A 230,686-nucleotide genomic window follows, 5' to 3' on the forward strand; every position below is an offset into this window, starting at 1 on the left:
TCTCGTTTTAAAGGATATTTTCAACGTATTAAATGACACAGAAAAGAGTGTTATTCATTATATATTTGGAGAAAATTTAAATCAAAAAGATACAGGGGAACGGTTAGGTATTTCACAAATGCACGTTTCTCGTATTAAAAGACAAGCGATAAGTAAATTGAAGCAAGCAGCATTTTTAGATACATAAAAATTTAAAATCATTATGTTTAAAACATGAGAAAAGGGGTAGTTATTAAATATAGGAGGAGATATAAAAATGTCACACGATGTGAAAGAACTAATCGAAGGATTGAATGAAGATTTAGCAGGAGAATACTCAGCAATTATTATGTATAACCATAATGCAGCTACAGTTTCTGGTATATATAGACCAGTGTTAAAACCTTTCTTTGAATCTGAAATTAGTGATGAACAAGGACATGCCCTATATTTAGCGGAGAAAATTAAGACGTTAGGTGGTACACCTACTACAATCCCTTTACCAGTGAAACAAGTAGAAGATGTTAGAGAAATGTTAGAGTCGGCTAGACAATCAGAATATGAGACAATTAAGCGTTATGAAACGAGAAAAGAACAGGCAGCGAAATTAAATATGACAGAGTTAGTTGTAAAGTTAGAAGATATGATTGCAGATGAAACAAATCATATGGAAGAATTAGATCGTCTTTTAAATGACAAAGCAATGGTGTTAAATTAATAGTGGAAATTTATAGAATGAAAGAACAAACTCTCATTTCTGGGGGTTTGTTCTTTTGCTGTATAAAAATTATGTTAGAGTAGGAAATTTTCATTTTGTAACTGAGTATGCAATACTAGAAAAATAGAAAATGATAATAGATTTACATTTTAAATAAGAAAAGGGGAAATAACTTGTGTCCATTTTAATTGTCGATGATAATCCGGTTAACATCTTTGTAATTGAAAAAATTTTAAAACAAGCCGGATATCAGGATCTTGTATCGCTGAATTCTGCACAAGAGCTTTTCGAATATATTCAATTTGGAGAAGATTCTTCCAGGTATAATGAAATTGATTTAATCTTATTAGATATTATGATGCCTGAAATTGATGGACTTGAAGTTTGTAGGCGATTACAAAAAGAGGAGCAGTTTAAAGATATTCCTATTATTTTTGTTACAGCTTTAGAGGATGCCAATAAATTGGCCGAAGCTCTTGATATGGGGGCAATGGATTATATTACGAAACCTATAAATAAAGTTGAACTATTAGCACGTATGCGTGTAGCGTTACGCTTGAAATCGGAATTAAATTGGCATAAAGAACAAGAAGAAAATCTTCGGAATGAACTAGATTTAGCTACGCAAGTACAAAGAAACTTATTAAGTACCCCATTAAGAGAAGATTATATAAAAATTGAAGCAAGTTACTTACCTTCATTTAAATTAGCTGGAGATATGTATTATTGGTATAAAATCGATGAAAACCGCTACGGTATTATATTATTAGACGTGATGGGACATGGTATATCTGCTTCATTAGTTTGTATGTTTATTTCGTCTGTATTACGTGAAACGATTAAATCTTTAATCGATCCAGAACTTGTCATTAAAGACTTAAATAAATATATGACTCTTTTACATAATGAGAATGACGATATTCCATATTATTTTACAGCGATATATTTAGTAGTAGATACAGAAAAGAGAACGATTGAATATGTAAATGCAGGGCATCCTTCTGGATACGTTTTAGTTGATGAAACAAATATGGTTGAACTAAATCGCGGGAGTTGTGCGGTAGGATTTTTTGATGAAATAAAAGTTAAAAAGACAGTTATACCTTTTGAGAAGAACGCTCAAATCGTATTGTTTACAGATGGTGTTCTTGAAGCAATTGCAAATGATGAATTTGAGGCTGAAGAGAAATTACGTACTTTTACAGAAAGAAAATGGGGAGATTTAGAAGGCGAGATAGAAGGGTTTTACAAGGAAGAACAAAAGAAAGCGCAATCAGATGATATGTGTCTAATTATGATACAAACGAATGCGAAATAAAAAGCGTATGAAATCCAAACAGAGGATTTCATACGCTTTTTATTGTATTTTTTGATAAATTTGTTCGCTAGGATTAAATTGGGTATAATGCGGCATTATATTTGAAAAACGAAGAGTTTCTTTATTTCCTAAACATAGAAAACCATTGTGACCTAAGCTTTCATAAAATAGTTGCTGCACTTGATTTTGAAGTTTACTTGTAAAGTAAATTAAAACGTTACGACAAAGTATAATATGAAACTCGTTAAAAGATTGATCGGTTACTAAATTATGCTGTGCAAAAATAATGTTTTGTAAAAGTGATGGATTAAAATAAGCAAAACGATTATCTGTTGAATAATAGTTAGAAAATGCTTGTGTACCGCCAGCTTGTAAATAATTTTTCGTATAAGTTTGCATTTTATTTAACGGGAGGATAGCTTGTTTTGCTTTTTCTAACACATTTGTATTCATATCTGTTGCGTAAATAACCGACTTTTCACTTAATCCTTCTTCGTGAAGTAAGATGGACATTGATAATACTTCTTCACCAGTTGCGCATCCAGCATGCCAAATTCTAATTTCAGGTTGCTTTTTTAATTCAGGAATAACATGCTCTCTAAGCGCTTTAAAAAAGGCAGGGTTACGGAACATCTCAGTTACATTAATCGAGAAATCATTTAATAACTGTTCTAAAACCCCTTCCTCGTGAATTACTTTTTCAATTAATTTTGAAATGGTAGGGATATTAGAGAGCTGCATTCTATTACAAATTCTTCTATAAATAGATGTGCGAGCATATTGGCGAAAATCAAATCCTGATAGTTTAAATACCGCTTCCAATAGTAATTCAATTTCTAAGTTCGTGCGCTCATCCGTATCTACTGATGGATCAAAATTATAATACTTATTTTCCACTCCAACTAAACCTCACTTATTTTATTAACCATACACTCATTACCGAATAGAGTTGATGTAGATTTAATGGTTTACTTATATAATCTGAAGCGCCAGCAGATAAACATTTTTCCTTATCATTTGGCATTGCTTTAGCAGTTAATGCGATAATAGGTATTTCATTTAACCCTAAGTTCATTCGGATATTTTCCATCGTTTCATAACCGTCCATATTAGGCATCATAATATCCATTAAAATAAGGTCAATATTTGTATTACTTTTTAGTATTTCTAAACACTCTAAGCCGTTTTGGGCAGTAATAATGTTGGCATTTTGTTTTTTTAATGCGTTTTGTAACGCAAATATATTTCGATGATCATCATCGACAATTAAAATGGTTTTCTCTTGGAAGACGTTATTTGTTTCGGGAGTAACGATAGTTTCTTCAACAACTTCAGCAGGAATAACATCTTCTATCGTTGCTGCGACTTCTAAATTGGATAACTGTATATCATGTAATCCATTTGGCAGGTTAGGAATATATACAGTGAAAGTACTACCTTCTCCTACATTACTCTCTAACGTAATCCAACCACCTAACAATCTAGCAAACTCTTTACAAATAGATAAACCTAATCCTGTACCACCATACTTCCGAATCGTTGCGCCATCTGCCTGTTGAAAGGCTTCGAAAATAAGTTGATGCTGTTCTTTAGCGATACCAATACCAGTATCTTTTACTGAAATTGTAATCCAATCTTTACTTATAGACTGCATATCATGACTTAAATTACTTGTTTCTATCGAATCGAAATGTAAAGAAACGGATCCTTTTTCTGTAAATTTAAATGCATTGGATAATAAGTTTTTAATAATTTGCTCAATCCGTTTTGCATCTGTATAAAACAGATCAGGAATCGTATCACTGTCTTCAATAGTAAATTCGACATTTTTTTGTGCAGCTATATGTAAAAAGTTTTGATGCATATTGGCTGCCATGTCACTTATGTTCGTTGCTTCAAAAATGATGTCTAGTTTGCCTGCTTCTACTTTAGATAAATCGAGTATGTCATTAATTAAAGTAAGTAAGTCTTTCCCTGATGAATGAATGACAGTTGCTAATTCAATCTCATCGTCGGATAAATTGTTATCATGATTTTCTCTTAACATTTCAGATAATAGTAAAATACTATTTAACGGTGTGCGTAATTCATGTGACATATTTGCTAGGAACTCAGATTTGTATTTTGAGCTGCGTAACAACTCGCTTGCTTTTTCTTCTAATTCTGATTTAGTAATTTGTAAGTCAGCTGTCTTCTGCTCAGCCTCTTCAGTTCTAGACTCTAATTGTTCATTCGTTGTTCGTAATTCTTCTGCTTGCATTTGTAGTTCTTCCGCTTGCGTTTGCAATTCTTCTGATTGAACTTGTAACTCTTCTGTCATTGCTTGTGATTCATGTAAAAGAGTTTGAATTCGCATACGTCCCATAATGCTATGGATTGTTAAACCTAGATTATCAACGGTTTGTTGAATTAAATCTTGATGTAAATCTGAAATCTCAGTTACACTTACTAACTCCATTACTGCGATTACTTCATCCTCAAATAAGATAGGGATGATTAATAGATTTTTAGGACGTATTTCTAATACTCCGCTAGTGACATAACGAAACTCTTCGGGTATATCCCTGAGAATAAAACTTTTCTTTTCTAAGGCAGACTGTCCAATGAAACCTTCACCCATTTGAATGGATTGTTTCCCAATATCAGCACCTTGATCGGCGAAAGAAGCTTTTTTCACATAGTAGACAGTTTCTTCATATTCTTCACGTACATAAAATGCACCGCAAGAAGTTTGCGTTTTTTGTATAATTCCACTAAGAATTTTTTTACCTAACATCTCAATAGAAGATACACCTTGATACATTAAAATTAATTCTGCAAGCTCCGTTTGTAACCACTCTCTTTTCGATATTTCGTCTAGTAGGTGATTCGTTGTATGAGCAAGATCTTTTATTTCATCACGTGTGTTTACATGAATTCTTTCCGTGATTTTTTCTTTAGAAGAAATGGATTTAATAGCTTGAATTACATTTTTAATCGTTTTTGTAATGGAATTCGAAATATAGAGTGAAATGATAATAGAAATACAAGAAAGTAAGAACAATAAACTGTATAACCAAATCTCTAATTTATTATTTTCAGTATCTAATTGTGCTGCTCTTTTTTTCGTTAATTGCTCCTCAGTGCTACGGAAGTTAGTTACCTGTGACTGTAATGACTGAATTTGAGTCGTGTCGATTGTTTGTACATTATTACTATTATGATTTGCAATTAACGGGTGAATCTCTTTATTTATCCAACTAATAATATTTTCGTTAATCTGTTTTAATTTTTCTTGCTGAGATGGGTTATCCTCTAATAATGAGAAAAGATCTTGATAATGCTTTTCGTAATCCTTTTCCGCAGAATTAAGAGATTGTACGTAATTTGGATTATTAGAAATGATAAACCCTTTCGCTTTATTTTCAATTGTTAGTAAATCTTTCTCCACTTGATTTGTTAAATTGAGAACTTTAAAATCGTGATCAATAATAAAATTACGAGATTTTTGTAAATTAGAAATCTCATTGTTCAACATAATGAAAGAAACAAGTAAGAACAAAATGATAACTAAATAACCAGCCATAATTTTGTAGCGAATACTAAATTTTGCTTTCGAGTTCATTAAAAATTCCTACCTTCAAGGTTATTAAAACTTTTCTATTTTAAAGAATGAAAAACGTAATATATATTATATCAGTTTTCATAAGGCTAAACTAGAAATCCCCCTATTGTATTAGGGGGTTCTTTTTTAATAGAGGAAATCATTTTGAAATATAAAACTATATATGAAAAGTAACAATCGAGGGAATAGGGGATAACAAAACTTTTAAGAAGGGAAGAGTGTTCTTAAAGCTCTTTTTGCATCTATTCCTTCAAAAATAAATAATACAAGATCTCTCTTTTTTACAGTAAGGAAAAAGGATACTAGAGTGCTTAAGTTTTTAATAGAAGTAAGTGTTCCGTGTTTACTTATAAATACATTCGTTTGAAATGTTGTCATTAAAGCATAAAAATGATGAATTTGAGTTATTGTAGGTGTTTCATTATAAGAAATAGTAGTAGAGTGAATGGCGTTCATCGTAATATTCCTTTCCATATAGTAAGCATAACAATATAAACATACCCGTTTTAAAAAATGTTAAACATATAAATAAGAAAAAATATAATTATAGTTTTTTACGTTTAGAAAAGGTTAGGAAGGGTATACATATACTACAAAGAGATTGACTGAAGATGAATTGTAGGATGTCTATGTTTAGTAGATTAGTCTATCAAAATATACTTTTACTTTAAATAAAAAGGAGCCTGGTATACATGAATGAAATGATGATTAATATTACATTTGATTTAATTTACTTGTTAAGTAGTTCACTTGTAGTGCTTTTACTATTCGCTTTTTTCATAAATGGTTATGTTAATAAGAAAATTAGTGTATACAGAAATGAAGAAAAATAAAAATACATTATATAAAACTTTAGGAGGTTAATAGTTATGAATGTAGATAGAAAAATAGTAGGTGTTTTTAGAACAATTGATGATGCGGCACTCGTTATTAATGAATTAAATGATAAAGGATATTCAGCAGATAACATTTCAGCTATTGCGAAAGATCAAAAGGAAATTGAACATCTAGAAGAAAAATCGGGTGAAAAAGTGAATAGCGAAACTGCACATAAAGCAGATATCTTTTCAGCGACAGGGCTTGTAGCTGGAGGAGTAGCAGGCGGGCTCGGTGGTTTATTAACAGGTCTTGGTATACTTGCCGTTTCTGGAATGGGTCCAATTGTAGCAGCAGGACCAATCGCAGCAGCTATTGGAGGAGCTGGTATTGGCGGAGGAGCTGGAAGTTTAATAGGAGCATTTATCGGCTTAGGAATCCCTGAAGACCATGCTAAAAAGTATGAAGAATATATTTACGATGGAAATATATTAATTTTAGTAGATGCAAAATTAGATGATAAGTTAGAAATCTATAAAATATTTGATAAGCATAATGCCTATAACTCTGATTTCTTTAAATAAAATGTAAACAAAGTGAATATCGTTTTTGATCTTACAACTTTGGCGCGGCCGAGGAGTCGTATGACTATAAGAGAGGAAGGGCTTATAGTAAAAGATCAAGTCCTATTATGATATTGAGAAGGGAAGAGGTGTCTATTCGTGATTGTAAAAATATTAAAGGATAGTAGTAATAGTTTCCTTTGCACAGTTCAAAGTAAAAATGGAGATCGGTATGTGAAAAAATGGTTTAGTAAACATGAAAATAATAAAGAATTAGGGCGACCAACTTTTAAAGAAGTAGAAAAGGATTGGAAAGAAAATAGAGACTCGTTTATGTATCCCAATATTAAAGCGCTTTATTAAAATGAAACATAAAGCGCGTTTTATTATTACAAAATTGTCACACTCCTGTAAGGTAATTCAATAGATTAGTTACTTTTTCCATGTCATAATAAAGACATAAGAAAGCTAATCAAAAATTATAATTTATAGGAGAGTGTCAGTCATGATTGTAACAACAACGTCTGGAATTCAAGGTAAAGAAATTATTGAGTATATCGATATTGTAAATGGTGAAGCTATTATGGGTGCAAATATTGTCCGCGATTTATTCGCTTCTGTTCGTGATGTTGTCGGTGGTCGTGCTGGTTCTTATGAAAGTAAGCTAAAAGAAGCTCGTGATATTGCGATGGACGAAATGAAAGAACTTGCAAAACAAAAAGGTGCGAACGCTATCGTTGGTGTTGACGTAGATTACGAAGTTGTTCGTGATGGAATGTTAATGGTTGCTGTAAGTGGTACAGCTGTACGTATATAAGTAAATAAAAAACAGGCTTACCCCTTGAAGTTTATGCTTTGAGGGGTTTTTTTGTTTTTAAGTTGTAGAAGTAAACTCCAGTTGCAAGGGTAAAATGAAAAAGAGACAGTGATGCTACATATATGTAGCGTGAGTGCAAACTTTATAATAAATAATAAAGTTGTTATTTGAGATAATGGAAGAATTAGTGGTATAAATAACTTTATAGATAATAATCAAAATAGAGAAGACAGAATGTTCATGGATGGAATGGTTAAGGGGATTTTCCAATCTGTAATAAAAAACGGAGGTACTGAGAACGGTTTACAGATGTCTACTACATAAAATTTATAATGGATTGGGGGCAATTTTTATGTTTTGGTTAGGATGTTTTTTAGGATACATTGTAGGTTCTGTTATTACATGTGCGCTACTTTACTTTGGATATAGATCCAATGAAAATAAAAAAGCGGATATGCAAAAAGGGGAGGAGAGAAAAATCAATCAAAGAGGTGTATAGTAGGCGAAAGGTAAGGTGATAACATTGATGCAAAAATAAAGGACAGTTACATATTTTATATGATTACTATGTACTGTCCCGCTTATTCCTTTTGGATTAGGAAAAATTGTTTCCTGTCTTGCTATAAATTTCATAGGCGAAAAAACCAAATAAATAGCCTATTCCGGATCCTAAACTAATTGAAAGTAGTGAGAAATCTGGGGAAAACATGCCGAAAATCAAACCAATTATACAGCCGACAAGCATTCCTATAGGTATGAAAATGTCTAATAAAATTTGAGCCTCATTTGATTTTTTCTTACCCAATTTGCCGTGCTTATATTTATGTTCCAATCTTTTTATTACAAATACTACAATTCCGCCGACTAGTATAATAGGCCAAATTGCCGAAATGAACCACATGTTAGAAGCTCCTTTCACCTTTCAATATAATTGTACCAAAAAATTACAATTATAGACTGCTAAACGTACTATCTAGTCTATTTAAAAGGTAAATGCAAAAGACTTCTTCTTTTGCATTTAATAACTCGTCAAAAACACTTTCCGATACGATAAACTTAACTAAATCTATACAATTCAATCAAATTTACACAAGTTAGTGCTTCATCGTGTTCTCGCAACCCCGAAGGGACGAGGGGTATAACACTCCACACGAGGCAGTATCGTTACCTCCTATTATCAAGCATTTATTTTACCCATCTTGATAAATTTATCGACGCATTTACATCCCTATCGTGATAGCTATTGCATGAAGCACAACACCACTCACGTATTTTTAAGCTCCACTGTCCTTCTGGTTGAACTGAATGGTCGTATTTTACTCCGCAACATGAGCAAATCTTGCTTGAAGCGAACCATTTATCAGCTTTTACATACGCAATGCCGTACTTCTCGCACTTGTATGACAAACATTGAAAGAAGAAGTGTAATTTTTGAAATGAAAATGCTTTCGATAGTTTTTTGTTTTTTAACAGGTTTGAAATAGATAAGTCTTCCACAACAATCCTCATTGGTTTGGTTTTCACCAATTTAGCTGTTGCTTGATGGATATGGTTATTTCGGATATTCATAATTTTCCTAGATAACCGCAGGTGCTCAGCTTTCGCTTTTTCATATCCAGCAGATTGAATTTTCACACCTTTTTTAAATCTCCTAGACATATCTCTTTGCGCTGACTTTTTCCTTTTCAAAAGTTTTTTAACCTTGGCGTCTTTGTTTATATTTCGTTCTTTCGTACCATTAGAAGCTACAAACAGCTCTTTTAAACCAACATCCACACCGATTGACTCATTGGTTAGTTCTTGTGATTCAAAGTCTTCTTGGAACCCCACACTAATCCACCAGTGACGACCATCAAAGGTAACTCTTGGATTGGATGGTTTTTTATTTCTTGGTAGTTGTTGGCTTGTTTTCACTTCTCTAATAGACTGAATATGAACGACTTTTTTTCCTATACTCAGTCTTTCATAATTGGCATAAAATCCTTGGATCAAATCTTTTTTTGATTTATAAGAAGTGTGAGAACCATTTTTGTACTTTTTGAACGTATTTTTTCTCGCCGTATCAAAATCTTTTGAAGCCTGTTTAGGAACTTGTGCATTAATGTCTTTTAACCACTCATATCTCTTTCGCTTCTTGATCTTTGTAAATCGTTTCTGTAAAGCTAACTGTGAAACAGATTTTCCAACTAGCTTATAGTATCTATCACTCATTCTTTTACAATAGTTATAAGCGAATCTTGCAGCACCGGCATGTTTTTTAAGCACTTGTTCTTGTTCAGGCGTTGGAATCAGTCTAACTTTCTTCGCCAATATCATCAGAATGTAACTCCTTTAATGAAAGATTTGTTCTTCTGAATCGTAGCGTGTTCCACCAGCATTCTCCTGAGACTACTCGGATGCAAACCTGTTAATTCTGATACTTGACTAACTCGTAAAAATTTCATTATTATTCTTACCTCATTGAATCCACCATAGCACATACGTTCGATATATTCAATGAGGTTTGATAGATTTAATTAAATTTATCTCGTTCAACTAAGGGCGCAATTCCTTAGCCAGTTCTCTTATGAACTTCTCATGTTTTCACATGAGCGCAGACTATATGTTTATCTAATTAAAGATAGAGGATTTTTCCACCACCATAGGCTTGTGATGTACTCTCGTCAGTTATACGAGATAGTCGTTGAACGTTCATCTTATCACTTTTGACTTAGATGATTCGAGGCGGAAGACCCATTGTTCTAGTGTTTAGGATTTAACCTTGCACCATCTGATTGATTTTTTCTGCTTTCGCGACATTCACGCTCACTATTTCTAGCCACGTTGTAGTTCAATCAGCTTTAGGGATTGCCCGCAGTTAACCCTCACTACTAGCCAATCACTTGACTAGCAGGGCTTACTGATATATTTAATTAACTTTCGTTATAATTGGTTAAATAAATCGTAACAGTTAGTTACCCTTTCGTTTTCTCAGCGGACTGCACAACATCAACTGCCGCTTTCACATCCGCTAAGTCATATGTAGAATGGACTTTCATAAAACGTAATTGCTCATTTTCTACTAAGCGAATTAAGTGACGAAACGTTTCTTGCCATTTATATGGTGATACCTCTTTATTCCAATGTCGTAAATGAAATATGTTTGCGTGCACTTTTGCTTTTGTGACAATCTCGGCCCAGTTCACTTGTATTCCTGATAGAAGACCGATCGTTAAAAAATGCCCGTTTGGACGTAAGGAAAAAGCTAATTCATTTCCATCCGGTCCTCCGATAGAATCAATCGCAGCATCCGCACCGAGCCCGTTTGTTAATGTCATAACAGTTTCATAAAGCGGGGCAGTGGAAGTATCAATTACATATGCAGCACCAAGGTGCAGTAATTCTTCTGTATGCTTATTATTTCTTGTAACGGCAATTAATCGGAAATTTAAAATTTGGGATAACTGCGCAAAAAGATGCCCAATAGCGGACCCACAAGCATTCACTAATAAAACGTCATTACTCTGTAAGTTTAACGTTTCTGTACAAGTAACCCACGCCGTAAGGGGATTAATATACATTTGTGCAGCTGTGAAATCATCAATGGAATCAGGAATAGGGACTACAAAATCAGCCGATGTCTTCACATATTCTTGCCAAGTACCTTCCCCGCGTAAAGGTAACACTCGTTTACCGATAAGCTCTCGAGAAACAAAAGCGCCAACATTTTCTACAATACCAACACCTTCATAGCCAGGTATGTTAGGTAAAGGAATTCTATGAGCGTACGCTCCTGTGATGGGAATTAAGTCAGATGGATTAATCGGTCTAACTAGCATACGGACGAAAACTTCATTATCTTTCAGTGGTTCTATATTTTTATATTCAATTTGTAATACGTCTTTTGGATTGCCAAACTTATGAAATTGAATGCATGTTCCAAGCAAAGTAATTTGCCCCCTTAGTTTGATTGGATTTATTATAGCATTTTTAGTTTGGGTGGTTACTTTGTTAGTGATAAATAGGGTTTTTAATTTACGTATTTATCAGAATCTTATAAAATGTGTATATAACTATAAAATGGGGGGATTTCTTCATGTGTACTAGTTTGACGTTACAAACTAAAAATTTCCAACATCTTTTTGCGAGAACAATGGATTTCACATTAGATATGAATCAGGAAGTAATAATCATTCCTCGGCGTTATCAGTGGAACAATATAACTGGTGAAACTATCCGAGCGAAAAAGGCTGTTGTCGGAATGGGAATTAATCATGAAGGAAGGGTCATTATGGCGGACGGAGTAAATGAAGCTGGTATGACGTGTGCCACTCTCTATTTCCCGGGATTCGCTACTTATAGTAACAGTATAGATAACCATAAAACGAATTTAGCGCCATTTGATTTTGTAGCTTGGAGCCTCACGCAATTTAATTCTGTTGAAGAGTTAAAAAAATCTGTTGATAACATTTCCCTTATAGATATACCATCACCAGTTTTAGGAATTACCCCACCGCTACATTGGATTTTAGCAGATAAATGGGGAGATTGTATTGTACTTGAGCCGACAACTGATGGACTAAAAATGTATGACAATCCATTAGGAGTGATGACTAATAGTCCGGAGTTTAATTGGCATTTACAAAATTTAAGACAATATATTGGACTTAAATCGCAGCCATTTGCGCCAACGGAGTGGGGAGATGTACCATTAAGTGCTTTTGGCCAAGGTTCAGGAACGATGGGACTTCCTGGAGATTTTACCCCGCCATCAAGATTTGTGCGGGCAGCATATGGAAAACAAAACATTCAAGGTATAGAGAACGAAGAAGAGGGGATATCTGCTATTTTTCATATCTTATCAAATTGTGAGGTCCCTAAAGGGGCAGTAATAACAGAAGACGGAACATTAGATAATACCATCTATACGAGTGCAATGTGTATGGAGTCTGGAACATATTATTACCATACTTACGATTGTAGACAAATTATAGCTATTCATTTATTCAATGAAAATTTAGATACAGCTGAGATTAAAACTTATCCGTTTCAGCGGAAACAAAAAATATTTTATGAAAACTAAAGAGCCCCTGAAAAAGCGAGATTGATAAAAACACCTCCATTTAATTTGCATACTTAGTATGCAAATTAAGGAGGTGCTTTTTATCATTTATCAATATTCAGGTTTACTTCTTGCTATTCTATTAAGCCGAAGCCTTCTTCATTCTCTCAAGTAAACTAGACAACACATGCGTACGATACGATTCTAGTTTTTTACCTTCATAAGTACGGATACCTAATTTTTTAAGTTCTTTTACATACCAACCTTTGCTTCCGAAATACATGTAATCGCTCCCCTTCAACTTTGTTTTATTTATTCTGATTGCATATGGAGGTACAGGTAATATAATGAAGGAAATGAATTTCGCGCGAAAATGGTTAACTTTGTTGCAAAAGACATATATACTAAAGATAGTATACAACGAGGTGGACAAGACGTGATTATAGAGAAGCACGAAATTCAAATTGACCAAATTACTAGCGGTAAAGTGAATATCTTTACTTTCTATCGAAATAGAAAGCAAATTGATGATCATTTTTTACGATTGCAAGAACCATCGCTTACAGCAAACTACTTCTTCCATTTTCATTTTGATGCAGAGAGCTTGCATCTAATGCAGAAAGAGTTTCCGAGCGTATATCCGTACGACGGTAGTGAAACGATTCACGACTGGACGGAAAAGATGAAAGCAGAATTGCAACATCAGATCCAAACAGGAAAATGGAATAAGCGCGTACGTATCGGTAATCGCATTCTAGATGTGGTGTTTACGTGGTGTGACGAAGATATAGTAGAGTGAAAAAGAAGCGGATGACGCTTCTTTTTTTAGCGCTGGAATAAAACGAGCTTACCTGCAGTAGATGTACAGCGATGTGTTTTTTCATACAATCCTTTTTCTTGTAAGATAGATTCACCTTTTGCTTTCGCTTCTTTTTCAGTTGCCGCCTCGAATGATTCGTCTAATGCTTTTGAACCATCTTTTTCAAAGACTGTTAGAACGTATACTCCCATGAAAATTCCCTCCAATATTTAAAATCAGAATCTTATAATTATTTTGACATAAAACGCTACAATATGCAAAGAAATATATGACATTGCGTGGTAAAATAGAATGAAACTTTAATCATCGAGAATATTTTTATTCTCGATGATTATTAGTTTTCAGCGATTTTAATTTTGATAAGATGAAACTTTTGAAAGATAGAAAGGATCGTTATTTGTGAAACAAGTAAAGTTTATACATGCGGCTGATTTGCATTTGGATAGTCCGTTTAAAGGGATGGAGATGAATGTTACGCAGCCTGTGTGGGAGAGAATGAAGCAAAGTACGTTTGAATCATTTGAGCGTATTGTTGATAAAGCGATTCAAGAGCGCGTTGATTTCGTATTACTAGCTGGGGATTTGTATGATGCGGAGACGAGAAGTTTGAGGGCGCAAGTGTTTGTGCGTGAGCAAATGAAGAGACTGTCGCAGTACGATGTCCCTGTTTTTATTATTCACGGTAACCACGATCATTTAGGGGGAAGCTGGGCAGCAATTGAGTTTCCAGAAAATGTTCATGTATTTACGGAGCCTTATGTAGAAGAGAAATCATTTTATAAAAATGGTGAATTGTTAGCTTCTATTTACGGGTTTAGTTATTTGCAGCAAGCGGTAACGGATAATATGACAGCGCAGTATACGAAAATGAGTGATGCGCCTTTTCATATTGGTATGCTTCACGGTAGTGTGGAAGGAGATGCAGAGCATAATCGCTATGCACCGTTTCAAATTCGTGAGTTGAAAGAAAAACAGTTTGACTATTGGGCCCTTGGCCATATACATAAACGTGAAATTTTATCAGAAGAACCATACATTATTTATCCAGGGAACATACAAGGTCGTCATCGTAAGGAAACAGGCGAGAAGGGTGCGTACCTTATTGAACTTACGAAACAAGGAACACAGTGTTCATTTTTCCATACGGCAGATGTTGTATGGGATGAAATCGAAGTTTGTATTGATGGACTTGAAACTGTTGATGAACTTATGACAAGCATATCTACTGCGATGAATGAATGCCGAAGAGAAGAGGAAGGTACGCTATTAACTGTCGTATTTACAGGACAAGGCCCACTTTCACCTTATTTGCGCGACGAAAAGCGTGTGGAAGAGATTTTTCACATTTTAGCATCTGGAGAAGAGCGAAAAGATTTCGTATATGCGATGAAGTGGAAAAATGAGACGGTTTCTTTTGTGGAAATCGAACGTTTGAAAGCGGAAAATCATTTCGTCGGTAGTGTGCTAAAGGAGTTAGAAGCTTTCACTAATATGGACGGAGTATTGCGCACTATTTGGACATCTCCTGTAGCGCGTAATAGTATTGAATCTTTTACAGAAGAAGAGAAGAAAGAGATTCAAAAGGAAGCAGAAAATATTATTTTAGAACAATTATTCCAGCAAGAGAGGGATAAAAAATGAGAATTGAAAAACTCCATATTTATGGGTACGGAAAATTAGAAAATGTGGAAATGGATCTTTCCTTGCTGACAGTGTTATACGGTGAAAATGAAGCGGGGAAATCGACAATTCGCTCATTTATGAAAAGTATTTTATTCGGTTTTCCGACGAGAGGACAGCGCCGTTATGAGCCGAAAGAAGGCGGGAAATATGGCGGTGCGATCACTGTGCAAACAGAGCAGTACGGTCGTTTGAAAATTGAGCGATTGCCAAAGACGGCAGCTGGCGAGGTGATCGTTTATTTTGAAGACGGGAAAACGGGCGGAGAAGAAATTTTAAACGATATATTAAGCGGGATGAATGAAAGTTTATTTGAATCTGTCTTTTCATTTGATATGCATGGCCTTCAAAACATTCATCAGCTCGGCGAAGCGGATATTGGCAATTATTTATTTTCGGCAAGTGCAGTCGGAAGTGATGCGCTATTGCAGTTAGATAAAAAGCTAGAAAAAGAAATGGACCAGCGCTTCAAGCCGAGTGGTCGTAAACCAGAAATTAACGTGTCACTGCAAGAGATGAAGAAACTTGAAGAGAAGATGAAAGAGTGGCAAGGGAAAATTGGCACGTATGAAAAACAGGTCGAGCAGTTAAAAGAAAGTGAAGAGAAACTTGCTTCTGTTCGCGTGGAAAAAGAGAATGCAGAAAAGCGGAAGCAAGATTATGAAATATTAGCAGCGCTTGAGCCTCTCGTTATTGAAAAGCGTGCGCACGAGAAAGTGTTAGAGAACGAGAGCGGGCAGTTTCCTGTAAACGGAATGGCGCGTTATGAAGCAATTAAGGCGAAGATGGAGCCGCTTCAATTACAAGTTGATTCGCTCCACAAGAAAATTGAGACAGTGCAATCGGAAATTGCCTCGATTCAAATAGATGAAGAGTTTTTACAAAAAGAAAGTTATGTAGAAGAACTTCGTATGCAGCATATGTCTTACGAAAATGCACGCCAAGAAATGCGTGATTTGACAGGAAGTATTACGAATATAAAAGAAGAACTGGCAGAACTAGAGCAACAAATTGGTGCTACTTTTGAAAAGGAAACAGTTCTGTCGTTTGATATGAGTTTGGCAACGAAAGAGTTAATTACGCAAACAGTGCAAAAGGCGCGTGAATTAGAAACGCAAAAAGCACAGCTTGATGATCGTTTTAAAGTAGCGCAGGAGCAATTAGAAGAACAAGAAGAGAATATAAGACAGATTAAGCAACAAATGTTAGCGGATGAAGAGCGAAATGCGTTAGCTGAGAAAGAGAAGTCGTTCCAAGATGCGGCGTTTATCGGTATGGGCGCAGAGAGAATGAAGCGCAAGTACGAGGAAAAAGCAGGAGCGGCTATGCAAAAGAAAAAGCAGTGGCAAAGAGTTTGTCTTCTGTTACTCCTTATTAATACAGGCATTTTATTCACGAGCTTATTTATAGACAATCGCCCGCTTTTATTTATTAGTGTCATCGTATTTGTAGGGATTGTTCTCGCCCTTGTTTTATATAAAGATCCATCAAGCGGATTACAAGAAGAGCTTCTTACTCTTCAGCAAAGTGCCGGCGGGAGACAAAGTGAAGAAGCGATGTCTGTACGCTATGAGTTAGAAAAAGATGAAGAGATTCGGAAGTTATTTGAGCGCGAGTCTTATAAGTTACAGCAATTGGAACGAGCGTATGATAAAGTTGTTTCATCGTATGAGGAATGGGAGAGAGAAACGTTCCAGGCGGGAGAACAAGTCGATGCATATAAAACGCGCTATATGTTTCCTGAATTTTATACGTATGCACACATATTGCCGGCGTTTGAGCGTATTGAAAAAATGCAGCAATTATATCGGGAGTTAGAGAAGCAAGGTACGCGAAAATCTTCATTATATGAAATGATTTCGCAATTTGAACATAAACTAGAAACTGTTATCGGTAGTGCGGAGTATAGTAAGCTACACGAGGCACAAAGCCGTATGCAAAATGAGAAAGAGAAGCGCCAAACTTGTAAGCAGTTAAAAGAAAAACTGGCGGAATGGCAAGAAGAATATGAGTTTATGCAAGAACAATTAAAGCAATTACTAATAGAACGAGATGGTTTATGGCATATTGCAGAGTCTACAGATGAAGAGATGTTTTTAGAAGCAGGTAAACTGGCGGAAAAACGTGAGGATGCAGAGAAACAAGTGGGGCGTTTATTACCGCAAATTGATCTGTTGGAACAGCGTTTAACGAGTTTATCATTAGCTGAACATTATGAAGCTGACGGGTATGAAGGAAAATTAAAGCAAGAAATTACAACTGTTCAAAACTGTCTTACGAAAGAGAAAGAACTGACAGAGCGTATTGCGAAACATCGTATGGAAATTGCGAATTTAGAAGAAGGTAGTACGTACGGCGATTTAATGCATGAATGGGAAATGAAAAAAGCGCAAGTGCGTGAACAAGTGAAGAAGTGGGCTGCTTATGCGGCCGCAAAGACAGTGTTAACGAAAACGAAGCACTATTATCATGAAGTTCATCTTCCTCGTATTTTACAAAAATCAGAAGAGTATTTCGTCTATTTAACAGGCGGACGCTATAGTAAAATCTTTTCACCGTCAGAGGCAGAACCGTTTATCGTTGAACGTAACGATGGTATGCGTTTTTACAGTCATGAACTAAGCCAAGCGACAGCGGAGCAGTTATATTTATCGCTGAGATTTGCACTCGCGAAAACATTCGAACATGATTATCCATTTATTATTGATGATAGTTTCGTGCATTTTGATGCGGTAAGGACGAATCGTACGATTGAACTTATAAAGGAAATTGCAAAGGATAGACAAGTCATATTCTTTACATGTCATGCGCATTTACTTGCGTATTTTACAGAAAAACAGATTATAAAATTAACACATATGCGTAAAGAAAATGAGTTGTAGTGTGCTATACTAAAAGTAACTGATTTGGTGGAGGAATTCGAATGAAAAAGAAAATTGCAGAGTATGAAGTTGGTGAACAAGTCGATATTTTCTTGTTAATTAAAACAGCGACAAAAGGTATCGCAAGCAATGGAAAGCCATTTTTAACAGTAATCTTACAAGATCCAAGTGGAGACATTGAAGCGAAATTGTGGGACGTATCACCAGAAGTTGAGAAACAATATGTAGCGGAAACAATCGTGAAAGTAGCTGGTGATATTTTAAACTACAAAGGACGTATTCAATTACGTGTGAAACAAATTCGTGTTGCGAATGAAAATGAAGTAACAGATATCTCAGACTTCGTAGAAAAAGCACCAGTGAAAAAAGAAGATATGGTTGAGAAAATTACGCAATACATATTTGAAATGAGAAACCCGAACATTCAGCGTCTAACAAGACATTTATTAAATAAGCATCAAAACGAATTTTTAGACTATCCAGCAGCGACAAAGAACCATCACGAGTTCGTATCTGGACTAGCTTATCACGTCGTATCAATGCTTGATTTAGCGAAAGCTATCTCAAATCTATACCCATCGTTAGATAAAGACTTACTATATGCAGGCGTTATTTTACATGACCTTGGTAAAGTAATCGAACTATCTGGCCCAATTTCTACAACGTATACGTTAGAAGGAAATTTACTAGGCCACATTTCTATTATGGTGAACGAAATTGGTAAAGCAGCAGACGAATTGCAAATCGATGCAGAAGAAGTATTAATTCTTCAACACATCGTCCTTTCTCACCACGGAAAAGCAGAATGGGGTAGTCCAAAACCACCATTAGTAAAAGAAGCAGAAATTCTGCATTACATCGATAACTTAGATGCAAAAATGAACATGATGGACCGCGCATTAGGACGCACAAAACCAGGCGAATACACAGAGCGTGTCTTCGCACTTGATAATCGTTCGTTCTATAAGCCGACGTTCCATAATTAATAATGTGAATAAAGTGGCCTCATTAAGTGTTAATACACTTAGTGAGGCTATTTTTATAGGAAGTAAATAATACTTTATAAAAAAATATCTTGAACTCGAGATAAAATACTTGCTTTTTAATCACTTGAGTTGTAAAGTGATAGTAACGAAAGTAATTGAGCCATATGAAAAACATACACTCAGTTGTTTTCGATTAAAAAACAAAGTAACTTATACAGTAAAAACTAAGATGAATTTACAAAAACATAATGAGAATAAATTGAACAGCTAAAAAGCATATTATTTTTTTATCATCACTTGACTAGTAAAACGAAGCGGAGGAATTAAAAATGTATAAAATTAAAGGGCATCATCACATTTCAATGGTTACGAAAAATGCAAATGAAAATAATCACTTTTATAAAAATGTGCTTGGATTACGTCGTGTGAAAATGACAGTGAACCAAGATGATCCGTCAATGTACCATTTATTTTACGGAGATAAAACAGGAAGTCCGGGTACAGAGTTATCATTTTTTGAAATTCCTTTAGTAGGAAGAACATATCGCGGTACAAATGCGATTACTCGAATTGGATTACTCGTTCCTTCAGAGGAAAGCTTACATTACTGGAAAGAACGATTTGAGAAATTTGATGTGAAACATAGTGAGATGACAACATATGCAAATCGTCCTGCTTTACAATTTGAGGATGCTGAAGGTCTTCGCTTAGTACTACTCGTTTCAAACGGAGAAAAAGTAGAGCACTGGGAAACTTGGGAGAAATCAGAAGTTCCTGCAAAGCATCAAATTCAAGGAATGGGTTCAGTGGAAATGACAGTGCGTAGACTTGATAAACTGGCGAGTACACTTACAGAGATGTTTGGTTATACAGAGGTTAGCCGAAGCGAAGAGGAAGTAATTTTTCAGTCCATTAAAGGAGAGGCTTTTGGAGAAATCGTTGTGAAATATTTAGATGGTCCTACTGAAAAACCGGGCCGCGGTAGCATCCACCATTTAGCAATTCGTGTGAAAAACGATGCAGAGCTTGCCTATTGGGAAGAACAAGTGAAACAAAGAGGCTTCCATTCTTCAGGAATCATTGACCGTTTCTACTTTAAAAGCTTATATTTCCGTGAATCAAACGGAATCCTTTTTGAAATTGCGACAGATGGACCAGGGTTTACAGTTGATGGAGATGTAGAACATTTAGGAGAAAAACTTGATTTACCACCGTTCTTAGAAAATCAGCGTGCAGAGATTGAAGCAAATTTAGCACCTATTGAAGAGAAAATATAAAATTTAAAACCATTGGAGGAATATAAAATGAACCAATTAAAAGGAATTCACCACGTTACAGCGATTACAAGTAGTGCAGAAAAAAACTATGAGTTTTTCACTCATGTTTTAGGAATGCGTTTAGTTAAAAAAACAGTAAACCAAGATGACATTCAAACGTATCATTTATTCTTTGCAGATGATAAAGGTAGTGCAGGAACAGATATGACATTCTTTGACTTCCCAGGTATTCCAAAAGGAGTACACGGTACAAATGAAATTTCAAAAACTTCATTCCGTGTACCAACTGATGCAGCATTAGAGTATTGGGTGAAACGCTTTGACCGTCTTGAAGTAGAACATACAGGAATTAAAGAGCAATTTGGTAAGAAAACTCTTTCTTTCGTTGACTTTGATGACCAACACTATCAATTAATCTCAGATGAACTTGATAAAGGGATCGAATCAGGTACACCATGGCAAAACGGACCAGTTCCATTAGAATATGCAATTACTGGTTTAGGCCCTGTATTCATCCGTATTGCAAACTTTAGTTTCTTCAAAGAAGTGCTAGAAAAAGTTTTATTATTTAAAGAGGTTGCGCAAGAAGGAGAATTCTATTTATTTGAAGTGAATAAAGGTGGAAACGGTGCTTCTGTCATTGTAGAACATAATACAGTTCTTCCTGAAGCACAACAAGGTTTTGGTACAGTGCACCATGCGGCATTTCGCGTAGAAGATCGCGCTGTATTAGAAGAATGGATTGAGAGAATCAGTAGCGTTGGACTTCCTTCATCTGGCTATGTAAACCGTCACTTCTTCGAATCATTATACGCAAGAGTTGCACCACAAATCTTATTTGAATTTGCAACAGATGGCCCAGGATTTATGGGAGATGAGCCATACGAAACACTTGGCGAAAAATTATCTTTACCTCCATTCCTAGAGCCAAAACGTGAAGAAATTGAAAAATTAGTCCGTCCAATTGATACAGTGAGAAGTACGAAGGAATTTATTAAAGAGTAAAAATAGAGATAGTAAGTAGGAGAGCAAGTAGTTTTAGCGGAGTGCTGGAACTGCTTGCTTTTTTATTTATCCTAGTAAGTTTTCTGACAATTGTTTCTCAAGTTATCAAAAAGGAAAAGTTTGGTATAATTAATTAAAACATTAAATTTTCTGATAATTACTTTTCAATACATAGAAAAGGAGTGGTAATATACAATTTTGATAATTGTATAAAAATCCTAATTTTGGAGAAAAGGGGATGCGAGTTTATGGGAGCAGATGTAGTAACGCGGGAGCAAATGAGACACTTATTGGATGATTGGTATCATTCAATGTTAAAACAAGATGTGGTTAAAGCGAAAGTACTAAATGAGGAAATAGAGTCCAAGGTTATTTATATTAAAGAAGATCAGTATGCGGCATTTTATCACGCATTATTAAAATTCCGTTATCATGTGCTAATTGATAGTTTGAGTATTACAGAGAATAGTTTTGATGAAATTAATACCTTTATAATTCCTGATGACGCACTTTTAACACATTATTATCACTTATTTAAAGGTATTCATGCAATGTATATATCAAATTACATTGAGTCACAAAATCACTTTGAAGAGGCTGGGAAATTACTTAAATATATAACATCTTCGTTGGAACATGCTGAATTCAATTATAGATTTGCATATTTGTCTTATCAAACGTATAAACCATTGATGGCGATTGATCAAATACGTTTAGCAAAAGATGAATATGAAAAACATCCTGGCTATGAAGTTTGTATTGCTTTGTGTGAGAATATTTTTGCAATGGCTTGTATTGATTTAAAGCAATATGAACAAGCCGAAGAGAAGTTGAATTTGGCATTAGATGTATTTCAAAAGATAGATAATGAAAGATTTATTACAATGGTTCGTCATAATTTAGCATGGTTATATGCAAGTCAAAACCTTTCGAGTTTAGCAATTCGACATTTAGTAGAAGTAATAAAAAGTAATCCCAAACATTTCAAAGCAATGTTTGTATTAGCACGTGAATATTACAAAATTGGAAAAATCGATACTGCCGCTGAATTAATTGAAAAAGGATTAGATATATGTAATAAGATACAAAATAAAGAATTTCAGCACCGTTTTGTAATTTTAAAGGAAATGAATCAAAAGACGTCTAGTGTATTATTAGAATCCACTATTTTAAATGGGATTTTATATTTTGAGAAAGAAGGTTTGTTGGATTGTATTCAAGAATATACTGAGATTTTAGCTATGCAATTTTATAAAGAAGAAAACCATGTAAAGGCAAGTAAATATTTTTATATAAATAATCAAGCACAGAAAAAACATTTAGAAAAAGGGGCGTTGAAATAATGAAAAAAGTAGGCGTAATAGCAAAAGGATTAATTTTTGTAGGGATTCTTTCATTGGGACTTAATTTTTCTTCTACTACACAGCAAGCAGTTAATATTGGTGACGGAGGAGCACCAGCAAGACCAGACTACGTTAACATTGGCGACACAGGCGGAGCACCAGCAGATAATAGAGGCGACGGCGGAGTAAGCCAACTATAATAACAAAGAAAGGGACTTCAACATGAAGTCCCTTTTTCTATTTTCAGGCCATGTAGAGAAAAGAATTGACTTACTTTAAATATGTAACTATAATAGTTACAGAATAACCATTAGTAATAGAAATGAGTTATATTTTTTTAGTATAATTGTAACTGTTTTAGTTACAATTAAAAAGAGAACATAAAACAACCAAAAAATGTAAAAACTTTAAATAGCAACTCAAGAAAGGAGACGGGAACTTTGAAACGGTTTAAGTTTTATTTGATTAGCGGTATTGTGCTTGTTTTGCTTATCGTATGTAACTTCGTTGATAAGCCGATTGCGAAGGTTGAAGAAGTGAAAGATACTGTTATGATGAAGCTGAATACGAAAGAGAGTATGGCGCAAATTGATGGGCAGACGATTTATTTTAAGCAAATTGGTGAGGGGAAACCTCCGTTACTCATGTTGCATGGGTTTGGTGGTTCTTCTGATGGGTTTAGTGATATTTATCCGGAACTAGTGCGAGATCATACGATTATTGCGGTTGATATTTTAGGGTTTGGGCGTTCTTCTAAGCCGGTTGATTTTCAGTATTCGTTTCCTGCGCAAGTGAATTTATATTATAAGTTAATGAAGAAGCTTGGATACGATCAGTTTGCGGTGCTCGGCCATTCAATGGGCGGAGAGATGTCCCTTAATTTAGCGTATTTATATCCGGATGCAGTGACGCATCTCATCTTGGCGGATGCTACAGGGATAGAGTCTTTCCAGCAAAAAGAAAGTTATGAAGTACCACCGCTATCGACGGACTTACAAACTGTAACCGAGATTACGAAGTATAATAAAAATGAAGTGAAAAATAGTCGTGATGATAAAGAGCATTATGATCAGCTTACGAAAATGAGAGAGCGCCGCATCGCGATGGAAGCCGATAAGATTAAGGTGCCGACTTTAATTATATGGGGACGACACGATAAGAGCGTTTCTTGGAAAAATGGTGAACTGTATCATGGGCTATTTGCAAATAGTACGTTTCATATTATTGAAAAAGGATACCACGCACCGTTTCGTCAAGAACCAATTGAGTTTATGGAATATGTACAAGCATTTTTCGCGAAGCATCCACAATAAAAATTTTAAGCATAAATCCACTTCTTTCCTCATAAAGTGAAACTAATAAGGCTTGTCTAAGGAAAGGAATGAAGTGATTTGGAAACTTTACCATGGTGGGTGTATCTTGTGATTGTCGGGATTGTACTAAGTGGCTACATGGTTTTATATACTTCGAAAAAAGAGCAAGATATGGATAATGAGTTTATTGAAAAAGAAGGCGAAGTATATATGAAGCGTTTAGAAGAAGAGCGTGAGAAACGTAATCAGGAAAGTGATAAAGATTCGGTATTGCTTTAATAGAAATTTTGAAAGGTTACCACCTAGTAGGATTTTACATCTCGGTGGTAGCTTTTTTTCTTCTGCGGGAGCAGTATATGTTCATCAAGCTAAGGTTATATTAGTTTAATTTTACATGTATAAGAGAGTCATCATAAACTTTTATTGATGGTATTTATATATTTTTTTACTCATAAGAATGGAACTAGTGGGGATTTTACTGGGGGGGATTAACAATGCATAGGGATGAAACTTCATTACATCCGGATACAGGTGTTACATCTGTAATGTTTGTTGAGCGTTCATTAAATGAAATTCGTTTTTGGTCTAGAATCATGAAGGAGCATTCTTTTTTTCTTCGTTTAGGATTTAGGTGAGAGGATACTCAACTAATCGAAGAGGCGAATCAATTTTATCGATTGTTTGAACATATTGAACAAATAGCGCATTCCTATACAAATGAAACAGATCCTGAGCAAATAAAAAGATTTAATGCAGAAGTACAACAAGCCGCAACTAATATTTGGGGATTTAAACGAAAAATTTTAGGATTAATTCTCACATGTAAATTGCCAGGACAAAATAACTTTCCACTTTTAGTTGACCATACAAGTAGGGAAGCTGATTATTTTAGAAAACGTTTAATACAATTAAATGAAGGTAAATTAGATGCGCTTCCTGATGCTATTATTAAAGAAAATGTTTTCTTTTTACGGATTATGGCAGACCATGCTAAATTTATTGGCCATCTTCTTGATCCATCGGAAAGAAAGCTTGTAGATACAGCACGGAATTTTAGCAATGATTTTGATGAATTGATGTATCAAGCAATTGACTTAGAATCTATGAAACCACAATCCCAAACAGCCCCTCTTTTAGATCAATTTTTAGATCAAAATCGTGTGTCGGTTGCATCTCTTCGGGATTTTAAGAAAACAGCACGTGATTTAATTGAGCAATGTAAAATAAAGAGTATCATTCATCCGTTATTAGCAGACCATGTTTTCCGTGAAGCTGATAGATTTCTTGAAATCATTGATATGTATGATGTTCATCTTACAAATATTCAATCACAACCTAGATATTAGAAGATAAGGAAAGATAGTATTTTACTTTCGATTGAGAAGTTAACAATTTATTGTTAGCTTCTTTTCTTTGTGATTAAAATTTTCTTTTAAGGACTACATAAATCCCTTTGACCAAATATGTAATTCTTTGTAAAATGATATATATGGAAATATTATGAATATACAGGAAATCTATGGATAGTAGATTTTAATAAATTATTCGGGGGAAATTTATTAGTTAAGTATATTAACTTGTTTGCACTACATTTTACAAATAAAGGGGTATTAGTAATCATGAAAGCAAAGAAATTAGTAAGTTTAGCGTTACCAGTTATGTTATTGAGTGGTTGTATTACAATTGAAACTGATGGTAAGAAAGCTGAGCCAAAGAAAGAAGAAACGCAAAAGGTAGAGAAAGAGAATAAGACTTCTGAAAAAGAGAGTAAGTCAACTGATAGCAAGAAAGAGGATAGCTTATCTGTAGCGAAAGGTGAAGGTACAAACAGTAGTTCATCAAGTAGTCAACCAAGTTCTTCTTCAAATAATTCAACTTCTTCTAGTTTTTCAACTGGTAAGGTAACTGGTTCAGATGTTGAAAGGTACAAGGCAGATATCATAAATAGTGCTACTCAAATTGAAGATACAATGAAATTAATTGAAGGAATAGCAGATTCAGACGTAAAATCATACAAACAAAAGAAAAGTGAAGTACAACTGAGTTTAGGTGGAGCAAAGGCAACTGCAACGAAACTGAAGAATCTACAAGCGCCTCCTGAGTTACAGGGAGAACAGGCGAAGATAAAGCAGTCGATGGAACTGTATGCGGATTGTTTTCAACTTCTCTTTGATGCATTAGATCAAGAAGACGAAAGTAAAATGCATCAATCAGTAAGTAAAGCACAAGAAGGTTCGAAACTGTTTGAAGAGGCAGCGAAGAGTATCGGTAGTAAAACCAACTAAGAATAAATTATTTTAAGAGGTACTTGTGGGTGCAGTTGGTGCAAGTGAAGAGTTAGGAATTAGTTATGGGAACACATTACAAATTTATCAAATGGACGATAATGTTCGTATTCGATATATAAAACAATAAATAATTGGTGAAAAAATCTGTAATAAATTTTACAGGGTTTTTTGTTAGTTCTAGTTTATTTTTTTGTCTTCCTAAGCGCTAAGCATACTAGTATAAGTTGAGAAATGAACAAAACGATAATGATAGGCAGATGATGTAACTCCATAGTAACTGTAACCATCCAAAGCCCAATTCATACACTATGATGGAGGCTTTTTACTTACTAATTGGATGAAAAAGGAGTGTAATCATGAAGAAACGTACTGTTAATGAAGCGGGAGGGAATGTGCCACAACCAATCCGCAGCGACGGAGCAGGTACGATTGATTCTGGACCTCGTAATGTTATGCGGGATATTCAAAATCCGAATATGCTTGTTCCGCCTATAACGGATGCAGGATTAGTTCCTAACTTGAAGTTTTCATTCTCGGACACTTCTATGATTTTGAAACAAGGCGGGTGGTCTCGGGAGATTACTGTTCGAGAACTACCGGTTTCGACGACGATTGCGGGAGTAAATATGAGTTTAACGGCCGGTGGAGTACGAGAACTACATTGGCATAAAGAAGCGGAATGGGCGTATATGCTTTTAGGACGGGCACGCATAACGGCTGTTGATCAAAATGGACGGAATTTTATTGCTGATGTTGGACCAGGTGATCTTTGGTATTTTCCGCCTGGTATTCCGCATTCCATTCAAGGATTGGAACATTGTGAATTTCTACTCGTTTTCGATGATGGGCATTTTTCTGATTTATCTACTTTAGCTATTTCTGATTGGTTTGCGCATACGCCAAAAGAAGTGTTGTCGGCTAATTTCGGAGTACCTGAGAGTGCTTTTCGTTCTATCCCTTCAGATCAAGTTTATATTTATCAAGGAGAGGTGCCAGGTTCGCTTGAAAGTCAGGAAATTCAATCACCGAAAGGAGAAGTTCCTTTAACATTTAAACATGAATTGTTAAAACAAAAGCCGATTAAGACGCCTGGTGGTAGCGTTCGAATTGTAGATTCTACAAATTTCCCTATTTCCAAAACAATCGCAGCAGCGCTCGTTGAGGTTGAGCCTGGCGGAATGAGAGAACTTCATTGGCACCCGAATAATGATGAATGGCAATATTATTTGACAGGGGAAGCGAGAATGACTGTGTTTCTTGGAAATGGTACCGCTCGTACATTTGATTATAGAGCTGGCGATGTCGGATATGTACCGTTTGCGACGGGGCATTATATTCAAAATACAGGTACCGAAACATTATGGTTTTTAGAGATGTTCAGAAGTAATCGTTTTGAAGATGTATCGTTAAATCAATGGATGGCACTGACCCCTAGAGAAATAGTGGAGAGTAATATACATGTTGGCCCGCAAGTAATGGATTCCCTGCGTAAGGAGAAGAGGCCTGTTGTGAAATATCCGGGGTTTTCATATAGTCCGAAAAATGATGAGTAAAAATGAAAATTTGCGTTATTCTTTCTGGAGACTGATAAGAAGGGATGGCGTATTTTTTATGCCTAATCTAGTCTTTATCCCGCTATTTGCCGGGCAGTAAGACCCCACCTCAAAATTCAGCGGAAGCAAAGAAGTTAGGTGGGGGCGGGCGGTCCGTAAAAGCCCGATTGGTGAGGGTTGATTAAAGTTTCACTTTATTAGTATCCGTCCCTTGTATTATTGTTCGGGAAATTATTATTGGAGCATAGTATAGGGAAGATACATATAAAAGAGCGCCATTATAAGCTGTAACGTATAAGTTGCGCAGGAAATGCAACGATAACTAGCTTTACTCTTCATCATTTATTTGAACATAATGGGCGTAGAGAGGTGATAAACACAGTATGATTTTTAGTGAGCGTTTAAAAGAAGAAAGGGAAAAAAGAAATTGGTCGCAAAATGATTTGGCTGAAAAACTTCATGTGAGCAGGCAATCTGTTTCTAAATGGGAGACGGGAAAGAACTATCCGAGCATTGAAATTATTATTCATTTAAGTGATCTGTTCGGTATTACAATTGATGAACTGCTAAGGAGTGATGAAGAATTGACGCAGAAAGTAATTGAAGATAGTAAGCAATTGGCGTATCCAAAATGGAAGGTGTTTTTTGATAGTCTATTTATGATAGGGGTATTTTTGTTTATTGCAAAAATCGTTGTATGGATGCTAAATAAGTTTGCAGGAGCAAGTATTACAATTGTAGCAGATGCGCCATATGTAATGAATCTTTTACCCCTTGCATTCATGATTATAGGTGGTATGGGATCGGATAAGTTGAAGAAAATATATAGATAGAGGAAAGATTTGAAAGAAATCCCCTACACTAGCTGTTCTTTTCACTTAAATTGTGTACTATAAAGGATAGGATGACATAAAGAAGGGGATATAGAGAATGGAATTTCATGAACAGAAGATTTTGCCGGCAGTGAGGCAAATTAAAGATTTGGAAAAGCTATTACATAGTTCGTATGAATATATTGTTATTTTAGATATTCATGTCGGCCAATTGAAGAGTGTTATATCGCTTGCGAAGCAATATTGTAAAAAGGTGTTTTTACATGTGGATTTAATTCATGGTTTGCAGAGTGATGGGCATGCGACGGAATATTTATGTCAGGAGTTTAGACCGTACGGGTTACTTTCAACAAAGGCGAGCGTTATTATGAAGGCGAAGCAAAAAGGTGTTGTGGCAATACAACGCATCTTTTTAATCGATTCGAGTGCGATGGAGAAGAGCTGCAATCTTTTAGATAAGACGAAACCGGATTATATTGAGGTACTTCCTGGAGCATTAACGGACGTTATCGCTGAAGTGAAAGAGCGTACTGGTGTACCGATTTTAGCAGGTGGTTTTATTCGTACTGTAGAAGATGTGGAAAGAGCTTTAAACGCTGGTGCGACAGCAATTACGACATCAAAACGCGAACTATGGAAACATTACCAAAAAAAGTGACGAAAATGTGAATTTTTTCGTTGACACCGCTTTCATTTACGGTTAACATTATAGACAAGTTAATAAACGTGACGGAGAAAAGTAGAGATCCACATTTCATTGTTTCTATATAAATTTATATAGAAGCGTGCAAGCTGTGGGTCTTTTTCTTTTGACAAAAACGAATGGCCATTCATTTTACCTCTATCACATTTGGAAGCGTTTAAATTGATTGTGGAGGGATACTATGTCAGCATTTTTAGGAGAGTTAATAGGGACTGCGTTGTTAATCGTACTTGGTGGCGGCGTTTGTGCTGGTGTAAGTTTAAAGAAGTCGTTTGCGAAAGATTCTGGTTGGATTGTAATTACAATGGGCTGGGGCTTAGCGGTAGCGGTTGCAGCATATGCGGTTGGATCAATTAGTGGGGCACATTTGAATCCAGCTTTAACAATAGGATTAGCATTTAAGGGAGCGTTCCCATGGAGTGACGTACCTGGTTATATCGCAGCACAAATGATTGGGGCAATTATCGGGGCAGTTATCGTATATTTACATTACTTACCACACTGGAAAGAAACAGAAGATCCAGGAACAAAGTTAGGTGTATTTGCAACAGGTCCAGCAATTCCGAACACATTTGCAAACCTTTTAAGTGAAATGATTGGAACATTCGTTTTAGTATTTGGTATATTAGCAATTGGTGCAAATAAATTTGCAGATGGATTAAATCCATTTATCGTAGGTTTCTTAATTGTAAGTATTGGTTTATCATTAGGTGGGACAACAGGATACGCAATTAACCCAGCACGTGATTTAGGTCCGCGTATCGCACACTTCTTCCTTCCGATTGCAGGAAAAGGCGGTTCAAACTGGAAGTATGCATGGATTCCAGTAGTTGGTCCAATTTTAGGTGGATCACTTGCAGGTTTATTCCATCAAGTTGTATTTGAAGGAAAGCAAAATTCAGCACTTATTTATGTGATTATCGCAACTGTGATTGTACTAGCAATCTCTTATATGACAAGTAAAAAAAGCGGAAGCAATACAAATAGTAGAAAAGTAGCATAAGGGGGAAACCGATATGAAAAAATATATTCTTTCATTAGACCAAGGAACAACAAGCTCACGCGCAATTCTTTTCAATAAAAAAGGTGAAATTGTTCATTCAGCTCAAAAAGAGTTTACACAACATTTTCCAAAGCCGGGCTGGGTAGAGCATAATGCACAAGAAATTTGGGGATCTATTTTAGCAGTTATCGCAACTTGCTTAAGCGAAGCAGATGTAAAACCGGAACAAATCGCAGGTATCGGTATTACGAACCAACGTGAAACAACGGTTGTCTGGGATAAAACAACTAGTAAACCAATTTACAACGCAATCGTATGGCAATCTCGCCAAACAGCTGAAATTTGTGATGAGTTAAAAGAAAAAGGTTATAGCGAAATGGTTCGTGAAAAAACAGGTCTTTTAATTGATGCATACTTCTCTGGTACGAAAGTAAAATGGATTTTAGATAATGTTGAAGGTGCAAGAGAAAAAGCAGAAAACGGCGATCTATTATTCGGAACAATTGATTCGTGGCTTGTATGGAAACTATCTGGTGGTAAAGCACACGTAACAGATTACTCAAATGCATCACGTACGTTAATGTTTAACATTCACGACTTACAGTGGGATGATGAGCTTCTAGAAATGTTAACAGTACCAAAGAGCATGCTTCCAGAAGTACGTCCATCATCTGAAATTTACGGAGAAACAATTGATTACCACTTCTTCGGCCAAAATGTACCGATTGCAGGTGTAGCTGGTGACCAACAAGCAGCTTTATTTGGACAAGCTTGTTTCGGTGAAGGTATGGCGAAAAATACTTACGGAACTGGTTGCTTCATGTTAATGAACACAGGTGAAAAAGCAGTAGCTTCTGAGCACGGTCTATTAACAACAATTGCATGGGGAATAGATGGTAAAGTAAACTACGCATTAGAAGGAAGTATTTTCGTAGCGGGTTCTGCAATTCAATGGTTACGCGACGGAATGCGCATGTTTAAAGATGCGAGTGAGAGTGAAGTGTACGCGAATCGCGTTGAATCAACTGACGGTGTATACGTTGTACCAGCATTCGTTGGACTAGGAACACCTTACTGGGATAGTGAAGTACGCGGCGCTATGTTTGGTGTAACACGCGGTACGACGAAAGAGCACTTCATTCGTGCAACGCTAGAATCTTTAGCTTACCAAACGAAAGATGTATTATGCGCAATGGAAGCAGATTCAGGTATTGAACTGAAAACATTACGCGTTGATGGCGGAGCGGTTAAAAATAACTTCTTAATGAAGTTCCAAAGTGATATTTTAGATGTTCCTGTAGAGCGTCCAGTAATCAATGAAACAACGGCTCTAGGTGCAGCATACTTAGCTGGTCTTGCGGTTGGATATTGGAAAAACCAAGATGAAATTAAAGAACAGTGGCATATGGACAAACGCTTTGAACCAACGATGGAAGCGAAAACAAGCGAAGAGCTATATGCTGGATGGAAAAAAGCAATTGAAGCAACAAAAGCTTTCAAATAATCATAAACAGTGTTATAATGGTGACAAGTTAATAATTCGGTAGGAGATTTGGAGAGACCACAACGCGCTATAGAGGCGAAATCTATAGCGGAGTTTGTGGTCTCTTTTTTCGTTATCAAAGGGAGGAATTACCATGAAATTTTCAAGTAAACAACGTAAAGACGTATTAAACGGAGTAAATAAACAAGAGTTAGATGTGATCGTAATTGGTGGAGGTATTACTGGTTCTGGTATTGCATTAGATGGAGCAACACGCGGGTTATCAACAATTGTGTTTGAAATGCAGGACTTTGCAGCAGGTACATCAAGTCGTTCAACGAAGCTTGTACACGGTGGTCTACGTTATTTAAAACAACTTGAAGTGAAAATGGTAGCAGAGGTGGGTAAAGAGCGTGCGATCGTATATGAGAACGGTCCCCATGTAACAACACCAGAGTGGATGTTACTTCCGTTCCATACAGGTGGTACGTTCGGATCATTTAGTACATCAATTGGTCTTCGTGTATACGACTTCTTAGCAGGTGTAAAACGAAGCGAGCGCAGAAAGATGTTTAACCGTGAAGAAACATTAAACAAAGAGCCTCTTGTAAAAAAAGAAGGATTAAAAGGCGGCGGTTACTACGTAGAATATCGTACAGATGATGCGCGTCTTACAATTGAAGTAATGAAAGAAGCAATTGAGCACGGCGCAAAAGCTGTTAACTACGCAAAAGTAGACAGTTTCTTATATAAAGATGGAAAAGTATGCGGTGTACGTGTAATCGATTTACTAGACGGTGAAGTATATGAAGTGTATGGTAAGAAAATTGTAAACGCAGCTGGCCCTTGGGTAGATACACTTCGTGAAAAAGATAACTCGAAAAAAGGGAAAGTACTTCAGTTATCAAAAGGTGTTCACTTAGTAATTGACCAAAAACGTTTCCCATTAGGTCAAGCGATTTACTTCGATACACCAGATAAACGTATGGTGTTCGCGATTCCTCGCGGCGGAAAAACTTATGTAGGTACAACAGATACGTTCTACGATAAAGACGCAGCTGTACCACAAATGACAACAGAAGATCGCACATACATCATTAATGCGATTAACTACATGTTCCCAAGCGTGAAAATTACAGAGAAAGACATTGAATCAAGCTGGGCTGGTGTACGTCCGTTAATTTATGAAGAGGGTAAGAGTGCATCTGAAATTTCTCGTAAAGACGAAATTTGGACTTCTGAATCTGGTTTAATTACAATTGCAGGTGGTAAATTAACAGGATACCGCAAAATGGCTGAAATGGTAGTAGACTACGTAACGAACTTACTACAAAAAGAAGGTCATAGCGCATATCCGAAGAGCGACACGAAACATATGCCAATCTCTGGTGGACATGTAGATGGTTCACACGGATTCCCAGCATTCGTTGCGAAAAAAGCTGGCGAAGGTACGAAATATGGTTTAACAACAGCACAAGCAGAAGAATTCGCGAAATTCTATGGTTCTAACGTTGACGTACTATTTGACTTAGCGAAAAAACATAAAGACGAAGCGAAAGAATACAACATGCCGCTTGACGTTCTAATCCCGCTTGTATACGCAATGGATTACGAAATGACAGCAAAACCAGTTGACTTCTTCGTACGCCGCAGAGGCGCTGTATTCTTCAACATTCACTGGGTATATGAGTGGAAAGAAGCAGTAATCAACTACATGGCTGCGAAACTAGGCTGGAGCAAAGAAGAACAAATGAAATATACAGCAGAACTAGAAAAAGCACTAACAGACGCTGTTATTCCTGTAGATCAACAAGAACAGGCAGCTGCGTTAGCATAAAATAGAGAACCACCTGAAGGGGAGCCTTTAGGTGGTTCTTTTTTTATGGAATATTCTTCTAACTATATTGCATAACGACATATGTTGTTATACGATGTATATAAGGTGGTGGTATTGTTGGACAAAGAAATCTTGAAGGGAAGTATAGATATTTTATTACTTTCTATCATTGCAAAACGTGATACATATGGATATGAAATAGCTCAAAGTTTAAAGGATGCAAGTGAAGATTTGTATAGTATGGGGCAGGGAACTTTGTATCCTGCTTTAAAGAGATTAGAGAAAAAGGAGTTTCTTGAATCTTATTGGAATGAATCTGAGAATGGGATGAAAAGGAAATTCTATACTATTACAGATAAAGGGAAAAAAGAATTGCAGAAGAAAGTGAATTCTTGGGAGAGTGTAACAGCATTAATTCAAGCTTGTCAGAAAGGAGTTATTTATGAGTGAATTTGATGAGTATATTAAGTCTATTTTAGCCTATTCAGAACTTAGTGATATTGAACAGGATGAGTTATTTCTAGAAATGTATGATCACTTGAACAGCTTGAAAGAAGAATATATGGAACAAGGTATGAATGAAAAAGAAGCGATTTATAAAGCGATTCAAAGTTTTGGAGAATCAAAAGTTATTGGCGTAGAGATTAATAAATCGGTATACGAAGTTCCTAGACCATTAAAGGTATTATCAAAAATTTTATGTATTCCTTATATAATCATTTGTTTTATTGTCTTTTTAGGAACGTTTATTTCAACTTCTACATTTGACTCTGTTCGCAGTTTGACAGGTGGGACTGTCTATCATCCCATTGAATTTTGGCAGCAATTTTTACATATATCTGATTTAGAAACGTTATTACAACTTTTTGGAATAACACTTTGGCAAGTTAAAGATTTTATTGCACATCCAGGTCCTTGGGGAAACTCAACTTATTGGTTAAGTGTTTTACAACATATAATATTAGTAGTTCCATTCGGATTTTTCGTTCCAGTGCTGATTAATAAAGTGACTAACTATAAGAAAGCTCGTAAGTGGTATGTTATGACCTTTCTTGTTTGGGAGATATTACATTTACTAACTTTGTCTGATGTTTTTGATGTGTGGCGGATTGCTATAAATATGCTCGGTGCGTCGGTAGGATATCTTTTATTTATAAGCATGATACAAATAGATAATAAATTTAGGATAATGCGCAAGAAGATATTTGAAAATTAGCTTGCTATTCTGTAGTTTAAATTATACAAATTTAGTTTGATGGTAATAGAGTATTGCTGAAAACATAAGTGCTATATAGTGAGAGGATTTTTTATATTCGTAATAGGTGTTGTTCCTTGTTTACTCATACTGTTATGAAGCGGGTACATAATCCGTCTTTATTGGTGCTATAAATGATGAGAGCGGCACAGCTGAACTTGAAAAAGTCTAGCTGCGTTAGCGTAAAATAGAGAACTACCTGAAGGGGAGCCCTTTGGGTAGTTTTTCTCTTGACTAAAAATAAATAAAATGTGTTACAATGATGATAGAGTATGTAGTGTGAATTTTACATAAAATAAAAAAAGACAGAAGCCTGAGAAACTTCTGCCTTGTGTAACCTAACTTGCTATTGTGGTGGTAGTAGGTGCGGTTATAAGACAATTACATTAATGTTTTAGCCGAGAACCGCCCTTACCTTTTCCACGAAGCAGGGTGGTTCTCGCTTTTTTGTATACAGAAATTAGCCACGGACCGACGTATCTTCTACCGATGACAACGCCAGCTCCGGTTAGGATACCATACACTAATTTAATTATAAACATCGCGATTATATTATCACCTCCCCCTTTTTTCAAAATGGAAGAGATGATTGCCACACCTACTAGTTATAGCTTATTAAGTTACGTATTCATTGTATTATGTTTTAAAATAGGGAACAAGATATATGGATGAAAATTCCTGTTTTTAAGCAGAGCATTAGTGTCAGGGGACAAGAAGTAAATAAATATTCATAAAAACGGTATGGACATTACCATCCGTATTTTTTTATGTATTTATAAAACTTTTCCATACAGTGCGTCGTCTAATATATGGGAAGGAGGAAATGATGTGGATGAATTAACGATAGAAGCGTTTGAAATAGAGGATAAGGAGGACCTTATCGACGAAATAATGAACAAGTATGGGCAAGAAGTCCTGCAGCTTGTGTATTCGTATGTGAATAATAAAGAGGTTGCGGAGGATTTAACGCAAGATATATTCGTGAAATGCTATAAATCTCTTCATACATATAAAGGGAATTCGAATTTGAAAACATGGTTATGGAGAATTGCAATCAATCAATGTAAGGACTATTTAAAAAGTTGGTATAACAAAAAAGTTATCGTGACAGAGGATGACTTTACGTATATGGAGAGTCAAAAAGAAAGTGTGGAACAAACTGTCATTCAAAATGCGGAGGATCGTGAACTGGCTTCTGCAGTAATGAGTTTACCGATAAAATATCGAGAAGTGATTTATCTATTTTATTATGAGGAATTATCAATTAAAGAGGTGGCTACGGTAATAGAAGTGAAGGAAAACACGATAAAAACGAGACTGAAAAAAGCGAAGGAGCTTTTGAAGAAAGGATTGGAGGGATAATCAAATGGAAGATCGATTAAAAGGTTTGCGAAAATCAATGGAGAACACAACGTTTAAACATTTGAGTTTTTCTGATCAGCACCAGAAGCAGGTGCGCGAAAAAATTAAGCAATCGTCCGAAAAGGAAGAAGATATCCTTTTAGCAGTGTTACAACTTCTTATGAATGAAAAAACGGGTTATGAATTGATGCAGTTGCTAAGAGGGAGAGGGATTCAAAAATTCGAAGGTGGTGAAGGGTCTCTATACACTTTATTACATCGTCTAGAACAAAATCGCTTTATCCAATCTAGCTGGGATCACGCGGGAGCTAAATATTATCAATTAAATGATAAAGGAAATAAAATGCTGCGAAAGGCAGAGAAGAATGCTACGAAGGCACGATTTATATTAAAAGGATTAGTACAGGAGTGAGAAAAAATTGAGCAAAAAAGGGGAGCGTTTTTTAAAAGAAGTTACGAACCATATTAAATCAAAAGAAGCGAAGGACTTGGTGGCAACAGAACTAGACTTTCACTTGAAACAGACGAAGAATATGTGGATAGAGAAAGGCTTAAGTGAGGAAGTTGCTGAAGATAAGGCTGTTGAACAAATGGGAAGTCCAATTAAGCTTGGCCAGGAACTTAATAAACTACATAAGCCAAAGGTTGATTGGTTCTTAATTGGTTTATTAGTGGCTGCGATGGGGCTAGGATTTTTGCCAGTTATAGCGCTTGGACATGCTGACTTATTAATGAATAAGGTGATATTTGTAATTCTCGGTGTTACAACAGCGATTGGGATGATGCTATTTGATTATCGGAAGTTAGAGAGACTCGGGTGGCTGTTTTATACAATTGGTGTACTTATCTTGTTAATGATAAAGTGTTTTCCGACTGCTTATTTGAATGGTGAGCCATTAATGAAAATTGGTTCCATCATAATTGACTGTCTAATGACAATACCATTCTTCCTTCTAGCCTGGGCTTCTTTTTTCAATAACAGTAGATTAAAGTTTATACATCTTCTCATGTTGTATTTATTTTCTTTATATTTATTTCTAACTACATCAACTCTTTTACCACTGTTCATCTATATCACGATGGTATTTGTTATGCTTTGGTGGAGTAAGTTAGGAAAGAAAACGGCCTGGCTCATTACAATGTTACCGATTTGTTTCTTTATTATTAGGGATTTATTTTCCTGGTCTGCCGTAAAAGAATACCGGATAGCTAGAATTTTAGGGTTTTTAAACCCAGAGCATGATCAATGGTATTTACGTTTAAAAGAGGCAATGGCATCGGCAGGTTGGTTTGGTACATATGGAAATATAAAGTCTATCCCTGCTACTCATACTGATTTTGTATTTGCAAGTTTGACTTACTATTATGGATATGTGCTTGCGCTAGTTCTTGTCTTGATTTTGTCTCTTTTTGCAGTAAGAATAATGAATATAGCTTATAAAATAAATGATGGTTATGGTAAATTACTCCTCGTTGGTGGAGTAACTCTTTTTGTATTCCATTTCGTTTATAACGTTGGCATGATTCTTGGGATATTACCACGTGTCTCTATATCATTACCCTTTATTAGTTACGGCTTGATACCAACTCTATTTCACGCATTTATAATGGGGATCGTGCTAAGTGTATATCGACGTAAAGATATTCCTTTTAGAATGAGAAAAACACCTTGATGATTATCAAGGTGTTTTCATTATAAGCTCAAAACTCTCCGAATCAGCCCCAAGCACAAAAGGACTAACCTCGCCAACGCTATAAAGTTGCAACTCATGCATCGCCCGCGTACAAGCAGTGTAGAACAATCTACGTACGCTCTCATCACTGTACACAGCTTTAGAAGCATCGTAAATAATAACAGCGTCAAATTCAATACCCTTCGCTAAATAAGCAGGGATCACGACGATGCCTTGCTCATACTCGGCTGAGTTACTTTTCACAAGTTTAATATTGTCGATATGACGAAGTGCTTCGTAGGCAGCGGCGCTTTCAGCTGCAGATTTACATATAATTGCGATCGTATTATGCTGCTCTTTTTGTAGTTCCGCAACTTTGGCAGTAATGTGTTCGTGCAGTTCGTTGACATTCGATACTTTCGTCACTTTAGGTTTCTCGCCGTCACGTTCAAAGGCGTGAATGTTCTTGCCCTCCGGGACGAGAGTGCGTGTAAATTCAATAATTGGTTTTGTTGAGCGATAGCTACGAGTTAAGTTGATGCCGTTCGTTTCGTCTGGTCCGTATAAGCTAGTAAGTGTGTTGAAATTCACTGCTTCACTCGCATGAGCAAATATCGCTTGGTTAAAGTCTCCGAGTACAGTCATTCTTGCAGCAGGGAAGAGACGTTTTAAAAACTCGAACTGAAACGGCGAATAATCTTGCGCTTCGTCTACGAGTACGTGTTTAATCGACCTGTTCGTTTGGAAGCCTTCAATTAATTCTTTTAAAAGTAAGAATGGAGTCGCATCCTCGTAATATAGTTTTCCTTCATCAAGCATGTTTACTGTTAAGGAGCAAATGTCATCCCACTCTTTCGGTTTTTTCTCAGTAACCCATGATGCATCTGTGAAAAGTTGTTTATATATGCCTGTGAAATTGATAAAGCGTAATGTTTGAACGCCTTTACGCAGTGGCTTCAATTTTTTACGGACAATCATACGTCCAAGTACTCTCGTTTCTTTTTCAAAATCATTAAAGGAGTTGTCGTCAAACTCGCCTTTTTTCTGTAAATATTTATAAGCTTTTTGGTATTCATCTTTACTAAGTAATTCAATTTCTTCTTCTACCCAAGGCTTTTTCAGTTCTGCTTTTTCAAGTGCATCTATTTGCTTGTTTAGCCAATCCGTTAACTTCTCAATTCGACTATGGAAGCGGAGGGAGGAGTCGGTATTGTAAAATTGTTCTGTAATTTCTTTCGCAGAAACAATCAGTTTTCCTCTAAATTTCATTCCTCTAAATAGCATGCCTGAAGATTCAAGAGATTGTCTGTACGCTCTAATCATCTCGAAAAATTGAGTGGATGCTTTAAATCGGATACTCGCATTTCTCGTTTTATAGGTAGGATTATTCGTTTCAGTTAACATATATTCTAATTGTTCATAAGGATCTTCAACTTCAAATGACTTACTTAGTCTATGATTTAAATATTCTTGGAATGTAACTTGCTGCATATTTTCTTCACCGAGTTCAGGTAGTACGTTAGAAACGTAGCTATTGAACATAGAGTTAGGAGAGAAGAGAATAATTTGATCTGCTTTTAGCCATTCGCGATATTTATATAGTAAGTAGGCGATTCGTTGCAATGCAGCTGATGTTTTACCACTACCAGCGGCTCCTTGCACGATAAGGAGTCGGCCTTCATCGTGACGGATAATTTCATTTTGCTCGCGCTGAATCGTAGCAACGATGCTTTGCATATGTTTGTTCGTGCCTTTTCCAAGCGCTTGTTGCAAGATTTCATCACCAATTGTAAGGCTCGTATCGAACATAGAATCAATCTCGCCATTTTGAATAATGTATTGTAATTTTTTCTCCACATTACCGTGGATTACGCCGCCTGGTGTACTGTATTCAGCCGGTCCTGGTGGATAATCGTAGTACACACTCGAAATAGGTGCGCGCCAGTCATATATAAGGAAGTTTTCTCCGCTTGCATCAGTAAGTGTAGCGACGCCGATATAAATTTGATCCGCGGCAGATTCTCCTTCTTCTTTGAAATCAATTCGTCCGAAATAAGGTGCTTTATGCATGCGTCTTAATGCGGCAAGTCGATTAAAGGTGTGCTTATGGGTAATTTGTGTGACAGCTAGTGACTGAGCTTGTTGTCTTAAGTTGATAACTGTTTCAAGATAATCATCGAAAGTATCAGTATTCACTTTCACATCATCCCAAAAGTGTTTACGAATATTGATTACTTCTGCTCGGCGTCTGCCAGTTTCGTTTTCCAGTTTATCAATTTTCTCCGTAATTGTTTCAATTACGGTATCCAATCTTTTTTGCTCTAGATCAAGTTTTTTGTTCATACGGTAAGCACTCCTTTAAAAGTGAAAAATAGAGGTTGACTGAAGATGTGTTTTGGTGTACAATTAAGATGCGGATAAATACGTTCCTTTTGTTTTGTAAAACGTGTTTCTGTTCTAATTTAACATAGTTTTTTCATTTAATCAATGATAATAAGATAAACCTTGGTTCTACGTGGCGTGGATCAAGGTTTTTTTGTGTTTGAAGAGGAGTCACGCTTGTTGTCGTTTTTTGTCGGTAAGTCGATATATTTCGAAAATCGCTGATATAATTGGAGTTGCGCTGATATATTTTGAAAATCGCCGATATAATTTCATTTACCGAATCTAGATATAACTACCGGGAGAAGAGGGGATAAAAAAAGCTCGGGCCGAAGCCCAAGCTTTTTTTACTTCATTATTTCTTTTCGTCTTTTTTATCGTCAGCTTTTTGCTCTTTGAAAAGATCTTTTAAATCTTTATCGTCAACTTTTACGTCAGCTTTTTTGATTTCTTTCATCATAAGATCGTTCATAAATTGAGCATCTTGTGTTTTTTCTTGAACTAGTGCTTTTTTAATATCAGCTTTTGCTTTATCGAAAGTTGCATCTGCGTGATTATCAGTTACTTTAATAATATGGTAACCAAATTGTGTTTTTACAGGTTCGCTTACTTCACCTTTTTTCAACTTTTGAGCTGCTTCTTCAAATTCTTTTACCATTTTTCCTGGTCCGAAGAATCCTAAGTCGCCACCTTTTTCTTTTGAGCCTGTATCTTCAGAGTATTGTTTTGCTAATTCTTCGAAAGATTTACCTTGAGCAAGTTCATCTTTTACCTTTTTAGCAGTTTCTTCATCTTTTACAAGGATATGACTTGCTTTAATTTCTTTTTTATAATCCTCGAATTTTGCTTTTACATCTTTATCAGTAATCGATTGTTCAACCGCTTTTTCTTGAGCTAATTGAGCACGCACACTATTTTTAATAGTTTCTTCTTTAATACCTTGTTGTTTCATTAGTGTATCGAATTGATCACCGTATTGTTTTTTCATTTCATCGAACTTTTTGTCTACATCTTTGTCTTCAACTTTGTAGTTTTTAATAAGTACTTTTTCCATAACCATGTTGTTTAGTACTTGTTTACCAGCTTGTGTCTTCATTTGATCGTAGAATTCTTCTTTTGTAATGTCACCAGCTTTAGATGTAACAATTTTGTCTGATGATGATGTTCCACATGCTGATAATGCGATTACACTTGTTGCGGCTAAGGCAAGCATAGCTTTCTTCATTCAATAAACACTCCTACTATTATGTATTTTTAATTTATCCTACACCAATGAATTTTAGTTCATAAGAGCCCGATTAAGTCTCACTGATACTTTTGCTTTTTTATATTGGTAAAGCGCGCTTAACAGGGCTTACCGTGGCTGAGGATAAAGTTTTGATGAATGTTTTGTTCTATAGTATAAGCAATATGTACAAAATTTAATATATCATATTTCGAACCGTTTTCATATTGATAAAGAAAAATTAACCAGCACGTGTCAGATTTTGAAAGTGTGCCATATTGGGCGTATGCCGCATATACAGAATAGAGGAGGGGATGGGGATGAATTCTCAACTTATTTTATTACTTGTACTGTTTATTTTATTGGTTATTGTAGGTATAATTTGCTTATAGAGGAAAAAAGTGAGGAAGGGGCTTTCCTTCCTCACTTTCCATGAAATATAATTTCTATATAACTAGAAATTAATAAAATTGTTATACATACATTAATAACCCGAAAGACACCGGGCTGGCGGCTCGCAGCTATTTGTTTTCGTTCACACAGTGTATGTGTCATGAAATTCGTGTAAAATATAACAAGAAGTGCGAATGCGACAAAAACAACTGTTATAAGTGTCATGAGGCGAGACCTCCTTTTGGCTAAAATACATATACATATACATATACATATATTGTATCACACGATATTTTGTTCGTGTTACAAAATTCAGAAATAGAAGACTTTGTGTTAGAAAGTGAGGGAGAAAATGGACGTTGTTAGAAGATTAGAACAAGCTGAATACTATGTAGACCTATTATTTAAAATGATTGATGAAGAGAAGTGTCCATTTTATTCTTTGATCATAAAGAAAAAAGCTCGTAAAAAAGATATTGAACGTATACTAAATCTTTGTGAAAAACTGAACGGGCAATATGTAGTGGAGAAAGCAGAAGGGCTTCTTTTGTTCGATGCGCTGTTAGATCAATTTGAAAAAGCGCTTCCACATCAGCTCGAAGTACACGAAACTGCGGAAGCGCTAGCAAAACAAGGTTTATTTAAGCCGCTTATGAATGAATTCTTAAGCATGATTGCGAAAAAATAAATAGATTATTTCTTAACTAACTTTTGATCGGATTCTGTAAAGTTCTCTTCAATATCTTCTAATGATTTCTCAAAAATATCGATAAAGTCTTGTCCGTAAATGTTACGCAGGATTGCAATCAGTTCGATATTTTCTGGGAACTTCCCATAAAAATTACGAAGTGCAAGAGCCCCATTAAACACTGAATTATTTTCAGGATCATACTCTTCCATTAAGCGAAGTAGTAATTCTTCCCCTTTGTCTGTAATTTCAATGTACGTATTTCGTTTATCATCTTCCTTTTTTGAGAATACAAGATAGCCGCGTTCTTCCAGCTTTTTCGAGAAGTTAAACGCTGTTGATACGTGCATAACTCCAAACTTAGCAATCTCAGAAATAGAAGCCCCTTTTAAATGATAAGCGATTGTTAAAATATGATGTTCATTAATATTTAAATCGTAAGGTTTAATCCACTGCTGCCAATCTTTCTCTACACATTTCCATAACGCTTTCGATAATTGAGCAATGCGTTGGCTGAAAATCATCGCTTCTTTTACCGAGTAATCTTTTTCTCCACTTTTCATTTACTCACCCACTTTAACATTCTTTTTTCATTACTATCTATTATGCCAGTAAAATAAAAATTAATAAAGTCTTTTTGTGAGAATTGTGAAAATTTTTCGGAAAAATGACATTCTATACAAATCATGCATAACTATGGAAGCGTTTTATGAGTCGTAAATACATACGTTGTCCTTACATGTTAAGTGATAACATATATTGTAAATGCATAAAAACACGGCATATCTATACGATATGCCGTGTCAAGGTCAATTTATATAAAAAATATTTGTTATATGCAAAAAACTAAGCAGGAATTTGTTTACGCTTTTTCTGGAACAGCTTCTTGTAGTTTCTCAATTGACTTTTGGATGTCCAAAATTTCTTTCTCAATATGGCGCTTGTTTTGAGAAATATCTTGCTTCCAGTTAGAAAGCGTGTCTTGCATGTCATCTTTTAATTCTTGAAACACTTCTTTACCTTCTGAAGCAGTTTCAACAATTTGACGCTTTAATAATTTCGTATCAGCTGTAATATCAGCTAAAGTCTTTTTAATATCATTTCCTTTTTCTTTTAACTTGCCGCGCATGTCTTTACCAGAAGAAGGAGTTGAGAAAAGAACAGCTAGTCCAGCAACTGCTCCGCCGCAAATAACACCTGTAATAAAGGATTTAGCTTTTGACATAAAAGGAGACCTCCTTATTTTTTGTTCGTATTCATGATGGGAAAAATATGCATATCTTTCTTATATGTGCTATGCACAAACAATCATCCCTGAGCATTTTAAGTAAAGAAACAAGCCATGCGGAATTTGATGACTTCAGGGAAGTGGCTTGTTATGTATTACGCCTTCTTATAGTGTCATTATTTCACACTATTTGCAATTGTACTTGCGATGTTTTGTAAATTTTCCATAGTGTATTCATTTTGATGTGATTTCCAAACAGCACCGAAACCATCTTTTTCACCGTAGCGTGGAATTAAATGAAGGTGGAAGTGGAACACAGTTTGTCCAGCTTTTTCACCGTTATTGTTAAGTAGGTTAAAGCCAACTGGATTAAACTCTGCTTTAATCGCATTTGCGATTTTTGGAACGACAGAAAAAATGTGTGATGCGATTTCTGGCGTTAACGCAAAAATGTCTTGTTTGTGAACTTTCGGAATAACAAGAGTATGTCCTTTTGTTACTTGACTAATATCTAAAAATGCAAGCACATGTTCATCTTCGTATACTTTTGAGCAAGGGATTTGCCCGTCAATGATTTTACAAAAAATACAATTGTCTGCTGTATGATTCATTGATCTCATCCTTTCAAATATCCTTAGCCGTATTTTACCATAATTACATAAGAGAACAAACACGAAAAACAGGAAGCTGACTCAGCTTCCTGTTTTCTGAAGAGGGATTGAAAAAGCATTATCGTAATTTACGTTTCGCAGACACCTCATTTATTTAAGAAATGCACGGTAAATCGGCTAAAGTTTCTGCCGTAGACACCCCATTTTCAAGTGAAATGAATTGCAATCTTTTTTAAAATGAAATTGTTTATTTTTTAAAACAGTATATGCTCTTTCAGAGACACCCCGTTTCGAAAATGAAACAAATGATCTGGTTATGTGTAAATTTCATTGTCCAACTTGGACACCCCATTTCATGATGACTTCACTATGTTGTTGTACTCATCAATTGGTGGTTGCTTTTTCAATGTGTTCCTTCTTCAATAATTATGATGTCCGCTTTCGGAAAAATATATGCTAATAAATTAAAAAATTTTTTTTGAGTACATGGATACTATGTAGTACAGCATAATTTTTGGTAAGATGAATATAGAATGAATACTAATGAAGAAAGTGGTGTCGTATGAGCGAGTTATTGCGTGTAGAAAATGTTACAGGAGGATATACGAAACGACCTGTATTAAAAGACGTTTCGTTCTCTGTTAATAAAGGCGAACTTGTCGGCTTAATCGGTTTAAATGGAGCTGGTAAAAGTACGACGATTAAACATATTATCGGTTTAATGGAACCGAAAAAAGGAACTGTCACAATTAATGGGAAAACAATTCGTGATGATATGACAGCGTACCGTTCTAGCTTTTCATTCATTCCGGAAACGCCAGTATTATATGATGAATTAACGTTAGAAGAGCATTTGAAATTAACAGCTATGGCGTATGGCGTTGATGAAAAACAATATGAAGAACGTGTAGGACAACTACTACAAGAGTTTCGTATGAAAAATCGTTTAAAATGGTTTCCATCTCATTTCTCAAAAGGAATGAAACAAAAAGTAATGATTATGAGCGCATTTTTAGTGGAGCCATCTCTTTACATAGTAGATGAACCTTTCGTTGGATTAGATCCGTTAGCGATTCAATCCCTTCTTCAAATGATGGACCAAATGAAAAAGAGTGGTGCCGGTATTTTAATGAGCACACATATTTTAGCGACGGCAGAGCGTTATTGTGATTCGTTCATTATTTTGCATCAAGGTGAAGTAAGAGCGAAGGGAACGCTATCTGAACTGCAATCACAGTTTAATATGCCAGGTGCAACGTTAGATGATATTTACATCGCGCTAACAAAGGAAGAAGATTATGAATAGCACAGCGTTATGGAAAGAACGATTTCGTCACTTTCTAAAAGAAGTTCGTACATATAGTAAATACGTATTTAATGATCATTTGAAATTTATTTTCGTGTTCATCATCGGTGCGGGAGCGTACTATTACCAGCAATGGTTACAAACGTTAACATCTTCGTTTCCAACTGCGCTCGTAATGGCAGTATTAATTGGACTCGTGTTAACGGCTGGATCCATTCAAACGTTATTAAAAGAAGCGGATCTCGTTTACTTGCTGCCAGTTGAACAAAAATTAAAACCATACTTTACAAAGGCGTTTCTTTTTACGTTTATGATTCAGTTGTACATAATCGCAATTGTAGCGGCAGCGCTTGCTCCGTTATACTTTCAGCAAATGAAACAAACAGGAGCGGCTTACATATGGATTGTACTCGCGTTTGTCATCGTAAAAGCGTGGAACTTATTCGTAGCATGGGAAAAGTCATTTTTAACAGATCAAAATATACAAAGAGCGGATTGGTTCATTCGTTTTATCCTAAACGGTTTATTTGTATATTTCCTTGTAGAACGTACTTCAGTTCTTTTCATTGGTGGAATCGTCCTTCTCATGGTGTTATACCTTGCTATCATGCATCAAATGGTAAAGGGAAAGCCACTAAACTGGGAGTATTTAATTTCTGAAGAAGGTAAGAAGATGATGCTGCTGTACCGCATCGCGAACATGTTCGTTGATGTACCAGCATTAAAAGAAAGAGTAGCACGCAGAAAATGGCTCGATTTCATTCTTTCGATGATTGGTGAAAAGCGTACATATTTATACTTATATACGAGAACGTTTTTAAGATCAGGTAACTATTTTGGATTATATGTGCGTTTGCTCGCTCTTGGAGGAGTTATTTTGTACTTCATTCCGTTTTTATATGGACGATTTATCGTAAGCCTTATTTTCCTATACTTAATCGGTTATCAGCTCTTAACTTTATGGAAACATCACCGCATGAAGATTTGGCTTGATTTGTATCCGGTAGGGGGAGAAGAGAAGAAGAAAGATTTTCTTACTTTATTAAACGCGATTCTAATCATCGGGAGCGTAATCTTTACAGTTATATTTGCACTAGCAACGAAAGATTTCATGATGACAGGAATTTTACTTATCGTAAGCATATTATTTAGTATCGGTTTCGTTTACCAATACGGGGCGAAGCGCATTGAGCGTTTAAATTGAAGGGAATGAACCTATGATTACATATGAAGAAAAGGTTATAAAAGAACTGGAGCAGTGGAAAGCTACATTTATGAAAGATTCTTCTATGATGACACGGTTCTCAAAGAAAGTGCAGACGAAGGTGCAACAGCTCATTCCGGCGAAAGTACAAAAGGTACTAACAGAGACGATTCGTATGATGGTGCAAACAATCAGCGCCGGGTCAAACTTTATAAAGCCGAAGCTAAAAGAGACGACATGGTCACTGCAAAGACGTGACGATGAAGTTCGTAAAAAAATGGATGAGTATAAAAAAATAGCAGCGGCAGAAGGGGCAGGGACGGGGGCTGGCGGTATTCTCCTCGGTCTTGCTGACTTTCCGCTTTTACTCGGCATTAAAATTAAATTTTTATTCGATGCAGCGACATTGTACGGATTTGATACGAGCAACAAAGAAGAGCGCCTTTTTATCCTTCATGTTTTTCAGCTTGCCTTTTCAAGTGACGATCACCGAAAAGAAATATGGAAAGCAATCGAAACGTGGGATACAGAAGAAGAAAATCATATGGACTGGGAAAAGTTCCAAACAGAGTACCGAGACTATATCGATTTAGCCAAAATGCTGCAGCTCGTACCAATAATCGGTGCCCCGGTAGGCGCATATGCGAACTATCAACTACTGCAAAGACTCGGAGAAGTGACGATGAATTGTTATCGTATGCGATTGCTGAATAGGGATTAAAAAGAAGGCGTCCTACATGTGTAACGTAGGACGCCTTTTCTTAGAAGCCAAGTCCGATATAGCTAACTCCAACTATAATCAATACGATAAAAAGTACAATGATTAATGAAAATCCGCTCTTACCAGCTTGTCCTGCTTCACCGCCGCCATTACCACCACTACCGCCATTACCACCAAGTCCCATATGATATCCTCCTTATTGTTATATGTTGCTTTTACTTTATAACTTTCTGTATTTTCTGATAAACACCTTCTGTAGTGCTAACTAAATTGAAAATCATTTCGTTTTGTTTTATAATTTACTTACCGACCGGTAAGTAAAAATAAGTGAGGTACAGTATGACGAAGAATTTACAAACATCGCAAAACATTGTAGAGGCATCATTTAAACTTATGGCAGAACACGGCATTGAGAAGATGAGTCTTTCCATGATTGCGAAAGAGGTAGGTATTTCAAAACCGGCTATTTATTATCATTTTTCTTCTAAAGAAGCGTTAATCGATTTTTTATTTGAAGAAATTTTCTCTGGATATCATTTCGTGAGTTATTTCGATAAAGAGCAATATACGAAAGAAAACTTTGCAGAAAAGTTAATTGCTGATGGTTTACATATGCTCTCTGAATATGAAGGGCAAGAAGGGATATTACGCGTTATCAATGAATTTATCGTAACTGCATCGCGAAATGAAAAGTATCAGAAACGCTTATTTGAAATACAAGAAGATTTCTTAAATAGTTTCCACGATTTATTGAAGAAAGGCGTAGAACTTGACGTAGTGTCACAACATGAAACGGAAGAAAATGCTCATACGCTAGCACTCGTGATTGATAATATGAGCAACTATATGCTCATGGGATTCCAGTTAAAGTATAAAGAAATTTGGATTCGAAATGTGAAAAACGTCATGAAGGAGGAGTAAAGATGAAAATGCAAAAAAACTGGTGGCTCGGTTTTCTTGGATTTATTGGGGTTTATAAAATACCAGGTATGATTCAAGCTTTTCAAGCGGATGGAAATTGGATGAAGTTAATCGGTTTCATTTGGCTACTTTGGTTCGGATATTTTATTCCTGAGAAGAAAGAAGATTGAATTTCAATTTTCTGTAAAGTTACGTAAAATATAGATTAAGAGTATTCATATATTAGATTACTAGATTTGGAGTGGTTACATGGATCCATTGAAAAATGAAATTCACCCTGACATGGTCAAGGTGTGGAAAGCGCGTTCTTTAATTGAGCTAGGAATCAGTATTATAGTCATTTTGGCATATCTTTTCTTTATGATTAAGTTTAATTGGTGGGCTTGGATTTTCTATGTGCTCATCGGATTAACAATTGTATATACACCGTTTGATTACTTTACGTTTCCAAAACTACGTCAACGTTATTACAGCTACCAACTAAATGAAGAAGAACTTGAAATTCAGCATGGTCTTTTCGTCGTAAAGCGCGTATTAGTACCGATGATTCGTGTGCAGCACGTTACGATTGAACAAGGGCCAATTATGAGAAAATACGGATTAGCAGAATTACACATTTCAACAGCAGCAACTTCTCATAGCATCCCAGGTTTAACGATGTATGAAGCTGAAATGTTGAAAACGAAAATCGCAGAATTAGCGAAAGTGAGTGATGAGGATGTATAAGAGGCAGCATCCAATCACGATGTTATTAGAATTAAAAATAACAGATTTTATACCACTCATTATTTTTCTTTTTAGCTTAAGGGGAAAGTTTCCATTTTGGTATTTAGTTCCTATTGGTTTTGCGGTAATCACAATTGTTTCAGCTATCGTAGGTTGGTATTACAAAGTATACTGGGTCGAAAATAACGTATTACATGTGAAGCAAGGTCTCTTCGTAAAGAAGGAGAGCTACTTAAATAAAGAACGTGTTCAAACGATTAATACAAGTTCTAACGTACTATACCAAATGCTCGGTTTGAAAAAAATTCAGATTGAAACAGCTGGCGGGGGCGATGAAGCAGAAGTTAGCTTAGCTGGAATTACGGTAGAAGAGGCGACGGAGCTTATTACTTTGCTAAATGAGCCAACTCCAGAAGTGAAAGCAGAAAAAACGTTAGACGAAGCAGCAGAAAATACAGTAGAAAAAGCAATTGTTACAGAGGAAAAACAAACGACAGAGTACAAGTTAACGTGGAAAGAGATTTTAATAGCGTCTGTTACATCTGGTCAATTTGGAGTATTGTTCTCTTTAATCTTTTTCGTTTATCACCAAGTAGATGAGTATATTCCGAAATGGATAAAAAATAGTGTGACGTCATATGTAATGGACCACGATATATATGGCTGGATTTACATGGTAGCTATTTTACTTGTCGTTTCTTGGATGATATCTACAATTGGCTACGCGTTAAAACACGGTAACTTCACAGTGAATCGAAAAAATGATGAAGTCCGTATTTCGCAAGGGTTACTGGAGAGAAAAGAACTCGTACTAAAATTGCACCGCATTCAAGGGATTACGATAAAAGAAGGCATTTTACGCCAACCGTTCGGTTATTGTGCTGTGCAAGTAGAAGTCATTCAAAGTGAAGGGAAAGAAGAAAAAGTTACACTGCATCCTATCATTCGAAAAGATCGAGTGCAACAATTACTCGCGCATTTACAATTACCATACGAACTGAATGCAAGTATTACTTCGTTACCAAAAGCAGCATTGCGCCGCTATCTCATTGATAGTTTTATCTTTTTCGCTATGCTCGCAATCCCGCTTACTGGAATAAGCATATACTTTGAAAAGTATTACATCATGTGGGCATTACTACCGCTCGCAATCCTTATCTTTACACTTGGATACACAACATTTAAAACAAATGGCTACAGTGTTAACGGAGAACAAATTACACTTGTCTATCGTAGCGTCGGAAAATATACAGGACTTATTAGAAGAAGACACGTCCAATCAATGGAGAAGACACAATCATATTTCCAGCGCCGTGCGGATTTATGTACGTATAAGTTTTCGAGTGCATCATCTAGTTATAAAATAGAGTATACGAGAGTAGAAGATGCGGAGAGAATGCAGGATTGGTATAAGAAGAAAATAAATGAGATGTAACTTGAGAAAGCTTGCCTATTATGAAAGGCAGGCTTTTTTGTTATAGGGAAAAGAGTCGTTTAATCCATATATTAGTACAACTACAGCACACATGTATCAATACGTATGAAAAAAGGTAATATGCTTCTGTTTTAGGAAAATATGTGGGATTTTTGATATAAATGGTATAATAAAATGGAAATAGTATTAGGAGGTTATATATGATAAGTCAGTTGAAAAGAGAAGCACTTGATGCATTAAAAGGAAGATGGGGACTAGCGGTAGGGGCAACCTTATTAATTGGAATCCTTATTGGAGCTGTTGAAATGCTAACAACAGGTATTTTCTCGATATTTTGGGGTTGGGAAGAAGCAAGTGATTCACTTACAGTAAGTATTATAGTAATGCTTGTTATTGGTCCATTAACAATAGGTGCCTATTATCTTGTTTTAAATGCAATTCGTGGGACTGATGCTCGCATTGGTCATATATTTAGATGGTTTAGCGATGGAAGTAAGTTGATGAAGTCGTTTTTAACATATTTACTAATGTATGTATACTTGACTCTATGGACATTACTTCTTATTATTCCAGGTATTATTAAATCATTTTCTTATTCTATGACATATTTTATTTTGAATGATCATCCAGAATATACAGCGAATCAAGCGATTACTGAGAGTCGTCATATGATGAATGGACATAAAATGGATTACTTTTTACTATGCTTAAGTTTCTTAGGTTGGTTCATTTTAAGTATTCTTACTGTAGGAATCGGTTTCTTATGGTTAGCACCTTATTTCTACGCGACATCAGCCGCATTTTATGAAGAGATTTCAAAAGAATATTATAAAAAAGAAGGCACTACTTTCTAATAAAACATATAAACTATCTACCCTAAAGAATGTAGGGAGCAGATAGCAGATGGTTTAGGTGTTTTGATATTTGTCCTATTTTCGGGATTCACTTCAGGATAAGGTATAGATTTTTATATAGAAATGCTACCCTCTATGTTTTATCATAGAGGGTTATTTTTTTATGTAAAAATGATAGGAAATAATGAATAATATATGTAAAGAAAAAAGCGAGGTGAATGAGAGTGAGCAAATTTTTAATACCGTATTCATTTTCTATATTAAGTTTCTTTATTTCAGCAACAGCACTTGATTTATATGATAGGATGGGAAACGATAGTGAGCTGGTTTCGCCGAACATAATTGGAAAGATAATTCAATCTACTGCGCAAATGGGAGTCCTTACATTGTATTTCGGAGTACCTATTATTTTAGGTGGCTGTCTACTTGGTGAGCTATTGTTTAGAGGTATCATTTTACGATTTAAACCAAGCTATATTATATCTTTATTATTATATCTATTTTTAGCTTTTAGTATTGTTTTCGTAACGGTAGGCATTCCAACTACATATGAAGATTCTAATACATTTTTCATGGGGATAACTATGATTTGTGCTGTTACATTCTTTGTGAGTCGGAATATATGGGAAAACAAGTTAATAATGGAGTGACAAAATGAAATACACCTGTCCATGTTGCGGATATAAAGTTTCACTTTATTGGATCAGTTAGAAAACCGACTAGTGAAGATGTGAAGGATGCTAGTTGGCAGCGAATTTGTTAAGTAGAATGTTATTACTCAATTTAATGGGAGTAATAACATTTTTTATTTAGTACTGAAAGAATTACTGCTGTCTTAAAGTAATAAGAAGGACTAAATCGGTAAATTTTATTAATGGATATATTTTCAATAAATACAAAAGTATAGATGTATAGTCATCTTTGTGTATTTAATGTTATCATATTGAATGATATGGAAATTTTTAATAGAATAAGTAACTAAAAATTCAAAGGTAATGAAGCTTTTGTTGTATAAAGAAAATACTTAGTAGTAATCAACAATATTAAAAATAAGATTCGTATTTATATAAATTTAGTAGAAATGGGGTTTTAAAAAGGAATGAGTATAAGCATAACGCGGCAAAAGATTTTGGCGGCCGCTTCTCAAATTGTACAATGTAAAGGGGTTGCTAAATTAACTTTAGAAGCAGTGGCAAAAGAGGCGGGTTTAAGCAAAGGTGGATTATTGTATCACTTTTCAAATAAAGAAGCTTTAATAGAAGGTATGATAGTCCGAGGGGTAGAGGATTATGAAGGGGCCATTTACAATAAAGTAGTGGAAGACTCAGAGAGGAAAGGGAGATGGGTTCGCTCTTTTGTAGAGGAAAGATTAAGTAATGAGAGAAGAACAGAAGAGTTGTCTAGCAGTATGATGGCAGCACTCATGTTAAAACCTGAATTACTTGAGCCATTACAACAATCATTTCAGCAACTGCAAAAAAATATAGAAAATGATGAGATAGATTCAGTTTGTGCAACAATTATTAGATTAGCAGCAGATGGATTATGGTATTCGGAATATTTAGGGGTTGGAAGACTAAGCCCCGAGTTAAGAGAAAAAGTGATTCAAGCTCTTATTAGTAATTCATATAAATAGAATATACGAACTATATAATGAGAAAATAATTCACCATTGCTTCTTTAATGTAGTGGTGAATTATTTTTTTTATTAGAAAAATAGAACAATTTTATAGAGTATTGAATTATAACCGTCCAGACGGTATAGTAATATTTGGTTTAAGAGGAAAATGAAACAAAAAAAGAATAAAAGATATTTTTAGCACACTATTCGAAAGGATAGGCCGCAAAGCTTAGAGTCTACGGTAATACATATTGGTTACTAAGATCGTCTGGTTGCACATTTTTGATGCAACCGGACGATCTTTTTTTGTTATATAAATATAAAAATTTAGGAGGGAACTATGCAAATGAAAAGTACTAAAAGACATATTTCAATGGTTTCATTAGTTTTTCTAGTATTATTTTCAGTGCTGAATGTGTGGGCTCCAGTTATTCAAGCTGCTGTGATGAAAAGTCCAGTGGACGAAATTAATATTTCCCGTACTGATGGCACGACATCTGAACCATATCAAGCCTCAGATGGTATGAAAGTAGAAGTGAAGTGGTCAGCTAAAGAAAAAATAAAAAGTGGAGATCAATTCACAATTGATATGCCAAAAGAGTTTCGAAAAGACCTTATGAATATGAGTTTTCCTTTAAAAGATGCTGAAGGAAAAACAGTTGGTACATGTGAGATGAAAAAGGGTCTATTAACGTGTACTATGGGTGATTACGTAGAAGGAAAGAACAACATTAAAGGTTCTTTATTCGTAGAATTCTACTTTGGTCTAGAAGCATATGATGGTGTTAAAGAAATTCCATTAGAATTTAACGTTGATGGTCAAATCGTAAATAAAGAAGTAAATGTAAGTAATACGACAGAGAGACCGAAGCCACAACCCAATACGGAAAATCTATTGAAATGGGGTTCTTATAATCAAGAAGATCCGTCTATTGCTGATTGGCTTGTATATGTAAATGCAACTGGAACAGAAATGCAAGATCTTAAATTAACAGATACATTAGGACCTGGGCATGAGTTAATTACAGACAGCGTAGTATTAGAAGAGGCTGTATTTGAAGATGGTTATGCACCAACAAATATTAAGCCAGCAAATTTATCTAACATTAAAATAAATGCAACAAAGACTGGATTTACAATTGAATTTCCAGACAGTTCAAAAGGCTATATTGTAAGATATAAAACAAAGGTTACAAATCCTGCTGCAAAACCTCATAAAAATACTGTGAAATTAGAAGGTAAAAATATTAAAACTGAAGAAAAAGTAGGACAAGTATTTGTGAGTGGTGGGGGAGGATCCGGTTCAGGTGACAATAATCCACCTAGCATTGAAAAAAATATAGTTGATGAGAATGGCAAGCTTGTAGAGAATGAGCAGCTAACACAAATGGATCAAGTTATTCAATACCAAGTTGGTACACATATACCGAACGATCCTCCTAAATACACATCTATGGTAATTAGTGATGATTTAGAAGATGTTTTAGAAGTATTAGAGGCAAAAGTGTATGATAAAAATGGCCAAGATATTACTTCTAAAGGGACGTTAAATATAGATAAACAAAGAAGTGAAGTAACATTTACGTTTGGTGAGAATTTTGATTATAAGTCATATGAAGACCAGATAATTAATCTTAGTATCAAGGCGAAAATTAAAAATAATGCAGACTTATCTTCTTACGTAGATAAGAAGATTCCTAATAAAGCGGAATTACATTTTGATGATAAAACATTAACATCAAAAGAAGTAACTATTACACCGCCTGAAGCTCCAAAAGATGGTACAGTATCGCTTCATAAAATAGATTCTGAGAATCACAAAGGGTTAAAAGGTGCCGAATTTGAAGTTCGAAATAGTGCAAATGAAGTTGTTGCAAAACTGACAACGGACGAAAAAGGTTTTTCAGTACCTCAAACTTTAGCTCCTGGGACGTATAAAGTTTATGAAACAGTAGCACCAGAAGGATATCAAAAATTAACAAGCCCAGTAGAGGTTACACTTCAAGCTGGAGAAACAAAAACAATTGAAATTAAAAATACTGTGCAAAAGGGTCAAATTGAAATAAAGAAAATTGATTCGGAAAATGGTGAAAAACCATTAGCAAATGCAGAGTTTGATATAGTAAAAGACGGTGTAGTAGTCGAACATATTGTTACAGATAAAGATGGTAAGGCAATCTCTAAACCGTTAGCACTAGGAAAATATATTTTAAAAGAAACGAAAGCGCCTGAAGGCTACCAATTAAAAGAAACAGAGTTCGAAGTAAGTGTAACAGGGGACGGCATATTCCCAATGCAAGTGGAAAATGCAATGGTAGACAAAGGTAATATAGAAATTACAAAAGTGGACAAAGAAAACGGAGCAGTATTAGCGGGTGTCGAATTTGAAGTCCAAGATGAGAAAGATGAAGTAGTAAGAAAAGTAGTAACAGATAAAGATGGAAAAGCAAATGTTTCAGATCTATCAGTAGGAAAGTACAAATTAGTAGAGACGAAAAGCTTACCAGGTTATAAAAAGCTAACAGAACCAGTACCATTTGAAATAAAAAAAGGTATGACAAAAGCTTTAGCAATAAAAGTAGAAAACGAGCAGTTAGACAAAGGCTCAGTAGAAATTACAAAAATAGATAAAGATAGTCAAAAAGTATTAGAAGGCGTAGTCTTCGAAGTGCAAGATGAGCAAGGAAAAGTAGTAACAGAAGTAAAAACAGATAAAGATGGTAAAGCAAAAATCTCTGATTTATCAGTAGGGAAGTACAAATTAGTAGAGAGGAAAAGTTTACCAGGCTACAAAAAGCTAACAGATTCAGTATCATTCGAAATAAAAAAAGGTATGACAACAGTCCTATCGGTGAAAGTAGAAAATGAACAGTTAGATAAAGGTTCAGTAGAAATTACAAAAATAGATAAAGACAGCAAAAAAGCATTAAAAGGCGTAGTTTTTGAAGTGCAAGATGAAGCTGGAACAGTAGTAAAGGAAGTAAAAACAGATAAAGATGGTAAAGCAAAAATCTCAGATCTATCAGTAGGAAAGTACAAATTAGTAGAGAAAGAAAGTTTACCAGGCTATAAGAAACTAACAGATCCAGTATCATTTGAAATCAAAAAAGGCATGACCGAAGTTCTATCATTAAAAATAGAAAATGAAATGGTAGATACGGGAAATATAGAGATAACAAAGATAGATAAAGATAATAAAGCACCGTTAGCGGGAGTAACATTCATCGTCCAAGATGAAAAGGGTAATGAAGTTACAAAAGTAACGACAGATAAAGATGGAAAAGCAAATGTTTCAGATTTACTTGTAGGAAAGTATGAATTAGTAGAGGTAGAAAGTTTACCTGGTTATAAAAAATTAGAAAAACCAATATCATTTGAAATCAAAAAAGGCATGACCGAAGTCCTATCATTAAAAGTAGAAAATGAAATGGTGGATACAGGGAATGTCGAGATAACAAAAATAGATAAAGATAGTAAAGCACCATTAGAAAATGTTGTATTTGAAGTACGTGATTTAAAAGGAAAAGTAGTTGCGAAAGTAACAACGGATAAAGAAGGAAAAGCAAACGTTTCAGATTTATCTATCGGGAAGTATGAGTTGGTAGAAGTAGAAACACCGGCAGGATACAAACCACTAGAAAAGCCAATTTCATTTGAAATTGAAAAGGGTAGAGTAACAGCGCTAAAGCTAACAGTAGAAAATGAATTAGTGGATACAGGAAATGTAGAAATTACAAAAGTAGATAAAGAAAATAAAGATGCTTTAGCTGATGCAGTCTTTGAAATTCAAGATGAAGCAGGGCAAGTAGTCGCTAAAATAACGACAGATAAAAAAGGACAAGTACAAGTTACTAATTTATCAGTCGGCACATACAAGTTAGTAGAAGTAAAAGCACCAAAAGGATATAAACAATTAGTAGATCCGATTACTTTCCAAATTGAAAAAGGCATGACAAAATCTCTTGCTTTAACAGTAGAAAACGAAATGTTAGACAAGGGAAATGTAGAAATCACAAAAGTAGATAAAGATAATCAAAAAGCATTAGCAGGTGTAGTCTTCGAAGTACAAGACGAACAAGGAAAAGTAGTAACAGAAGTAACGACAGATAAAGAAGGAAAAGCAAAAATCTCAGACTTATCTGTAGGAAAGTACAAATTAGTAGAGAAAGAAAGCTTACCAGGTTACAAACAATTAACAGAGCCAGTATCATTCGAAATCAAAAAAGGTATGACAGAAGTCTTATCATTAAAAGTAGAGAATGAACAGTTAGACAAGGGAAATGTAGAAATCACAAAAGTAGATAAAGATAGTCAAAAAGTATTAGAAGGCGTAGTCTTCGAAGTACAAGATGAAAAAGGCAAAGTAGTAACAAAAGTAACGACAGATAAAGAAGGAAAAGCAAAGATTGCTGATTTATCAGTAGGAAAATATAAGCTAGTAGAGGTAGAGAGCTTACCAGGATATAAAAAACTAGCGAAACCAGTATCATTCGAAATCAAAAAAGGTATGACAGAAGTCTTATCACTAAAAGTAGAGAATGAACTAGTAGATAAAGGTTCAGTAGAAATTACAAAAGTAGATAAAGATAGTCAAAAAGTATTAGAAGACGTAGTCTTCGAAGTGCAAGACGAACAAGGAAAAGTAGTAACGGAAGTAAAAACAGATAAAAATGGTAAAGCAAAAATCTCAGACTTATCTGTAGGAAAGTACAAATTAGTAGAGAAAGAGAGCTTACCAGGCTACAAAAAACTAACAGAGCCAGTATCATTCGAAATTAAAAAGGGTATGACAGAAGTTCTATCATTAAACATAGAAAATGAAATGGTAGATACGGGAAATGTAGAAATTACAAAAATAGATAAAGATAATAAGGCACCGTTAGCAGGTGTAGTCTTTGAAGTTCAAGACGACAAAGGCAAGGTAGTAACGAAAGTAACGACAGATAAAGCTGGAAAAGCAACAGTTGCAGATTTATCAGTAGGAAAGTACAAGTTAGTAGAAGTAGAGAGTTTACCAGGCTACAAAAAATTAGAAAAGCCTGTACTATTTGAAATTACAAAAGGTATGACAAAATCTTTAGCGTTCACTGTAGAAAATGAAATGGTAGATACGGGGAATGTAGAAATCACAAAAATAGATAAAGACAGTAAAGCACCATTAGAAAATGTTGTATTTGAAGTACGTGACTCAAAAGGCAAAGTAGTTGCGAAAGTAACAACGGATAAAGAAGGAAAAGCAGACATTTCAGATTTATCTATTGGAAAGTATGAGTTAGTAGAAGTAGAAACACCAGCAGGCTACAAACCACTAGAAAAGCCAGTTTCATTCGAAATTACAAAAGGTATGACGAAAGTCTTATCATTGCAAGTAGAGAATGAACAGTTAGACAAAGGTTCAGTGGAGATTACAAAAATGGCCGCTGAAAGCAAGGAAGTCTTATCAGGAGCTGTGTTTGAGGTTCATGATGAAAAGGGAAAAGTAGTAGTGAAAGTAACAACAGATAAAGATGGAAAGGTAAAAATCACAGATTTATCTGTAGGTAACTACACACTAGTAGAAGTAGAAGCACCAAAAGGATATGAAAAATTAACTAATCCAATTCCATTTGAAATTACAAATGGAATGATAAATGCAGTTCAATTAGAAGTATTAAACAAATTGAATCATTTAGCGCCACCAGGCCCAGAAACACCAGATCCAGAAAAACCTGGAACACCAGATCCAGAAAAGCCTGGAACACCGAATCCGGAGAAACCTGGAACACCGAATCCAGAAAAGCCTGGAACACCGAATCCGGAGAAACCTGGAACACCGAATCCAGAAAAGCCTGGAACACCAAATCCAGAAAAACCTGGGACACCAGATCCAGAAAAGCCTGGGACACCGAATCCAGAGAAACCTGAAAAAGAATTACCGAAGACAGGGCAGAAAATGCCTGTGGAACCATATATGGGAGCACTTCTTGTAATGATGAGTTTTGGATTACTCATATTAGGTAGAAAACAGCAGAGATAATAAAGGTGAAAAGGTATCCTCAAAGTATTTGAGGATACCTTTTTTAGCATAAAAAAAGCATCTAGCAAAAGTACTAGATGCAAATAAAAACACAAGGGAAGACAAAGTTCTTCCCTTTTCCCGTATGTAATTATATCAAAAAATTTATAAAAAACTAGCTATATTTAAAATATAATTTTTAAAAAAGTTATATACATAAATAATTGCAATACGCGCAGTTTTATCTTTCTGAAAAATCTATTTCTTTATTTTTGAATATTAAGACTAATTTTGATAAATCTTCAGATAATTAGAAAAAATACCCGAAAGGATATATAATATTGCTTAATAAATAATTTTAATGAATTACGTATATTTCATTTGGTGTATTAATTGAATATCATAATTTTTAATTTTATTAAGCAAGAATCTCGGTTACTTATTGCATTTCTAACATAGGGTGAGATAGAAAAATACAATAGTGTGGAGGTTTTTATAATGACGTTTGTTCTTAGTAAAATGAGTGGCTTTAGCATAGAAGAAAAGGTACATGAATTTGAATCTAAAGGATTCCTTGAAATCTCAAATGAAATCTTTTTACAAGAGGAAGAGAATCATCGTCTATTAACACAAGCACAGTTAGATTATTATAATTTGGAAGATGATGCATACGGTGAATGCCGTGCTAGATCTTATTCAAGGTATATAAAGTATGTTGATTCACCAGATTATATTTTAGATAATAGTAATGATTACTTCCAATCTAAAGAATATAACTATGACGATGGCGGGAAAGTTAGACAGTTCAATAGCATAAATGATAGCTTTTTATGTAATCCTTTAATTCAAAATATCGTGCGCTTCGATACTGAATTTGCATTTAAAACAAATATAATAGATACAAGTAAAGACTTAATTATAGGTTTACATCAAGTAAGATATAAAGCTACTAAAGAAAGACCATCTTTTAGTTCACCTATTTGGTTACATAAAGATGATGAACCAGTAGTGTTTTTACACCTTATGAATTTAAGTAATACAGCTATTGGTGGAGATAATTTAATAGCTAATTCTCCTCGGGAAATTAATCAGTTTATAAGTTTGAAGGAGCCTTTAGAAACTTTAGTATTTGGACAAAAGGTCTTCCATGCCGTAACGCCACTTGGAACAGAATGTAGTACGGAGGCTTTTCGTGATATTTTATTAGTAACATTTTCTTATAAGGAGACAAAATGAGAGAGAATAAAATAATTATGATTTCTGGAGCCAATAGCGGTATAGGTCATGCTTGTATAAAATACTTTTTAGAAAAATCATTTCATGTAATAGCGCTTGATATTAATAATAATAATTTAATAGATTATATGAAAACAGATATGCCTTTGAAAGTAGTGCAAATTGATTTAAGTAATAGCGAAGCGATTCATAATCTTTTTACTCAATTAGATTTAGAAAAGCTTTCTCCTGATATATTAATAAATGCAGCTGGTATTCGAGAGATAACACCTGTTTTACATTTATCCGATGATATGTTTAAAAAAGTAATTGATGTAAATTTAGTAGCCCCATTTATCCTTTCTAGGGAAGTAGCTAAGCGATGGTGTGAATCGAAAATAAAAGGTTGTATTGTGAATATAGCATCGGTTTCTGGATTAATGGCTGAACCAGAGCGAGCTGCTTATGTTGCATCAAAGCATGCTTTAATCGGATTGACTAAACAGATGGCTATGGAATTTGGGAAGCAAAATATAAGGGTGAATAGCATTTCTCCCGGTGTTATTAGAACTGAACTTACAGAAGAATACTTTAGTAATACAGCCTTGATGTCTATGATAAAAAGTAATCAATCTTTAGATACTTGGGGGGTGCCGCAGGATATTGTTTCATGTATTGAGTACTTGATTTCTGATCAGGCCCGCTTTATTACTGGTTCTAATTTTGTAATTGATGGTGGTTGGACTGTTGGGAAAAATTTATAATTGAGTGTTTTTGAGGAAAAGCACCTGTCCTTTTTTAGGCTGGTGTTTTTCTCACTATAAACCGAGTTTTTATTGGAGGGGGATTAATTTGCTTCAAAAAAGTTTTAAGCAAGAGAAAACGGTACCGGCTTTAAAGATGATAGCATCAATGGTTATCTTTGGATCAGTTGGATTTTTTTCAGTTCAAACAAACTTACCTTCGTTTGAATTAGTGTTTGTAAGGTGTATTTTTGCGACAATATTTTTAAGTGTATGCTGGTTGCTTACAGGGCAATATAAACAAGATAAATGGGAACGAAAAGAAGTTATTCAAGTTTTAATATGTGGCTTTTTCTTAGTATTTAATTGGGTTTTCTTATTTAAAGCCTTTGAAAATATGTCAGTTACAATTGCTATCTCGGTTTATCATCTTGCACCAGTAATTGTACTGTTAATTGGAAGTATCGTCTTTAAAGAAAAATTAACATTAATATCTATCATTTCAATAGTTGTGTGTTTTGCAGGAGCTTTATTAATTGCTGGTATCGATGGAAGTTTCTCTGTCGGTTCATTAATGTCTTCAGGTATGATATGGGGATTTCTTGCAGCTCTCTTTTATGCATTTACAACTTTATTTGGTAAAGGGATTAACAAAATGAGTGCGTATGCAATGACATTTTTACAAACATTCTTGGGGATATTTCTTTTAATACCATTTATAGATTTAGATGCTTTTAGTGGCCTCACTCAAAGTAATTGGACATATATTATAGCTACTGGTTTTATTCACACAGGGATAGTATATTATCTGTTTTTTGATAGTTTACGCTATTTATCTACAAAAACAATCTCAATATTAGTTTTTTTGGATCCGGCAGTGGCAATATTATTAGATACTGTACTTACTGGATTCCGTCCAACTTTAATGCAAATAACAGGAATTCTTTTTATTTTTATTGGTATGACTTTAACATTAAAAAAATCTAAAGATAAAAAACTGAGCCAAAAAGAAAAGCGAATTGAAAGCGATGCTAGTATATCTCAACAATAATGAAATATATTGTGTATAAAACGATAAACCTTACATGAATCATGTAAGGTTTATTTTAGTTCAATATAATTCATATTTATAATATATAATTTTCAAAACTGAGGTATGTTTTTCTTTAATATGCTTTTGATTCATATATTTTTATTTGACTATAAATTTACAAAAATGTATATGAAATCTTATTTTTTGATAATATATAAGTAATAAATTCATAGAATTGGAGTGATGAGATGCAGCCGTTAGAAAGGGAGATTCATTCTAATATGCTGAAAGTGTGGCGAATTCACGCTTTAATTGGGACGGCAGTTATACTAACAGTCGTAATTGCGTATTTCTTTTTTATGATTAACTTTAACTGGTGGGGCTGGTTGTTTGGACTATTAGTAACAGGAGCTATTACATTTATTCCACTTGATTATTTTGTGTTTCCAAATTTACGTCAGCGCTATTATAGTTACAGATTAAATGAAGAAGAGATTGAGATTCAAAAGGGAATGTTCGTTGTAAAACGCGTACTTATTCCGATGATCCGTGTGCAGCACGTAACGATTGAGCAAGGGCCGATCATGAGAAAGTATAATTTAGCAGAATTACACATTTCAACAGCCGCAACTTCTCATAGTATTCCAGGTTTAACGAAAGAAGAAGCAGAACAGCTAAAAAGACAAATTGGAGAACTTGCGAAAGTGAGTGATAAGGATGTATAAGAGGCAACATCCGATTACGATATTGTTAGGTATTAGAGTTGCGAGTTTGTTGCCACTTATTATTCTTGTTTTATTTAAACCTGATGAACAAGTGGAACCTTGGTATTTATTTTATCTTTTCCTTCTAGTTGTTTTATTCATCATGGCTATTTTTTCAGCAATTAAATGGTATTTTAAAGTGTACTGGATTGAGAATAATATTTTACATATAAAGCACGGTGTTTTTGTAAAGAAGGAAAGTTATTTAAATAAAGAACGTGTGCAAAATGTTAGTACGTCTTCTAATGTCATTTATCAGATGCTTGGGCTTATGAAGTTAAATATAGAAGTAGCGGGTGGTGGTAGTGAACCAGAAGTGATGTTGGCTGGTATTAAAGAAGACGAGGCAAAACATTTAATCTCTTTATTACATAAGAAAGAAACTACTGTAAAAGAAGAAATAGAAGAGGAAGAAAGCAAGACGGTTTATCAGTTAACAGCGAAAGAGGTTTTAGCAGCAGCGATTACATCTGGTCGGTTCGGACTAGTGTTTTCTGGACTGGTACTTCTTTACACAAAGTTTGATTTTGTTCTTCCTGAAGGATTCACAAGTAAAGTAGAAGCGTATGTGATGGGAAACGGTGTTTATAAACTAATTGTAATAGCATTAATTTTAATGGCAATTTCATGGATTATTTCCACGGCTGGATATGTGTTGAAATATGCAAACTTTAAAATTGAGCGAAAAGGGGAAGAAATTCGTATCGTTCAAGGGTTATTTGAAAAGAAAGAGTTTGTCTTAAAATTGCACCGAATTCAAGCGATTACTGTAAAAGAATGTATGCTTCGCCAGCCATTTGGTTATTGCGCTGTTGAAGTGGAAGCAATTCACAGTATTGGAGCAGCAAGTAATGAAGTGATGCTGCATCCTTTTATGAAGAAAAAAGATGTACAGCACCTGCTCACATATTTAGAGTTACCTTATGAAATTGAAGCGGAGATCGCTCACTTACCAAAAACAGCGTTGCGTCGTTATTTCATTATGGGCTGGTTAATAAGTATCATACTCACAGTTCTAATTGCTAGCGTGAGTATATATTTAAAACAATATATTGCGTTATTTTTTATTTTACCGTTATTTATCGTGTTTTCGTTACTTGCGTATGCTAGATATAAAAGTGGCGGTTATGAATTAAGAGAAAATCAACTAACGGTTGTATATCGTAATTTTTCGAAATATACAGGAATAATGCGAAGAAGACATGTTCAAGCAGTAGGTTATAATCAATCGTATTTTCAAAGAAAGGATGAATTATGTACAACTCTTGTAGCGGTAGCGGGGCGGGGTTATGAAGTAAAGCATATGAGAAAAAAAGATTCACTTCGTATATATAATTGGTACAAAGAAAAAGGAAACACCGGTGTGTAATGGTGTTTCCTTTTTGTGTCATGATTTGTCGATAAGTCGATATATTCGAAGAAACGCTGATATAATTCGAGTTGCGCCGATAAATTCAGAAAAACGCTGATATAATTTGAGTTGCGCTGATAAATTCGAAGAAACGCTGATATAATTCGAGTTGCGCCGATAAATTCAGAAAAACGCTGATATAATTCGAGTTGCGCCGATAAATTCGAAAAATCGCCGATATAATTTCACATACCGCGGTTTCCGAACTCCAAACTCAAAAAAATTAAACTAACACATCAAAAGTAGTCACAAAAGAAGGGCGAGAGAAAATACTCTTTTGCTGTTCCGCATGTGGATGCGCCTGTGCTTGTCCTTCTGCTTGCGTGGGACGTTTTTTATGAGCGTTTTCGAATGAACGTGATTCTGTCCAGTCTTTAAAGTTTTGCTCTGTTTCCCACATCGTTAAGATGACATATGTATCGTTACTTAATGGGCGTAGAACACGGATCGCTTGGAATCCTGGTTCGTTTTCGATAAGGCCTGCGCGGTTTTTAAAGCGGTTTTCAAATACAGGGCGACCTTCGTCTGTTACAGAAATGTTGTTACAAACGATATAGCCAGGTTGTCCTTTAAATTCGCCGACAGCATCTAGTACGTCATACTGAAGTGAACCTTCTACAGATTCTTCTGTATTTTCTTTATAAAACATATTTTTTTCATCATTTTTTGCAGTGAAATGTGCTTGTTCTAGAGGTGTTTCGTATGAAATAATAGCCTTCATTTTAATGCCCCCTTACTAGTTTGTTTCTATTATATCAACTCTCTTAAAAAACTTCGAAGATTATATACATAAAGATACTTCTTTTTCAAATAATAAATGTACCATCATTTGGAAAGAAGGACGATGTATGAAGAAAGTAAAGTGGACTTTATTAGGCGGCGTCGCAACGTTCGTAGTAGCGATTGTACTCTATAAACTTATCGTGTTAGCTGGTGGCTATATGATGGATGAAAAGCAGCTCGTTTTCCACTCTTCATCACGTATCGTTGACCAGAAAGGGAAAGAAATTACGAAATTATACGTAGAAAATAGAGACCTCGTACCGATCGAGCAAATTCCGAAGTATGTGCAGCAGGCGTTTGTTGCGGTGGAAGATTCTCGTTTTTATGAGCATCAAGGGATTGATTATCCGTCTATATTCCGTGCTCTTTATAAAGATACGTTAGCTAGAGAGAAGGTAGAGGGCGGTAGTACCATTACGCAGCAACTCGCTAAAAACGTCTTTTTAACTCGTGAAAAAACATTTACGCGCAAATTGAAGGAAGTCGCAATTTCTCTTCAATTAGAGCAAAAATATACGAAGCAACAAATTCTTGAAATGTATATGAATCATATTTATTTTGGTCATGGGGCTTACGGGATTCAAGCGGCAGCAAAGTTGTATTTTAATAAAAATGTTGAGGATTTAACAGTAGAGGAAGGGGCAATGCTTGCAGGCCTTCCGAAGTCACCAAACGGATATTCACCGTACTATTCTGCAGAGAAGAGTAAGGAACGCCGCGATCTAGTATTGTCACTTATGCATAAACAAGGCTATTTGACTGCAGAAGAAAGCGTTCGTTATCAAGGGAAGACAATTGCTCTATATAAAAATTTAGATGAGAATGAGCTTGCATATATGCCGTATATTGATATGGTCATAGATGAAGCCGCTCGTTTATACGGGTTGTCTCATCAAGAAGTACTTCGCGGAGGATATACGTTTGTCGTACCTATGGATGAAAAGATTCAAAAGGTAGCATATAACCAGTTTCAAGATGCAAGGAATTTTCCTGGGAAAGAAGAAGGGGCGCAAGGTGCTTTCTTATTAATGGATAATCGTACGGGAGGGATTAAAGCGGCGATTGGGGGAAGAAAGTACGTCCCGAGAGGATTTAATCGTGTTTTTGCCAAAAGGCAGCCCGGATCTGTTTTAAAACCACTTATCGTTTATGCACCAGCACTAGAAACGAAAAAGTATAATCCGTATTCTTTATTAACGAATGAAAGAAATTCTTTTGAAGGGTATGAACCTCGAAATTATAATCATGAGTATTCAAAAGAAATGACGATGTATGATGCGATTTTAGAGTCGGCAAACGTACCGGCAGTTTCTTTATTAAATGAGTTAGGGGTAGAAGAAGGAAAGCAATATTTAGAAAAAGGAAATGTCCATATTGCAGATGCTGGTTTAAGTACAGCGCTTGGGGGACTAAAAAATGGCGTTTCAACATTTGATCTTGTAAAAATGTATCGTTCATTTTTAGCAAATGGAAATATTATTGAGCCGCACGTTATTGATAAAGTATTAAATAGACACGGTGCAGTCATTGGGGAATCTCCAAAAGTAGAGACGAAAATCTTCTCGAAGCAGACAGCATGGTATATGACGAAAATGTTAGAAGGAGTTGTGAAGGAAGGAACAGCGAGAGCTGGTGTATATAACGGTGCGTTAGCTGGAAAAACGGGTACAACTTCATTGCCAAATGACGATAAGGGAGCAAGAGATATGTGGTTCGTCGGCTATACACCTAACTTAGTAGGCGCTGTTTGGATTGGTTATGACCGTACGGATAAGGAGCATCAGTTGCAAGGAGAAAGTGCATCTGCGACAAAATTGTTTAAGAAAATTTTAACGAAGGCTAATGTAGAACATAAAGAGAAGTTTATGAAGCCTGAAGGTGTGGAAACAATCGGCGCTCCGATTCGACTGCGCAAAATTGAAGATGTAAAAATGAAACTATCATTTAGCCCTTTCGGTTTATTTAAAGCAAAATTAAGTTGGACGCCACTTCCAGATAACAGAATTATGTACCGAATCTATAGAGTGGAGAACGGAATTCATACACATGTTAGCACTGTAAATGGTGCTGGGGAATATGAGGAAAAGTTCGTTAACATATTTTCAAAACCGAGCTTTTACGTTGTACCATATAATACACAAACGAATCGTGAAGGAGAAAAGTCAAAAGTAGCTAAACCATAGTTTTTCTCTGTGTTATAATAAGAATGTTGTGAAAATAGTAAGCGTTTTTAAGAATGTTTGTGTCAATTTAATGAACAACGTACATAATATTATGCATTTTGTTTTTACAAGCTGTATAGTAAAAAAAGATAAATATCGAACGTATTCGAAGCATTGGTAAGGAAGGGAGCAAGGGTCTTGGTAAGAACTATAAATGAGACATTTTTAAAAGCATGTAGGGGGGAACGTACCGATTATGTACCAGCATGGTATATGCGTCAAGCAGGTCGTTCACAGCCGGAATATAGAAAGATTAAAGAAAAGTATTCTTTATTTGAAATTACACATAATCCAGAGTTATGTGCTTACGTTACAAAATTGCCGGTTGATCAATATAACGTAGACGCAGCAATTCTTTATAAAGATATTATGTCACCACTACCTGCAATTGGTGTGGATGTAGAAATTAAATCAGGTATTGGCCCAGTTATTGATAATCCAATCCGTTCTTTACAAGACGTAGAAAAACTAGGGGAAATCAATCCAGAAGATGACGTACCGTACATACTAGATACAATTCGTTTATTAACGACAGAAATGTTAGACGTACCGTTAATCGGTTTTTCAGGAGCTCCATTTACATTAGCGAGCTATATGATTGAAGGCGGTCCATCTCGTAACTACCATAATACGAAAGCGTTCATGTATGCAGAGCCAAAAGCTTGGTTCGCTTTAATGGATAAACTAGCAGATATGGTTATTACATATTTAAAAGCGCAAATAAACGCAGGAGCAAAAGCAGTTCAAATTTTCGATTCTTGGGTTGGAACAGTAAATGTAGCAGATTATCGCGTATTTATTAAACCAGCAATGGAGCGTATTTTTGCAGAAGTTCGTAAGATGGGTGTACCGATGATTATGCACGGCGTAGGAGCTGCACACTTAGTGAATGAGTGGCACGACTTACCGCTTGATGTAGTCGGCTTAGACTGGCGCTTACCGATTGAAGAAGCACGTGCACGTGGCGTTCATAAGGCGGTACAAGGTAATATGGACCCTTCATTCTTACTTGCACCATGGTCTGTTATTGAAGAACATGTAAAAGGTATTTTAGATCAAGGGATGAAACAGCCGGGTTATATCTTTAACTTAGGTCACGGTGTATTCCCAGAAGTAAATCCGGATACATTAAAACGTTTAACTACATTTATTCATGAATACTCTAAAGGGCAGTTAGCGAAGTAAAGGAGAATTGCTGTATGAAAAAGAAAATTGGTTTGCTTGTAATGGCATACGGAACGCCATATAAAGAAGAAGATATTGAACGTTACTATACACATATTCGTAGAGGAAGAAAGCCAAGTCCTGAAATGCTGGAAGATTTAACAGAGCGTTACCGTGCAATTGGTGGTATTTCTCCTTTAGCTACTATTACATTAGAGCAAGCTAAGAAGTTAGAACAGCGTTTAAATGAAGTACAAGATGAAGTAGAGTACCATATGTATCTTGGTTTAAAACATATTGAACCGTTTATTGAAGATGCGGTGAAAGATATGCATAACGACGGAATACAAGATGCAATCGCACTTGTTCTTGCACCTCACTATTCTACGTTTAGCGTGAAATCATACGTTGGACGAGCACAAGAAGAAGCTGAGAAACTTGGAAACTTAACAATTCACGGCATTGATAGCTGGTATAAAGAGCCGAAATTCATCCAGTACTGGGTTGATGCAGTGAAAGGTATATATAACGGTATGTCAGATGCAGAGCGTGAAAAAGCAGTATTAATCGTATCTGCACATAGCTTACCAGAGAAAATTATTGCAATGGGCGATCCATATCCAGATCAATTAAATGAAACAGCGGATTATATCGCGCGCGGAGCTGAAGTAGCAAACTATGCAGTAGGCTGGCAAAGTGCAGGAAACACACCAGATCCTTGGATTGGTCCAGATGTACAAGATTTAACGAGAGAACTAAATGAAAAGCACGGTTATACTTCATTCGTATATGCACCAGTTGGATTTGTTGCGGAACATTTAGAAGTTTTATATGACAACGACTTTGAGTGTAAAGTTGTAACGGATGAAATTGGTGCGAAATATTATCGTCCAGAAATGCCAAATGCATCGGACGCATTTATTGATTGTTTAACAGATGTTGTATTAAAGAAAAAAGAATCTGTACTGTAAGAAGAAAGGGGGAGCCTGCTTGAGGAAAAAAGTTGTGATCGTCGGCGGAGGCATCACTGGATTAACAGCAATGTATAACTTACAAAAAAATATTCATGAAAAAAACTTGCCGATTGATACATTACTTATAGAAGCATCGGGTAAACTTGGCGGAAAAATTCAAACCGTTCGAAAAGATGGATTTACAATTGAGCGCGGACCGGATTCTTTCTTAGCACGAAAAGAAAGTGCAGCTAGATTAGTGAAAGAATTAGGTCTTGGCGATGAACTTGTAAATAATCAAGCCGGTCAATCATTTATCCTCGTAAACAATCGGTTACATAAAATGCCGAATGGATCAATGATGGGAATTCCAACGCAAATTACGCCGTTTCTATTTTCCGGGCTGTTCTCCCCAATTGGTAAACTAAGAGCTGGTTTTGATCTATTAATGCCGAGGTCAAAGCCAGTATCTGACCAATCACTCGGACAATTTTTCAGACATCGTCTTGGAAACGAAGTGGTTGAAAACTTAATAGAACCGTTACTATCGGGTATTTATGCAGGGGATATTGATGAAATGAGCTTAATGTCAACATTCCCGCAAATGTATCAGATTGAGCAGAAACATCGCAGTATTTCACTCGGTATGCGTACGCTCGCTCCGAAAGAAGAGAAAGCTGAACCGAAAAAGGGAATGTTCCAAACAGTGAAAACAGGTTTAGAATCTATCGTAAAATCTCTCGAAGCAAAGATGCATGAAGGTACGATAATAAAGGGAACTCGCATTGAAAAAGTTGCAAAACAGGGTGATGGTTATACAATTACTCTTAGTAACGGAAAAGAAATAGAAGCGGACGCCATCGTAGTGGCAACTTCGCATAAAGTATTGCCGTCCATGTTTGCTCAGTACAAGCAGTTTCGTTTCTTCCGTAATATTCCATCCACATCCGTTGCGAATGTGGCACTTGCTTTCCAAAAGTCTGCAATCCAGCGCGATATTAATGGTACAGGATTTGTCGTATCACGAAATAGCGATTACACCATTACAGCATGTACGTGGACGCATAAAAAATGGCCGCATACAACGCCAGAAGGAAAAACACTCCTTCGTTGCTACGTTGGACGTGCTGGTGATGAAGCGGTTGTAGAACAAACTGAAGAAGAACTCGTTCAGCTCGTACTAGAAGATTTAAAGAAGACGATGGATATTACAGAGGATCCAGAGTTTACAATCGTAAGTCGCTGGAAAGAAGCGATGCCTCAATATACAGTAGGCCATAACGAGCGAATGAAACAGCTCACAACATTTATGGAGAAAGAGTTGCCAGGTATATACTTGGCAGGTAGCTCCTATGCTGGCGCTGGACTTCCAGACTGTATTAATCAAGGTGAGGAAGCTGCAAAGCGTGTATTATCTCATTTGGAGAAAGTAATAGATGCTGAATTAATCGCACAATAAATTATAAGAAACGCCTTCAATCATATTGAAGGCGTTTCGTTTATTATATAAAATACTTATTCGCCAATAAACATATATAAGTTATTTGGCTTTATAACAGCATCTCCTGCATAAATAACCCACTCTGTTAAGTTATCAAAATCTAAATGATAACTATTTCCTTCACTCATATCTTCTATGAAATATGGTTCATTAATGAGTATTCCTTGAATGAAATCTTCCGTAATGTTTTGCATTTCAAACCACATATGTTCACTTTTTCCTTCTTCGTAGGAGACACCAAACTTAGCAAGGAAACGAAAATCTTCATTTGATTGTTCAATGTGAAAAATGTTGCTGAAATACCCGAAAGTATTTTTCGCATTGTAAGCCATACGATCGGTTTCACTATTTGTTTTATAGAACATGAGCCCTGTAGCTTCCTCGTGTTCTTTGAAAAAACTTTCAATATATTCTTCTGAAGTATTAAATTTGAATAAGAGAACGGATGGAGATTGATGGTATTCATCTCGGGCATCCATTCCGCCTAAGAATGTATTTTGTGCATCTATTGGTTGTAGTTTCACTTCCTCATCTTCGATTGAAGATAATTGGTCCATACTCGTTTTATGCCCTATATAAGATAATCCTTTTTCCCACGGAACAGCGACTGTATGTATAGAACCTTGCTGACTATGCGCGATAACGATAGGCTCATTCATAGGGACTTGTCCATTCTCAACGGCATTATTAGCAAATGTTTGAAAGAGATCGCTAATGCCGTAGTAGGAAGAAATGCGATTTGGAATAATTAACTCTATTTCAGTTACGCCTGCTCTTAAAAGACCATGTGTATGAAACCAATATTGCGTAGGCTCACCGTCTTTATCGTCTTCATAAACGGAATGAATAACGTATAAGTCAGGAATGTCAGGTAATAATTCATTTTCAACGTGATATTCAATATAGCTTCTAGATATCACTTTCATTGCTGCACTTGAATCGATTACAAATAACAAATCTGGGGAGAGATTCCATAAGAACTGTAACTGCTGGAAAAAGCAGTCCAGTACATCGCCTACAAATAGCGTACGAGTGAAAATTTCAGTGCCGAAAGCTGCATCTTCAAAATTACGATCTACGATTGTAGCATCTTGTCTATTGTACATTTTATATCCTTCTGGATCGTTCGGTTCATCAATATGCAGTTCATACGGTATGACTGTTTCACCCATATGTAATTCAACAATAAGGCTTGTCTCATCACTATAAACAATTTTTAAATCATCAACTTTAGTAGCGATCGTTTCTAGTCGCTGTTTTAACTGCTCAATTGTAATTCTAGTTGGTATAACGGCAATCATATCTGAAAAATGACGTTCTAATGTTCCATTCATAGCTGCGCGGTATGTTTCTGTTTGCACTTCCATCCAATCACTCCTATTCAAATGAATCCATTTTACATGCCAATTAAATGTCGATATTTTCTGTTTTCTCTCTCTAACATTATAGAGTGTATTTGTAGAAGGTGTAAAATTATTATTTTGTATTATAGTTTGAAAGCTTGTAAATTAAATAAATCTTTTGTAAAATTTGTCGAAATATAGTTCTATATAACGAATCATTTGTTATGATAGAAATGCTGAGAAAATATGAAATAGAGAGAGGAAAATGGCTGTGAAGAAATTGTTAAGTGTCTTTTTATCATTCTTGCTATTGCTTTCATTTACTGGAACTTTAGCGCAAGCAGAAGAAACTGCTTCTATGTCAGTAGAAAAAGCAATTCAAGTATTTAAGCAGCAAGGGAAAACGAAGGGGATAGTAGAAGGATATATTGTTGGATATACGCAAAGTTCTTCTAAATATACGAAGGATCCAGCTAAGTTTGATGATACAAACGTAGCAATTGCAGATTCGCCAAACGAAACGAATCCAGACAAAATCATGCCCGTTCAGTTACCGAAAGGTGATGTGAGAACGGCAGTGAATGTAAAAGATCACCCTGAAAATATCGGGAAGAAAGTTAGTTTGACTGGGACCCTTGAATTATATTTTAGTAACCCAGGTCTAAAATCAGTAACAGCTTATAAGTTTCAAGGTGAAGGACAAAACCGTGTTAGCGATGTAGTAGCTTCACCGAACGGTGGAGAAGTTGCTAAAGGAACAGCGGTAACATTAACGACGAATACAGAAGGCGCAACAATCTACTATACGTTAGATGGCTCTAATCCTACTAATAAAAGCGTTCGTTATAATGGACAAATTATAGTGAATGAAAATAGTGTAGTGAAAGCAATCGCAGAAAAAGAAGGACTTACTCCTTCAGCAATTTCGACATTTTCATTTATTATCGTAAATAATGAACAGGTTCGTATTCATGACATTCAAGGGAAATCACATATGTCTCCTTACAACGGGAAGAAAGTAAACAATGTGGAAGGCGTTGTCACAGCGCTTGATAAAAACGGCTTTTATATAGAAGATAATCAGCCAGATAATGATCCAGCTACTTCAGAAGGTATGTACGTATATAAAAAAGATGTGAATGTAGCAGTAGGAGATCTTATTCAAGTTGATGGAGTAGTAGAAGAATATGTTGGACCAGGATATGCAGAGCGATTTGAAACAGACTTAACGACGACTGAAATTAAAGCGAGCCGCGTTGCTGTAATCGCAAAAGATCAATCTTTGCCAGCACCGATTGTACTTGGGGAAAACGGTGTGAAAATCCCGGACCAGATTATTGATAATGATGCATTTGGTTTATTTGATCCAAATGAAGATGCAATCGACTTCTATGAAAGTATAGAAGGTATGCGTGTTACGATGCCAACACCAAAAATTATTACACCTCAGAAAAACGGAAATTTATATGTAACAGTAAAAAATGGTGGAGATAAAATAGTAACACAATATGGCACACCTCTATTAGATGAAAATCAATTAAACCCAGAGCGCCTTTCTGTAAAAGTACCTCGCGATTATGTAGCAAAAGTAGGAGATACTTTTACTGGAGATATAACAGGGGTAGTAGGATATGATTACGGTTCTTTCCGTATTTCGCCAATAACAGAACTGCCAGCTGTAGTGGATGGTGGATTTAAGCAAGTAGGGGCAAATATTCAGCCACGTCTTGATAAGTTAACGGTTGCTACATATAACATTGAAAACTTCTCGGCGAATAAAAAAGAAACAACAGATGAAAAAGTAAAAGCGTTAGCGTATTCTATTAAATACAATTTAAAAATGCCAGATATTATCGGTGTAGAGGAAATGCAAGATAATAACGGATCAATTAATGACGGTACAACAGATGCGTCATTAAGCGCAAAACGTATCATTGATGCAGTTCTAGAAATTCGTGGACCGAAGTATGAGTATGTAGAAATCGCTCCAAACAATAATCAAGATGGAGGAGCACCAGGAGCGAATATTCGCGTCGGCTTCTTCTATAATCCATCACGCGTGAAATTAGCGACGGTACCGAAGTTACTTGATAAGAATGTTGTTCGTATTGGAGACGAAAATCCATTGTTTGAAAGTACACGTAAACCGCTAGCGGCAGAATTTACGTTCCAAGGACAAAACATTGTTGTCGTTGCAAATCACTTAAACTCAAAACTAGGAGATGCAACGCCATTTGGAAAAGTGCAGCCGCTCGTATTAAAGAGTGAAGACAAACGAATTCAGTTAGCACAAGAAGTAAATTATTTCGTGCAAGGAATTCAGAAAAAGAATACAAATGCACCAGTTGTTGTGTTAGGTGATATGAACGATTTCGAATTCTCTAAACCACTAAAAACACTAGAGGGAACAATCTTAAAAGATATGTTAAACACAGTGCCGAAAGAGAATCGTTACACGTACATTCACGAAGGAAATGCACAAGTGTTAGATCATATTTTAGTAACAAACAATATCGCACCACACACAATTGTAGACCCAGTACACTTAAACTCAAACATTATGAAAGAACACGGACGTGTAAGTGACCACGACCCAGTACTTGCTCAAATTGATTTGAAGAAGGCTTCTTAAAGTGGGGAACGCTTAGGTGACTAAGCGTTCTTTTTTTGCATCGTTATAGAATAGTATAAAGAGATGATTCCTTTTTTTGTAATCTAATGATAAAATTGATTGAATGTTTAGTTTTTAATAAGGGGGACAACAATGCAGTTACAAATAAATGGAAAGGTAATGAATCAGTTTGCAATTTTTTTTAGTACGATCATCATGCTTCAGTTTGTAGCTGATATAACAGGACTTACAAGCAATCTAGATATTACGTATAACTTAATACATACAGCAGCTTCTTATATAACATTTAGTTTGGCGGTTATTTTCACTTTAATAGGTGCAAGAAGAGAATTAAGTAAATATGCAATTGTTTCATTATGTTTAGTTGTAGGTATTAAAGCGATTTACTTTGTAGCGGTCGTTATTTTATGGGGGGTGGCAGGTACGCCATAAGTGAATAGTAAATAAACCCTAATTTCCAATATAGTAAGGAAATTAGGGTTTTATTATACTTGAAACGCTTTTCTACACCGCTCTCTTTTTTGCAGTCTTCTTTTATATTTTTTTCTATCCCGCTTTACTCCTTGTATATACATAAGTAAGCTAACGAAAAGGAAGAAAGCACATTGCGTCATTAAAATATATGGTGACATGCCTTGCAATGGTTGTTTCGGATCATATAAATGAAAAGGTGCTCCGCCTATTGAAGGAAGTATTGTATTTAGCAGGACGTAAGGAATGGAGGCGGCTGCAAATGGAAAGAGAATTGCCATATAGTCTTTTTGTGACCATACAGATGCAGCAAGTCCTAAAAGGGCCATTAAACCTGCAAATAAAAAATTAATTCCGATATATACAGCAATGTAAGTGAGAGGCGCATCAAAATATAGGTTTGCGAACATTCCATCAGCATTTATGATGCCTGAACCAACCGTAGGTGTTCCGTCTGGAATGGTTAATTTGCAAAATAATAACGATAAGATGAATGGAAGTGTATAAAGAAATCCTCCGCAAAAAAACGTAACGATATATTTCGCTACTGAATAAGGAAATATAGAAATCCCCTTACTCACAAACGGTTTAAAACCATCGGACTTATCCGAATTGTAACTTGTACTAAAGGGGAAACTCGCAATAACTGGCATTAATAATAAATAAACATCCATTTCATTGTCGCGAAATCCAATCCATTTTAAATCTGTTGATATAGGACCATTTGCTGCGTTTCCTAAATAACGAATTACATAATAATAGTGATAAATGCAAATAAGAACGAATCCACTAAGCATCATAATTAAAGAAATACGACTACAAAAAGCTTGCTTTATATTTAAACGAAGTGCACGCATCATGACTGAAAAAGCCTCCACTGTTTTGATAAACTTGTCTATTTTCTATATTACTATTAATTGTAAAGATTTTCTTGTTTTTTTATTTGATTATTTGAAAAAGAGGAATTTTGTTGTTGTGAAGTAAGGTTTAGCTGAAATTAATTTTTCTAAAATATGGTTGACAATTAAGTATTACATTTGTAATCTTAATTATAGATTACAAATGTAATACTTAGGAGTGAAACATACGATGACAAATCAATTACCTAAAATATCTGAAGCGGAATTAGAAATTATGAAAGTACTTTGGTCGAATTCTCCGCAAACAGCGAATGAAATTATAGAAGAACTGGAAGATGCAATGGACTGGAAACCGAAAACAATCCGCACATTAATTAATCGATTAGTGCAAAAAGAAGCCGTTTCTTACCATCAAGATAAAGGGCGTATGTACGCTTATTACCCGTTAGTATCACAAGATAATTATTTGCAAGTGGAAACGAAATCTTTACTAAAACGTTTTTGCGGTGCAGCGTTTAAGCCATTACTTGTTAATTTCTTAAAAGAGGAGAAATTATCTTCAGAAGATATTAATGAATTAAAACGCATTTTAGATGAGAAGACAGAGGAGAATAAGAGGAAGGATCGATAAAAATGATAAACACGCTTATAAATGTATACCTTCCTCATTTTTTTGATTGGCTTATAGAAACGTCACTTATGGCTAGCATATTAGTCGGATTTATTTTATGTATAAAAGTTCTATTTAGAAATAAATTAACCCCCCGGTGGCAATATATGCTGTGGATCGTATTAATGATAAGACTCCTTTTACCGTGGTCGCCAGATAGCTCTTATAGCATTTACTCATTACTTTCTTATAGTTCTAGCGTATCGGAAGTTATTCCAAAAAATATGCCGGCTACTGAGAATATAGTGAACATAGAAAGCGACCGAAAAGTGGAATTGGAATCAAATTCTAAAATGGTGACAAAAACTAGCGAACCGGAAGTAAAAGTCAGTTCGGAAAAACAGACTACATTTTCTTTATACAAACTTGCTTTGTATGTGTGGCTAGCTGGGGTAATCATATTAGCAGCCATCACGTTTCTTACAAATAGACGTTTATATTCTTACATAAAGAAACAACCGGATATTACGGACGAACAGGTCACTACAGTGTTTAATCGCTGTAAGCAGTCTATGAAAATGAAGAAGGCAGTTTCATTACGTCTTGCAGGAAAGATTGCAAGTCCAACGGTTTTTAGTTTCTTTCGCCCGAAAGTATTACTATCAAAAAAACATATGAAAGTATTAAATGAACAACAATTACAATATGTCTTTTACCATGAGTTAGCTCATATTAAGAGAAACGATGTAGCTGTAAATTGGATTATGTACAGTTTAATCATATTAAATTGGTTCAATCCAATTCTTTGGTACGCCTATTTTTGTATGCGAGAAGATCAAGAATTAGCCTGTGATGCATATGCACTTACTTTTATAGATAAAGAGGAACAAATTGCATACGGTCATACAATTATTACCCTTTTAGAACACTATTCCTATCAAGTACCAAGCCTAGCAAATTTAAGTAGAAATAAACGAACACTAAAAAGGAGAATCATTATGATTAAAAAATTCCAAAAGAAATCGTATCGTCTTTCTTTACTCGGAGTTATTGCTATAGCAGCTATAGCAGGCGGATTTTTATTAAATGCAAGGATAACTGAAGGAGATGAAAGACAGAAAGAAAAAGTTGTAGAAAAAAAGCAATCTAAAGCGGCATTTGAAAAAGCGATAGAAACAGTATTAGGTACACCGGAGAATGCAAGTAGAGAATGGGGGATGTCAATAACGTCATATAAAAAGAATACAGATTTTTTGTATTTGGCAGAAAAGAATTTTACAAAAGAAGAATTTGAGCAGTATGTTCGATTATTTAAGGAAGCGCAAGAAATTCATAAAAAAGCAATGGTTAAGAAAAATGTGCCTGAGAATTATGATGGAGATACAAAGGAATATAAACCTGAACGCTTGAAGAAAGCTGATCAAGAAAGACTAGCTACTATTGAGAAGACATTAAAACCGCTTGGAGATAAGCTGGAGAAGTCTTTAACATATACTATAGAAGAAGCAAAAGAACATGTACCGTATCAAATTAAGGAGCCAACTTATATACCTGAAGGTTATGAATTAAAGAGAGAATGGGCTGATTCATATTTTGGAAGAGATATAGAATTAGTTATTAAATCAGAATATACAAAAGGGAAATATGGTTTTACAATTTACCAGTCAAGGATGTATATGGATGGTAATGTTAATGGTGGTAAGGATCCACTACACTACATGATGCCTGGGGTAGAGAATCTAGAAAGTTATAGTTTAGATGGGAAAGGAATGGTATATAATAAATCTTCTCATGGAGAGGGGAAGTTAAGGGGCCTTAAAATGTTTGTACCAGCACAAGGTAAGAATAGTGATTATCAAATTGTCATAGTAAATGATATTTTTACAAGAGATACAAAGATATACGAAGAGATAATTGATGATGATCTAACTAAGAAAGAGATGGAGAAAATATTACTTTCTATGTCAAAATAAAAGGCAGTGTTCTTAAACCGTTGGTTTTAAGAACACTGTCTATTTTATTAAATTTCTAGTGGGATCTAGTCAGCAATTATTTACGAATATATTCTAGCTTTCCATACAAGTATACTTTTTGATAAACTATGGAAAGTATGATATACACTGACTGGAATTTTTTTATACTGGAAATAATAAAAAGAGAACTTGTATAGAATGTAAGCGTGTGGTAATATCAAAGATGTACTGATTGACTATATTATCCAATTGGTCATTTTTGGAGGTGATGATGTGGCAATAGATCGAAAACGTTCTATTATTGAGGCTGCAACAAAGTCTTTTTCAGCGTTCGGCTATAAAGCAACAACGATGGATCAAGTAGCGAAGTTAGCGAATGTAGGGAAAGGAACGATTTATACTTTTTTCAAAAATAAAGAAGAGTTATTTGGTGAAATTATTTCTAATTTAATTACAGAAATGAAGCAAGTTGCAGAAAGTGCAATTCGTTCAGATGTTTCATTTTTTGAAAATGTACATAGAGCATTATATAGCATCTTGGAATTTAGAAAAGAACATCAGCTCATGATTAAATTAATTCAAGAAGAGCGCGATATGGGAACGAAAGAAGTACAAGAAGTGATGCAACAAGTTGATGTGGAAATCGTTTCTGTTATTCAATCGTATTTAAAAATTGCGATTGAAAAAGGTGAAATTAGCAAATGTGATCCAGAAATTACAGCATTTATTATGCTTCGTCTATATGTATCGCTTATTTTTGATTGGGAAAAAAATCACGAACCGCTAGAAAAAGAAAAAATTGCAGAGTTATTTGAACTTTATTTACTAAAAGGATTGTCAAACTAAGATAATCCTTTTAATTTTATAAAAAATGACCAAATGAACAATGCGGTCATATATTTAGGTTAAGGGGGGATATAGAAAAATTATAATCATAATAAGAAAAAGTTGCATAGTAATAAATTCAGGGATAAGGCATATGTATGAACAAGTATAGCCTTTTTGTTTGGGTAAAAATGACTATATGAACATTTTGGTCATTTTATAAAAGGGGGAGAAATTATGAAAGGGAATCAGTTACTTCGGAAAGAGTTCACGGAAATTATAAAAAGTAAAAAAATATTAATTCCAATTATTGCGGTCTTATTCGTACCAATTTTATATGCAGGGATGTTTTTGTGGGCTTTTTGGGATCCGTATAAACAGTTAGATGACTTACCAGTTGCAGTAGTCAATTTAGATAAAGGCGCAGTATTTGATGGGAAACCAATTGAGGTCGGAAAAGGGCTCGTTGATAATTTAAAAGATAATAAAAGTTTTAAATGGGAGTTCGTAAGTGAAAAAGAAGCAAAGAAAGGAATGGAAGGTAGAAAGTATTACATGTTAGTGCGCATTCCAGATGACTTCTCAAGTAACGCTACAACGTTACTAAAAGACAATCCAAAGCCATTAAACTTAGAGTACATTCCAAACGAAAGTTTAAACTTCTTATCTTCACAAATTGGAGGAACAGCCATTGAAAAGATTAAAACTGAAGTATCAAGCACGTTAACGAAAACATATGCAGAGAAAATGTTCGATTCTATTAAAGACGTCTCAAAAGGATTAGCAGATGGAGCGGAAGGGGCAAGTAAACTACACGACGGATCAAGTGAATTGCATGATGGTTCAAGTAAAGTGACGGATGGCCTTCATACACTTCAAGGGAAATCTGGGGAGATGAAGGATGGAGTTGGGAAACTATTTGATGGATCTGGGAAAGTGACAGCAGGTTTAAATACGTTAAATAGCAAAACCGGTGAAATGCAAATAGGTATCGGGAAATTAGTAGATGGATCAGGAAAAGTAACAGATGGTTTACATGTATTAAATAGCAATGCAGGTATCGGAAAATTAGTAGATGGGTCAGGAAAAGTAACAGCAGGTTTAAATACATTAAATAGAAAAACGGGTGAATTGCGTGATGGATCTGAGAAAGTGACCGGTGGCTTGAACAAATTAGTAAGTAAATCCGGTGATTTAAAAACAGGAACAACTGATCTATCAAATGGTATGGGAAAACTTGTTGAAGGGCGAAGTCAATTAGAAAAAGGGTCTCAAGAAATTCAAAAGGGATTGCAAGATTTAAATAGTAACGTACAAAAGTCTGCTGCAGGCTTAGAGGAAATGCAGTCGAAAGTTCCTTCTATATTGAATACAGTAAATGAAAAAATAGATGGAGCTGGGGCGAATATAAATCAGTTAAATGAACTTACGCAATCAACAGTAGGAGATGCTAAAACTGCAGCACAAGATGTAGCGAATTTACGAAAGCAAATTGAAAGTTTACCAAAAGAATATCAAGAGCAGTTACAACCGTTCATAACAAGTGCTGTAAAAAGTACAGCGACAGTTCAGCAAAAGGCTGCCGGAGTAGCAGGTGGAACAAATAAACTAAATGAAGAAGTAAAACAATTAAAGGGCGAAATACATCAAACAACAAATGGATTGCAAAATAAATTACCAAATCCAGCAGGGATGAAAGCTCTGGCAGATGGTGTTGAGAAACTAACGAACGCACAAAATGAATTTGTTAGTAAGTTTCATGGATTTGGTGAGGGATTAGATAATGCAAAAATAGGTACTGATAAATTAAAAGATGGATCAGTTCAATTAATTGATGGAGTAACGCAATTACAAAGCGGCTCTGGAAAAGTAACAGATGGATTAGGTCAATTATCTGCAGGAGTAAATCAATTAGCAGATGGCTCAAGCCAAGTAACAGGTGGTTTAGGAACATTATCTGCAGGAGTAAATCAATTAACGGATGGTTCAAGCCAAGTAACAGGTGGTTTAGGTACATTATCTGTAGGAGCAAATCAAATGGCAGGTGGAGTAAATCAATTAGCAGATGGCTCCGGTCAAGTAACAACAGGCTTAGGCACATTATCAACTGGCTCAACCCAGCTAATCGATGGCGTTAATAAACTAGCAGACGGATCAGGAAAAGTAACGGATGGTCTCGTAAAAGTAAACGACGGTTCAGGTGAACTTGCTGAGAAACTTGGCGAAGGGGCAGTGAAAACTGGTGAAGTAAAAGGGACGGATAAAACGTATGATATGTTTGCAAGTCCTGTAAAAGTGAAGACGGAGAAAATGGCGGAAGTTCCAAACTACGGAACTGGATTTACGCCGTATTTCCTATCACTCGGTTTATTTGTTGGGGCATTACTATTATCAATTGTATATCCATTACGCGATACAGTCGGTGTTCCAAAATCAGGGTTTAGTTGGTTTATTAGTAAGTTCGGCGTACTACTATCAGTTGGTATTATTCAAGCGATAGTAGCAGATGTTATATTACTGTTCGGATTAGGTGTAGAAGTACAAAGTATTCCGTACTTCATACTCTTTAGCATCGTTACAAGCTTAGCGTTTATCGCATTAATTCAATGTTTAGTAACAGCATTCGGTGATACAGGCCGTTTTATCGCCATCATCACATTAATTATGCAGCTTACAACAAGTGCCGGAACATTCCCACTAGAATTGATTCCGAAGTTTTTACAACCATTCAATGCTTGGTTACCGATGACATACTCTGTATCAGGATTGAAAGCAGTCGTATCGAGTGGAGACTTTGACTTCATGTGGCAAAACATAGGAATGCTCATGATCTTTATCGTTGTATTATCACTTGGAACAATCGCTTCCTTAACTTTGATGCACAAACGACAATTTAAAAATGTTGCTGAAAATCAATCGGTTGAAGCGTAGATAAAAGCACCTTTTTGGTGCTTTTTTATTTTAATAGAGGGCATCTTTTCCTTAGTTCATCTATAAATCTTTCTAAAAGCTATAGAAACGAAAGAAAAGGAATTACAACAATTTACAGAGAAACATAGGGTAGAGGAGTTGATATGATGAAAGGCAATCTTACTTATTATTTTATCGTAAATCCGTTAATAATCTTTCTTGTTTATGCCCTTTCACCTATATTGTTTGATAAAGAAGTATATACAAGTGTGAAAGATGCATTTGGAATACTCACGTTCTATTATGTGTTAATGGGTGGATATTACTTTATTGATATTTTAAGTGAAAAGATAAAGAAAAAAAGTGATGGAGGATAAAAAATGACTGAAAGTGAAATGAAATTCCGTGATACGACCATTCGTAACTTTTTCGATAAAGAGGATCGTTTAAAATCGATTCCAGGTCAAAAGAAGAAGAAACTAGTATTGTTAGAGCATTTAATTAGCAAGTTAGATGCTGGAAATCAATATACAGAAAAAGAAATTAATACATTTATAAAACAATATCATGATGATTTTTGTACAATTAGACGTGAATTTATTGTACATAGGTTTATGGATAGAGAGGATAATATGTACCGTATAAACGGGAGAGAAGTTTGGACGAAGTGGGAGGAGTTAAAATAATGAATCAGCGAGGGAATCCCCGCTGATTATAAGCCTGTGCTAGTCTTGCTGTTTCTTTGTAGTAAGTCTATGAACGCTTCAACATTCGAACTTATAATGTATCCAAGCGTTATATATTCATCTTCATAGTAAAATATTATTTTTTTGTCAAAGATTCTTCTCTTCGTTTCTATGGATAGAATTTTTTCATAATCAAATTCGGCAATAAATGTGTTTTTATATTGGCTAAAAAAGAGAAGTCTTTTATTAGTAGCAAGTAACATGCCAGGATACGGGACTTTATGCGTAATCATATAGCCAGTAAGTGAACATTTTAAAGTAGATAAAATCTTTTCTTCTTTATGTAATAGTTGTTTTGCAGCTGTTAAGATTGGATTCATTGCATACATTCCTTTTATTTTGATGTATGAATATTGTATCAAGAGTAAAAAGATTCTCAATATGCAATATTGCATATTGGACGTTTTATAGTTTTAATATTATTTTTTAAAAGAAAAAGTACGAGGTGATTCAATGATACGATTAGCAAAAGAGGCTGATGCAGAAGCAATAATGAACATTAGAAAAGAAATTATATTATCGGAAAATACTACAAAGTTTTTCATAGTATCTCCAAAGAAATTACCGAATGATATTGATGCAGAAAGAGAAAAGATACGGAAAAGTAATGAGAAAGGTAATCTTTATATCGTGTATGAAGTAGATTATAAGGTGGTAGGCTTTTTACTTTTCAACCGATATGAACTAGAACGGTTACAACACGCAGGCACAATGGGAATGGGGATTAAAGAGGCGTATTGTAATCAAGGCATCGGCACGAAATTAATTGAATTTCTTATTAGTTGGGCTAAAGGGCAGAAAGGTTTAGAGAAAATTTGCTTAGGTGTAGTTTCTGTTAATGATCGGGCAATTAAAGTGTACAAACGTATGGGTTTTGTAGAAGAAGGAAGACAACGAAAGCAAATTAAATATGAAGATGGATCATATGGAGATGATGTATTGATGGGCTTTTATATTAAATAAAGAATATATGGTATTAAGAAAAGGAATGTACATAACGTAAATTTCTAAAAGCAGTATATTGCCCTGCATTAACAGACTTTTACCTATGTATAATATTAATATAGTAAAATCATAACAACCGATATTGCAGTTTCCAATAATATACTATATAATCAATTTAAGAAAACGTTTTCATGCAAAGGGGGAGAATTTCGTGTCGACTATAGAGGACGTGGCGAAATTAGCAGGGTTATCAAGGACAACGGTTTCTAGGGTGATTAATAATCATCCATATGTTTCAGATGAGAAGAAAAAAAGGGTTCAATTAGCAATGAAGCATTTAGGCTTCGTTCCTAATTCTGCGGCGAGAAGGCTTCGTAAACAAAAAACGGAAACAATTGCGGTGCTAGTTCCAAGGATTACAAATCCTTTCTTCAGTAGATTTATTGAAGCAATCGAGATTGCTGCTTCTGAACATAAATATAAACTGATTATTTGTCAAACAAGATATTTACCGGAAAAAGAGATGGAGTATTTACAATTATTATCTACGAAACAAGTAGATGGGATTATTCTATGTTCACTAGAAAATCCGTGGGAAGATGTAGAGCCATACTTACAGCACGGTCCAATCGTGTTGTGTAATGAATATATTGAGGAAGCAAATATTCCAACAGTGAAGTTTGATCATGCGCAAGGAGCATACATAGCTGCGAAGCATGTGTTAGATCAAGGATATCGTAATCTTATTTTTTGCCGTGGTAACGAAACCAAAGTCGTTAGCCAGCAGCGAAAAATGGGCTTTTTACGTGCAATAACTGAGAAGAGCCGCCAAGTAGAAGCGATTGACTTTCTTGAAAACGCTTTCTCTTGGGAAGATGGAAAACGAATATTCCATGAAGTATTAAAGGACAAAAAAAATCCTACCGCGATTTTGGCAGGAGGCGATGAGGTAGCAGCTGGAATTATCTCAGAGGCGAAACGCCATAACTGGAGCATTCCAGATGATCTCGCTGTTATCGGTTTTGATAATCAAATATTATCGCAGATTACAGAACCAGGTATTACGACAATTGAACAGCCAATTGATGAAATGGCCCGAAAAGTTGTCGACCTGATGATGGATAAAATCCATACGAAAAATTATCGAAAAAAAGAATTGTATGAGTTTGAACTGGAGCTCTTGGTGAAAGGTTCAACGATGAAGGATAAGATGTTATTAGCCTAGTAGACTATGTCTGCTAGGTTTTTTTATGTTCAAAAACTACTATTCTTCGTGAACGCAATCATCACATTTGTTATGGTATGCTTCGTGTTGCTCATCAATTTCTTTCCCGCAGTGCGCACAAGTTTTCGTCGGTAAATTTCTGAAAAACTCCATTGGTTGATCGATCATGTCAATTCCTCCATTTCCATTTCTTACTATCATTGTATTAGTACAAAAAATAAAAGTCAATAACTGTTTTATAACAAAATTGAAAAATAATGAAAAAGTTTAGGAAATGGATTATAGTTAACAATGTAGGATGTAAGTAAAACATGCATTCCTACTCGGTTTTAGAAAGGATGGATACATATGAAAATGACTGTTGTCGGCTTTTGGGGCGGCTTTCCAGAAGCGGGAGAAGCAACGTCGGGGTATTTGTTTGAACACGATGGTTTTCGTTTACTTGTAGACTGTGGTAGTGGTGTACTAGCACAGCTTCAAAAATATATAACACCATCTCATATAGATGCAGTTGTACTGTCACACTATCATCATGATCATGTTGCAGACATTGGGGTATTGCAATATGCGAGATTAATTACGAGCGGGACGAAGGGGCAACTACCGGAATTACCAATATACGGTCATACGTTTGATGAGAATGGATTCAACTCTTTAACGCATGAACCACATACGAAAGGAATCGCGTACAATCCAGAAGAAACACTTCAAGTTGGACCATTCTCGATTTCGTTCTTAAAAACTGTTCATCCTGTTACATGCTTTGCGATGCGTATTACAGCTGGAGATGATGCTGTAGTATACAGCGCTGATTCAAGTTATATTCCTGAATTCATTCCATTCACGAAAGATGCTGATCTTTTCATTTGTGAGTGTAATATGTATGCACATCAAGAGGCTGCAAAAGCAGGGCATATGAATAGTACAGAAGTAGCAAGTATTGCAAAAGATGCGAATGTAAAAGAACTTTTATTAACGCACTTACCGCATACAGGCAACCCAGCTGATTTAGTAACAGAAGCAAAACAAATTCTCAGTGGCCATATTACGCTAGCGCATAGTGGCTACGTATGGAACTCATGAGGTGATACGATGTTATTTATTGATAATAAAGGAATTACAGACCCTAGAATAAACTTAGCAATTGAAGAATATTGTGTGAAGAATTTAGATATTAACGAAACATATTTACTGTTTTACATTAATGAGCCTTCGATAATCATTGGTAAAAACCAAAACACAGTAGAAGAAATTAATGCAGATTACGTAAAAGAAAAAGGTATTCATGTCGTTCGTCGTCTATCAGGTGGAGGTGCAGTATATCATGATTTAGGAAACTTAAACTTCAGTTTTATTACGAAAGATGATGGAGACAGTTTCAGCAACTTCAAAAAATTCACAGAGCCTGTAACGAAAGCGCTTAGTAAATTAGGCGTAAATGCAGAACTAAGTGGTCGTAACGACATTTTAGCTGAAGGTAGAAAAATTTCGGGTAATGCGCAGTTCTCAACGAAAGGTCGTATGTTCAGTCACGGTACGTTACTATTTGACTCTGAAATCGATCACGTCGTATCAGCGTTAAAAGTAAAAATGGATAAAATCCAATCAAAAGGTATTAAATCAATCCGTAGCCGCGTTGCGAACATTACAGAGTTCCTAAACGAAGAAATGACGACAGAAGAGTTTAGACAACTTCTTCTAGAAACAATTTTCGAAGGAGAAACAGAAATCCCAACGTATGAATTAACAGAAGAGGATTGGAAAGAGATCCATAAACTTTCTGAAGAACGTTACCAAAATTGGGATTGGAACTACGGAAAATCACCGAAGTTCAACTTACAACATTCACACCGCTTCCCAGTTGGACAAGTTGACGTTCGTCTTGAAGTGAAAAAAGGAACAGTAACAGAATGCAAAATTTACGGCGACTTCTTCGGTTCACTAGATGTTCATGATATTGAAGAGCGTCTAACAGGCGTTCAATTCGATAAAGATGCATTCACTGTAGCTTTAGAAGGCGTAGATATCGCACGTTACTTCGGTAACATTACAACAGAAGATTTCTTACATTTATTCTTCTAAAAATAAGGGAGGTTGCGATAATGGGCAGCCTCTTTCTTTTTGCGTAGATTGTCAGGTTTTGTCGGTAAGTCGATATAACTGGAAAATCGCTGATATAAATGGAGTTGCGCTGATATATTTGAAAAATCGCCGATATAAATCGAGCTGCGCTGATATAACTGAAAAATCTCTCATATAATTTCATTTACCACAAAACATAAAATCACAGGACATTCGCCCCTCGTAAAGGAATATATATATACAAAAGGAGGCGAATCGAAATGAAAAGGGTAATGTACGTTGTATTATTACTCAGCTTCGTCGTCGGAATGACAGCGTGTAGCAGTGGATCGCCCTCAAGTCGTATAATTTTGTCTATCGGAAAACCAGCGGAGGATAATGTTATATATTTTACGCATACAGATAACAAACGAAAGATACATGATATACAAGACATGTTTCAAAATAAGAAGTGGAAAAGAAATGAAACATTCAGCACTGTTAATAAAACACCAGATGTCGTCTTATCAATAGATGAAGACAATATAGGGTTACCGGCATTATATGTGACGGTGTATTTTCATGAAGATGGGGCGGACGCGATTAACTTGTTTGGAGAGCATACGACGTTAAATAAAGAGGAACTTACTAAACTTAGAGAAAAGATGAACGCATATTATCCTAAAATGATTTTTGGTCTAGTGTTATAAATTACTTGTAAATAAAATCCCCTTATTTTTCCAAAGTAAACTAAGAGAAGGTGATCTGTCTATATGCAGTTAATAGAATATCACTTGCCACTTTAATTTTCTTTTAATATAATTAATTTAGAATTTTTAAATATTCTAAATTTTATAAAGGTGGGGTTTTTGTGAATCTCGTTCAATCTTTGGCTGAAACGGCAAAAAAGAAGGGGGAAAAACCGGCTTATATATTTATGGATCAGTCGGTCTCATATGACCAATTAAACAAAATGGTCACAAGGTTTTCTAGCAATTTAGCAGAAATGGGCATTGGAAAAGGGGACAATGTCGCATTAGTTGTTGGGAACTCACCACATTATTTGGTCGGTTTATACGGAACAATGAAAGCCGGAGCAACTGTTATTCCAGTTAATCCAATTTATACAGCAGACGAAATGCATTATATTTTACAAAATGGAGATGTAAAAACAATCATCGTACTCGACGTCCTTCTACCTGTTATACAATCTCTTACAACAAGACTTCCTTCATTAGAAAACATCATCATATGTGAAACCTCATCAGATTTTAACCATACAGAAACCGAAAAAATGAAAACGTTTACTAGTTTTGTGGGGACTGGAGATACAACTTACGAAGGTCCTGAACTAGATGAAGAAGATGTAGCGGTTATTCTATACACATCGGGCACAACTGGAAAACCGAAAGGCGCTATGTTAACACATAAAAATTTATATAGTAATGCGAACGATGTGGCGTCGTATTTACAATATACGGCTGATGACCGCGTTGTTGCGGCACTGCCTATGTTCCATGTATTCTGTTTAACAGTTGCGGTAAATGCACCGATTGTGAACGGGGCAACGATTTTAATGTTACCGAAATTTAGTCCGAAAGAAGTATTCCGTATTTGTCGCACGTACGAACCAACGATCTTTGCTGGCGTACCGACGATGTACAATTATTTATATTTATTTGAAGAAGCAAGCGCAGAAGATGTGAAGACGCTTCGCCTTTGTATTTCCGGTGGTGCATCGATGCCTGTTGCTCTTCTGCAAAACTTTGAAAAACGTTTTAACGTTATTGTTTCAGAAGGATACGGTTTATCAGAAGCATCACCAGTTACTTGTTTCAATCCGCTAGATCGTCCTCGGAAACCAGGATCAATTGGCACAAATATTTGGCATGTAGAAAATAAAATTGTAAATGAACTTGGGGAAGAAGTACCTGTCGGCGCAGTCGGTGAATTAATTGTTCGCGGACCTAACGTTATGAAAGGATACTATAATGCACCAGAAGATACAGCTGCGACATTGAAAGACGGCTGGCTATATACAGGTGACTTGGCGAAAATGGATGAAGAAGGTTACTTCTATATCGTGGATCGTAAAAAAGATATCGTCTTAGTTGGCGGTTATAACGTATACCCTCGTGAAGTAGAAGAAGTATTATATACGCACGAATCAGTAGCGGAAGTTGTCGTAATCGGTGTTCCTGATGAAAACTTAGGAGAAGCTGTGCGAGCGTACGTCGTTTTGAAGCAAGCAAACGTAACAGAAGAAGAACTAATGCATTACTGTACGTTACATTTAGCGAAATATAAAGTGCCGAAAAGCATTGAGTTTTTAATAGAATTACCGAAGAATACGACTGGTAAGTTGTTAAGAAGAGCATTGAGAGAGAAAGCGATGCAAGTGTAAAAATGAGGCAACCATCTTTGAAGGTGGTTGCCTCATTTTTTATGTATTGATTAAGCTGTGGTGCCATATATTTAAAGCTTCATATGACCAACAAGGAGGAGATATACATAGAACAGAAGGGATTAACGCTTACGGCGAGTGCAATATCTTATTTGTGAAATTATGGATGAACTCTGAAAATGATAAGAACGGTAATTTTAATCAAAATGGAGTAATGAACCGTGAATCAATGGCTACGTTGTTAGTAAATACATATAAATTAGAATGGAATGAAAATAGTAAGTTACCAAAAGAATTTGCTGATTTGAAAAATCATTGGGCTCGAAGTATGCCAATATTTTAGTTTAGCAAGAAAATTCAAATTCCAAGTTGACACATATGAATTACAGAATTAAAATGAAAAGAAATCGAATACAATACATTAGAAGCTAATCAGATAAACTGAAGGCGCACAATGTTCACATTTGTGAATATATTGTGTGCCTTTTTCTATTGTATAACTAAGGGGGCTTAACGATGAAAAAGTGGGGTAAGACAGCGTTTATGAAAAGTACAGGTGTTTTATTATCAGCAGTTGTACTTTTATCAGGGTGTGGTTCGGCAACATCCACTAGTAATTCTGAAGGAAGTGGAGATAAAAAAACAGTTGAGCTTTTAAATGTTTCTTATGATCCAACGAGGGAGTTATATCAAGATTTCAATAAAGATTTTGCGAAGTATTGGAAAGAGAAGCATGGGCAAACAGTAAATGTAAAACAATCACACGGGGGATCTGGAAGTCAAGCGCGCTCTGTTATTGATGGCTTAGAAGCAGACGTTGTTACACTAGCACTTGCTTATGATATTGATGCGATTAGTAAGAAAAAACAATTAGCAGAAGATTGGCAGAAGCGACTTGCGAATAATTCCACTCCATACACGTCAACAATTGTATTTCTTGTTCGAAAAGGAAACCCGAAAGGTATTAAAGACTGGGATGATTTAACGAAAAAAGGTGTGTCTGTCATTACACCAAACCCAAAAACATCAGGCGGGGCACGTTGGAACTATTTAGCGGCGTGGGGATACGCACTGAAAAAATATAATAATAGTGAAGATAAGGCGAAAGAGTTTGTTAGCCAAATTTATAAAAACGTAGAAGTATTAGATTCAGGAGCGCGCGGAGCAACGACAACATTTGTTGAAAAAGGAATTGGTGACGTATTAATCGCATGGGAAAATGAAGCGTTATTATCCCAAAAAGAGCTTGGAAAAGATAAATTTGAAATTGTAACCCCTTCTATTAGTGTACTTGCAGAACCACCAGTAGCGGTTGTAGATAAAGTCGTTGATAAAAAAGGAACGAAAAAAGTAGCAGAAGGGTATCTTGAATATTTGTACTCAGAAAAAGGACAGGAAATTGCGGCAAAAAACTTTTATCGTCCACGTAATGAAAAAGTAGCAGAAAAATATGCATCTCAATTTCCGAAAGTTCAATTATTTACAGTAGATGAACTATTTGGTGGCTGGAAAAAAGCACAAGAAAAACACTTTAATGACGGCGGCGTATTCGATAAAATTTATCAAAAATAATGCGTACTGCTAAAGGGGGATGAGGTGAAAGAGGATGAGGAAGAAGCGTGTTTTACCAGGGTTTGGATTATCGCTTGGATTTACAATGTTGTACATGAGCTTATTCGTACTTATACCACTTTCTATCGTATTTATTCAAACTTCACAGTTAGGTTGGAAGAAGTTCGCTGGGGTTATAACGAACGAGCGTGTGTTGCATTCCTATCAAGTTAGTTTTACAACTTCATTTGCAGCTGCTATTGTAAATGCCATTTTCGGTTTATTAATAGCTTGGGTGCTCGTACGCTACAAGTTTCCAGGGAAACGACTATTAGATGGACTCATTGATTTACCGTTTGCACTTCCGACAGCTGTAGCTGGTATTACACTTACAACGCTTTATGCGGAAAATGGATGGATTGGGAAAATATTTAGTCTGTTTCATATAAAAGTAGCTTTTACACCACTCGGAATTATCGTTGCGCTTACTTTTATCGGTTTACCATTTGTCGTTCGAATGGTGCAACCAGTGCTGCAAAATATTGATAAAGAAGTAGAAGAGGCGGCTTCGAGTTTAGGTGCATCCCGCTTGCAAATATTTGTGAAAATCATTTTACCAGAAATCTTTCCCGCTCTTCTTGCCGGTTTTTCACTCGCATTTGCAAGAGCATTAGGAGAATACGGATCTGTCGTTTTCATCGCAGGTAATATGCCGATGAAAACAGAAATTGCACCACTGATGATTATGACGAAACTAGAACAATATGATTACGCGGGGGCAACAGCTGTAGCGACCGTGATGCTTATTATTTCCCTCCTTTTCCTTCTTCTTATTAATATGATTCAAAGCTGGAGTAGAAGGCATGAACTAAAAAGTGAATAGGAGGAGAGAAAATGGAACCAACATTATTAGAAAAGAAAATAGTAAAAAGCGTATCAGCTAAAAAAGAATCTAAGCTTGTACCAGGCATATTAATTACGATTACAGTTTTATTTTTATCTCTCTTTCTATTACTGCCACTCATAACTATTTTTCTAAAAGCCTTTGAAAGAGGGATGGATGTATACATTGCCGCTATTACAGATCAAGAAGCATTTTCAGCAATTAGGTTAACGCTTCTCGTTACGTTAATCGTTGTACCGCTGAATACGGTATTCGGAATCGCAGCGGCATGGCTTATTACAAAGTTTCAGTTTAAAGGAAAACAAGTATTACTCTCTCTTATTGAACTGCCGTTTGCTGTGTCACCAGTTATCGCAGGATTAGTATTCGTCTTACTTTTCACACCGAGGGGTGCTCTTGGCGAATGGTTACTTGAACATGGAGTGAAACTCATTTTCTCTGTACCAGGCATTATTATCGCAACAATCTTTGTAACCTTCCCGTTCGTTGCACGTGAATTAATTCCGGTTATGCAGGCGCAAGGGAAAAGTGAAGAAGAGGCAGCTTTATCACTTGGCGCAAGTGGCTGGAAAATGTTTTGGCGCGTTACGCTTCCAAATATAAAATGGGGTCTTTTATACGGCATGATTCTATGTAATGCCCGTGCTATCGGTGAGTTTGGAGCCGTTTCTGTCGTATCAGGTCACGTGCGTGGCATTACGAACACGATGCCGCTCCATATTGAAATTTTGTACAATGAATATCAATTTTCAGCAGCATTTGCAGTAGCGACGTTAATGTCATTAATTGCAGTGTTTACACTCGTTATAAAAAACTGGATTGAATGGCGAATGGAAAAACGACAATAAGGGGGATTACGGTGAGTATTCAAATTCAAGGTGTATCAAAGCAATATGGTACATTTCAAGCACTAACAGACATTCATTTGGATATTCCAAAAGGTGAACTTGTTGCCTTATTAGGCCCGTCAGGTTCTGGGAAAACGACGTTATTACGCATTATTGCAGGATTAGAAGAAGCGGATGGAGGCTCTGTTTCATTTGATGGAGAAGATTTAACAGACATTCACGTGAAAAACAGGCAAGTCGGTTTCGTCTTTCAGCACTATGCGCTCTTTAAGCATATGAATGTATTTGAGAATGTCGCTTTCGGTTTAAAAGTAAGAAAGAAAAGCTTAAGACCGTCAGCAGAAGCGATAGAAGAAAAGGTAACAGAATTATTAAAGCTCGTAAAAATGGATGGCTTTGCTAAACGTTATCCAGTGCAATTATCTGGTGGACAACGTCAACGTATTGCACTAGCCCGGGCACTTGCAGTCGAACCGAAAATTTTATTACTTGATGAACCGTTCGGTGCACTCGATGCAAAGGTGAGAAAAGAATTACGAAGATGGCTCCGAAAATTACATGACGAATTTCAAATTACGAGCGTATTCGTAACGCATGACCAAGAAGAAGCGTTAGACGTTGCAGACCGTATTGTTGTAATGAATGAAGGTCGCATTGAACAAATGGGAACACCGGAAGAAGTATATGAAAACCCAGCAAGCCCGTTCGTTTACGATTTTTTAGGAAATGTAAATTTATTTCACGGCCGCGTTCATAAAGGAAAGCTAAATGTAGGATCGGTCGAACTAGAAGCACCAGAGCATAAGCACGTTTCCAACGTAGACGGAATAGCCTACGTAAGGCCGCATGACTTATCAATCTCTCGTACGAAAAAAAGCATAGATGCAATCCCGGCAAAAGTATCTTATTCTCACGCAGTCGGACCTGTCGTATATGTAGAATTAAAACGAGACGGAACAGATGAATATTTAGAAGCAGAAATTACGAAAGAACAGTTCAAACAGCTGAACATTCAAGCGGGTGATTTCGTATACGTACAGCCGAAAGAAGTGAAAGTGTTTATTCCGGAGGATTTTGTAATTTAAATAAAAACCGAACCACCATCTAAATGGAGGTTCGGTTTTCTTTATTTTTTCTCTACTAATTTCTTATTCTTCCAATCTAGTGTGAACAATTTATTAAATGTTTTTTGATCAACGTCTTTTACGTTGTTTCCAACCCAGTTTGCAGTTCCGAATGTGTAGCCTGGACGAAGTTGGTAATCGTCGGCGTGTTTTGTATAAGCGACTTGTAAGTTAGATTGATCTGTATTTTTTTCAGAGATAACAACAGCGATCATACCAGGAGAGAAACCGCTATTTGTTAGCGCTGGAAGTTGATCCATCGGTATTAAATTACCTTTTGCATCAGATTCATATAGGTATGTGCGAGAGTACATGAAAAGTTGGTTTCCATATAAAGAATGATAGGAGTCACGTGTGTAAATACCCCAGTTTTGATTGTTATATCCGTTAAAGAATACGTTCCACTTTACGTTTTTGTTTGTTTGGTCAATTAAATTTGTTTTATAACTAGTTTGTTTATAGCTTACAGAGTCAGACCAAGTGACTTGACCAGTTGCACCAGCTTCACCGCTAGGGCCATTAGGCGTTACAGAAGCTTTAACAGAGCCACCAAGTTGATAAGATACGCTAGATGTTACAGTCGTTTCTTCTACAGCATTTGTAGGTGCTACGTTAAAGAAACGAGCGCTGTTATCTTGAAGGTTAAATGCAACATCATATTGTGAAGGATAACGTAATGTTGCACTAGCGCCAGGGATTGGGTAGTTATCAATAGGTGCATCACTTATAGTAGGATTTGCTTTTAGAAAACTACCAGTTGTATTAATAACGGCAATCTGTTTATCAGCGCTTGGGTCATCGATAAAAGTTACCTTTAAAGACATTGTCATATTATCAGCTTGATCATTATTAAATGTATTATAGCTCGTATGTGTTTTTGCGTTTTGTCCGATATCTGTTACAACTTGCGATGTTGTTTGAGCATAAGCAGCAGGTGTTGAAAGAGTTACAGCGCTACTAGCAAAAACAGCGGATAATGCTAAACATTTTAAGTATGTTTTAGAACGTTTCATACAATCACTTCCTTTTATCTTTGTCGATATATGTCGTATTACATTTATATCGTAACATGAAAATAAAACGGAATGGATGGTTATGCATAATTGCATAGATGAGTTTTGAAGGATAAAGATAATAGAATTTCATCCAACACTTAAGACTCAAAAATGTCCATTACAGCCGTTCTTAAAAATTTTAAGACAATATGTTTATCAATGTTCTTATTCTGAAGATTGAAGTGCTTAATATTTACGTTATAAGTGCATAACAAGTTATAATAAAAGAAATCAATAAGGAGGCTGGCTGTGAAGAATCTTCGTTATCTCAATATATTTACCATATTAATTATATACACACTACTTATGTTTTACATCGGCTGGAACGGATGGGTTTGGCTTCATGCGGTATTTGGCTGGGAATCTTGGGGATATTATGCTTTTATAGTTGCATTTATTTCATATGCGTACATTCTCGTGCAAGTGTTTAAGTTTTTGCCATTTCTGCGAACGATAGGTTCGATTTGGTTTGCGGTTATACAATATGCGCTTATGCTGTTGCCAGTAGCTAATATTATGGTCTTTCTTTTACAGTTTTCAGTAGAGAAAGAAGCGGCAATTATTTGGACAGGAACGGCCGTGTTACTTGCGTTTATCTTTATTTTTGCATACGGAGTATTCAACGCATATAGCCCAGTAGTTAGAAAGTACGAGGTGCACATACCGAAAAAAGTAGAGGGACGTAAAAGTTTACGCATTGCGATGGCTTCTGATATGCATTTCGGTAAACTGTCTGGCGTTTCGCATTTAAAAAGGCTTGTTCGTCATGTAAATGAGATGGAACCTGATATTATTTTACTGCCAGGTGATATTATCGATGATCATCCAGGTGTGTTCATTCAAAAGAATATGGGACCAATCATGAAACAAATGAAAGCACCATTAGGCGTATATGGTGTTTTAGGGAACCATGAATACTATGGTAGAGCGGTTCCAGAGTTTTTACAAGAGATGGATAAGATTGATATTCGTATTCTTTTAGATGAAGTAATTACAATTGAAGATGACTTTTATCTCGTTGGAAGAAGAGATAAAACAGAGCGAGATCGTCAAAGCTTTGAACAATTAATGAGTACGGTAGATAAATCGATGCCTGTTATCGCAATGGATCACCAGCCATTTGAGTTGAAACAAGCAGCAGCGGCAGGTGTAGATTTATTATTATCCGGTCATACGCACCGCGGACAAATGGCGCCCAATCATATTGTAACGAGAAGAATGTACGAGCTAGACTGGGGATACGCACAAAAAGGCGCGTTCCACGCAATTGTTTCTTCTGGATTTGGGTTTTGGGGACCACCGCTTAGACTTGGTAGTAGGTCGGAGATTGTGCAGGTAGAAGTTACATTTGAATAGGGGTTATGAAATAGAGAGCTGATGGCTCTCTATTTTTTTTAATAAAAACAAATAACAATAAATATTTATGTTGGTGCTAATTTCATAAAAGAGATAAGATTATAAGACTCGATTAAAATAAAGGGGGATTGTAAGTGATCATATCAGATGTACTATACGGAGAATTTGAAGTGGATCAAGTAGTAGAAGAATTAATTTCAAGTAAGTCTATGCAAAGGCTAAAAGGTATTCATCAAAATGGCGCAAGTTACTTAATGAACGAGAAATGGAATGTAACGCGCTTTGATCATTCAGTTGGTGTTATGTTATTAGTTAAAAAATTAGGTGGTTCAGTAGAAGAACAGATTGCTAGTTTACTGCATGACGTATCGCATACTGCTTTTTCCCATGTGATTGATTACGTTTTTGATAATGAAGATGAAAGTTATCATGAAGAGATATTTAGTTCTGTTGTGAAAAACTCAGAAATTCCAGCGATTCTTGCGAAGTATGGTTATAACTATGAAGATATTTTGTTAGATGATTCGAAATGGACGTTACTCGAAAGGTCAGCACCAGAATTATGCGCAGACAGAGTGGATTATACATTACGAGATATGTATACATATGGGTATGTTTCTTTAGAAGAAGTTCACAGTTTTTTAGAAGATGTCATCGCTGTAGATGGGAAAATGGTTGTTCAAAGTGTCGAAATGGCAGAATGGTTTACAGAAACGTATTACAAGGAAGTAATCGATTTCTTTATGGAACCAATGAATATTTACGGAAATGATATGTTAGCGAAAACGTTAAAGGTAGCTCTTCATAAAAGGATTATTCATGCAGATGATTTTCTTCTTGAAGATGAGGAGCTTATTTCGAAATTGCAACAATGTAATGACCCCGAAGTAGAAGCTTTATTAAGCAAAGTTCATCGAAATGTAAAAGTAAAAGAAGATAGAAACGATTATGATTTACATCAGAAAAATAAAGTGCGTCTTATTGATCCGCCGTTACTTCGTGAAGGAAAAATCGTTCAGTCGTCTGTTGTGTCAGAAAACATAAGACAGATGAGTGATATTGCTTATGAAAAAGCGGTGAGAGGGATGTATGTGAAATTGATTTCGGAATAAAAAAGAAGTAGCGCATCTTTTTTAGAGCGCTACTTCTTTTTTATTAATTATCAAACCAATTCCAAATCTCAATATCTCCAAGAGTCGCATAACGTACGTGCGGGGAGTTTTGTAATTTTAATAACTCTTTCGATGGGCCAGTAATAACAATTCCGTATACTTTTACACCGTTATCCTTTACATATTGATAACGTTTATCTAAGTTTAGTTCTTTCTCAGAAAGCGCTGCTATTTTGCTTACCGTTTTTTTATGGATAGAAAGAACGCGCATCATTTCGGTTACTTTGTCTTCTTGCGTTTTCTGCCCGTCAGTTTCATTATCGAGGAATCTTACATGTTCTGGAAACCCTATAGCTTCTCCGCCATGTAGGATATAGTCATCTACATTTTTTCTTTCTTGTCCTGTATCTAAAGCGTACCATACAGGAGTTGGAGGGAGTTCTTGTGCCTCGAATATGCTATATAAAAGCGGTTCTAATTCTTTTAAAGTGTAAGCTTTATCAAAAGAAATTGCTACTTCTGCAACGGTTCCATCATGTACTTTTGCAAGTGTATCCCATACTTTTTTTGATGAATCCTTTAAATAATCACCCTGCTCTGTTTTGGGATGAACAAAGAAGAGTTTTGGTTGATAGAACGGATTCATCCAAGTTTGCTTCGTGATATCTACAGATGATAAGAAGCTTTTTGTTTCTATTGTACCAAGTGGCATTTCTTTTTTACCGACGGTTCTTACTAAATCAAATTGGCTATTCGTACGGAAAAAAGCTTCTACACTTGTTCCGCCTCCCATAACGCGGCTATTTGGGATAGTTGCTTCAAGTGCCAGCGAAGGAACCTCTCTAATTTCTTTTAGCCTTTTATCATTATTAGCTTGAAAATAAAAGGCTGATAATACCCCGCCGATTATATAGATAACGATGCAAATTGATAATATAAAACCAAACGTTTGTAAACGATGTTTCCACTTAATTCTCCAAAAAGGAATTTTAAGATCTTTTGGAGGTAACTTTTTCTTAATTGGTTCTGTTTTTGTTAACAGCTCATCTAAGTAAGCTTCACACTCTTCACATGACTCAATATGACTTTCTAACAGTTCTTGTTCATCATGCGTGAGCGTTCCATTTTCATACTTCTTCCATAGTTTTTTAAATTCTGCACAGCCCATCTGTATCACTCCTTTATGCTTTTTATTTCTTTTCGTCCCCTGTGTAATTCAATTTTCACTTTCGCTAATGAGAGACCAGTCATTTCTGCTATTTCCTTATAGGAGAATCCATAGTAATCTCGTAGTAGCAGGGCATTTCGTCGTTCGAGCGGAAGAGAAGATAAACTTTCTAACCAACTAGCAATCTCAAATTTTACGAAATATTCATGTTCTGTACTTGGAACGTTTGGTAAATGGAATTCTGCAACTTCTGTTGTTTTATATTTCTTTTCTTTACGATACCAATCGATAAAGGCATTGTAGGCAATTGTAAATAACCACGGCCTAATTTCTTCTCCTTTATAATAGTCAATATGGACGAGCATTCGGTAAAAGGTTTCTTGCATGAGATCTTCCGCATAGTGGGAATCTCCGGTTAGGGAGAGAAGATAGCGAAATAAATCTTGCATATGCTCGGAGTAAATGTCTTCTAATGATTGTTTGCGTTTCACTACATTTCCCTCCCTCCCTTCATACATAACAACGAAATACATATAAAAAAGTTACAATTTTTTATGGAATTATAGTAAAAAACGTCAAGAATTGGATAGGATTCTCTTTTATCATAATACATATAAGGCGGGTGAACAGAGATGGAAAGCTATGAAACACAAATTCAAAGGTCAATTGATTATATTGAGGAAGATGTAATGGAAAAACAGACGCTGCGTAATTTAGCACGTATTGCAGGTTTTTCTGAGTCGCATTTTCATCGTGTATTTCAGGCATTAGTAGGTGATACAGTAATGGAGTATGTTCGAAAGCGGAGGTTAGCCCGGGCAGCTTATCAACTTTCTCATACGGATGAAAAAGTTATTGATATCGCATTTGAGCATGGCTTTCAATCTCACGAAACGTTCACGAGAGCCTTTAAGAAATTATTTCAAATGACACCGAGTGAATATCGAAAACAAGAAATTGAAACACCGATGTATTACAGCGTGAATGTAAAGCAAAGAAAATTAAATCGGTATTTAGGAGGCATACAAATGGAATATCGTATTGTAAATAAACCAGAATTTTTAATGGCAGGTTATGAACTGAAGACGACAAGTAAAGAGGGGAAGAACCATCAAGACATCCCAGCATTTTGGCAAGAATATTTACAAAAAGATCTTGGAACAACGATTCCGAATCGTAAAGATACGAGCCAATGGGTAGAGCTTGGATTATGTACTGATTTTAATTTAGAAACAGGGGACTTCACTTATATTATTGGAATGGAAGTTACAGACTTTGAAAATGTACCAAATGAAATTGCAAAGCGTACTTTCCCTGCAGCAACATATGCAGTATTTACAACGCCGAAAGTTCCTCATAAAGAAATGGTATCGTCTATTCACCAAACGTGGAATGCAGTATTCTCAGAATGGTTCCCGCATTCAGGGTATGAACATTGCGGAGTTACAGAGTTTGAACTGTACGATGAGCGTTGCCACGAAGATAAGAGTGAGTTTGCACAAGTAGAGCTTTGGATACCGGTGAAGAAAAAATAATAGGGTAAGAGCGAATCATTGGGAGATGGTTCGCTTTTTCATAAAAGGAGAAATGGGAAAATGTTCAAAAAACTAGAATGTGTATCTATACATACGAAAGATATAGAAAGATCAGTTTCTTTCTATAAAGAAATGGGAATGAAGCAAAACTGGATGATAGAAAGAGAACTAGAAGAAGGAGCTATTTGGACGTTAATAGGATTGAAATTTCCAGATGAGAAAAGTTCGGAGTTAGTAATAAGCAATCATCCGGATATTAATTTTACGGAAGTCGAAGTATTAGTAGAAGATGTACAACAAACGTATGAGAGTTTAAAAGATAATAAAGATGTAAAGTGGATTCACGAACCATTTCCAACAGAATCAGGACATGTTGCAGTAATGGAAGCACCTGATGAGAATGTGTTTGTGTTAGTAGGGAAATAGCTGAAATATGGAGTGACCTTTCATAGTGAGTTATGAAGGGTTATTTTTACTTTGTATAGTAGTAGAGGAAGTAGGTTAGTATTGTCGGTTTTTGTCGGTAAGTCGATATATCTAGAAAATCGCTGATATAATTCGAGTTGCGCTGATATATTCAAAAAATCGCTGATATAATTCGAGTTGCGCCGATATATTCAAAAAATCGCCGATATAATTTCATATACCGCTAAAACACCCCCAAAAAACGATCTGCATAATTTCAATTACCGCAAAACTCTCTCAGAAAAGAAAAAAAGACGCCACATAGCGTCTTTCCTACGAACGAAACGGAAACACAAGAATAATCGTCGTTCCTTTTCCGAGTGCACTATCAACGGAAATTGTCCCGTTATGAGCATGAACGAGCTGTTTTGTAATGGCTAGGCCAAGTCCAGTTCCGATGTTGCTTTCTTCTGTGTTTGTTCCGCGGTAATATCGTTCAAATAGAAGTTCTTTCGTTTTTTCATCCATTCCTTTTCCATCATCTGAAATGGAGAGTGTAAAGGAATTAGCGTTTTGTGATAATTTTACGATGACAGTAGTTGTTTCGTTATTATGTTTTACAGCATTTACTAGTAAGTTTTCGATAATACGCTGGAACCATTTTTCTTCAATGAAATATTGAATTTTATTTGAGCTCGGTACGAATTCAATATTTTGATTTTGAAGTGTTGGATTGTTAATAAATTGCAATAATACTTTTTGGACGAACTGATTGATTTCAACGTTTACGTGTTGGGCAGGAAGGCTGTTATTTTTTAATTGATACGTTAAGCTTAAATCATCAATTAATGTCGTCATATATTGAGATTTCTCTTTCATAACACTACCAAATTGCTGAATATCACGATCAGTCCAGTTATATTGATTCGATTCGAGTAATAATGCGTAGCCATATATAGAGCTAAGTGGTGTTTTTAAGTCGTGTGTTAGACCGGTAATCCATTCTTCTCGTGTTTGCTGGAGGACTTGCCTCATCGCATCATTTTTTTTGAGTGTAATAGAAAGGTGTTCTAGTGAACTTGTTACATCTCTAAACAAACGGAATGACCATTTTTCTTTACCAGATCGCCGGAACCTGACGGGTTTTCCTTTTTTACTAATAGGTTCTTCATATTTTCCACCAGCGATATTTTTAAGCCAGCGCATCGCATGTAATAACGGTTTCCCGAATTTATTACCGTACCAAATAGAAAGAATGACTAAATAAACAAATACGATAAGAAGGATTAATCCGCATCCGATGAGAAACTTCTTAGTAAATACATCTTCAATTTCGTCATCTGGATAGTAGTGCTCATTTTTTGCAGTTACAACGAGAAGGTTGCCACTATTTGCATCGTAAAAGCTAGACGTGTTTTCTTTATGATTCCACGGTTCTTTTTCATTAAGGGCAATTTGTATTGCTGAAAATGTTTTTTTCTTTCCAGTTGGATAGGAAAAAACCTCTTCGCCATTTTGATTAAATATTTGAAGTGTTGCTTTTTCTTTAGACAGTAACTGTTTTTCTTGATCTGTTAATGCGAACGAATCCATCGTTAAAGAGGAATGCTCCTTTTGAATTGCTGTCAGTAACGCATTGCTTTTTAACATACCACCATAAATAACAAGTGCTTTCTTTTCTTCTAATTCAATTTCCCAATATGTAAATTTATAATTGCTTTCGATATGATGCTGTATATATGCGACTAAAGATGTCTTCGTATAAGCATCCGGAACATCATTTGGTGTATTAAAGTGGTAGAGGATTTTTCCGTTTTCATCTACAACTTGGAGCCAATCATTTTTCTCCTTTATTAAATCTTGCACTTCAGATTGTAACGAAATATGCCCATCTTCTGAAGAGATGTATCTTGAAATTGTAAAACTATCAGAATCCGGAATGTTAGGTTCGTATAAAGTACTAGTAAGAAGAAAAATTAAATAAGTAAAAGCAGCAACTACAGCGATAAGTAATGTAACTAAAACAAAAACGTGTTGCATGATAAATTGAATAATAAGTCGTTTATTAAAATTCATATCGTCACCCTACTTTGTAACGAACTTATAACCAAGCCCGCGAACGGTTTTTATATATTCTGGTTTACTTGGATCGTGTTCAATTTTTTCACGTAGTTTTCGAATGTGGACCATAACAGTGTTGTCATCGCCATTATAGGCAGGTGCTCCCCAAACTTTTTCATATATTTCCTCTTTCGAAAATACGTAGTTCGGATTCTCGCAAAAGAAGAGTAGTAGTTGAAAGAGTTGAGCAGAACATTCGACAATGTGCCCATCTACTGTTAGTTCTGCAGAGTGCTGATCAATTTCAAATCTTCCAAATGAAATTGAGTGTGGTTTTTGTTCGTGTGGTACGGTTTGTTTCATATGTCTCCGAAGCTGTGCTTTCATACGTGCTACTACTTCTAATGGATTAAATGGTTTCGTAATATAATCATCTGCACCGTATGAAAATCCGGATATTTTATCTAAATCAGATGCTTTTGCTGATAGGAAGAAAATTGGACAATCTGTTTGTTGGCGAATGATTGGACAAATATCAAAACCAGATTGTCCAGGAAGCATTACATCTAAAATAATTAAATCGTAATTGTTTTGCTTAGTTAGAGATAAAGCCATTTCAGCTGATGTTGCAGTTGTAATATGAGAAAAGCCTTCTTTTTCAAGAATGGTAGTTAGTAATTGTAAAATTGCTGTTTCATCATCAACGAGTAAAATATTTGCTTGGTACATAAACATCCCTCCTAATTTTCTCGAATATCATATCATCATTTTGTAACTTATGGAATTTTTAAGGGAATTTTAAGGTTTTCTTTCGCAAAAAATTAAGAATCAAATGATATGATAAAAGTAACATAGGGGAGGAGATGAGTGTGAACCCGTTTCAAGTGATGCGAGCTAGATATTTTTTAATTGTATTTGCACTATTAATTTTAATAGCGAGAAGTAGTGGCGATTTGCTAACAAGTATATTTCATATACAAAATTCTTCTTTTATAAATATCCTTATATTCTATATCCTTCCGATGGTATGGATTTCTTATGAGTATAGAAAGCACCACATTTCATTTTCATTATTTGTTAATAAAAATGAAACATTTAACTTGGTACAAGTTTTATACATTACGGTTATGTTATGCATGTTTAGTTACGGGTATCTTATTTTGTATATGTATAGTTTTGCATGGATTACACCGGACTTTATTATGAACGCCCTGCATGAACCAATTGTAGATAGTACTGGGGGATATGTATCTCAAGTCATTAGGGTCGTATTCATCGCACCAATTATCGGGGAATTTGTTTTTCGCGGATTTTTACTTCAACGTTTTGCAACAAAATGGGGAACGAGCATAGCGACCATCGTTGTAGCAATATTGTTTGCGTTGTTACATGTTGATTTCCTCGGTGCAGCCATATTCAGCATCGTATTGTCAATCGTATATATTCGTACGAAAAGTTTACTCATGCCAATTGCAATACATATGTTAAACAATGCATTTGTAATAGGTGCGTCTTTTCTAATAAGTAGAGAAAAAATTATTAGTTTTGCCGATTTCTCAAATTATACGACATTCTTTCCTGGACTTATTATTTTTATAACAGGATTAAACTTAGTACTTATCTTTTTATTTGTTAATCGCAAATATTGGAGTAAAGAAGTGCCGGTTATATATGCAGAGCAGGAAAAGAGCTTTTCAGATGTAGTCGGGAGTAAATAAGATGAAGAAGACGGGTGAAAAAATATTAAAAGACATTATAGATTCTACGTCTATTACAGATATGTGTGATAAAAGCGTTTGTCATTGGCTTCAACCTGTAGTAGATACGATTGTGTTTCCAGAGTATTACTTATTTTCTAGTACTCATTTAAAAGAAAATATTATTTCTCTTCTTATTGTGTTCGGGGTTTTACTAATATTTGGTCTAATTGTAGAAGAAATGATGAAGCGCATCTTCAAAAAGAATGAAGAGAAGTATATGTGGATTCATAAAGTATTCGAGAAAGTAATGGTGGCTTTCCTTTTGTTTTATGGTATAAAAACAATCATTTACTTTATAGCTTTGAAACATCATTAATTCGAAATTTGAAAGGGATGTATAAAATTATATGAATGAAACGATATCATCAAATAAGTTTTTTTATTTGATTTTACTTAGTCTAGTGTTAATAACGACAGTGAATGTTATTTTGCGCTGGGAGGAAGCTTATTTTTTCATGTATTTAGCGCTCCATTTGCTAGGGATTTTATGTATAAGTGGTGGAGTGGTTACTGAAAAAAAGAATGAAGAAAGCGTTAACTATATGTGTGTGATCGGTCTTGTTTTACTTTTAGCTGTACAGGGTATTATGAAATATAGTTCTTTCTCTTTACAAGATTTTAGTTTATTAATAGATGTACTTCCTTAAAGAGGCTTTTTATTTTATCTAAAAAGCAAGTAGGGTACGTGTTGGTTTGTAAGTGTACGGATTGTGAACCGAAGAAAGTGTTTAAAGATAGGTAAAACTCTTCTTATGTAGAAGAGTTTTTTTATGTAAATAAAAAGATCCAGAGCAATTCACATAATAAGCTTGTTCTAATTTAGCGTGTACGAACTTACAATAATAATAGACAGGCAGCATAGAGGAGGGAATAGCGTGAAGAAGGTTATCGGTTGGTCGCTTTTTTTGTACGTTGGATTTGCGTTACTTATATATTGGTATTTATTTGGATGGAATCATGAACTTATTCCGGACATGTATAAGGGAACGAGTGCAGATCCAGAAACGTTTATGAGTACGAGAGAGCTTACGCTAAGCCAAGATTATTCGCGCGTGAAAAATTTACTATACTTTTTAGCGACGCCTCTTGAATGGATTATTTTATTATTTGTACTTGTGCTAGGTATTTCAAGAAAGTTTGAGAAATGGTCGAAGGAAACGACTAAAATAAGTGTTTTGCAAGTTGCGATTTATTTCTTTTATTTATCATTATTGACAACAGTGCTTGCCTTACCGATGCAATGGATTGGCCGGAAAGTGTCCGTTGATTACGGCATTTCAACACAAAGTACACAAAGCTGGATAAAAGATCATGTTATCGGTTTTTGGGAAAGTTATGCGACTATGTTAATCGTAGTTACCGTTCTATTATGGCTTATCCGTAAATTTCCGAAGAGATGGTGGCTCGCAGGATGGGCGCTCTCTGTTCCATTTACAATCTTTTTAACATTCATACAGCCTGTCGTTATTGATCCACTGTATAACGACTTCTCGACGCTGAAAAATAAAGAATTAGAAACGAAAATTTTAGCGATAGCAGACAAAGCGGACATTCCTGCTAAACACGTATATGAAGTAAATATGTCAGAAAAAACGAATGCATTAAATGCTTACGTAACAGGAATTGGCCCTAACGCCCGTATTGTAATGTGGGATACAACACTTAAGCAGTTAAAAGATAAAGAGATTTTATTTATAATGGCCCATGAAATGGGGCATTATGTTATGAAACATATATATTTTGGCGTTGCAAGTTATGTATTGCTATCGTTTATAGGTATGTTTTTAATTAGTCGTATTATAAATATGTGTATTCGCAAATGGGGAGATACATTGCAAATTTCAAAAGTAGCATGTTTCTCCATTTTACCTTTATTTTTCTTAATTTCTTCTGTCCTCTCTTTTGCAGCACAACCAGCAACAAACTACGTTTCACGTATAGAAGAAAGAGCGGCAGATCAATATGCTTTAAATATGACGAAGGATGGGAAATCTGGTGTGAAAACTTTTCAATATTTATCAAAAACAAGTTTAAGCCAAGTAAATCCGCCTGCGTTAGTAAAATTTTTCTTATACACGCACCCACCAATTTTTGAAAGAATTCATACGTTTGAACAATATGAGAAACAAAGCAAAAAGGAGTAGCATGATAGCTACTTCTTTTTTTATAGAGATATAAGTTTCATATTGGGAATATTTATCATTGCTTTTTATTACGATTTTGTAAATAATAAGCTATAAAATTCTAAAAATCTATATATAAAGGAATAAAGGTGGAAAAATGTATTTTTTACAAAATTTAAAAGTGAAATATAAATTATTAGCGCTTATTTCATTAGCAGTTTTAGGTATGGTAATTATGAGCAGTGTAGCAATTAATTCTATTAATAAGATTAAGCACGATACAGAGGTTGTAGTAGATGATTATCAATATTCTGCAATTTTATTAGAAGGAATGCTTCGTACACAAAATTCATTAGAATATAACTTACTAGAATTAATTACGGCATCACAAAATGAAGTGGCAAATAAAGAGGGGATAATTGATAATATTGAAAAGGATCTTAAAAAATATGATTCTTTATTAAAAGAATATGATGATGGTTTTAATTTAAGTAAGCAAGAGGATGAACTATTTCAGAAGATGAAGAAATCTTTGCCAAGTTATAAAGATACATATAAAAAATTATTTGAAAAGGCGAAGGCAACAAATGAGCCACAAATGGTAAATGAATTTCAGAAGGAATTAAAACCGAAGGGAATAGAGTTAGCTGGTTATGCAGTGGATCTAGAATCGTATGTTTCAAATTTAGCTGACCAAGTATTTAAAGATTCTCAAAAAATGATTGATCGTTCCGTTATTACCTTTATCATTCTTGTAGTAGTTACTACAATCGTTATATGTATAGTAAGTTATATTATTAGCAAGCTCATAGTTGCTCCTTTACAAACGGTTAGTCGTATGATGGAAAGAGCGAAAGAAGGAGATTTAACCGTACATGGTGATTATACTGCTAAAGATGAATTAGGTGTATTAGTAAGTAATTTTAACGAGATGATTGCAGGGCTAAGAACAAATATGCAAGAAGTAGAGAATAATATTCAGCTTTTATTTCAACATGCAGACGGAGTAGTATCTGCATCAGAAGTATCTAGTAGTGCAGCAAAGAAAATCACTATGGATATTGAAGAAGTTGCAAATGGTGCAGAAAGTCAAATGCAAGCAATGGAACAAACTGCGGGTGCGTTGGAAGAGTTGACACAAGGAATGCAGAGTATAGTCAATACATCATCCTCTGTAAATGAATTATCTGCTCAATCAGCATTAGATGCAGAGAATGGTAACAAATTAATGAAACAAATGATTCAACAGATGGATACAATTCAAAATTCGGTACATAGCGGTGTGAAACAAGTAGAGACTATGAAAGAACAATCAGAAGAAATTGTTAAAATCATTGATGTTATGCAAGGTATTACCTCCCAGATTAACTTATTAGCATTAAACGCCGCAATTGAGGCTGCACGTGCTGGTGAAAGTGGTAGAGGATTTGCAATTGTGGCAGATGAAGTGCGGAAATTAGCAGAACAATCTAGTGATTCTGCAAAACAAATTGAGAATCTTATTACTCAAGTTATGGGAACAACGAACCATACGGTACATATGATGGGGAAAGTAGATAATGAGGTACAGGCAGGTACACAAGTAGTAATGCATACAGAAAAAGTATTTGGAACAATTACAGAAAAAGTACAGCAAGTATCTGAGCAAATTCAAACGGTATCTATGTCTACAGATGAAATTGCAGCGAGTAGTGAGGAAATCTCGGCTTCTGCAGAAGACATGGCTCAAATTTCCCAAAGATCATCTGACCGAACTGATAGGGTAAAAGAGTCTATTCAACAGCAAGAAAAATCTGTTCAAGAGATTTCGATTTCAATTGAACATATGCATAACGCAGCAGGAAAACTAAAACAAATAGTTGCCCAATTTACTCTTCAAAAGTAGTAGCATATTTGAGTGTTAATAAAGATAAAAAAATCATCCTCTTTTAAGAAAAAAGGATGATTTTTTTATCTCGTTATTTGCTGGGCAGTAAGACCACCACCTCAAAATTCAGCGAAAACGAGTTATCAGTGAAGGGGAATGCTACCTCTGAAATATAAGCCATGAATATAGTAGCCTCCACTAGGTATCTCCTTTAGGTGCCAATAAAGGGAAGTTATAAAGTGAAAAGGAGTTTATAAAGAGATTGTAGAATGTTTTAGTATATAACACCTTAGATGTGACAACTTCCTTTTTGAAAAAGAAAGAAGTATAAAGCAGAAAGGTAGTGGAAATATTTCTTCTAGAAGATTTACATTTTATCTTACATTCACCAAAAAATAATACTCCTGAAACAATGAAGTTCATTTTATTTGAATGAAATAGGGAGAGAGGACAATGAAGAAAAAAATATTGGGTGTAATGATGATTGCGACAATGGCAGGAGGTATATTTACAGGGACGAATGTGACGCCTGTAAAAGCGGAAGAGTATCCACAAATGATTGTGTTTGAAGATGTTCCATACGGATTTTGGGCATATGATGCTATTATGGATTTAGCATATCATAAAATTATATTAGGGTATGGAAACGGGAAGTATGGTGTTGGCGATCTTATAACACGTGAACAAGTAGCTGGGACTATTTACAGAACACTTGAGATAAAAGAAGAAGGGCCAGTAGCGAATCCATATAAAGATGTTTCTGATAGTACAACAACTTTTAAAAAGGAAATTTTGGCGTTAACAAAACGTGGTGTTTTTTCAGGGGATGGCCAAGGGAATTTTAGGCCGAAAGCACCAATCTCTAGAGCGGAAATGGCTGTCATTTTAAAACGAGCATTTCATTTTGAAACGAAACAAAAACATACATTTAAAGATATTCCAAAAGGCCACTGGGCAGAAGATGCAATTAGTGCGTTACAATCTAATAATGTTGTAAGAGGAACTGGGAATGACATGTATGAATTAAATCGCCCTGTACCTAGAGAACAATATGCTCAGTTTATTAATAATGCGATTATTAATTATCATTTGAAAGAGGATTGGAAGTAGAGTAAAATATGAAAGCACAAATAGAAATATTTGTGCTTTTTTGTTTGTTTAAAAAAGAATTATTATTCGCATTTATGTATTTTTATGGTTATACACAAGCTTTATAATCAACCCGATGAAAAAGACATGATGTGTAATATGATTCACAAAACCGTCACGAAATGTGTCGGAAAATATATTGTCACTATACCATTTATTCTGTATATTTTTAAAAAAACATATACATATTGGGGAGATAATTTGATGAGCAAAAAATTATTAAAAACAGCTACAGCATTAACAATTATGGGTGGGGTGTTATTCTCAGTAGAGAGTAACAGTGTAAAAGCGGAAAGTGCACCGTTGCAAAAAACAAATACAATTGTATTTAAAGATGTACCAAAAGGACATTGGGCATATGAGGCAATTCATGAATTAGCGGAACAAGAAATTATTTTGGGATATGGCGATGGAATATTCGGTTTTGGGGATAATGTAACACGTGAGCAAGTTGCAGCTTTAATTTACCGTGTGTTTGATATGGAAGAACAAGATGAATATGAAAACCCATATGGAGATATTGATGAAAATTCAACAAGCTTTATCGAGGAGATATTGGCTTTAACGGAAATGGGAATTTTCCAGGGAGACGAGAATGGAAACTTTAGACCGAAGGCGACGTTAACGCGTGCGGAAATGGCACAAGTTCTTACGAATGCTTTTGACTTACAGGCAAAGGGATCTCATAACTTTAATGATGTTTCAGCAAATTCATGGGCAACGAATGCAATTAGTGCAGTACAAACAAATGGTATTACAATGGGAATCGGAGAAGGTAAATTCGGTCCGTCTATGAAGGTAACGAGAGAACAATACGCACAGTTTTTACATAGAGCAATATTGCATGATATGGAACAAGGGCAGTAATAAAGTTTAACTAGTCAAAGTGAAATTTAAAAATAATACAAAAAGGTCGTTGTTGTATAACAGTGGCCTTTTTTGTATGAAATAAAGCACGAAAGAATGGCGTTTTGAAAAAAAATGAAATGAATTTTCAAAAAAAACTTCCTTTTCTGAAGATTTGTTATATAATATAAAACATGAAATCAAATCTGTTATAAAACAGTTTAAGAAGGGGATGCTAATATGTCGACGCAAACTTCACGGGTTACACTCGTTGGAGAAATGTTACCAGCGTACAACGAAATATTGACACCTGAGGTGCTTAGTTTTTTGAAGGAACTACATGAGAATTTTAATGAGCGCCGCATAGAACTTTTACAAAAACGTGTAGAAAAACAACAGAGAATTGATGCAGGGGAGTTTCCGAAGTTTCTAGAAGAAACAAAACACATACGTGAAGCGGATTGGACAATTGCCAAGCTGCCAAAAGACTTAGAGGATCGCCGCGTAGAGATTACTGGACCAGTAGATAGAAAGATGGTCATTAACGCTTTAAATTCAGGAGCGCATCTTTTTATGGCGGATTTTGAAGATTCGAATGCACCAACTTGGGAAAACGCAGTTGAAGGGCAAATCAATTTACGAGATGCAGTAAAGGGAACGATTTCACATGAAAATGATAAAGGGAAAGAATATAGATTAAATGAGAAAACAGCTGTACTCATTGTACGTCCAAGAGGATGGCATTTAGAGGAAAAGCATATGCAAGTTGATGGGAAAAATATGTCGGGTAGTTTAGTAGATTTCGGCTTGTATTTTTTCCATAATGCGAAAGCTCTTTTAGCAAAAGGGAGCGGCCCATACTTTTACTTACCGAAAATGGAAAGTTATTTAGAAGCGAGATTATGGAATGATGTATTCGTATTTGCTCAAAAATATATCGGCATTCCAAACGGAACGATTAAAGCAACTGTGTTACTGGAAACGATTCACGCTTCGTTTGAAATGGATGAAATTTTATATGAGCTAAAAGATCATTCTGCTGGCTTAAATTGCGGAAGATGGGATTATATTTTTAGCTTTTTAAAGAGTTTCCGTAATCATAATAAATTCTTACTACCAGATAGAGCACAAGTCACGATGACGGCGCCATTTATGCGTTCGTATTCTTTGAAAGTAATTCAAACATGTCACCGCCGTAATGCACCAGCAATTGGAGGAATGGCGGCACAAATTCCGATTAAAAATAATCCAGAAGCAAATGAAGCAGCTTTTGAAAAAGTGCGTGCTGATAAGGAACGCGAAGCTTTAGACGGTCATGACGGGACTTGGGTTGCCCACCCTGGACTTGTACCGGTTGCAATGGAAGTGTTTAATCACATTATGAAAACACCAAATCAAATTTTTAGAAAACGTGAAGAAATATGTGTAACAGAAAACGATTTACTAGAGGTACCGGTGGGAACGATTACAGAAGAGGGCCTTCGCATGAATATTAGCGTAGGTATTCAATATATTGCATCTTGGTTAAGCGGACGGGGAGCAGCACCCATTTATAACTTAATGGAAGATGCGGCAACAGCTGAAATTTCAAGAGCACAAGTATGGCAATGGATTCGTCATGAAGGTGGAAAACTAAATGATGGTCGTAATATTACGCTTGAATTAATGGAAGAGCTAAAAGAAGAAGAATTAGCAAAAATAGAAAGAGAGATTGGTAAGGAAGCCTTTAAGAAAGGGAGATTCCAAGAGGCGACAACGTTGTTTACAGATCTCGTTCGAAATGATGAATTCGTACCATTTTTAACATTACCGGGTTATGAAATTTTATAAAAAATGAAAAGGGGATGGAACAAATGAAAAACGAAAGAATCGAGAAGTTACAAGAAAGCTGGGAATTAGATGAGCGTTGGAAAGGGATCACACGTCCATATTCGGCAGAAGATGTAATTCGCCTGCGCGGGTCAATTGATATTGAACATACTTTAGCGCGTCGCGGTGCTGAGAAGCTTTGGACATCGCTTCATACAGAAGACTATATTAACGCACTTGGCGCATTAACAGGAAACCAAGCGATGCAACAAGTAAAAGCTGGGTTAAAAGCGATTTACTTAAGTGGTTGGCAAGTAGCAGCTGATGCAAACCTTTCTGGACATATGTATCCAGACCAAAGTTTATATCCAGCGAACAGCGTACCTGCTGTAGTAAAACGAATTAATCAAACGCTTCAACGTGCGGATCAAATTCAGCATATGGAAGGAAGCGATGATACAGACTATTTCGTACCGATTGTAGCAGATGCAGAAGCTGGATTTGGTGGGCAATTAAATGTATTCGAACTGATGAAAGGTATGATTGAAGCAGGTGCATCAGGTGTGCATTTTGAAGATCAATTATCTTCAGAGAAAAAATGTGGCCATTTAGGTGGAAAAGTACTACTACCAACGCAAACAGCAGTACGCAATTTAATTTCTGCACGCCTTGCAGCAGATGTAATGGGAGTGCCGACAATTATCGTTGCAAGAACAGATGCGGATGCAGCTGATTTAATTACGAGCGATATCGATCCTGTTGATAAAGCATTTATTACAGGAGAAAGAACACCAGAAGGGTTTTACCGTACGAATGCAGGTCTTGATCAAGCAATTGCGCGCGGTTTAGCGTATGCACCGTACGCAGACCTCGTTTGGTGTGAAACGTCAGAACCAAATTTAGAAGATGCAAAACGATTTGCGGACGCAATTCATAAGGAGCATCCAGGGAAGCTACTTGCATATAACTGCTCACCTTCATTCAACTGGAAACAAAAACTAGATGAAAAAACAATTGCAAGCTTCCAAAAGGAAATCGCATCTTACGGTTACAAGTTCCAATTCGTAACACTTGCTGGATTCCATTCATTAAATTACGGTATGTTTGAACTAGCACGTGGCTATAAAGAGCGCGGCATGGCAGCATACTCTGAACTACAACAAGCAGAATTCGCAGCTGAAAAACATGGCTACTCTGCAACACGTCATCAACGCGAAGTAGGAACAGGTTACTTTGATGAAGTTGCACAAGTGATTACGGGCGGAACTTCATCAACGACAGCGTTAAAAGGATCTACGGAAGAAGCACAGTTTACGAAATAAAAGGAAGGGGCACCTTTTTGAAGGGTGCCCCTTGTTATTTTCTAAACGATTCGAAAAGAGAGAGTGAGTTGTCGGCAAAAAACGATACTTCCTTTTCTTTATTACTAAATCAAATCAACTCCACTCAGCCTTATGATCACGAATAAACTTTATATCTTTCTCATAATGCTCTAGATGTCCTTCATCAATCATTCTTTGGAAATTCAAGTCGCCTTCTTGCGCTTTTCGTTTCATATATGTACATAATCCTTCTAATCGAAGCAACACCATTCCTAAGTAATCTTCATTCATATTTTTATCATAGGACTGAACGAACAAATTTATTCTCTCTTTAATACGATCTGCATGTTGCGATGAGTCATAATGAACAGCTTCACCGGATTCTGTATAATACACTCTACTTAAAGGCACACAAGTATAAAGTGTATAAGCGATATCCCATAGTCTTGGACCAGGAGCAGCAACATCGAAATCAATAATCCCTACTGGCTTCTCATTATTAAAAATAATGTTATATATGGCAAAATCATTGTGACATAAAACCTCAATGTTATTTGGAGTGTGATCCATCGGTTTCCAATCATCTAATAACGGAAAATCACTTACAGCATCATGGTAAAGGCGAAGTATCTTTGCGATTTCTTTTAATACATCATTAGATCGCATATATTCTTTTAAAGGATAATTGCCAGCTTCTCCTTCAATAAAGGATAAAATCTCTCTATCCTTTTCATCTACACCTAAAAACTTTGGAGCATAATGAAATTCTTTATTTTCTAAATGTTGCAATAACTTATGAATCTTTTCACTATTTGACTTTAACTCTCGCCGAACAGTATTTTCAGAACGATATACGCTTGAGACGTTTCCCCCTGTTAGCCTTTCTTCTTTAGCGTAGTTTGACATGTGAAAATTCCCCCTGTGATTAAAAAATCCAATTCCAAATAGTAAATAGACCAACAACGGCAGAAAAGAGAAGGGAAGCAAGCAATGCTAGACAGCAAAAAGGAACTAGCTTATCTTGCCATGTTTCTTTATACTCATAAATTAACTCCTCTGCTACTTTCTTCTGCACTGAAGATAAAGGTTGATCTTTATACAAACCTTTTATATGGTTAGAATCGCCTTTAAACTTTAAAGCACGTGCAATATGATGAGGACTATTTCCCATTGATTTTTCAAATAATAAACATGATTCATGCATAATGTCTGTTTTATCCCGCATTAACGGGCAGTAAGACCCCCACCTCAAAATTTAGCGAAAGCGAAGAAGTTAGGTGAGGGATCAACTGCCCGGAAAAGCCCGATTGGTTCAACTAATAATCAGTGGGGAATAAACAAAACCCCCACTGATTAAAGTTTCACTTTATGCTCCTCTAGATACCAGTAACGTCCAGCCATTTCTGGATATTGTAATGTATAATAAATATCTCCGAGTTTTTTTCGAAGATGTAATTCATTTGGGTATGTAAAGATGAGGCCATGCAATCTATCTCTTGCTTTTCCAAGATTATTATTTTCAATATCCTCTTCAATTCTTTTTAATGTTTTTCTAGGAATTTTATTGGTCATAAACTCCTCCTTATTTAGAATAGAGATAATTATATTTTATAAGAAATACTAAAAATTAGAAATTCTATTTTCGAAAAAGATTGTACATTTTATTTTAATGTGCTATGATGATGTCAGTTGAATAGTTAAATTAAGCAATCCATATGTTATCAAGTGCTGAAAACGAACGAGAAAAAGTATGTGAGAACTAGTTTATGTTTCGTATTTGATAATGTGTGGATTCTTTTTTTAGACAGGAAGACTAAAAAATTAAAAATTTGTATTTTCTTAGGAGGAAATAATCATGGCAGTAACAGGACAAGTAAAATGGTTTAACAACGAAAAAGGCTTCGGTTTCATCGAAGTTCCAGGCGAAAACGATGTATTCGTACACTTCTCTGCAATCGAAACTGAAGGTTTCAAATCTCTAGAAGAAGGCCAAAAAGTTAGCTTCGAAATCGAAGAAGGTAACCGTGGACCTCAAGCTAAAAACGTAATCAAACTATAATTTTATAGTTGATGATGGAAAAAAGGATGGCTAATGCCATCCTTTTTTTAGGTTGTGGAGAAAGTTTTCCCAGAGCTTGTTTTTATATCTAAATCTCTTTTTCTATGTTACAACGAGTGAAAAATTATCTGGAATGCGTATTAGTTTCTGTAGAAGAATTAGTTCAGCAAGAGCATTTGCTGCGTATGATAGTAAATAACTATAAATTTGTATTCTCTATTGAAATAGGGGAATCTTTTCCAGATAGACCTTGAGTAACATCTTTTTTGTTAGCATTGTTGTTGGAATTTTGTACGTTTTGAGATGATGTTTCTAACAGTTGTTCTTGTTCCTTACTAGGGGTATTCAGAGCATCTGAGGGGATGCTATTAACCTGCTGGCTTAATAGATTTTCTTTGTCCATAGTATACAGCTCCTTTTTGGAATTCGATAAAAAGCAATGTAATTATAAATAGCTACTTATATATATTGTGTTTTTGAATGACATTATATACAAAACTTATATTACAAAGTTAACTAATTAACGAATTGTTAGTGATGGATAAAGATGTACAAATTTGAAGTGTTTAATAAAAATTAAAAGCGGGTAACAAGTAATACTCTTTCTCATGTTTTATATAAGGATCATATTACAAATCAAAAAAGATGTAGAGAACCTTGGGAGAAAATATAGTTGTTTTTTTAGGGAGAAGAATAAATAAAATGATGCTACAAATGTAAAAAGGCAATCCATAAAGGAAGGCCTTTTATTGTTCTTGCTCTAATTTTTTCTTCTCACGTTTTTTACATTCTGGACATCTTGATTTACGAAACGGTTTAGCAAAGAATAGCAGAATGAAAAATAAACCAAATATAATACTAGCTGAGTTTTTCACGATAATGACGCTACTATTTTTCATTTGAATCGATGGTTGGATCTCTTTTTCCTCCATAGTGGCCCTCCATATATTGGATTTACATTTTAATTATAGCAAAGTTAATTGTTTTCATGATGTGAAAATAGGAAGGGATAATAAATATTTATAGGTAGTATAAATGCTGTTTTTATAACTTTAAAATTAAAACATTACTATATCGTGATTTTTTTATTTAACAAATGTTTGATAAATGATAAAAAATTGTAAAAAAGCGGAACTTGTAAGCTATTTCCTTTTCATAGATGCTAAAATTATATATGCAGCTGCTAATATAAATGGAAAAAAGGAGATAATGGAGTATGGAAAGTAAAGTGGAACGCTATGTCGAAAATTATGTTGTAACGAAAAATACGATGGCCTTACTTCCTGTTATTCTAAGTGAAAAGAAAATTGTTACGCGAGTCGTTGAAATGAATGATTCTTTTTTCGTATTTCAAAAACCTCTAGATATTATAGAAAGAAGTTGCCGCAAGCATGGCTCTAGTTTCTTAGGCAGAAAAGAAGGAACGAAAGAGTTAACTCATATTACACATAAAGCACCGATTGCGATTAGTCCAGCAGATCAACTTTATTTTTTCCCTACCTATTCTTACTCTAGAAAAGAGTGTGCTTGGTTGTCTCATTTTTATATTGAAAGTAATAAAGAATTAAAAGATGGAAATCTTATTATTAGATTTATAAATGGCTTTGCTGTGAAATTAGAGATATCAAAAACTAGTTTTGAAAATCAACAAAATCGTACAGCGAAATTACGTACTGAATATGAAGATCGTAGGAAAAAACAAGGGAATCCTTGTTTTAAAGAGGTTGATAAAAAAGAGGAATCAACATTAAGACCCGCTTATGAGAGTGTGTATTTTGTGAAGGAAGGCGAAGTGTGAAAGGATGGGGGAATCCCCATTCTTTTTTGTTTATCCTGTTATTTGTGGGCAGTAAGACCCCCGCCTCAAAATTCAGCGAAAGCAAAGAAGTTAAGCGGGGGATCAACAAAATCCCCACTGATTAAAGTTTCACTTTATCAGTCTTTGTAGGTAAGGCGATATATTAGAAAAACCGAGTTGTAATTGTTATATTTAGAAAATCACCATTGTAATTTCATTTACCGAAAAAATCAAAAAAACAATCTAAATAACAAAACGAATGACACGTCCTGTCGAATATTGATAGATTATCATAGCTAAATAATGAAGGAATTCTTATGAAAGATATGGAAACTTTAATAAATACATCTCCATATGTCGTATCTACCATTTCCTCTTTCATATAAGCAATGATACAGTAGGGATAGTATTTAGAGTAAAGGGGTAAAGTGTAGAATGGATTTTCAGACAATCAAAGAGTATTTTTCACCAGAAAATATGGATCATATTGTTGAGAGTTATAAAGCGTTCGGACCACTTCTTGGTATTGGTTTACCGATGATAGAGGCGTTGATTCCAGCATTACCGCTTATCGTATTTGTACTGGCGAATGCTGTTGCATTTGGCTTTTGGCTCGGTTTTCTTTATTCATGGCTTGGATCAGTAATGGGTGCATTACTTGTCTTTTTCATCATCCGCCATTTTGGTCGCAGTCGTTTCTTTTCGTTTGTAAATAAGCATGAGAGAGTACGAAAAGCAATGGGGTGGATTGAAAGGAAAGGATTCGCACCGATTTTTGTTATATTTTGTTTTCCGTTTACACCGTCAGCGCTCATAAATGTTGTCGCTGGTTTATCCCGAATTAGTGTAAAACAGTTTGGTCTAGCGTTAGCATTCGGAAAACTTGTGATGATTTTTATTTTAACGTATATCGGTCATGATTTAATGTCATTTATTCATAATCCGGTGAAATCAGTTATTGTAGCGATTGGTATTTTTATTTTATGGTATGTCGGTAAGAAAATCGAAGTAAAGTTAGAACTACATTAAGAATAGTCTTCTTTGTAAAGGAAAGCTTCAGTATTAAAGGATAAGGGGAGAAGCAGATGAAGAAAACTTTGAAAAAAGAAGGCATGGAGTGGATACGAACAATTTTAATTGGTGTATTATTAGCTGTATTTTTTCGAACGTTTTTCTTTTCAACGTATGTTGTAGAGGGGAAGTCAATGATGCCGACATTGCAAGATGGCAATATGCTAGTTGTAAATAAGGTGAGTTATCAAGTTGGGGACTTGAACAGATTTGACGTTGTGGTATTTCATGCGAATAAAAAAGAGGACTATGTAAAGCGGATTATCGGTTTACCTGGAGATCATATTGAATATAAGCAGGATAAGTTATATATAAACGGTCAATTTATTGATGAGCCGTATTTAGAGAAGTATAAGAAAGAGATAAACGGAAGGCAACTAACAGGCGACTTTACATTAGAAGAGTTAACGAAAGAAAAACTGGTGCCACCTGGGTTTATTTTTGTAGTAGGTGATAACCGGCTCGGGAGTTGGGATAGTAGACACTTTGGCTTTGTAAAAGCTGATACAGTCGTCGGTAAAGTTGATTTGCGATATTGGCCAATTCAAGAGGTGCAAACGAATTTTTCAAAAGGTTGATATAATAGATAGAAGTATAGAAAAAGGCAAACAACTCAGTTTGTCTTTTTTCGTGTCCTATAATACAATTATAGTAGCAAACTAACGTTCGTTATGTAAGTGAAAGGTGGGGTTACATGTCACTTCGATTTGTGATTGGTAGAGCGGGAAGTGGAAAAAGTACACTTTGTTTACGCGAAGTGCAAGAAGAGTTAAAACAACGCCCGAGAGGGAAAACAATATTATATCTTGTGCCAGAACAGATGACATTCCAGACGCAGCAGGCGTTAATTGGAAGTGAGGATGTAAGAGGTTCTATTCGGGCACAAGTTTTTAGTTTTTCACGATTAGCGTGGAAGGTACTGCAAGAAGTTGGCGGAGCGAGTCGTCTTCATATTGATGAAGCTGGTGTACATATGTTACTCCGTAAAATTGTAGAGTCTCGTAAAGATGGATTATCGGTGTTCCAAAAAGCAGCGGAGCAAAACGGTTTCTTTGAACATCTTGGTAGTATGATTGCAGAGTTTAAACGTTACAATGTAACGCCATCTAACGTATATGAAATGTGGCAACAATTAGATGCGCATAGTAGCAGTGCCGAACAAAAGTTACTAGCGAATAAAGTGTATGATTTACAGCTGTTATACGATGATTTTGAACGTGCTTTAATTGGAAAATATTTAGATTCAGAAGACTACCTGCAATTGCTAGTGGAAAAGCTTCCGCAGTCTGAATATGTAAATGGTGCGGAAATTTATATAGACGGATTTCATTCATTCTCCCCGCAAGAGTTAGAGATTGTAAGACAGCTTATGATTTGCGGAGCGAGAGTTACGATCACGTTAACGATAGATGAAAAAACGTTAGAGCAGCCAGTAAATGAACTCGATTTATTTTATGAAACGACGTTAACGTATGAAAAAATAAAACAAGTAGCGCGTGAAGAGAAAATAGAAATTGAAAAAACAATTCCACTTATGGAACAGCCGCGTTTTCATTCTCCGGCATTAGCGCATTTAGAAGCTCATTATGAAGCGCGTCCGAATGAAAAATTTAACGGTGAAGCGAGTGTAACGATTAGTACAGCTGCAAATTTACGAGCGGAGGTAGAAGGTGTTGCTCGTGAAATTCGTAAACTTGTTGCGGACGAAAAATATCGTTACCGGGATATTGCAGTGCTTCTTCGTAATGGGGAAAGTTATTACGATGTGATGCGAACGTTATTTACAGATTATAATATCCCGCACTTCATCGATGAAAAGCGCCCGATGTCACATCACCCATTAGTAGAATGTATTCGTTCTGCACTCGAGATTATTAGTGGGAATTGGCGTTATGATGCGGTGTTCCGCTGCGTGAAAACAGAGCTTTTATATCCATTAGACGTAAGAAAAGAAGCGATGCGTGAAGAAATGGATGAATTTGAAAATTACTGTTTAGCGTACGGTGTACAAGGAAAGAGATGGACTGCTGAAGATCCATGGATGTATCGCCGTTATCGTTCTCTTGATGATACGAACGGGATGATTACAGACAGTGAACGTGAAATGGAAGAGAAAATAAATAGGCTACGTGACGTTGTAAGAACACCTGTTATTCGCATGCAAAAAAGGTTAAAGCGTGCAGGAACAGTTATGCAAATGTGTGAAGCAGTTTACTTGTTTTTAGAAGAACTGGATGTTCCGAAAAAACTAGAAGAATTACGTATACGTGCAGAAGAAAGTGGAGATTTCTTATTTGCGACAGATCATGAACAAGTATGGGAAGAAGTAATGAGCCTTCTTGATACATTTGTAGAGATGCTTGGGGAAGAGAAAATGTCTCTTTCAATGTTTACTGACGTTATGTCGACTGGTCTTGAGGCACTTCAATTTGCTAACATTCCGCCGTCATTAGACCAAGTGTTAATTGCTAATATTGATCACTCCAGATTATCTGATGTGAAAGCAACGTTTATTATAGGTGTAAATGAGGGTGTCATTCCAGCAGCACCTATGGATGAAGGTATGCTTTCTGATGAGGAAAGAGAAGTTCTTGGTGCGGCAGGGATTGAATTAGCGCCAACGACGAGACAAACTTTGTTAGAAGAACAGTTCGTTATGTATCAAATGGTAACGAGAGCATCTGAGAAGTTATACATTTCATGCCCGCTTGCAGATGAAGAAGGAAAGACGTTACTTGCGTCTAGCTTTATTAAGAAAATAAAAAGAATGTTCCCTAATGTGAAAGATTCATTTATTACGAATGACGTAAATGATTTATCACGTTCAGAACAAATTTCATATGTAGCAACGCCAGAAGTAACGTTATCTTACGTTATGCAGCAACTACAAACGTGGAAGCGATACGGATCTGAAGGGAATTTAGACTTTTGGTGGGACGTATATAATTTCTACGTAACTTCAGATGAATGGAAACAAAAAAGTAGCCGCGTCTTATCAAGTTTATTCTATCGAAATCGTGCGAAGAAACTAAGTACAGCAGTAAGTAGAGATTTATACGGAGATATAATTAAAGGAAGCGTCTCTCGTATGGAACTATTTAACCGTTGTGCATACGCTCATTTTGCGCAGCACGGTTTATCGCTTAGAGAGCGTGATATTTTCAAGCTTGATGCGCCGGACATCGGCGAATTATTCCATGCGGCATTAAAGAAAATTGCGGACAAGTTATTGCGTGAAAACCGTACTTGGGCGGATTTATCCATAAAAGAGTGTGAGCATCTTTCTGTCTTAGTAATAGAAGAAATCGCACCGTTATTACAACGACAAATTTTATTAAGTTCAAACCGTCATTTCTATTTAAAACAAAAACTACAACAAATCATTTTCCGTACGTCAATCATTCTTCGTGAACATGCGAAGTCAAGCGGATTCGTACCAGTTGATTTAGAGGTGCCGTTCGGTATGGGAGGTACAGGGTCACTTCCGCCGATGGAATTCTCATTACCAAATGGTGTAAAGATGGAAGTAGTCGGCCGTATTGACCGTGTTGATAAGGCAGAAGATGAAAACGGGACGTTCTTACGTATTATTGATTATAAATCAAGTTCAAAAGCGTTAGATTTAACGGAAGTGTATTACGGATTAGCACTTCAAATGTTAACGTATTTAGATGTTGTTACTTCGAATGCACAGACGTGGATGAAAAAAGGCCACGCAGCATTACCAGCTGGTGTATTGTATTTCCATATTCATAACCCAATCGTTGAGATGAAAGGTGACGCATCTGAAGCTGAAATTGAAAAAGAAATTTTGAAGAAATTTAAAATGAAAGGACTCGTATTAGGAGATGCTGACGTTGTTCGTTTAATGGATAACAAACTTTCAACAGGAAGCTCAGATATTATTTCTGCTGGCCTGAAAAAAGACGGTAGCTTTAGTGCGCGTTCAAGTATTGCAAGTGAGCAAGAGTTTAACGTACTGCAAAAATATGTACACCATACGTTTGAAAATATCGGAAAAGACATTACAGAAGGTGTTATCGATATTGCTCCTTATAAAATGGGGAATAAAGCGGCATGTACGTTCTGTAACTTCAAATCTGTTTGTCAGTTTGATGAGTCACTGGAAGATAATCAGTTCCGATCGTTAAAAGATATGAAAGATAGCGAAGCGATGGAGAAAATAAGAGAGGAGGTTGGCGGAGAATGATAGAAAATTGGCCTAAAAAACCAGAAGGTAGTCAATGGACAGATGACCAGTGGAAAGCTGTTGTAGCTAACGGACGTGATATTTTAGTTGCTGCTGCAGCTGGATCAGGTAAAACAGCGGTATTAGTTGAACGTATTATTAAAAAGATTATTAATGAAGAGAATCCAGTCGATGTCGACCGCCTGCTCGTTGTAACATTTACGAATGCAGCAGCACAAGAGATGAAAAACCGAATCGGAGAAGCGTTAGAAAAGGTATTAATTGATGAACCAGGCTCTCAACACGTAAGAAAGCAGCTGAGCCTATTAAATAAAGCTTCCATTTCAACAATTCACTCATTCTGTTTACAAGTAATTAGAGGATATTACTACATGCTTGATGTTGATCCTCGTTTCCGTATTGCGAATCAAACAGAAAATGAATTGTTAAAAGAAGAAGTGCTAGATGACATATTAGAAGAAGAGTATGGCATCGAAGATAATACGATATTCTTTGAACTCGTTGATCGTTATACGAGTGACCGTAGTGATGATGACTTACAACGTATGATTTTAGCGCTTCATACAGAATCAAGAGCGCATCCAAATCCGGAAAAATGGCTTGATAAATTAGTAGAAGCATATGACGTAGAAGGAAAGACAATTGAGGATTTAGTATATGCTTCTTATTTATTAGAAGATGTGAAATTCCAGCTTGAAACAGCGGAACAGCATATTCGTAAGGCAACTGAACTCGCAATGCTTCCTGACGGTCCAGCGCCTCGCATTGAAACCCTGCAAGCAGATGTAGCATTACTTGGAACGCTATCATCAGCTGCTCGTGAGTCGTGGACAAGTGTGTATGAAGCGATGCAAAACGTATCGTGGCAAACGTTAAAGCGTATTAAGAAAAGTGATTACAATGAAGATGTTGTAAAACAAGTAGACTCTCTTCGTAATAAAGCGAAAGATGAAGTGAAGAAATTACAAGAAGAGTTATTTAGCCGCAAACCTGAAAGTTTCTTACGAGATTTTCAAGATATGCACCCAGTATTAGAAAAGCTTGTTCAACTTGTAAAAGTATTTACAGAGCGTTTCCAAGCGATGAAGCGAGATAAAGGAATGGTCGATTTCACAGATTTAGAGCATTTCTGTTTACAAATTTTAAGTGAACAAAGTGAAAATGGTGAAATGAATCCGTCAGCAGTGGCGCTCCAATATCGTAATAAATTTGCTGAAGTATTAGTCGATGAATATCAAGACACGAACTTTGTACAGGAATCCATTATTAAATTCGTAACGAAAGATTCTGAGAGTGAAGGAAACTTGTTCATGGTTGGTGACGTAAAGCAGTCGATTTATCGTTTCCGACTAGCCGAGCCAGGCTTATTCCTAGGAAAGTATAAACGTTTCACACAAGAAGGATTGGGCGGCGGAATGAAGATTGACTTAGCGAAAAACTTCCGTAGTCGTCATGAAGTACTAGCAGGTACGAACTTTATTTTTAAACAAATTATGGGCGAAGAAGTTGGGGAAATTGACTACGATGCTGACGCTGAACTAAAGCTAGGTGCTACCTATCCAGAAGGTGAAGATGTAGCAGCAGAATTATTATGTATTCAGCAAACGGAAGAAGAAGTAATAGACGGTGAAGAAGGTGCAGAAGTCGAAAAAGCACAGCTTGAAGCTCGCCTTATGGCGCAGCGCATTAAAGCGATGGTTGATTCCGGTTATGAAGTGTATGACCGTAAAAATGATAGTATGCGTCCGGTGCAATATCGCGATTTCGTTATTTTACTTCGCTCCATGCCGTGGGCCCCGCAAATTATGGAAGAGTTAAAATTACAAGGAATTCCAGTATACGCTGACCTCGCGACTGGTTATTTTGAAGCGACGGAAGTAAATATTATGATGAACGTATTCCGCGTTATTGATAATCCGATGCAAGATATTCCGCTTGCCGCTGTACTTCGTTCCCCAATCGTTGGATTGAGCGATGAAGAACTTGCAACGCTTCGTGCTCATGGAAAGAAAGGCTCGTTTTATGAAGTAATGAGCTCATTCTTAAAAGGGGCACCGCTTGAAGAGGAGCAAGAACTTCATGATAAATTAGAGTGGTTTTATAACTTATTGCAAGGATGGCGTGAATTCGCCCGTCAACAATCACTTTCTGATTTAATTTGGAAAGTGTACGGTGAGACAGGTTATTACGACTTCGTTGGCGGTTTACCAGCTGGAAAGCAAAGGCAGGCAAACTTACGCGTACTATATGACCGCGCAAGACAATATGAAGCAACATCATTTAGAGGATTATTCCGCTTCTTACGTTTTATTGAACGTATTTTAGAACGCGGTGATGATATGGGTACGGCGAGGGCCCTCGGTGAACAAGAAGACGTTGTTCGCATTATGACGATTCATAAAAGTAAAGGGCTAGAGTTCCCGGTCGTATTTGTAGCTGGACTCGGTCGTCGTTTTAATACACAAGACTTAATGAAACGTTTCTTATTGCATAAAGATTTCGGTTTCGGTTCGCAATTTATCGATCCGCGTAAACGAATTAAATATACAACATTATCACAGCTTGCGATTAAGCGTAAAATGAAAATGGAATTAATTGCGGAAGAAATGCGCGTACTATACGTAGCATTGACGCGTGCGAAAGAGAAGTTAATTTTAATCGGAACAGTTAAGGATGCAAATAAGGAAATGGAAAAATGGCTTGATGCGAGGGAACATAGTGAATGGTTATTACCAGATCACATACGTGCCGGAGCGTCTTGTTATTTAGACTGGATTGCACCTTCATTATATAGACACCGTGATAGTGAAATGCTTCTTGAATTAGGACAAGGAAGTATTCCAGATGAAATTTACGGATATGACACTAGCTGGAAAGTAGAAGTTGTGGACGGTAACACACTACTTGCACCAGAGCCAGTTCAAGAAGAGAAACAAGAATTGTTAGAAGCGCTTCGTGAGAAAAAGGCTGTTCCCCTGCAAAGTGAACGGAAAGAAGAAGTGTACGACAGATTAATGTGGAAGTACGGATATGAGGATGCGACATCTCATCGTGCGAAGCAATCTGTTACAGAAATAAAGAGAAATTATCAATCTGAAGAAGGTAGCGATAACGCCTTTATTAAAAAACTACGTGCACCAATTAAAACACGCCCGCGCTTTATGGAGAAAAAAGGGTTAACGTACGCAGAGCGCGGAACAGCAGTCCATGCCGTTATGCAGCATGTTGATTTGAAGAAGCCGATTACGGTTGAAGTTCTTCAAGAGCAAATTGCTGGAATGGTAAATAAGGAATTATTAACATTCGAGCAGGCGGAAGAAATAGCGATTGAAAAAGTAATTTCATTCTTTGACAGTGACTTAGGTAAAAGGGTATTAGCGGCGAAAAGTGTTGAGCGTGAAGTACCATTTACGATGATGCTTGCAGCAGAAGAAGCATATCAAGATTGGCAAGGGAAGAGTGAAGAAACGATTCTTGTCCAAGGGGTTATCGACTGCATGATTGAAGAGGAAGATGGCATTACGTTAATCGACTTTAAAACAGATACGATTGAAGGGAAATTCCCAGGCGGATTCGAACAAGCGAAACCAATTTTAGAAGATCGATATAAAGTGCAGCTTTCGTTATATGCAAAAGCACTGGAGAAAAGCTTACAACATCCTGTAAAAGAGAAATGTTTATACTTCTTTGATGGGAATCACGTTGTAAATATTGAAGAATAGAGGGGCTTGAAAATGGTAACGGAAAAAACGTTAAGAACTTGTGAACAGGGACACGAGTACTATAAAAGTAGCGATTGTCCAACTTGCCCAGTCTGTGAGAAAGAGAGAAAACCAAAAGAAGGTTTTCTCTCTCTTCTTTCAGCGCCAGCAAGAAGGGCATTAGAGCACCGTGGAATTCAAACTGTAGAAGAACTCTCAAAATATAGTGAAAAAGAAATTTTAAAACTGCATGGTATGGGACCTGCGTCTTTGCCGAAGCTTAGGAAGGCTTTGGAGGAGAGTGGGTTATCATTTAAATAAAATGAAATAGTGCCTCTTCACTACTTATGTGTTTATACCACTATTTGTGGACAGTGAAGCTCTTGCTTATTAAAATTTCATTTTAATAATTTTGAATTACATAAAAGAAAAAAGTAGGAGAATATCTCCTACTTTTTTTACGCTGTTCCAATCTGATCTTGATCTGCCACATCAGAATCAAATGTATTCGTTGCACTAACACCGTTAAACGTATTCACGACAAACCCAACATTGGAAGCTCCAGATCCGTTATAGGCTTTCGTGTTTTCTTTCGGAGATACGTTATAAAAATCTCCTAAGTTGAAAGAGCCGTTACTGTTTTGCACGACGAGATTTCCTACAACTGAAGGCATACCATCCACCTACTTTACTAAGCTTTTTAATTACTATATGAATTATTGTGCGGAAGGTTCATCCGTAATATATTGGCGGATTTGTATAATACGAGAGTTATTAAAACCATAATCAACATTTCCAATTTGAAAGCAACCAGAATTTAAAAGTGTCCGCAATTCAACGTTATTCACTTCAATAAAAGGGCATTCATTTACAATATTTAATTTTACATCTGTCGTTCGTTTTGGAATTGTAATGTGTTCATCTGTAAAGATTTCAAAAGCATCAAAGCGACCTTCTCCCCGTATATAAAAAGGAATTTCACGGTGGACGGCAATAGCTCTACTTTTTAATTCCATTTGGTTTGCATCTCCAACTTGAAATACGGCAGTAATCCCTAAAGAAATAATAGAAACATTTTGGACAATGGACACATGATGCAACATAATTTTTCAGTCTCCTTAACCTGGAGTAGGGGGGACATCTGTTACTAATGGTACAAATGGACCCTCTGTAACTGTTTCAAATGGTGTATCGAGAATAGAAGATAGAATGAGGAGATTTGCATCTCCAATTAAAAAGAGTGCGGACGACGATACACCGTTCATTTTAATCTGTCCGACTTTTAACTCACGGTTTACAACGTTAAGGTTCATACATACTTACTCCTTTCGGAAATTTCCCGGTATGTGCTGAATAAAGGAGAGAAAGGCTTTGTCAATATCTTGTTTCATTGCCTGAATAATGATATCTCGTAAATAATCTGGATCTGTTGAAATACCTTCATATGATTGCGCTTGTGATAAATAATAAGGGAGTCGATGCTCCATCTGTTTTTTTATGTCATCCACCATCATTTGTCGATACATTTCATCAAGCGGTGTTCTCTCTTCTTGTTCAAAATGGAGAATACGATTATATGCTTCTTCATCTAAGTATCGATGCATTTCTTGGAGGATACCTTGATAAAAGTCTGGGTTTGTTTCGGTTTCAGGGTTTACCTTCAATGTTTCTGTATCCACTTGAAAATCTTCAATTTGTTGTCCTTTTGCTGAAAATGGGTTTAAACCAATATTTAAAGTACCATTTAAATTTTCGACTTTTAATTGATCGAATTTGTATTCCACTTTTCCTACAGAAGAGGAGGGGCGATTTTTTAATTCGTTAAGCTCTTCTTGGAGTTGGCGCACTTGATCTTCTAAATTTAGGATGGCTGCTTGTTGTGTTTGAAGAGCTTGTTGAAGTTGGTGTAAGTAAGTATATATATCTTGATTCATTTGTGAAACCTCCTTTTCAATAGGGAGGGTAAAAATATTCCTGCTATATATTTATGACAAGGATGTCTTAAGAAGAACTAGTTGATGGTTTGATAGAAATAATTTGTCCTTTCGCCTGTAATGGGCGAAGCGGTTCCGTAAATCCGCCCGTATTTGAAAATTTAGATAGGGCTTTAATACTTCCGGCAGTACCAATTTGGAACACAGAAGAGGTTGTAATGCTATCAATTTTAATACTGTTGATGATGATACTTTGGTTTACATAAAAATTCAATGCAATTGCCTCCTTTAAGTTGAGCCAATTATCGCTTGATCGATTACATCTGAATCGTTGACAGTCGTTGCACTTTGATAATTGTAGACAGAAACATTGTCTCCAACGTTGAAAGAGCCGGCCCCGGCGAAAGCACGTGAGTAACTAATAGGCCTAATCGCAAATACATCTCCAATATGAAAAATACCACTTGATCCAATATTGACGATACGAATATGTCCGACCATAGCTGGCATACAAAACACCCTTCGTTTTTAAAATTTTCTTTTCTACTATTGTATGGGCGTTTCCAATAAAATGTGTATTTTTTTGAAATAAAAGAAACACACGCATTATTGCGTGTGTGTTTTGAACGTTTGATTAGGGTGTAAATCCGTATGTACATGACAAATTACATTTAAGAGCCTGTCCAGTTCTTGGCTACAATCCACTGTTTTTTGAGAAGTCATTCCATAGCGTTCAGCAAAATAAATCATTTTTTCACGTTTTTTTTCAATCGCTTGCTCAAACATTGAAATCGGCTCCATCTCTAAATGAAATTTTTAGTATATATGTAGTACATATTATACAAAAACTTCATAAAAAAGAAATGCATTCGCTAAAAAAAGTAAAATTTCTACATTTTATGCCAAATGATAAAGGGGTAACGAATAGGGGATGAGAAGAATATTGTAAAAATTAGCGTGCATGAGAAGGTTTTTTTCTTGCGGATGCGAATACAATTAAAGGGTATGAGTTTTAGGATGGAGAGTGGAAATATTGCGTTTTGTAACGGCGAAGAAAGAAGAAAAGGTATTTGTAGGTATTGTAGATGAAGAAGAAGAAAAGGTATTACACTTAAGAGAAGCGCAAAGACAAAAAGGGGAAAAGGTTATAATCCCTATTACAATGTTAGAGTGTATTGAAAGAGGGACTGAATGCTTTGAGAAAGTATGTGAAATTGTAAATTGGGCAAAAGAGAACGGGGAAGCGGCGTATTATCCGTTAACAGAGGTGAAAATATTAGCGCCGATTCCAAGGCCAAGAAAGAATATTTTGTGCGTTGGAAAAAACTATCGTGAGCATGCGGTAGAAATGGGCGGAGTAGAGTCTATTCCAGAAAATATAATGATCTTTACGAAAGCGCCAACAACAGTTATTGGCATAAATGAGCAAATTAATGGTCACCCTCATGCAACGGACGAACTAGATTATGAAGGAGAATTAGCTATCATTATTGGTAAGCGAGGGAAGCAAATAAAAAAAGAAAAAGCGCTTGAGCATGTTTTTGGTTATACGATTATCAATGATGTAACAGCTCGAGACATTCAAAGAAAACATAAACAGTTTTTCCTTGGGAAAAGCTTCGATACATTTTGTCCGATGGGACCGTATTTAATTCATAAATCGGTGGTTAATGCGCCGAATGCATTACACATTGAAACGGTAGTAAATGGAGAAGTAAGGCAAACTTCTAACACAAATAAAATGATTTTTTCAATAGAAGAAATTATTTCAACGATAAGTAAAGGAATGACTTTAGAACCAGGTGATATTATCGCAACAGGAACGCCGGCTGGTGTCGGAAAAGGTTTTACACCACCGAAGTTTTTACATGCTGGTGATGAAGTGGTCATTACAGTAGAAGGAATTGGTACTTTACGAAATGTAGTGAAATAAAGAAAAGAGCTATCTTGTTAAAAGATAGCTCTTTTTTATGGCCTTGGGTTATAGAGGTAATCGATAACGGCAAAAGTGTAAAGACCAATGAATGCAAGTGTACAAATGCCAAATAGTATAACCGTAAGTGCGCTTTTTTCTCGTCCAAAACCAATGATAGTAAGAATAACAGCAGTCCAAAATGATGCTTTCAGTAGTGTGAGTGTAGTAGGAGTTGAGTAATGAAGCCATGTTGTGGAAAGTAGGAAACCAAGGAATGTAACTAAAATAAAAGCTGTAGCTAAATAGTTAATATGTTTACCATATCTTAATAGCATGTCGCACCTCCTTTACGATTTTAAAATACAGAAAATTACAATTCCATCTTAATATAAATGAATATAAAAAGAAAGAGGTTGTCCCAACATGTCGGACAACCTCTCTATCATTACGATAATACAGCTTTAATTTTTTGGAATGCCCACTCTAAATCTTCTTCAGAGATTACTAGAGGTGGTGCGATACGAATTACATTTTCGTGTGTTTCTTTACATAATAGACCAGCTGCTTTTAGTTGTTCACAGTAAGGACGAGCTGGCTCGTTTAATTCGATACCGATGAATAAACCTTTACCACGAACTTCAGTGATCATTGGGTTATCAATCTCTTTTAATTGCCCAACTAATTTTTCACCTAATTGAAGAGAACGCTCTGTTAATTTTTCTTCTTCTAACACTTCAAGAGCCGCGATAGAAACAGCACATGCAAGTGGATTACCACCGAATGTAGAACCGTGAGAACCTGGCTCAAATACACCTAAAATGTCGCGGTTTGCTGCTACGCAAGAGATTGGGAACACACCGCCGCCAAGTGCTTTACCAAGTATGTACATGTCAGGAGTTACATTGTCCCAGTCACAAGCAAATACTTTACCAGTACGGCCTAAGCCAGTTTGGATTTCATCTGCTACAAATAAAACGTTTTCTTTTTTACATACTTCAAAAGCTTCTTTTAAGTAACCAGCTGGTGGGATATTAATTCCTGCTTCACCTTGAATTGGCTCTAAAATGAATGCTGCTGTGTTTGGTGTAATTGCGGCTTTTAATGCTTCTAAATCACCGTAAGGAATTACAACGATGCCAGGAAGCATTGGACCGAATCCACGCTTGTACTCTTCATTTGAAGACATGGAAACAGAACCCATTGTACGTCCGTGGAAGTTATCTTCACAAACGATGATTTCAGCACGGTTTGCTTCCACTTTCTTCACATCATAAGCCCAGCGACGAACTGTTTTAATTGCAGTTTCAACAGCTTCAGCACCTGTATTCATTGGAAGTACCATTTCTTTATTAGTTAGTTTCGCAACTTTTTCGTACCAAGGACCTAATTGATCGCTATGGAAAGCACGAGAAGTTAACGTAACACGATTAGCTTGGTCAATTAAAGCGTTAATAATTTTCGGGTGACGATGACCTTGGTTTACTGCAGAATATGCACTTAATAAGTCCATATAGCGGTTTCCTTCAGGATCTTCTACCCAAACACCTTCTGCTTTAGAAATAACGATTGGAAGTGGGTGATAGTTATTTGCTCCGTATGTGTCTGTAAGTTCGATAATATCCTTAGTTTGAATCATGATTGTTCCCCCTTTTGTTATTACAAGAAGTTTGTAAATACTCTAAATATTATAGCATTTAAATGTAAAAAAGCGAAACATTTCCTGAAAATAAATGAACATGTTATCATATAGAGTGAAAAAGTGTGAAAAGAGGAGGTAAGGGATACGATGGTACATATGCATATTACAGCATGGGCGTTAGGTTTAATTTTATTCTTCGTTGCGTATTCACTTTATTCAGCAGGAAGAAAAGGGAAAGGTGTACATATGGGGCTTCGCCTAATGTATATCATTATTATTGTGACAGGCTTCATGTTGTACATGAGTATTGTGAAGACAGCAACAGGTAGCATGCACATGTGGTATGGCTTAAAAATGTTAGCTGGTATTTTAGTTATCGGTGGAATGGAAATGGTTCTTGTGAAAATGAGCAAAAACAAACCAACAGGGGCGGTTTGGGGCTTATTTATTGTTGCGCTAGTAGCAGTATTTTACCTTGGGCTGAAATTACCGATTGGCTGGAAAGTATTCTAATAAAAAATAAAGCCACCTTATGATCTCAAAGACTTGGGAGATTATAAGGTGGTTTTTTACTTTATCCCGTAAACATCAGATTGGTGAAGGCTAATAATCAGTGGGCTACCCCACTGATTAAAGTTTCACTTTATGTCGCATCGATATGCAACTCTTCTCCATTTACTTTCGTAAAACGGAACATATTTTTATTTGACGTAGTGTGACGGACGAAATGGTGCTGCAGTGTACAGATCATTTCTTCGTTATCAAACAAAAGAATATTTACTCCTTCGCGTGACTCCTCTTGCGGTAAGAAAGATAAATAATTATGACAATACATGCAATCATATAAAGAGTAGTGAAGTGATTGCAATGATTCGGTTAATAATGTGAAGACAGAGTCAGGTAATTCCTCCAGCCATTCATTATAGCTAAGAAGTAACTTTTTTCGAATACGTATCATTTCACCATTTTGCAAATGGTGTTGCTCGTTGGCGATTTGTAATACATCTTGTTCATAGAAACGGGCTGGTAGCCAATTGTTATTATACAAAATTTCAAACCCATCTTCGGCAATATCTTCTAATAAAAACGCTTCATCATTTTCATCATCAAAGAATACCCACTCATTGTTTATATATTCTACATTACCGACTGTATGAGCACGGGGCTGATTATATAAAATATGTTTACGTTGTATCATACACGATTTCTCCTTTATGAAAAGTAGTTATTCCTGTTATAGACAGTTCGTGCATTCTTTATAACTAGACACATATAGACATAGGTGGGCATACAATAAAACACGTTTTACTGAGTGAAAATGCTATTCCATATGTGGATAGTAGGTTATCGTCAAGTTTTTCATTTTTTTGATCCGCACTCTTAGGGTGGGGATTACTGCACGTTCAAGAAAAGAAATAAGATGGAAGGATGATTTATATGTGCGGGATTACAGGATGGGTGGATTATAAACGCTCATTAGAAGGAGAAAGAGATGTCGTTACGAAGATGGCTGAGACGTTAGCGAAACGGGGGCCGGATGATAATAAAGTTTGGATTAAAGGAAATGTCGCATTTGGGCATAAGCGGTTAATCGTTGTGGATCCTGAGGGCGGTAAACAGCCGATGACTTGTTTAAAAGGTGAAACGAATTACGCCATTTGCTATAACGGTGAACTTTATAACACAGAAGACATTCGAAAGGAATTATTAAGAAGAGGATATACGTTCAAAGGTCATTCTGATACAGAAGTATTATTAGCTTCTTATATTGAATGGAAAGAAGAATGTGTCGATCATTTAAACGGTATATATGCGTTTGCAGTATGGGACGAACAGAAAGAACAAGTATTTATTGCGAGAGATCGATTAGGTGTAAAGCCACTTTTTTATAAATATGATAGCGGACGCTTACTATTTGGTTCGGAGTTAAAAGCGATATTGTCGCATCCAGATGTGAAGGCGGAAGTAACGTTAGAAGGATTATCAGAAATATTCGGGCTCGGACCGTCAAGAACGCCTGGCCACGGTATTTATGCTGGTATAAAAGAATTGCGTCCAGGTCATGCAATGACATTTTCAAAGAACGGTTTATGTATATGGAGATATTGGAATGTAGAAAGTAAAAAACATGAAGACTCTTTTGAAGAAACAGTAGAGAAAACGCGCTTTTTATTACAAGATGCTATTACAAGACAGCTTGTTTCTGATGTACCACTATGTACTTTTTTATCGGGTGGTGTAGATTCGAGCGCTATTACAGCTATTGCAGCGAAAGAATATGAGAGATCAGGAAAAGGGCAATTACACACGTATTCTATTGATTACGAAGATAATGACAAATACTTTAAAGCGAATGCATTCCAGCCAAATTCAGATGCTCCGTTTATTAATTTAATGACTGAGACATTTCAAACAACCCATCATCGCTGCGTCATTTCGAATGAAAAATTAGCAGAGTATTTAACTGAAGCAGTACTCGTTCGTGATTTGCCTGGTATGGCAGATATCGATTCGTCATTATTATGGTTTTGCCGAGAAATTAAACAAGATTTTGTCGTTGGCTTATCTGGAGAATGTGCAGATGAAATATTTGGTGGATATCCGTGGTTTTATAGAGAAGATGATTTACAATCGAGTGCATTTCCGTGGATGCGTTCTACAGAGGCACGTGAACAACTTCTAAAAAAAGAATGGAGAAATAAATTAAATTTACAACAATATGTACAAAGGCGCTATGAAGAGTCGATTCAAGAAGTTCCTATTTTAGAGGGGGAAAGTCCGCTAGAAGCAAAAAGACGCCAATTATTTTATTTAAATATGGTATGGTTTATGACAACATTATTAGACAGAAAAGACCGCATGAGTATGGGAGCGAGCTTAGAAGTACGTGTTCCATTTGCAGATCATCGTCTTGTCGAATATGCGTGGAATATTCCTTGGGAAATGAAAATGTATAAAAACCGCGAAAAAGGTCTATTACGTAAAGCGTTAGAAGGTGTACTTCCACATGACATCTTATATAGAAAGAAGAGTCCTTATCCGAAAACGCACAATCCGCACTATACAAAAGCAGTAACAGTATGGCTTCAAAATCTATTAACGGATAAAGGTTCAATTTTACACGAACTGTTTGATAAAGAGCAGTTGAGCGGATTGATTCAGTCTGGCGGCAGTGCATTTCAAACACCATGGTTTGGTCAATTGATGACTGGGCCACAGCTTTTAGCTCATTTAGCACAAATTCATGTTTGGTTTAAAGAATATGGGGTAAATATTAAGGAATAAGGGAAAAGCGGCTTACAATTATGTAAGTCGCTTTTTATTAAAGAAATTGTCATATAAAATTCAAAATCACCTTATAAATAATACTTAATTAGAATTATTATTTTGACGTACTTATTATTACTTGTTATAATTGGAAACAAATGTTCTGAAAAAGATTCTCATTTATAAAATTGAGGTGTTAGATAGATGACAAAGAAAAGAATAGGTTTACTCGTAATGGCGTATGGAACACCAGAATCATTAGACGATGTAGAGGCATATTATACACATATCCGTCACGGGCGTACGCCATCAGAAGAAGCGCTTGAAGATTTAATTGGGCGCTATAAAGCGATTGGTGGAATTTCACCGCTTGCAAAAATTACGAAAGAACAGGCGCATAAATTAACAGATTCAATGAATAACATATTTACAGAGTATGAATTTACTTGTTACTTAGGTTTAAAACATATTGCACCATTTATAGAAGATGCTGTAGAAGAAATGAAGCGTGATGGGATCGAGCAAGCGATTAGTATCGTATTAGCGCCGCATTACTCTACATTTAGCATTAAAGCGTATAATGACCGTGCTATTCGTCTTTCAAAAGAAATCGGTGGTCCTGTTATTGAACCAATTGAACAATGGTATGATGAACCGAAATTTATTTCGTATTGGGCAGACCAAATAAAAGAGACGTTTACAGAAATTGATAATAAAGAGAAAGCAGTCGTAATTTTTTCAGCGCATAGTTTGCCGGAAAAAATTATTGCAGCAGGAGACCCTTATGTAGAACAACTAAAGCATACGGCAGATTTAATTGCAGAAGCTGCAAATATTCAAAACTATACAATCGGTTGGCAAAGTGCTGGGAATACTCCAGATCCGTGGATTGGTCCAGATGTGCAAGATTTAACGAAAGATTTATATGAAGAGCATGGGTACGAATCTTTCATATATTGCCCAGTTGGTTTTGTAGCGGAGCATTTAGAAGTTTTATATGACAACGATTATGAATGTAAAGTTGTAACTGATGAATTAAATGCCAAATATTTTAGACCAAATATGCCGAATGCACAATCAGCATTTATCGACTGTTTGGCTGAAATTGTTTCCAAAAAAGTGAAGGAAATAGTTGACAAAGATTTAGTTTTGAATAATAATTAATTTATAATAATTTTAAATAAATAATAATTACTACGAAATAAAGAGGAGGATCCCCCTAGATGAATCCAAATAATCGCTTAACAACAAACCAAGGTGCTCCAGTTGGAGACAACCAAAATTCTCGTACAGCCGGTCGTCGTGGACCAGTATTATTAGAAGACTATCATTTAGTAGAAAAACTTGCGCACTTTGATCGTGAACGTATTCCGGAGCGTGTTGTGCATGCACGTGGTGCAGGTGCTCACGGTGTATTCGTAACGAAAAATAGTATGAAGCAATATACGAAAGCTGCATTTTTACAAAATGAAGGAACTGAAACGCCTGTATTTGTTCGTTTTTCAACGGTTATTCATGGTCAAGGTTCTCCTGAAACAGCACGTGACCCACGTGGGTTCGCTGTTAAATTTTATACAGAAGAAGGAAACTACGATATCGTAGGTAATCATTTACCAGTTTTCTTCATTCGTGATGCAATTAAATTCCCAGATATGGTACATTCCTTAAAACCAGCACCTGATACGAATATTCAAACGCCAGATCGTTATTGGGATTTCATGACGTTAAGTCCAGAATCTACACATATGATGACATGGGTATTTTCTGATTACGGTACACCAGCAAGCTATCGTGAAATGGAGGGTTTCGGCGTCCATTCATTTAAATGGATTAATGAAGAAGGTAAAATTGTTTATATAAAATACCACTGGAAACCACAGCAAGGTGTACGTAACCTAAATGCGAAAGAAGTGCAAGAAGTACAAGGGAAAGACTTCAATCATGCAACTCGTGACTTGTTCGATGCAATCGAAAAAGGAAATCACCCAAAATGGGATTTACACGTACAAGTTATGCAATTAGATGAAATGGACTCTTTAGACTTTGATCCACTAGATCCAACGAAAGTATGGCCAGAAGATCGCTTCCCATTAATGGAAGTAGGGACAATGACGTTAAATCGTAATCCGAAAAACTTCTTTGCAGAAGTAGAACAAGTAGCGTTCTCTCCAAGTGCAACTGTAAATGGTATTGAGCCATCGGAAGATAAATTATTACAAGGTCGTTTATTCTCTTACCCAGATACACAACGTTATCGTCTTGGTGCAAATTACTTACAAATCCCTGTAAACTGCCCATACGCAGCTGTTCATAATCAACAACGTGATGGTGCGATGCAAGTGAATCAAAACCCATCTACAATCAACTACGAACCGAGCCGTCATGCAGAGAATCCAGTTGAAGACCCAGCTTACCGCGATTCAACTATGAAAGTAGAAGGCTATGTATCTCGTGAAAAAATTGACAAACCAAATGACTTCAAACAAGCAGGTGAGCGTTACCGTTCATTCTCTAAAGAAGAGCAAGATAACTTAATTGCAAACTTAACAAATGACTTAAAAGACGTAAATGAACGCACGAAATTACTAGCTGTTTGTAACTTCTTCCGTGCAGATCAAGAATACGGTATGCGTTTAGCGCAGGCATTAAATGTTGATATTACGCAATATGTAGGAAATGCTCCGAAATAAATCGGAAAAGACGACTGGGTTTCGGTCGTCTTTTTTATGTGTAAAGTTACACGCGGGTATTCTTCAGTTTCGTTATGTCGGAATTTGTTGGTAAATCGATATCTTGTGTCGAAACGTTGATATATTGAAAGGAACAATCGATATATTTGAAAAATCGTTGATATATCCAAAAAACCGTTAATATATTTCCAGTTATACTAGGTGGGGTATGTTGCCCGATGCGCAAAAAAGAGATGCAATCTATTACTAATAGATTGCATCTCTTTTTTAGTTCACTCGCTCAGTATACTCATAAGCTTTCTCCCCATGCATCGAAATATCAAGTCCCATATGTTCCTCGTGCTCATCTACCCGGACAGGGAGGAAGAAGTTGATTGCTTTAATAATGGCATACGTCATTATAATTGTGAACGCATATGTTGCGCCGATCGCTACAAGTTGTTTCAACAGCAGCGAGGCGTTTCCGTAAAATAATCCGTTAGCGCCATCGCCGTTTACGGCAGTAGTTGCAAATAATCCTGTCGCAATACCGCCCCAAGTTCCACCGATGCCGTGACATCCGAATGCATCGAGTGTATCGTCGTATCCGAATTTTGTTTTTAAGAAAAAGACCGCTCCGAAGCATAATACGCCGCCAATTGCTCCGATAAGAAGAGCTGAGAAAGGTGTAACGAACCCGCAAGCTGGTGTAATAGCGACTAGACCGGAAACGGCGCCACAAGCAGCTCCCATCGCAGTCGGTTTTGATTGGAAGAACCACTCTGAAAGCATCCAAGTTAATGCTGAGGCAGCAGCGGCTATATTTGTATTAATAAATGCAGTTAAAGCTACGTCGTTTAAGGATAATGCGCTGCCGACGTTAAAACCGAACCAGCCAAACCATAATAAGCCTGCGCCTAACATTGTAAATGGCAAATGGTGAGGAGAAGAACCATTTATGTTTTTTCGTTTTCCGAGGAAAATAGCTAATACAAGACCAGCAACTCCGGAAGTGATGTGAACGACGTTTCCGCCAGCGAAGTCTAGTGCACCAAGTTCCCTTAGCCACCCGCCGACGCCCCATACCCAATGAGCGACAGGATTGTAAACAATCGTTGTCCATAAAAGGATAAAAATAAGAAAGGCAGAAAATCGCATTCTTTCAGCAAATGCACCTGAAATTAAAGCTGGAGTTAAAATGGCGAACATGAGTTGAAACATCATGAATAAATTGTGAGGAATAGTAGATGAGTAGTCTGGATTTGGTGCGTAGGTAACTCCGTTTAGACCGAACCAATCAAGTGTACCGATAAGCCCGTGCCAATCTGGTCCGAATGATAAAGAATAGCCGATAACAATCCATTGAATCGAAACGATAGCCATTGCACTATAACTATGCATCGTTGTACTGAGTACATTTTTGCTGCGAACCATACCTCCATAAAAAAGTGCCAATCCTGGTGTCATCAACATGACCATTACTGTCGTCACAAACATAAAAACTGTATCTCCCATATTCATGAGCTCTCCTCCTATAATGTTAGAAAAAATAACATCGTTTTGTTATGTTTCATATCATATTCGAAAAGGAACTAAAAATCAACTAAAAATTCAGAAAAATATATACATGATGTTAGAAAATGTAACATAGATTATTTTGTGAGGATTGAAATCGACATATGCGTTTCTCTCGGATAATTGGTATAATATTCTTACAATTAAAAACTTGGGGGATGCGTGTGGGAAAAATACGGACTAGGAAACTATTCATTTGTTTTTGCTTAGCTTTTGTTTTGTTTGTACCAATACATACTTTTGCAGACGAAAAAAGAGAGTGGAAAGATGAAGTTATATACTCCATTATGATTGATCGCTTCAATAATGGAGAACCGAAAAATGACAAACAATTAGAAGTTGGTAATTTAGAAGGGTATCAAGGCGGGGATATAAGAGGAATTATAAAAAGGTTGGATTACATAAAAGAAATGGGTTTTACTACCGTTATGCTTTCGCCGCTTTTTGAAAGTGGAAAGTACGATGGATTAGACGTGCGAAATTTTAAAAAGGTAAATGAACATTTCGGGACAGACAATGATGTGAAAGAACTTGTAAAAGAAGCTCATGCAAAAGGAATGAAAGTTGTATTTCAATTTCCGCTTGGAGAAAACGAACGGCAGGTAATTGACGCAATGAAATGGTGGATAAAAGAAGTTGATTTAGACGGAAGTTATGTTATACATAGTGAAAAAAAGCCGCGTTCCTTTTGGGATAACGCGCAAAAAGATATGCAAGTGATAAAGAAAGATTTTCGTATTATGACAAAGGAGGATAGCGAATACAACGAAAAAATCGTAGAATCGTTTTCCGAAGCGGATGTATCGGTGAAATCGTTATACGATGTGAGTAAAAAAGAAGGGGAATTTGTTACGTTTTTAGATGATCAAGAAACAAAAAGATATGCGCGTATTGCAAAAGAAAATATGTATTATCCGCCATCACGTTTAAAACTGGCGCTTACTTATTTGTTAACATCACCTGGGATTCCGAATTTTTATTATGGAACGGAAATTGCATTAGATGGAGGAAGTGTACCCGATAATAGACGATTAATGGATTTTAAGTCAGACGAAAAATTTATGCAGCACATAACAAAACTAGGTGAACTTAGGCAGGCGAGACCGTCTTTACGACGCGGTACGTTTGAGCTTCTGTATGATAAGAGCGGGATGAGCATACTAAAACGAAAATATAAAGATGAAGTAACTTTAGTAGCAATTAATAATACGAAAGAAACACAAAAAGTCTCCTTACCTGCAAGTGCAATTGGTGAAAAACAAGAGTTAAGAGGATTGTTACAGGATGAAATTATAAGAGAAGAAAACGGAAAGTTTTATCTCGTTTTAAAACGTGAAGAATCAAATGTGTATAAAGTTAACGGAGAAACAGGTGTGAATTGGTTATTTATCTCCTTAATAATCGGTGTGAATGTATTATTTATTGCGTTTCTAATTGCAGTTAAAAGGAAGCGTAGATGAGATGAGAAATTACTCGCTCTATGTTCATGTCTTCTTATTGTATTTGTAAGTTTGTTCGGCGGGGCAATAGTGTTATTCTGTTGATATGAAATTTCTTAAGAGAAACGATGTGAGAATGAAAACGTCCCTAGTGAGAGGAGGGCCAGGTTAGGAAGAGGATTTTCTTCCTAACCTGTTTTTTGTGTTAGCACCGATAGGGAAGAATCTTTGAAGCAATCAATAATTGCAACTATATTAATTTTACATTACATTAAAAGTTAGAGAATACTCTTATACTAATACAGTGCTAAATAGTAGGTGGGAAAATGGAGTTTTACGATTTGGGTATTACCATTAAAGAGCTTAGAATTAAAAAAATATATCACAATCCGAATTATGTCATGGAATATGTTCGCAAAGTCAAATTAGCAAAATAGAAAAAGGTGTGATTTATCCATCTAGTATATTGTTATATCAATTATCAGAAAGACTTGGTATTGACCCAAATAATATATTTGCATTAACTCAAAACAAAAAATTAAAATATCTAGAAAATGTAAAATGCGTAATAAAAGATTGCTTAAAGCAAAAACAATACAAAGAACTTTATGAAATAGTGAAAAAAGAGAAAAACGAAAATAACTTCCAATCAACAGAAGATAAACAATTTTTAATATGGCATGAAGCGATTGCTATATTTATGGTGGATAAATCAATAAAAACTGCTTTAGATTTTTTAAATAATGCATTAAAATTAACTGTAACTAATTCTGATTTTTTATCAGAAAGAGAAATAGATATTATGCAGACAATTGCTATATTCCATGGGGAAAATAAAGAATATGAAAAAAGTATTAATATATTAAGAAGGTGTTTAACTAATTTTAATAAGTTAGATTTTCCTAGAGATAAAGAAATTAAATTGAAAATTATTTTTAATTTAGCAAAAATTTTAGGTCATGCAAATCAACATGAAGAGGCAGTAAAATACAATGATATGGGTATCAAACTAGCTATTAATCTAAATACTTTATATTTACTAGGTGAATTATACTATGGAAAATCTTGGAATTTATTGAAACTTAAACAACCTAATGAAGAAGATGTTGCAAATAACATGAAAAAAGCATTATTTATATTTGAACTAACAGAAAAAGAAAATCTGATAAAAATGGTTAAAGAAAAATATTTTGAAAACCAAACTGAAAAAAGTCACTCATAATTCATTTGGAAATCACTTGAAATATAATAAAACCTACAGGGGAAATCTCTGTAGGTTTTATACTTATAAACTTGCTTCTAAAATATTAGTGCTTAATATAAATTTTTGAATAAGAGTTTACTTAGCGCTTAGCGTACTTTTTTATTTTGAAGTCTGCATCTTTATTAAAGATGTATGCTTCTTTTTAAATCCATCCGAATATTATTGGTTCAAGTCGGAGGAAGGTACTTTGGGGTGTCTTTTCTTTAGATCTTTATCATTAACTATTTAATGTTTTCAAATGATTACATGACATATTTTTTTTGTACCAAGCTTTGTTGATACAGTTAGATTTATCCGTTAGTGTATTCGTATTATTAGAACATCCTACAGTATTTAGGGAGAATGTGGCTAATAAAAACCATAATATTAATTTCTTCAAAAAACCACTTCTAACTCTTTTTTAATTAACATTTTTTAGATCCTTACTAATTTTACATTACATTAAAGGTTGGGAAATATTCTTATACTCATAAATTGTTACGTTTTGGCGGGGAGAGGAATTATGAGTTACAGCGATTTTTAAGATGACTTTGGCCCAGGATGTGGTTATTAAGAAAAGTAATTCAAATTGAAGGGGAAACGTCTTAAGGTATATTTTTCTTATTTTCAATAAGGTCTGCTAAATACATGTATAAAACAAATTCTACAATAAGGCCTAGTTTGATCATGCAATCACTTGTAAAGTGCTCGTATGGTTAGACTCTGTTCACTTAGCGATTTTCACCGCATATACCATTTTTCTATGGTTTGTTCTCGGAATATTGTCTCTACAAAACAAAAAACTCCTCTAATTAAGAGGAGTTTTCTTTTTAGCGGTAGTTAATGAACTGTACGTCGATTGGTAAATCAGCGCTACGAACAGCTGCAATTACTGCTTGTAAGTCATCACGGCTTTTCGCTGTAACACGTACTTGATCATCTTGTACTTGTGTTTTTACTTTTAATTTCATTTCTTTAATGATGTTGTTAATTTTTTTCGCGTTATCTTTATCGATACCTTGTTGAAGTGTTGCGCGTTGGCGAACAGTGTTGCCAGTTGCAGCTTCAACTTTTCCGTAATCTAAGTTCTTAATTGGAACGTTACGTTTTACAAGTTTAGAGATAAGAACGTCTTTTACTTGCTCTAATTTAAACTCGTCATCAGAAGTTAAAACAAGTACTTCTTTTTCTAATTTAATATCACTTTTACTTCCTTTAAAGTCATATCGGTTTTGTATTTCTTTTAATGCGATGTTAATTGCGTTTGTTACTTCAGGTAATTCTACTTTCGAAACGATGTCAAAAGAACTATCTTTTGCCATAGTTAGCACCTCCAAATAAATTTCTAATCTTGTTATGTACTGTACATACTAAAGTATAGCTGAAAACGAGTCTAGACTTAAGTGTTTTCGTACTTATATTCATGTAACCTTATTTTATTATAGTGAATTTTGGGCAGTTGGACAAATACAGGAAAAATCATGTTATAATTAACTTTTGTTTGGAATGATAAAAAAGATAATTTTATATATATAGAAGGGAATTAAAAAATATGTATTTGCAAATAGGATCGATTGAACAGGTAACTGTTTTACGCGAAACGGAAATCGGATATATGGTTGGGAATGAAGAAGAAGAAATTTTCCTACATAAAAACGAAGTAGCTGGAGAAATTGAAGAAGGCGATACGATTGATGTATTCTTATACCTTGATCACCAAAATCGTATTTCAGCAACAATGAAGGAACCGATTATTACAACTTATGATTGGAACTGGGTAAAGGTTGTAGAAGTCATTCCTAGTTTAGGTGTGTTTGTTGATATTGGTGTGTCAAAAGATATACTAATTCCAGCTGATGAGTTCCCGATTTATATGCCAGTATGGCCAGAAGTAGGCGACGAATTATATTGTACGTTAAAATTAACGAATCGTGATCGTTTAATTGCTCTTCCGGCAAGAGACAGTGATATGCAAGAAATTATCGTAGATGCAACGCCATCTATGCGTAATAAAAACGTAAATGGACGTGTATATCGTTCGCTTCAAGTTGGTTCATTCATACTAACTGATGAGCATTTCCGTGCTTTCTTACACCATACAGAAAGAAAAGAACAAGTTCGCATCGGTCAGCGTGTAACAGGACGTATTATTGACGTAAAAGATGACGGTACAATTAACATTTCACTTCTTCCTCGTAAAGAAGAAGGAATGGAAGACGATGCTGCAGTAATTTATGCATATATGGAAGAACGAGGCGGAGCAATGCCGTTTTGGGATAAGAGCCATCCAGAAGATATTAAAGAACGCTTTAACATGAGTAAAGCTGCATTTAAGCGCGCACTTGGTAAGTTGATGAAAGAAGAAAAGGTTTACCAAGAAGAAGGTTGGACTTACTTTAAGAAATAAAGTAGATGAAAGATTAAGAAGCACAACCTTATTTAAAAAAATAAGGTTGTGCTTTTTTAATTTCCTTGCGGAGAAACAAGAGTAAATGTATCTTTCAAATCACTATCATTTATTTTAATATTTGCCTTTTTTAATTCCTCTTGTAACAATTTTTTGCTGAATACAGGATCAGCAGTACGTTCTTCCTCTAAGTTTTTGCGAATAGAGTTTTTTACTTCATCGTAAGGTTTTAAATCTTTTTTATCAGTTAATTTAATAACGTGATAACCGTTTGATGATTTTACGGGATTGCTAATTTGTCCAACATTTAGTTTGTAGGCAGCCGTTTCGAATTCAGGAGCCATTGTACCTGAATTGAAGTATCCAAGGTCTCCACCTTTATCTTTTGATAGCAGATCTTGTGATTCTTGTTTTGCTAATTCTTCAAATGAAGCACCAGCATCTAGTTTACTCTTTATTTCTTTCGCTTCATTTTCGTCACTTACTAAAATGTGACTCGCTTTAATTTCTGGCTTATAGTGGTCTTTTACGTCTTTTTCTGTAATGCTTTTCTTAATCGCTTCATTCATAGCAAGTTTGAACTTAATTTGATTTTTGAAATCCTCTTCATCTTTTAAACCATAATTTTCTAATACTTTTTTGAATTGATCTCCATATTGTTTTTTTACTTTTTCTACTTCTTTATTTACCTCTTCATCAGGTACTTTATATTTTTTTGTGATGACGTCTTGTGCCATCATTTCGTATAGCATGTCTTTTCCGTAACGATCTTTCAATTGTTTTTCGAAGTTATCCTTTGTAATGGTGGAGTCTGTTGCTGTAGCGACTGTAGCTGAGCCATTCTTTTGTCCGCAAGCAGATAGCATCAATATACTTATTAGTGCAGTAATAATGAAAATATGTTTCCCTCTCATGCCAACACCTCATCCGAATATGTTATCGCTATTGTAGAATATAGAAGTGAACATGAAGTGAATTTTTAATGTTTTTTCCTTTAAAATGTAAAAAAGTACATCAACATAATTGTTGATGTACGATGGAATCAAAGGTGATCGGTCTTTTTAGAGTATGCACGTTTACCTTGCTGAATATTTTTTTGCTCTTGCTCATTTTTTTGTGTGCGTTTTGCGTTATTATCGCGTGCTTTTTTGTCGTTATCACTCGTATGTGGCATATGTATCAACTCCATTTCTAAACGTTGTACGTTTATCATTTCCTTTTTCGTAAAGACTATGTATAGCGGTGCATTTATGAAGGGTAAAGGTGGATTCGAAATGGATTTGAAGTTGAATTATACTGAACTTATAAAGAAGTTAATCGTTGTAATCATCGCAGGTTTATTAAACGCGATTGGGATGAATTTATTTTTAACGCCAGCAAAAGTGTATGCGAGCGGCTTTGCTGGATTGTCTCAATTATTATCACAAATATTAGGTGATTTTTTATCGATTCACATATCTACGGGAGTATTGTTTAGCTTATTTAATATTCCTGTCGTTATTTTAGCGTGGAAAAAGGTTGGGAAGGCCTTCACCTTTTTTAGTTTTCTTTGTGTTATATTTATGACTCTGTTTTTAGAAATCATCCCTGTTAGAGCGGTTTCGAATGATATCATATTAAATGCGATTTTTGGCGGGATTATTTCGGCAATTGGAGTAGGGATTGCTTTAAAGTGGGGTGCTTCTACAGGTGGATTAGATATTATCGCCATGATCTTATCAAAAATAAAAGATAAGCCTGTCGGTACATACTTTTTCTTTTTTAATGCAATTATCATTATCGCTGCTGGCTATGTATATGGATGGGAAAAAGCGTTGTATACGCTAGTGACTTTATATGTATCAACGAGAATTATTGATGCAATTCATACTCGCCATGTAAAGATTACAGCATTAATTGTTACGAAGAATGGGGCAGACGTAAGAAAGGCGATTCACTCGCGATTAGTAAGAGGGATTACAACGATACCGGCAACAGGTGCTTATACAAATGAAAATAAAGAAATGTTAATGATGGTTATTACCCGTTATGAGTTATACGAATTAGAGAGGATTATTAAACAAGTGGACCCAGGTGCATTTACAAATATACTGCAAACAGTTGGGGTATTCGGATTGTTTCGGAAAGATTAAAGAGGACCAAAGTTGGTCCTCTTTTTTAATGTGAATTCGTAATGTTTTGCAATTGCTCTTGCATTTCACGGAGCTGAACTTTTTCAGCAGTTGAAGAGTTTGCGTAAGCGGATTGCAAAGCATTTTTTGCTCTATACACGAGATCTTGTTGCTCAGTACCGCTTGAACAAGATACGGCATTTTCAACAGCGTCTCTAGCTTGTTGGAATAGTAAGTTCCCCATTTAAACCCCTCCAAAAGAAGAGTTACTTCTTGCTTTTTCTGCCTCAGCTAATGTACCTCTGTACGGGAATCTTGCATCATGCTTCATAACAGCATCGGCTCCTTGTTGGATAAAACGTTTTGATTTGTTCTTTTTACCCATTCGAAAAACCCCCTTTATTTAGCTGAAAACAATCGACGCAATGTCTCATGCGTCTACTTATAGTATGGACATTTGGCAGGAAACTATAAGTAGGGAATTTTTAGATTACAACCCAAGAACCTCTTCTAAATATAAAGCAATACCATCTTCTTCGTTCGTTAACGTCGTATGGTTTGCGAGTGATTTTAATTCAGGGATGGCATTTCCCATTGCGATGCCGTGACCAGCAAATTCAATCATTTCAAAATCATTATCTTCATCACCGAAAGCGATAATTCGCTCTTGTGGAATGTTGTAATGACTAGAAATTTTTTGTAATCCAACTGCTTTATTTAATCCGCTTTTCACAATTTCAATAATCGGCCAAGGTGCGCCCCATTTTCTATGGTCGATTACTTCCGCATGCATATCGGTTAAATGTTGACGAATTGCAGTAGAATGCTCGTCATGTGCGTCAATTAATAAGCAAGTTGGATGATCGTTTAAAATATTTAATAAGTCTCCCGTAAAAATCTTAGGAGAGCCGAATTCGAAAATATGTTTTTTATCTTCATCAATTTCACGAACATACACATCGTCCATTACTTCCGCGTATATATTTTTTACGCCAAAATCAAAGCAAGCTCGGACAATTTCTTGCGCTGTTGCTAGCTCAAGAGGAGAGTGATGTGTTCCCCAGTTTGAATCAAGAGGATGATGTACGTAAGCGCCGTTAAAGTTTACGATAGGTGTGTTAAGATCAAGTTCTTTATAGTAATCATAACTAGCACGGAATGGACGTCCTGTTGAAATAACAACAATATGTCCCTGTTCCTTTGCTTTTGCAATTGTATGTTTCGTTCGAGTGGAAATTATTTTGTTGTCTGTTAATAAAGTGCCGTCTAAGTCTAATGCGATTAAATGTTGTTTGTTCATAATTTCACCTCTTATAATAATTTTTTTGTATCTATCTGTATTTCCGTTTTTAATATGCAGAAATAAGAGGTTAGACTCGGTGAAATCACCATAGATGGAAATTTCACTATATATCCATCTTACGTCTCAAAGTGCTGTGGTGTCTACTATTTATCGTTGGAAATTAAGAAAAGTCAACATCTTTTTAGAAAGTTCAAACAATGTTTCTTTCATTATGTACAAATTGTGAAAAGGGTTACATTGCTCGTGTGATGAGGCATATAATGAACATGTAATCTTCTCGTATATGTTTGACTCTCCTTTGAAACTAGCCTAGAGTAGGTTGGTTTCTTTTTTTTTTCTACAAGTAGGAAAGAAATCCCTGCTTACGCTTGTGTCATTCATATATATGTACAAGAATGAGATGTAGTACTGTTTCCTAAACATGACAGAAAAGCTTTCTTTTAAAATGGATATACTAATGAGGCAAGACGTCATGGAAGGAGAATGAAGATGGGACAAAATCGCAGGTTTCGTTCTGGACAAAAAGCGCCGAATGATGGCATTTACGTAGAAATTGGTGAAACGGGAAGTATGGTGAAAGATCCGCAAATGGTGAAATTAACTGCCGGTGAAAAGTTTCCGGATAACACGAATCATAACCGCCAGTGGACATATAAAAGAAAACCGTAACAGAAGCCGCAATCATTATTGCGGCTTTTTTGTCGTTACACATTGTAATTTCATTTACCGTATTTTTTAGCAGTATAATGAATGCTCTCTTTTTCTTTTTCAAATAATAAGTTTGAAAATACATAGGCAAAATTATTGTATAAAAAAGTCAGTTGGCGTATAATCAAATCAAAGGTCAAAGAAAGTCAAACTTTTGGAGGGCTGTAAAGATGGACTTAAATCAAATGACAACAAAAACACAAGAGGCGATTATGAGTGCCCAATCTTTAGCGGTATCTCATCATCACCAAGAGGTGGATACTGTTCATCTATTACTTGCATTATTAGAAGAGCAAGATGGATTAGCAGTACGTATATTTCAAAAAATGAATGTTGATATAGAAGCATTAAAGCAAGGTGCTGAAAGTTTAATTAAAAAGAAACCTTCTGTAACGGGGAGCGGTGCAGAAGTTGGAAAATTGTATGTAACGAGCGCTCTGCAACAACTTCTTGTAAGAGCAGGAAAAGAAGCAGAAAAACTGCAGGATGATTACATTTCAGTAGAACATGTATTGCTTGCTTTTTCTGAAGAAAAAGGCGATATAAATCAATTATTTACAAGATTGCATATTACGAAAGATAACTTATTACAGTCTTTAATGACAGTTCGGGGGAATCAAAGAGTGACGAGTCAAAATCCAGAAGCAACTTATGAAGCGTTAGAAAAATATGGCCGTGATTTAGTGGCGGAAGTGAGAGCAGGGAAAATCGATCCTGTAATCGGCCGTGATAGTGAAATACGACGTGTAATTCGTATTCTTTCACGTAAAACGAAAAACAATCCTGTTTTAATTGGGGAGCCAGGTGTTGGTAAAACAGCAATCGTTGAAGGGCTAGCACAGCGTATCGTGAAAAAGGATGTACCTGAAGGATTGAAAGATAGAACGATTTTTGCGTTAGATATGAGTGCGCTCGTAGCAGGTGCGAAATTCCGTGGTGAGTTCGAAGAGCGTCTGCAAGCTGTATTAAATGAAATTAAAAAGAGTGAAGGACGCATTTTATTATTCATTGATGAACTTCATACAATAGTTGGAGCTGGTAAAACAGAGGGAGCCATGGATGCAGGAAATATGTTAAAACCGATGCTTGCGCGCGGTGAACTGCATTGTATCGGGGCGACGACGCTCGATGAATATCGCAAATATATTGAGAAAGATCCAGCGCTAGAAAGACGTTTCCAACAAGTATTAGCAGAAGAACCAACTGTTGAAGATACAATTTCCATATTACGTGGATTAAAAGAACGCTTTGAAATTTATCACGGTGTAAATATTCATGACCGTGCGATTGTAGCAGCGTCAGTTTTATCAGATCGATATATTTCAGATCGCTTCTTACCTGATAAAGCAATTGACCTTGTTGATGAAGCGTGTGCAACAATTCGTACAGAAATTGATTCTATGCCAACAGAATTAGATGAAGTAACGCGCCGCATTATGCAGCTGGAAATTGAAGAAGCGGCTCTTGGGAAAGAAACGGATCGTGGTAGCCAAGAGCGTCTAAAAACATTGCAACGTGAATTATCGGATTTAAAAGAAGTTGCAAGTGGCATGAGAGCGAAATGGGAGAAAGAAAAAGAAGACATTCACAAAGTTCGTGACTTACGTGAACATTTAGAACGTTTGCGTCGTGAATTAGAAGAAGCAGAAGGCAATTACGATTTAAATAAAGCAGCCGAACTTCGTCACGGGAAAATTCCCGCAATTGAAAAAGAGTTAAAAGAAGCGGAAGAAATGGGCGCGCATAATAAACAAGAAAATCGTTTATTACGTGAGGAAGTAAGTGAAGAAGAAATTGCAGATATTGTTTCACGCTGGACTGGTATTCCTGTTGCGAAACTCGTGGAAGGTGAACGCGAGAAATTATTACGCTTAGAGCAAATCTTATCAGAGCGTGTCATCGGACAAGAGGAAGCAGTAAGCTTAGTGTCAGACGCAGTTCTTCGTGCTCGCGCTGGTATTAAAGATCCGAACCGCCCGATTGGTTCTTTCATCTTCTTAGGACCAACAGGTGTTGGTAAAACAGAACTTGCAAAAACGTTAGCCCAGTCTTTATTCGATAGTGAAGAGCAAATGATTCGCATTGACATGTCTGAGTATATGGAAAAACACGCCGTGTCTCGCTTAATTGGTGCACCTCCTGGATATGTAGGATATGAAGAAGGCGGTCAATTAACAGAAGCGGTAAGACGTAAACCATATTCCGTTGTTTTATTAGATGAAATTGAAAAAGCACATCCAGAAGTATTCAACATTTTATTACAAATGTTAGATGATGGACGCATTACAGATTCGCAAGGTCGTACAGTGGACTTTAAAAATACAGTTATTATTATGACTTCAAATATTGGATCTGCTCATTTACTAGATGGATTAGAAGAAGATGGTTCCATTAAAGAGGAATCAAGAGACCTTGTAATGGGGCAATTAAGAGGACATTTCCGCCCTGAATTTTTAAACCGTGTGGATGAAATTATTTTATTCAAACCTCTTACAACGAATGAAATTAAAGGCATTGTTGATAAAATTGTAAAAGAACTACAAGGTCGTCTAGCTGACCGTCACATTACAGTAGAATTAACAGATGCAGCAAAAGAATTTGTTGTGGAAGCCGGTTTCGACCCAATGTACGGAGCTCGTCCATTAAAACGATACGTACAGCGTCAAGTGGAAACGAAATTAGCACGAGAATTAATTGCAGGAACAATTACTGATAATAGTCACGTAGTTGTTGATGTAGAAAATAACGAATTAGTCGTTCATGTGAAATAAAAATAAAAAAGAGTTCGGATAAAATCCGGACTCTTTTTTTAGTGTTGTTCTACTGGCTCGTTTGGAATTGCAGCTGAAATTGCTAGTACTAACACAGCAAGAACAACTGAGAAAATAGACGCTTGGTTAAAGTCGTATGTACCGCCAGTCATAGAGCCGATTACATAGCTCATCATATGTACAAGTAAGAACGACCAAATTAATGCCCAAATGAAACGCATATTTTACACCTCTATTCGTTCAATCTGTCCTTATTGTAACACAATTGAAAAAAGAATATAGAAAAATATTTGTAGATTTTTCAACGCAAATTTGCATTCCGTTCATACATTATAAAAGAGTGGTTTTATATGTTTAGAAAATAAGGCGGGGGAAAAATGAGTATTACGGAACGTTTTTTTTACTTAGAAAAAGAACCATGTGTCATTTATTTACCGGAGAAGCCAAATGGATTTTCTGTTATGCTCCTCGGTGATTATAACTACTTTATTGAGAATGGTACAAGTTTATGGACACAGCATGCGGGTAGATCTTATTTTTTACATGGCCTTATTGAGCAAGGCTACACAGTCTTTTCTTCTAATTTATACGGAAGACATTGGGGAAACGACCAATCTGTTCGTCTAGCGAAACGTTTATATGACGTTGTGTTGAGAAAAGAGACATTGAATGCGAAAATGCACATTATGGCAGATGGTATGGGAGCACTTGTAGCACTCGAAATGATGAACAAATACCCTGAGTGTATACGCTCTGTCATTATGTTAAATCCGTGTTTAGATTTACCAGAATATGTGGAGTTTGAGAAAGAGCATAAGTTTTTTTACAAGAGACTCGTGAAGGAATTAAGTTTGGCGTATGATGCCAAAGAAGAAGAATTAGAATCAAAAATAAATAAGAAATCATTTACGCTTCTTCCATCTTGTGTACCTGTTAAAATTTTCGTATCAACACAAGAAAAAAGAGGAAGAAAACAGCAGTTGCGTAGATATGAGAAAATGAGGCAACTAAATCAATGTGATACTTCTGTCTTGTTCCATCTGCAAGATGTGAAATATAAAATGGTTAGGCAAACGACCGATTTCTTTAAAAAATATGAAGAAGAATTATGAAGCTCCCATATACATAAATGAGGAGCTATTTGTTTCAGAGGGAAAGGGTTGGTGGTATGGAACGCGTGCTAATTGTAGGTGCACTTACGTTTGTAGGTTATCACCTTGTAAATAAAATGATTGCAGAAGAAGTGGAAGTATATGGTCTTGATTTTGATGAATTCGATAGTATGACGAAAATTAATGAAGAGAAGTTATTATTAATTGGGCGAAATGCATTATTTACGTATTATTCGATAAGAGATGAAGATGGATGGAGATCGGTTGAGGAAGAGAGATTCGATACTGTTTACTTTTGCTTATATGAGCCAAATCAGCAAAGTGGATTTCGGAATGAAAGAGTCATATTACAATATTTAAAGCGAATTATAAGAATGTGTGAAGAACAAAAAGTGAAGTTAAATTTAATTTCTTCTATTGAAGTAGGCAGTACAGATGAATCCGAAAATAAGCGAATATTTTTGAAAGTAGAAGAAGGATTGAAAAAAGGGAATTTACAATATAGTGTATTTCGAGTTCCAACATTATATGGACCGTGGCAACCGTCCTTTATGATGTTTCATCAGCTTATTTTATCAGAATTAGGTGAAAAAGAGTGCCGTTGTACGATTGAGGAAAAGGGGAATGATTTACTTTACGTTGAAGATGTATGTGAATACTTATGGGAAAATGGAACGAACGGGGCGCATCTTGGTATATACAATTTACTTAGTGGTAAACAGTCATTATGGGAAAAAGGTATGAATCTTTTACGCGCGGATGATAAAGTAAATAAAAATAATAACGAAGTAAGAGATGAGGCTATCGAGGTAATTTCAATAAAAAGAAATACTCCGTTAGAATACGGTTTAAATAAGCAACTGGCACACATGAAAAAATATAAAGAGTTATACGAAGGGTAGTACGCGTGTTACACTATTGTATGTGAAAGTTTTAATGGAGAGGAAGAGCATAATATGAACGAAAAAAGCATGCAGTTTTTACAAATCGCAATGAAGCATTTACCGGAAGCAAAGGCAATTTTAGATGATAATGGAATTGCACTTGATATGGAGAAGGCACAGCCGGTGTTAGAGTTGTTAATGAAAGTTATGAACGAGGCCTATGAGCTCGGGAAAGCAGATAAAGAATAAAAAGAATAAAAAGCATCTTTTTAAGATGGAAGAGAGGCCCGAACCGTGGATAGAAGCGGTCAGGGCCTTTTTTATTCTTGCCTGGTGGAAAACCAGAGATATGAAGGGGATAAAGGAAAAGTAGTGAGGAGAACTCTCTAGTTTAGAAGGAAAGCAGATAAAGAATAAAAAGCATCTTTTTAAGATGGAAGAGAGGCCCGAACCGTGGATAGAAGCGGTCAGGGCCTTTTTTATTCTTGCCTGGTGGAAAAACAGAGATATGAAGAGGATAAAGGAAAAGTAGTGAGGAGAACTCTCTAGTTTAGAAGGAAAGCAGATAAAGAATAAAAAAGCATCTTTTTAGATGAAAGAGAGGATCGAACCGTAAATAGAAGCGGTTTGAGTCTTTTTATATTTGAGAGGTATGTTTCTGTTTCTTTTAATGAAAAATAACGTGAATAATGCTTAGCTTTCTGTTTTATGCGAAATATATTCTAGACAAAAATACATTTATGTTTTAAAATTAGTACCAAGTCATAATAATTGATATAAAACGGAGGGCTGCGATGTGAACGTGGGCATTTTAGGGATCGGAAGATATGTGCCAGAAAAAGTAGTCACAAATCACGATTTAGAGAAAATAATGGAAACATCCGATGAATGGATTCGTACGAGAACGGGAATTGCAGAAAGACGCATTGCCGATGATACAATAGATACTTCATATATGGCCGTAGAGGCTTCTAAAAAAGCACTTGAAGATGCAGGAATTAGCGGAGAGGATATCGATCTTATTTTAGTAGCAACAGTAACACCAGATCGTGCTTTTCCAGCAGTTGCTTGTGTAATTCAAGAAGCAATAGGAGCGAAACATGCAGCTGCAATGGATTTAAGTGCAGCATGTGCTGGTTTTATGTACGGAATGATTACAGCACAGCAATTTATTCAAACAGGAACGTATAAAAATGTATTAGTAGTTGGTAGTGATAAACTATCTAAAATTGTAGACTGGAACGATCGAAATACAGCAGTACTATTTGGAGACGGAGCCGGTGCTGTCGTAATGGGAGCTGTTTCAGAAGGTAAAGGCGTTCTATCTTTTGAATTAGGAGCAGACGGAAGTGGTGGCAAGCACCTTTATCAAGACGAGTATGTTATGATGAATGGCAGAGAAGTGTTTAAATTTGCCGTTCGTCAACTTGGTGATTCTTGTCTTCGCGTTTTAGATAAAGCTGGTCTTACGAAAGAAGATGTGGATTTCTTAGTACCGCATCAAGCAAACATTCGTATTATGGAATCTGCAAGAGAGAGGTTAAATTTACCACAAGAAAAAATGAGTATGACGATTGAGAAGTTCGGTAATACATCAGCTTCTTCAATTCCGATTGCAATGGTAGAGGAATTGCAAAACGGACGTATTCAAGACGGTGATTTAATTATACTTGTTGGTTTTGGCGGCGGATTAACATGGGGAGCAGTTGCTCTTCGTTGGGGTAAATAAGGACTGAGAGAAAAAAAGGAGTGTATTTTGTATGGAAAAAAAGAGGGTCGTAATTACAGGACTAGGAGCTGTTACACCGGTCGGAACAGATGTTGAAACAGCGTGGGAAAACATTAAAAAGGGTGTATCTGGAATCGGGCGACTTACAAGAATTGATCCAGAACTATTTCCAGCAAAAGTAGCAGCGGAAATTAACGACTTTGAAGTCGAGAAATATATTGATAAAAAAGAAGCGCGCCGTATGGATCGCTTTACACAATATGCAGTGGCAGCAGCGAAAATGGCAGTTGCAGATGCAAAACTTGAAATTACAGAAGAAAACGGACCTCGAATTGGTGTATGGATTGGATCTGGTATTGGCGGTATGGAAACATACGAAGAACAATTTAAGATTTTTACTGAGAAAGGCCCACGCCGCGTGAGCCCATTCTTCGTGCCGATGATGATTCCAGATATGGCAGCAGGTCAAGTATCAATCGCAACAGGAGCAAAAGGAATTAACACTTGTTCTGTAACGGCTTGTGCATCTGGTGCAAACTCAATTGGTGATGCATTTAAAGCAATTCAGCGTGGTGATGCTGATGCAATGATTACAGGCGGAGCAGAAGCGCCGCTAACAAGTATGGCATTCGCAGGATTTAGCTCAGCGAAAGCATTAACATTTAATGAAGACCCAGCAACGGCTTGCCGTCCATTTGATAAAAACCGTAGCGGTTTCGTAATGGGTGAAGGCTCAGGTATTCTAATTCTTGAAGAATTAGAGCACGCATTAGCACGCGGTGCTCACATTTACGCGGAAATTGCTGGTTATGGTGCAACTGGAGATGCATTCCATATTACAATGCCTGCTCCTGGTGGGGAAGGCGGAGTGCGTGCAATGCGTCAAGCTTTAGCTGATGCAGGCCTACAGCCAGAAGATATTGATTACATTAATGCGCACGGTACAAGTACTGATGCGAATGAAAAATATGAAACGATGGCAATTAAAGAAACTTTCGGTGAGCACGCGTATAAAGTAGCAATTAGCTCAACGAAATCAATGACAGGTCACTTATTAGGAGCAGCTGGTGCTGTTGAAGCGATTTTCTCTATTAAATCAATTACAGACGGAGTAATTCCTCCAACAATTAACTATGAGACACCAGATCCAGAATGTGACTTAGATTACGTACCAAATCAAGCGAGACACCAAGAAGTAAATGCAGTATTAAGTAACTCATTAGGATTTGGTGGTCATAACGCAGTGTTAGTATTTAAATCGTATAAATAATCGATGAAATAAGGAGTTTTTTCGCAATAGATTGCGAAAAAACTCCTTATTTATTTTTACGCCTTTTTCTCCTGTAGCATATACATAAGAAAAAGGAGGGATAAAGATGGGGATTGTTGAAACAGCTGAATGGTTACATTTATATTATGGACGGCCAGAAAAACTTTGTGAGAAATTTACGAAGTATATTCCGTTGCCAAAAGAAAGGTTGTATCGCTTTTTAATTTCAAAAGGGATGTATCGCCCGATCATGCGCGGAGAAAAGGAAATTAAAGAATTAGAAGAAAAGGAAATTTGGAAAGAATTGAGCCTGGAGTATGATAAACTGAAAAATTGGTTAAAAGGTCCAGATGTCCCTGTCTTTATTTTATTATCAGATTCCTATAATCGAACTGTACAAGAAGAGTATAACGGTAGGGCTGGATTATCTATGCGTCATGTTATTTTCTTATTCGTATGTGGGCGGAATTCGGTAGAAGAATTAAAAGTGTTATTGGCGCATGAATATCATCACATATGCAGGTTACATCAAATTGAGACGAAAGAAACAGAATATACATTACTTGATACGATGATTATGGAAGGGCTAGCGGAACAAGCAGTAACAGAAAGGTATACAGAAAAAAACAATGCACCGTGGACGGCGTATCTTTCACAAGAAGAGGCTGTTTATTATTGGAAAAATGTTGTACATGAAAGAATAAGTATAAAACGAGGAACAAGGGAACATGACATCTTATTAAATGGCTTTCACTCTTATCCGAAGATGCTTGGCTATGCGCTTGGATTTCATATTGTCAAAGATTGTGTAACTTTGGAAGGAGAAGATACACTTTCTTTATTATCTATAGATGCAAAAGAAATATTGAATAAAGCAAATACATTTCATATATAAAAAAACAGGAATTCTATTTCCTGTTTTTTTAGTATTAATAGAAGAAAAAATAATAATTAGAATATATTTCCTCAAGTGGAATAAAGTTAAGCAAAAATGAACATAATGATTGGTACAAACAGTAGTGAAGTGAGGGGTAGTGAATGTTATATCTACATGATGTATGGGTAAATTGGTTTGAAGGTGAAGAAAATGGGTATAACGTTTGTCATTTTTACGAATGGCGGAAAGATGATACGATTGAGCTATTAGATCAAGTGCCATTATTAAAAGTAGATGCCACATTATATCATTACATCGAGAACGAATTGTTAGAGCTTCCGCAAAAAATGCTGGAAGACGTACATCATAAGGCTTATATTCGTAAAAATCATGAACGTTTGCAGCAAGAGTATTGCTTTGTTGTTACAGATGGAAAAGGAATTATTGCGATTGACACAATTGGTTACAATGTACCAATTCGCAAAAGTAGACTTATACCACGTCAAGAGCAGATGGTATATGAGATGGTAGAAAACGTACAAGCAGAAAAGTATGAGTTCCAAGTAGAAGAAACAGAAAAAGAACATCATATTTTATCACCATCGCCTTTCATTATGAATGGCTTGACTCGTAAAGAAAGACAGCTAAAACAATTATTATTTATGGCGTTAGATCAATTACATACAACGAAAAACACAGCAGAAATTCGCTATTGGTTCACAGAGTGGGATCCATCAGCATATGGAATGGTTCAACATATGGAATTTGAAGATATTTGGGCTAAGCTGTATGATGAAGCGAAAACAGGCTGGTCTGATAAGCACGAACAATTATGCGAGCGTCTCGTAAAAGGACAGCCATTTTTTGAAAAGTTATGGGAAATGGAAAATGAGCAAAAGGTAAATTAAAAAACCGCCAATTGGCGGTTTTTTAATTTTGTAGAAATCTAGTTCCAGCGGCAAGAATGTTCGGTGGCTTCGCGCCTTCACATTCTAAACGAGCCGCCTCCGCTTTATATGTTACCTACGTTTTCTGCTTAGTCCCATTGCGTTTTCTACTTTGCGTAGTTGTTTGAATGCAACGCGGTTTGCTTTTTCTGCACCTTTGTCTAGGATTTCGTCTAGTTCTGGTGAGTTGATTAGTTCGTTATATTTGTCTTGGATTGGACGAATAGCTTCTACGACTACTTGCGCTAGGTCGCCTTTGAAGTCGCCGTATCCTTTTCCTTCGTACATTGCTTCGATTTCTTCAACTGTTTTTCCAGAGAATGAAGAGTAGATTGTTAATAAATTAGAGATACCAGGTTTGTTTTCCTTATCAAATTTCACAATACCTTCAGAGTCAGTTACAGCACTCTTAATTTTCTTTTCAATTGTTTTTGGCTCATCAAGCATACTAATCATTGATTTTGGATTCGGATCAGATTTACTCATTTTTTTCGTAGGCTCTGTTAATGACATAACGCGAGCTCCTACTTTTGGAATGCGAATTTCAGGCATTGTGAAGATTTCGCGGTAACGTTTGTTGAAACGCTCTGCTAAGTCACGTGTTAATTCGATATGTTGCTTTTGGTCATCACCAACCGGCACGATTTCAGTGTTGTAAAGTAAAATATCAGCAGCCATTAATGGTGGATACGTAAGTAATCCAGCTGGAACTGAATCTCTACCAGAAGCTTTATCTTTATATTGCGTCATACGTTCTAATTCTCCAACGTAAGCAACAGATTGCATGATCCATCCTAGTTGAGCGTGTGCTGGTACTTCTGATTGTACAAATAAAGTAGCTTTTTCAGGATCGATGCCGCATGCTACATAAAGTGCAGCAAGACTGCGGATGTTTTTACGAAGCCCGACGGGATCTTGAGGTACTGTAATCGCATGTTGGTTTACAATACAGAAATAACAGTCGTGTTCATTTTGAAGCTCTGTAAACTGCTTCATTGCTCCTAAATAGTTTCCAAGTGTAATCGTTCCACTTGGTTGAATACCAGAAAAGATAACTGACATAAGTAATTCCTCCTAAAATAGAATGCGTGATGTGGGGAAGAGAAGGCAAACAAAAAAGCCCATTCATCCCAAAAACTATAGGGACGAATGGACCGTGGTACCACCCTAATTATTTCACTACTGTGAAATCTCTCTAATCCATAATAACGTTTGGATATAACGCCAAAGCCTACTACTTTCGGTTCGGTTTGGTGCTCAAAAGCCCATTCCATACTGTACAATTACTTGTTCACACCAACCACAAGCTCTCTGAAATTGCCTCAATATGTACTCTTCTTTATCATCGCATACATATAAATTTATTTATTGTTACTTGAGCTCTTTTAATATGAAAGAACTAAAGTTTTATAACAAAATGTTTTGCTGATTATTATATCATATGGGATAGTGTTTGCAAACTACATCAAAATAGTAAAGCTAATGAGGGTCGAGAACAACCCAAGGAAGATACCTGTAATACAAATTGGATATGTCCATTTGAATGAATATGTTTTATAAATACGTTCTTTCTTATCTGTAGGTTCCTCGACTTCTTCAATTAAAGAGTCAATCTTTTTGTTCGTACCAAATACTCTTTGGAATGCGTAAATGGTTACATTGAAAAAACCATTTTGAAATATGTATAAAAAACCGCCGATAAGAATAAAAAACAGTGCAATATAAAACAAAATGTTGACAAAGTTCAACAAAAATTGAGATGAAATGAGGAATGCACCAATACTAGAAGCAATCATCGCTATAAAAATTAGTATACAAGTATGAAAAAAAACTTTATTCAAAATATTCCCCTCCGTCAAAATATTACTAGAATTATTATACTATAAAAGCTATAATAAGTACTAGGATTAATTTTTTGAAAATTATACGCAATTAAAGGTCTGATTTTAAGATGATGGTAGCAATGTTAATGTATCCCTTTACGAAAAATTAAAAATATAAATATTTTATTAAAAATTTTAACAAAAAAACAAAAAACTATATTCACAATTGTTATATTATATGTATAATGAAAATTGTAGAAACTTGGAGATTATTCTTTCAATTCTACTTTTTAACAAGTGAGGGTACAGGAAGTGCAATTAGGGGAGGCAACACAACATGAAGAAAAAGATACCGTTATTACTTGCATCAACTTTAACTGCAAGTATGTTGCTTAGCGCGTGTAGCTACCAAAAAGATGACGCAAAAGCAAAAGGGAAAGAGAACGCTACGAGTAGTAGTAACGGAAAACAGATTCTTAATTTAACAGAGTTATCTGAAATTCCGTCAATGGATGCATCATTGGCATCTGATTCTTCATCTTCTACAGCATTAAATAATACGATGGAAGGTTTATATCGTATTGGCAAAGATCAAAAGAGAATGCCTGGAGTTGCAGAAGATGTCGAAAAGCTAGATGATGGGAAGAAATACATATTTAAATTAAGAAAAGATGCGAAATGGTCGAATGGGGAACCTGTAACAGCTAAAGATTTTGTGTATTCATGGAAAAGAGCAGTAAATCCAGATACAAAAGCAACGTATTCGTACATTATGTTCGATATTAAAAATGCAGAGAAAATTCATAAAAAAGAATTACCTGCTGACCAATTAGGTGTAAAAGCGATTGATGATTATACATTAGAAGTAGAATTAGACAATCCCGTTCCTTACTTTATCGATTTAACAGTTTATCCAGTATTTTACCCACTAAATGAAAACTTTGTAAAAGCACAAGGGGATAAATTTGGTTTAGAGGCAAATACAACATTATATAACGGTCCATTCGTTATGAGTGATTGGAAACATGAACAAAGTTTCCAATTCAAGAAGAATCCTTCATATTGGGATAATAAAACGGTTAAAATCGAAGAAATCAACTTTAATATTGTAAAAAATACAGCAACTGATGTAAATTTATATGAGACAAACGCGATTGATCGAGCGGCTTTAACGTCTGAATTTGTTGATAAGTTTAGAAAAAGCCCAGAGTTCCAAACAAGAAAAGAAGCAGGGGTTGCTTACTTAAGATTTAATCAAAGTAATCAGTACTTAAGTAATAAAAACTTAAGAAAAGCAATTTCAATGTCCTTTGACCGTGATAACATTGCAAAAGTTATTTTAAATAACGGTGCAATTGGAGCTTACGGATTTGTTGGAAAAGATTTCGCTGAAGGTCCGAATAAAAAAGATTTCCGAGCTGAAAATGGAAAGCTAGTTGAAACAAATCCAAAAGAAGCGAAAAAGCTTTGGGAAACAGCGAAGAAAGAGCTTGGAACTGATAAAATCGAACTAGAATTCTTAAACTTTGATAATGAAGATGCTAAAAAAGTTGGGGAATTCTTAAAAGGTGAGATGGAAAAGAACTTACCAGGTTTATCAATTAAAATTAAACAGCAACCATTCGCACAAAAAAATAAATTAGAAGATTCTCAGCAATATGATATTGCGTTTGGTATTTGGGGACCAGATTTCCCAGATCCAATCTCATATTTAGATATGTTTGTTACGAATGGTTCTCAAAATAAAACAGGGTATTCTAATCAGAAATATGATGAGTTAATCCTAAAAGCTAAAACAGATACAAAAGATTTACAAGCTCGCTGGGACAACCTTCTAGAAGTAGAGAAGATGTTAATTAAAGAGGATGCAGTTATCACTCCAATCTTCCAAAAAGGTTCAGCGTATGTAGTAAAAGGTGCCGTAAAAGATATTATCCCAATTAACTATGGTGGTAAATTAACTTACAAATGGGCATCTGTTGAACAAAAATAATCTTTTTTTCCATCGTTTACAAGGGTATATGCCTATGATGGGCATATGCTCTTATTTTAAAAAAATAAAAGTAAGAATATTTTAAACTATCTTATTGCTTTTGAGAAAAACGGGGAGGTGCTTGATATGGGACGTTATGTATTAAAACGTTTCGTGTACATGGCTTTGACATTATTTTTAATTACTACACTGACTTTCTTTTTGATGAAATTACTTCCGGGTTCTCCGCTTAAAAACCAGGAGAAGCTATCACCGGCACAAAAAGAAATCATTCTTGAAAAATACGGATTGAATGATCCGGTACCAGTTCAATACGCACGTTACTTAGGTAACCTAGCAAAAGGTGATTTAGGGGTATCATTCCAATATGATAACCGCCCAGTAACAGACATGATTGTGGATCGTATTGGACCATCAGCCCAATTAGGTTTACAAGCGATTATATTAGGAACATTTATCGGTTTAATTTTAGGTATTGTTGCCGCACTTCGTAATAATACGTGGGTAGATTATAGTGCAACAGTTATTTCGGTACTCGGAATGTCGGTACCATCATTCGTATTCGCCGCATTACTGCAATATTTCGTAGGGGTAAAACTTGGCTGGTTCCCAGTAGCATTCTGGAAAGGACCAGAGTTTACTGTAATGCCTACAATTGCATTATCGATGGGAGTTATCGCAACAATCGCACGTTTCTCTCGTGCAGAATTAATTGAAGTTATGCAAGCCGATTACATTTTAACAGCGAAAGCGAAAGGAATTAGCCAAGGCGTTATTATTGTCAAACATGCACTTCGTAACGCGTTAATTCCAGTTGTAACAATTTTAGGACCAATGGTTGCGGCATTAATTACAGGAACACTTGTTATCGAGCAAATTTATGCTGTACCAGGACTTGGGGAACAATTCGTTAAATCGATTACTTTAAATGACTATACAGTTATTATGGGAACTACGATTTTCTATAGTGCAATCTTCATTTTAGTTATTTTCATTGTCGATATTTTATACGGAATTATTGATCCTCGTATTCGTTTAGCGGGAGGGAAAAAATGATGAAAGATGTACAAAAATTATCTCCAGATTTATTTCAACAAGCCAATCAAAATAATGTTGATAATGAAGTCATTGCCCGTCCAAGTCTAACGTTTTGGCAAGATGTAAGAAGACGTTTATTCCAACATAAAGGTGCGATGCTTGGCCTTGTATTATTAGTTATCATTGCACTATTAGCGATTTTTGGACCGATGGTAAGTAAACACTCGTATAAAGAGCAAGATTTAGGTCGAGCGAAATTACCACCAAAAATTCCAGTTATTGAAAATGTTCATTGGTTACCATTTGACGGTACAGATCAATATGGTGTTGACCAATATGAAAAACGTGATATTAAAGAGTACTTCTGGTTTGGTACAGATGATCTTGGCCGTGACTTATGGACAAGAACATGGGAAGGTACACGCGTATCATTATATATCGCTCTTTTAGCAGCAGCAATTGACTTAGTAATTGGGGTTGCATACGGAGGTATTTCAGCATTCTACGGCGGTAGAGTAGATAACATTATGCAACGTATTATGGAGATTATTAACGGTATTCCATACTTAATCATCGTTATTTTAATGGTAATCATTATGGGATCTGGTATTTGGTCAATTACACTCGCGATGGCGATTACAGGTTGGATAGGGATGTCGCGTATTGTTCGTGGACAAATCTTAAAGTTAAAAAACCAAGAATATGTATTAGCATCTCGTACATTAGGTGCAACAAATACACAATTAATTGTGAAACATTTAATTCCAAACGTAATGGGACCTATTATCGTAATGACAATGTTTACAATTCCATCAGCGGTGTTTGGTGAAGCGTTCTTAAGTTTCATCGGTTTAGGAATTCAGCCGCCATTTGCGTCACTAGGTTCTCTTGTAAATGATGGTTATAAATCTATTCAAACGTATCCGCATATGATGTTCATCCCTGCGGTTGTCATCAGTATATTAATTTTAGCGTTTAACTTAATGGCAGACGGATTACGCGACGCGTTAGATCCAAAAATGCGTAAGTAAAAGAGGGGAGAGGCAAAGATGAAAACATTGTTAGAGGTAAAAGATTTACAAGTCTCCTTTGATACACATGCAGGTGAAGTACAAGCTGTACGCGGCGTTACTTTTGATTTGAAAAAAGGAGAAACATTGGCGATTGTAGGAGAATCTGGTTCAGGGAAATCAGTTACTTCTAAAGCGTTAATGGGATTAATTCCGAATCCTCCTGGACGCATTAAAAATGGTGAAATCGTATTTGAAGGTCGTGACTTAACGAAATTAACAGAAAAAGAAATGCAGCAAGTACGCGGTAAAGATATCGCGATGATTTTCCAAGATCCAATGACATCATTAAACCCAACGATGACAATTGGAAATCAAATTATGGAAGGTCTAATTAAACACCAAGGGATGAGTAAAGCAGATGCACGTAAAGTTGCTTTAGAATTAATTGACCTTGTAGGTATTCCAAATCCAGAAGCTCGTTTAAAACAATATCCTCACCAATTCTCAGGTGGTATGAGACAGCGTGTAGTTATTGCGATGGCGTTAGCTTGTAACCCGAAATTATTAATTGCCGATGAGCCGACAACAGCGCTAGACGTTACGATTCAGGCGCAAATTTTAGAACTTATGAAAGACATTCAGCAAAAAACAGAAGCAGCAATCATTTTCATTACGCATGACTTAGGTGTAGTAGCAAACGTTGCGGACCGAGTGGCAGTTATGTACGCTGGTAAAGTTGTTGAAATTGGAACTGTAGATGAAATTTTCTACAATCCGAAACATCCATATACTTGGGGTTTAATCGCATCTATGCCAAGTTTAGATGGTTCAGAAGAAGAGTTATATGCAATCCCTGGAACGCCTCCAGATTTATTGAAGCCGCCAAAGGGAGATGCTTTTGCACCACGTAACCCGCAGGCACTGAAAATTGATTTTGAAATGGACCCACCTTTATTTAAAGTAAGTGATACGCACTATGCGGCAACTTGGTTACTTCACGAGCAAGCTCCAGAAGTAAAACCGCCAGCAGTCGTTGAAAAACGCATTCTTCAAATGAAAGCAGGTGAACAACATGACTAAACAACGTGAGAAATTAATTGAAGTAAAAAATGTAAAGCAGCACTTCGACGTGAGTGGTGGTGTTGTCAAAGCGGTTAATGATATTTCATTTGATATTTACCGCGGAGAAACATTTGGTCTTGTAGGAGAATCAGGTTGTGGTAAATCGACAACTGGAAGAACGATTATTCGTTTATATGATGCAACTGCTGGTGAAGTATTGTTCGATGGTGAAAACGTACATGGTAAGAAATCACGCGCAGAACTGAAGAAATTCAACCGTAAAATGCAAATGATTTTCCAAGATCCATACGCATCATTAAATCCTCGTATGACAGTAGGGGATATTATCGCAGAAGGTATTGATATTCACGGATTAGCGAAAAGTAAAAAAGAGCGCATGGACCGTGTTCATGAACTATTAAACACAGTTGGTTTAAATAAAGAGCACGCAAACCGTTTCCCACACGAATTCTCAGGTGGACAACGTCAGCGTATCGGTATCGCTCGAGCGCTTGCTGTAGACCCAGAATTTATCATTGCCGATGAGCCGATCTCAGCACTTGACGTATCGATTCAGGCGCAAGTTGTAAACTTACTGAAAAAGTTACAAAAAGAAAAAGGTTTAACATACTTATTCATCGCCCATGATTTATCAATGGTAAAATACATTAGTGATCGTATTGGTGTAATGTACCGTGGCCAAATCGTTGAGTTAACAACAAGTGATGAATTATATGCGAATCCAATTCATCCATATACGAAATCACTATTATCAGCGATTCCACTTCCAGATCCAGATTATGAGCGCAATCGTAAACGTATCGTATATGATCCATCACAGCATAATTATGGTAGTGAGGCACCAACAATGCGTGAAATTCGCCCAGGACATTTCGTACTATGTTCGGAAGCGGAGTACAAGAAATATAAAGAGATTTATCAATAAGAAAAAGAGCCATTCTTCTGTTATGGAAGGATGGCTCTTTTTCTACTATATAAAAGAATTGTATACATTTGTCGGTCAGTCGATATATTTAAAGAATCGCCGATATAAATCTCATGTATCATTAGTGATATCCATATGCAAAATTACTGAACTTGAACAGAAACATTCTCCTCTTGTTCTTCAGGTTTAACAAGTGCATAACGCTCCCATGCTCTACTTTTCCAGCGGAAGAACATAATAATGGCACGTGTCCATTCGTCGATGGCGATTGCTAGCCAAATACCAACGAGCCCCATATCTAAATGAAAGGCGAAAAAGTAACCTAGTGGTAAACTCATTAACACCATAGAGAATGCACCGATTAAAACAGGATATTTTGCATCACCAGCTGCACGAAGCGAATTAATGATGACGATGTTCATCGTACGTCCCGTTTCAAGTAGTACACTTAGTAAAAGAACACTTGCGCCTAACCCGATAATGTACGGATTATCTGTAAACAGTCCCATTAATTGTGTACGGAATGTAATAACGAGAGCGACCATACATAAAGTTACACCAATCGCCCATTTTACACTTTTCCACAAGCGTTCGTATGCTTCATCTTTTTCGCCACCACCAACGAGGCGGCCAATAATAATGGCTGTTCCCATACCAATTGCAATAGCGAATAAATAAGTGAACATAGAAATGTTCGTAGCGTATTGTCTAGCCGCTAACGATTCCGTTCCTAAATATGTTGCATAGTATAAGAAGACAATTTGACAAGCTTGATACATAACTTGCTCAAAAGCAGATGGAATCCCGATTTTTAAAATTTTCCCGATATATTCTTTTGATAAGGTGAAATAATATTGTAATTTTACACGATATTCCATAACGCGGTATAGTAACCAGAAGAAAACAATAAGCGCTATAAGTCGGCTGACAGCAGAAGAAATGGCAGCCCCTTGTACACCGAGCTCAGGGAAACCAAATTTCCCGAAAATGAGTACATAGTTTCCAGCGATATGAATCATATTCATTCCGAGTGAAATAAACATCGCTTGCTTTGTGAAACCGTGTACACGGATAATTGCGGCTAATGAGTTAATAATAGCTTGTAGGAAGATGGCTCCACCGACGATAGATAAGTAGTTTTGCGCATACGTTAGTACATCGCCTTGTAAGTTCATTGCGAGCATCATATGTTTCGAAAATAAAAGAAAACCAGCGCTTATAACGAGCCCAACTATTAAATTTAATGTGACGGCTAATGCTGATATTTTAGATGCTTCCATAAAGCGTTTGGAACCGAGGTATTGAGAAACGACGATAGCTGCGCCGTTCCCGATGACTTCTAGTACCAAAATAGCGATATGGAGGTATTGATTCGCTGCACCAACCCCAGATACAGCATCGTCTGATAATGCACTTAACATGAAAGTATCAGCGATTCCCATTAACATAAAAAGAAAAACTTCTAGAAAAATAGGCCATGTTAATAAGAATAAACTTAATTTCTCAGTAGGCCCGTTTTTTGCCTGAATTGCTGCCATGTCCGTCCCCTCTTTACCGATATCTATTTTTAGCAAAATGTATCGTAACATACTTTCTTAACCTTTGCACTCATTTTAGCCTACATATTTTTATTATGAAGAGAGTGCTATTTTATGATAAAAACAAAAGGATAATTATACATAAAGTATTATGAGATATAAAATTTGTTTTTCTCTGATAATTTAGAAAAATATAAAAAATATTATTTTTAACACTTTAGTAAGAATAATCAGCAATATGAAACGTTTACAAAGATTTATTTTTTAACAGGAAACTTTAATGAAATAGAAATATAAATATACAAAAAATATATTTGTGTGTATAATATGAATTATTAGAACATATATATATTTCTTTCTGTTTGAAAATGAAAGGGCTAACATTTTTATGGAGGGTGGAAGTATGAAAAAAAAGATGCCAGTTTTTGTAGTATCGACAGTAGCAATGAGCATGATGTTAGGGGCATGTAGCTACCAAAAAGATGAACCGCAAGCGAACGCAAAAGGGGATAGCGGGAAAAGCGGTGCGAAGCAAGTTATTAACTTAATTGAAACGCAAGAAATTCCAACGATGGATCCAGCGTTATCAGCTGATGCAGTTTCTTCAAGAGTAATGGGTAATACGATGGAAGGCTTATACAGTTTAGGAAAAGATGATAAGCTAGTTCCTGGTGTAGCGAAGGAATTCCAAAAATCAGAAGATGGTAAAAAATATACATTTAAATTACGTGAAGACGCAAAATGGTCAAATGGTGATCCTGTGACGGCAAAAGATTTCGTATACGCATGGCAAAGAGCGATTAACCCAGATACAGCTGCGAAATCAGCGTACATTATGTATGATATAAAAAATGCAGAGAAAATTAATAAAAAAGAGATGAGTCCGGATCAATTAGGGGTAAAGGCGATTGATGATTATACATTAGAAGTGGAATTAGATAATTCAATTCCATACCTTGTAGATTTAATGGTATATCCAATCTTCTATCCTGTGAATGAAAAGTTTGTGAAAGAGCAAGGTACGAAGTTTGGTTTGGAAGCGAATACAACGCTTTATAACGGACCATTTACATTAAGTGATTGGCAACATGAACGTAGCTTTAAAATGACAAAGAGCGCGTCATATTGGGACAATAAAGAAGTGAAGATTGAAGAAGTAAACTTTAATATTGTAAAAGATACATCTACGCCAATTAACTTATATGAAACAAATGCAATTGATCGAGCGTCGTTATTAGCGGAGTTTATTGATAAATATAAAGGAAAACCAGATTTCCAAACAGTAGAAGATACATCTGTATTCTTCCTTCGTTTAAATCAAAAAGATCCAGCTTTAGCAAATAAAAATATTCGTAAAGCAATTTCACTTGCTTTTGACCGTAAGCCATTCGTGGATACATTATTAAATAACGGTTCTAAGCCAGCAACAGGATTAATTCCTGATAACTTCATTAAAGGACCAGATAAAAAAGATTTCCGTGCTGTAAACGGGGATATTGTAAAACCAAACGTGAAAGAAGCGAAGAAATATTGGGAAGCTGGTAAAAAAGAACTTGGTAAAAATGAAATCGAATTAGAATTATTAAATGAAGATGTAGAGTTATCAAAGAAAACTGGTGAATATTTAAAAGGTGAATTAGAAAAGAATTTACCAGGTTTAACAGTAAAAATTAAACAACAACCATTCGCACAAAAACTAAAATTAGAAGATGCGGGCGATTATGTCATGTCATTCTCTGGATGGAGTGCGGACTTCCCAGATCCAATTACATATCTTGATATGTTTGTAACAGATGGGTCACAAAATAAGATGAAGTACTCTAATCCAAAATACGATGAAATCATTATGAAGGCGAAAAAAGATGGAAGCGATGTAAATGCTCGTTGGAAGAACTTATTAGAAGCAGAAAAAATGTTACTTGATGATGCTGCGATCGTTCCAGTATATCAACGTGGTAGAGCATATTTACAAAGAGATTCAATTAAAAATATGTATAACCATAAATATGGCGGCGATTTAAGCTTTAAATGGGCGTCAGTAGAGAAATAAGAAAAAAAGCAGGTGATCGCCTGCTTTTTTTAATACGTTCGTTTCTTATAAATGCCTTTTCCGCCAACTTGGTTCCAGCCAGATTGTACATCCAAACTTTTGTTAACAAACTTCATTTTTTCTTTTCCACCAAAGAGCTTTTCGCCGATGCTATTTGTAATGACACCAATCAATGCTGTTATTCCGATGATGAGGGCAGCAACCGTAATAAAATCAATAAAAAAAGCAATCATTTGAAAACTCCCCCCTTTGCCTGTCTGTATGTTTATTGTATGAGATAAAAAATGAAAAAGAAAGAAATGTCAGAAAAATATTTAATTTACTTTAGAAATCGTGTAGACAGGAGGGAGGATATTTGTTAAAATAAGAACAAATGTTCCTTTTTATTCTCGTTTGTATAGTCTTACATTTCTTAATTGATTTATCAAGAAAAAGTAAGAAAACGTTCTCTTTTTCATAGGGAAGATTATAGATAAATAACTATATATTATATGAAAAATCTATGAGAAGTGAGTAGTAAAAGGATTAAAAGTTATTGTTAAAGTACAGCTGAAGTGAGCGTAATCATGTTACATAGCAGTGAAATACACGGAAGAGTTTTCTCAACTAGCAGGAAATTTACTGTATATTTCTTGCAAAATCTATTGTATAATGATTATAGAAGTTACTTATTAAAAGTAATTGTTGTTTATTATAAGTTGTTGCTTACATGAAATGCGATTTTTGTACTTTTCAATAAGACAAGTTATCGCGAAAAATTGCTGAAGTTAGAAATTAAAACTGTATTTAGTACAGAATTTGTACTCTTTAAGGAGAGTGAGCTTTGTATGGTAACATTATATAGTTCTCCAAGCTGTACGTCTTGTAGAAAGGCGAAATTATGGCTAGAGGAAAATCATATTCCCTATACAGAACGTAATATCTTCTCAGATCCATTAACGATTGAGGAAATTAAAGAGATTTTACGTATGACAGAAAGCGGAACGGATGAGATTATTTCTACTCGTTCGAAAGTTTTCCAAGAATTGAATGTAAACTTAGAGTCTTTACCACTTCAAGATTTATATAAGATGATTCGTGACTATCCAGGGATTTTACGTCGTCCAATTATGATTGACGAGAAACGCCTTCAAGTTGGTTACAACGAAGACGAAATTCGTCGTTTCTTACCACGTACAGTAAGAACGTTCCAATTACGTGAAGCACAACGTCTTGTAAATTAATTATAATAATATGAAAACCTTCTACCTATTATATAGTAGAAGGTTTTTTTTAATGTTTCACATTGCGTAATCGAACTTGTTGTACGATAAAGCCGATGCATAAAATAGTGAAAATGAACAAATAAGGAATGCTTGTAGTGAAACTTGGATTGTTATGAAAAAAGGTTGCAAGTCTGTCTTCATGTGTAACCATTTTTCCTGCAGTATAGGCAAGAATCGCTGCACCGCAATAAATGAGGAATGGAAATCGTTCCATAAGTATTAAAATAAGTTTGCTGCCCCAAATAATAATCGGGATAGAAATGAGTAAGCCGATTATGACGAGTAAAAATCTCCCGTGAGCTGCACCTGCAATGGCAATAACATTATCAAACCCCATAACGAGATCCGCGAAAACAATTGTCCGCACAGCTTGAAATAAAGTTGTTTTTCCTTGAATAGAAGAAAGATCGTTGCTATTATCGGTTAATAAATTGACTGCAATTAATGTAAGTAAAACCCCGCCAATCAATTGTAGAAATGGAATGTCGAGTAAATAGACAGCTAGTATAGTAAGGATGATTCTTAGTACAATCGCTAAAAGAGTACCGATCAAAATAGCTTTATTTCGTTTCGATTCAGGTAAATTTCGGCTAGCTAGTGCGATGACGATTGCATTGTCACCACCTAATACAACATCGATACCGACAATCATTAGTACGGATGTTAAAAACTCTAAGTCCATTCGTCTGCCTCCATTTATGATGTTTTAATAAGCGAACTATATGTATGTGATGAAGAAAGTTGTTGTTAAATAATCTCTTCTAATAGAAGTTTCACTTTATTACAGTGTACGGGGGAATGTGGAAATGTATGTCCAAATTTTTTGTAAGTAAGAAATCGCTATAATAATATATTTATGTAGTTTATCGAGTAAAGATAGGCATATAACTATTTTTGTAAAATAAATCGATTTTATTTCCATTCTGGAGAATCTTATCATAAAATGAGAGTACAAGAATCTATTGATTTGTCATATGAGTGGGGAATCCCTTCATAACAATTCTAAGCAGGAAGGGAGAGTTGTATTTTGGATATTGAAAGAATTAATGATCATACGATGAAATTTTTTATTACGTACATTGATATAGAGGATAGAGGATTTAATCGTGAAGAAATTTGGTATGATCGCGAACGAAGTGAAGAGCTCTTTTGGGAGATGATGGACGAAGCTCGTGATCATGACGATTTCTTTATTGATGGACCGTTATGGATTCAAGTGCAAGCAGTCGATAAAGGGATTGAAGTACTTGTCACGAAAGCAGAGCTTTCAAAGGACGGACAAAAGCTGGAACTACCGATAGGGGTAGACAAAATTATAGATATTCCTCTAGATGAAGGCATCGAATCATTATTCCAACAAGAATTAGTCGAAGAGGTAGAAGAACAAACAGGAACAAACTTTAATGAAGATGGTACGTTTGGCTTTTTAATTAAATTTAATGATTTTGAAGATGTCATTTCATTAAGTCATCGTCTTATCTTTGAAGATATAAAAGATGAGCTGTATTCATTTGAGGACCGCTATTATGTATATGTGGAATTCGATGAAGTGCTACATGATGAAGAAGAAATCGATCGTATTTTAAGTATTATTTTAGAATATGGAGAAGAATCAACTTTAACAATTCATCGTGTAAGTGAGTATGGAAAACAAATTGTGAAAGAGCATGCGCTTGAAACGATTCGCAATAATTTTCCTGCTAAAACGTAGGCCGATTTCTGTAGTATGAAATCGGCTTTTTATATGAAGAATAGGAAAGCTTTCTTAGTTAGGAGGTAAGAGATGAAAAATACGTTAAAGCTGATTTTCTTTATACTGCTATTGTTCGCATTATTTGTTTCGTTACGTATGTTTATTGATGTAGCATTTTATTCAGATGTGATTGGGATAAAAGATGTTTCGATTTTAGGTATTATTAGTATTTTATTTACAGTATCTGCGTTTTTAATTGGTTGCGTTATTTTCTTAGAAAATCGACATCCATCTAAAACACTTACATGGTTAATTGTTTTAGGAATTTTTCCGGTATTTGGTTTCTTTGCTTATTTATTATTTGGACAAAATTTTCGAAGAAAAAGAATGTTCCAAAAGAAGGCGTTACTTGATGAACAGGCGTTTTTACAATATAAAGGGCATGAAGATTACGAAGAACGAATTTTACGCAATCATAAGCATCAAGAACTGTTATTTCGTTTAGCGGATCGATTAGGAGCTTTAAATATTTCATTTCAAACTGAAACGAGGACATTAACAAATGGAGATGAAACGTTTCGGGCTATTTTAAATGGGTTAAAACGAGCGAAACATCACATTCATATGGAATATTACATTGTGCGTGATGATAAATTAGGAACAGAAATTAAAGATATTTTAATACAAAAATCGAAAGAAGGCGTTGTTGTTCGCTTTTTATATGATGCGGTTGGAAGTTTTAAGTTATCGAAATCGTATATTGAAGAATTAAACGATGCAGGTGTAGAAATGATTCCATTCTTTCCTGTGCGCTTTCCGATTTTAAACGATAAGATTAATTATCGAAATCATAGGAAAATTGTTGTGATTGATGGGAACGAAGGGTTTGTAGGCGGATTAAATATCGGTGATGAGTATTTAGGGAAAAATAAATATTTTGGCTTTTGGCGAGATACGCATTTGTATTTACGTGGTGAAGCGGTTCAAAGTTTACAACTTATTTTCCTTCAAGACTGGTTTTATATGACTGGAGAGGCTGTGCTAGCCCCTGAATATTTACAAGCAAAAGCAGTTGAGGGTGATCATTGGGGAGGAGTGCAGCTAGTTGCAGGTGGCCCCGATAATAAGTGGGAAACGATTAAGCATTTATATTTCGCAATGATCGCTTCTGCTCGGAAATCTATTTGGATTGCAACGCCGTATTTTATTCCGGATGATGATATTTTATCCGCATTAAAGGTTGCTGCACTTGCTGGTATTGATGTTCGTTTATTAATGCCGAGTAAACCGGATAAGCGTACTGTCTTTTACGCATCGAGATCGTACTTCCCAGAGCTTTTAGATGCAGGAGTAAAGATATATGAATACGAAAAAGGTTTTCTTCATAGTAAAATTGTCATCGTTGATTCTGATTTAGCTTCAATTGGGACAGCTAATATGGATATGAGAAGTTTTCATTTGAATTTTGAAGTAAATGCCTTTTTATATGATACAGATAGCATTCGAAAACTTGTTCAAGACTTTAAAGATGATTTAGAAGAATCAAGTGAAATTCATGGTGATCATTTTCATAAAAGACGTCTTCATAGACGAATTGTTGAATCAACGTACCGATTATTATCACCTTTATTATAAAAAGAGATGTCCGAAATTGGGACATCTCTTTTTTAAAAGGAATTTGTAACAAATTGTAGAATATAAGGAGCTGAAAGGGTGTGATTACGATATTTATCGCTAAAAGAGAAAACGGTGAAAAAATTCATTTACTCTATAATTGTAATGAAGAGCTTTTGCGCCGTATGCGTCAACAAGAACGATTCTTTTGTGTAGCTTGCGGAAAGGAAGTGCAAATGAAATTAGGGAAACAAAAAAGTTGGCATTTTGCTCATAAAAAAGTGGATTCATGTCTTGCCTTTTATGAAGCGGAATCAAAGTATCATATGCATGGTAAAGAATTGTTATATAGATGGTTCAAACGTCAAAACTTTCAGGTGGATATAGAGTACTACCTCCCAGAAATTAAGCAACGACCAGATGTTTTTGTAGAGAGGGCGGGTAGAAAAATTGCAATTGAATACCAATGTGCAAACCTCGCTATAGAGCAGCTGTACAAAAGAACATATTCGTATTGGCAAGCTGGTATACAGGTCATTTGGATCGTTGGTGGAAATCAATTGAAAAAGCAATCTGCATATTGGATGAAATTTTCCTCACTTATGGCTTTCTCCTTACAATCTTATCCTCAGCCACTTCTTATTTTCTTCTGTCCGAAACAAAAATCATTTATGAAATGTGCATTTGTCACTCCCTTTTCTACAAATGTTTTTTTCTCACATACTATATATTTACCAACTGATGCGACTACTTTTGAAATGCTTTTTTCTCCTGTTCCTTTCGGGAAAGAAAGATTGGGTGAAGAGTGGAAGAAGAGAAAGAAAAACTTTCGCCAAAATGCCTTACCGATTTGGAATTATAATTATAAGTCATTATTACGCCTCTTATATCAATTTAAATGTACCCCAGCGAGCTTTCCTTCTGAAATTGGTGTTCCACTCCCTTCTGCATTTGCTTTTCAAACAAACCCATTTATATGGCAAGCTTTTCTATATATGAAGTGTATAGGAGAGCTTGCAGTGGGAGAGTGTATTTCTCTTCAATACGTGTGTAGTTATGTAAAAAGGTATACGAAAAGGCGGATACTTCCGTACTTTTCGCAGCACATATGGAAAATGGCAGTTACTGAATATATGACATTTTTATGCTATATAGGTGTTTTACGTAAAGAGGGAACTTATACGTACCGAAAAATAAGGGATGCCGTGATGTTAAAAACAGAGGAGGAAATTATGAAACATGATGAGATTTGCTTAATACATGCGCTATCTTTATTTGAGGCAAATTTTAACATGAGAGGAGGAAAAGCGGATATAATAAAGAATGATTGTGAAGGAATTACATAAGAAAAAAACGAATTGTACTTAAGTAGAGATATTTAAAGGAGGGCTTAAAGAATGTCTGAACAAAACAAAGCGAAAGCATTACCAGATCGCAACGAGATTGAAGAAGCAAGTACGTGGCGATTAGAAGATATTTTCCAAACGGATGCAGAATGGGAAAAAGAATTCCAAGCTATTAAAGAGCTATTACCGAAGTTAACTGAATTTAAAGGGAAACTTGGTGACTCTGCGGACAATTTACTTGAGGCATTGCAATATGAAGATGAAATATCAATGCGATTAGGTAAGTTATATACATATGCTCATATGCGTTACGATCAAGATACAACAAACTCTGTATATCAAGCATTAAATGATCGTGCAACAAATTTATATTCACAAGTATCTAGTAGCACAGCGTATATTGTGCCTGAAATTTTATCGATTTCAGAAGATACACTGCAAACATTCTTGAAGGAAAATAGAGATTTAAGTGTATATGAACATGCATTAGAAGAAATTACACGTCAACGCCCGCACGTATTATCAGAAGCTGAGGAAGCTTTATTAGCGGAAGCATCTGAAGTAATGAGTTCATCAAGCAATACATTCGGTATGTTGAATAACGCGGATTTAAAATTCCCATCTATTAAAGGGGAAGACGGAGAAGAAATAGAAATTACACATGGCCGTTACATTCAGTTTTTAGAAAGTGATGATCCTCGTGTTCGCAAAGATGCATTTAAAGCTGTATATGAAACGTACGGAAAATTTAAAAACACATTCGCAAGTACGTTAAGCGGAGCAGTAAAACGTAATAATTTCAATGCGCGTGTTCGTAAATATGATTCTGCTCGCCAAGCTGCACTGAGCAATAATAATATTCCGGAAGCAGTATACGATCAACTCGTTGAAACAGTAAATGACAACTTACATTTATTACACCGTTACATCGATATTCGTAAGCGTGCACTAGGACTTGATGAGCTTCATATGTATGATTTATATACACCACTTGTACCAGAAGTGAAAATGAATGTGAAATACGAAGAAGCGCAAGACCTTTTATTAAAATCTTTAAACGTACTTGGTGATGAATATGTTGATATTTTGAAAGAGGCATATGAAAATCGCTGGGTAGATGTGTATGAGAATAAAGGAAAACGAAGCGGGGCATATTCATCTGGTGCATATGGAACAAATCCGTATATTTTAATGAACTGGCATGATAATGTAAATAATTTATTTACACTTGCTCATGAGTTTGGTCATTCGGTGCATAGTTACTATACAAGAAAAACACAACCGCACGTATATGGTGATTATTCCATCTTCGTAGCAGAAGTGGCATCTACTTGTAATGAAGCGCTTCTAAATGATTATTTATTAAAAACGACAGAAGATAAGAAAGAGCGTCTATATTTATTAAATCATTATTTAGAAGGGTTCCGTGGTACTGTATTCCGTCAAACGATGTTTGCAGAGTTTGAACATATTATTCATAAGAAAGTACAAGAAGGACATGCTGTTACGCCAGACATGTTAACGGAAATTTACTATGATTTAAATAAGAAATATTTCGGTGAAGCTTTAGTAATCGACGAAGAGATTGGTTTAGAATGGTCTCGTATCCCACACTTCTACTACAACTATTACGTATATCAATACGCAACAGGATTTAGTGCAGCGACAGCTCTATCTAAACAGATTTTAGAAGAAGGACAACCAGCAGTAGAACGTTATATTAATGAGTTCTTAAAAGCAGGAAGCTCTGATTATCCAATTGAAGTGCTGAAAAAAGCAGGAGTAGATATGGCATCTCCTGAACCAGTAAAAGAGGCGCTACAAGTATTTGAAGAGAAATTAAATGAATTAGAAGCATTATTATTTGAGGAAAAGTAATGAAAAAAGACGAGGGATTGTATCCTCGTCTTTTTGTTGAATAGATTCAATGTCGATATTTGTCGAAAAGAAAGGTGAATTTCTTTGTTTTTCTAACTGAAAGGATAGTTTTACGACTGATTTTTAAAATTAAAACCCTTTGAATCGTTTTTTATAATTGAAATAAGAGAGAGTGATAACGATGATTCCGAATAAAAGAGGTAAGGCAATAATTTTAGGAAAAGCTTGTAGTAGAGAGAGGATGTACAAGAAAAAAGAAACGATGACAGCTAGAAAGAGAAGAGCAATATAAGATTTTTTCATAAATAAACCCCCTAAATGACCTTTTTTATAGCTTATTCAAAAATGAAAACGTTTAGAATGTGACAAAAGTGTGAAATTCGACAAAAGGGGTTGTCATCTGACGTCGAATCTTGTAATATAATAAGCGTGAACGAATTCACATACAAACATATACCCCTTTGTTTGAACGTGAAAATTTCTCCCATCCCCTTTAATATTTTTATAAGCCGTAAAGAAAAAGACCTGGTGTTTACACCAGGTCTTTTTCTTTTGCTATCCATTTCCAATAACGTTCGCATTTTACTTCTATCATTTGTACTTTTCGTTTCAGTTGTAATTTTTTTAGTTCGCGTTCAATTTCTTGTTGCGGACAATCATAAATAAATGCTACTTCTTTTGAAGATATAAATTGTGTTGCTTCTAGTAACACTTCTAAAGGTGGTAATGGTTCTGGCTCAATTTCACATTTTACAAGTTCTTTCAATAATTGTACGTATACATCGTAGGAATAATTTCCAGCGATTTTAATACCTTCTTCATCTGAGTTCGCATGAAAAAAGACGAGGGAAGGTATTTCTGTAATATGCATTTCATTCGTGAATTTCAAGTCACATTGGAAAGCTTTTTTTGCACTAGCAGAATGTAGATCTTTTTTAAATTCTTCTACATCAATATTGCTATCTTTCGCACATGCAAGTAATAGTTCGCAGTCAGGGTTTGATACATTTTCAAGGAAAATGTATTCTTGGAGTTTTCGCAAAAACTTCGAACCTGCTTTTCGGCCTTGCAACTCCGCTGCCTTAATTGCCATCGAAACTAAATATGGTGTTGACGATGCTTCTTGCATATGTACCTTTCCATCACATGAAAAACCTTGTAAACTGGTTGTCTTTTCCCACACAAATCGAATATTAGCAGGTTTATTCCATTTGTGTGAGGAAGCGTTCGTTCCATCCACTTTTCCTGTTACGATATGACGAATAGAGAAGTATTTCCCGTATTCAAGCCATAGTTTAATAATAAAAGGCTCAATTTCCCAGCAATCTTTACAAAGTGGATCAATAAATAAATATGCTTCTACAGACTTATGCTCGCATGCGGAAGGTGATGGCATATTTATATGCTTTGCTTCCTGCTTATCCATTACACTTCACCTGTTTCGTTTGGAGTATTAACCATATGCTGAGCGGTTAATGCTAAACGTTCAAAAACAAACTCTCTTATATGACCATGAACTCCAGTATCATCCATTGCTTGCTCCATACATGATAGCCAAGCCTCTGCTCGTTTTGGAGTAATCTCAAACGGAAGATGGCGTGCCCTTAACATAGGATGACCATGTTCTTCAGTGTACAAATTAGGACCACCTAAATATTGTGTTAAAAATTGCTTCTGCTTCCTAGCGGTTTCTGTTAAATCTTCCGGGAAGATGGGAGATAAGTCAGGGTGTTTACTGACATAGGAATAAAATGTATCTACTAATATTGCAATGCATTGTTCACCGCCAATTGCTTCAAATGGTGTCATCGGTTGCTTGCTCATCCTTTATAAACTCCTTTTTCCATGAAATGTATATCTATTGTAGCAATGGAATGTTCGAGAGGGCAAATAAACAGCTTTCTCAAAGATTCTTTGCTTATTCTACGGGTGTAAACTTTTTTAGTGAGATGTATCCACTAGTGAAACATATTCACTAGTGGAATTTTCACTTTAGCGTGCTTTTTTTTGTTTGGCAAGGAAAAAGCGTTTTACTTTGTTATTTGTATGGCGAACAGGTATGTTATGTTGCGTTAATAAATGAATAAATGCAGCTTTTCCTGTTTCTTCATCTTGCACTTCAAATTCAATTTCATAATCATCGTGATTGTAATAGAAACTATGATCAAAGACAAGCGTTCCGCCTTTAAATAATATTTCTGCTCTTTCTGTTGTTAAACTACCCATATATGTTAAAGCAGAAACAGGAATTTGTAATTTGTGTAATTGATCTACTACTGCTCCTTGAATGATTGTGTTTGTTTCCATCATCATTTTTGCTTCGTCTTCTGTTACGACTTGATGCGTTTCTAATAAACCGATTTCTGCAGGTTGTTTCAACGTTAACGTATAAGTTTCTCCTTTATGACGAATACGAAGTGCAGAGCCAGCTTCTTTTAACGAGAAGTCAGGTGTTTCAAAGTAGTGATTCACTTGTTTTGTAAATGCTTCAATAGAAAACGATTTACATAATGTATCGAATTCTTCTTTTGTAACGATATTTTTGAATTCAATTTCAATTTCTTGTGTCATTGTATAATCTCCTTTTGAAAAATAATTCTTTACACATTATCGCTTTTTCATAAATTTGGTTCAATGTTTTATTTGTTTGCGTCCATGTTATGATACAATAATACTGTTAAGTAAGACAGGAAGTTGAGATGGAGGAGTTAGAGCATGCAAAATAAAATCCAAGTTAAGAGCGTAGAAAAGAGAGAGAATGCTCTTATTTTTTGTGCGGAAAATAGTGAAATAGAGGTAAAGGAGTTAAGTGCGCGTAATCACGTACTTGTAGACTCAGACAATTTATCATTTTTATATATCTTAGAAAATGAATCATCTTTCATTTATGTAAGTATTCCGCACACATGCTGGGAAGCAATGCATGAAGCGATGAATAACGATGTGGTTATGTTCGTTCGCGTGAATGACATTGAAATGGAATTAGAAGGATTAAAAGAAGAAGTAGAATATTTAGTTGAAAATATTGAAGGTAATGCAAATTACGGAGAAGAATTAGTAACTGCTGTAGAAAAAGTATTTCTATAAGCAAATGGATTGATTTTGGTGGTGGTTGAAATGAATCGAAATTGGGAAGAATTTTTAGCACCTTACCACCAAGCGGTGGCAGAGCTAAAAGTGAAACTAAAAGGAATGCGTACTCAATTTGCAATGTTAACAGAGCATTCTCCAATTGAGTTTGTAACAGGAAGGGTAAAGTCGGTTGCAAGTATTATTGATAAAGCGGAGAAGAGAAATGTACCGCTAGACCGATTGAGAGAAGATATGCAGGATATTGCTGGGCTTAGAATGATGTGTCAATTTGTTGATGAGATTAAGCCTGTTGTAGAATATCTTCGAAAACGAAATGACTTTGAAATCGTGGAAGAACGTGATTATGTCACGCAAAAGAAAGATAGCGGTTATCGTTCTTATCATGTTGTCATTAGTTATCCTGTTCAAACGATTCAAGGTGAACAAAAAGTATTGGTAGAAATCCAAATACGCACGCTAGCAATGAACTTTTGGGCAACAATTGAGCATTCTTTAAATTATAAATATAGTGGACGTTTTCCTGAAGATATTAAAATACGATTGCAACGTGCAGCTGAAGCGGCGTTTTTATTAGATGAAGAAATGTCTTCTATTCGTCTTGAAATTCAAGAAGCGCAAAAGGCTTTTTCAAGAAAGCAAGAAACGAAAGATTCCGAATCATAAACTAAAGGGTGTTGGGCGATGAAATTTACAATTATGTCAAAGGGAGATCAATCATCAGATACACTGGCAAGCACGATGAAAGAGTACTTGCTAGATTTTGGATTTATAATGGATGAAAAGGAACCCGATATTGTAATTTCTGTTGGGGGAGATGGAACGCTTTTATATGCGTTTCATCGTTATTATAATCGATTGGATGAAACAGCATTTGTTGGTGTACATACAGGACATCTAGGTTTCTATGCAGATTGGTTACCAACAGAAGTAGAGAAATTAGTAATTGCGATTGCGAAAACACCATTCCAAGTGGTGGAATATCCGCTTTTAGAAGTTATTATTCGCTATGTGAATGGAAGTAAAGAGTCACAGTATTTAGCGATGAATGAGGCGACTGTAAAAAGTGCAGAAGGTACATTAGTAACAGAAGTAGAAATACGCGGAGAATATTTTGAAACATTCCGCGGAGATGGCCTTTGTATCTCTACTCCTTCAGGAAGTACCGCGTATAATAAAGCGCTTGGCGGAGCAATTATTCACCCATCTATTGAAGCGATTCAAATTGCAGAAATGGCGTCCATTAACAATCGTGTATTTCGTACTGTAGGATCGCCACTCGTATTGCCGAAGCATCATACATGTGTGTTAAAGCCAGCTGCAGGAATGAACTTACAAATTACAGTGGATCATTTAACGATGGTTCATCAAGATGTGAAATCAATCCAGTATCGCGTCGCAAACGAGAAAGTACGATTTGTTCGTTTCCGCCCATTCCCGTTCTGGAAACGAGTTCGTGACTCGTTTGTTGCAGATAAATAGAAAGGGTTATATATTTGAACAGATTTACATTGAAATGGGATATAGGGCCGGCTGAAGAGGGAACTTTAGTTAGGGAATTTTTGAAAACGAAAGGTATTTCTAAAGCCGCTTTAACGGATATAAAGTTTCATGGCGGAGCAATTGAAGTAAATGGTCAACATGCGAGTGTTCGTCATCAGTTGCGTGCTGGTGAAGAATTACGTGTCTTTTTTCCAGTGGAGGAAAGAAGTGAAGGGATGATGGCAGAAGATATTCCTTTATGCATTATATATGAAGATGACGCGGTTCTTATCATTAATAAAGAGGCGAATATGTCAACGATTCCGTCTAGAGAACATCCGGCAGGAAGTGTTGCCAATGCGCTGTTATCTCATTATGATAAGCAGCATCTTGCAAGTACAGTGCACATCGTAACACGTTTAGATCGTGATACTTCGGGGCTTATGCTTATTGCAAAAAATCGTTTCGTGCATCATCTTTTATCGAAGCAGCATCAACAAAAAGCTGTGAAACGAACGTATGAAGCAATTGTTCACGGAAAGATTGTAGAACGAGAAGGAATGATTGATGCACCAATTGGTCGAAAATCTGATAGCATTATTGAGCGAATGGTTTGTGAGGATGGACAAAGGGCAGTTACTCATTTTAAAGTAATTGATAGTACATATCATAAGACACATGTAGCGCTTGAGCTTGAGACAGGAAGAACGCATCAAATTCGTGTGCATATGGCTTATATAGGACATCCATTACTTGGTGATAGCTTATATGGAGGGAGAAGGGATGAAATGAAACGGCAAGCACTTCATAGTAAATCTTTGACGTTTTATCATCCTATTTTAGAGAAAGAGATGTCTTTCACTATAAAGCTTCCAAGCGATATGCAAGAAGTGTTGCGGCATACTTAAAAAGGGAACAAAATTCTTATATTATAAAGAATTTTGTTCCCTTTTTTCTTAGCGGAATAATATTAAAATTTGGTTTTCACCCGTACGCTTTATAACGAAAAATCCATTTTCGGCTTTTGTAGCAATGCCATTGTCATTTGGAAGACAAAATCCATGTGCTTCGCAAGTGCCGTCATCACGTACTAACATTTGTCCAATTAATCCGACAGGAAGCCACTCGGCGCGATCTTTTCTTGCTACATATTTGCGAGTTGGATCCCATTCTGTATTTAAAAGAGGTTGTATTTCTTCGGTTTCCGTCCATACATATTCGCGTTTTCCAAAGTTATCTGTTTTATAACGTTTTTCCCAACTTAAAGCCCCGCTATTTCCTATAAGGGCAGGGGTTGCGCTAGATATTCCTAAAATGAACGAGTCGTGTGAAGTAGCTATCCGAATTTTTTCTTCGCTACTAAATGTAACGAAATAACCGACATCAATAGGTTTATGATCTTCGGTTTCAAACATTTGTGCAAAATCCGTTCCACTTGCATTGTAAGACGCACCCTCAATGTACATTTCTCCATTATGGGCAAGCCATTTAGCCCCGATATTATGGTCGGTGTCGCTTACACCATTTGCAATAAACCAAGAATAAGCTTCTTCTGCAGTGCCGAAGCGCCCCATAATATGGCTACCTGCAAAATGAGCTGTTGATGTATGATGACCTTCCGCATGAGAAGAGGATCCGTTAGCGATAGTTGCGGTTCCTTCTGCGTGTGCTGCTTCGCCTAAAGCAATCGTCTGTTTACCCTCTGCATGAGAATAAGCTCCGCCTGCTGTCGTTTCACTTCCCTCACTATGCGAACTATGTCCAGTTGCTTTTGAGTTTGATCCCTCTGCATGAGAGAAAGAACCTTTTGCGTGTGTTAATAAGCCTTCCGCATGTGCTGCCATGCCCTCCGCATGAGAGTGAAGCCCTTCCGCATATGCATATCGGCCGCCCCTTTTAACTTTTGTATTTTCAGGTGTAGGTGTCTCAATTATGAGTGGTTTTTCAGTTTGTATATCATTCGATGAAGCCAATGCCTCTTTTATTTTTTTTACTTTGTTTATAATAGCAGCTGGAATTTCTGGTTCCACTTTTTTATTTATTGCTACAGAAATATTTTCTTCCGTCTTTTCTTCTGTTTGATTAGAATGTATTACCTGTTCATCTTGATTTGAGAGCTGTTTATTTTTTTGTTGCATCTTTATTTTTCTGCGATCGATTATGCGGCTCATCACAGCATTTTCTAAAGAGACATATGTTGGTTTTACTTTGCTTTTTTTTGATGACTCTTGTTCTTCCAGTTCTTCTATCGCTGCAGCCCGAATACTACACCAGTTGTTAATTCCGTACATGGGCAGATATAAAGGGGGAAATTTTCTTTTTTGTTTAGAAGATTTTTTCTTCATTCTGTCACCTCCTGCGACATTATATGTAGTGTAATTAAAAAAAGATGCACTTTATTGCATCTTTTTTTAATTACTTTACCTAGTTTTATATGAGATCTGCCTAAATAATACGGTAATCTTTCGCTAAGTAAGGTAGTTATGAAATTGGACGGAATTTCTCAGCGACAAAAGGTAAAGAAGAAGGAACAGAGATAGTCTCCATTTCAGGATAACGTAATCCGGTTAATTTGCCACCAAATACAGCACCAGTATCAATATTGACTGTCTGATTGACGAATCGAGGTTCTGCTACTGGTGTATGTCCATATACAATCCAAGCTTGCCCCTTGTACTCTTGCGCCCAATCGCGACGGACAGGTGAGCCATCGGCATGCTTTTCTCCTGTAATATCGCCATATAATACAAAGGTTTGTACTTTTTTATCTCGTCTTCCTATGTAATCTTGCCGAATCCCAGCGTGACATACGATTACTCTTTTTTCATCTAGTATGTGGTAGAGCGGTGATTGTTCATAAAGAGTGATAAACTTTTCTTTTATAATGTTTTGCTTATGAGAAGGGAGTGCCTCATATTCAGCAACAGTTGTTTCAAGTCCGTGAGCGACTGTTACATTACGCCCAAGGAAAAATCGATATAGTTTATTACAGTGATTTCCAGGAGCGTAATAAGCTTCTTTTTTATGTATGACAAGTTCCCATACAATTTCAATCATACGTAATGAATGAGGACCACGGTCTGTAATATCGCCAACGAATGCAAGTTTACGTTGGTCAGGGTGAACCGGTAGACCGCTACTCCAGTTATATCCTAGCTGCTCTGTTAAATTTTGAAACTCTTGGAAGCATCCATGAATATCTCCTATAATGTCATATTTCATATTTAAACCTCCATCGTATTTTTCATTAGTATATCTAAAAAAGGATAGAGATAAAAATATAGCGTTTTTGTGTTGTTCATTTAAACATAAAGATTTTCGTTCTTGAGCGAACATTTAAAATGAATCCAATCGCAATCATGTATGTAAGCAGTGAACTTCCTCCGTAACTCATAAGAGGTAATGTTATCCCTGTAATGGGAAGTAATCCGATTGTCATCCCGATATTTTGGAATACTTGGAAAGTAAACATTCCGATTGTACCAGCGCAAATGTAACTACCGAAAGGGTCATTACTTTCTAAAGCAATATGAATCATTCGAAAAATGAGTAAGAAAAAAAGAGAAATAATGACACTTGCGCCTAGAAAGCCAAATTGTTCAGCGACATTAGTGAAAATAAAATCTGTATGTGGTTCTGGAAAATATACTTGTCCATTTTCCCACCCTTTTCCTTGCATTTCTCCGGATCCAGTCGCTAAGAATGCTTGTCTTAATTGATAGCCTTGTGCATCATATTTGTAAGGTGCTAACCATCCGTAGAAGCGATTTAATTGATACTCTTTTAAAATGTGTGCTTTAAAGAAATCTGTGTGAGTAAAAAAAATATATATTAATGTAGATCCAGCAACGAAAGTACCTGAAACTAATCCAAAAATAAAACGCCATCGTATGCCAGAAACTAGTATCATTGCTGCAAGCATCGCTGAAATGACCATTGTGTTTCCTAAATCTGGTTCTTTTGCAATAAGTAGTAGTGGTGGCAAGCTTGTCGCAAATATTTTTCCAAGTAGTAAAAAATCGTCATGTATCGTTTGGGAAAAATATTTCTCATTATGATTTGCTATAATTCGTCCAATGACGATAATTAAAAACAATTTCATAATTTCAGAAGGCTGAAAATTTCCGATGCCTGGGAGCCTGTACCAAGCGGTAGCGCCTTTAATTGTAACGGCACCTGGTACTTGAAGTTCTAGTCCAATAAGTAGTACCATTGCAAAGCTGTACAAATACCAAGCAATTTTTTGATAACGATCGAAGTCGATAATCATAATAACACCAATGGCTATAAATCCAATGAAATACCATTGGATTTGCTTTAGTACAAAATTGACGTTTTGTAAAAATGGCGGTAAAGAGGCTTGCGCACTTGCAATAGCACAACAACTAACAATCCCAATGGCAAATAAAATAAATAGTAATACGTAGTCTATTTGATATTGAGAATTTGGATCTTTCAATGTAGGTATTCCTTTCTACTGCTCTTTATAGTAATGGATTTTATCCCGCATTAATGGGCAGTAAGACCCCCACCTCAAAATTCAGCGAAAGCGAAGAAGTTAGGTGGGGGATCAACTGCCCGTAAAAGCCCGATTGGTGAGAGCTGATTAAAGTTTCACTTTATAGTATGAGAAAGAATGTATGAACTATACGAATGATTCACATATAGTCCATACACTTTTAATTTTGCAGAGTAGTTTAATTGTTTAGCTCTTTAATAATTATATCCAAACAATGAGAGAGACGTACATGTGCGTCAGGAAAAATATCTAGTTGATGAAGATAGTATTTTAAGGAACTTTTACACCATTGGTAAGCACTAAGTAGAGCTGCTCTATAGTCCGTAGTATTTTGTAAAAAGCCATATTCTTTTGCTGTTATAACAAGGTGTGTGAAATCTTCACAACCTTGAAGGAGCTTATTGTGTATTTGTTGTCCAGCATGGTAGCGAAATTGACTTAAAGGCTCAGAAATGTATATTGCATTTCCTTTAGAAAGTAAAGAAATCCATGAGGCCATATCAACACTACAAGAATATTGTCGCTCTTTAAGGGTGCCAAAAGGTTCAGTGAGCAATTCCTTTCGGAACAAAGTAGTTGTAGGCTCACCGATAATGTTGTGTCCGCCCTTTAACATCCAATTACCTAAAAATATCCCGTTTAATGGGGTGTCTTCACTATATAACCTTTGTGTTGGATGGGAATCACCTATTAGATTTCCATGATCATCAATGCGTACTCGATAAGAAGTAACAAGAGCAAGATTTTTATTGGGATCTTGCTCAAAATAGGTCATCATTTTTTGTATTTTATGCTTATAAAACACGTCATCGTCCATTAAAAAATTTATATACTCACCATTTGATTTTTCTATGAGCATAAGGTCATTGTGAAATTGTCCTAGAGTAGGGGTATTTCGAATGTATGTTATATTTTTATAATTTGGTAAGTATTGTTCGCGTATTAAAGTTGCTGTTTCATCATTTGTACTATCATCTCCGATGATGATTTCAATATTTGAATAAGTTTGTGCCAATGCACTTTCTAGAGCAATTTTGAAATAATGAGGCCGATTATAAGTAGGAATAAGGATGGAAACGAGAGGTGGATTTTTTTCATTCATCATACATAACTTCCTTTCAGAAGCTTTTTTTTGTAAGAACAATATCTTGGTAACTTGTATATTCATGTCTGCCGCACCATAAACCGTAATGCGGCTTATTGATTATTTCTAGGCCGTACTTATTCAATAGATTGCAAATATCTGTCTCAGGATAAGCAACTGCGAAATTCGGAATATCTTTATTTACAACGTAGCAATTTTCGATTCGATGATAAAAACCTAATGTACTTTGTCCTGCATTTAAATAATAGGACGATTCAGGGTTTATAAGAAAGAATGTAATGAAACATCTCCCGTCTTTTTTTAATACACGTACAATTTCAGATACGTAATGTTCTAATTCTTTTGGGAGAAGATGTGTAAATACAGAAGTTAAAAAGATAAAATCGAATGTTCCGTCTTCATAGGGAAAACGATATTGAGAGGCATCTTCTTTTCCTTCCGGATTATAGAATTGATTGTATATGTCAACATGTTCAAAGTGAAAATTATTACGCATAGTTGAAATGTTATTTTGACACCAAGTAATTCCATCTTTAAACAAATCAAATCCATAATACGCTCCATCATCATTTAAGTAATTCATTAATGGTACAGCCATTCGGCCGACACCGCAGCCTACATCTAATACTTTTTCATTTGATTTTAAAGCACCAATTTGAATAAAATGCTTTAGGAACTCTTTTCCAACCTTTTTGAAGTCGCCACCTACATATTGGACGAGTTCAGGAGGGGGGAGTAAAGTCATTTCTTTGTTAAGTTCACTCATGAGTATACCCCTTTCTTGTATGAGAAGATGCAGTAAATCTATTAATAAAATTTTCAATTTGTAGTGAGAGAATACAGGAAAACAATTGTTATATGTAAGGAGATTCCGAAAAAGAATACTTAATTGGATTAGAAGTGAGAGAAGAATGAGTGAAAATGGAATCTCCTATAGATTAAATCTTTTTTTATTCTTTTCTCCAATAAACGCCAAATACATCAATTTTAGTAATAGGGGCTTTTAAATTTCGTTGGTTTCTAAAGTCTGTCACAGCCTCAGCGCATGGCGGTAGCCCGTAGTCATCGATAATTATATAGCCACCTTTAGAAACTTTATCATATAAGTTCACGAGACCATCCATTGTGGATTCGTACATATCACCATCAAGCCGTGCAATTGCTATTTTTTCAATTGGTGCTGTTGGTAAAGTATCTTTAAACCAACCTTTTAAAAATTTCACTTGATCATTTAGTAAATCATATTTTTTGAAATTCTCTTGTACTTGTTCTAAAGAGACTCGTAAGTAATCGAATGTGTGTAAATAATCACCGTAATCTTTTGGATATTGTTCTAGATTCGGTGCTGGCAAACCTTCAAATGAATCTGCAACCCACACATTACGATCCGTAATGTTGTTTGCTTGTAAAAAACCATTCATAAAAATGCATGATCCTCCGCGCCATACACCTGTTTCAATAAAATCACCTTCTATATTTTCACGAACAACGGTTTCCATCGCCTCTTGTAATTGGTTCATACGTTCTCGACCAATCATGCTATGTGCTGCTCTTGGCCAATCCATTCCATCATGACGTTCACTTTTAGAAACATTTGGTTTTACAATTTTTAAGTTATGGTTTTCAGCATATTGCTTAATGAATAAAGGGAGGGGGACTGTAACTGGTTCGAATTCTAGTTCTTTTGAAATATGTAGAGATGCGGGTAAGTATGCCTCATATTCTAACCATATTTCAAATAAAATGGTCTTCTTTAGCAATTCGAGATAAAGCTGAACAGCAGATTTACTTTCCATATTTGTGCCTCCTGCAAAATGTCATACAACAATATGATTATGTAGATAGCGAATGTTTCATGATTGAATTTGAAATTGAAAAAGCAGTAAAACTGATATCAGTTTTACTGCTAAGTAAAAAATTAAGCGATTTTTTCAATAATAATAGATGCATTTGTACCAAGAGCTAATGATAGCCCAAGTCCTGTAACGATTACTTCAACTAATGATGGAGTTGTCGTAATTTGCGTAATTGCTTGAACAACGATAGGTGCTCCAACTGAGATTAAAGTAGCCCCAGTACCTGGTACAGATACCCCATTTACTTGGATTGTAAGCCCCCCTAATACACTTATTGCCGCAGTATATACGATAACAGTGATTTTATAGAATCCAGTTTCAGCAATAACGAAAGTATCAGCATCTAATTGAGAAATTGCTGTACCAAACTGAGATCCAACAGTATTAAATGGTACTGGAGCATTTAGTCCAAGGTCTAAAGAAATTCCAGCGGAGTTAAATGCATACAATCCTGCTGGAAGTCCTAGTCCGGATGGTCCAGTCGGTCCAGTCGGTCCAGTAGCCCCAGTCGGTCCAGTCGGTCCAGTAGCTCCAGTGTCACCAGTCGGCCCTGTAGGTCCAGTAGCCCCAGTGTCACCAGTCGGCCCCGTAGGTCCAGTAGCCCCAGTGTCACCAGTCGGCCCCGTAGGTCCAGTAGCCCCAGTGTCACCAGTCGGCCCCGTAGGTCCAGTAGCCCCAGTGTCACCAGTCGGCCCCGTAGGTCCAGTAGTCCCAGTGCCACCAGTCGGTCCAGTCGGCCCTGTAGGTCCAGTCGGCCCCGTAGGTCCAGTCGGCCCCGTAGGTCCAGTTGGCCCTGTAGGTCCAGTCGGCCCCGTAGGTCCAGTCGGCCCGGTCGGCCCAGTCGGAAGGGTAAACGGTGGTATCGGTGGTAATGTAGGTCCTACAAGATTAGGGTCAAATGCACTAGCTGATAAAGATTCATCGGGATTTAATCCATTTGAATAATTATTATTTGACATAAATTCACCTCCATAAAGCGTTCATTATATAGTAGATGCAAAACCGAAAGAAAATGACACGGACATTTGAATTATTGAAAAGAAATCTTAAACTACTTGAACAATTTAAAAAAATGGAAAGTTTAGTATATGTATAACATATGATTGATTTGGAAGAGGGTGATTATGTTGAACAAGCAAGGAATTACAATTAGTTTATGTATGATTGTTCGAGATGAGGAGGAGACAATAGCCCGTTGTTTAGAAACAGTTGAAAAAATTGTGGATGAAATTATAGTAGTTGATACAGGTTCCGTCGATCGAACGAAAGAAATCGTAGAGAAATACACTTCTAACATATATGATTTCCAGTGGATTGATGATTTTGCAGCAGCAAGAAATTTTTCTTTTTCAAAAGCGACGCAAGAGTATATATTGTGGCTAGATGCAGATGATGTCTTATTAGAAGATGCTCAAGAAGCATTGAAACTTTTAAAAAGAGAATTAGATCCTAAAATTGATGCTGTTTCGATGCCTTATCATCTTGCAATGGATTCTAACGGGAAACCTTTATATTGTACAAAAAGAAATCGACTTGTAAAGCGTGAAAAACAATTTCAATGGTTTGGAAAGGTTCATGAGTATTTAGCTATTTCTGGTGAGGTTTTTAGTAGTAATGTTGCTATTACACATAAAAAAGAAAAAAAAGTAACAAATCGTAATTTGAAAATTTTTCAAAATACTGTAGCGGCAGGTGAAGAATTAAGTCCGAGAGATTTATTTTATTACGCAAATGAATCTACGGATAACCAAAAATATGATGATGCAGTTCTTCTATATGAAACATTTCTTAATCAAGACGAAGGATGGTATGAAGAGAAAATTTATGCATGTGGTAAGTTAGGAGATTGCTATGCAAAGCTCGGAATGTGGGAGAAGGCAATCGAATCTTGTGTGAAGTCGTTTCGGTATGACGTCCCTAGAGGAGAGAATTGTACAAGAATAGGATATATATATATGGAACAAGAAAAATATAATGAAGCGATATTTTGGTTTAAACTTGCTACGGAAGTACCAATGGCAACGGAAAGTCCTTTCCATAGTCCAGCTAGCTACACATGGCTACCCTATTTACAAATGTGTATTTGTTATAGCAGGTTAGGGGAGCAGGATAAAGCGTATTATTACAATGAATTAGCAGCTTCTTATGTTCCGAATAATGCTGCAATTGAATATAACCGTAAATATTTTCGGGGAGTTTTTGATAAACCATATAAAGTGTAATAGGTTTCGTTTTTTAGAAATGATTTATCGCTATTCTAACTCTAATAGATTGGTTATATATTAGAGTATCAGTAACGTAACCAATATAAATAAAAGATTTTATACTGCTATTTGCGGGCTAATAATCATTGGGGGATGAACAAAATCTGCACTTTATAGAATTCATATGAGATTTATATTTCTAATTCAATTTGCATAAGGAGTGTGTGAAATGAATCGCGAAAAAAGTTCTTTATATGAAGAAAAATCCGAGCATTATTATAATGCAGCGAATCCGAATTTATTAAAGCATATAAAAAAGGAATGGAAAGAAGTTCTTGATATTGGTTGTTCGAGCGGTGCATTGGGAGCAGCTATTAAAGAAAACGGTACACGTGTATCAGGAATAGAGGCATTTCCAGAGGCGGCAGAAAAAGCGAAGGAAAGACTAGATCATGTTATTTTAGGGGATATAGAAAAAATAGATCTTCCTTATGAGGAGGGGCAATTTGATTGCGTCCTATTTGGGGATGTATTAGAGCATTTATTTGATCCGTGGGCTGTGATTGAAAAGGTTAAGCCATATATAAAGCAAAATGGTGTGATTTTAGCAAGTATACCAAACGTTGCTCATATTTCAGTATTAGCTCCCTTGCTTGCTGGAAATTGGACGTATACAGAATATGGTTTATTAGATAAAACACATATTCGTTTCTTTACATTCAATGAAATGCTAAGAATGTTTTTAAAAGCAGGATATTCAATTAGTAAAGTAGATCGTGTATATGTTGATCATAAAATGTATGAGCCGCTTATTGAGGAGTTATATGGAATTTGTAAAAAATATCGTCTTGGAAGTGGCTTCATGGCTGAGACAGTTGTATTTCAGTATATTATTGAAGCTGAAAAATCACAATTATGAGTGCTGCAGACAAAACAATATTATTTGTTACATGTATAAATGATCGGAAATTGTATGCAAACTGCGTTCGACATATATTGCAATTGTTAGTACCGCCAGGGTATATTGTACAATTTATGCCGATTCGAAATGCGAAAAGTATGACGAGTGGATACAATCAAGCCATTTCGCATCCAGCGAAGTATAAAGTGTATTTACATCAAGATGTTTTTATTATAAATAGGGCTTTTTTATACGGATTACTTCAATTATTTGAGGAACATGAACACCTTGGTATGATTGGGATGGTTGGAGCGCAATATGTTCCTCCGACTGGTGTATGGAACGAAGGGCGTGGAATTGTAGGAAAGGTCATTGGTTATATGAATGATTTGTTTTATATGGCAAGTTTAGAACAACCGTATCATGAATCAAAAACATTTATTCCTGTAGAATGTATTGATGGTTTATTAATGGCCACACAATATGATGTTCCGTGGCGAGAAGACTTATTTGACGGATTTGATTTTTATGATGTATCTCAATCATTTGAATTTAGGAAAGCAGGATATACAGTTGGTGTACCTGTACAGCGCGATGCTTGGTGTATCCATTATCATTTTGATGTGAATATGACGAACTATGAAAAGTATCGGAAAATATTTGTGGAACAATATATGTCAGATGTAAATAAGGAAGAATAAAAGGGGGGACAAAAATGAAAGATCATACAATATTAGTCGTTGTTTGTGTAAATAATGAGGAGCTTTTCAAACAATGTGAGAGCCAAATAAGAAACATTTTTGTTCCCCCAGGTTATGTCGTGCAAATTTTTCCGATACGAGATGCACAAAGTATGGCAAGTGCATACAACCGAGCCCTTTCATATCCAGCGAAATACAAAGTGTATATACATCAAGATACATATCTTATTAATCGAGACATGTTTTCTACACTTATATCTCTTTTTAAAGAAAATGAAAAGCTTGGTTTAATAGGAGTCGCTGGGGCTCAGTTTTTACCGAATAACGGGATATGGTGGGAAGGAAAAAATTTAGTAGGGAAAGTGATTGAGTATAGAAGATGGAATTATCAATTATTAAATTTAGATCAGGTTTTTTATGGTAATCAACCATTTTTGTCAGTTCAGGCAATTGATGGCTTATTCATGGCAACGCAGTATGATATTCCGTGGCGAGAAGATTTGTTTCAAGGGTTTCACTTTTATGATGTGTCACAGTCTTTAGAGTTTCAAAGGGCTGGTTATTTAATCGGTATCCCAAATCAAGCAAATTTATGGTGTATTCATTACAACGGGGATGAGTTTGATGCGGATACATATGAGAAGTACCGGAAAGTGTTTGTAGAACATTACAAAGATATATTATCTCCATCATAAAGGAGAGATGCAAAGTGAAAGGAATTATTTTAGCAGGTGGTACTGGATCGAGATTATATCCAATAACGAAAGTAACGAATAAACATTTACTTCCTGTTGGTCGGTATCCGATGATTTATCATGCGGTATATAAGCTAAAACAATGCGATATTACAGATATTATGATTATTACGGGTAAAGAGCATATGGGGGATGTTGTTAGCTTTTTAGGGAGTGGTCATGAATTTGGAGTGTCCTTTACGTATCGTGTGCAAGATAAAGCGGGCGGGATCGCACAGGCGTTAGGGCTTTGTGAAGATTTCGTCGGGAATGATCGTATGGTAGTTATATTAGGGGATAATATTTTTTCAGATGATATTCTTCCGTATGTTGAAGAGTTTGCAAATCAAAAAGAAGGTGCGAAAGTGCTATTGCAATCTGTAGAAGATCCCGAAAGATTTGGCGTAGCACATATTCAAAACCGAAAAATAGTTGAAATTGAAGAAAAGCCGAAAGAGCCGAAAAGTTCTTATGCGGTTACGGGAATTTATTTGTATGATTCGAAAGTCTTTTCTTATATTAAAGAATTAAAACCTTCTGCACGGGGAGAACTTGAAATTACAGATATAAATAATTGGTATTTAAAACGAGGGGTACTTACTTATAATGAAATGAACGGCTGGTGGACTGATGCGGGAACTCATGCTTCGCTTCAAAAGGCGAATACGTTAGCGCGTGATATTAATTTTGGGAAACAGTTTAACGGAGAATAGGTGAGAATATGAAAGTTGTAGAAACAAATTTTACCGATGCAAAATTGTTAGAACCGAGGTTGTTTGGAGACGAGCGTGGCTTTTTTTCAGAGAGTTATAATAAGCAGGTGCTAGAAACATTAGGGATAACGTATTCATTTGTACAGGATAACGTATCTTATTCGGCTAAGGCAGGAACGATTCGGGGACTACACTTTCAAAAAAAACCGAAAGCACAAACGAAACTCATTCAAGTTATGCAAGGGGCAATTTATGATGTTATCGTTGATTTACGAAAAAAATCACCAACATTTAAACAATGGAAAGGATATATTTTAAGTGCAGATAACCATCGGCAATTACTAGTGCCAAAAGGGTTTGCGCATGGATTTTGCACGCTTGTTCCGCATACTATCGTTATGTATAAAGTAGATGAATATTATAGCGCAGAGCATGACTCAGGATTACTTTGGGAAGATAAAGATTTAGCAATTCCTTGGCCAGTAACCGATCCTATATTGTCCGATAAGGATCAGATATTACCATTATTAGAGGAATATGAAGATAGTTTTTAAGTAGGAGCGTTGTTTATGAATATATTAGTAACAGGTGGGGCTGGATTTATTGGAAGTAATTTCGTTCATTACATGCTACAAAGTTATGAAACGTATAAAATTATTAATTACGATGCATTAACATATAGCGGGAATTTAAATAACGTAAAATCTCTTCAGGATCACCCGAATTACTCTTTTGTAAAGGGAGAAATTCAAAATGGAGAGCTATTAGAACACGTTATAAAAGAGCGGGATGTACAAGTGATTGTAAATTTTGCAGCTGAATCACATGTGGACCGTAGTATTGAAAATCCGATTCCTTTTTATGATACAAATGTAATTGGGACGGTCACTTTATTAGAACTAGTTAAAAAATATTCGCATATAAAACTTGTGCAAGTATCAACGGATGAAGTGTATGGCTCTTTAGGAAAAACAGGGAAGTTCACAGAGAAAACGCCGTTAGCTCCAAATAGTCCATATTCTTCAAGTAAGGCGAGCGCGGACATGATAGCTCTATCTTACTATAAAACATATCAATTACCGGTTATAGTAACGCGTTGTTCTAACAATTATGGGCCGTACCAGTATCCCGAAAAATTAATTCCGTTAATGGTTACGAATGCACTGGAAGGAAAAAAACTACCGTTATATGGTGATGGTTTAAATGTAAGAGATTGGTTACATGTAACGGATCATTGCAGTGCGATTGACGTTGTTTTGCATAAGGGACGTGTAGGAGAAGTATATAATATAGGTGGAAATAATGAAAAAACAAATGTAGAAGTTGTGGAACAAATTATTACTCTTTTAGGAAAAACAAAAAAAGACATTGAATATGTTACAGATCGTTTAGGGCACGATCGTCGTTATGCGATTGATGCAGAGAAAATGAAGAATGAATTTGATTGGGAACCGAAATATACGTTTGAACAAGGATTACAAGAGACGGTGAAATGGTATGAAAAGAATAAGGAATGGTGGAAACCACTAAAAGACCAGTAAGGGGCATGTTAAATGAAAGAGAGGGTTATCATAACAGGAGCAAACGGTCAATTAGGAAAGCAACTATTTGAAGAGTTAGACTCTGAAGAATATGATATATATCCATTTGATAAAAAGTTATTAGATGTGACAAATATATCCCGAATACAACAAGTGGTACAAGAAATAAAACCACATATAATTATTCATTGTGCTGCCTATACGAAAGTAGATCATGCGGAGAAAGAACAGGATCTTGCATATAGAATAAATGCAATCGGAGCTCGAAATGTAGCGGTTGCTTCACAATTAGTAGGGGCGAAGCTAGTTTATATTAGTACTGATTATGTATTTCAAGGCGCCAGACCAGATGGATACGACGAATTTCATAGTCCAGCGCCGATAAATATATATGGGGCCTCTAAGTATGCGGGGGAGCAGTTCGTCAAAGAGTTACATAATAAATATTTTATCGTTCGCACATCGTGGCTATATGGTAAATATGGGAATAATTTCGTGAAAACGATGATGCGATTAGGAAAAGAAAGAGATGAAATATCTGTTGTAGCGGATCAAGTTGGCTCTCCTACGTATGTGGCGGATTTGAATATGGTTATTAATAAGCTCATTCATACTTCTTTATACGGTACATACCACGTATCAAACAGAGGTTCATGCTCTTGGTTTGAATTTGCACAAAAGATATTTTCGTACGCCAATATGAAAGTGAATGTATTACCTGTTTCAACGGAAGAATTCGGGGCTGCGGCTGCGAGGCCCAAATATTCTATTTTTCAACATAACATGCTAAGATTAAATGGTTTTTCACAAATGCCGTCTTGGGAAGAAGGATTAGAGCGGTTTTTTATAGAAACCAAAAGTCATTAACAAATTTCTGTTAATGACTTTTTTGTTTGCCTTTAAGCGGTTTTATGGTACTATAATTATAGTATCAGGTACTAATAACAAGTATAAGTATTTCTGGGAGGATATATCATGGAACTATTACAAGGGAAAACATTTGTTGTTATGGGCGTTGCGAACCAAAGAAGTATTGCATGGGGAATAGCTCGCTCTTTGCATAATGCAGGTGCAAAATTAATATTCACATATGCAGGAGAACGTTTAGAAAGAAACGTTCGTGAATTAGCGGACACATTAGAAGGACAAGAATCACTTGTATTACCTTGTGATGTAACGAATGATGAGGAACTTACAGCTTGCTTTGAAACAATTAAACAAGAAGTAGGTACTATTCACGGTGTAGCACATTGTATTGCTTTTGCAAATCGCGATGACTTAAAAGGTGAATTTGTAGATACTTCTCGCGATGGATTTTTACTTGCACAAAATATTAGTGCATTCTCTTTAACAGCTGTAGCAAGAGAAGCAAAAAAAGTAATGACAGAAGGCGGAAATATTTTAACGTTAACATACCTTGGCGGCGAGCGCGTTGTGAAAAATTATAACGTTATGGGTGTTGCGAAAGCTTCATTAGAAGCGAGCGTGAAATATTTAGCGAACGATTTAGGTCAACACGGTATTCGTGTTAACGCTATTTCTGCAGGACCAATTCGTACGTTATCTGCAAAAGGTGTAGGCGATTTCAACTCAATCTTAAGAGAAATTGAGGAGCGCGCACCACTTCGTCGTACAACAACGCAAGAAGAAGTTGGCGATACAGCAGTATTCCTATTCAGTGATTTAGCACGCGGTGTAACAGGAGAAAACATTCATGTTGATTCAGGGTATCATATCCTAGGATAAATATAATATTAATTTTTAAAGGACAATCTCTAAATGCTGAGATTGTCCTTTTTATTTGTTCTGAGAAAGAACGATTTTTAACGAAAGTTCTTACCACGTGATGAATATAACTATAATAGTACACGATTTATTTAGCTACGTATGGAAGTGGGAGGGACGAGTGTGAAGAATAAAAATAAAAGTTCAACAGTTGGAAAACCGTTGTTATATATCACGCAAGTAAGTTTAGAACTTGCTGCACCGAAAATAAAAAGGATTATCCTGACAAACTTTGAAAATGAAGATCAAAAAGAGAAAAGTAATAGACAAGAAAATATTGTAAGTAGTGCTGTGGAAGAGGTAATAGAACCAGAACAACAAGAAGAGCAGCAAGTGGAAGAAAAAATAGAAGAAAAAGAAGAACACGCAGAACAAGAAGAGCAAGAAGAGCAAGAACCAGAACCAGTAAGAACTGTCCCGTATAATAAATCATTTAAGGATATGAATAATGATGAAAAAATTCATTTTTTACTAAACCGCCCTCATTACATTCCGAAAGTAAGGTGCAGAATAAAAACAGCTACAGTCTCATATGTTGGATCGATCATATCGTATCGAAATGGCATTGTATCTATTATGCCGCAAAATAGTATGAGAGATATTAGGCTGTCTATAGATGATATCCAATCGATTAGTATGGCCGGTTTTTAAATATGTAAAGGTGGTAGAAAGCTTCTACCACCCCAATAGTTTTTTAGTTTACTTTACGATAGAAACGTCGCGTAAGCATTGAATCGCACAGAAACAGCTTAAATCAACAGTAATGCAAGTAGTTGTAGATATTAATCTTGCATTTGGTACAGCTAAAAACGTACAAATTGGATCGTCACCAGGTGGTACCGGAGAACTGTCACCTAAAACTACAGTTAATACACGTAGTACAGCACAGCTATCGTCATCTACACTTTCCACACGGAAAATTGGAGAACGGCAGCTAGTAAGGCTTGATGATGGTGCAAATGCTTCAAAAGGTTCTCCAGTTTTTGTGTATAAAATAAAAGGGCGTGTATTAGCTACTGATGCAGTATTGTGTGCACCTAAGAATGGGATTTCACAACCAGATCCACATGTTGTTGTAGAACAATCTTGTAATTCATTGATGAATTTTACAACGTCAACTACACAATGAGAAGAGCCATGGTGTTTATTTTCGTTACAACTCATTAATGTCACTCCTTATCTTCTTGTTTGTATTTACATTAATAAGATATTGGAGTCGAGGAGATTTGGTCACAATCTCAAGACCTTTTTTTTTAAATAGGCGAAAGAGGATAAGGGAAGGTGGAATCATGCTGTTTACAAGCTGGCTTTTATTTTTTATTTTTGCGTTAGCTGCTTTTAGGCTCACTCGTTTAATTGTTTATGATAAAATTACAGCCTTTTTGCGAAGACCATTTATTGATGAATTAGAGATTACGGAGCCGGATGGAAGTGTATCAACGTTTACAAAAGTGAAAGGTAAAGGATTAAGAAAGTGGATTGGCGAATTGTTAAGCTGTTATTGGTGTACAGGTGTATGGGTTAGTGCTTTTTTATTAGTCTTATATAATTGGATTCCTATCGTTGCAGAACCGTTACTTGCATTATTAGCCATTGCAGGAGCAGCAGCAATCATTGAAACGATTACAGGATATTTTATGGGAGAATAATATATTTTCATAATAAGAGAAAAAGCGGAGTTTAAAAGAATGAGGGAACGGAAATAAAGAGTTGTTCATATAGTAAATAGACAGAATTGACAGTAGAGGAGATGTTTGCTGTGAGCAATAATCCAAGGCAAAATTCATATGACCTGCAGCAGTGGTATCATATACAGCAACAACACCAAGCACAACAACAGGCATATCAAGAACAATTACAACAACAAGGATTTGTGAAGAAAAAGGGATGCAATTGTGGGAAAAAGAAGAACACAATAAAACAATATGAAGAATGAAACACTCATGCTACTGTGAGTGTTTTTTATTATATATAAAAAGCGGTATTTCTGTATTAGAAATACCGCTTTTTACTAGCTAATTTGTGCAACTGTTAATGCTGCAGCACGAATGTCTACAGTTCCAATTAACTGAACTGGCACAATTTGAATTAAGTCACCAGGATTTAAGTTAATAAGAATAACACCGCTGGATACGTCTACTTCACCAGTACCAATAACGTTAGAACGAACTGCTGTACCTGATCCAGGAATAATATTAGCTGGTGTATTTAATGATAAGAAGAAACGACCAGCTTCTGGTGCAACAGGTGAGTTATCAAGACTAATTGTTAATGTATAACTGATTTGATAAATACCAGCTCGTAGAATTCGAATGCCATCTCCGACACTTACTGTATCATTTATTACAGGAACAGTAATATTTGGGTTTGGACTTACGCTAGGTAATAATAGTGGTGTAAATAGTGAAGCAAACTGAGGTGCAGACGCGTTGAAAGCAAAACCAAAGGCAGGTAGTGTACTAGCTGGCTTCGCCTCGCAATCGATTTTAGTAAATTCGCAATCAGAAGAGAACATGTTTTTCACTCCTTTATCTGTTTCTACTTTCAGTTAATGAAAAGGACAGGTTCTATGTTCTAGACAAGTTCCCAATTTTAAGAAATTTACATAAGAATACTCGTTAAGCATGGATTGGGTGGCAGAATTATCTGCCACCCAATCCATGCTTAACTCATTATTTAGTTTTAAATAGAAACATCGCGTAAGCATTGAATAGCGCAGAAGCAACTTAAATCAACAGTAATGCAAGTGGAGGTTGATATTAGTCTTGCATTTGGTACAGCTAAAAACGTACAGATTGGGTCGTCACCAGGTGGTACAGCGGTACCATCACCTAAAACTACAGTTAATACACGCAATACAGCACAGTCATCATCATCTATACTTTCTACGCGGAAAATGGGAGATCTGCAGCTAGTAAGGCTTGAAGATGGTGCAAATGCTTCAAAAGGTTCTCCAGTTTTTGTGTATAAAATAAAAGGACGTGTATTCGCTACTGATGCATTGTTATGTGCACCTAAAAATGGAACTTCGCAACCAGATCCACATGTTGTCGTTGCACATTCTTGTAGTTCATGTATAAAACGAACAACATTCGATACACAGTTGAAATCACACTCATGTTGATGATCTTCATTACAATTGCAGCTCATTATGTTCACTCCTTCTCGTGAGTTCTGACATACACTATTACAATATGAGTGGAATATGGCTGATATTACGTTAATTCTCACGATAAAAACAAGGAATTTATATAGGAGGGATGTACATAACGTGATATAAAAAAAGACATCCTTATTTAGTGGATGTCTTTTCAGGTAAATCTTTTCGCACAGTATATAAAAAACGAGATATATCTAATTTCTTTCCTCTGAAAAATTGCGGAGAAGAAATGTAAAGTTCTTCTTTCGCACGTGTAATGGCGACATACAGTAATCGGCGTTCTTCTTCTAACGCTTCAGAAGTTTCCGTAATACGATCGTTTGCATCTTTTAAAGAAGAAGTGTGGGGCAGGATTCCATCACTCGCTCCAAGTAAAAAGACACATGGAAATTCAAGGCCTTTTGCGTTATGGATTGACATAAGTGAAACGGCATCTTTTTGCGGCATTGTTTTTAATGCTTCCATTTCTTTTTGACCTTGAATCGCCTCGTCGATAAATTGTAAATAAGCTGGAATATCGGTGAAACGAGTTGCAGACTCCATTAATTCTTCCAACATTTCTTCTTGTATGTCTTTATGCATCGTAAAGGAAGAACGATCATTACTTTGTAAGTATTCTAAATATTTTCCTTTACCATGAATGATTTCTTTTAATGCTTTTTTCGGTTCTAATTCTTTAATAAATTTAATAAAATCGATGCGCTCATTTACCTTTTTCACTTGAAAAGGTTTTAAGCTTGGATTTAATAGTAAGAAATGAAGAAGAGAAGGGAAGCGCCCCTCACCATATTTCCATTGTTCACGTTCAATAAATGAAATACAATCATCACGTCCGATATACATCGTCGGCAATATGTTTGAAAGTGATTCTAGTCGAAACGGCTCAATCACGAGTCTTAAATGATCTAATACAGGCTTGATTAAAGAATGTTCATAAAATGATTGGCTCGCCCCGTGTTTAATAAACGGGACTTTATGAATGGTAAGCTGATCAAGTAACGAACGACTTACAGAATGTGTGCGATACAGTAAACAAAAATCTTTATAGTTTCGGTCACCGCTATCTACTTTTTCTTGAATGAGCTGCAAAATTTGATTTGCTTCGTCAAGAGTCGTAGCAGGTCTTGCATAAAAAGGTTGTACACCTTCTTCACGAACGGAGTATAGCTCTTTATCAAAACGTTCTTGATTTAATTTTATAACTTCATTTCCAAGCCCGACGATAAAGGGATTGGATCGATAATTCGTATTTAGTGCAATGATTGTTGTGTTATCAAATTCTTTTGGAAAAGATAAAATAATTTGGTGACTTGCCCCTCGCCAGCCATAAATTGCTTGATCATCATCACCTGCGATGAACAAATTATTTCTTGGCGTGGCTAACAATTTTACAATTTCATATTGTGCATAGGATGTATCTTGAAACTCATCTACTTCAATGTAGTGAAAACGTTGTTGTAATTGAGTTAGTAAAGGAGCATTATTTTCTAACATATAATATGTTTCCAATAAGATGTCATCGAAATCAATATAATTGTATCGTTGTTTTACCTCTTCAAAACGTTCATATACTTCTTTAAATTCTTGTTCCACTGGTGTTTTCGCTTTTACATCTTTCGGACGATTTAATTTGTTTTTTTCAAGTGAAATCATCGCGAGCATCGTTTCCGCATCGTAATCGTCTTTTAAACGCAATTCTTTTAAGATTTTCTTTATCATAATTTGTTTATGTTTTTCATTTGCTAAAATTTGCTGATTATACCCTTGACTACGAAGCAATTTTAAGAAAACAGAGTGGAATGTACCAGCAACAACGTAGCTACTTGCTGCATGATTCATACCTGGTAACTTCGCAACACGACTTCGTATTTCTTCAGCTGCTTTTTGTGTAAATGTAAGTAATAAAATATTTCGTGGATGAACTTGTTTTACATTTACTAAATAACCAACGCGAGTTGTTAAAACAGATGTTTTCCCGCTTCCGGCACCAGCTAGTGTAAGAACAGGACCTTCTGTTGTGCGCACGGCTTCTAATTGTTTTTCGTTTAAAAAAACATTTTGTTGCTCGAGAGCGCGGAAATAAGCCGCATCTACATCTTCTTCCATAATTAAATGGGTAGATGTTTTCGGAATATGATATGTCGCACGCGGAATATCAGCGTGTGTTAACAATTTTTGTGAAAATTTTTCTTGTGTCATATGTTCACCTTCAAAACTATAGCATCAACATTTAACTTTAGCGGAAGAAAAAGAAAATAGCAATGTAAAAAAACAGGAGGGGTCACCTCCTGCTTTCAAATTACAATTCTTTTATCATTACGACGTGCGGGATATTTGCTTCCATAAATACATCAGAACTTGTTACATATCCAAGTTTTTTATAGAAATCTTCAGCATGTGTTTGAGCGTGAAGTTTCAATTTTGGTAGCGAATTTTCTTTTGCATACGCTTCAAGCGAATCCATAACAATTTTTCCGATGCCTTTTTTGCGATGGGAATTTAGCACGCAAATGCGTTCTATTTTTCCTATACCATCAAGGATGCGAAAACGTCCAGCACCAACTGGAACATCATTGTCATATATAACAACGTGTGTTGAAGTTTCTTCAAACTCATCGTACTCTTCTTCAGCAGAGACATGTTGTTCATTTACAAACACTTGTTTACGTACAGAGAATGCATCTCTTAGTTGTTCGTCCGTTTGTACAATCTGTGCGTGCAAATTAGTTGTTCCCCTTTCCAAGACGGAATGTTTCGTGTACAGTCCATGTTCCATTTTCTAATTGATATAGAAGATGGAAACGATCAATTGGTTGTTCGTAATAGAAATCTTTCATACGTAATCGGCCCAACACATCAGCATGCTCTGCATCTGATAAGCCTTGTCCGATTGTTAAATGAGGTACGAAAGCATATTCGCGTTCTTGCGTGAATAACCCGCTATGCATTTCTTCATTTAAGAAAGTAAGTTCAGGTGTTTTTTCTACTTTAAAGTAAAGGACGTTATTAACAGGTGCGAAAGAACCAACTTTCCCAACATGAAGGGTGAAAGGGTTCGTTTTACTTGCGATTGTATGTAACTCGTTTACAATCGACTCTAATTGTTCATCTTGCGCCTCAAAGGGTGTTTTCAATGTAATATGTGGCGGAACTAATGCGTAGTGCGGGTCATAACGTTTACGCAATCCGTTCGCTTTATCTTGAATCATTTTAGATGGAAAAATTACAATGCCTAATTTCATGTTCCAATTCCTCCCTTTGTAAGTCTAGTTAGATTTTGAGATAAATAAATCTCTTTATCTATTATATCAAATTATTCTGAATACTGCTCTCTATTATTTCATTGATAGAATATGAGAGAAGGCTTTCGGTAAATCAGTCTGCCAATATTTCCAAGTATGATTGCCTTCAAATTCCTCGTAATGCGTGATGAAGTTTCTATCTGTAAGAAGCGTATTTAACTCACGGTTCGGCCCTACGAAATCAGATACTTGTCCATCAGTACGCTTTACAGCCGTTTCTTCTGTACCGATGACGTGATACAGTTCTAACGCCTGTGGATCTTTGAATTCTTTTGCTAAGTTCATCACTGTCTCATCCACAAATGGTGATTGCATAACGACTTTACCGAATGTATGCGGATACATAAGTGCAGTCATAAAGGAAACTGTTCCGCCAAGAGAATCACCAATTAAAACACGACCTTTTCCCATTTGATACGTTGGATAATTTTCATCAATATATGGTGCAAGTTCATGAGCAAGGAAACGAATATATGCAGCATTTTTCACTTCATTTGGGAAATATTTTTCTTTACGATCATGTACATTTTTATATGGAATACCGACAATAATTGTACGGTCAATTTCTTCGGTTTCACGAAGGCGCTCAATTACACGGTGCGCTTTACCGAGCTGAAAATAATCTCTACCATCTTGTGCAATTACAACTGTATGTTTGTGCAGTGGTGTGTAATTTACTGGTAAATAAACGAGAAGTGTAACATCTTCTTGAAGTGATGCGCTATAAAATGAAATTTCTTCAATTCTCCCTATTGTTTGACTCATGTAGATCCCCCTAAATAAAAATTTACTGTAACGATTGTAAGAGCGACGCTTGTAGTGAAAAGGAAAGAAATATTCACTAATTGGTGCCTTAATTTCTATTTTACCATAATGGTACGAAGAATCTAAAAAATTAGTATTTAAGTTACGAAAGAAAACGGATATAATGAAGTGGGATTTTTGACAGGTGAGAGGGGAGACAGGATTTGAAACAAGAAAAATCAATCGCACTACCATTGGCTATTTCTATAATTGCCATTTCCTTTGCAGCAGTTTTTGTAAAGATGTCCTCAGCACCATCTTCAATATTAAGTATGTACCGCTTATGGATTATCGTACTTATTATGCTGCCTATCGTATGGAAAAAAAGAGAGGAATTTAATAGGATTCAAATGAAAGATTGGGGCTTTTTAATTGGATCTGGTTTCTTTTTAGCACTTCATTTTCTTTTATGGTTTGAATCTTTAAAGCATACAACAGTTGCTAGTTCAACAATTATTTTGGCACTTCAACCAATCGTATCTTTAGTTGGAGGTTTTTTTCTATTTAAAGAAAGAACAACATATTCAGCCATTGCAACGATGGGAATCGCTATTTTAGGAGTAATGTGCATTGGTTGGGGAGATTTAGGTTTAAGTAAGCAAGCAATTTATGGTGACATATTATCCTTTCTAAGTGTAATAGCGGTTGTCGGTTATTTATTTATCGGGCAAACGACAGTGAAGAAAGTATCGCACTGGATTTATAGCTTTACAGTCTTTGCGTTCGCAGGCCTTTTTATGGGGATTTATAATGTTATATTACAAGTACCCTTTACAGGTTATACGAAGTGGGATTGGACTGTTTTTCTTTTACTTGCGGTTGTGCCGACAGTGTCACATGTAATTAATAACTGGCTATTAAATTATGTAAATGCAACGACAATTTCAATGAGTATTTTAGGAGAACCTGTTGGAGCCTCTATACTTGCGTTCTTTTTACTTGGAGAAAAATTAAATGCAATGCAAATTATCGGTAGCATGCTCGTATTGTTTGGTGTATCTGTTTTCTTACTGCAGCAACAAAAGCGAACAGCAAAAAATGTCGTAAATGAGCCAGTGTATACACAGGAATTATAGTGTTAGGGGAGAAAAGAGAAGTTGTGATACTTCTCTTTTTGTTTTATAGAAATACGGGCGTAGAAGGGGGAAGAAAATTTAAGAGATATTAAAGAAGTATATGAATAGATTTACAACACTAAGTGAAGAAGAGCAGCAAATGATCCTCAGTGACTTACAAATTGAAGAATATAAAAAAGGAACAGTGCTCCTAAGACAAGGAAATGTTCCGTTAAAATGTTATTTTGTATTAAAAGGATGCGTTAGGCAACATAGTATAGATGAAGCAGGGAAAGAAGTTACATCAAATTTTTATACAGAAGAACAGGCAATTTCGAATTTCAACCATCATAAACAAGATAAATCTTCATCATATACGTTAACGTGTTTAGAAGATTGTACTGTAGTTGTTGGTGATCTACATAGTGAAAAGGACATGTATAATAAGTATTCACAATTAGAAGAAATGACGCGTAAAATGATCGAGTACAATTTCGGTGAAGTACAAGATGAACTTGCTGTATTTATCTCATCGACACCAGAAGAGCGATATAAAACATTGTTACGAAAACGCCCGTATTTAATTCATCGCGTTCCACAATATCAGCTAGCAAGCTATCTTGGCATGACACCAGAATCATTAAGTAGAATTAAGAAACGGCTTAATTAGAGTGTTTACCACCTTTCAATAGTAGCCATATCGCAAGTCCTAATTCACCTGCAATCATAGGTAATTGGAATAGTGATTGTATGATTGAAATCATTGTATCGTATTGTGTAAACATTGTATTCATGACGTGAATTAGCATATAACCGGTAGCAGCAATGAACAGCAGTATACTAATAAACTTTGGTATCTGTTTAGAGAGAAAAGCTACATAGCCTAAAACGAAAAGATGCAATCCAAAAATGATCAATCCTACAGACCAAATGTATTCGAATGCACTGAGAAACAACATTGTATATGTTTCTGGATTCGCAATTGTATTTTTTGAAAGCAATAATACCAATATTAGATTGAATATAGCAATCCCAAGTATAGCTGTATACATAAGACGAAGTAAAGCGGCTAGTAATGAGAGGCTAGTATGAATTGGTTTTAGAAAGAAATAAAGAGCCCACGCGGCGACAATATCAGTGATAAAAATGATAATCCACCCGAAAATTTCCGCTTTGAAAAGTGAATTTGAAGTTTGGATATTATGGAATGTTGTACTCGCATCTCCTTGTATAACGAGATTTCCATGAACAAAACCGTAAGAGAAAAATGCAATGAATGCCATAACAAGAAGAGATGTGCTAGCAAATAAGGCGTACTTTCGTTCAGTCATAATACGTCCTCCTTTTCTAATATTGTTTTCATTGTAATAGGGAAGAGGAGGAGATTCATTGACTTAAATCAAGAGAGGGAAAGTTTAGTGGAATTTCCATCAAAAAAAGATGTATGGTTATATCCAAGTTTTTTATTAATCTTGTAAAAAGTAAAAACTCAAATATTGAAATCAAGTAAAAGAGTGGCTATGAAGCCACTCTTTTACTTTGGATTTGTCATATAAGGTTGTACATGAATGACACATAGGTCACGAAATTTGCCTTCAGCAGTTGTGACAATTACGACTGCTTTACCTGCACTTTTTCCAGTAATCGTCACGGTGTCACCTTTTGGATATATGGTGATGATATCAGAATTCATATTTGACCAAATAAGCTCTTTATTCGTTGCTTGTATTGGTAAAATGGAAGCTGATAACACAATGTTTTGTCCTGTTTTTATTTTTAATTTATGTTTTTCCATATGAACACCGATGACTGAAATAACAGAAGGAGCAATTGAAATTTTAGGCGGGTTAGGTTGCATGTTTAAACAAGACGCAGAAGTATTTGTGATAGGTGAAAATTTTCGTGTTTGTTGTTGCTGGAAAGCTGCTAACATGTTGGAGTCCCCTTTCTGTATAAGTGCTGATACTCATACTATAAAGGAGTAGTGTTATGTTAAATTTAACGAAACATAAAGAATTTGTTAAATTTGATAAGAAGATTGTCGAACTGTAAAAAATCTCTGCTGTTATGATAACAGCAGAGATTTTTTTATAAATTATGACGATGTTGTTTTTCGAAATCCTCAAATTGCTCTTTAACTTCTTTTGAAGGTTGTGTTAGTAAACTAACAATTACGATGGCTAGTAAACTAATAGCGAAACCTGGAATCATTTCATATAAGAAATCTTTTAAGAATTTGAATTGAGTCCATATAATAACAGTAGCGGCACCAGAAATCATACCGGCAAGTGCGCCCCACTTCGTCATACGTTTCCAATATAAGCTTAATAAAATAGCAGGTCCGAATGAAGAACCAAATCCAGCCCAAGCGTATCCAACAAGAGCTAAAATCGTATCATTTTGTTTAAACGCTAATGCGCACCCAACTAATGCAATAACAAGTACAGCCATACGACCGACAAATACAAGTTCTTTATCAGATGCAGAACGTTTGAAGAATGTACGATATAAATCTTCAGTTACAGCACTAGAAGTAACGAGTAGCTGTGATGAAATTGTACTCATAATCGCTGCTAGAATGGCTGCTAATAAAAATCCAGTAATAAGTGGATGGAATAAAATTTTCCCAAGTTCAAGGAAAATTGTCTCTGGATTAGATAATGTCAACTCTTGTTGTGAGTAGTATGCAATACCGATAAGACCGGTAAACATAGCTCCGACAACAGAGAAAATCATCCAGCTCATACCAATTCTTCGTGCACTTTTAATCTCTTTTACAGAAGAGATTGCCATAAAGCGTACGATAATATGAGGTTGTCCAACATAACCAAGGCCCCATGCGAATAATGAAATAATTCCTAATACAGAAGTACCTTTAAAAATATCTAATAATGTTGGATCAATCGATTTAATTGTACTAAATGCAGGACCAAGTCCATTTACATTCATAATTGTAACGGTAGGAACAAGAATAAGAGCAACTACCATAATGATTCCTTGCACGAAGTCTGTCCAACTTACTGCTAAGAAACCACCAAATAATGTGTAAGCGACAACAACGCCAGCTACAATGAATAATCCAACATGATAGTTCATGCCAAATGAATTTTCAAATAATACAGCGCCTGAAACTAATCCTGAAGCTACATAGAAAGTAAAGAAAATCATAATAACAAGTCCAGATACTAAACGTAGCATATGAGATTTGTCGTGGAAACGGTGTTCCAAAAATTCTGGGATAGTAATAGAGTTATTTGCAATTTCTGAGTAGGTACGTAAGCGAGGAGCGACATAAAGCCAGTTTGCGTATGCGCCTAGTGTTAGGCCGATCGCAATCCAACTACTACTTAATCCAACGCTAAACATTGCACCGGGTAACCCCATTAAAAGCCAACCACTCATATCGGATGCTCCAGCACTTAATGCTGTTACTGCGGGGCCTAGTGTACGCCCGCCAAGCATATAATCTGTTAAGTTGGACGTTCGTTTATAGGCGAAATAGCCAATGACTAACATCCCGAGCATGTAAATTGAGATAGAAGTTAAAGTTAACATCTGTGTACTCATGTAGTTCCCCTTCCTTTTGTCATGTCTTTTGATGCGTTATGCATATTTATCCCGCATAAACGGGCAGTAAAACTCCCACCTTAAAATTGGCTGGGCAAGGAAATTAGGTGGGAGATCAACTGCCCGTAAATGCCCGATTGGTTCAACTAATAATCAGTGGGGAGAACAAAACCCTCACTGATTAAAGTTTCACTTTATAATCTATCATGATTATTCTGAAAAATCCATATAGAAATACGAATTTTCAGAAATGTAAGCGTTTTTTGATGTCATTTTACTTTTTTAATATATAATATTCATACAAAAAACCTTATTTTTAATAGAGTATTTATTATATTTACATAAAAAGAGGTTGTTTTGTCAATATAATATTGAAAGGAAAGAAAAATAAAATTTTTGGAAAAGTATTGACTTGTGAAAAAAGTTAGGTCTATAATGAGTGCAACTTAAAAAAATGCAAGCGTTGATGAAGAAGAGTACACATGATGAACATGTCAGAGAGCTGATGGTTGGTGCGAATCAGTATGGAATTGATGTGGAATGGGCTTCGGAGCTTCCAAACCGAAACGAAAGAAGTAGGCTTTGGCGACATGATCTCATCGATACAAGAGACACGTATTGTTTTTGATACGGTAAAGTGCGTTACATTTGTAACGAATTAAGGTGGCACCACGGGAGTACCCGTCCTTTCTATAGGATGAGTACTCCCTTTTTGTGTATAAAAAATTAAATAAGTGAAATCGTTTAAGTAAGAAGAGTACGTATATTGGAGACGTTACAGAGAGCCGGGAATAGGTGGGAGCCCGGTACGGTACCATATACGGAATGGGCTTACGAGAGGTATGCTGAACAATTATTTTCAGTAGGCAACCCGGGTTCCGCCGTTACAAGGATAAGGTATAAATTTTGTACCTGAACAAAGCGGGATGCTTTTGCATCCAACACGAGGTGGTACCACGGTATATTTATCGTCCTCTACATATTTTCGATATGTAGAGGATTTTTTTATTTTTCAGGGCGAGGTGAAGGACATGATGACGAAAGAAGAATTTATAAAACAAAAAAGAGAGAGAAAGACATTTTTAGTAATCACTGAAGAAGAAGGAGATAGCATTACGCCAATTTCTTTATATAGACGTATGAAAGGGAAGAAGAAATTCTTATTAGAAAGTTCACAGCTTCATCAAGATAAAGGGCGTTATTCTTACTTAGGATGTAATCCTTATGGAGAAGTGAAAAGCGTTGGTACGGAAGTGGAACGAACGATTTACGGCCGGTCAGAAAAGTTGCAAAGTAACGTACTTCAAGTGTTAGAAGAAGTGATCGCGTCAGCTCAAGTAGAGAGTCCATTTCCATTTTGCGGGGGAGCAGTTGGTTATATTGGATATGATGTCATTCGGCAGTATGAAAACATTGGAGCGGATTTACACGACCCATTAAATATTCCGGAAGTACACCTTTTACTATATCGTGAGTTTATCGTTTACGATCATTTACGCCAAAAGTTGTCGTTTGTATATGTATGCAGGCAAGATGATTCAGCAGATTATGAAGAAGTATACGAAAGGCTACGAGTATACAAAGAGGAAGTGCTACAAGGAGAAGAAGCTGAAGTAAATGCAATACAATCCCCATTATCATTCACTTCTTCTATAACGGAAAAAGAGTTTTGTGAGATGGTAGAAATGGCGAAAGAATATATAAGAGCGGGAGACATATTCCAAGTTGTACTGTCACAGCGTTTACAAAGTGAATGTATTGGTGATCCATTCGCGTTATATCGAAAACTTCGAATTGCAAATCCATCACCATATATGTTCTATATCGATTTTCAAGATTATGTTGTACTCGGTTCCTCGCCGGAAAGTTTACTATCAGTAAGGGAGGATAAAGTGATGACGAATCCAATTGCTGGTACAAGGCCGAGGGGGAAAACGAAGAGGGAAGATGAGGAAATCGCAAAAGAACTGTTAGGCAATGAGAAAGAGCGAGCAGAGCATATGATGCTTGTAGATCTTGGGCGAAACGATATTGGTAGAGTGAGTGAAATCGGCTCGGTTACGATAGATAAATATATGAAAGTAGAAAAATATTCTCACGTTATGCACATTGTATCCGAAGTTTACGGAACATTGCAAAAACAAATGGGCGGATTTGATGCGTTAGCGTATTGCTTACCAGCAGGGACGGTTTCTGGAGCTCCGAAAATTAGAGCGATGGAAATTATAAATGAACTAGAGAATGAAAAAAGAAATGTATACGCTGGTGCAGTTGGATACGTTAGTTTTTCAGGAAATCTTGATATGGCGCTCGCCATTCGAACGATGGTCGTAAAGGATGAAAAAGCATATGTTCAGGCAGGAGCAGGAGTCGTTTACGATTCAGATCCAGTAGCTGAATATGAAGAAACATTAAATAAAGCGAGAGCGCTTTTGGAGGTAATGAAATGATTGTACTTATCGATAATTACGATTCGTTCACATATAACTTGTATCAACTGTTAGGCGAACATGAAGAAGAAATTGTAGTTGTAAGAAATGATGAAATAACGATAGAACAGTTAGAAGAGGTGAATCCAAGAGGAATTGTACTTTCACCAGGACCAGGAAAACCAGAGGATGCTGGCATTTGTATCGACGTCATCCGTCATTTTTATAAGAACGTTCCCATATTAGGGATTTGTCTTGGCCACCAAGCGATCATAGCTGCATTTGGAGGAGACATTGTTAGAGCAGAATGTATTAAACATGGAAAAACATCGCGTGTGAAACATAACGGAACGTCAATCTTTTCATACGCTACACAGCCGCTAACGGCAATGCGCTATCATTCCCTTGTTGCAGAGCAAACGAGCTTGCCAGAGTGTTTTGACATATTAGCGACAGCGATGGACGATGGAGAGATAATGGCAGTCCGTCACAATTATTATCCGCTCTTCGGATTACAGTTTCATCCGGAATCAATCGCAACAGAAGAAGGCGGAAAGTTAATACGTGCCTTTTTAACAGAAATAAAAGAGGAGGAAAGAGTATGAATAACTATCTTCGTAAATTAGTGGAGGGTCAACATTTAACAGAAGAGGAAATGTATAAAGCAGGACTACTTTTATTAAGTGAAAACATATTAGAAAGTGAAATTGCAGCTTTCTTAGTCTTACTGAAAGCGAAAGGTGAAACTGCAGAAGAAATATACGGTCTCGTTCGAGCTCTTCGCGAAAAGGCATTGCCGTTTTCGAACCATATACAAGGAGCAATGGACAATTGCGGGACGGGTGGTGACGGTGCTCAAACGTTTAATATTAGCACAACATCAGCATTCGTACTGGCAGGAGCAGGTGTAAAGGTTGCAAAACATGGTAATCGTGCTGTTTCTAGTAAAACAGGAAGTGCAGACTTATTAGAAGAACTAGGTGTAAATATTAGTAGTACGCCAAACGAAATTGATTATTTACTAGAGCATGTGGGCATTGCATTTTTATTTGCACCAGTGATGCATCCAGCACTAAGGCGCATTATGAAAATAAGAAAAGAGTTAAACGTGCCGACGATCTTTAATTTAATTGGTCCTTTAACAAATCCAGTGAATTTAGAAACACAATTTGTCGGTATTTATAAACGAGATATGTTATTACCAGTTGCAGAAGTATTACAAAAGTTAGGCCGGAAACAAGCGCTTGTCGTAAATGGAAGTGGTTTTTTAGATGAAGCGTCATTACAAGGGGAAAATCACGTAGTCTTTTTAAAAGATAATGAAATAGTAGAAATGAGTATTGATCCAGAAAAGTATGGTTTTTCAAGAGTGAAAAATGAAGAAATTAGAGGGGGGAATTCAAAAGAAAATGCAAAGATTACGCTTGAAGTATTGAGCGGAGAAAAGAGTGTTTATCGTGATACAGTTTTATTAAATGCAGGTCTAGCTCTTTTCGCAAATGGAAAAACGGAAACGATTGAAGAAGGAATTAAACTCGCGGCACATAGCATTGACTCTGGAAAAGCATTAACCAAATTAAACTTATTAATTGCAGCAAGCAATGAAAAATTAGAAAGGGTGAACTAAAGTGGGGACGATTTTAGATGAAATTGTAGAACAGAAGCAAAGGGAAGTTGCGGAGTTGTATGAAATATATACACCAGTAAAAACAAAAAGAAAGACACATTCACTTGTAGAAGCGTTACAGCAGTTTACTGTCATTGCAGAAGTAAAGCGAGCATCACCATCAAAAGGAGATATCAATTTACACGTTGACGTACGAAAACAAGTGGGAACATATGAGAAATGTGGTGCAGGAGCAGTATCTGTTTTAACAGATGGTCAATTTTTTAAAGGGTCGTTTCACGATTTACAAACAGCAAGAGAAGAAAGTAACATTCCGCTTTTATGTAAAGATTTCATAATCGATAAGATTCAAATTGATAGAGCATATGAAGCGGGAGCAGATATTATTTTACTAATTGTAGCAGCGTTAACGAAAGAGAAGTTAAAAGAGTTGTATAGCTACGTGTTAGAAAAAGGATTGGAAGCGATTGTTGAAGTTCATGATGAACAGGAATTAGAAACTGCGATTGTATTAAATCCGCACGTTATTGGCATTAATAATCGTAATTTAAAAACGTTCGAAGTAGATTTAAGCCAAACGGAAAAGCTTGGAAAAAGATTGAATGAGGAGAAACTACTTTGGATTAGTGAAAGTGGCATTCATTCAAAAGAAGATATTATTCGTGTTAAAAGAGCTGGGGCCAAAGGTGTATTAGTTGGAGAGGCGCTTATGACATCATCTTCTATTAGTAGTTTTTTTGAAGATTGTAAGGTGAATATATGAAAGTGAAAATTTGCGGCATCACTGATGTGGAAACAGCGAAAAGTGCGTGCGAATACGGCGCAGATGCACTCGGATTTGTTTTTGCAGAAAGTAAACGGAAAATCACTCCAAAGAGAGCGAAAGAAATCATTCAGGAGCTTCCAGCCAACGTGTTAAAAATTGGTGTTTTCGTAAATGAATCAGTAGAAGTGATCCGGAAAATTGCAGATGAGTGTGGGTTAACACATGTACAACTACATGGGGATGAAGACAATCATCAAATTAGAAGATTGAATATTCCGTCTATAAAGTCGCTAGGAGTAACTTCAGAGAGTGATATGAAAAACGCTCAAAGGTATGAAACGGATTATATATTATTTGATAGCCCGAAAGAAAAGTTTCATGGAGGAAATGGAAAGACATTTTCATGGGAACTACTTGGGCATATGCCAAAAGAATTGCGAAAGAAAACGATATTAGCTGGTGGATTAAACGCTCTTAATATAGAAGAAGCAATTCGAACTGTTCGGCCTTATATGGTCGATGTGAGCAGCGGAGTAGAGACAGAAGGAAAGAAAGATGTAGAGAAAATAAAACAATTTATTATAAAAGCAAAGGAGTGTTCCAAATGAACTACGCATATCCAGATGAAAAAGGACATTACGGTATATACGGAGGACGATACGTTCCAGAAACGTTAATGCAATCTGTACTAGAACTAGAAGAAGCATATAAAGAAGCGATGCAAGATGAAGCATTTCAAAAGGAATTAAATCATTATTTAAAAACGTACGTCGGAAGAGAAACACCGCTTTATTTCGCTGAAAATATGACGAAGTATTGCGGAGGTGCAAAGATTTATTTAAAACGTGAAGATTTGAATCATACAGGAGCTCATAAAATTAACAATACAATCGGTCAGGCACTACTTGCAGTGCGAATGGGCAAGAAAAAAGTTGTCGCTGAAACAGGAGCTGGACAACACGGAGTTGCAACAGCTACTGTATGTGCTCTTCTCGGATTAGAATGCGTCATTTTTATGGGAGAAGAAGATGTAAGACGTCAAAAATTAAATGTGTTCCGAATGGAATTACTCGGAGCGAAAGTAGAAAGTGTAGCGGCAGGTAGTGGTACATTAAAAGATGCGGTAAACGAGGCGCTTCGTTACTGGGTTTCACATGTGCATGATACGCACTACATTATGGGATCTGTTCTCGGACCACATCCATTCCCGCAAATTGTACGTGATTTCCAAAGTGTAATTGGAAATGAAACGAAAAAACAATATGAGGCGTTAGAAGGAAAGTTACCAGAAGCAGTCGTTGCTTGTATTGGCGGTGGCAGTAACGCGATGGGAATGTTTTATCCATTTGTACATGATGAAGAAGTTGCTCTTTACGGCGTAGAAGCAGCTGGAAAAGGCGTTCATACAGAAAAGCATGCAGCAACTTTAACGAAAGGAAGCGTTGGCGTTCTCCACGGATCAATGATGTATCTTCTGCAAAACGAAGAAGGACAAATTCAAGAAGCACACTCTATTTCAGCAGGACTTGATTATCCAGGTGTTGGTCCAGAACATAGCTTGCTAAAAGATATTGGCCGCGTTTCTTATCAGTCGATAACAGACGAAGAAGCATTAGAAACATTTCAATTATTAACGAAAAAAGAAGGCATTATCCCGGCGTTAGAAAGTTCACATGCTATCGCATACGCGTTAAAATTAGCGCCGCAAATGAAGACAGACGAAGGGCTTGTCATTTGTTTATCTGGCCGCGGGGATAAAGATGTAGAGAGTATAAAACGTTATATGGAAGAGGTGTAAAAAATGGGAGTAGAAAAAATTAAAGCAGCGTTTGAAAATGGTAAGAAAGCATTTATTCCGTATGTAATGGGCGGAGATGGTGGCTTTGAAAAATTAAAAGAAAGAATTCGTTTTTTAGATGAAGCAGGAGCGAGCATCGTTGAAGTCGGCATTCCGTTTTCGGATCCAGTCGCAGACGGTCCAACGATTCAAAGAGCAGGGAAACGAGCGCTAGATAGCGGTGTAACAGTAAAAGGTATTTTTCAAGCATTAATAGAGGTAAGGAAAGAAGTGCAAATTCCGTTTGTACTCATGACATATTTAAATCCAGTACTTGCATTCGGAAAAGAACGATTTGTAGAGAAGTGCTTAGAGGCCGGTGTGGATGGTATTATCGTTCCAGACTTACCGTATGAAGAACAAAATATTATTGCGCCGTTACTTCGAGAGGTAAACATTGCGCTCATCCCACTCGTTACCGTAACGAGTCCTATTGAAAGAATTGAAAAAATTACGAGTGAATCAGAAGGGTTCGTTTATGCTGTTACAGTAGCGGGCGTAACGGGAGTACGTCAAAACTTTAAAGAGGAGATTCATAGTTACTTAGAAAAAGTAAAATCACACGTCAACTTACCAGTAGTCGCTGGATTCGGCATCTCAACAAAAGAACATGTAGAAGAAATGGTTACAATATGCGACGGAGTTGTCGTTGGAAGTAAGGTCATTGAGCTTTTAGAAAATGAAAAGCGAGAAGAAATATGTGAATTAATATATGCAACAAAACAAAAAGAAGAGGCGTAGTCTCTTCTTTTTGTTTTGCGTAATAAATGTTAAAATATACAGAAAATACATATAATTCAGAGGGGGAGAAGGCATGCTAAGACGTAAATTACTATATCTATTTTTAACTGTACCATTATACGCTTGGCTCATTAGCATGACGAAAATAGAGTTAATGGCTCTATTTTTAGGGTATGTATTCATCTTTTCCAACTTAAATCGCATTCAAGAACAGTCTATTATAGAAATATGTCTATTTTCGATTAGTATAGAATTATTTAGTATCGTTTCGATTGTATTATTAAACGAATTATTTCTACGGATTCATTCATTTACATTAATGAAATTTTGGAATATTATATTGCAAGCAATATGTACTTACATTGTGTTTGTTGTGTTGAAAGAAATAGTCGGAAAGCAGACAGTTTTTCAGGATAATAGAAAATGGGAGTGAATGAAAAGGAGCCGTTTGGTTCCTTTTTTGAATCTGTTGTAAAAACAATTGAAAATTATAGCATCTGTTATATAATAGTTAAAAATTGTATTTTAAACGAAATGAGATGATAATATGGCCATATTGTTGGCACTTATCCCAATTATGATGATTTTCATTTGTTTATTTTTATTTAAACAAACGTCATTAAGGTCTTCGTTAATTTCTTATGCTGTGTCTGTTGGAATCGTTTTACTCTCGCCAACGTTTCAATTAGGGATAAGTGAAACTGTACACGCAACGATTAAAGGATGGTTAATTTGTTTTATTGTCGGGTACGTTTTATTTTTCGGTATTTTTTTATTTCACCTCATGAACAAAATGGGGTACATCGATCAAGTAGCACGTTTTCTAGAAGAAGTTACTCAGGATCGCTTATTACAAATGCTGCTTATGTGTTTTGGCATTTGCCCGCTTATTGAATCAGTAAGTGGATTCGGTATCGGCTTCATGGTTGCAGCACCTATTTTTCTTTCACTAGGATATAAACCATTTCAAGCTGTACTGCTCTCATTCATCGGCTTACTAGCTAGTTCATGGGGCGCAATGGCAACTGGTACGATTATCGGTTCGCAGCTAATAAATATGCCTCTTACAACACTTGGTACAAATACAGCGCTATTAAGTATTCCGATGTTTGCTTACTTTGTTATTCTTTCTTTACACGTTGTTGGCGGCTGGCAAGCGGTTATAGAAAAGTGGAAAGAAGGAGTAGGATTCTTTCTATTATTTTCTCTCGGAATCTATCTTTCTAATGCGTACGTAAGTGTTGAACTAGCCGGGATATTAAGTTCTATCGTTACGATTACATTTGGCTTTCTTATCATTAAATTAAAAGGAAAAAGTGGGCAAAATCTTATAACAGAACATGCGGCTGCAACGGAGAGAGAAATATCCATTATAAAAATTATTAGCCCTTATATATTTCTAACAGTTTGTATTTTACTTTCCCGCCTCGTTCCAGCATTACATGATTTGTTTAGATCATATGCGGTTCTTGATTTGAAATCATACTCTTACAAACTAGAGTTACTATATTCACCAGGATTTTGGCTCGGTATGACTTGCTTATTTACTATTATTTTCTTCCGCATCCCGTCTAATATTATGAAACAATCACTCTCACAAACGATAAAACAATGGATTCCATTTGCTATTACGACGACAATGTTTATCGCCATTTCAGAACTAATGGGTGCATCAGGCATGCATTCATTACTCGCAAAGACAGCTGGTGACACATTTGGAACGTTTTTCGTTTTCGTTGCTCCGTTTATTGGCGCTATTGGTGGATTTTTAACAGGTAGTAACGCAGGATCAAATGCAATGTTTATAAAACTACAAATGCAAACTGCACAAAACGTAGCACTCCCGTGGCAATATGTCACAACACTTCAAAACACCGCATCATCAGTAGCGACAATCGCTTGTCCATCACGGATTACACTAGGTGCTTACTTATGTAATATCCCTTACCGTGAAAATGAACTATTAAAGAAGACGACGTTAATGATCTTTGGTGCGGTTTTGCTTGTAGTGGTAGAGGTTATTGTTTGGTATATGTTGAGAAATTAAAAATCCTCCTAACATAGGAGGATTTTTTTTATGAGTGGATAATGATTTAAATATGAATAGCTTCTACTAAATGAATAGGAGATGAAATGTATGCCCCTAAAAAACTACGGTGTGTTAAAAGGTACAGTTATACAATCAAAGATTGGAAAAGGGAAAACACCTCATTATCAAGTTCATTTACAGGGCGAGACAGGAGTAGATTATCGTATTGCAATTAACGTAAAATCGCAAAGTTATCCATCAGAAGTTTTATATTTTGCGAGTAACAATATTCGGTCAGAGGCGATTCATATTTTACCGACATTACCATTCGGTTTTACAGAAATAAAAAACAATGAACCGAAAGTAGCTTTAGATTATGTAAGAGGAAATTTATTTGACTCAAATCAAATGATTCCTTTGCCTCCCGAAAAAGCAGGAGAAGATAATGATTTAAATGAAAAAATAGAACGTTATATAAAACGAGCAATAGAAGAAAAAGCAATTATTTACGCGTTTGGTGAAAGATGGGGACCAGAAGAAAATACACCAGATTCCTATTTTCATTTCAAACCAGGAAACGGTATACATGATATTCATATGAATCAAGGGAATGTAGAAAAATGGAAAGGTGATGATGGAATATGGCAAGATGGAGGGATACTCATTCACTTTGAAAAGGAAGAAGAATGGATTGGTATCTTTCTTGCATTCCAATCACAGTCATGGTGTACCGATGAAGAAGGGCATGCTCGTGTTCCGGTTGAACATTGTGATTATAAGGGGAATAATTAATAAGAAGAGGGCGTTCAAAAAGAACGTCCTCTTCTTATTTTATAAAACGAAAAACTAACAAGTGTAGAAATACAAGAGAAAAGCAGTGCTACACTAGAAAAAGCAATGAGATACATATTATATTTCATAACCTGTCCAAGTAGCTGGTTACTGTCGTATTGAAACAGTCCCGCTATGATGTTGAATAAAAATAAAACGATAAACATGACGATAACTCCGTCTATTGATCCTTTAATGTCTGGTTTACTTAAAGCGATATGTGCGGAAATGCAAATGGCGATAAATAAAAATAACCAAAAGGAAGGATTCAATAAATTGCCGATTGTAAATAAGCTTTTCAATAATACAAACGTCGACAAGAGCATGTTTTGAATCATTTCTACATTAATAGAAGTAGAAGCAATCGTTTTTTCGAGAGTTGTATTAAATAAAAAATATGATTCTGGTACGAAATAGCGCATTAAAAGGATTAATGCAGTAATACCAGAAATAATAGGCCCAATGCCGATAAAGAAATTCCCAATTCGTTGATACACACTTTTTTGATTGTATTGATGTTGTATGTAACCTAAAGCCCCTTGACTTGTATCTGTTGGGAAGAACTGCGTTGCCACAATTTTATGACGGAACAGTACGCACATAATGGCATGTCCAAGTTCGTGAATCGGAACACCGATCCAAGCCGTTAATAGGAATCCTTTTCTTCCAAAAGCTCTCGACCAATACATGCGTGTGAGAGATTCTAAATAGCCTAATAGAAATCCAATTACAATGATAACGCCAATTAAAGATAATAATTGGATTACGCTTGTAAGGAGTATTTGAAAAATTGAGTTTACCAATTCCATTACCAGTCATCCAATCTGTTAAAAATATTATTTATTCTGTTTCATAATAGCATTTTTTTTCAAGATTACTAGCACATATATTTTCTTTCGGAAGAAGGATTTCAGAATCTTTTTCTTGTAGTCATGTTTTATGTCCAAAGTCATATATTGAACTTGTAACACCCTATAAGGTATATGCTTAAGGAGGGATAAGAGAATGAAATGTCCGTCATGTCATACAGAAAATGCAGCGGAGGCAAAGTTTTGCGGGAATTGTGGACATTCGTTAACGGAAGAAGTAGTGGCAAGTAGTGGCCAAGAAGAAGGGCCGGAACAAGCGCGCGCGGCACAAGAAAAGGAAACGCGTCCAAATGAAACGGTAGAACAAGCGAAGCGGTTCGCGAGCGGCTATTTTCAATTTTTTAAACATGCATTACAAGCACCGACAGCGATTATGAAAAGCGGCGCTATTGAAGTGCGAAATGGAATTGTAAGTCTTGTTCTTATTTGTTTTTTAGGAGCATGTATTTTTTATAGAATGATGAGTGCAGCATCAGCAGTTACGAGAACATTTGCACCAGATATATCTACTCCCACGTTTTTTGGAGAATCTATAACGGTCTTTTTCTTTTTATTAATTTTAACTTTATTTGTCGGATTTATTATTTTTGTAAGTGGTAAGATGATGAAATCGTCTTTTTCGTTTCTTGAAGTATTTGGTATATGGGGAACGATAGCGACGCCGACTATTGTCATATTAGTCCTTTCTTTTCTTTTTAGTTTCTTATTAATCTTTTTCTTACCTATATTATTATCCGTAGCTGCAACTTATATAGGGATTAGTATAACTGTAGCCGTATTAAAGCTAGACAATGGCGGATTAGATCTCGTTTACACACTTATTATTGCAAATGTTTTAATTGGAATTGCAACGTTCATTGTACTTTGGTCTTACATTAGTACGATAATTCAAGCCTTAACAAAGGGAATAACTGGCTTCTAATGAAAAGGTGGTTGACTGAATGAATGTATGTACAAAGTGCGGAGCTCAGTTTGAAGATGGTGTGCAATTTTGTCAAAACTGCGGGTCGAAGAGGGGACGTCCTGTAGTAAAGAAGAACATGAGCGGTGGTGCAAAAGTTGGCATTACACTGTTAGCGCTATTTGTTATAGTGATTATTGGATTGTATTTGTACGGATCGTCGTATTATACGCAGCTGGCACAAGTAGACCGGATGATTACGATTTTACAAGAGCAAGACGGAGAGAAATTAGCTGAGATCGTTACGGCAGATGATCCATCGGTTATGATAACGAGAGAGTGTGTAAAGCCCCTATTTTCATATATAAAAGAAAATCCATCTTACGTAAATGAATTAAAAGGATATTTGAGACAAGGTGAAAAACAACGGGACGGAATAGAAAGAGCTGATTTTTCATTAACGAAAGACGGAAAGTATTTCTTTATATTTGATCGATATAAATTGAAAGCGAAGACGTACTATACAACTTTGCTTACAAATGAAAAAGGCGTATCGTTAAAAATGAACGGAAAAGAAATTGATAAGACAGATGACAAAAAGTTTGAGAAGCAATATGGGCCATTTCTTCCGGGAAATCAAGTGTTTCAATCAGATTATAAAAATGACTATGTAAAATTATCTCGTGAGGAAAAGGTTGTACTTATGAAACAAAGCCAAAATAACGTAACGATAGATTTAACGTTGCAAGGTCAATATATTACAGTTCAAACGAACGCGCCTGGTGCAACATTGTACGTAAATCAAAAACCGGTTACAGCGCTGGCAGGAGAAGAAATTACATGGGGGCCAGTAGCGACTGATGGAAGTGCGACGATTTATTTAGAACGAAATGGAGAAAGCGAACGGGAAACGACACAAGTAGAGACGGTAACGGCACTTTCGTCTTATAATCTTCCATTCCAAAAGAAAAGTACAGAAAAAACAGTTGTTTATAATGTTACTCCAACGCCCGCGACTGGGTATGTATATAATGGTTTCATCTTTCCTGATAGTGATATTCGAAAATTAACGAGCGCAGATTTAACATATTTATCGAAAGAGCAGTTGAAAATTGCTAGAAATGAAATATATGCAAGGCATGGACATATTTTTCAAACGAAAGATATGCAAGCGTATTTTGCAAAACAGTCTTGGTATAGAGAAAATCCTTACTTTACAGGAACGTTAACAGATATCGAAACTTATAATATTGAACTAATCAAATCAAGAGAATAGAACACATGAAAAAAGGTACAGTGCATAACTGTACCTTTTTTATGGTTTTTTATCTGAACCAGGATCCCTTGAGAAAAAGATATGAAAGAGAAATGTGACTTTACTTGCTCCTCCTGATGTACTTGCTTGCACATCAGATAAACCATTAGATGTTAAAACACCTTCAGAATGAGGGGGTACGACTATTTTGAGATTATCATCTGATTCTGATGATGCAGTAACTGTTATTGTATCATCAGATAAGTTCAAAATTTTTACAGTACCGATTGGTAAGATGGACTTGCCAGCGTGTGATGCTGAAGCGAAGCGAGAGCCTTTCCAAATCGTTTGTGGGAAAGTCTCATCATTAGATAACCAAGCACGAGCACTATAGATGGTTGCGTTAATAGAGAATTCTTGATCAAGCGACAAGGCGGGTTTTGGTTCTTTCGGTTCCTCTGGAGTTTGAGCGAGAAGGCCGGCGCACATGTATGTTTCACCTACTTTCAATTGTTACTGTTATAGCATATTAAACATATTGTTTATAAGACACGACAGTTACCTATTCAAGCATAGGTTTGTGCACAAAATTTGAAGATGAAATTCTCTTTCTTTACAATGGAAGTAGGTGTTATTTCTATAAAATATGGAAAACGTAAAGAGTATGTAAAAAAGAAGGAGTGGTAAAGTGAACTATGTCATTATTGGCGGAGATGCAGCTGGTATGAGTGCAGCGATGCAAATTGTTAGAAACGATGAAAATGCAAATGTTGTAACTTTAGAAAAAGGTGAAATTTATTCATACGCTCAGTGTGGATTACCGTATGTCATTAGTGGTGCTATCACTTCAACTGAAAAGTTAATCGCGCGTAACGTAAAGACGTTTCGTGAGAAATATGGAATTGATGCGAAAGTGCGTCATGAAGTAACGAAAGTAGATACGGAAAAGAAAATGGTGTATGCAGAGCATACGAAGACGAAAGATGTCTTTGAATTTCCGTACGATCGATTATTAATTGCGACTGGAGTGCGTCCTGTTATGCCAGAATGGGAAGGACGGGAATTACAAGGCGTTCATCTTTTAAAAACAATTCCTGATGCTGAGCGCATATTAAAAACGCTAGAAACGAATAAAGTTGAAGATGTAACGATTATTGGCGGTGGTGCCATTGGACTTGAGATGGCAGAAACATTCGTCGAACTTGGTAAGAAAGTAAGAATGATTGAGCGAAATGATCATATCGGTACGATTTATGATGCAGATATGGCAGAGTACATACATAAAGAAGCAGATAAACATCATATTGAAATTTTAACGAATGAAAATGTAAAAGCATTCAAAGGGAATGAACGAGTAGAAGCAGTTGAAACGGATAAAGGTACGTATAAAGCGGATCTTGTTTTAGTATCTGTCGGAGTGAAGCCAAATACTGATTTTCTTGAAGGGACAAATATACGTAAGAATCATAAAGGGGCAATTGAAGTAAATGCATATATGCAAACGAATGTGCAAGACGTATATGCAGCTGGTGATTGCGCAACACATTACCACGTTATAAAGGAAATTCATGATCATATCCCGCTCGGAACGACTGCCAATAAACAAGGGCGACTTGCTGGACTGAACATGCTGGATAAACAAAGAGCCTTTAAAGGTACGTTAGGTACAGGTATTATTAAATTTATGGATTTGACGCTTGCAAGAACAGGATTAAATGAAAAAGAAGCGAAAGGGCTACACATCCCGTATAAAACAGTCAAAGTAGATTCGACTAATATGGCGGGCTATTATCCAAATGCAAAACCACTTTACTTGAAATTACTATATCGCTCCGATACGAAACAATTATTGGGCGGGCAAGTAATTGGAGAAGAAGGCGTAGATAAACGTATTGATGTAATTGCAATGGCACTCTTCAATAAAATGAGCATTCACGATTTAGAAGATGTCGACTTAAGTTATGCCCCACCATATAACAGCGTTTGGGATCCAATTCAGCAAGCGGCAAGGAGAGCGGAATAGCACTTTTTAAAGTGCTATTTTTTTGTTAAAGGGGAATTATCATTTTTGTCGAATGAAGAGGATCGGGAAATAGTTACATATGTGGAAGGGGAGTTTTTTTATGATTGTAGCACTTCAAAAAGTTCAAGAATCAGAAAAAGAAATATTACGTAATTTGTACGCTTTATATCTTCATGACCTTTCTAAGTTCACTATGAATATAACTATCGGAGCGAACGGATTTTTTGAATACGAAGATTTGCACATGTTTTGGGAAAATGACGGAATCACTCCGTATTTTATTAAAAGTGATAATGATATTGTAGGGTTTTTATTACTACTGGAACGTCCTTTTTTGAAGAAGGAAAACGACTTTGGTATAAATGACATTTTCATATTGAATCAACACAAGGGGAAAGGAATCGGTAAACAAGTTATTGAGAATGTACTAAAAGAGAAACGGGGGCAATATTTCGTTATCGAGCTTGTGAAAAATATACCAGCTGTTTCTTTTTGGAAGAAAATATATAGGGAGCTAAACATCGAATTTGATGAGAAAATACAGTTAATCGATGATGAAGAATGCCTCGTGCAAACGTTTAAAATACAATGAGATTGGTGCTCCTAGTATATTACTTTGAAATTTAACTTTATTTTGAATATACCGTTCACCCTTGAAAACATAGTACGTATCGCTTATATTGTCATATAGTATTTATTTTTTAAACAAAGCAATGAACGAACCAGGGGGCACAGTATGGCAATTAACATGAAAACAATCGAAGAATGGATTGTGGAATCAAACGCAAGACAAGAAGAAGACTTTGGACACGTTGTGGAAGAGATGAAAGAAGTATGTGTCGGACTTGATAACGCGACGTTAATCTATACGAAAAATGTATTTTGTTTCGGTAAAAAAGTAGAAGTATTTTTCTTCTTCCAAGACCATGTCGTGATTGGACAAGAAAAAGACGAATATATTGAGATTGAAAAATTAAAGTATGATGACATTACAAATAGTAACTTAAAAACAAATGACAAAAATACTACGTTAGAATTAAAGTTTGCTAACGGACAATCTATCAATTTAGATAGTTTAAATGATAACTACGGTACGAAAAATTGGTTATTTGCTAGACAAATTAAGAGTATTTTTAAGTTAATCTAGTAAAAAAGCACGCCGATAGACGGCGTGCTTCTAACAATGCAAAGCCCCTTTTAACCAATTCCGCGCTCGATATGCCCCAACTGGAATTTGAATAAGTGACGTTTCATTTCCAGCATCTATCCCGTATAACTGATCACATGAATTTGTATCAAAACTAAGTAAAGGATGCCCGCCCATCCCCATCGCGGTCGCTGCAAAAACGAGTTTATGAACGAGTATACCTGCTTCCATTTGGTGAATACGGTATCCTCTATAGCCTAATACATTTGTATAATAATCTTTCTTTCCGACTACATGTAGGCAAAGTGGTACTTGAAAAAGGTTTACGTTATCCATCGTCATACTAGACTGAAGTGGGTAGCGAAGGTCTCCATATCGAATTGGTTGTATGGAATGTGTTTTACTGTTATAAGCGTAAGCCCCGTTTTCAATATTTTTCACGTTATAAAAACATCCGTATACGGAGACGCGTGTATTTTCATTTGTATACTTACCGTCAAGGTCGTTGTAATAGGGGAAGGAGAGACTCGCTTCTTGTAGTAAAGTAGCGAGCTCAGCTGCATCCCATTTCGTTAAAGTAAAGTCAGCATCAGGGGAATACCGTTTTCTGCAAAGTTGCAAGAAATCATAAGATAAACGCTCTACTTTCGGCAGTTGTACAGCGTGCTCATGATGTTGATAGTGCTCTTCATGAGCAAGTGTTTGGAAGTGTGCTGTCGATTCGATTATAGAAGCCTCATTTATTTTTGTTATCATCGGATATTCATCTACATGTTTTGAGCGAACGAAATGTTCATGTGCGAGCGGCGGAATTTGTTGCAACAACTCATGAGAAGTAACTGTTTTATTTTCACGGTAATCATTGTGAAACCAATTAGTTTCTGGCTCTGTACTTAAAGGAATAACGGCATACACACTTTCTTCACCTTCTGACAATCCGAGTAAATGGTTCAGTGCACGGTCTAGAAATTGAAAGTATACGCCGTTCGTATAACCGAACTGATTTGCACATTCTAGTAATTGTCCAATGAGAACCCCGCTATCTAATCCTTGAAGTCGATATGAAAAGTTATTGTATTTAAAGAAGTTTTTCCAAAACATAGTGGATACGAATGCAGCACCGAAACAATCCTGTATGTTACAGCGATTACCGAGTGCGTCTGCTAAATAAGAATCGAAATTTCCTTCGCGAAGTAAAATAAGTCGGTGATGCGCGGCGTCATAATGGTAAATGCCGTCTGGATAATCGTCAATCTTTAAATAGATATACAATTCATTCGGGTATAAGGCACCGCCTGAAGGAATGGATCTACGTAATACATTTCTCCCGCTATTTAGCTGACATAATTGTGTTACACCAAATGAATACCAAAGGTAGTGACCAATCTCATTTAGAGTAGGTGTAGTAGAAGAGTTCGATAAAGATAACGGGATTTCTAAGGAGAGCGGGATGGTAGGTACATTTCGATATAATTTATAAGGAAGCGGTGCATCTTTCCAGTCTACCTCATGATTTGGCATAATTTCATCAATAGAGAAATGGAGATGATGTAAAAAAGTATCTAGCTGCATGAAATCCCTCCTTTACTATGGAAACGGGTGCGGATGTGGATTTAATTGTTCATTTGTTAACGGTTCAGTGCTATATCCAAGTGTCATCGGTACGGTATAAACTCGGTCTAACCCTGTAACCCGAGTAAGATGGTGTCCGAACGTCATCGGTAACATACCTGGAATAATAACTTTTACACAGTGTAGTCCATTCTTTTCTATAAGGGGAACGGTTTGATCTACAACGATTACTTCAAGGTCAGATTGATGCAAACGATTTAAAAGTTGGTGGAGATCGGATGTTAAATCCATATCAAATGATTGTGATACATTCATTTCTTGGAACGTTTGCACCGGTGCATCTTCTCGTAAAAGGAAGTGAAGACGTTCTTCCGTTTCTTTCAATCCGTACAGCATACTATGGTCTTCCATTTTATTAACGAAATAAGGATCTTGTAAGCACTTTTCGTAGTATTCTCTTTTGTGCTCGAGCTCATCGTCTGTTATAAGTAACATGCCTGCTATTTCTTGAATAGCGCTTTTTAAGGCTCGAATAGGATCTAAATGAGCGCCTCCCGCACAAACAACGTTCATTCCATTTTCACGCGTATTTTTTGCAATTACCCATAAGCTCGGGATGCCGTGTTCCATCGTCGCGTTAAAAGCGTGTAATTCATATCCGGTAATCGTACGTAACCGCTGGATCATTAATTGTAATTCTGTATCATTTGCTGAATTAAGATCAAGGCGGGGAAGAGGTAATTCGGCATACCAAGTGAGTAAGAAGGCATCACGCTCTACAATTTCTAAAATGCCGTGAAAAATCGCTTCTTCTAAACTACCGCCAATTGCACATCCATTTGATGTTTCATACACGAAAGCGTCTCGATGACCGAGGCTATAATAAGCAATTGATTCAGGAACTAAAAGCGGTCTGTTTTGTGATAAAGAATATCCCCATACCCAGTTTTGCTCATAATCAGGATCAAACGGTTTAAATGGAAAATTATCACGATTGTAATGTTCATTTGTATGTACACCGAGCGAGAGGGGATTTAGTGCATGTTCCTCTAAATCATGAAAACTACCATGCACATTTGTCTTTTTCCCGCGAGGCGACATACCGCAATATCGTTCTAAACCTTCTAAAATAGCAGTTGCTTCACTCACTGCAAATGAATGGGTTCGGCCTGCAACACCTTCATTTCCAAACATCAATGGCATGTTTATAATGACGTCAGCGAATGGTAATACAGAATGCTGCATTTTGCCGTTCAACATACCGACCCGATAATCTAAATAGTCTCTCGTTAAAAATGTGTTTAATTCATGAATGGAACGGCAGCGATACGTTTCGGTGCTTACTTTTAAACTCGGTTGTAAAGAAACTTCCGCCGCATCCGCAGTATCATCAGGTAAATTACTACATACAGGACAGAGAGGATCTGGAAGAAAAGAATGCCGCGTACATTGTAATGTTTGTAAGTTTAGTAAAATAAGTTCATTTTCTAAAGAAGAATGGTTATGAGTTAATATTTTTTCTGTTTCTGCGCAAATAAGATGGCACATTTGTAACATTCCATTTTGGGTGGCACGTACATCACGCCTCGTTACATTATCTGCTTTAAAGGCATATTTCCGCTGTAGTTCCCACATTTCTTTTTGATCAAAGCCAGCGATAAAACGGCGTCCATCAGAACAATGGGAACATCCGGGCGTAAGAGGATGAATGTAAGGACCGATAATACCTTCGCCAAATGAAGTAAAACCACGTAACCACGGAATATGATTTGACCGAAAAATTAGCTCAGCGTCATGATGAATAGTAGAAGGAGATCCGTCATGTAATACGAGAGCGAGATGAATATTTTCAGGAAGTTCTTCTGTAAGGGTATGCTGACGAATGATGGAATATTGTTTGCATAATTGATCATGTACATAGTCTGCAAGAAGGCCATCCCCTATAAGTAATATATTTTGAGTCATAGACCGTCCTCCTTTGCAATTAATAC

230 protein-coding genes, 5 pseudogenes, 1 riboswitch and 3 other annotated features (2 of these 239 only partly in view) are annotated in these 230,686 nt (G+C 35.9%); of the genes and pseudogenes, 155 read left to right on the forward strand and 80 right to left on the reverse strand.

The window, feature by feature from the left end; translation table 11 throughout:
• From sigB to V7S45_RS05045, 3 genes are all read left to right on the forward strand, one after another.
• Positions 1-187: the 3' end of an RNA polymerase sigma factor SigB gene (gene sigB / locus V7S45_RS05035; RefSeq protein WP_002093898.1), read on the forward strand. 590 nt of this gene lie to the left of the window's left edge; only the last 187 of its 777 coding nucleotides appear in the window; its start codon lies beyond the left edge, outside the window; the stop codon is at positions 185-187.
• Positions 188-256: 69 nt separating this feature from the next.
• The gene (locus tag V7S45_RS05040; RefSeq protein WP_257115895.1) at positions 257-697 is read left to right on the forward strand and encodes a ferritin-like domain-containing protein; all 441 of its coding nucleotides are present in this window, start codon (positions 257-259) and stop codon (positions 695-697) included.
• A gap of 175 nt (positions 698-872) precedes the next feature.
• A complete protein-coding gene (locus V7S45_RS05045; RefSeq protein WP_257115896.1) occupies positions 873-2,015 on the forward strand; it encodes a fused response regulator/phosphatase in 1,143 nt (380 codons plus the stop codon).
• A 39-nt stretch (positions 2,016-2,054) separates the two neighbouring features.
• On the opposite strand, the gene V7S45_RS05050 is transcribed toward V7S45_RS05045, so the two are convergent.
• The 3 genes from V7S45_RS05050 to V7S45_RS05060 form a co-directional block, all read right to left on the reverse strand.
• Positions 2,055-2,912: a protein-glutamate O-methyltransferase CheR gene (locus V7S45_RS05050; protein WP_000429042.1), complete on the reverse strand. Its 858-nt coding sequence runs from the start codon at positions 2,910-2,912 to the stop codon at positions 2,055-2,057.
• A 16-nt stretch (positions 2,913-2,928) separates the two neighbouring features.
• Positions 2,929-5,619: an ATP-binding protein gene (locus V7S45_RS05055; protein ID WP_257115898.1), complete on the reverse strand. Its 2,691-nt coding sequence runs from the start codon at positions 5,617-5,619 to the stop codon at positions 2,929-2,931.
• Between the two features lie 204 nt (positions 5,620-5,823).
• Entirely contained in the window at positions 5,824-6,075 is a 252-nt protein-coding gene (locus V7S45_RS05060) for a hypothetical protein (protein ID WP_000991357.1), read from the reverse strand.
• Between the two features lie 236 nt (positions 6,076-6,311).
• Here V7S45_RS05060 and V7S45_RS05065 point away from each other — a divergent pair, with 236 nt between their 5' ends.
• From V7S45_RS05065 to V7S45_RS05085, 5 genes are all read left to right on the forward strand, one after another.
• Positions 6,312-6,452, forward strand: coding sequence for a hypothetical protein (locus tag V7S45_RS05065; protein WP_001004570.1), 141 nt, complete (start codon positions 6,312-6,314; stop codon positions 6,450-6,452).
• A gap of 36 nt (positions 6,453-6,488) precedes the next feature.
• Positions 6,489-7,019 carry a general stress protein gene (locus V7S45_RS05070; protein WP_001100090.1) on the forward strand — a complete coding sequence of 177 codons (531 nt, stop codon included), beginning with the start codon at positions 6,489-6,491 and terminating at the stop codon, positions 7,017-7,019.
• A 138-nt stretch (positions 7,020-7,157) separates the two neighbouring features.
• On the forward strand, positions 7,158-7,361 hold the full coding sequence (locus V7S45_RS05075) for a DUF4028 family protein (RefSeq protein ID WP_098283705.1): 204 nt from the start codon (positions 7,158-7,160) through the stop codon (positions 7,359-7,361).
• Between the two features lie 142 nt (positions 7,362-7,503).
• Positions 7,504-7,815 carry a heavy metal-binding domain-containing protein gene (locus V7S45_RS05080; RefSeq protein WP_000637511.1) on the forward strand — a complete coding sequence of 104 codons (312 nt, stop codon included), beginning with the start codon at positions 7,504-7,506 and terminating at the stop codon, positions 7,813-7,815.
• A gap of 352 nt (positions 7,816-8,167) precedes the next feature.
• Positions 8,168-8,314 (forward strand): hypothetical protein, encoded by a 147-nt coding sequence (locus V7S45_RS05085; RefSeq protein WP_257115899.1) that lies wholly within the window; start codon positions 8,168-8,170, stop codon positions 8,312-8,314.
• Between the two features lie 96 nt (positions 8,315-8,410).
• On the opposite strand, the gene V7S45_RS05090 is transcribed toward V7S45_RS05085, so the two are convergent.
• From V7S45_RS05090 to V7S45_RS05100, 3 genes are all read right to left on the reverse strand, one after another.
• The gene (locus V7S45_RS05090) at positions 8,411-8,716 is read right to left on the reverse strand and encodes a hypothetical protein (protein WP_114159516.1); all 306 of its coding nucleotides are present in this window, start codon (positions 8,714-8,716) and stop codon (positions 8,411-8,413) included.
• 284 nt (positions 8,717-9,000) lie between these two features.
• The gene (locus tag V7S45_RS05095) at positions 9,001-10,131 is read right to left on the reverse strand and encodes a transposase (protein ID WP_257115900.1); all 1,131 of its coding nucleotides are present in this window, start codon (positions 10,129-10,131) and stop codon (positions 9,001-9,003) included.
• A 638-nt stretch (positions 10,132-10,769) separates the two neighbouring features.
• On the reverse strand, positions 10,770-11,741 hold the full coding sequence (locus V7S45_RS05100; protein WP_257115901.1) for a zinc-dependent alcohol dehydrogenase family protein: 972 nt from the start codon (positions 11,739-11,741) through the stop codon (positions 10,770-10,772).
• A 149-nt stretch (positions 11,742-11,890) separates the two neighbouring features.
• On the opposite strand from V7S45_RS05100, the gene V7S45_RS05105 reads away from it, so the two are divergent.
• Positions 11,891-12,877 (forward strand): choloylglycine hydrolase family protein, encoded by a 987-nt coding sequence (locus V7S45_RS05105; protein WP_257115902.1) that lies wholly within the window; start codon positions 11,891-11,893, stop codon positions 12,875-12,877.
• Positions 12,878-12,998: 121 nt separating this feature from the next.
• Here the strand turns inward: V7S45_RS05105 and V7S45_RS05110 are convergent, their stop codons facing one another.
• Complete coding sequence (locus V7S45_RS05110; protein WP_000273536.1) at positions 12,999-13,139, reverse strand: YflJ family protein; 141 nt, start codon at positions 13,137-13,139, stop codon at positions 12,999-13,001.
• Positions 13,140-13,292: 153 nt separating this feature from the next.
• On the opposite strand from V7S45_RS05110, the gene V7S45_RS05115 reads away from it, so the two are divergent.
• Entirely contained in the window at positions 13,293-13,655 is a 363-nt protein-coding gene (locus V7S45_RS05115; RefSeq protein ID WP_141558804.1) for a hypothetical protein, read from the forward strand.
• Positions 13,656-13,681: 26 nt separating this feature from the next.
• Here V7S45_RS05115 and V7S45_RS05120 read toward each other — a convergent pair whose 3' ends face one another.
• The gene (locus V7S45_RS05120; protein WP_000539552.1) at positions 13,682-13,867 is read right to left on the reverse strand and encodes a YhzD family protein; all 186 of its coding nucleotides are present in this window, start codon (positions 13,865-13,867) and stop codon (positions 13,682-13,684) included.
• 208 nt (positions 13,868-14,075) lie between these two features.
• On the opposite strand from V7S45_RS05120, the gene V7S45_RS05125 reads away from it, so the two are divergent.
• From V7S45_RS05125 to V7S45_RS05230, 22 genes and pseudogenes are all read left to right on the forward strand, one after another.
• On the forward strand, positions 14,076-15,317 hold the full coding sequence (locus V7S45_RS05125) for a DNA repair exonuclease (protein ID WP_098567544.1): 1,242 nt from the start codon (positions 14,076-14,078) through the stop codon (positions 15,315-15,317).
• Positions 15,314-18,238: an AAA family ATPase gene (locus V7S45_RS05130; protein ID WP_134995099.1), complete on the forward strand. Its 2,925-nt coding sequence runs from the start codon at positions 15,314-15,316 to the stop codon at positions 18,236-18,238. Before V7S45_RS05125 ends, V7S45_RS05130 begins: the two co-directional genes overlap by 4 nt.
• A gap of 41 nt (positions 18,239-18,279) precedes the next feature.
• Positions 18,280-19,224: a 3'-5' exoribonuclease YhaM gene (gene yhaM, locus V7S45_RS05135; protein WP_000726639.1), complete on the forward strand. Its 945-nt coding sequence runs from the start codon at positions 18,280-18,282 to the stop codon at positions 19,222-19,224.
• A gap of 329 nt (positions 19,225-19,553) precedes the next feature.
• Positions 19,554-20,501, forward strand: coding sequence for a ring-cleaving dioxygenase (locus V7S45_RS05140; protein ID WP_098567546.1), 948 nt, complete (start codon positions 19,554-19,556; stop codon positions 20,499-20,501).
• A 27-nt stretch (positions 20,502-20,528) separates the two neighbouring features.
• A complete protein-coding gene (locus V7S45_RS05145) occupies positions 20,529-21,506 on the forward strand; it encodes a ring-cleaving dioxygenase (protein ID WP_098138432.1) in 978 nt (325 codons plus the stop codon).
• A 248-nt stretch (positions 21,507-21,754) separates the two neighbouring features.
• Positions 21,755-22,849 carry a hypothetical protein gene (locus V7S45_RS05150; RefSeq protein ID WP_098567547.1) on the forward strand — a complete coding sequence of 365 codons (1,095 nt, stop codon included), beginning with the start codon at positions 21,755-21,757 and terminating at the stop codon, positions 22,847-22,849.
• On the forward strand, positions 22,849-23,049 hold the full coding sequence (locus V7S45_RS05155; protein WP_000755466.1) for a Phr family secreted Rap phosphatase inhibitor: 201 nt from the start codon (positions 22,849-22,851) through the stop codon (positions 23,047-23,049). The genes V7S45_RS05150 and V7S45_RS05155 overlap by 1 nt, the downstream gene beginning before the upstream one ends.
• Positions 23,050-23,289: 240 nt before the next feature.
• Complete coding sequence (locus tag V7S45_RS05160) at positions 23,290-24,162, forward strand: alpha/beta hydrolase (RefSeq protein ID WP_000819468.1); 873 nt, start codon at positions 23,290-23,292, stop codon at positions 24,160-24,162.
• Positions 24,163-24,240: 78 nt separating this feature from the next.
• On the forward strand, positions 24,241-24,441 hold the full coding sequence (locus V7S45_RS05165) for a sporulation YhaL family protein (RefSeq protein ID WP_000449225.1): 201 nt from the start codon (positions 24,241-24,243) through the stop codon (positions 24,439-24,441).
• 215 nt (positions 24,442-24,656) lie between these two features.
• Positions 24,657-25,508, forward strand: a pseudogene (locus V7S45_RS05170) (DUF2935 domain-containing protein).
• A 273-nt stretch (positions 25,509-25,781) separates the two neighbouring features.
• Positions 25,782-26,447 carry a hypothetical protein gene (locus V7S45_RS05175; RefSeq protein ID WP_000644834.1) on the forward strand — a complete coding sequence of 222 codons (666 nt, stop codon included), beginning with the start codon at positions 25,782-25,784 and terminating at the stop codon, positions 26,445-26,447.
• A gap of 359 nt (positions 26,448-26,806) precedes the next feature.
• The gene (locus V7S45_RS05180; protein ID WP_098283711.1) at positions 26,807-28,003 is read left to right on the forward strand and encodes an oxalate decarboxylase family bicupin; all 1,197 of its coding nucleotides are present in this window, start codon (positions 26,807-26,809) and stop codon (positions 28,001-28,003) included.
• Positions 28,004-28,386: 383 nt separating this feature from the next.
• The gene (locus V7S45_RS05185; protein ID WP_000577656.1) at positions 28,387-28,836 is read left to right on the forward strand and encodes a helix-turn-helix transcriptional regulator; all 450 of its coding nucleotides are present in this window, start codon (positions 28,387-28,389) and stop codon (positions 28,834-28,836) included.
• 97 nt (positions 28,837-28,933) lie between these two features.
• Positions 28,934-29,494 (forward strand): glycerol uptake operon antiterminator GlpP, encoded by a 561-nt coding sequence (gene glpP, locus V7S45_RS05190; RefSeq protein WP_000394285.1) that lies wholly within the window; start codon positions 28,934-28,936, stop codon positions 29,492-29,494.
• 226 nt (positions 29,495-29,720) lie between these two features.
• Positions 29,721-30,542: a glycerol uptake facilitator protein GlpF gene (glpF, locus tag V7S45_RS05195; protein ID WP_001272195.1), complete on the forward strand. Its 822-nt coding sequence runs from the start codon at positions 29,721-29,723 to the stop codon at positions 30,540-30,542.
• A 13-nt stretch (positions 30,543-30,555) separates the two neighbouring features.
• Entirely contained in the window at positions 30,556-32,046 is a 1,491-nt protein-coding gene (gene glpK / locus V7S45_RS05200) for a glycerol kinase GlpK (protein ID WP_000760009.1), read from the forward strand.
• Positions 32,047-32,179: 133 nt separating this feature from the next.
• Entirely contained in the window at positions 32,180-33,862 is a 1,683-nt protein-coding gene (gene glpD / locus V7S45_RS05205) for an aerobic glycerol-3-phosphate dehydrogenase (protein ID WP_000672831.1), read from the forward strand.
• Between the two features lie 117 nt (positions 33,863-33,979).
• Positions 33,980-34,312: a PadR family transcriptional regulator gene (locus tag V7S45_RS05210; RefSeq protein WP_000356630.1), complete on the forward strand. Its 333-nt coding sequence runs from the start codon at positions 33,980-33,982 to the stop codon at positions 34,310-34,312.
• Positions 34,305-35,078: a VanZ family protein gene (locus V7S45_RS05215; protein WP_001288383.1), complete on the forward strand. Its 774-nt coding sequence runs from the start codon at positions 34,305-34,307 to the stop codon at positions 35,076-35,078. Before V7S45_RS05210 ends, V7S45_RS05215 begins: the two co-directional genes overlap by 8 nt.
• 867 nt (positions 35,079-35,945) lie before the next feature.
• Positions 35,946-36,479: a sigma-70 family RNA polymerase sigma factor gene (locus V7S45_RS05220; RefSeq protein WP_098327205.1), complete on the forward strand. Its 534-nt coding sequence runs from the start codon at positions 35,946-35,948 to the stop codon at positions 36,477-36,479.
• A gap of 4 nt (positions 36,480-36,483) precedes the next feature.
• Positions 36,484-36,891: a PadR family transcriptional regulator gene (locus tag V7S45_RS05225; protein WP_000390151.1), complete on the forward strand. Its 408-nt coding sequence runs from the start codon at positions 36,484-36,486 to the stop codon at positions 36,889-36,891.
• 7 nt (positions 36,892-36,898) lie between these two features.
• A complete protein-coding gene (locus V7S45_RS05230) occupies positions 36,899-38,152 on the forward strand; it encodes an FtsW/RodA/SpoVE family cell cycle protein (RefSeq protein WP_257115904.1) in 1,254 nt (417 codons plus the stop codon).
• Between the two features lie 6 nt (positions 38,153-38,158).
• On the opposite strand, the gene helD is transcribed toward V7S45_RS05230, so the two are convergent.
• Both helD and prsA (V7S45_RS05240) read right to left on the reverse strand, forming a co-directional pair.
• Entirely contained in the window at positions 38,159-40,495 is a 2,337-nt protein-coding gene (gene helD / locus V7S45_RS05235; RefSeq protein WP_342761683.1) for an RNA polymerase recycling motor HelD, read from the reverse strand.
• Positions 40,496-40,889: 394 nt separating this feature from the next.
• Positions 40,890-41,759, reverse strand: a complete 870-nt coding sequence (gene prsA, locus V7S45_RS05240) for a peptidylprolyl isomerase PrsA (protein ID WP_030023723.1) — start codon at positions 41,757-41,759, stop codon at positions 40,890-40,892.
• A gap of 278 nt (positions 41,760-42,037) precedes the next feature.
• Between prsA (V7S45_RS05240) and V7S45_RS05245 the strand changes: the two genes are divergently transcribed.
• On the forward strand, positions 42,038-42,151 hold the full coding sequence (locus V7S45_RS05245; RefSeq protein ID WP_002023459.1) for a hypothetical protein: 114 nt from the start codon (positions 42,038-42,040) through the stop codon (positions 42,149-42,151).
• A gap of 31 nt (positions 42,152-42,182) precedes the next feature.
• Here the strand turns inward: V7S45_RS05245 and V7S45_RS05250 are convergent, their stop codons facing one another.
• Positions 42,183-42,377, reverse strand: coding sequence for a hypothetical protein (locus V7S45_RS05250; protein WP_000172690.1), 195 nt, complete (start codon positions 42,375-42,377; stop codon positions 42,183-42,185).
• 127 nt (positions 42,378-42,504) lie between these two features.
• Between V7S45_RS05250 and V7S45_RS05255 the strand changes: the two genes are divergently transcribed.
• Positions 42,505-42,840, forward strand: a complete 336-nt coding sequence (locus V7S45_RS05255; RefSeq protein ID WP_257115905.1) for a YhaI family protein — start codon at positions 42,505-42,507, stop codon at positions 42,838-42,840.
• 5 nt (positions 42,841-42,845) lie between these two features.
• On the opposite strand, the gene V7S45_RS05260 is transcribed toward V7S45_RS05255, so the two are convergent.
• The 3 genes from V7S45_RS05260 to V7S45_RS05270 all read right to left on the reverse strand — a co-directional run bounded on the left by V7S45_RS05260 (position 42,846) and on the right by V7S45_RS05270 (position 44,679).
• Positions 42,846-43,403, reverse strand: coding sequence for an HTH-type transcriptional regulator Hpr (locus V7S45_RS05260; protein WP_000834924.1), 558 nt, complete (start codon positions 43,401-43,403; stop codon positions 42,846-42,848).
• A gap of 299 nt (positions 43,404-43,702) precedes the next feature.
• Positions 43,703-44,065 (reverse strand): YtxH domain-containing protein, encoded by a 363-nt coding sequence (locus V7S45_RS05265; RefSeq protein ID WP_000030302.1) that lies wholly within the window; start codon positions 44,063-44,065, stop codon positions 43,703-43,705.
• A 179-nt stretch (positions 44,066-44,244) separates the two neighbouring features.
• Positions 44,245-44,679 carry an HIT family protein gene (locus V7S45_RS05270; RefSeq protein WP_001016835.1) on the reverse strand — a complete coding sequence of 145 codons (435 nt, stop codon included), beginning with the start codon at positions 44,677-44,679 and terminating at the stop codon, positions 44,245-44,247.
• Between the two features lie 562 nt (positions 44,680-45,241).
• Here V7S45_RS05270 and ecsA point away from each other — a divergent pair.
• The 3 genes from ecsA to ecsC are packed head-to-tail and all read left to right on the forward strand — an operon-like array spanning position 45,242 to position 47,910.
• Entirely contained in the window at positions 45,242-45,985 is a 744-nt protein-coding gene (gene ecsA / locus V7S45_RS05275; protein WP_001292603.1) for an ABC transporter ATP-binding protein EcsA, read from the forward strand.
• A complete protein-coding gene (gene ecsB / locus V7S45_RS05280) occupies positions 45,978-47,189 on the forward strand; it encodes an ABC transporter permease EcsB (RefSeq protein WP_001089127.1) in 1,212 nt (403 codons plus the stop codon). The genes ecsA and ecsB overlap by 8 nt, the downstream gene beginning before the upstream one ends.
• A gap of 13 nt (positions 47,190-47,202) precedes the next feature.
• Positions 47,203-47,910 carry an ecs operon protein EcsC gene (gene ecsC / locus V7S45_RS05285; RefSeq protein WP_000634139.1) on the forward strand — a complete coding sequence of 236 codons (708 nt, stop codon included), beginning with the start codon at positions 47,203-47,205 and terminating at the stop codon, positions 47,908-47,910.
• A gap of 40 nt (positions 47,911-47,950) precedes the next feature.
• Here ecsC and V7S45_RS05290 read toward each other — a convergent pair whose 3' ends face one another.
• The gene (locus tag V7S45_RS05290; protein WP_000522760.1) at positions 47,951-48,094 is read right to left on the reverse strand and encodes a YjcZ family sporulation protein; all 144 of its coding nucleotides are present in this window, start codon (positions 48,092-48,094) and stop codon (positions 47,951-47,953) included.
• A 155-nt stretch (positions 48,095-48,249) separates the two neighbouring features.
• Here V7S45_RS05290 and V7S45_RS05295 point away from each other — a divergent pair, with 155 nt between their 5' ends.
• From V7S45_RS05295 to V7S45_RS05355, 13 genes are all read left to right on the forward strand, one after another.
• Positions 48,250-48,831, forward strand: a complete 582-nt coding sequence (locus V7S45_RS05295) for a TetR/AcrR family transcriptional regulator (protein WP_257115906.1) — start codon at positions 48,250-48,252, stop codon at positions 48,829-48,831.
• Positions 48,832-48,833: 2 nt separating this feature from the next.
• Positions 48,834-49,001, forward strand: a complete 168-nt coding sequence (locus tag V7S45_RS05300) for a hypothetical protein (RefSeq protein ID WP_257115907.1) — start codon at positions 48,834-48,836, stop codon at positions 48,999-49,001.
• A 79-nt stretch (positions 49,002-49,080) separates the two neighbouring features.
• Positions 49,081-49,557, forward strand: a complete 477-nt coding sequence (locus V7S45_RS05305; RefSeq protein WP_000371346.1) for a PH domain-containing protein — start codon at positions 49,081-49,083, stop codon at positions 49,555-49,557.
• Positions 49,550-50,992 carry a PH domain-containing protein gene (locus V7S45_RS05310; protein WP_342761684.1) on the forward strand — a complete coding sequence of 481 codons (1,443 nt, stop codon included), beginning with the start codon at positions 49,550-49,552 and terminating at the stop codon, positions 50,990-50,992. The genes V7S45_RS05305 and V7S45_RS05310 overlap by 8 nt, the downstream gene beginning before the upstream one ends.
• 200 nt (positions 50,993-51,192) lie before the next feature.
• Positions 51,193-51,846 carry a DUF975 family protein gene (locus V7S45_RS05315; protein WP_000625400.1) on the forward strand — a complete coding sequence of 218 codons (654 nt, stop codon included), beginning with the start codon at positions 51,193-51,195 and terminating at the stop codon, positions 51,844-51,846.
• Between the two features lie 224 nt (positions 51,847-52,070).
• Positions 52,071-52,496, forward strand: a complete 426-nt coding sequence (locus V7S45_RS05320) for a hypothetical protein (RefSeq protein WP_257115909.1) — start codon at positions 52,071-52,073, stop codon at positions 52,494-52,496.
• 449 nt (positions 52,497-52,945) lie between these two features.
• Entirely contained in the window at positions 52,946-53,482 is a 537-nt protein-coding gene (locus V7S45_RS05325) for a TetR/AcrR family transcriptional regulator (protein WP_325832534.1), read from the forward strand.
• Positions 53,483-53,654: 172 nt separating this feature from the next.
• Positions 53,655-53,747, forward strand: a riboswitch (cyclic di-GMP riboswitch).
• Positions 53,748-53,807: 60 nt separating this feature from the next.
• Positions 53,808-59,483 carry a SpaA isopeptide-forming pilin-related protein gene (locus tag V7S45_RS05330; protein ID WP_342761685.1) on the forward strand — a complete coding sequence of 1,892 codons (5,676 nt, stop codon included), beginning with the start codon at positions 53,808-53,810 and terminating at the stop codon, positions 59,481-59,483.
• Positions 59,484-59,960: 477 nt separating this feature from the next.
• Positions 59,961-60,698 carry a 2OG-Fe dioxygenase family protein gene (locus V7S45_RS05335; protein ID WP_000144819.1) on the forward strand — a complete coding sequence of 246 codons (738 nt, stop codon included), beginning with the start codon at positions 59,961-59,963 and terminating at the stop codon, positions 60,696-60,698.
• Entirely contained in the window at positions 60,695-61,441 is a 747-nt protein-coding gene (locus V7S45_RS05340; RefSeq protein ID WP_257115911.1) for an SDR family oxidoreductase, read from the forward strand. The genes V7S45_RS05335 and V7S45_RS05340 overlap by 4 nt, the downstream gene beginning before the upstream one ends.
• Before the next feature lie 88 nt (positions 61,442-61,529).
• Positions 61,530-62,471, forward strand: coding sequence for a DMT family transporter (locus V7S45_RS05345; RefSeq protein WP_000939630.1), 942 nt, complete (start codon positions 61,530-61,532; stop codon positions 62,469-62,471).
• 230 nt (positions 62,472-62,701) lie between these two features.
• Complete coding sequence (locus tag V7S45_RS05350) at positions 62,702-63,178, forward strand: PH domain-containing protein (RefSeq protein WP_001182725.1); 477 nt, start codon at positions 62,702-62,704, stop codon at positions 63,176-63,178.
• A complete protein-coding gene (locus V7S45_RS05355) occupies positions 63,171-64,586 on the forward strand; it encodes a PH domain-containing protein (RefSeq protein WP_000278148.1) in 1,416 nt (471 codons plus the stop codon). The genes V7S45_RS05350 and V7S45_RS05355 overlap by 8 nt, the downstream gene beginning before the upstream one ends.
• Positions 64,587-64,851: 265 nt before the next feature.
• On the opposite strand, the gene hmoB is transcribed toward V7S45_RS05355, so the two are convergent.
• Positions 64,852-65,349, reverse strand: a complete 498-nt coding sequence (gene hmoB, locus V7S45_RS05360) for a heme-degrading monooxygenase HmoB (RefSeq protein WP_000644063.1) — start codon at positions 65,347-65,349, stop codon at positions 64,852-64,854.
• A gap of 127 nt (positions 65,350-65,476) precedes the next feature.
• On the opposite strand from hmoB, the gene V7S45_RS05365 reads away from it, so the two are divergent.
• The 4 genes from V7S45_RS05365 (at position 65,477) to hemY (ending at position 71,209) form a co-directional block, all read left to right on the forward strand.
• On the forward strand, positions 65,477-67,594 hold the full coding sequence (locus V7S45_RS05365) for a PBP1A family penicillin-binding protein (RefSeq protein WP_000756294.1): 2,118 nt from the start codon (positions 65,477-65,479) through the stop codon (positions 67,592-67,594).
• 177 nt (positions 67,595-67,771) lie between these two features.
• On the forward strand, positions 67,772-68,818 hold the full coding sequence (hemE, locus tag V7S45_RS05370) for a uroporphyrinogen decarboxylase (protein ID WP_000252605.1): 1,047 nt from the start codon (positions 67,772-67,774) through the stop codon (positions 68,816-68,818).
• A gap of 14 nt (positions 68,819-68,832) precedes the next feature.
• Positions 68,833-69,768 (forward strand): ferrochelatase, encoded by a 936-nt coding sequence (hemH, locus tag V7S45_RS05375; RefSeq protein ID WP_000726800.1) that lies wholly within the window; start codon positions 68,833-68,835, stop codon positions 69,766-69,768.
• Between the two features lie 19 nt (positions 69,769-69,787).
• Positions 69,788-71,209 (forward strand): protoporphyrinogen oxidase, encoded by a 1,422-nt coding sequence (gene hemY / locus V7S45_RS05380; protein ID WP_001228100.1) that lies wholly within the window; start codon positions 69,788-69,790, stop codon positions 71,207-71,209.
• 56 nt (positions 71,210-71,265) lie between these two features.
• Here the strand turns inward: hemY and V7S45_RS05385 are convergent, their stop codons facing one another.
• Entirely contained in the window at positions 71,266-72,618 is a 1,353-nt protein-coding gene (locus tag V7S45_RS05385; RefSeq protein ID WP_097796474.1) for a DUF4026 domain-containing protein, read from the reverse strand.
• A gap of 241 nt (positions 72,619-72,859) precedes the next feature.
• On the opposite strand from V7S45_RS05385, the gene V7S45_RS05390 reads away from it, so the two are divergent.
• Together V7S45_RS05390 and V7S45_RS05395 are read left to right on the forward strand one after the other, a co-directional pair.
• On the forward strand, positions 72,860-75,226 hold the full coding sequence (locus V7S45_RS05390) for a DUF6359 domain-containing protein (RefSeq protein ID WP_098218413.1): 2,367 nt from the start codon (positions 72,860-72,862) through the stop codon (positions 75,224-75,226).
• Positions 75,227-75,358: 132 nt separating this feature from the next.
• Complete coding sequence (locus V7S45_RS05395) at positions 75,359-75,658, forward strand: hypothetical protein (RefSeq protein ID WP_001176845.1); 300 nt, start codon at positions 75,359-75,361, stop codon at positions 75,656-75,658.
• A gap of 53 nt (positions 75,659-75,711) precedes the next feature.
• On the opposite strand, the gene V7S45_RS05400 is transcribed toward V7S45_RS05395, so the two are convergent.
• Positions 75,712-76,557, reverse strand: a complete 846-nt coding sequence (locus V7S45_RS05400) for a hypothetical protein (RefSeq protein WP_000984174.1) — start codon at positions 76,555-76,557, stop codon at positions 75,712-75,714.
• A gap of 229 nt (positions 76,558-76,786) precedes the next feature.
• Here V7S45_RS05400 and V7S45_RS05405 point away from each other — a divergent pair, with 229 nt between their 5' ends.
• From V7S45_RS05405 to V7S45_RS05430, 6 genes are all read left to right on the forward strand, one after another.
• Complete coding sequence (locus V7S45_RS05405; protein WP_000184503.1) at positions 76,787-77,188, forward strand: BlaI/MecI/CopY family transcriptional regulator; 402 nt, start codon at positions 76,787-76,789, stop codon at positions 77,186-77,188.
• A 2-nt stretch (positions 77,189-77,190) separates the two neighbouring features.
• Positions 77,191-79,140 carry a M56 family metallopeptidase gene (locus V7S45_RS05410; RefSeq protein WP_098434710.1) on the forward strand — a complete coding sequence of 650 codons (1,950 nt, stop codon included), beginning with the start codon at positions 77,191-77,193 and terminating at the stop codon, positions 79,138-79,140.
• 273 nt (positions 79,141-79,413) lie between these two features.
• Positions 79,414-79,986 (forward strand): TetR/AcrR family transcriptional regulator, encoded by a 573-nt coding sequence (locus tag V7S45_RS05415; protein ID WP_000963381.1) that lies wholly within the window; start codon positions 79,414-79,416, stop codon positions 79,984-79,986.
• A gap of 216 nt (positions 79,987-80,202) precedes the next feature.
• On the forward strand, positions 80,203-82,896 hold the full coding sequence (locus V7S45_RS05420) for a YhgE/Pip domain-containing protein (protein ID WP_342761686.1): 2,694 nt from the start codon (positions 80,203-80,205) through the stop codon (positions 82,894-82,896).
• A 143-nt stretch (positions 82,897-83,039) separates the two neighbouring features.
• Positions 83,040-83,252, forward strand: coding sequence for a hypothetical protein (locus V7S45_RS05425; protein ID WP_033667903.1), 213 nt, complete (start codon positions 83,040-83,042; stop codon positions 83,250-83,252).
• Positions 83,253-83,255: 3 nt separating this feature from the next.
• Positions 83,256-83,561, forward strand: coding sequence for a DUF2087 domain-containing protein (locus V7S45_RS05430; protein ID WP_000140286.1), 306 nt, complete (start codon positions 83,256-83,258; stop codon positions 83,559-83,561).
• A gap of 26 nt (positions 83,562-83,587) precedes the next feature.
• On the opposite strand, the gene V7S45_RS05435 is transcribed toward V7S45_RS05430, so the two are convergent.
• The gene (locus V7S45_RS05435; RefSeq protein ID WP_342761687.1) at positions 83,588-83,941 is read right to left on the reverse strand and encodes a PH domain-containing protein; all 354 of its coding nucleotides are present in this window, start codon (positions 83,939-83,941) and stop codon (positions 83,588-83,590) included.
• Between the two features lie 133 nt (positions 83,942-84,074).
• Here V7S45_RS05435 and V7S45_RS05440 point away from each other — a divergent pair, with 133 nt between their 5' ends.
• Together V7S45_RS05440 and V7S45_RS05445 are read left to right on the forward strand one after the other, a co-directional pair.
• Positions 84,075-84,584 carry a GNAT family N-acetyltransferase gene (locus V7S45_RS05440; protein WP_000620018.1) on the forward strand — a complete coding sequence of 170 codons (510 nt, stop codon included), beginning with the start codon at positions 84,075-84,077 and terminating at the stop codon, positions 84,582-84,584.
• Positions 84,585-84,777: 193 nt separating this feature from the next.
• Complete coding sequence (locus V7S45_RS05445; RefSeq protein WP_000103715.1) at positions 84,778-85,791, forward strand: LacI family DNA-binding transcriptional regulator; 1,014 nt, start codon at positions 84,778-84,780, stop codon at positions 85,789-85,791.
• A gap of 39 nt (positions 85,792-85,830) precedes the next feature.
• Here V7S45_RS05445 and yhfH read toward each other — a convergent pair whose 3' ends face one another.
• Positions 85,831-85,959 (reverse strand): protein YhfH, encoded by a 129-nt coding sequence (yhfH, locus tag V7S45_RS05450; protein WP_000567010.1) that lies wholly within the window; start codon positions 85,957-85,959, stop codon positions 85,831-85,833.
• Between the two features lie 180 nt (positions 85,960-86,139).
• Here yhfH and V7S45_RS05455 point away from each other — a divergent pair, with 180 nt between their 5' ends.
• The 9 genes from V7S45_RS05455 to V7S45_RS05495 all read left to right on the forward strand — a co-directional run bounded on the left by V7S45_RS05455 (position 86,140) and on the right by V7S45_RS05495 (position 94,644).
• Complete coding sequence (locus V7S45_RS05455; RefSeq protein ID WP_257115914.1) at positions 86,140-86,874, forward strand: MBL fold metallo-hydrolase; 735 nt, start codon at positions 86,140-86,142, stop codon at positions 86,872-86,874.
• Positions 86,875-86,883: 9 nt separating this feature from the next.
• Entirely contained in the window at positions 86,884-87,873 is a 990-nt protein-coding gene (locus V7S45_RS05460) for a lipoate--protein ligase (protein ID WP_000897281.1), read from the forward strand.
• A 260-nt stretch (positions 87,874-88,133) separates the two neighbouring features.
• Entirely contained in the window at positions 88,134-88,562 is a 429-nt protein-coding gene (locus V7S45_RS05465) for a hypothetical protein (RefSeq protein ID WP_098283249.1), read from the forward strand.
• Positions 88,563-88,723: 161 nt separating this feature from the next.
• A complete protein-coding gene (locus V7S45_RS05470) occupies positions 88,724-90,256 on the forward strand; it encodes a fatty acid--CoA ligase family protein (protein ID WP_001055203.1) in 1,533 nt (510 codons plus the stop codon).
• Positions 90,257-90,422: 166 nt separating this feature from the next.
• A complete protein-coding gene (locus V7S45_RS05475) occupies positions 90,423-90,599 on the forward strand; it encodes a hypothetical protein (protein ID WP_044796109.1) in 177 nt (58 codons plus the stop codon).
• A 173-nt stretch (positions 90,600-90,772) separates the two neighbouring features.
• On the forward strand, positions 90,773-91,828 hold the full coding sequence (locus V7S45_RS05480) for a sulfate ABC transporter substrate-binding protein (protein ID WP_000758702.1): 1,056 nt from the start codon (positions 90,773-90,775) through the stop codon (positions 91,826-91,828).
• Between the two features lie 34 nt (positions 91,829-91,862).
• Positions 91,863-92,690 carry a sulfate ABC transporter permease subunit CysT gene (gene cysT / locus V7S45_RS05485; protein ID WP_001227879.1) on the forward strand — a complete coding sequence of 276 codons (828 nt, stop codon included), beginning with the start codon at positions 91,863-91,865 and terminating at the stop codon, positions 92,688-92,690.
• A gap of 11 nt (positions 92,691-92,701) precedes the next feature.
• Positions 92,702-93,559 (forward strand): sulfate ABC transporter permease subunit CysW, encoded by an 858-nt coding sequence (gene cysW / locus V7S45_RS05490; RefSeq protein ID WP_000433829.1) that lies wholly within the window; start codon positions 92,702-92,704, stop codon positions 93,557-93,559.
• 11 nt (positions 93,560-93,570) lie between these two features.
• Positions 93,571-94,644 carry a sulfate/molybdate ABC transporter ATP-binding protein gene (locus tag V7S45_RS05495; protein WP_257115915.1) on the forward strand — a complete coding sequence of 358 codons (1,074 nt, stop codon included), beginning with the start codon at positions 93,571-93,573 and terminating at the stop codon, positions 94,642-94,644.
• A gap of 41 nt (positions 94,645-94,685) precedes the next feature.
• Here V7S45_RS05495 and cytK2 read toward each other — a convergent pair whose 3' ends face one another.
• Complete coding sequence (cytK2, locus tag V7S45_RS05500) at positions 94,686-95,696, reverse strand: beta-channel forming cytolysin CytK2 (RefSeq protein WP_000830629.1); 1,011 nt, start codon at positions 95,694-95,696, stop codon at positions 94,686-94,688.
• A 143-nt stretch (positions 95,697-95,839) separates the two neighbouring features.
• Positions 95,840-95,953, reverse strand: a pseudogene (locus tag V7S45_RS05505) (TetR family transcriptional regulator); the annotation flags it as partial.
• Positions 95,954-95,987: 34 nt separating this feature from the next.
• Between V7S45_RS05505 and V7S45_RS05510 the strand changes: the two are divergent.
• The gene (locus V7S45_RS05510) at positions 95,988-97,094 is read left to right on the forward strand and encodes a metallophosphoesterase (RefSeq protein WP_342761688.1); all 1,107 of its coding nucleotides are present in this window, start codon (positions 95,988-95,990) and stop codon (positions 97,092-97,094) included.
• Positions 97,095-97,228: 134 nt separating this feature from the next.
• On the forward strand, positions 97,229-98,206 hold the full coding sequence (locus V7S45_RS05515) for an HD domain-containing protein (RefSeq protein ID WP_257115916.1): 978 nt from the start codon (positions 97,229-97,231) through the stop codon (positions 98,204-98,206).
• A gap of 43 nt (positions 98,207-98,249) precedes the next feature.
• Here V7S45_RS05515 and V7S45_RS05520 read toward each other — a convergent pair whose 3' ends face one another.
• A complete protein-coding gene (locus tag V7S45_RS05520) occupies positions 98,250-99,374 on the reverse strand; it encodes an anti-sigma factor (protein ID WP_025966997.1) in 1,125 nt (374 codons plus the stop codon).
• A gap of 5 nt (positions 99,375-99,379) precedes the next feature.
• Complete coding sequence (locus tag V7S45_RS05525; RefSeq protein WP_257115917.1) at positions 99,380-99,865, reverse strand: RNA polymerase sigma factor; 486 nt, start codon at positions 99,863-99,865, stop codon at positions 99,380-99,382.
• 141 nt (positions 99,866-100,006) lie between these two features.
• Here V7S45_RS05525 and V7S45_RS05530 point away from each other — a divergent pair, with 141 nt between their 5' ends.
• Both V7S45_RS05530 and V7S45_RS05535 read left to right on the forward strand, forming a co-directional pair.
• Positions 100,007-100,909 carry an AraC family transcriptional regulator gene (locus V7S45_RS05530; protein ID WP_257115918.1) on the forward strand — a complete coding sequence of 301 codons (903 nt, stop codon included), beginning with the start codon at positions 100,007-100,009 and terminating at the stop codon, positions 100,907-100,909.
• Between the two features lie 60 nt (positions 100,910-100,969).
• Complete coding sequence (locus V7S45_RS05535) at positions 100,970-101,335, forward strand: VOC family protein (protein WP_342761689.1); 366 nt, start codon at positions 100,970-100,972, stop codon at positions 101,333-101,335.
• A gap of 312 nt (positions 101,336-101,647) precedes the next feature.
• On the opposite strand, the gene V7S45_RS05540 is transcribed toward V7S45_RS05535, so the two are convergent.
• Together V7S45_RS05540 and V7S45_RS05545 are read right to left on the reverse strand one after the other, a co-directional pair.
• On the reverse strand, positions 101,648-103,390 hold the full coding sequence (locus tag V7S45_RS05540; protein ID WP_001010440.1) for a HAMP domain-containing sensor histidine kinase: 1,743 nt from the start codon (positions 103,388-103,390) through the stop codon (positions 101,648-101,650).
• A gap of 9 nt (positions 103,391-103,399) precedes the next feature.
• Complete coding sequence (locus V7S45_RS05545) at positions 103,400-104,104, reverse strand: response regulator transcription factor (protein ID WP_000283870.1); 705 nt, start codon at positions 104,102-104,104, stop codon at positions 103,400-103,402.
• Positions 104,105-104,244: 140 nt separating this feature from the next.
• Here V7S45_RS05545 and V7S45_RS05550 point away from each other — a divergent pair, with 140 nt between their 5' ends.
• The 9 genes from V7S45_RS05550 to aceA all read left to right on the forward strand — a co-directional run bounded on the left by V7S45_RS05550 (position 104,245) and on the right by aceA (position 114,251).
• Complete coding sequence (locus V7S45_RS05550) at positions 104,245-105,093, forward strand: type II CAAX endopeptidase family protein (protein ID WP_001067984.1); 849 nt, start codon at positions 104,245-104,247, stop codon at positions 105,091-105,093.
• A 1-nt stretch (position 105,094) separates the two neighbouring features.
• Positions 105,095-105,451, forward strand: a complete 357-nt coding sequence (locus V7S45_RS05555) for a hypothetical protein (RefSeq protein WP_257115920.1) — start codon at positions 105,095-105,097, stop codon at positions 105,449-105,451.
• Positions 105,452-105,482: 31 nt separating this feature from the next.
• Positions 105,483-105,782: a DUF2101 family protein gene (locus V7S45_RS05560; RefSeq protein ID WP_001006050.1), complete on the forward strand. Its 300-nt coding sequence runs from the start codon at positions 105,483-105,485 to the stop codon at positions 105,780-105,782.
• Positions 105,783-106,010: 228 nt separating this feature from the next.
• Positions 106,011-107,279, forward strand: coding sequence for a M48 family metallopeptidase (locus V7S45_RS05565; protein WP_000755729.1), 1,269 nt, complete (start codon positions 106,011-106,013; stop codon positions 107,277-107,279).
• Positions 107,280-107,415: 136 nt separating this feature from the next.
• On the forward strand, positions 107,416-109,143 hold the full coding sequence (locus V7S45_RS05570) for a methyl-accepting chemotaxis protein (RefSeq protein ID WP_257115921.1): 1,728 nt from the start codon (positions 107,416-107,418) through the stop codon (positions 109,141-109,143).
• Positions 109,144-109,578: 435 nt separating this feature from the next.
• Complete coding sequence (locus tag V7S45_RS05575) at positions 109,579-110,235, forward strand: S-layer homology domain-containing protein (RefSeq protein ID WP_257115922.1); 657 nt, start codon at positions 109,579-109,581, stop codon at positions 110,233-110,235.
• A gap of 138 nt (positions 110,236-110,373) precedes the next feature.
• The gene (locus V7S45_RS05580; protein WP_142292929.1) at positions 110,374-111,141 is read left to right on the forward strand and encodes an S-layer homology domain-containing protein; all 768 of its coding nucleotides are present in this window, start codon (positions 110,374-110,376) and stop codon (positions 111,139-111,141) included.
• Between the two features lie 219 nt (positions 111,142-111,360).
• The gene (gene aceB / locus V7S45_RS05585) at positions 111,361-112,950 is read left to right on the forward strand and encodes a malate synthase A (RefSeq protein WP_257115923.1); all 1,590 of its coding nucleotides are present in this window, start codon (positions 111,361-111,363) and stop codon (positions 112,948-112,950) included.
• Between the two features lie 23 nt (positions 112,951-112,973).
• The gene (gene aceA, locus V7S45_RS05590; protein ID WP_000787346.1) at positions 112,974-114,251 is read left to right on the forward strand and encodes an isocitrate lyase; all 1,278 of its coding nucleotides are present in this window, start codon (positions 112,974-112,976) and stop codon (positions 114,249-114,251) included.
• A gap of 114 nt (positions 114,252-114,365) precedes the next feature.
• Here aceA and V7S45_RS05595 read toward each other — a convergent pair whose 3' ends face one another.
• From V7S45_RS05595 to V7S45_RS05605, 3 genes and pseudogenes are all read right to left on the reverse strand, one after another.
• A complete protein-coding gene (locus V7S45_RS05595; protein ID WP_075677598.1) occupies positions 114,366-115,157 on the reverse strand; it encodes a phosphotransferase in 792 nt (263 codons plus the stop codon).
• Positions 115,158-115,176: 19 nt separating this feature from the next.
• Positions 115,177-115,467, reverse strand: a pseudogene (locus V7S45_RS05600) (DUF6584 family protein); the annotation flags it as partial.
• 149 nt (positions 115,468-115,616) lie between these two features.
• Positions 115,617-115,823 (reverse strand): annotated as a pseudogene (locus V7S45_RS05605) (DUF6584 family protein); the annotation flags it as partial.
• Between the two features lie 283 nt (positions 115,824-116,106).
• Here V7S45_RS05605 and cspA point away from each other — a divergent pair.
• Positions 116,107-116,310, forward strand: a complete 204-nt coding sequence (gene cspA, locus V7S45_RS05610; protein ID WP_000301522.1) for an RNA chaperone/antiterminator CspA — start codon at positions 116,107-116,109, stop codon at positions 116,308-116,310.
• Between the two features lie 199 nt (positions 116,311-116,509).
• On the opposite strand, the gene V7S45_RS05615 is transcribed toward cspA, so the two are convergent.
• Together V7S45_RS05615 and V7S45_RS05620 are read right to left on the reverse strand one after the other, a co-directional pair.
• Positions 116,510-116,713, reverse strand: a complete 204-nt coding sequence (locus tag V7S45_RS05615; RefSeq protein WP_000356912.1) for a hypothetical protein — start codon at positions 116,711-116,713, stop codon at positions 116,510-116,512.
• Positions 116,714-117,056: 343 nt separating this feature from the next.
• A complete protein-coding gene (locus V7S45_RS05620) occupies positions 117,057-117,242 on the reverse strand; it encodes a hypothetical protein (RefSeq protein ID WP_075677594.1) in 186 nt (61 codons plus the stop codon).
• Between the two features lie 284 nt (positions 117,243-117,526).
• On the opposite strand from V7S45_RS05620, the gene V7S45_RS05625 reads away from it, so the two are divergent.
• The 6 genes from V7S45_RS05625 to V7S45_RS05650 all read left to right on the forward strand — a co-directional run bounded on the left by V7S45_RS05625 (position 117,527) and on the right by V7S45_RS05650 (position 127,411).
• The gene (locus V7S45_RS05625) at positions 117,527-118,108 is read left to right on the forward strand and encodes a competence protein ComK (RefSeq protein ID WP_000444443.1); all 582 of its coding nucleotides are present in this window, start codon (positions 117,527-117,529) and stop codon (positions 118,106-118,108) included.
• A gap of 435 nt (positions 118,109-118,543) precedes the next feature.
• Positions 118,544-119,137 carry a TVP38/TMEM64 family protein gene (locus V7S45_RS05630; protein WP_000347517.1) on the forward strand — a complete coding sequence of 198 codons (594 nt, stop codon included), beginning with the start codon at positions 118,544-118,546 and terminating at the stop codon, positions 119,135-119,137.
• Positions 119,138-119,193: 56 nt separating this feature from the next.
• The gene (gene lepB, locus V7S45_RS05635) at positions 119,194-119,757 is read left to right on the forward strand and encodes a signal peptidase I (protein WP_000751919.1); all 564 of its coding nucleotides are present in this window, start codon (positions 119,194-119,196) and stop codon (positions 119,755-119,757) included.
• A gap of 116 nt (positions 119,758-119,873) precedes the next feature.
• Positions 119,874-123,389 carry a helicase-exonuclease AddAB subunit AddB gene (gene addB / locus V7S45_RS05640; RefSeq protein WP_342761690.1) on the forward strand — a complete coding sequence of 1,172 codons (3,516 nt, stop codon included), beginning with the start codon at positions 119,874-119,876 and terminating at the stop codon, positions 123,387-123,389.
• Positions 123,386-127,111 (forward strand): helicase-exonuclease AddAB subunit AddA, encoded by a 3,726-nt coding sequence (gene addA / locus V7S45_RS05645; protein WP_000572298.1) that lies wholly within the window; start codon positions 123,386-123,388, stop codon positions 127,109-127,111. The genes addB and addA overlap by 4 nt, the downstream gene beginning before the upstream one ends.
• Before the next feature lie 12 nt (positions 127,112-127,123).
• Entirely contained in the window at positions 127,124-127,411 is a 288-nt protein-coding gene (locus tag V7S45_RS05650; protein ID WP_000255728.1) for an RNA polymerase alpha subunit C-terminal domain-containing protein, read from the forward strand.
• Positions 127,412-127,548: 137 nt separating this feature from the next.
• Here V7S45_RS05650 and gerPF read toward each other — a convergent pair whose 3' ends face one another.
• The 7 genes from gerPF to V7S45_RS05685 all read right to left on the reverse strand — a co-directional run bounded on the left by gerPF (position 127,549) and on the right by V7S45_RS05685 (position 129,810).
• Positions 127,549-127,764 carry a spore germination protein GerPF gene (gene gerPF, locus V7S45_RS05655; protein ID WP_001141566.1) on the reverse strand — a complete coding sequence of 72 codons (216 nt, stop codon included), beginning with the start codon at positions 127,762-127,764 and terminating at the stop codon, positions 127,549-127,551.
• A 42-nt stretch (positions 127,765-127,806) separates the two neighbouring features.
• A complete protein-coding gene (locus V7S45_RS05660; protein ID WP_000902324.1) occupies positions 127,807-128,193 on the reverse strand; it encodes a spore germination protein GerPE in 387 nt (128 codons plus the stop codon).
• Between the two features lie 15 nt (positions 128,194-128,208).
• Positions 128,209-128,403: a spore germination protein GerPD gene (gene gerPD / locus V7S45_RS05665; RefSeq protein ID WP_001052807.1), complete on the reverse strand. Its 195-nt coding sequence runs from the start codon at positions 128,401-128,403 to the stop codon at positions 128,209-128,211.
• A gap of 6 nt (positions 128,404-128,409) precedes the next feature.
• Positions 128,410-129,024, reverse strand: coding sequence for a spore germination protein GerPC (gene gerPC / locus V7S45_RS05670; RefSeq protein ID WP_001070760.1), 615 nt, complete (start codon positions 129,022-129,024; stop codon positions 128,410-128,412).
• Between the two features lie 67 nt (positions 129,025-129,091).
• Positions 129,092-129,298, reverse strand: coding sequence for a spore germination protein GerPB (gerPB, locus tag V7S45_RS05675; RefSeq protein ID WP_001012508.1), 207 nt, complete (start codon positions 129,296-129,298; stop codon positions 129,092-129,094).
• 14 nt (positions 129,299-129,312) lie between these two features.
• Positions 129,313-129,534: a spore germination protein GerPA gene (gerPA, locus tag V7S45_RS05680; RefSeq protein WP_001111187.1), complete on the reverse strand. Its 222-nt coding sequence runs from the start codon at positions 129,532-129,534 to the stop codon at positions 129,313-129,315.
• A 96-nt stretch (positions 129,535-129,630) separates the two neighbouring features.
• Positions 129,631-129,810: an aspartyl-phosphate phosphatase Spo0E family protein gene (locus V7S45_RS05685; RefSeq protein ID WP_000462841.1), complete on the reverse strand. Its 180-nt coding sequence runs from the start codon at positions 129,808-129,810 to the stop codon at positions 129,631-129,633.
• A 247-nt stretch (positions 129,811-130,057) separates the two neighbouring features.
• On the opposite strand from V7S45_RS05685, the gene V7S45_RS05690 reads away from it, so the two are divergent.
• On the forward strand, positions 130,058-130,957 hold the full coding sequence (locus V7S45_RS05690; protein ID WP_025687430.1) for a fumarylacetoacetate hydrolase family protein: 900 nt from the start codon (positions 130,058-130,060) through the stop codon (positions 130,955-130,957).
• A 35-nt stretch (positions 130,958-130,992) separates the two neighbouring features.
• On the opposite strand, the gene V7S45_RS05695 is transcribed toward V7S45_RS05690, so the two are convergent.
• Complete coding sequence (locus V7S45_RS05695) at positions 130,993-131,274, reverse strand: hypothetical protein (RefSeq protein WP_342761691.1); 282 nt, start codon at positions 131,272-131,274, stop codon at positions 130,993-130,995.
• A 110-nt stretch (positions 131,275-131,384) separates the two neighbouring features.
• The gene (gene rocD, locus V7S45_RS05700) at positions 131,385-132,575 is read right to left on the reverse strand and encodes an ornithine aminotransferase (RefSeq protein WP_000616658.1); all 1,191 of its coding nucleotides are present in this window, start codon (positions 132,573-132,575) and stop codon (positions 131,385-131,387) included.
• Between the two features lie 150 nt (positions 132,576-132,725).
• On the opposite strand from rocD, the gene V7S45_RS05705 reads away from it, so the two are divergent.
• The gene (locus tag V7S45_RS05705) at positions 132,726-133,091 is read left to right on the forward strand and encodes a YisL family protein (RefSeq protein ID WP_000233494.1); all 366 of its coding nucleotides are present in this window, start codon (positions 132,726-132,728) and stop codon (positions 133,089-133,091) included.
• A 130-nt stretch (positions 133,092-133,221) separates the two neighbouring features.
• On the opposite strand, the gene V7S45_RS05710 is transcribed toward V7S45_RS05705, so the two are convergent.
• Positions 133,222-133,776: a DUF2777 domain-containing protein gene (locus tag V7S45_RS05710; RefSeq protein WP_000616046.1), complete on the reverse strand. Its 555-nt coding sequence runs from the start codon at positions 133,774-133,776 to the stop codon at positions 133,222-133,224.
• Positions 133,777-134,015: 239 nt separating this feature from the next.
• Between V7S45_RS05710 and asnB the strand changes: the two genes are divergently transcribed.
• From asnB to katB, 3 genes are all read left to right on the forward strand, one after another.
• Positions 134,016-135,863, forward strand: a complete 1,848-nt coding sequence (asnB, locus tag V7S45_RS05715) for an asparagine synthase (glutamine-hydrolyzing) (RefSeq protein ID WP_025687429.1) — start codon at positions 134,016-134,018, stop codon at positions 135,861-135,863.
• Positions 135,864-136,049: 186 nt separating this feature from the next.
• Entirely contained in the window at positions 136,050-137,009 is a 960-nt protein-coding gene (gene hemH, locus V7S45_RS05720; protein WP_078385730.1) for a ferrochelatase, read from the forward strand.
• A 59-nt stretch (positions 137,010-137,068) separates the two neighbouring features.
• Positions 137,069-138,535 (forward strand): catalase KatB, encoded by a 1,467-nt coding sequence (gene katB, locus V7S45_RS05725; RefSeq protein ID WP_025687695.1) that lies wholly within the window; start codon positions 137,069-137,071, stop codon positions 138,533-138,535.
• Between the two features lie 267 nt (positions 138,536-138,802).
• Here the strand turns inward: katB and V7S45_RS05730 are convergent, their stop codons facing one another.
• The gene (locus V7S45_RS05730) at positions 138,803-140,035 is read right to left on the reverse strand and encodes an ammonium transporter (protein WP_001055855.1); all 1,233 of its coding nucleotides are present in this window, start codon (positions 140,033-140,035) and stop codon (positions 138,803-138,805) included.
• Positions 140,036-140,193: 158 nt separating this feature from the next.
• Between V7S45_RS05730 and V7S45_RS05735 the strand changes: the two genes are divergently transcribed.
• Positions 140,194-141,549, forward strand: a complete 1,356-nt coding sequence (locus V7S45_RS05735) for an alpha-amylase family glycosyl hydrolase (protein ID WP_142292928.1) — start codon at positions 140,194-140,196, stop codon at positions 141,547-141,549.
• Between the two features lie 305 nt (positions 141,550-141,854).
• A pseudogene (locus V7S45_RS05740) lies at positions 141,855-142,750 on the forward strand (helix-turn-helix domain-containing protein).
• An 851-nt stretch (positions 142,751-143,601) separates the two neighbouring features.
• Here the strand turns inward: V7S45_RS05740 and V7S45_RS05745 are convergent.
• Complete coding sequence (locus V7S45_RS05745; protein ID WP_001040149.1) at positions 143,602-144,093, reverse strand: YajQ family cyclic di-GMP-binding protein; 492 nt, start codon at positions 144,091-144,093, stop codon at positions 143,602-143,604.
• Positions 144,094-144,323: 230 nt separating this feature from the next.
• Here V7S45_RS05745 and V7S45_RS05750 point away from each other — a divergent pair, with 230 nt between their 5' ends.
• Complete coding sequence (locus tag V7S45_RS05750) at positions 144,324-145,178, forward strand: S1-like domain-containing RNA-binding protein (protein WP_000281260.1); 855 nt, start codon at positions 144,324-144,326, stop codon at positions 145,176-145,178.
• A 56-nt stretch (positions 145,179-145,234) separates the two neighbouring features.
• Here V7S45_RS05750 and prsA (V7S45_RS05755) read toward each other — a convergent pair whose 3' ends face one another.
• Complete coding sequence (prsA, locus tag V7S45_RS05755; RefSeq protein WP_025687955.1) at positions 145,235-146,092, reverse strand: peptidylprolyl isomerase PrsA; 858 nt, start codon at positions 146,090-146,092, stop codon at positions 145,235-145,237.
• 128 nt (positions 146,093-146,220) lie between these two features.
• On the reverse strand, positions 146,221-146,352 hold the full coding sequence (locus tag V7S45_RS05760; RefSeq protein WP_001120851.1) for a DUF3941 domain-containing protein: 132 nt from the start codon (positions 146,350-146,352) through the stop codon (positions 146,221-146,223).
• Positions 146,353-146,452: 100 nt separating this feature from the next.
• Between V7S45_RS05760 and V7S45_RS05765 the strand changes: the two genes are divergently transcribed.
• Complete coding sequence (locus tag V7S45_RS05765; RefSeq protein WP_000364431.1) at positions 146,453-147,310, forward strand: YitT family protein; 858 nt, start codon at positions 146,453-146,455, stop codon at positions 147,308-147,310.
• A gap of 25 nt (positions 147,311-147,335) precedes the next feature.
• Here the strand turns inward: V7S45_RS05765 and V7S45_RS05770 are convergent, their stop codons facing one another.
• The 3 genes from V7S45_RS05770 to V7S45_RS05780 all read right to left on the reverse strand — a co-directional run bounded on the left by V7S45_RS05770 (position 147,336) and on the right by V7S45_RS05780 (position 148,589).
• Positions 147,336-147,533 carry a DUF3813 domain-containing protein gene (locus V7S45_RS05770; protein ID WP_257115927.1) on the reverse strand — a complete coding sequence of 66 codons (198 nt, stop codon included), beginning with the start codon at positions 147,531-147,533 and terminating at the stop codon, positions 147,336-147,338.
• Positions 147,534-147,674 (reverse strand): hypothetical protein, encoded by a 141-nt coding sequence (locus V7S45_RS05775; RefSeq protein ID WP_000516816.1) that lies wholly within the window; start codon positions 147,672-147,674, stop codon positions 147,534-147,536. It abuts the gene before it with no gap.
• Positions 147,675-147,779: 105 nt separating this feature from the next.
• A complete protein-coding gene (locus V7S45_RS05780) occupies positions 147,780-148,589 on the reverse strand; it encodes a Cof-type HAD-IIB family hydrolase (RefSeq protein ID WP_001041232.1) in 810 nt (269 codons plus the stop codon).
• A 492-nt stretch (positions 148,590-149,081) separates the two neighbouring features.
• Between V7S45_RS05780 and V7S45_RS05785 the strand changes: the two genes are divergently transcribed.
• Complete coding sequence (locus tag V7S45_RS05785) at positions 149,082-149,261, forward strand: YjzC family protein (protein WP_000531421.1); 180 nt, start codon at positions 149,082-149,084, stop codon at positions 149,259-149,261.
• A gap of 209 nt (positions 149,262-149,470) precedes the next feature.
• Positions 149,471-152,071, forward strand: a complete 2,601-nt coding sequence (clpB, locus tag V7S45_RS05790) for an ATP-dependent chaperone ClpB (RefSeq protein ID WP_000365401.1) — start codon at positions 149,471-149,473, stop codon at positions 152,069-152,071.
• A gap of 38 nt (positions 152,072-152,109) precedes the next feature.
• On the opposite strand, the gene V7S45_RS05795 is transcribed toward clpB, so the two are convergent.
• Positions 152,110-152,292 (reverse strand): YjzD family protein, encoded by a 183-nt coding sequence (locus V7S45_RS05795; protein WP_001211116.1) that lies wholly within the window; start codon positions 152,290-152,292, stop codon positions 152,110-152,112.
• A 156-nt stretch (positions 152,293-152,448) separates the two neighbouring features.
• Between V7S45_RS05795 and V7S45_RS05800 the strand changes: the two genes are divergently transcribed.
• The 7 genes from V7S45_RS05800 to V7S45_RS05830 all read left to right on the forward strand — a co-directional run bounded on the left by V7S45_RS05800 (position 152,449) and on the right by V7S45_RS05830 (position 158,851).
• A complete protein-coding gene (locus V7S45_RS05800) occupies positions 152,449-153,183 on the forward strand; it encodes a hydrolase (protein ID WP_000028712.1) in 735 nt (244 codons plus the stop codon).
• Positions 153,184-153,212: 29 nt separating this feature from the next.
• A complete protein-coding gene (locus V7S45_RS05805) occupies positions 153,213-154,085 on the forward strand; it encodes an NAD(P)-dependent oxidoreductase (protein WP_342761692.1) in 873 nt (290 codons plus the stop codon).
• Positions 154,086-154,139: 54 nt separating this feature from the next.
• A complete protein-coding gene (locus tag V7S45_RS05810) occupies positions 154,140-154,316 on the forward strand; it encodes a ComZ family protein (protein WP_001986215.1) in 177 nt (58 codons plus the stop codon).
• Between the two features lie 547 nt (positions 154,317-154,863).
• Positions 154,864-155,796 carry a beta-ketoacyl-ACP synthase III gene (gene fabH / locus V7S45_RS05815; protein ID WP_001100547.1) on the forward strand — a complete coding sequence of 311 codons (933 nt, stop codon included), beginning with the start codon at positions 154,864-154,866 and terminating at the stop codon, positions 155,794-155,796.
• A gap of 31 nt (positions 155,797-155,827) precedes the next feature.
• Entirely contained in the window at positions 155,828-157,066 is a 1,239-nt protein-coding gene (fabF, locus tag V7S45_RS05820; RefSeq protein WP_000412656.1) for a beta-ketoacyl-ACP synthase II, read from the forward strand.
• A gap of 106 nt (positions 157,067-157,172) precedes the next feature.
• The gene (locus V7S45_RS05825; RefSeq protein ID WP_000513279.1) at positions 157,173-157,961 is read left to right on the forward strand and encodes a DUF2268 domain-containing putative Zn-dependent protease; all 789 of its coding nucleotides are present in this window, start codon (positions 157,173-157,175) and stop codon (positions 157,959-157,961) included.
• A 143-nt stretch (positions 157,962-158,104) separates the two neighbouring features.
• Positions 158,105-158,851 carry a YjbA family protein gene (locus V7S45_RS05830; protein WP_000966127.1) on the forward strand — a complete coding sequence of 249 codons (747 nt, stop codon included), beginning with the start codon at positions 158,105-158,107 and terminating at the stop codon, positions 158,849-158,851.
• 111 nt (positions 158,852-158,962) lie between these two features.
• Here V7S45_RS05830 and trpS read toward each other — a convergent pair whose 3' ends face one another.
• Positions 158,963-159,952 carry a tryptophan--tRNA ligase gene (gene trpS, locus V7S45_RS05835; protein ID WP_000110982.1) on the reverse strand — a complete coding sequence of 330 codons (990 nt, stop codon included), beginning with the start codon at positions 159,950-159,952 and terminating at the stop codon, positions 158,963-158,965.
• A 76-nt stretch (positions 159,953-160,028) separates the two neighbouring features.
• Positions 160,029-160,245, reverse strand: a binding site (T-box leader).
• 105 nt (positions 160,246-160,350) lie between these two features.
• Positions 160,351-160,731, reverse strand: coding sequence for a DUF3899 domain-containing protein (locus tag V7S45_RS05840; RefSeq protein WP_001044997.1), 381 nt, complete (start codon positions 160,729-160,731; stop codon positions 160,351-160,353).
• A gap of 319 nt (positions 160,732-161,050) precedes the next feature.
• On the opposite strand from V7S45_RS05840, the gene V7S45_RS05845 reads away from it, so the two are divergent.
• From V7S45_RS05845 to V7S45_RS05865, 5 genes are all read left to right on the forward strand, one after another.
• Positions 161,051-162,706: a peptide ABC transporter substrate-binding protein gene (locus tag V7S45_RS05845; protein WP_000727217.1), complete on the forward strand. Its 1,656-nt coding sequence runs from the start codon at positions 161,051-161,053 to the stop codon at positions 162,704-162,706.
• Positions 162,707-162,832: 126 nt separating this feature from the next.
• Positions 162,833-163,762 (forward strand): oligopeptide ABC transporter permease, encoded by a 930-nt coding sequence (gene opp3b / locus V7S45_RS05850; protein ID WP_000534167.1) that lies wholly within the window; start codon positions 162,833-162,835, stop codon positions 163,760-163,762.
• A complete protein-coding gene (gene opp3C / locus V7S45_RS05855; protein ID WP_000974106.1) occupies positions 163,759-164,775 on the forward strand; it encodes an oligopeptide ABC transporter permease in 1,017 nt (338 codons plus the stop codon). The genes opp3b and opp3C overlap by 4 nt, the downstream gene beginning before the upstream one ends.
• A gap of 18 nt (positions 164,776-164,793) precedes the next feature.
• The gene (locus V7S45_RS05860; RefSeq protein WP_000854346.1) at positions 164,794-165,837 is read left to right on the forward strand and encodes an ABC transporter ATP-binding protein; all 1,044 of its coding nucleotides are present in this window, start codon (positions 164,794-164,796) and stop codon (positions 165,835-165,837) included.
• The gene (locus tag V7S45_RS05865) at positions 165,830-166,765 is read left to right on the forward strand and encodes an ATP-binding cassette domain-containing protein (protein WP_000166348.1); all 936 of its coding nucleotides are present in this window, start codon (positions 165,830-165,832) and stop codon (positions 166,763-166,765) included. Before V7S45_RS05860 ends, V7S45_RS05865 begins: the two co-directional genes overlap by 8 nt.
• Positions 166,766-166,908: 143 nt before the next feature.
• On the opposite strand, the gene V7S45_RS05870 is transcribed toward V7S45_RS05865, so the two are convergent.
• Positions 166,909-168,354, reverse strand: a complete 1,446-nt coding sequence (locus V7S45_RS05870) for an MATE family efflux transporter (protein WP_002164600.1) — start codon at positions 168,352-168,354, stop codon at positions 166,909-166,911.
• A gap of 352 nt (positions 168,355-168,706) precedes the next feature.
• Between V7S45_RS05870 and V7S45_RS05875 the strand changes: the two genes are divergently transcribed.
• Positions 168,707-170,353, forward strand: coding sequence for a peptide ABC transporter substrate-binding protein (locus tag V7S45_RS05875; protein ID WP_000728609.1), 1,647 nt, complete (start codon positions 168,707-168,709; stop codon positions 170,351-170,353).
• 29 nt (positions 170,354-170,382) lie between these two features.
• On the opposite strand, the gene V7S45_RS05880 is transcribed toward V7S45_RS05875, so the two are convergent.
• On the reverse strand, positions 170,383-170,586 hold the full coding sequence (locus tag V7S45_RS05880; protein ID WP_000559971.1) for a hypothetical protein: 204 nt from the start codon (positions 170,584-170,586) through the stop codon (positions 170,383-170,385).
• A gap of 594 nt (positions 170,587-171,180) precedes the next feature.
• Here V7S45_RS05880 and spx point away from each other — a divergent pair.
• Complete coding sequence (gene spx / locus V7S45_RS05885; protein ID WP_000258267.1) at positions 171,181-171,576, forward strand: transcriptional regulator Spx; 396 nt, start codon at positions 171,181-171,183, stop codon at positions 171,574-171,576.
• A 49-nt stretch (positions 171,577-171,625) separates the two neighbouring features.
• Here spx and V7S45_RS05890 read toward each other — a convergent pair whose 3' ends face one another.
• Positions 171,626-172,300: a TerC family protein gene (locus V7S45_RS05890; RefSeq protein WP_000362607.1), complete on the reverse strand. Its 675-nt coding sequence runs from the start codon at positions 172,298-172,300 to the stop codon at positions 171,626-171,628.
• Between the two features lie 345 nt (positions 172,301-172,645).
• Here V7S45_RS05890 and mecA point away from each other — a divergent pair, with 345 nt between their 5' ends.
• The 4 genes from mecA to pepF all read left to right on the forward strand — a co-directional run bounded on the left by mecA (position 172,646) and on the right by pepF (position 178,149).
• The gene (gene mecA / locus V7S45_RS05895; RefSeq protein WP_000350713.1) at positions 172,646-173,329 is read left to right on the forward strand and encodes an adaptor protein MecA; all 684 of its coding nucleotides are present in this window, start codon (positions 172,646-172,648) and stop codon (positions 173,327-173,329) included.
• Between the two features lie 72 nt (positions 173,330-173,401).
• Complete coding sequence (locus tag V7S45_RS05900) at positions 173,402-174,946, forward strand: cardiolipin synthase (protein WP_000799194.1); 1,545 nt, start codon at positions 173,402-173,404, stop codon at positions 174,944-174,946.
• 80 nt (positions 174,947-175,026) lie between these two features.
• Positions 175,027-176,271, forward strand: coding sequence for a competence protein CoiA family protein (locus V7S45_RS05905; protein ID WP_071740680.1), 1,245 nt, complete (start codon positions 175,027-175,029; stop codon positions 176,269-176,271).
• A gap of 51 nt (positions 176,272-176,322) precedes the next feature.
• Positions 176,323-178,149, forward strand: a complete 1,827-nt coding sequence (pepF, locus tag V7S45_RS05910) for an oligoendopeptidase F (RefSeq protein WP_342761693.1) — start codon at positions 176,323-176,325, stop codon at positions 178,147-178,149.
• A gap of 129 nt (positions 178,150-178,278) precedes the next feature.
• On the opposite strand, the gene V7S45_RS05915 is transcribed toward pepF, so the two are convergent.
• The 4 genes from V7S45_RS05915 to V7S45_RS05930 all read right to left on the reverse strand — a co-directional run bounded on the left by V7S45_RS05915 (position 178,279) and on the right by V7S45_RS05930 (position 180,720).
• Complete coding sequence (locus V7S45_RS05915; RefSeq protein ID WP_000750355.1) at positions 178,279-178,452, reverse strand: hypothetical protein; 174 nt, start codon at positions 178,450-178,452, stop codon at positions 178,279-178,281.
• A 229-nt stretch (positions 178,453-178,681) separates the two neighbouring features.
• Positions 178,682-179,575, reverse strand: a complete 894-nt coding sequence (locus V7S45_RS05920) for a ClpXP adapter SpxH family protein (RefSeq protein WP_000360645.1) — start codon at positions 179,573-179,575, stop codon at positions 178,682-178,684.
• Positions 179,575-179,973 (reverse strand): hypothetical protein, encoded by a 399-nt coding sequence (locus tag V7S45_RS05925; protein ID WP_000043386.1) that lies wholly within the window; start codon positions 179,971-179,973, stop codon positions 179,575-179,577. The genes V7S45_RS05920 and V7S45_RS05925 overlap by 1 nt, the downstream gene beginning before the upstream one ends.
• Before the next feature lie 168 nt (positions 179,974-180,141).
• Positions 180,142-180,720, reverse strand: a complete 579-nt coding sequence (locus V7S45_RS05930; RefSeq protein ID WP_088345308.1) for a CYTH domain-containing protein — start codon at positions 180,718-180,720, stop codon at positions 180,142-180,144.
• 144 nt (positions 180,721-180,864) lie between these two features.
• Here V7S45_RS05930 and V7S45_RS05935 point away from each other — a divergent pair, with 144 nt between their 5' ends.
• The 4 genes from V7S45_RS05935 to V7S45_RS05950 are packed head-to-tail and all read left to right on the forward strand — an operon-like array spanning position 180,865 to position 183,629.
• Entirely contained in the window at positions 180,865-181,236 is a 372-nt protein-coding gene (locus V7S45_RS05935; protein WP_001180003.1) for a hypothetical protein, read from the forward strand.
• A 30-nt stretch (positions 181,237-181,266) separates the two neighbouring features.
• Entirely contained in the window at positions 181,267-181,905 is a 639-nt protein-coding gene (locus tag V7S45_RS05940) for a GTP pyrophosphokinase family protein (RefSeq protein ID WP_001081482.1), read from the forward strand.
• Between the two features lie 18 nt (positions 181,906-181,923).
• The gene (locus V7S45_RS05945; protein WP_000673190.1) at positions 181,924-182,721 is read left to right on the forward strand and encodes an NAD kinase; all 798 of its coding nucleotides are present in this window, start codon (positions 181,924-181,926) and stop codon (positions 182,719-182,721) included.
• 14 nt (positions 182,722-182,735) lie between these two features.
• A complete protein-coding gene (locus tag V7S45_RS05950; RefSeq protein WP_001079135.1) occupies positions 182,736-183,629 on the forward strand; it encodes an RluA family pseudouridine synthase in 894 nt (297 codons plus the stop codon).
• A gap of 48 nt (positions 183,630-183,677) precedes the next feature.
• Here V7S45_RS05950 and V7S45_RS05955 read toward each other — a convergent pair whose 3' ends face one another.
• From V7S45_RS05955 to V7S45_RS05985, 7 genes are all read right to left on the reverse strand, one after another.
• The gene (locus V7S45_RS05955; RefSeq protein WP_025690631.1) at positions 183,678-185,066 is read right to left on the reverse strand and encodes a peptidase G2 autoproteolytic cleavage domain-containing protein; all 1,389 of its coding nucleotides are present in this window, start codon (positions 185,064-185,066) and stop codon (positions 183,678-183,680) included.
• A 136-nt stretch (positions 185,067-185,202) separates the two neighbouring features.
• Complete coding sequence (gene prpE / locus V7S45_RS05960; protein WP_025690633.1) at positions 185,203-185,943, reverse strand: bis(5'-nucleosyl)-tetraphosphatase PrpE; 741 nt, start codon at positions 185,941-185,943, stop codon at positions 185,203-185,205.
• Between the two features lie 76 nt (positions 185,944-186,019).
• Complete coding sequence (locus V7S45_RS05965) at positions 186,020-187,180, reverse strand: FtsW/RodA/SpoVE family cell cycle protein (protein WP_000654702.1); 1,161 nt, start codon at positions 187,178-187,180, stop codon at positions 186,020-186,022.
• A gap of 238 nt (positions 187,181-187,418) precedes the next feature.
• A complete protein-coding gene (locus V7S45_RS05970) occupies positions 187,419-188,345 on the reverse strand; it encodes a glycosyltransferase (RefSeq protein WP_000980807.1) in 927 nt (308 codons plus the stop codon).
• A gap of 13 nt (positions 188,346-188,358) precedes the next feature.
• Positions 188,359-189,111: a class I SAM-dependent methyltransferase gene (locus V7S45_RS05975; protein ID WP_001292843.1), complete on the reverse strand. Its 753-nt coding sequence runs from the start codon at positions 189,109-189,111 to the stop codon at positions 188,359-188,361.
• Between the two features lie 184 nt (positions 189,112-189,295).
• Positions 189,296-190,141, reverse strand: coding sequence for a TylF/MycF family methyltransferase (locus V7S45_RS05980; protein WP_000444381.1), 846 nt, complete (start codon positions 190,139-190,141; stop codon positions 189,296-189,298).
• A gap of 122 nt (positions 190,142-190,263) precedes the next feature.
• Entirely contained in the window at positions 190,264-191,160 is an 897-nt protein-coding gene (locus V7S45_RS05985) for an exosporium leader peptide-containing protein (protein WP_342761694.1), read from the reverse strand.
• Between the two features lie 165 nt (positions 191,161-191,325).
• Here V7S45_RS05985 and V7S45_RS05990 point away from each other — a divergent pair, with 165 nt between their 5' ends.
• The 10 genes from V7S45_RS05990 (at position 191,326) to V7S45_RS06035 (ending at position 199,431) form a co-directional block, all read left to right on the forward strand.
• Positions 191,326-192,423: a glycosyltransferase family 2 protein gene (locus V7S45_RS05990; protein ID WP_000932913.1), complete on the forward strand. Its 1,098-nt coding sequence runs from the start codon at positions 191,326-191,328 to the stop codon at positions 192,421-192,423.
• A 211-nt stretch (positions 192,424-192,634) separates the two neighbouring features.
• A complete protein-coding gene (locus V7S45_RS05995; RefSeq protein WP_001078432.1) occupies positions 192,635-193,324 on the forward strand; it encodes a class I SAM-dependent methyltransferase in 690 nt (229 codons plus the stop codon).
• Positions 193,321-194,007 (forward strand): glycosyltransferase family protein, encoded by a 687-nt coding sequence (locus V7S45_RS06000; RefSeq protein WP_001271185.1) that lies wholly within the window; start codon positions 193,321-193,323, stop codon positions 194,005-194,007. Before V7S45_RS05995 ends, V7S45_RS06000 begins: the two co-directional genes overlap by 4 nt.
• 14 nt (positions 194,008-194,021) lie before the next feature.
• On the forward strand, positions 194,022-194,702 hold the full coding sequence (locus V7S45_RS06005; protein ID WP_000651528.1) for a glycosyltransferase family protein: 681 nt from the start codon (positions 194,022-194,024) through the stop codon (positions 194,700-194,702).
• 14 nt (positions 194,703-194,716) lie between these two features.
• The gene (locus tag V7S45_RS06010) at positions 194,717-195,454 is read left to right on the forward strand and encodes a sugar phosphate nucleotidyltransferase (RefSeq protein WP_000676157.1); all 738 of its coding nucleotides are present in this window, start codon (positions 194,717-194,719) and stop codon (positions 195,452-195,454) included.
• A gap of 8 nt (positions 195,455-195,462) precedes the next feature.
• A complete protein-coding gene (gene rfbC / locus V7S45_RS06015) occupies positions 195,463-196,008 on the forward strand; it encodes a dTDP-4-dehydrorhamnose 3,5-epimerase (protein WP_000869415.1) in 546 nt (181 codons plus the stop codon).
• Positions 196,009-196,023: 15 nt separating this feature from the next.
• Entirely contained in the window at positions 196,024-196,995 is a 972-nt protein-coding gene (gene rfbB / locus V7S45_RS06020) for a dTDP-glucose 4,6-dehydratase (RefSeq protein WP_001024171.1), read from the forward strand.
• 12 nt (positions 196,996-197,007) lie between these two features.
• The gene (gene rfbD / locus V7S45_RS06025; RefSeq protein WP_000664653.1) at positions 197,008-197,862 is read left to right on the forward strand and encodes a dTDP-4-dehydrorhamnose reductase; all 855 of its coding nucleotides are present in this window, start codon (positions 197,008-197,010) and stop codon (positions 197,860-197,862) included.
• 108 nt (positions 197,863-197,970) lie between these two features.
• Positions 197,971-198,741, forward strand: coding sequence for an enoyl-ACP reductase FabI (gene fabI, locus V7S45_RS06030; RefSeq protein ID WP_000421886.1), 771 nt, complete (start codon positions 197,971-197,973; stop codon positions 198,739-198,741).
• A 141-nt stretch (positions 198,742-198,882) separates the two neighbouring features.
• Entirely contained in the window at positions 198,883-199,431 is a 549-nt protein-coding gene (locus V7S45_RS06035; protein WP_089607289.1) for a spore coat CotO family protein, read from the forward strand.
• 48 nt (positions 199,432-199,479) lie between these two features.
• Here V7S45_RS06035 and exsY read toward each other — a convergent pair whose 3' ends face one another.
• Positions 199,480-199,944 carry an exosporium assembly protein ExsY gene (gene exsY / locus V7S45_RS06040; protein WP_001277744.1) on the reverse strand — a complete coding sequence of 155 codons (465 nt, stop codon included), beginning with the start codon at positions 199,942-199,944 and terminating at the stop codon, positions 199,480-199,482.
• A 125-nt stretch (positions 199,945-200,069) separates the two neighbouring features.
• Between exsY and V7S45_RS06045 the strand changes: the two genes are divergently transcribed.
• Both V7S45_RS06045 and V7S45_RS06050 read left to right on the forward strand, forming a co-directional pair.
• On the forward strand, positions 200,070-200,429 hold the full coding sequence (locus tag V7S45_RS06045) for a DUF1360 domain-containing protein (protein ID WP_000899662.1): 360 nt from the start codon (positions 200,070-200,072) through the stop codon (positions 200,427-200,429).
• A gap of 101 nt (positions 200,430-200,530) precedes the next feature.
• On the forward strand, positions 200,531-200,716 hold the full coding sequence (locus V7S45_RS06050) for a hypothetical protein (RefSeq protein WP_029948404.1): 186 nt from the start codon (positions 200,531-200,533) through the stop codon (positions 200,714-200,716).
• A gap of 75 nt (positions 200,717-200,791) precedes the next feature.
• On the opposite strand, the gene exsF is transcribed toward V7S45_RS06050, so the two are convergent.
• From exsF to V7S45_RS06080, 6 genes are all read right to left on the reverse strand, one after another.
• A complete protein-coding gene (exsF, locus tag V7S45_RS06055; RefSeq protein ID WP_000492939.1) occupies positions 200,792-201,295 on the reverse strand; it encodes an exosporium protein ExsF in 504 nt (167 codons plus the stop codon).
• 167 nt (positions 201,296-201,462) lie between these two features.
• The gene (cotY, locus tag V7S45_RS06060) at positions 201,463-201,930 is read right to left on the reverse strand and encodes a spore coat protein CotY (protein WP_001277719.1); all 468 of its coding nucleotides are present in this window, start codon (positions 201,928-201,930) and stop codon (positions 201,463-201,465) included.
• Positions 201,931-202,072: 142 nt separating this feature from the next.
• A complete protein-coding gene (locus V7S45_RS06065) occupies positions 202,073-204,139 on the reverse strand; it encodes an ATP-dependent helicase (protein WP_342761695.1) in 2,067 nt (688 codons plus the stop codon).
• 100 nt (positions 204,140-204,239) lie between these two features.
• Positions 204,240-204,662 (reverse strand): GNAT family N-acetyltransferase, encoded by a 423-nt coding sequence (locus V7S45_RS06070; protein ID WP_025687711.1) that lies wholly within the window; start codon positions 204,660-204,662, stop codon positions 204,240-204,242.
• Between the two features lies 1 nt (position 204,663).
• Complete coding sequence (locus V7S45_RS06075) at positions 204,664-205,182, reverse strand: YjcG family protein (protein ID WP_000765863.1); 519 nt, start codon at positions 205,180-205,182, stop codon at positions 204,664-204,666.
• 93 nt (positions 205,183-205,275) lie between these two features.
• Positions 205,276-206,007: an alpha/beta hydrolase-fold protein gene (locus V7S45_RS06080; RefSeq protein WP_000084013.1), complete on the reverse strand. Its 732-nt coding sequence runs from the start codon at positions 206,005-206,007 to the stop codon at positions 205,276-205,278.
• A 203-nt stretch (positions 206,008-206,210) separates the two neighbouring features.
• Between V7S45_RS06080 and V7S45_RS06085 the strand changes: the two genes are divergently transcribed.
• Positions 206,211-207,122, forward strand: a complete 912-nt coding sequence (locus V7S45_RS06085) for a DMT family transporter (protein WP_000806939.1) — start codon at positions 206,211-206,213, stop codon at positions 207,120-207,122.
• A 100-nt stretch (positions 207,123-207,222) separates the two neighbouring features.
• On the forward strand, positions 207,223-207,771 hold the full coding sequence (locus V7S45_RS06090) for a Crp/Fnr family transcriptional regulator (protein ID WP_232732725.1): 549 nt from the start codon (positions 207,223-207,225) through the stop codon (positions 207,769-207,771).
• Here the strand turns inward: V7S45_RS06090 and V7S45_RS06095 are convergent.
• The 3 genes from V7S45_RS06095 to putP all read right to left on the reverse strand — a co-directional run bounded on the left by V7S45_RS06095 (position 207,764) and on the right by putP (position 210,668).
• Positions 207,764-208,432: a DUF4386 domain-containing protein gene (locus V7S45_RS06095; RefSeq protein ID WP_025687710.1), complete on the reverse strand. Its 669-nt coding sequence runs from the start codon at positions 208,430-208,432 to the stop codon at positions 207,764-207,766. The genes V7S45_RS06090 and V7S45_RS06095 overlap by 8 nt on opposite strands.
• Before the next feature lie 203 nt (positions 208,433-208,635).
• Positions 208,636-209,034: an Ig-like domain-containing protein gene (locus V7S45_RS06100; RefSeq protein ID WP_000878734.1), complete on the reverse strand. Its 399-nt coding sequence runs from the start codon at positions 209,032-209,034 to the stop codon at positions 208,636-208,638.
• Between the two features lie 155 nt (positions 209,035-209,189).
• Positions 209,190-210,668, reverse strand: coding sequence for a sodium/proline symporter PutP (gene putP, locus V7S45_RS06105; RefSeq protein ID WP_025687709.1), 1,479 nt, complete (start codon positions 210,666-210,668; stop codon positions 209,190-209,192).
• Positions 210,669-211,122: 454 nt separating this feature from the next.
• Positions 211,123-211,360: a binding site (T-box leader), on the forward strand.
• A 42-nt stretch (positions 211,361-211,402) separates the two neighbouring features.
• Positions 211,403-211,647 (forward strand) — a binding site (T-box leader).
• A gap of 52 nt (positions 211,648-211,699) precedes the next feature.
• On the opposite strand from putP, the gene trpE reads away from it, so the two are divergent.
• The 10 genes from trpE (at position 211,700) to V7S45_RS06155 (ending at position 220,889) form a co-directional block, all read left to right on the forward strand.
• The gene (trpE, locus tag V7S45_RS06110; RefSeq protein ID WP_025690139.1) at positions 211,700-213,118 is read left to right on the forward strand and encodes an anthranilate synthase component I; all 1,419 of its coding nucleotides are present in this window, start codon (positions 211,700-211,702) and stop codon (positions 213,116-213,118) included.
• Positions 213,115-213,702, forward strand: coding sequence for an aminodeoxychorismate/anthranilate synthase component II (locus V7S45_RS06115; RefSeq protein ID WP_000636322.1), 588 nt, complete (start codon positions 213,115-213,117; stop codon positions 213,700-213,702). The genes trpE and V7S45_RS06115 overlap by 4 nt, the downstream gene beginning before the upstream one ends.
• Entirely contained in the window at positions 213,699-214,724 is a 1,026-nt protein-coding gene (gene trpD / locus V7S45_RS06120) for an anthranilate phosphoribosyltransferase (RefSeq protein ID WP_025690138.1), read from the forward strand. The genes V7S45_RS06115 and trpD overlap by 4 nt, the downstream gene beginning before the upstream one ends.
• A 1-nt stretch (position 214,725) precedes the next feature.
• Complete coding sequence (gene trpC / locus V7S45_RS06125; RefSeq protein ID WP_000536678.1) at positions 214,726-215,487, forward strand: indole-3-glycerol phosphate synthase TrpC; 762 nt, start codon at positions 214,726-214,728, stop codon at positions 215,485-215,487.
• Positions 215,484-216,098 carry a phosphoribosylanthranilate isomerase gene (locus tag V7S45_RS06130; RefSeq protein WP_000865147.1) on the forward strand — a complete coding sequence of 205 codons (615 nt, stop codon included), beginning with the start codon at positions 215,484-215,486 and terminating at the stop codon, positions 216,096-216,098. Before trpC ends, V7S45_RS06130 begins: the two co-directional genes overlap by 4 nt.
• Complete coding sequence (trpB, locus tag V7S45_RS06135; RefSeq protein WP_025690136.1) at positions 216,095-217,288, forward strand: tryptophan synthase subunit beta; 1,194 nt, start codon at positions 216,095-216,097, stop codon at positions 217,286-217,288. The genes V7S45_RS06130 and trpB overlap by 4 nt, the downstream gene beginning before the upstream one ends.
• A 3-nt stretch (positions 217,289-217,291) precedes the next feature.
• Positions 217,292-218,068, forward strand: a complete 777-nt coding sequence (gene trpA / locus V7S45_RS06140; RefSeq protein WP_025690135.1) for a tryptophan synthase subunit alpha — start codon at positions 217,292-217,294, stop codon at positions 218,066-218,068.
• A 73-nt stretch (positions 218,069-218,141) separates the two neighbouring features.
• Positions 218,142-218,501, forward strand: coding sequence for a DUF4029 domain-containing protein (locus V7S45_RS06145; protein WP_025690132.1), 360 nt, complete (start codon positions 218,142-218,144; stop codon positions 218,499-218,501).
• Positions 218,502-218,615: 114 nt separating this feature from the next.
• Positions 218,616-220,115 (forward strand): L-lactate permease, encoded by a 1,500-nt coding sequence (locus V7S45_RS06150; protein ID WP_025690130.1) that lies wholly within the window; start codon positions 218,616-218,618, stop codon positions 220,113-220,115.
• Between the two features lie 90 nt (positions 220,116-220,205).
• Positions 220,206-220,889 (forward strand): YukJ family protein, encoded by a 684-nt coding sequence (locus tag V7S45_RS06155; RefSeq protein ID WP_025690128.1) that lies wholly within the window; start codon positions 220,206-220,208, stop codon positions 220,887-220,889.
• Between the two features lie 14 nt (positions 220,890-220,903).
• On the opposite strand, the gene V7S45_RS06160 is transcribed toward V7S45_RS06155, so the two are convergent.
• A complete protein-coding gene (locus V7S45_RS06160) occupies positions 220,904-221,737 on the reverse strand; it encodes a hypothetical protein (protein ID WP_025690126.1) in 834 nt (277 codons plus the stop codon).
• A gap of 196 nt (positions 221,738-221,933) precedes the next feature.
• Here V7S45_RS06160 and V7S45_RS06165 point away from each other — a divergent pair, with 196 nt between their 5' ends.
• Positions 221,934-222,719, forward strand: coding sequence for a zinc ribbon domain-containing protein (locus V7S45_RS06165; protein ID WP_000650094.1), 786 nt, complete (start codon positions 221,934-221,936; stop codon positions 222,717-222,719).
• Positions 222,720-222,738: 19 nt separating this feature from the next.
• A complete protein-coding gene (locus tag V7S45_RS06170; RefSeq protein WP_025690123.1) occupies positions 222,739-223,974 on the forward strand; it encodes a YARHG domain-containing protein in 1,236 nt (411 codons plus the stop codon).
• A gap of 39 nt (positions 223,975-224,013) precedes the next feature.
• Here V7S45_RS06170 and V7S45_RS06175 read toward each other — a convergent pair whose 3' ends face one another.
• Positions 224,014-224,442 (reverse strand): hypothetical protein, encoded by a 429-nt coding sequence (locus V7S45_RS06175; RefSeq protein ID WP_000332414.1) that lies wholly within the window; start codon positions 224,440-224,442, stop codon positions 224,014-224,016.
• Between the two features lie 199 nt (positions 224,443-224,641).
• Between V7S45_RS06175 and V7S45_RS06180 the strand changes: the two genes are divergently transcribed.
• The 3 genes from V7S45_RS06180 (at position 224,642) to V7S45_RS06190 (ending at position 227,123) form a co-directional block, all read left to right on the forward strand.
• Positions 224,642-225,976 carry a CoA-disulfide reductase gene (locus V7S45_RS06180; protein WP_025690122.1) on the forward strand — a complete coding sequence of 445 codons (1,335 nt, stop codon included), beginning with the start codon at positions 224,642-224,644 and terminating at the stop codon, positions 225,974-225,976.
• 100 nt (positions 225,977-226,076) lie between these two features.
• Positions 226,077-226,568, forward strand: a complete 492-nt coding sequence (locus V7S45_RS06185; RefSeq protein ID WP_025690121.1) for a GNAT family N-acetyltransferase — start codon at positions 226,077-226,079, stop codon at positions 226,566-226,568.
• 144 nt (positions 226,569-226,712) lie between these two features.
• A complete protein-coding gene (locus V7S45_RS06190; RefSeq protein WP_025690120.1) occupies positions 226,713-227,123 on the forward strand; it encodes a DUF3908 family protein in 411 nt (136 codons plus the stop codon).
• 30 nt (positions 227,124-227,153) lie between these two features.
• Here V7S45_RS06190 and V7S45_RS06195 read toward each other — a convergent pair whose 3' ends face one another.
• The 3 genes in view from V7S45_RS06195 to V7S45_RS06205 are tightly spaced (at most 15 nt apart) and all read right to left on the reverse strand, a layout consistent with a single transcriptional unit that may run on beyond the window.
• A complete protein-coding gene (locus V7S45_RS06195) occupies positions 227,154-228,695 on the reverse strand; it encodes a SagB family peptide dehydrogenase (RefSeq protein ID WP_025690118.1) in 1,542 nt (513 codons plus the stop codon).
• A 15-nt stretch (positions 228,696-228,710) separates the two neighbouring features.
• Positions 228,711-230,660 (reverse strand): TOMM precursor leader peptide-binding protein, encoded by a 1,950-nt coding sequence (locus V7S45_RS06200; protein ID WP_025690116.1) that lies wholly within the window; start codon positions 230,658-230,660, stop codon positions 228,711-228,713.
• Positions 230,657-230,686, reverse strand: partial view of a putative thiazole-containing bacteriocin maturation protein gene (locus V7S45_RS06205; RefSeq protein WP_025690114.1) — the 3' end only. 1,890 nt of this gene lie beyond the right edge of the window; 30 of the gene's 1,920 nt are visible here — the last part of the coding sequence; its start codon lies beyond the right edge, outside the window; it ends in the stop codon at positions 230,657-230,659. Before V7S45_RS06205 ends, V7S45_RS06200 begins: the two co-directional genes overlap by 4 nt.

It is taken from the genome of Bacillus sp. BR3(2024), from assembly GCF_039134555.1.
Classification (GTDB): Bacteria; Bacillota; Bacilli; order Bacillales; family Bacillaceae_G; genus Bacillus_A; species Bacillus_A cereus.

Coding starts and splice junctions, on each gene's coding strand:
- rocD (WP_000616658.1), bottom strand. CDS start 132,575: ATGATTCAAACTAAGGATATTATCGAACTTACAGACACATACGGAGCA.
- V7S45_RS05660 (WP_000902324.1), bottom strand. CDS start 128,193: ATGTTGCATCATGTGTCCATTGTCCAAAATGTTTCTATTATTTCTTTA.
- V7S45_RS06170 (WP_025690123.1), top strand. CDS start 222,739: ATGAATGTATGTACAAAGTGCGGAGCTCAGTTTGAAGATGGTGTGCAA.
- putP (WP_025687709.1), bottom strand. CDS start 210,668: ATGAGTACACAGATGTTAACTTTAACTTCTATCTCAATTTACATGCTC.
- V7S45_RS05745 (WP_001040149.1), bottom strand. CDS start 144,093: ATGGCAAAAGATAGTTCTTTTGACATCGTTTCGAAAGTAGAATTACCT.
- V7S45_RS05465 (WP_098283249.1), top strand. CDS start 88,134: ATGAAAAGGGTAATGTACGTTGTATTATTACTCAGCTTCGTCGTCGGA.
- V7S45_RS05455 (WP_257115914.1), top strand. CDS start 86,140: ATGAAAATGACTGTTGTCGGCTTTTGGGGCGGCTTTCCAGAAGCGGGA.
- rfbB (WP_001024171.1), top strand. CDS start 196,024: ATGAATATATTAGTAACAGGTGGGGCTGGATTTATTGGAAGTAATTTC.
- prsA (WP_025687955.1), bottom strand. CDS start 146,092: ATGAGAGGGAAACATATTTTCATTATTACTGCACTAATAAGTATATTG.
- V7S45_RS06115 (WP_000636322.1), top strand. CDS start 213,115: ATGATTGTACTTATCGATAATTACGATTCGTTCACATATAACTTGTAT.
- V7S45_RS05430 (WP_000140286.1), top strand. CDS start 83,256: ATGACTGAAAGTGAAATGAAATTCCGTGATACGACCATTCGTAACTTT.
- V7S45_RS05250 (WP_000172690.1), bottom strand. CDS start 42,377: ATGACACTTATAACAGTTGTTTTTGTCGCATTCGCACTTCTTGTTATA.
- trpD (WP_025690138.1), top strand. CDS start 213,699: ATGAATAACTATCTTCGTAAATTAGTGGAGGGTCAACATTTAACAGAA.
- V7S45_RS05620 (WP_075677594.1), bottom strand. CDS start 117,242: ATGGAGGAAAAAGAGATCCAACCATCGATTCAAATGAAAAATAGTAGC.
- V7S45_RS05315 (WP_000625400.1), top strand. CDS start 51,193: ATGATAAGTCAGTTGAAAAGAGAAGCACTTGATGCATTAAAAGGAAGA.
- V7S45_RS06065 (WP_342761695.1), bottom strand. CDS start 204,139: ATGACACAAGAAAAATTTTCACAAAAATTGTTAACACACGCTGATATT.
- ecsB (WP_001089127.1), top strand. CDS start 45,978: ATGAATAGCACAGCGTTATGGAAAGAACGATTTCGTCACTTTCTAAAA.
- V7S45_RS05140 (WP_098567546.1), top strand. CDS start 19,554: ATGTATAAAATTAAAGGGCATCATCACATTTCAATGGTTACGAAAAAT.
- opp3C (WP_000974106.1), top strand. CDS start 163,759: ATGATGAAAGATGTACAAAAATTATCTCCAGATTTATTTCAACAAGCC.
- V7S45_RS05945 (WP_000673190.1), top strand. CDS start 181,924: ATGAAATTTACAATTATGTCAAAGGGAGATCAATCATCAGATACACTG.
- gerPA (WP_001111187.1), bottom strand. CDS start 129,534: ATGCCAGCTATGGTCGGACATATTCGTATCGTCAATATTGGATCAAGT.
- hemH (WP_078385730.1), top strand. CDS start 136,050: ATGACAAAGAAAAGAATAGGTTTACTCGTAATGGCGTATGGAACACCA.
- V7S45_RS05330 (WP_342761685.1), top strand. CDS start 53,808: ATGCAAATGAAAAGTACTAAAAGACATATTTCAATGGTTTCATTAGTT.
- V7S45_RS05325 (WP_325832534.1), top strand. CDS start 52,946: ATGAGTATAAGCATAACGCGGCAAAAGATTTTGGCGGCCGCTTCTCAA.
- cotY (WP_001277719.1), bottom strand. CDS start 201,930: ATGAGCTGCAATTGTAATGAAGATCATCAACATGAGTGTGATTTCAAC.
- fabF (WP_000412656.1), top strand. CDS start 155,828: ATGGAAAAAAAGAGGGTCGTAATTACAGGACTAGGAGCTGTTACACCG.
- V7S45_RS05110 (WP_000273536.1), bottom strand. CDS start 13,139: ATGTATTTCGGAAGCAAAGGTTGGTATGTAAAAGAACTTAAAAAATTA.
- V7S45_RS05995 (WP_001078432.1), top strand. CDS start 192,635: ATGAATCGCGAAAAAAGTTCTTTATATGAAGAAAAATCCGAGCATTAT.
- V7S45_RS05225 (WP_000390151.1), top strand. CDS start 36,484: ATGGAAGATCGATTAAAAGGTTTGCGAAAATCAATGGAGAACACAACG.
- V7S45_RS06075 (WP_000765863.1), bottom strand. CDS start 205,182: ATGAAATTAGGCATTGTAATTTTTCCATCTAAAATGATTCAAGATAAA.
- V7S45_RS06200 (WP_025690116.1), bottom strand. CDS start 230,660: ATGACTCAAAATATATTACTTATAGGGGATGGCCTTCTTGCAGACTAT.
- V7S45_RS06005 (WP_000651528.1), top strand. CDS start 194,022: ATGAAAGATCATACAATATTAGTCGTTGTTTGTGTAAATAATGAGGAG.
- V7S45_RS05070 (WP_001100090.1), top strand. CDS start 6,489: ATGAATGTAGATAGAAAAATAGTAGGTGTTTTTAGAACAATTGATGAT.
- V7S45_RS05775 (WP_000516816.1), bottom strand. CDS start 147,674: ATGGGTAAAAAGAACAAATCAAAACGTTTTATCCAACAAGGAGCCGAT.
- V7S45_RS05310 (WP_342761684.1), top strand. CDS start 49,550: ATGTATAAGAGGCAGCATCCAATCACGATGTTATTAGAATTAAAAATA.
- prpE (WP_025690633.1), bottom strand. CDS start 185,943: ATGAAATATGACATTATAGGAGATATTCATGGATGCTTCCAAGAGTTT.
- V7S45_RS05555 (WP_257115920.1), top strand. CDS start 105,095: ATGAAGAAGACGGGTGAAAAAATATTAAAAGACATTATAGATTCTACG.
- addB (WP_342761690.1), top strand. CDS start 119,874: ATGTCACTTCGATTTGTGATTGGTAGAGCGGGAAGTGGAAAAAGTACA.
- trpE (WP_025690139.1), top strand. CDS start 211,700: ATGATGACGAAAGAAGAATTTATAAAACAAAAAAGAGAGAGAAAGACA.
- V7S45_RS05915 (WP_000750355.1), bottom strand. CDS start 178,452: ATGAAAAAATCTTATATTGCTCTTCTCTTTCTAGCTGTCATCGTTTCT.
- V7S45_RS05650 (WP_000255728.1), top strand. CDS start 127,124: ATGGTAACGGAAAAAACGTTAAGAACTTGTGAACAGGGACACGAGTAC.
- V7S45_RS05800 (WP_000028712.1), top strand. CDS start 152,449: ATGAGTATTACGGAACGTTTTTTTTACTTAGAAAAAGAACCATGTGTC.
- V7S45_RS05625 (WP_000444443.1), top strand. CDS start 117,527: ATGGAAAGTAAAGTGGAACGCTATGTCGAAAATTATGTTGTAACGAAA.
- pepF (WP_342761693.1), top strand. CDS start 176,323: ATGTCTGAACAAAACAAAGCGAAAGCATTACCAGATCGCAACGAGATT.
- V7S45_RS05185 (WP_000577656.1), top strand. CDS start 28,387: ATGATTTTTAGTGAGCGTTTAAAAGAAGAAAGGGAAAAAAGAAATTGG.
- V7S45_RS05615 (WP_000356912.1), bottom strand. CDS start 116,713: ATGGACAAAGAAAATCTATTAAGCCAGCAGGTTAATAGCATCCCCTCA.
- V7S45_RS06160 (WP_025690126.1), bottom strand. CDS start 221,737: ATGGAATTGGTAAACTCAATTTTTCAAATACTCCTTACAAGCGTAATC.
- V7S45_RS05270 (WP_001016835.1), bottom strand. CDS start 44,679: ATGAATCATACAGCAGACAATTGTATTTTTTGTAAAATCATTGACGGG.
- glpD (WP_000672831.1), top strand. CDS start 32,180: ATGAAATTTTCAAGTAAACAACGTAAAGACGTATTAAACGGAGTAAAT.
- yhaM (WP_000726639.1), top strand. CDS start 18,280: ATGAAAAAGAAAATTGCAGAGTATGAAGTTGGTGAACAAGTCGATATT.
- V7S45_RS05940 (WP_001081482.1), top strand. CDS start 181,267: ATGAATCGAAATTGGGAAGAATTTTTAGCACCTTACCACCAAGCGGTG.
- opp3b (WP_000534167.1), top strand. CDS start 162,833: ATGGGACGTTATGTATTAAAACGTTTCGTGTACATGGCTTTGACATTA.
- V7S45_RS05780 (WP_001041232.1), bottom strand. CDS start 148,589: ATGAACAAACAACATTTAATCGCATTAGACTTAGACGGCACTTTATTA.
- V7S45_RS06035 (WP_089607289.1), top strand. CDS start 198,883: ATGGAAGTGGGAGGGACGAGTGTGAAGAATAAAAATAAAAGTTCAACA.
- V7S45_RS06100 (WP_000878734.1), bottom strand. CDS start 209,034: ATGTTAGCAGCTTTCCAGCAACAACAAACACGAAAATTTTCACCTATC.
- V7S45_RS05150 (WP_098567547.1), top strand. CDS start 21,755: ATGGGAGCAGATGTAGTAACGCGGGAGCAAATGAGACACTTATTGGAT.
- V7S45_RS06095 (WP_025687710.1), bottom strand. CDS start 208,432: ATGACTGAACGAAAGTACGCCTTATTTGCTAGCACATCTCTTCTTGTT.
- V7S45_RS05685 (WP_000462841.1), bottom strand. CDS start 129,810: ATGTTTGAGCAAGCGATTGAAAAAAAACGTGAAAAAATGATTTATTTT.
- V7S45_RS05810 (WP_001986215.1), top strand. CDS start 154,140: ATGAACGAAAAAAGCATGCAGTTTTTACAAATCGCAATGAAGCATTTA.
- V7S45_RS05435 (WP_342761687.1), bottom strand. CDS start 83,941: ATGAATCCAATCTTAACAGCTGCAAAACAACTATTACATAAAGAAGAA.
- aceA (WP_000787346.1), top strand. CDS start 112,974: ATGAAAAACGAAAGAATCGAGAAGTTACAAGAAAGCTGGGAATTAGAT.
- V7S45_RS06130 (WP_000865147.1), top strand. CDS start 215,484: ATGAAAGTGAAAATTTGCGGCATCACTGATGTGGAAACAGCGAAAAGT.
- V7S45_RS05545 (WP_000283870.1), bottom strand. CDS start 104,104: ATGTACCAAGCAAATATTTTACTCGTTGATGATGAAACAGCAATTTTA.
- V7S45_RS05255 (WP_257115905.1), top strand. CDS start 42,505: ATGGACGTTGTTAGAAGATTAGAACAAGCTGAATACTATGTAGACCTA.
- V7S45_RS06190 (WP_025690120.1), top strand. CDS start 226,713: ATGGCAATTAACATGAAAACAATCGAAGAATGGATTGTGGAATCAAAC.
- V7S45_RS05420 (WP_342761686.1), top strand. CDS start 80,203: ATGAAAGGGAATCAGTTACTTCGGAAAGAGTTCACGGAAATTATAAAA.
- glpK (WP_000760009.1), top strand. CDS start 30,556: ATGAAAAAATATATTCTTTCATTAGACCAAGGAACAACAAGCTCACGC.
- trpA (WP_025690135.1), top strand. CDS start 217,292: ATGGGAGTAGAAAAAATTAAAGCAGCGTTTGAAAATGGTAAGAAAGCA.
- V7S45_RS06175 (WP_000332414.1), bottom strand. CDS start 224,442: ATGTGCGCCGGCCTTCTCGCTCAAACTCCAGAGGAACCGAAAGAACCA.
- V7S45_RS06045 (WP_000899662.1), top strand. CDS start 200,070: ATGCTGTTTACAAGCTGGCTTTTATTTTTTATTTTTGCGTTAGCTGCT.
- glpP (WP_000394285.1), top strand. CDS start 28,934: ATGGAATTTCATGAACAGAAGATTTTGCCGGCAGTGAGGCAAATTAAA.
- V7S45_RS06080 (WP_000084013.1), bottom strand. CDS start 206,007: ATGAGTCAAACAATAGGGAGAATTGAAGAAATTTCATTTTATAGCGCA.
- V7S45_RS05845 (WP_000727217.1), top strand. CDS start 161,051: ATGAAGAAAAAGATACCGTTATTACTTGCATCAACTTTAACTGCAAGT.
- V7S45_RS05180 (WP_098283711.1), top strand. CDS start 26,807: ATGAAGAAACGTACTGTTAATGAAGCGGGAGGGAATGTGCCACAACCA.
- ecsA (WP_001292603.1), top strand. CDS start 45,242: ATGAGCGAGTTATTGCGTGTAGAAAATGTTACAGGAGGATATACGAAA.
- V7S45_RS05785 (WP_000531421.1), top strand. CDS start 149,082: ATGGGACAAAATCGCAGGTTTCGTTCTGGACAAAAAGCGCCGAATGAT.
- V7S45_RS05870 (WP_002164600.1), bottom strand. CDS start 168,354: ATGTTACGATACATTTTGCTAAAAATAGATATCGGTAAAGAGGGGACG.
- V7S45_RS05405 (WP_000184503.1), top strand. CDS start 76,787: ATGACAAATCAATTACCTAAAATATCTGAAGCGGAATTAGAAATTATG.
- V7S45_RS05595 (WP_075677598.1), bottom strand. CDS start 115,157: ATGTCAAACTACGCTAAAGAAGAAAGGCTAACAGGGGGAAACGTCTCA.
- V7S45_RS05440 (WP_000620018.1), top strand. CDS start 84,075: ATGATACGATTAGCAAAAGAGGCTGATGCAGAAGCAATAATGAACATT.
- V7S45_RS05880 (WP_000559971.1), bottom strand. CDS start 170,586: ATGATTGCTTTTTTTATTGATTTTATTACGGTTGCTGCCCTCATCATC.
- katB (WP_025687695.1), top strand. CDS start 137,069: ATGAATCCAAATAATCGCTTAACAACAAACCAAGGTGCTCCAGTTGGA.
- V7S45_RS06145 (WP_025690132.1), top strand. CDS start 218,142: ATGCTAAGACGTAAATTACTATATCTATTTTTAACTGTACCATTATAC.
- V7S45_RS05630 (WP_000347517.1), top strand. CDS start 118,544: ATGGATTTTCAGACAATCAAAGAGTATTTTTCACCAGAAAATATGGAT.
- gerPD (WP_001052807.1), bottom strand. CDS start 128,403: ATGAACCTTAACGTTGTAAACCGTGAGTTAAAAGTCGGACAGATTAAA.
- V7S45_RS05580 (WP_142292929.1), top strand. CDS start 110,374: ATGATTCACAAAACCGTCACGAAATGTGTCGGAAAATATATTGTCACT.
- V7S45_RS05705 (WP_000233494.1), top strand. CDS start 132,726: ATGGTACATATGCATATTACAGCATGGGCGTTAGGTTTAATTTTATTC.
- V7S45_RS05260 (WP_000834924.1), bottom strand. CDS start 43,403: ATGAAAAGTGGAGAAAAAGATTACTCGGTAAAAGAAGCGATGATTTTC.
- rfbC (WP_000869415.1), top strand. CDS start 195,463: ATGAAAGTTGTAGAAACAAATTTTACCGATGCAAAATTGTTAGAACCG.
- V7S45_RS05770 (WP_257115927.1), bottom strand. CDS start 147,533: ATGGGGAACTTACTATTCCAACAAGCTAGAGACGCTGTTGAAAATGCC.
- V7S45_RS05735 (WP_142292928.1), top strand. CDS start 140,194: ATGCGTTTCTCTCGGATAATTGGTATAATATTCTTACAATTAAAAACT.
- addA (WP_000572298.1), top strand. CDS start 123,386: ATGATAGAAAATTGGCCTAAAAAACCAGAAGGTAGTCAATGGACAGAT.
- V7S45_RS06090 (WP_232732725.1), top strand. CDS start 207,223: ATGAATAGATTTACAACACTAAGTGAAGAAGAGCAGCAAATGATCCTC.
- cytK2 (WP_000830629.1), bottom strand. CDS start 95,696: ATGAAACGTTCTAAAACATACTTAAAATGTTTAGCATTATCCGCTGTT.
- V7S45_RS05120 (WP_000539552.1), bottom strand. CDS start 13,867: ATGGGAGTATACGTTCTAACAGTCTTTGAAAAAGATGGTTCAAAAGCA.
- V7S45_RS05760 (WP_001120851.1), bottom strand. CDS start 146,352: ATGCCACATACGAGTGATAACGACAAAAAAGCACGCGATAATAACGCA.
- cspA (WP_000301522.1), top strand. CDS start 116,107: ATGGCAGTAACAGGACAAGTAAAATGGTTTAACAACGAAAAAGGCTTC.
- V7S45_RS05575 (WP_257115922.1), top strand. CDS start 109,579: ATGAAGAAAAAAATATTGGGTGTAATGATGATTGCGACAATGGCAGGA.
- V7S45_RS05265 (WP_000030302.1), bottom strand. CDS start 44,065: ATGTCAAAAGCTAAATCCTTTATTACAGGTGTTATTTGCGGCGGAGCA.
- V7S45_RS05095 (WP_257115900.1), bottom strand. CDS start 10,131: ATGATATTGGCGAAGAAAGTTAGACTGATTCCAACGCCTGAACAAGAA.
- trpB (WP_025690136.1), top strand. CDS start 216,095: ATGAACTACGCATATCCAGATGAAAAAGGACATTACGGTATATACGGA.
- V7S45_RS05935 (WP_001180003.1), top strand. CDS start 180,865: ATGCAAAATAAAATCCAAGTTAAGAGCGTAGAAAAGAGAGAGAATGCT.
- V7S45_RS05750 (WP_000281260.1), top strand. CDS start 144,324: ATGTATTTGCAAATAGGATCGATTGAACAGGTAACTGTTTTACGCGAA.
- V7S45_RS05920 (WP_000360645.1), bottom strand. CDS start 179,575: ATGGATAAGCAGGAAGCAAAGCATATAAATATGCCATCACCTTCCGCA.
- V7S45_RS05400 (WP_000984174.1), bottom strand. CDS start 76,557: ATGATGCGTGCACTTCGTTTAAATATAAAGCAAGCTTTTTGTAGTCGT.
- V7S45_RS05300 (WP_257115907.1), top strand. CDS start 48,834: ATGAAAATGCAAAAAAACTGGTGGCTCGGTTTTCTTGGATTTATTGGG.
- V7S45_RS05830 (WP_000966127.1), top strand. CDS start 158,105: ATGTTATATCTACATGATGTATGGGTAAATTGGTTTGAAGGTGAAGAA.
- gerPF (WP_001141566.1), bottom strand. CDS start 127,764: ATGCCTTCAGTTGTAGGAAATCTCGTCGTGCAAAACAGTAACGGCTCT.
- V7S45_RS05215 (WP_001288383.1), top strand. CDS start 34,305: ATGAGTGAATTTGATGAGTATATTAAGTCTATTTTAGCCTATTCAGAA.
- yhfH (WP_000567010.1), bottom strand. CDS start 85,959: ATGATCGATCAACCAATGGAGTTTTTCAGAAATTTACCGACGAAAACT.
- trpS (WP_000110982.1), bottom strand. CDS start 159,952: ATGTCAGTTATCTTTTCTGGTATTCAACCAAGTGGAACGATTACACTT.
- V7S45_RS05930 (WP_088345308.1), bottom strand. CDS start 180,720: ATGACACAAGAAATTGAAATTGAATTCAAAAATATCGTTACAAAAGAA.
- V7S45_RS05975 (WP_001292843.1), bottom strand. CDS start 189,111: ATGAGTGAACTTAACAAAGAAATGACTTTACTCCCCCCTCCTGAACTC.
- clpB (WP_000365401.1), top strand. CDS start 149,471: ATGGACTTAAATCAAATGACAACAAAAACACAAGAGGCGATTATGAGT.
- V7S45_RS06155 (WP_025690128.1), top strand. CDS start 220,206: ATGCCCCTAAAAAACTACGGTGTGTTAAAAGGTACAGTTATACAATCA.
- fabI (WP_000421886.1), top strand. CDS start 197,971: ATGGAACTATTACAAGGGAAAACATTTGTTGTTATGGGCGTTGCGAAC.
- V7S45_RS05355 (WP_000278148.1), top strand. CDS start 63,171: ATGTATAAGAGGCAACATCCGATTACGATATTGTTAGGTATTAGAGTT.
- V7S45_RS05295 (WP_257115906.1), top strand. CDS start 48,250: ATGACGAAGAATTTACAAACATCGCAAAACATTGTAGAGGCATCATTT.
- V7S45_RS06000 (WP_001271185.1), top strand. CDS start 193,321: ATGAGTGCTGCAGACAAAACAATATTATTTGTTACATGTATAAATGAT.
- V7S45_RS05305 (WP_000371346.1), top strand. CDS start 49,081: ATGGATCCATTGAAAAATGAAATTCACCCTGACATGGTCAAGGTGTGG.
- V7S45_RS05085 (WP_257115899.1), top strand. CDS start 8,168: ATGTTTTGGTTAGGATGTTTTTTAGGATACATTGTAGGTTCTGTTATT.
- V7S45_RS05290 (WP_000522760.1), bottom strand. CDS start 48,094: ATGGGACTTGGTGGTAATGGCGGTAGTGGTGGTAATGGCGGCGGTGAA.
- V7S45_RS05695 (WP_342761691.1), bottom strand. CDS start 131,274: ATGCTATTAAGATATGGTAAACATATTAACTATTTAGCTACAGCTTTT.
- V7S45_RS05535 (WP_342761689.1), top strand. CDS start 100,970: ATGTTCAAAAAACTAGAATGTGTATCTATACATACGAAAGATATAGAA.
- V7S45_RS05480 (WP_000758702.1), top strand. CDS start 90,773: ATGAAAAAGTGGGGTAAGACAGCGTTTATGAAAAGTACAGGTGTTTTA.
- V7S45_RS05090 (WP_114159516.1), bottom strand. CDS start 8,716: ATGTGGTTCATTTCGGCAATTTGGCCTATTATACTAGTCGGCGGAATT.
- V7S45_RS05410 (WP_098434710.1), top strand. CDS start 77,191: ATGATAAACACGCTTATAAATGTATACCTTCCTCATTTTTTTGATTGG.
- cysW (WP_000433829.1), top strand. CDS start 92,702: ATGGAACCAACATTATTAGAAAAGAAAATAGTAAAAAGCGTATCAGCT.
- spx (WP_000258267.1), top strand. CDS start 171,181: ATGGTAACATTATATAGTTCTCCAAGCTGTACGTCTTGTAGAAAGGCG.
- V7S45_RS05795 (WP_001211116.1), bottom strand. CDS start 152,292: ATGCGTTTCATTTGGGCATTAATTTGGTCGTTCTTACTTGTACATATG.
- V7S45_RS05060 (WP_000991357.1), bottom strand. CDS start 6,075: ATGAACGCCATTCACTCTACTACTATTTCTTATAATGAAACACCTACA.
- V7S45_RS05080 (WP_000637511.1), top strand. CDS start 7,504: ATGATTGTAACAACAACGTCTGGAATTCAAGGTAAAGAAATTATTGAG.
- V7S45_RS06150 (WP_025690130.1), top strand. CDS start 218,616: ATGGCCATATTGTTGGCACTTATCCCAATTATGATGATTTTCATTTGT.
- V7S45_RS05765 (WP_000364431.1), top strand. CDS start 146,453: ATGGATTTGAAGTTGAATTATACTGAACTTATAAAGAAGTTAATCGTT.
- V7S45_RS05340 (WP_257115911.1), top strand. CDS start 60,695: ATGAGAGAGAATAAAATAATTATGATTTCTGGAGCCAATAGCGGTATA.
- V7S45_RS06165 (WP_000650094.1), top strand. CDS start 221,934: ATGAAATGTCCGTCATGTCATACAGAAAATGCAGCGGAGGCAAAGTTT.
- V7S45_RS05335 (WP_000144819.1), top strand. CDS start 59,961: ATGACGTTTGTTCTTAGTAAAATGAGTGGCTTTAGCATAGAAGAAAAG.
- V7S45_RS05460 (WP_000897281.1), top strand. CDS start 86,884: ATGTTATTTATTGATAATAAAGGAATTACAGACCCTAGAATAAACTTA.
- V7S45_RS05985 (WP_342761694.1), bottom strand. CDS start 191,160: ATGTCAAATAATAATTATTCAAATGGATTAAATCCCGATGAATCTTTA.
- V7S45_RS05520 (WP_025966997.1), bottom strand. CDS start 99,374: ATGGGCTGTGCAGAATTTAAAAAACTATGGAAGAAGTATGAAAATGGA.
- asnB (WP_025687429.1), top strand. CDS start 134,016: ATGTGCGGGATTACAGGATGGGTGGATTATAAACGCTCATTAGAAGGA.
- V7S45_RS05825 (WP_000513279.1), top strand. CDS start 157,173: ATGGGGATTGTTGAAACAGCTGAATGGTTACATTTATATTATGGACGG.
- V7S45_RS05900 (WP_000799194.1), top strand. CDS start 173,402: ATGAAAAATACGTTAAAGCTGATTTTCTTTATACTGCTATTGTTCGCA.
- V7S45_RS05860 (WP_000854346.1), top strand. CDS start 164,794: ATGAAAACATTGTTAGAGGTAAAAGATTTACAAGTCTCCTTTGATACA.
- V7S45_RS05390 (WP_098218413.1), top strand. CDS start 72,860: ATGGCTGTGAAGAAATTGTTAAGTGTCTTTTTATCATTCTTGCTATTG.
- V7S45_RS05385 (WP_097796474.1), bottom strand. CDS start 72,618: ATGGAAGTGCAAACAGAAACATACCGCGCAGCTATGAATGGAACATTA.
- V7S45_RS06195 (WP_025690118.1), bottom strand. CDS start 228,695: ATGCAGCTAGATACTTTTTTACATCATCTCCATTTCTCTATTGATGAA.
- V7S45_RS05065 (WP_001004570.1), top strand. CDS start 6,312: ATGAATGAAATGATGATTAATATTACATTTGATTTAATTTACTTGTTA.
- V7S45_RS05710 (WP_000616046.1), bottom strand. CDS start 133,776: ATGATACAACGTAAACATATTTTATATAATCAGCCCCGTGCTCATACA.
- lepB (WP_000751919.1), top strand. CDS start 119,194: ATGAAGAAAACTTTGAAAAAAGAAGGCATGGAGTGGATACGAACAATT.
- helD (WP_342761683.1), bottom strand. CDS start 40,495: ATGAACAAAAAACTTGATCTAGAGCAAAAAAGATTGGATACCGTAATT.
- V7S45_RS05540 (WP_001010440.1), bottom strand. CDS start 103,390: ATGAATTTTAATAAACGACTTATTATTCAATTTATCATGCAACACGTT.
- V7S45_RS05105 (WP_257115902.1), top strand. CDS start 11,891: ATGTGTACTAGTTTGACGTTACAAACTAAAAATTTCCAACATCTTTTT.
- V7S45_RS05865 (WP_000166348.1), top strand. CDS start 165,830: ATGACTAAACAACGTGAGAAATTAATTGAAGTAAAAAATGTAAAGCAG.
- V7S45_RS05365 (WP_000756294.1), top strand. CDS start 65,477: ATGAAGAAAGTAAAGTGGACTTTATTAGGCGGCGTCGCAACGTTCGTA.
- V7S45_RS05560 (WP_001006050.1), top strand. CDS start 105,483: ATGAATGAAACGATATCATCAAATAAGTTTTTTTATTTGATTTTACTT.
- hemH (WP_000726800.1), top strand. CDS start 68,833: ATGAAAAAGAAAATTGGTTTGCTTGTAATGGCATACGGAACGCCATAT.
- V7S45_RS05980 (WP_000444381.1), bottom strand. CDS start 190,141: ATGGAAAGTAAATCTGCTGTTCAGCTTTATCTCGAATTGCTAAAGAAG.
- V7S45_RS06050 (WP_029948404.1), top strand. CDS start 200,531: ATGTTTGCTGTGAGCAATAATCCAAGGCAAAATTCATATGACCTGCAG.
- V7S45_RS05425 (WP_033667903.1), top strand. CDS start 83,040: ATGATGAAAGGCAATCTTACTTATTATTTTATCGTAAATCCGTTAATA.
- V7S45_RS05475 (WP_044796109.1), top strand. CDS start 90,423: ATGAACTCTGAAAATGATAAGAACGGTAATTTTAATCAAAATGGAGTA.
- V7S45_RS05040 (WP_257115895.1), top strand. CDS start 257: ATGTCACACGATGTGAAAGAACTAATCGAAGGATTGAATGAAGATTTA.
- gerPC (WP_001070760.1), bottom strand. CDS start 129,024: ATGAATCAAGATATATATACTTACTTACACCAACTTCAACAAGCTCTT.
- V7S45_RS05730 (WP_001055855.1), bottom strand. CDS start 140,035: ATGAATATGGGAGATACAGTTTTTATGTTTGTGACGACAGTAATGGTC.
- V7S45_RS05970 (WP_000980807.1), bottom strand. CDS start 188,345: ATGATGAATGAAAAAAATCCACCTCTCGTTTCCATCCTTATTCCTACT.
- V7S45_RS05570 (WP_257115921.1), top strand. CDS start 107,416: ATGTATTTTTTACAAAATTTAAAAGTGAAATATAAATTATTAGCGCTT.
- V7S45_RS05175 (WP_000644834.1), top strand. CDS start 25,782: ATGAAAGCAAAGAAATTAGTAAGTTTAGCGTTACCAGTTATGTTATTG.
- V7S45_RS05875 (WP_000728609.1), top strand. CDS start 168,707: ATGAAAAAAAAGATGCCAGTTTTTGTAGTATCGACAGTAGCAATGAGC.
- V7S45_RS05055 (WP_257115898.1), bottom strand. CDS start 5,619: ATGAACTCGAAAGCAAAATTTAGTATTCGCTACAAAATTATGGCTGGT.
- V7S45_RS06185 (WP_025690121.1), top strand. CDS start 226,077: ATGATTGTAGCACTTCAAAAAGTTCAAGAATCAGAAAAAGAAATATTA.
- glpF (WP_001272195.1), top strand. CDS start 29,721: ATGTCAGCATTTTTAGGAGAGTTAATAGGGACTGCGTTGTTAATCGTA.
- V7S45_RS05395 (WP_001176845.1), top strand. CDS start 75,359: ATGCAGTTACAAATAAATGGAAAGGTAATGAATCAGTTTGCAATTTTT.
- V7S45_RS05130 (WP_134995099.1), top strand. CDS start 15,314: ATGAGAATTGAAAAACTCCATATTTATGGGTACGGAAAATTAGAAAAT.
- V7S45_RS05955 (WP_025690631.1), bottom strand. CDS start 185,066: ATGAAGAAAAAATCTTCTAAACAAAAAAGAAAATTTCCCCCTTTATAT.
- V7S45_RS05145 (WP_098138432.1), top strand. CDS start 20,529: ATGAACCAATTAAAAGGAATTCACCACGTTACAGCGATTACAAGTAGT.
- exsY (WP_001277744.1), bottom strand. CDS start 199,944: ATGAGTTGTAACGAAAATAAACACCATGGCTCTTCTCATTGTGTAGTT.
- rfbD (WP_000664653.1), top strand. CDS start 197,008: ATGAAAGAGAGGGTTATCATAACAGGAGCAAACGGTCAATTAGGAAAG.
- cysT (WP_001227879.1), top strand. CDS start 91,863: ATGAGGAAGAAGCGTGTTTTACCAGGGTTTGGATTATCGCTTGGATTT.
- prsA (WP_030023723.1), bottom strand. CDS start 41,759: ATGAAGAAAGCTATGCTTGCCTTAGCCGCAACAAGTGTAATCGCATTA.
- V7S45_RS05990 (WP_000932913.1), top strand. CDS start 191,326: ATGTTGAACAAGCAAGGAATTACAATTAGTTTATGTATGATTGTTCGA.
- V7S45_RS05155 (WP_000755466.1), top strand. CDS start 22,849: ATGAAAAAAGTAGGCGTAATAGCAAAAGGATTAATTTTTGTAGGGATT.
- V7S45_RS05530 (WP_257115918.1), top strand. CDS start 100,007: ATGGAAAGCTATGAAACACAAATTCAAAGGTCAATTGATTATATTGAG.
- V7S45_RS05925 (WP_000043386.1), bottom strand. CDS start 179,973: ATGAGCAAGCAACCGATGACACCATTTGAAGCAATTGGCGGTGAACAA.
- V7S45_RS05890 (WP_000362607.1), bottom strand. CDS start 172,300: ATGGACTTAGAGTTTTTAACATCCGTACTAATGATTGTCGGTATCGAT.
- ecsC (WP_000634139.1), top strand. CDS start 47,203: ATGATTACATATGAAGAAAAGGTTATAAAAGAACTGGAGCAGTGGAAA.
- exsF (WP_000492939.1), bottom strand. CDS start 201,295: ATGTTCTCTTCTGATTGCGAATTTACTAAAATCGATTGCGAGGCGAAG.
- V7S45_RS05350 (WP_001182725.1), top strand. CDS start 62,702: ATGCAGCCGTTAGAAAGGGAGATTCATTCTAATATGCTGAAAGTGTGG.
- hmoB (WP_000644063.1), bottom strand. CDS start 65,349: ATGAAGGCTATTATTTCATACGAAACACCTCTAGAACAAGCACATTTC.
- aceB (WP_257115923.1), top strand. CDS start 111,361: ATGTCGACGCAAACTTCACGGGTTACACTCGTTGGAGAAATGTTACCA.